The organism is Pseudanabaena sp. Chao 1811 (assembly GCF_027942295.1).
Lineage (GTDB): Bacteria > Cyanobacteriota > Cyanobacteriia > Pseudanabaenales > Pseudanabaenaceae > Pseudanabaena.
The window spans coordinates 3862809-4093494 of record NZ_CP101416.1; the positions used below are offsets into that span (position 1 = coordinate 3862809).

188 protein-coding genes, 3 tRNA genes and 10 pseudogenes (2 of these 201 only partly in view) are annotated in these 230686 nt (G+C 42.1%); 116 read left to right on the forward strand and 85 right to left on the reverse strand.

Annotation, left to right across the window (positions count from 1 at the left end; all coding sequences use genetic code 11):
• The 3 genes from NMG48_RS17760 to NMG48_RS17770 form a co-directional block, all read right to left on the reverse strand.
• Positions 1–380: the start of a chloride channel protein gene (locus tag NMG48_RS17760; protein ID WP_271255289.1), read on the reverse strand. The gene continues 2212 nt to the left of window position 1, outside the view; 380 of the gene's 2592 nt are visible here — the first part of the coding sequence; its start codon is at positions 378–380; the stop codon falls past the left edge of the window.
• Positions 381–443: 63 nt separating this feature from the next.
• On the reverse strand, positions 444–1715 hold the full coding sequence (locus tag NMG48_RS17765; RefSeq protein ID WP_345961288.1) for a M16 family metallopeptidase: 1272 nt from the start codon (positions 1713–1715) through the stop codon (positions 444–446).
• A gap of 283 nt (positions 1716–1998) precedes the next feature.
• Positions 1999–3315, reverse strand: a complete 1317-nt coding sequence (locus NMG48_RS17770; RefSeq protein WP_271252772.1) for a M16 family metallopeptidase — start codon at positions 3313–3315, stop codon at positions 1999–2001.
• 257 nt (positions 3316–3572) lie between these two features.
• Here NMG48_RS17770 and NMG48_RS17775 point away from each other — a divergent pair, with 257 nt between their 5' ends.
• A complete protein-coding gene (locus NMG48_RS17775) occupies positions 3573–4049 on the forward strand; it encodes an NUDIX hydrolase (protein ID WP_271252773.1) in 477 nt (158 codons plus the stop codon).
• Between the two features lie 45 nt (positions 4050–4094).
• Positions 4095–5453 carry a hypothetical protein gene (locus NMG48_RS17780; RefSeq protein ID WP_271252774.1) on the forward strand — a complete coding sequence of 453 codons (1359 nt, stop codon included), beginning with the start codon at positions 4095–4097 and terminating at the stop codon, positions 5451–5453.
• Between the two features lie 30 nt (positions 5454–5483).
• On the opposite strand, the gene NMG48_RS17785 is transcribed toward NMG48_RS17780, so the two are convergent.
• Positions 5484–5930, reverse strand: a complete 447-nt coding sequence (locus NMG48_RS17785) for a (2Fe-2S) ferredoxin domain-containing protein (RefSeq protein ID WP_271252775.1) — start codon at positions 5928–5930, stop codon at positions 5484–5486.
• Positions 5931–5979: 49 nt separating this feature from the next.
• Between NMG48_RS17785 and NMG48_RS17790 the strand changes: the two genes are divergently transcribed.
• The 3 genes from NMG48_RS17790 to NMG48_RS17800 all read left to right on the forward strand — a co-directional run bounded on the left by NMG48_RS17790 (position 5980) and on the right by NMG48_RS17800 (position 8499).
• On the forward strand, positions 5980–6651 hold the full coding sequence (locus NMG48_RS17790) for a response regulator transcription factor (RefSeq protein ID WP_271252776.1): 672 nt from the start codon (positions 5980–5982) through the stop codon (positions 6649–6651).
• 48 nt (positions 6652–6699) lie between these two features.
• Positions 6700–8091: a sensor histidine kinase gene (locus tag NMG48_RS17795; protein WP_271252777.1), complete on the forward strand. Its 1392-nt coding sequence runs from the start codon at positions 6700–6702 to the stop codon at positions 8089–8091.
• Between the two features lie 105 nt (positions 8092–8196).
• Complete coding sequence (locus tag NMG48_RS17800) at positions 8197–8499, forward strand: PepSY domain-containing protein (RefSeq protein WP_271252778.1); 303 nt, start codon at positions 8197–8199, stop codon at positions 8497–8499.
• Between the two features lie 144 nt (positions 8500–8643).
• Here NMG48_RS17800 and NMG48_RS17805 read toward each other — a convergent pair whose 3' ends face one another.
• The 3 genes from NMG48_RS17805 to NMG48_RS17815 form a co-directional block, all read right to left on the reverse strand.
• A complete protein-coding gene (locus NMG48_RS17805; RefSeq protein WP_126387056.1) occupies positions 8644–9225 on the reverse strand; it encodes a thylakoid membrane photosystem I accumulation factor in 582 nt (193 codons plus the stop codon).
• Between the two features lie 192 nt (positions 9226–9417).
• The gene (gene folE / locus NMG48_RS17810) at positions 9418–10182 is read right to left on the reverse strand and encodes a GTP cyclohydrolase I (RefSeq protein ID WP_126387057.1); all 765 of its coding nucleotides are present in this window, start codon (positions 10180–10182) and stop codon (positions 9418–9420) included.
• Positions 10183–10864: 682 nt separating this feature from the next.
• Positions 10865–11611, reverse strand: a complete 747-nt coding sequence (locus NMG48_RS17815) for an SDR family oxidoreductase (protein ID WP_271252779.1) — start codon at positions 11609–11611, stop codon at positions 10865–10867.
• Between the two features lie 38 nt (positions 11612–11649).
• Here NMG48_RS17815 and NMG48_RS17820 point away from each other — a divergent pair, with 38 nt between their 5' ends.
• The gene (locus tag NMG48_RS17820; protein WP_271252780.1) at positions 11650–12222 is read left to right on the forward strand and encodes a hypothetical protein; all 573 of its coding nucleotides are present in this window, start codon (positions 11650–11652) and stop codon (positions 12220–12222) included.
• A 39-nt stretch (positions 12223–12261) separates the two neighbouring features.
• Here NMG48_RS17820 and NMG48_RS17825 read toward each other — a convergent pair whose 3' ends face one another.
• Positions 12262–12774, reverse strand: coding sequence for a hypothetical protein (locus NMG48_RS17825; RefSeq protein ID WP_271252781.1), 513 nt, complete (start codon positions 12772–12774; stop codon positions 12262–12264).
• A gap of 102 nt (positions 12775–12876) precedes the next feature.
• Between NMG48_RS17825 and NMG48_RS17830 the strand changes: the two genes are divergently transcribed.
• Both NMG48_RS17830 and NMG48_RS17835 read left to right on the forward strand, forming a co-directional pair.
• Complete coding sequence (locus tag NMG48_RS17830; protein ID WP_271252782.1) at positions 12877–13329, forward strand: peroxiredoxin; 453 nt, start codon at positions 12877–12879, stop codon at positions 13327–13329.
• A 65-nt stretch (positions 13330–13394) separates the two neighbouring features.
• The gene (locus NMG48_RS17835) at positions 13395–13775 is read left to right on the forward strand and encodes an SH3 domain-containing protein (protein WP_271252783.1); all 381 of its coding nucleotides are present in this window, start codon (positions 13395–13397) and stop codon (positions 13773–13775) included.
• Positions 13776–13808: 33 nt separating this feature from the next.
• Here NMG48_RS17835 and ispD read toward each other — a convergent pair whose 3' ends face one another.
• The 3 genes from ispD to mfd form a co-directional block, all read right to left on the reverse strand.
• Positions 13809–14495, reverse strand: coding sequence for a 2-C-methyl-D-erythritol 4-phosphate cytidylyltransferase (gene ispD, locus NMG48_RS17840; RefSeq protein ID WP_271252784.1), 687 nt, complete (start codon positions 14493–14495; stop codon positions 13809–13811).
• Positions 14496–14498: 3 nt separating this feature from the next.
• A complete protein-coding gene (locus NMG48_RS17845; RefSeq protein WP_271252785.1) occupies positions 14499–14717 on the reverse strand; it encodes a DUF2839 domain-containing protein in 219 nt (72 codons plus the stop codon).
• A 132-nt stretch (positions 14718–14849) separates the two neighbouring features.
• A complete protein-coding gene (gene mfd / locus NMG48_RS17850; protein WP_271252786.1) occupies positions 14850–18290 on the reverse strand; it encodes a transcription-repair coupling factor in 3441 nt (1146 codons plus the stop codon).
• Positions 18291–18753: 463 nt separating this feature from the next.
• Between mfd and acs the strand changes: the two genes are divergently transcribed.
• A complete protein-coding gene (acs, locus tag NMG48_RS17855; RefSeq protein WP_271252787.1) occupies positions 18754–20724 on the forward strand; it encodes an acetate--CoA ligase in 1971 nt (656 codons plus the stop codon).
• Positions 20725–20780: 56 nt separating this feature from the next.
• Here acs and NMG48_RS17860 read toward each other — a convergent pair whose 3' ends face one another.
• Complete coding sequence (locus NMG48_RS17860) at positions 20781–22472, reverse strand: NAD-binding protein (RefSeq protein ID WP_271252788.1); 1692 nt, start codon at positions 22470–22472, stop codon at positions 20781–20783.
• Positions 22473–22646: 174 nt separating this feature from the next.
• On the opposite strand from NMG48_RS17860, the pseudogene NMG48_RS17865 reads away from it, so the two are divergent.
• Positions 22647–23046, forward strand: a pseudogene (locus NMG48_RS17865) (transposase); the annotation flags it as partial.
• A gap of 130 nt (positions 23047–23176) precedes the next feature.
• Here NMG48_RS17865 and NMG48_RS17870 read toward each other — a convergent pair.
• A pseudogene (locus NMG48_RS17870) lies at positions 23177–23791 on the reverse strand (IS256 family transposase); the annotation flags it as partial.
• Here NMG48_RS17870 and NMG48_RS17875 point away from each other — a divergent pair.
• A pseudogene (locus NMG48_RS17875) lies at positions 23791–24627 on the forward strand (IS4 family transposase); the annotation flags it as partial. The pseudogenes NMG48_RS17870 and NMG48_RS17875 overlap by 1 nt on opposite strands.
• Here NMG48_RS17875 and NMG48_RS21865 read toward each other — a convergent pair.
• Positions 24627–24791: pseudogene (locus tag NMG48_RS21865) on the reverse strand (IS4 family transposase); the annotation flags it as partial. The pseudogenes NMG48_RS17875 and NMG48_RS21865 sit on opposite strands and share 1 nt — an antisense overlap.
• Positions 24792–24884: 93 nt before the next feature.
• Here NMG48_RS21865 and NMG48_RS17880 point away from each other — a divergent pair.
• From NMG48_RS17880 to NMG48_RS17895, 4 genes and pseudogenes are all read left to right on the forward strand, one after another.
• The gene (locus NMG48_RS17880) at positions 24885–26096 is read left to right on the forward strand and encodes an IS256 family transposase (protein WP_271252790.1); all 1212 of its coding nucleotides are present in this window, start codon (positions 24885–24887) and stop codon (positions 26094–26096) included.
• Positions 26097–26346: 250 nt separating this feature from the next.
• Positions 26347–27162: pseudogene (locus NMG48_RS17885) on the forward strand (ISAs1 family transposase); the annotation flags it as partial.
• 80 nt (positions 27163–27242) lie between these two features.
• Entirely contained in the window at positions 27243–28454 is a 1212-nt protein-coding gene (locus NMG48_RS17890; protein WP_271251743.1) for an IS256 family transposase, read from the forward strand.
• A gap of 34 nt (positions 28455–28488) precedes the next feature.
• Positions 28489–28833 (forward strand): annotated as a pseudogene (locus NMG48_RS17895) (ISAs1 family transposase); the annotation flags it as partial.
• 184 nt (positions 28834–29017) lie between these two features.
• On the opposite strand, the gene NMG48_RS17900 reads toward NMG48_RS17895, so the two are convergent.
• The 6 genes from NMG48_RS17900 to NMG48_RS17925 all read right to left on the reverse strand — a co-directional run bounded on the left by NMG48_RS17900 (position 29018) and on the right by NMG48_RS17925 (position 33131).
• Positions 29018–29284: a type II toxin-antitoxin system RelE/ParE family toxin gene (locus tag NMG48_RS17900; protein ID WP_271252791.1), complete on the reverse strand. Its 267-nt coding sequence runs from the start codon at positions 29282–29284 to the stop codon at positions 29018–29020.
• Between the two features lie 3 nt (positions 29285–29287).
• Positions 29288–29512 carry a hypothetical protein gene (locus tag NMG48_RS17905; RefSeq protein WP_271252792.1) on the reverse strand — a complete coding sequence of 75 codons (225 nt, stop codon included), beginning with the start codon at positions 29510–29512 and terminating at the stop codon, positions 29288–29290.
• 27 nt (positions 29513–29539) lie between these two features.
• Entirely contained in the window at positions 29540–29935 is a 396-nt protein-coding gene (locus NMG48_RS17910) for a hypothetical protein (RefSeq protein ID WP_271252793.1), read from the reverse strand.
• Between the two features lie 57 nt (positions 29936–29992).
• Positions 29993–31996: an excinuclease ABC subunit UvrB gene (uvrB, locus tag NMG48_RS17915; protein ID WP_271252794.1), complete on the reverse strand. Its 2004-nt coding sequence runs from the start codon at positions 31994–31996 to the stop codon at positions 29993–29995.
• A gap of 113 nt (positions 31997–32109) precedes the next feature.
• Complete coding sequence (locus NMG48_RS17920; RefSeq protein ID WP_271252795.1) at positions 32110–32790, reverse strand: energy-coupling factor ABC transporter ATP-binding protein; 681 nt, start codon at positions 32788–32790, stop codon at positions 32110–32112.
• Positions 32791–32873: 83 nt separating this feature from the next.
• The gene (locus tag NMG48_RS17925; protein ID WP_345961289.1) at positions 32874–33131 is read right to left on the reverse strand and encodes a hypothetical protein; all 258 of its coding nucleotides are present in this window, start codon (positions 33129–33131) and stop codon (positions 32874–32876) included.
• A 301-nt stretch (positions 33132–33432) separates the two neighbouring features.
• Here NMG48_RS17925 and NMG48_RS17930 point away from each other — a divergent pair, with 301 nt between their 5' ends.
• Entirely contained in the window at positions 33433–33606 is a 174-nt protein-coding gene (locus NMG48_RS17930; protein ID WP_271252797.1) for a hypothetical protein, read from the forward strand.
• A 47-nt stretch (positions 33607–33653) separates the two neighbouring features.
• Here NMG48_RS17930 and nadA read toward each other — a convergent pair whose 3' ends face one another.
• Positions 33654–34640 (reverse strand): quinolinate synthase NadA, encoded by a 987-nt coding sequence (gene nadA / locus NMG48_RS17935; protein ID WP_271252798.1) that lies wholly within the window; start codon positions 34638–34640, stop codon positions 33654–33656.
• A gap of 430 nt (positions 34641–35070) precedes the next feature.
• Here nadA and NMG48_RS17940 point away from each other — a divergent pair, with 430 nt between their 5' ends.
• Positions 35071–35955: a M48 family metallopeptidase gene (locus tag NMG48_RS17940; protein WP_271252799.1), complete on the forward strand. Its 885-nt coding sequence runs from the start codon at positions 35071–35073 to the stop codon at positions 35953–35955.
• A 184-nt stretch (positions 35956–36139) separates the two neighbouring features.
• Here NMG48_RS17940 and NMG48_RS17945 read toward each other — a convergent pair whose 3' ends face one another.
• The 6 genes from NMG48_RS17945 to NMG48_RS17970 all read right to left on the reverse strand — a co-directional run bounded on the left by NMG48_RS17945 (position 36140) and on the right by NMG48_RS17970 (position 42909).
• Positions 36140–37075: an NAD-dependent epimerase/dehydratase family protein gene (locus NMG48_RS17945; protein ID WP_271252800.1), complete on the reverse strand. Its 936-nt coding sequence runs from the start codon at positions 37073–37075 to the stop codon at positions 36140–36142.
• A gap of 65 nt (positions 37076–37140) precedes the next feature.
• The gene (locus NMG48_RS17950) at positions 37141–38094 is read right to left on the reverse strand and encodes a type IV pilin-like G/H family protein (protein WP_271252801.1); all 954 of its coding nucleotides are present in this window, start codon (positions 38092–38094) and stop codon (positions 37141–37143) included.
• A 458-nt stretch (positions 38095–38552) separates the two neighbouring features.
• Positions 38553–38996 (reverse strand): HHL1-like protein, encoded by a 444-nt coding sequence (locus tag NMG48_RS17955; RefSeq protein ID WP_271252802.1) that lies wholly within the window; start codon positions 38994–38996, stop codon positions 38553–38555.
• 254 nt (positions 38997–39250) lie between these two features.
• On the reverse strand, positions 39251–40552 hold the full coding sequence (locus NMG48_RS17960; RefSeq protein ID WP_271252803.1) for a glutamyl-tRNA reductase: 1302 nt from the start codon (positions 40550–40552) through the stop codon (positions 39251–39253).
• Positions 40553–40745: 193 nt separating this feature from the next.
• Positions 40746–41789, reverse strand: coding sequence for a class II fructose-bisphosphatase (gene glpX / locus NMG48_RS17965; RefSeq protein ID WP_271252804.1), 1044 nt, complete (start codon positions 41787–41789; stop codon positions 40746–40748).
• A 472-nt stretch (positions 41790–42261) separates the two neighbouring features.
• Positions 42262–42909, reverse strand: a complete 648-nt coding sequence (locus NMG48_RS17970; RefSeq protein WP_271252805.1) for a hypothetical protein — start codon at positions 42907–42909, stop codon at positions 42262–42264.
• Between the two features lie 745 nt (positions 42910–43654).
• Between NMG48_RS17970 and purF the strand changes: the two genes are divergently transcribed.
• Together purF and NMG48_RS17980 are read left to right on the forward strand one after the other, a co-directional pair.
• Complete coding sequence (gene purF / locus NMG48_RS17975; RefSeq protein WP_271252806.1) at positions 43655–45199, forward strand: amidophosphoribosyltransferase; 1545 nt, start codon at positions 43655–43657, stop codon at positions 45197–45199.
• Positions 45196–45657 carry a VOC family protein gene (locus tag NMG48_RS17980; protein ID WP_126386552.1) on the forward strand — a complete coding sequence of 154 codons (462 nt, stop codon included), beginning with the start codon at positions 45196–45198 and terminating at the stop codon, positions 45655–45657. The genes purF and NMG48_RS17980 overlap by 4 nt, the downstream gene beginning before the upstream one ends.
• Here NMG48_RS17980 and NMG48_RS17985 read toward each other — a convergent pair.
• The 3 genes from NMG48_RS17985 to NMG48_RS17995 all read right to left on the reverse strand — a co-directional run bounded on the left by NMG48_RS17985 (position 45647) and on the right by NMG48_RS17995 (position 47956).
• Positions 45647–45868, reverse strand: a complete 222-nt coding sequence (locus tag NMG48_RS17985; protein WP_271252807.1) for a hypothetical protein — start codon at positions 45866–45868, stop codon at positions 45647–45649. The two genes, NMG48_RS17980 and NMG48_RS17985, sit on opposite strands and share 11 nt — an antisense overlap.
• 210 nt (positions 45869–46078) lie before the next feature.
• Positions 46079–46429, reverse strand: coding sequence for a Spx/MgsR family RNA polymerase-binding regulatory protein (locus NMG48_RS17990; protein WP_271252808.1), 351 nt, complete (start codon positions 46427–46429; stop codon positions 46079–46081).
• Positions 46430–46771: 342 nt separating this feature from the next.
• Positions 46772–47956, reverse strand: a complete 1185-nt coding sequence (locus tag NMG48_RS17995; RefSeq protein WP_271252809.1) for a HEAT repeat domain-containing protein — start codon at positions 47954–47956, stop codon at positions 46772–46774.
• 513 nt (positions 47957–48469) lie between these two features.
• Here NMG48_RS17995 and NMG48_RS18000 point away from each other — a divergent pair.
• From NMG48_RS18000 to cynS, 6 genes are all read left to right on the forward strand, one after another.
• A complete protein-coding gene (locus NMG48_RS18000; protein ID WP_271252810.1) occupies positions 48470–49459 on the forward strand; it encodes a permease in 990 nt (329 codons plus the stop codon).
• A gap of 87 nt (positions 49460–49546) precedes the next feature.
• Positions 49547–50656 (forward strand): hypothetical protein, encoded by a 1110-nt coding sequence (locus NMG48_RS18005; protein WP_271252811.1) that lies wholly within the window; start codon positions 49547–49549, stop codon positions 50654–50656.
• A 52-nt stretch (positions 50657–50708) separates the two neighbouring features.
• The gene (locus NMG48_RS18010) at positions 50709–51203 is read left to right on the forward strand and encodes a hypothetical protein (protein ID WP_271252812.1); all 495 of its coding nucleotides are present in this window, start codon (positions 50709–50711) and stop codon (positions 51201–51203) included.
• 26 nt (positions 51204–51229) lie between these two features.
• Positions 51230–52636, forward strand: coding sequence for a DUF3370 domain-containing protein (locus NMG48_RS18015; RefSeq protein ID WP_271252813.1), 1407 nt, complete (start codon positions 51230–51232; stop codon positions 52634–52636).
• A 50-nt stretch (positions 52637–52686) separates the two neighbouring features.
• A complete protein-coding gene (locus NMG48_RS18020) occupies positions 52687–53442 on the forward strand; it encodes a WecB/TagA/CpsF family glycosyltransferase (protein WP_271252814.1) in 756 nt (251 codons plus the stop codon).
• A 164-nt stretch (positions 53443–53606) separates the two neighbouring features.
• Positions 53607–54053: a cyanase gene (gene cynS, locus NMG48_RS18025; RefSeq protein ID WP_271252815.1), complete on the forward strand. Its 447-nt coding sequence runs from the start codon at positions 53607–53609 to the stop codon at positions 54051–54053.
• Positions 54054–54084: 31 nt separating this feature from the next.
• Here cynS and NMG48_RS18030 read toward each other — a convergent pair whose 3' ends face one another.
• Genes NMG48_RS18030 through NMG48_RS18040 form a run of 3 tightly spaced genes read right to left on the reverse strand, consistent with a single transcriptional unit; the run spans position 54085 to position 59042 of the window.
• Positions 54085–54471, reverse strand: a complete 387-nt coding sequence (locus NMG48_RS18030; protein WP_271252816.1) for a VOC family protein — start codon at positions 54469–54471, stop codon at positions 54085–54087.
• 3 nt (positions 54472–54474) lie between these two features.
• Positions 54475–57756, reverse strand: coding sequence for an efflux RND transporter permease subunit (locus NMG48_RS18035; protein WP_271252817.1), 3282 nt, complete (start codon positions 57754–57756; stop codon positions 54475–54477).
• Positions 57753–59042, reverse strand: a complete 1290-nt coding sequence (locus NMG48_RS18040) for an efflux RND transporter periplasmic adaptor subunit (protein ID WP_271252818.1) — start codon at positions 59040–59042, stop codon at positions 57753–57755. Before NMG48_RS18040 ends, NMG48_RS18035 begins: the two co-directional genes overlap by 4 nt.
• Positions 59043–59175: 133 nt before the next feature.
• Here NMG48_RS18040 and NMG48_RS18045 point away from each other — a divergent pair, with 133 nt between their 5' ends.
• Entirely contained in the window at positions 59176–59661 is a 486-nt protein-coding gene (locus NMG48_RS18045; protein ID WP_271252819.1) for a MarR family winged helix-turn-helix transcriptional regulator, read from the forward strand.
• 205 nt (positions 59662–59866) lie between these two features.
• Here the strand turns inward: NMG48_RS18045 and NMG48_RS18050 are convergent, their stop codons facing one another.
• Entirely contained in the window at positions 59867–60370 is a 504-nt protein-coding gene (locus tag NMG48_RS18050) for a hypothetical protein (protein ID WP_271252820.1), read from the reverse strand.
• Positions 60371–60549: 179 nt separating this feature from the next.
• On the reverse strand, positions 60550–61203 hold the full coding sequence (locus NMG48_RS18055; protein WP_271252821.1) for a DUF192 domain-containing protein: 654 nt from the start codon (positions 61201–61203) through the stop codon (positions 60550–60552).
• 3 nt (positions 61204–61206) lie between these two features.
• Here NMG48_RS18055 and NMG48_RS18060 point away from each other — a divergent pair, with 3 nt between their 5' ends.
• Both NMG48_RS18060 and NMG48_RS18065 read left to right on the forward strand, forming a co-directional pair.
• Positions 61207–63426 carry a glycoside hydrolase gene (locus tag NMG48_RS18060; protein WP_271252822.1) on the forward strand — a complete coding sequence of 740 codons (2220 nt, stop codon included), beginning with the start codon at positions 61207–61209 and terminating at the stop codon, positions 63424–63426.
• 99 nt (positions 63427–63525) lie between these two features.
• Positions 63526–64008 (forward strand): late competence development ComFB family protein, encoded by a 483-nt coding sequence (locus tag NMG48_RS18065; RefSeq protein WP_412973771.1) that lies wholly within the window; start codon positions 63526–63528, stop codon positions 64006–64008.
• 249 nt (positions 64009–64257) lie between these two features.
• On the opposite strand, the gene NMG48_RS18070 is transcribed toward NMG48_RS18065, so the two are convergent.
• The 5 genes from NMG48_RS18070 to NMG48_RS18090 all read right to left on the reverse strand — a co-directional run bounded on the left by NMG48_RS18070 (position 64258) and on the right by NMG48_RS18090 (position 71834).
• Positions 64258–67038 carry a sensor histidine kinase gene (locus NMG48_RS18070; RefSeq protein WP_271252823.1) on the reverse strand — a complete coding sequence of 927 codons (2781 nt, stop codon included), beginning with the start codon at positions 67036–67038 and terminating at the stop codon, positions 64258–64260.
• Positions 67039–67292: 254 nt separating this feature from the next.
• The gene (locus NMG48_RS18075; protein WP_126386575.1) at positions 67293–67604 is read right to left on the reverse strand and encodes a DUF3067 family protein; all 312 of its coding nucleotides are present in this window, start codon (positions 67602–67604) and stop codon (positions 67293–67295) included.
• A gap of 73 nt (positions 67605–67677) precedes the next feature.
• Positions 67678–68577, reverse strand: coding sequence for an N-acetylmuramic acid 6-phosphate etherase (murQ, locus tag NMG48_RS18080; protein ID WP_271252824.1), 900 nt, complete (start codon positions 68575–68577; stop codon positions 67678–67680).
• Positions 68574–68759, reverse strand: coding sequence for a PCP reductase family protein (locus tag NMG48_RS18085; RefSeq protein WP_126386577.1), 186 nt, complete (start codon positions 68757–68759; stop codon positions 68574–68576). The genes murQ and NMG48_RS18085 overlap by 4 nt, the downstream gene beginning before the upstream one ends.
• A gap of 552 nt (positions 68760–69311) precedes the next feature.
• Positions 69312–71834, reverse strand: coding sequence for a U32 family peptidase (locus tag NMG48_RS18090; RefSeq protein ID WP_271252825.1), 2523 nt, complete (start codon positions 71832–71834; stop codon positions 69312–69314).
• Between the two features lie 184 nt (positions 71835–72018).
• On the opposite strand from NMG48_RS18090, the gene NMG48_RS18095 reads away from it, so the two are divergent.
• Positions 72019–73710 carry an AIPR family protein gene (locus NMG48_RS18095; protein WP_271252826.1) on the forward strand — a complete coding sequence of 564 codons (1692 nt, stop codon included), beginning with the start codon at positions 72019–72021 and terminating at the stop codon, positions 73708–73710.
• 21 nt (positions 73711–73731) lie between these two features.
• Positions 73732–74925 (forward strand): class I SAM-dependent rRNA methyltransferase, encoded by a 1194-nt coding sequence (locus tag NMG48_RS18100; RefSeq protein WP_271252827.1) that lies wholly within the window; start codon positions 73732–73734, stop codon positions 74923–74925.
• An 81-nt stretch (positions 74926–75006) separates the two neighbouring features.
• On the opposite strand, the gene NMG48_RS18105 is transcribed toward NMG48_RS18100, so the two are convergent.
• The 7 genes from NMG48_RS18105 to NMG48_RS18135 form a co-directional block, all read right to left on the reverse strand.
• Positions 75007–75690, reverse strand: coding sequence for a hypothetical protein (locus NMG48_RS18105; RefSeq protein ID WP_271252828.1), 684 nt, complete (start codon positions 75688–75690; stop codon positions 75007–75009).
• Positions 75687–76613, reverse strand: coding sequence for a M15 family metallopeptidase (locus tag NMG48_RS18110; RefSeq protein WP_271252829.1), 927 nt, complete (start codon positions 76611–76613; stop codon positions 75687–75689). Before NMG48_RS18110 ends, NMG48_RS18105 begins: the two co-directional genes overlap by 4 nt.
• 92 nt (positions 76614–76705) lie before the next feature.
• A complete protein-coding gene (locus NMG48_RS18115) occupies positions 76706–77095 on the reverse strand; it encodes a VOC family protein (RefSeq protein ID WP_271252830.1) in 390 nt (129 codons plus the stop codon).
• 8 nt (positions 77096–77103) lie between these two features.
• Positions 77104–78564 carry a folate/biopterin family MFS transporter gene (locus NMG48_RS18120; protein ID WP_271252831.1) on the reverse strand — a complete coding sequence of 487 codons (1461 nt, stop codon included), beginning with the start codon at positions 78562–78564 and terminating at the stop codon, positions 77104–77106.
• Positions 78565–78662: 98 nt separating this feature from the next.
• Positions 78663–79373: a YdcF family protein gene (locus NMG48_RS18125; RefSeq protein ID WP_271252832.1), complete on the reverse strand. Its 711-nt coding sequence runs from the start codon at positions 79371–79373 to the stop codon at positions 78663–78665.
• Between the two features lie 277 nt (positions 79374–79650).
• Positions 79651–81897 (reverse strand): GumC family protein, encoded by a 2247-nt coding sequence (locus tag NMG48_RS18130; RefSeq protein WP_271252833.1) that lies wholly within the window; start codon positions 81895–81897, stop codon positions 79651–79653.
• A 215-nt stretch (positions 81898–82112) separates the two neighbouring features.
• On the reverse strand, positions 82113–82889 hold the full coding sequence (locus NMG48_RS18135) for a WecB/TagA/CpsF family glycosyltransferase (protein WP_271252834.1): 777 nt from the start codon (positions 82887–82889) through the stop codon (positions 82113–82115).
• Between the two features lie 751 nt (positions 82890–83640).
• Between NMG48_RS18135 and NMG48_RS18140 the strand changes: the two genes are divergently transcribed.
• The 34 genes from NMG48_RS18140 (at position 83641) to NMG48_RS18305 (ending at position 125229) form a co-directional block, all read left to right on the forward strand.
• Complete coding sequence (locus NMG48_RS18140) at positions 83641–84069, forward strand: hypothetical protein (protein WP_345961290.1); 429 nt, start codon at positions 83641–83643, stop codon at positions 84067–84069.
• A gap of 66 nt (positions 84070–84135) precedes the next feature.
• Positions 84136–85206, forward strand: a complete 1071-nt coding sequence (rfbG, locus tag NMG48_RS18145; RefSeq protein WP_271252836.1) for a CDP-glucose 4,6-dehydratase — start codon at positions 84136–84138, stop codon at positions 85204–85206.
• Positions 85207–85258: 52 nt separating this feature from the next.
• Positions 85259–86539: a class I SAM-dependent methyltransferase gene (locus tag NMG48_RS18150; RefSeq protein ID WP_271252837.1), complete on the forward strand. Its 1281-nt coding sequence runs from the start codon at positions 85259–85261 to the stop codon at positions 86537–86539.
• A gap of 7 nt (positions 86540–86546) precedes the next feature.
• On the forward strand, positions 86547–87095 hold the full coding sequence (gene rfbC, locus NMG48_RS18155; protein WP_271252838.1) for a dTDP-4-dehydrorhamnose 3,5-epimerase: 549 nt from the start codon (positions 86547–86549) through the stop codon (positions 87093–87095).
• Between the two features lie 62 nt (positions 87096–87157).
• A complete protein-coding gene (locus NMG48_RS18160; RefSeq protein WP_345961291.1) occupies positions 87158–88492 on the forward strand; it encodes a DUF4910 domain-containing protein in 1335 nt (444 codons plus the stop codon).
• 86 nt (positions 88493–88578) lie between these two features.
• On the forward strand, positions 88579–89361 hold the full coding sequence (locus NMG48_RS18165) for a glucose-1-phosphate cytidylyltransferase (RefSeq protein WP_271252840.1): 783 nt from the start codon (positions 88579–88581) through the stop codon (positions 89359–89361).
• 41 nt (positions 89362–89402) lie between these two features.
• Complete coding sequence (locus NMG48_RS18170; RefSeq protein WP_271252841.1) at positions 89403–90539, forward strand: glycosyltransferase; 1137 nt, start codon at positions 89403–89405, stop codon at positions 90537–90539.
• Positions 90540–90652: 113 nt separating this feature from the next.
• Positions 90653–91621, forward strand: a complete 969-nt coding sequence (locus tag NMG48_RS18175) for a glycosyltransferase (protein WP_271252842.1) — start codon at positions 90653–90655, stop codon at positions 91619–91621.
• A 7-nt stretch (positions 91622–91628) separates the two neighbouring features.
• The gene (locus NMG48_RS18180) at positions 91629–92570 is read left to right on the forward strand and encodes a glycosyltransferase (RefSeq protein WP_271252843.1); all 942 of its coding nucleotides are present in this window, start codon (positions 91629–91631) and stop codon (positions 92568–92570) included.
• Positions 92571–92615: 45 nt separating this feature from the next.
• Positions 92616–93275 (forward strand): PIG-L deacetylase family protein, encoded by a 660-nt coding sequence (locus tag NMG48_RS18185; RefSeq protein ID WP_271252844.1) that lies wholly within the window; start codon positions 92616–92618, stop codon positions 93273–93275.
• A 137-nt stretch (positions 93276–93412) separates the two neighbouring features.
• Positions 93413–94528 (forward strand): acyltransferase family protein, encoded by a 1116-nt coding sequence (locus NMG48_RS18190; protein ID WP_271252845.1) that lies wholly within the window; start codon positions 93413–93415, stop codon positions 94526–94528.
• 370 nt (positions 94529–94898) lie between these two features.
• The gene (locus NMG48_RS18195) at positions 94899–96695 is read left to right on the forward strand and encodes an ABC transporter ATP-binding protein (protein WP_271252846.1); all 1797 of its coding nucleotides are present in this window, start codon (positions 94899–94901) and stop codon (positions 96693–96695) included.
• A gap of 107 nt (positions 96696–96802) precedes the next feature.
• Entirely contained in the window at positions 96803–98437 is a 1635-nt protein-coding gene (locus NMG48_RS18200) for a GMC oxidoreductase (RefSeq protein ID WP_271252847.1), read from the forward strand.
• 91 nt (positions 98438–98528) lie between these two features.
• A complete protein-coding gene (locus tag NMG48_RS18205) occupies positions 98529–99647 on the forward strand; it encodes an NAD-dependent epimerase/dehydratase family protein (protein ID WP_271252848.1) in 1119 nt (372 codons plus the stop codon).
• Between the two features lie 116 nt (positions 99648–99763).
• Entirely contained in the window at positions 99764–100837 is a 1074-nt protein-coding gene (locus NMG48_RS18210) for a Gfo/Idh/MocA family protein (protein WP_271252849.1), read from the forward strand.
• Complete coding sequence (locus NMG48_RS18215; protein WP_271252850.1) at positions 100834–101751, forward strand: glycosyltransferase; 918 nt, start codon at positions 100834–100836, stop codon at positions 101749–101751. Before NMG48_RS18210 ends, NMG48_RS18215 begins: the two co-directional genes overlap by 4 nt.
• 70 nt (positions 101752–101821) lie before the next feature.
• Positions 101822–102952 (forward strand): NAD-dependent epimerase/dehydratase family protein, encoded by a 1131-nt coding sequence (locus NMG48_RS18220; RefSeq protein ID WP_271252851.1) that lies wholly within the window; start codon positions 101822–101824, stop codon positions 102950–102952.
• A 30-nt stretch (positions 102953–102982) separates the two neighbouring features.
• Positions 102983–104224 (forward strand): glycosyltransferase family 4 protein, encoded by a 1242-nt coding sequence (locus NMG48_RS18225; protein ID WP_271252852.1) that lies wholly within the window; start codon positions 102983–102985, stop codon positions 104222–104224.
• A gap of 35 nt (positions 104225–104259) precedes the next feature.
• The gene (locus NMG48_RS18230; RefSeq protein ID WP_271252853.1) at positions 104260–105273 is read left to right on the forward strand and encodes a decaprenyl-phosphate phosphoribosyltransferase; all 1014 of its coding nucleotides are present in this window, start codon (positions 104260–104262) and stop codon (positions 105271–105273) included.
• A 52-nt stretch (positions 105274–105325) separates the two neighbouring features.
• On the forward strand, positions 105326–105847 hold the full coding sequence (locus NMG48_RS18235) for a YqeG family HAD IIIA-type phosphatase (RefSeq protein ID WP_271252854.1): 522 nt from the start codon (positions 105326–105328) through the stop codon (positions 105845–105847).
• Positions 105848–105868: 21 nt separating this feature from the next.
• Complete coding sequence (locus NMG48_RS18240; protein WP_271252855.1) at positions 105869–106207, forward strand: SMR family transporter; 339 nt, start codon at positions 105869–105871, stop codon at positions 106205–106207.
• A gap of 72 nt (positions 106208–106279) precedes the next feature.
• Positions 106280–107389, forward strand: a complete 1110-nt coding sequence (locus NMG48_RS18245; RefSeq protein WP_271252856.1) for an acyltransferase family protein — start codon at positions 106280–106282, stop codon at positions 107387–107389.
• A 47-nt stretch (positions 107390–107436) separates the two neighbouring features.
• A complete protein-coding gene (locus NMG48_RS18250) occupies positions 107437–108039 on the forward strand; it encodes an acyltransferase (protein WP_271252857.1) in 603 nt (200 codons plus the stop codon).
• Positions 108040–108050: 11 nt separating this feature from the next.
• Complete coding sequence (locus NMG48_RS18255; protein WP_271252858.1) at positions 108051–111380, forward strand: hypothetical protein; 3330 nt, start codon at positions 108051–108053, stop codon at positions 111378–111380.
• 77 nt (positions 111381–111457) lie between these two features.
• Positions 111458–112588, forward strand: a complete 1131-nt coding sequence (locus NMG48_RS18260; RefSeq protein WP_271252859.1) for a glycosyltransferase — start codon at positions 111458–111460, stop codon at positions 112586–112588.
• A 150-nt stretch (positions 112589–112738) separates the two neighbouring features.
• The gene (locus NMG48_RS18265) at positions 112739–113659 is read left to right on the forward strand and encodes a phytanoyl-CoA dioxygenase family protein (protein WP_271252860.1); all 921 of its coding nucleotides are present in this window, start codon (positions 112739–112741) and stop codon (positions 113657–113659) included.
• A 36-nt stretch (positions 113660–113695) separates the two neighbouring features.
• Positions 113696–114625, forward strand: coding sequence for a hypothetical protein (locus NMG48_RS18270; protein ID WP_271252861.1), 930 nt, complete (start codon positions 113696–113698; stop codon positions 114623–114625).
• 337 nt (positions 114626–114962) lie between these two features.
• Positions 114963–117314: an AMP-binding protein gene (locus tag NMG48_RS18275; RefSeq protein ID WP_271252862.1), complete on the forward strand. Its 2352-nt coding sequence runs from the start codon at positions 114963–114965 to the stop codon at positions 117312–117314.
• Between the two features lie 270 nt (positions 117315–117584).
• Positions 117585–118730: a glycosyltransferase family 4 protein gene (locus NMG48_RS18280; RefSeq protein WP_271252863.1), complete on the forward strand. Its 1146-nt coding sequence runs from the start codon at positions 117585–117587 to the stop codon at positions 118728–118730.
• Positions 118731–118854: 124 nt separating this feature from the next.
• Entirely contained in the window at positions 118855–120012 is a 1158-nt protein-coding gene (locus NMG48_RS18285; protein WP_271252864.1) for a glycosyltransferase, read from the forward strand.
• A gap of 2 nt (positions 120013–120014) precedes the next feature.
• Entirely contained in the window at positions 120015–121262 is a 1248-nt protein-coding gene (locus tag NMG48_RS18290; protein WP_271252865.1) for a glycosyltransferase, read from the forward strand.
• Positions 121263–122423: a glycosyltransferase gene (locus NMG48_RS18295; protein WP_271252866.1), complete on the forward strand. Its 1161-nt coding sequence runs from the start codon at positions 121263–121265 to the stop codon at positions 122421–122423. It begins immediately after the preceding gene.
• A 150-nt stretch (positions 122424–122573) separates the two neighbouring features.
• Positions 122574–123608 (forward strand): hypothetical protein, encoded by a 1035-nt coding sequence (locus tag NMG48_RS18300; RefSeq protein WP_271252867.1) that lies wholly within the window; start codon positions 122574–122576, stop codon positions 123606–123608.
• Positions 123609–123870: 262 nt separating this feature from the next.
• Positions 123871–125229: a hypothetical protein gene (locus NMG48_RS18305; RefSeq protein ID WP_271252868.1), complete on the forward strand. Its 1359-nt coding sequence runs from the start codon at positions 123871–123873 to the stop codon at positions 125227–125229.
• 94 nt (positions 125230–125323) lie between these two features.
• On the opposite strand, the gene NMG48_RS18310 is transcribed toward NMG48_RS18305, so the two are convergent.
• Positions 125324–125506 carry a hypothetical protein gene (locus NMG48_RS18310; RefSeq protein ID WP_271252869.1) on the reverse strand — a complete coding sequence of 61 codons (183 nt, stop codon included), beginning with the start codon at positions 125504–125506 and terminating at the stop codon, positions 125324–125326.
• A 44-nt stretch (positions 125507–125550) separates the two neighbouring features.
• Between NMG48_RS18310 and NMG48_RS18315 the strand changes: the two genes are divergently transcribed.
• The 6 genes from NMG48_RS18315 (at position 125551) to NMG48_RS18340 (ending at position 130799) form a co-directional block, all read left to right on the forward strand.
• Positions 125551–126291 carry a GDSL-type esterase/lipase family protein gene (locus tag NMG48_RS18315; protein WP_271252870.1) on the forward strand — a complete coding sequence of 247 codons (741 nt, stop codon included), beginning with the start codon at positions 125551–125553 and terminating at the stop codon, positions 126289–126291.
• 89 nt (positions 126292–126380) lie between these two features.
• Complete coding sequence (rfbC, locus tag NMG48_RS18320; RefSeq protein WP_271252871.1) at positions 126381–126926, forward strand: dTDP-4-dehydrorhamnose 3,5-epimerase; 546 nt, start codon at positions 126381–126383, stop codon at positions 126924–126926.
• On the forward strand, positions 126923–127942 hold the full coding sequence (gene rfbB, locus NMG48_RS18325; RefSeq protein ID WP_271252872.1) for a dTDP-glucose 4,6-dehydratase: 1020 nt from the start codon (positions 126923–126925) through the stop codon (positions 127940–127942). Before rfbC (NMG48_RS18320) ends, rfbB begins: the two co-directional genes overlap by 4 nt.
• Positions 127939–128817 (forward strand): dTDP-4-dehydrorhamnose reductase, encoded by an 879-nt coding sequence (rfbD, locus tag NMG48_RS18330; RefSeq protein ID WP_271252873.1) that lies wholly within the window; start codon positions 127939–127941, stop codon positions 128815–128817. The genes rfbB and rfbD overlap by 4 nt, the downstream gene beginning before the upstream one ends.
• A gap of 58 nt (positions 128818–128875) precedes the next feature.
• A complete protein-coding gene (locus NMG48_RS18335) occupies positions 128876–129949 on the forward strand; it encodes a glucose-1-phosphate thymidylyltransferase (protein WP_271252874.1) in 1074 nt (357 codons plus the stop codon).
• A gap of 175 nt (positions 129950–130124) precedes the next feature.
• Positions 130125–130799, forward strand: a complete 675-nt coding sequence (locus tag NMG48_RS18340) for an SAM-dependent methyltransferase (protein WP_271252875.1) — start codon at positions 130125–130127, stop codon at positions 130797–130799.
• A gap of 132 nt (positions 130800–130931) precedes the next feature.
• Here NMG48_RS18340 and NMG48_RS18345 read toward each other — a convergent pair.
• A tRNA-Leu gene (locus NMG48_RS18345) sits at positions 130932–131013 on the reverse strand.
• Between the two features lie 262 nt (positions 131014–131275).
• On the opposite strand from NMG48_RS18345, the gene NMG48_RS18350 reads away from it, so the two are divergent.
• The gene (locus NMG48_RS18350; RefSeq protein WP_271252876.1) at positions 131276–131917 is read left to right on the forward strand and encodes a peroxiredoxin; all 642 of its coding nucleotides are present in this window, start codon (positions 131276–131278) and stop codon (positions 131915–131917) included.
• Between the two features lie 82 nt (positions 131918–131999).
• Here NMG48_RS18350 and NMG48_RS18355 read toward each other — a convergent pair whose 3' ends face one another.
• Positions 132000–132311, reverse strand: a complete 312-nt coding sequence (locus tag NMG48_RS18355) for an NIL domain-containing protein (protein ID WP_126386626.1) — start codon at positions 132309–132311, stop codon at positions 132000–132002.
• A 346-nt stretch (positions 132312–132657) separates the two neighbouring features.
• Between NMG48_RS18355 and NMG48_RS18360 the strand changes: the two genes are divergently transcribed.
• The 4 genes from NMG48_RS18360 to mutS all read left to right on the forward strand — a co-directional run bounded on the left by NMG48_RS18360 (position 132658) and on the right by mutS (position 137357).
• Entirely contained in the window at positions 132658–133026 is a 369-nt protein-coding gene (locus tag NMG48_RS18360; protein WP_271252877.1) for an MGMT family protein, read from the forward strand.
• A complete protein-coding gene (gene purU, locus NMG48_RS18365) occupies positions 133023–133901 on the forward strand; it encodes a formyltetrahydrofolate deformylase (protein WP_345961292.1) in 879 nt (292 codons plus the stop codon). The genes NMG48_RS18360 and purU overlap by 4 nt, the downstream gene beginning before the upstream one ends.
• Positions 133902–134024: 123 nt before the next feature.
• The gene (gene psb28 / locus NMG48_RS18370) at positions 134025–134366 is read left to right on the forward strand and encodes a photosystem II reaction center protein Psb28 (RefSeq protein ID WP_126386629.1); all 342 of its coding nucleotides are present in this window, start codon (positions 134025–134027) and stop codon (positions 134364–134366) included.
• A gap of 282 nt (positions 134367–134648) precedes the next feature.
• The gene (mutS, locus tag NMG48_RS18375; RefSeq protein ID WP_271252879.1) at positions 134649–137357 is read left to right on the forward strand and encodes a DNA mismatch repair protein MutS; all 2709 of its coding nucleotides are present in this window, start codon (positions 134649–134651) and stop codon (positions 137355–137357) included.
• On the opposite strand, the gene NMG48_RS18380 is transcribed toward mutS, so the two are convergent.
• The 5 genes from NMG48_RS18380 to NMG48_RS18400 all read right to left on the reverse strand — a co-directional run bounded on the left by NMG48_RS18380 (position 137322) and on the right by NMG48_RS18400 (position 142823).
• Positions 137322–138254 carry an EAL domain-containing protein gene (locus tag NMG48_RS18380; protein WP_271252880.1) on the reverse strand — a complete coding sequence of 311 codons (933 nt, stop codon included), beginning with the start codon at positions 138252–138254 and terminating at the stop codon, positions 137322–137324. The genes mutS and NMG48_RS18380 overlap by 36 nt on opposite strands.
• Positions 138235–139527 (reverse strand): O-antigen ligase family protein, encoded by a 1293-nt coding sequence (locus NMG48_RS18385; RefSeq protein ID WP_271252881.1) that lies wholly within the window; start codon positions 139525–139527, stop codon positions 138235–138237. The genes NMG48_RS18380 and NMG48_RS18385 overlap by 20 nt, the downstream gene beginning before the upstream one ends.
• 191 nt (positions 139528–139718) lie before the next feature.
• Positions 139719–141353 (reverse strand): chaperonin GroEL, encoded by a 1635-nt coding sequence (gene groL, locus NMG48_RS18390; protein ID WP_271252882.1) that lies wholly within the window; start codon positions 141351–141353, stop codon positions 139719–139721.
• Positions 141354–141523: 170 nt separating this feature from the next.
• The gene (gene groES, locus NMG48_RS18395) at positions 141524–141835 is read right to left on the reverse strand and encodes a co-chaperone GroES (protein WP_126386633.1); all 312 of its coding nucleotides are present in this window, start codon (positions 141833–141835) and stop codon (positions 141524–141526) included.
• Positions 141836–142268: 433 nt separating this feature from the next.
• Positions 142269–142823: a hypothetical protein gene (locus NMG48_RS18400; protein ID WP_271252883.1), complete on the reverse strand. Its 555-nt coding sequence runs from the start codon at positions 142821–142823 to the stop codon at positions 142269–142271.
• A 336-nt stretch (positions 142824–143159) separates the two neighbouring features.
• Here NMG48_RS18400 and NMG48_RS18405 point away from each other — a divergent pair, with 336 nt between their 5' ends.
• The 4 genes from NMG48_RS18405 to NMG48_RS18420 all read left to right on the forward strand — a co-directional run bounded on the left by NMG48_RS18405 (position 143160) and on the right by NMG48_RS18420 (position 145443).
• Positions 143160–143945: a DevA family ABC transporter ATP-binding protein gene (locus tag NMG48_RS18405; RefSeq protein WP_271252884.1), complete on the forward strand. Its 786-nt coding sequence runs from the start codon at positions 143160–143162 to the stop codon at positions 143943–143945.
• A 43-nt stretch (positions 143946–143988) separates the two neighbouring features.
• Positions 143989–144741, forward strand: coding sequence for a class I SAM-dependent methyltransferase (locus NMG48_RS18410; RefSeq protein WP_271252885.1), 753 nt, complete (start codon positions 143989–143991; stop codon positions 144739–144741).
• A gap of 143 nt (positions 144742–144884) precedes the next feature.
• Entirely contained in the window at positions 144885–145214 is a 330-nt protein-coding gene (locus NMG48_RS18415; protein WP_271252886.1) for a hypothetical protein, read from the forward strand.
• A gap of 146 nt (positions 145215–145360) precedes the next feature.
• Positions 145361–145443 (forward strand) — tRNA-Leu (locus NMG48_RS18420).
• A gap of 181 nt (positions 145444–145624) precedes the next feature.
• On the opposite strand, the gene hemH is transcribed toward NMG48_RS18420, so the two are convergent.
• The 4 genes from hemH to NMG48_RS18440 form a co-directional block, all read right to left on the reverse strand.
• Positions 145625–146638 carry a ferrochelatase gene (gene hemH, locus NMG48_RS18425; RefSeq protein ID WP_271252887.1) on the reverse strand — a complete coding sequence of 338 codons (1014 nt, stop codon included), beginning with the start codon at positions 146636–146638 and terminating at the stop codon, positions 145625–145627.
• 260 nt (positions 146639–146898) lie between these two features.
• Positions 146899–147285, reverse strand: a complete 387-nt coding sequence (locus NMG48_RS18430) for a response regulator (RefSeq protein ID WP_271252888.1) — start codon at positions 147283–147285, stop codon at positions 146899–146901.
• Positions 147272–148237 (reverse strand): DUF362 domain-containing protein, encoded by a 966-nt coding sequence (locus NMG48_RS18435; RefSeq protein ID WP_271252889.1) that lies wholly within the window; start codon positions 148235–148237, stop codon positions 147272–147274. The genes NMG48_RS18430 and NMG48_RS18435 overlap by 14 nt, the downstream gene beginning before the upstream one ends.
• A 174-nt stretch (positions 148238–148411) precedes the next feature.
• Positions 148412–151180 (reverse strand): cyclic nucleotide-binding domain-containing protein, encoded by a 2769-nt coding sequence (locus NMG48_RS18440; protein ID WP_271252890.1) that lies wholly within the window; start codon positions 151178–151180, stop codon positions 148412–148414.
• A gap of 296 nt (positions 151181–151476) precedes the next feature.
• On the opposite strand from NMG48_RS18440, the gene NMG48_RS18445 reads away from it, so the two are divergent.
• The 6 genes from NMG48_RS18445 to NMG48_RS18470 all read left to right on the forward strand — a co-directional run bounded on the left by NMG48_RS18445 (position 151477) and on the right by NMG48_RS18470 (position 159592).
• Positions 151477–152823 carry a CmpA/NrtA family ABC transporter substrate-binding protein gene (locus tag NMG48_RS18445; RefSeq protein WP_271252891.1) on the forward strand — a complete coding sequence of 449 codons (1347 nt, stop codon included), beginning with the start codon at positions 151477–151479 and terminating at the stop codon, positions 152821–152823.
• A 141-nt stretch (positions 152824–152964) separates the two neighbouring features.
• A complete protein-coding gene (locus NMG48_RS18450) occupies positions 152965–154680 on the forward strand; it encodes an iron uptake porin (RefSeq protein ID WP_271252892.1) in 1716 nt (571 codons plus the stop codon).
• 114 nt (positions 154681–154794) lie between these two features.
• Positions 154795–155637, forward strand: coding sequence for a nitrate ABC transporter permease (ntrB, locus tag NMG48_RS18455; RefSeq protein ID WP_271252893.1), 843 nt, complete (start codon positions 154795–154797; stop codon positions 155635–155637).
• A 118-nt stretch (positions 155638–155755) separates the two neighbouring features.
• Positions 155756–157753, forward strand: coding sequence for an ABC transporter ATP-binding/substrate-binding protein (locus NMG48_RS18460; protein ID WP_271252894.1), 1998 nt, complete (start codon positions 155756–155758; stop codon positions 157751–157753).
• Between the two features lie 107 nt (positions 157754–157860).
• Positions 157861–158697: a nitrate ABC transporter ATP-binding protein gene (locus tag NMG48_RS18465; protein ID WP_271252895.1), complete on the forward strand. Its 837-nt coding sequence runs from the start codon at positions 157861–157863 to the stop codon at positions 158695–158697.
• Positions 158687–159592 carry a DUF6671 family protein gene (locus NMG48_RS18470; RefSeq protein ID WP_271252896.1) on the forward strand — a complete coding sequence of 302 codons (906 nt, stop codon included), beginning with the start codon at positions 158687–158689 and terminating at the stop codon, positions 159590–159592. Before NMG48_RS18465 ends, NMG48_RS18470 begins: the two co-directional genes overlap by 11 nt.
• 39 nt (positions 159593–159631) lie before the next feature.
• Here the strand turns inward: NMG48_RS18470 and NMG48_RS18475 are convergent, their stop codons facing one another.
• Positions 159632–160048: a hypothetical protein gene (locus NMG48_RS18475; protein ID WP_271252897.1), complete on the reverse strand. Its 417-nt coding sequence runs from the start codon at positions 160046–160048 to the stop codon at positions 159632–159634.
• Between the two features lie 470 nt (positions 160049–160518).
• Here NMG48_RS18475 and NMG48_RS18480 point away from each other — a divergent pair, with 470 nt between their 5' ends.
• The 4 genes from NMG48_RS18480 to NMG48_RS18495 all read left to right on the forward strand — a co-directional run bounded on the left by NMG48_RS18480 (position 160519) and on the right by NMG48_RS18495 (position 163850).
• Positions 160519–161583 (forward strand): D-alanine--D-alanine ligase family protein, encoded by a 1065-nt coding sequence (locus NMG48_RS18480; protein ID WP_271252898.1) that lies wholly within the window; start codon positions 160519–160521, stop codon positions 161581–161583.
• Positions 161576–161956: a helix-turn-helix domain-containing protein gene (locus tag NMG48_RS18485; protein ID WP_271252899.1), complete on the forward strand. Its 381-nt coding sequence runs from the start codon at positions 161576–161578 to the stop codon at positions 161954–161956. The genes NMG48_RS18480 and NMG48_RS18485 overlap by 8 nt, the downstream gene beginning before the upstream one ends.
• 288 nt (positions 161957–162244) lie before the next feature.
• On the forward strand, positions 162245–163111 hold the full coding sequence (locus NMG48_RS18490; protein ID WP_271252900.1) for a hypothetical protein: 867 nt from the start codon (positions 162245–162247) through the stop codon (positions 163109–163111).
• A gap of 73 nt (positions 163112–163184) precedes the next feature.
• Positions 163185–163850, forward strand: a complete 666-nt coding sequence (locus tag NMG48_RS18495; RefSeq protein WP_271252901.1) for a DUF4033 domain-containing protein — start codon at positions 163185–163187, stop codon at positions 163848–163850.
• 18 nt (positions 163851–163868) lie between these two features.
• Here NMG48_RS18495 and NMG48_RS18500 read toward each other — a convergent pair whose 3' ends face one another.
• Positions 163869–164432: a cold shock domain-containing protein gene (locus NMG48_RS18500; RefSeq protein WP_271252902.1), complete on the reverse strand. Its 564-nt coding sequence runs from the start codon at positions 164430–164432 to the stop codon at positions 163869–163871.
• Positions 164433–164562: 130 nt separating this feature from the next.
• Positions 164563–166434 carry an ATP-dependent zinc metalloprotease FtsH3 gene (gene ftsH3, locus NMG48_RS18505; RefSeq protein WP_169364166.1) on the reverse strand — a complete coding sequence of 624 codons (1872 nt, stop codon included), beginning with the start codon at positions 166432–166434 and terminating at the stop codon, positions 164563–164565.
• Positions 166435–166649: 215 nt separating this feature from the next.
• Here ftsH3 and pgeF point away from each other — a divergent pair, with 215 nt between their 5' ends.
• The gene (gene pgeF, locus NMG48_RS18510) at positions 166650–167408 is read left to right on the forward strand and encodes a peptidoglycan editing factor PgeF (protein WP_271252903.1); all 759 of its coding nucleotides are present in this window, start codon (positions 166650–166652) and stop codon (positions 167406–167408) included.
• 16 nt (positions 167409–167424) lie between these two features.
• Here pgeF and NMG48_RS18515 read toward each other — a convergent pair whose 3' ends face one another.
• From NMG48_RS18515 to NMG48_RS18530, 4 genes are all read right to left on the reverse strand, one after another.
• Complete coding sequence (locus NMG48_RS18515) at positions 167425–170637, reverse strand: low-complexity tail membrane protein (RefSeq protein ID WP_271252904.1); 3213 nt, start codon at positions 170635–170637, stop codon at positions 167425–167427.
• A gap of 63 nt (positions 170638–170700) precedes the next feature.
• The gene (locus NMG48_RS18520; protein WP_271252905.1) at positions 170701–171849 is read right to left on the reverse strand and encodes an ABC transporter substrate-binding protein; all 1149 of its coding nucleotides are present in this window, start codon (positions 171847–171849) and stop codon (positions 170701–170703) included.
• A 67-nt stretch (positions 171850–171916) separates the two neighbouring features.
• Positions 171917–173071 (reverse strand): ABC transporter ATP-binding protein, encoded by a 1155-nt coding sequence (locus NMG48_RS18525; protein ID WP_271252906.1) that lies wholly within the window; start codon positions 173069–173071, stop codon positions 171917–171919.
• Positions 173072–173170: 99 nt separating this feature from the next.
• Positions 173171–174769, reverse strand: coding sequence for a hypothetical protein (locus NMG48_RS18530; RefSeq protein ID WP_271252907.1), 1599 nt, complete (start codon positions 174767–174769; stop codon positions 173171–173173).
• Between the two features lie 98 nt (positions 174770–174867).
• Here NMG48_RS18530 and NMG48_RS18535 point away from each other — a divergent pair, with 98 nt between their 5' ends.
• Positions 174868–175668 carry a cyanoexosortase A system-associated protein gene (locus tag NMG48_RS18535; RefSeq protein WP_271252908.1) on the forward strand — a complete coding sequence of 267 codons (801 nt, stop codon included), beginning with the start codon at positions 174868–174870 and terminating at the stop codon, positions 175666–175668.
• 201 nt (positions 175669–175869) lie between these two features.
• Positions 175870–176664 (forward strand): HpsJ-like protein, cyanoexosortase A-associated, encoded by a 795-nt coding sequence (gene hpsJ-A / locus NMG48_RS18540; RefSeq protein WP_271252909.1) that lies wholly within the window; start codon positions 175870–175872, stop codon positions 176662–176664.
• A gap of 210 nt (positions 176665–176874) precedes the next feature.
• Here the strand turns inward: hpsJ-A and NMG48_RS18545 are convergent, their stop codons facing one another.
• Positions 176875–178062, reverse strand: a complete 1188-nt coding sequence (locus tag NMG48_RS18545) for an NAD(P)/FAD-dependent oxidoreductase (protein WP_271252910.1) — start codon at positions 178060–178062, stop codon at positions 176875–176877.
• Positions 178063–178281: 219 nt separating this feature from the next.
• Here NMG48_RS18545 and NMG48_RS18550 point away from each other — a divergent pair, with 219 nt between their 5' ends.
• Positions 178282–180267 (forward strand): sensor histidine kinase, encoded by a 1986-nt coding sequence (locus NMG48_RS18550; protein WP_271252911.1) that lies wholly within the window; start codon positions 178282–178284, stop codon positions 180265–180267.
• Positions 180268–180368: 101 nt separating this feature from the next.
• On the opposite strand, the gene NMG48_RS18555 is transcribed toward NMG48_RS18550, so the two are convergent.
• Positions 180369–181124, reverse strand: a complete 756-nt coding sequence (locus NMG48_RS18555; protein ID WP_271252912.1) for an ABC transporter ATP-binding protein — start codon at positions 181122–181124, stop codon at positions 180369–180371.
• 103 nt (positions 181125–181227) lie between these two features.
• Complete coding sequence (locus NMG48_RS18560; RefSeq protein WP_271252913.1) at positions 181228–182454, reverse strand: ABC transporter permease; 1227 nt, start codon at positions 182452–182454, stop codon at positions 181228–181230.
• Between the two features lie 203 nt (positions 182455–182657).
• On the opposite strand from NMG48_RS18560, the gene NMG48_RS18565 reads away from it, so the two are divergent.
• The 4 genes from NMG48_RS18565 to NMG48_RS18580 all read left to right on the forward strand — a co-directional run bounded on the left by NMG48_RS18565 (position 182658) and on the right by NMG48_RS18580 (position 185358).
• A complete protein-coding gene (locus NMG48_RS18565) occupies positions 182658–182900 on the forward strand; it encodes a 2TM domain-containing protein (protein WP_169364839.1) in 243 nt (80 codons plus the stop codon).
• Between the two features lie 110 nt (positions 182901–183010).
• Positions 183011–183460 carry a DUF29 domain-containing protein gene (locus NMG48_RS18570; protein WP_271252914.1) on the forward strand — a complete coding sequence of 150 codons (450 nt, stop codon included), beginning with the start codon at positions 183011–183013 and terminating at the stop codon, positions 183458–183460.
• Positions 183461–183743: 283 nt separating this feature from the next.
• A complete protein-coding gene (locus NMG48_RS18575) occupies positions 183744–184034 on the forward strand; it encodes a DUF3181 family protein (protein ID WP_169364829.1) in 291 nt (96 codons plus the stop codon).
• A gap of 40 nt (positions 184035–184074) precedes the next feature.
• Positions 184075–185358: a sensor histidine kinase gene (locus NMG48_RS18580; protein ID WP_271255291.1), complete on the forward strand. Its 1284-nt coding sequence runs from the start codon at positions 184075–184077 to the stop codon at positions 185356–185358.
• Between the two features lie 36 nt (positions 185359–185394).
• Here NMG48_RS18580 and NMG48_RS18585 read toward each other — a convergent pair whose 3' ends face one another.
• A complete protein-coding gene (locus tag NMG48_RS18585; RefSeq protein ID WP_271252915.1) occupies positions 185395–186045 on the reverse strand; it encodes a rhomboid family intramembrane serine protease in 651 nt (216 codons plus the stop codon).
• A gap of 171 nt (positions 186046–186216) precedes the next feature.
• A complete protein-coding gene (locus NMG48_RS18590; RefSeq protein WP_271252916.1) occupies positions 186217–187245 on the reverse strand; it encodes an ABC transporter permease in 1029 nt (342 codons plus the stop codon).
• A 340-nt stretch (positions 187246–187585) separates the two neighbouring features.
• On the opposite strand from NMG48_RS18590, the gene NMG48_RS18595 reads away from it, so the two are divergent.
• On the forward strand, positions 187586–190537 hold the full coding sequence (locus tag NMG48_RS18595) for an NACHT domain-containing protein (protein ID WP_271252917.1): 2952 nt from the start codon (positions 187586–187588) through the stop codon (positions 190535–190537).
• Positions 190538–191008: 471 nt separating this feature from the next.
• Positions 191009–192214, forward strand: a complete 1206-nt coding sequence (locus NMG48_RS18600) for a glutathione S-transferase family protein (protein ID WP_271252918.1) — start codon at positions 191009–191011, stop codon at positions 192212–192214.
• A gap of 245 nt (positions 192215–192459) precedes the next feature.
• On the opposite strand, the gene NMG48_RS18605 is transcribed toward NMG48_RS18600, so the two are convergent.
• On the reverse strand, positions 192460–194112 hold the full coding sequence (locus tag NMG48_RS18605) for a GspE/PulE family protein (protein ID WP_271252919.1): 1653 nt from the start codon (positions 194110–194112) through the stop codon (positions 192460–192462).
• Positions 194113–194444: 332 nt separating this feature from the next.
• Between NMG48_RS18605 and NMG48_RS18610 the strand changes: the two genes are divergently transcribed.
• The gene (locus NMG48_RS18610; RefSeq protein WP_271252920.1) at positions 194445–195290 is read left to right on the forward strand and encodes a diguanylate cyclase; all 846 of its coding nucleotides are present in this window, start codon (positions 194445–194447) and stop codon (positions 195288–195290) included.
• Between the two features lie 10 nt (positions 195291–195300).
• On the opposite strand, the gene NMG48_RS18615 is transcribed toward NMG48_RS18610, so the two are convergent.
• Together NMG48_RS18615 and NMG48_RS18620 are read right to left on the reverse strand one after the other, a co-directional pair.
• Positions 195301–196311, reverse strand: a complete 1011-nt coding sequence (locus NMG48_RS18615) for a 2-hydroxyacid dehydrogenase (RefSeq protein ID WP_271252921.1) — start codon at positions 196309–196311, stop codon at positions 195301–195303.
• A 208-nt stretch (positions 196312–196519) separates the two neighbouring features.
• On the reverse strand, positions 196520–199054 hold the full coding sequence (locus NMG48_RS18620; protein ID WP_271252922.1) for a glycogen/starch/alpha-glucan phosphorylase: 2535 nt from the start codon (positions 199052–199054) through the stop codon (positions 196520–196522).
• A 427-nt stretch (positions 199055–199481) separates the two neighbouring features.
• Between NMG48_RS18620 and NMG48_RS18625 the strand changes: the two genes are divergently transcribed.
• The 4 genes from NMG48_RS18625 (at position 199482) to NMG48_RS18640 (ending at position 207559) form a co-directional block, all read left to right on the forward strand.
• Entirely contained in the window at positions 199482–201347 is a 1866-nt protein-coding gene (locus NMG48_RS18625) for an MASE1 domain-containing protein (protein WP_271252923.1), read from the forward strand.
• Between the two features lie 241 nt (positions 201348–201588).
• On the forward strand, positions 201589–202914 hold the full coding sequence (locus NMG48_RS18630; RefSeq protein ID WP_271252924.1) for an efflux RND transporter periplasmic adaptor subunit: 1326 nt from the start codon (positions 201589–201591) through the stop codon (positions 202912–202914).
• A gap of 65 nt (positions 202915–202979) precedes the next feature.
• Positions 202980–206168 (forward strand): efflux RND transporter permease subunit, encoded by a 3189-nt coding sequence (locus NMG48_RS18635; protein WP_271252925.1) that lies wholly within the window; start codon positions 202980–202982, stop codon positions 206166–206168.
• Positions 206169–206641: 473 nt separating this feature from the next.
• Positions 206642–207559, forward strand: coding sequence for a YpsA SLOG family protein (locus tag NMG48_RS18640; protein ID WP_271252926.1), 918 nt, complete (start codon positions 206642–206644; stop codon positions 207557–207559).
• 43 nt (positions 207560–207602) lie between these two features.
• On the opposite strand, the gene NMG48_RS18645 is transcribed toward NMG48_RS18640, so the two are convergent.
• Positions 207603–207676, reverse strand: a tRNA-Arg gene (locus tag NMG48_RS18645).
• 673 nt (positions 207677–208349) lie between these two features.
• Between NMG48_RS18645 and NMG48_RS18650 the strand changes: the two genes are divergently transcribed.
• Positions 208350–208868 (forward strand): tetratricopeptide repeat protein, encoded by a 519-nt coding sequence (locus tag NMG48_RS18650; RefSeq protein WP_271252927.1) that lies wholly within the window; start codon positions 208350–208352, stop codon positions 208866–208868.
• Between the two features lie 31 nt (positions 208869–208899).
• Here the strand turns inward: NMG48_RS18650 and mnmA are convergent, their stop codons facing one another.
• Positions 208900–209988, reverse strand: coding sequence for a tRNA 2-thiouridine(34) synthase MnmA (gene mnmA, locus NMG48_RS18655; RefSeq protein ID WP_271252928.1), 1089 nt, complete (start codon positions 209986–209988; stop codon positions 208900–208902).
• 261 nt (positions 209989–210249) lie between these two features.
• Between mnmA and NMG48_RS18660 the strand changes: the two genes are divergently transcribed.
• Positions 210250–213234 carry an alpha-mannosidase gene (locus tag NMG48_RS18660; RefSeq protein WP_271252929.1) on the forward strand — a complete coding sequence of 995 codons (2985 nt, stop codon included), beginning with the start codon at positions 210250–210252 and terminating at the stop codon, positions 213232–213234.
• 11 nt (positions 213235–213245) lie between these two features.
• Here NMG48_RS18660 and NMG48_RS18665 read toward each other — a convergent pair whose 3' ends face one another.
• Genes NMG48_RS18665 through NMG48_RS18675 form a run of 3 tightly spaced genes read right to left on the reverse strand, consistent with a single transcriptional unit; the run spans position 213246 to position 216307 of the window.
• Entirely contained in the window at positions 213246–214196 is a 951-nt protein-coding gene (locus NMG48_RS18665; RefSeq protein WP_271252930.1) for a hypothetical protein, read from the reverse strand.
• Positions 214197–214206: 10 nt separating this feature from the next.
• The gene (locus NMG48_RS18670; protein ID WP_271252931.1) at positions 214207–215616 is read right to left on the reverse strand and encodes an AAA family ATPase; all 1410 of its coding nucleotides are present in this window, start codon (positions 215614–215616) and stop codon (positions 214207–214209) included.
• Positions 215588–216307 carry a type III pantothenate kinase gene (locus NMG48_RS18675; RefSeq protein ID WP_271252932.1) on the reverse strand — a complete coding sequence of 240 codons (720 nt, stop codon included), beginning with the start codon at positions 216305–216307 and terminating at the stop codon, positions 215588–215590. Before NMG48_RS18675 ends, NMG48_RS18670 begins: the two co-directional genes overlap by 29 nt.
• A 69-nt stretch (positions 216308–216376) precedes the next feature.
• Between NMG48_RS18675 and NMG48_RS21735 the strand changes: the two genes are divergently transcribed.
• Together NMG48_RS21735 and NMG48_RS21870 are read left to right on the forward strand one after the other, a co-directional pair.
• Complete coding sequence (locus tag NMG48_RS21735) at positions 216377–216505, forward strand: helix-turn-helix domain-containing protein (protein ID WP_345961217.1); 129 nt, start codon at positions 216377–216379, stop codon at positions 216503–216505.
• A 209-nt stretch (positions 216506–216714) separates the two neighbouring features.
• Positions 216715–217408 (forward strand): annotated as a pseudogene (locus tag NMG48_RS21870) (IS256 family transposase); the annotation flags it as partial.
• Between the two features lie 9 nt (positions 217409–217417).
• Here NMG48_RS21870 and NMG48_RS18695 read toward each other — a convergent pair.
• From NMG48_RS18695 to NMG48_RS18705, 3 genes and pseudogenes are all read right to left on the reverse strand, one after another.
• A pseudogene (locus tag NMG48_RS18695) lies at positions 217418–217678 on the reverse strand (ISKra4 family transposase); the annotation flags it as partial.
• Positions 217679–217753: 75 nt separating this feature from the next.
• Positions 217754–218965 (reverse strand): annotated as a pseudogene (locus tag NMG48_RS18700) (IS256 family transposase).
• A 66-nt stretch (positions 218966–219031) separates the two neighbouring features.
• Entirely contained in the window at positions 219032–220024 is a 993-nt protein-coding gene (locus NMG48_RS18705) for an ISKra4 family transposase (RefSeq protein WP_271252935.1), read from the reverse strand.
• Positions 220025–220105: 81 nt separating this feature from the next.
• Here NMG48_RS18705 and NMG48_RS18710 point away from each other — a divergent pair.
• Positions 220106–220507 (forward strand): annotated as a pseudogene (locus NMG48_RS18710) (IS256 family transposase); the annotation flags it as partial.
• Positions 220508–220601: 94 nt separating this feature from the next.
• On the forward strand, positions 220602–220871 hold the full coding sequence (locus NMG48_RS18715; RefSeq protein WP_271252936.1) for a hypothetical protein: 270 nt from the start codon (positions 220602–220604) through the stop codon (positions 220869–220871).
• Here the strand turns inward: NMG48_RS18715 and NMG48_RS18720 are convergent.
• A complete protein-coding gene (locus tag NMG48_RS18720) occupies positions 220866–221885 on the reverse strand; it encodes a DUF2235 domain-containing protein (RefSeq protein ID WP_271252937.1) in 1020 nt (339 codons plus the stop codon). The two genes, NMG48_RS18715 and NMG48_RS18720, sit on opposite strands and share 6 nt — an antisense overlap.
• Positions 221886–222092: 207 nt before the next feature.
• Here NMG48_RS18720 and dapF point away from each other — a divergent pair, with 207 nt between their 5' ends.
• The 4 genes from dapF (at position 222093) to NMG48_RS18740 (ending at position 226795) form a co-directional block, all read left to right on the forward strand.
• Positions 222093–222938, forward strand: coding sequence for a diaminopimelate epimerase (gene dapF / locus NMG48_RS18725; RefSeq protein ID WP_271252938.1), 846 nt, complete (start codon positions 222093–222095; stop codon positions 222936–222938).
• An 82-nt stretch (positions 222939–223020) separates the two neighbouring features.
• Positions 223021–223359, forward strand: a complete 339-nt coding sequence (locus tag NMG48_RS18730; RefSeq protein ID WP_271252939.1) for a histidine triad nucleotide-binding protein — start codon at positions 223021–223023, stop codon at positions 223357–223359.
• A gap of 104 nt (positions 223360–223463) precedes the next feature.
• Positions 223464–224855, forward strand: a complete 1392-nt coding sequence (gene murD, locus NMG48_RS18735; RefSeq protein WP_271252940.1) for a UDP-N-acetylmuramoyl-L-alanine--D-glutamate ligase — start codon at positions 223464–223466, stop codon at positions 224853–224855.
• Entirely contained in the window at positions 224852–226795 is a 1944-nt protein-coding gene (locus NMG48_RS18740) for a peptidoglycan D,D-transpeptidase FtsI family protein (protein WP_271252941.1), read from the forward strand. Before murD ends, NMG48_RS18740 begins: the two co-directional genes overlap by 4 nt.
• A 41-nt stretch (positions 226796–226836) precedes the next feature.
• Here NMG48_RS18740 and purH read toward each other — a convergent pair whose 3' ends face one another.
• Together purH and NMG48_RS18750 are read right to left on the reverse strand one after the other, a co-directional pair.
• A complete protein-coding gene (gene purH, locus NMG48_RS18745) occupies positions 226837–228411 on the reverse strand; it encodes a bifunctional phosphoribosylaminoimidazolecarboxamide formyltransferase/IMP cyclohydrolase (protein WP_271252942.1) in 1575 nt (524 codons plus the stop codon).
• A 134-nt stretch (positions 228412–228545) separates the two neighbouring features.
• Positions 228546–229229, reverse strand: coding sequence for a glutathione S-transferase (locus tag NMG48_RS18750; protein WP_271252943.1), 684 nt, complete (start codon positions 229227–229229; stop codon positions 228546–228548).
• Between the two features lie 158 nt (positions 229230–229387).
• Between NMG48_RS18750 and NMG48_RS18755 the strand changes: the two genes are divergently transcribed.
• Both NMG48_RS18755 and NMG48_RS18760 read left to right on the forward strand, forming a co-directional pair.
• Positions 229388–229891 carry a hypothetical protein gene (locus NMG48_RS18755; protein WP_271252944.1) on the forward strand — a complete coding sequence of 168 codons (504 nt, stop codon included), beginning with the start codon at positions 229388–229390 and terminating at the stop codon, positions 229889–229891.
• A gap of 94 nt (positions 229892–229985) precedes the next feature.
• Positions 229986–230686, forward strand: the 5' portion of a protein-coding gene (locus tag NMG48_RS18760; protein WP_271252945.1) for a hypothetical protein. 25 nt of this gene lie beyond the right edge of the window; only the first 701 of its 726 coding nucleotides appear in the window; the start codon lies at positions 229986–229988; its stop codon lies off the right edge, out of view.

The following is a 230686-nucleotide window of genomic DNA, read 5'->3' on the forward strand; positions in this document are numbered from 1 at the left end:
TGGACTGTCGGGCCCTGCCGACCAAGTGCTAACCCCGCACCCAGTGCCAAAATCGTGCTAGCCAGTTTGACAAGTGCTACACGAAAATTAAGAACAATGGGAATATACCCGAGGGCTGCCTTAACTTGGGGAATGCCACTACCTGAAGCTTCTGTAGCAAACTTCTCAATTAAGAATCCTGATAGAAATCCGCCAGTTAGTCCAATTAAAGGTAACGCGATCCATGCGGGTATTTCTTGGGCAATATGAACACGCCAACCGCCTAACCAGCCAATGCCCAGTTTTAAAACTACCGCCGCTAAGCCTGCAATTAAACCAATTAAACAGGCTTCGGCAATGGCTAACCGTTTCGGATTCAACCATTTTTGTAATAAAGACACCAAAAATGCCAAGGGATTAATTAGGGAATAATGATATTTCTGTTGCGGCTTTATTGAACAGCTTTATTCATGAGAGTGAACCAGTTTTAAAGCATCACTAGAGCCAACTACCGAAATTGCAGGAGTCGTAAAATACTTTTGCGCCACATTTTGGACATCAGATTCGGTTACTGCCTCGATCGATTCGACAAATTTGCGATCGAATTCTAAACCTAAGCCCATCACTTCGTACCAACCGTAAACTTGAGCGATTTGGCTATTAGTTTGCTTACCAAGGGCATATTGTCCGAGTAACTTGCTTTTGCAAGTGCTTAGTTCTTCAGTAGTAAGCGGAGTATGGGCTAAGCGTTCGCATTCATGGCGCAAACCTGCGAGAGCCGTGCCTGTATTGTGAGAGGCCGTGCCCATATAGGCGACAAATTGCGAGGTTTCTAAACGGGTGGGATAAAAAGCGGAAACTTCGTAGGCAAGTCCACGCTTTTCACGTAATTCCACAAAGAGACGACTCGATAAACCATTCCCTAAATAGGTGGAAATAATTTTGATGGCGGCATAGTCGGGGGAATGTACCGATGGCGCAGGATAGCCGATCATCACGATCGCCTGTTGTGTGTCCTGTTGATGGGTGACTAATAGGGGCTGAAAATTGGGGGCAGGGGTAGTAATTACAGTAGATTGAGGGGATTGCCAATCACCAAAGGCTTCTTCGACAAGGGCGATCGCCTGTGCAGAGGAAATCTTACCCGCAATACTTACTACCATTTGATCAGGGCGTAGATGCTGGTGGTGAAAATCAACTAAATCTTCACGGGTAATGGTACTGACACTCGCCTCAGTACCTAAGCTGGAAAACCCATAGGGATGATCGCCATACATCAAATGTTGTAAGCGATCGTAGGCAATCGTAAAGGGGCGCTCCTGCTGCGATCGGATTGATTGAATCGTCAAGCGTCTTTCGAGATCAAGTTCACTGCTGGGAAAACTTGGCGATCGCAAAATTTCCGAGCCTAAGAGCAACATGTCATGAAAATCTGAAGTGATGGTTTTCAATGACAGTACAAAATAATCGCTGGAAGCTTCAGTCCCTAACGAAGCGCCGATTGATTCGACTTGCTCCGCAATTTCTAAGGAAGAATAGCGCTCTGTCCCGCGTGTCAGTAGTGAGGATGCTAAATGAGTAAGTCCAGATTTTGCTGGAGTTTCCACACGCTCACCACCTGCAAAAAAGCAACGCGCTGCAATGATGTCAGCAGTCGGATTTTCGGTGACTAAGACGACGATGCCATTAGATAGCACCAAGCGATCGCTAATTCGTTGTGAGACTGCTAGTGACAAATCTTTCACCCACTTAATAAAAACTGATAGGAGGTGACGCAAAGCACCACCTCCTAATAAATATCTCACAAATTCACTGAATATGGCGGAAATCCATCTTTACGGCGATTTTTGCTCCAATCTTGAATAATACTTGTGACGCACCCCTCATCCCCCAACCCCTTCTCCCGCAGGAGATGGGGAGTAAGATTTTTTTTGTTCCCATCTCCTGCGGGAGAGGGGCTAGGGGTGAGGGCAAAGAGTACTTTGGTGTGTCAAGTATTATGAAATACCTAAAAGATTGTTAGGCAGGAACGGCACAGGTAACGATGTAATTTTCGAGGGACAGATATTTTTTGACTAGATTTTGTAAATCCGATGGCTTTACCTTGCGAATGATTTTACAGTAGGCATTTGACCAATCCGTACATAGCTCCTCACAACCTAGCAAGCTGTGATATCCCAAAAAATTAGCTAACTGACTTGGTGACTCCAACGCAAAGATGAATTGATTGCAGAGCGATCGCTTAGCTTTATTAAGTTCTGCCTCAGCGATCGGATGATTTTGTAAATCTTTCACCTGTTGGATAATTTTATGCTCCACCAATTCCAAATTTTCCGCATCTAAATATGCCGAAATGGTAAATAGGGCAGCTTCTTGCTGCAATGCAAAGCTACCAGCAATGTCCTGTACCAAATCTGACTCCTCTAGCAATTCCCGCACTAAACGCGCTGATCGCCCCTCGGTCAAAATCATCGTCACCAACTCAAGCTGAATTGCATCCTCTAAATTAGCAACACTTGTACCCATCCATGCCATATTCAAGCGGCTATGCTGCACCATCGGCAGGCTAATTGTGTCACGGCGCATGGTTGGTGTTGGCAAATTTTGAACAGGATTAGCACCATTAGAGATGTTGCTCAAAATATTTTTAGGAATATTGCGCGAAAAAGTATTCCGAGTAAAAGCTGCGTCTACAATTTTGATTGCTTCCTCACGAGTTACGGCTCCTGCGATCGCCACAGTCATATTTTCGGGACGATAGTAGGTCTGATGATATTCCCGCATTTGCGTAGCGGTGATCCCAGAAACTACTGCTTCAGTACCCAAGACCGAACGGCTATAAACATGATCACCATAGGCAGTTTCCATGAGGTGCTGATAGGCAATCCAGTCAGGATCGTCCATCGCTTGGCGCAATTCCTCAAGTACGACTAAACGCTCTTGCTCCAACTCCTGCTCATCGATCTTTGCTTCTAGCAACATTTGCGAGAGATAGGGCAAGGCGATCGCAAAGCGACTAGCCGCTACCGTAAAGTTGTAATGGGCGTAGTCTAGACTTGTTGCCGCATTAGAAGTCCCCCCTTCAGACTCGATGACCAGATCAAATTCGCCCGCCGCGATCGCCTCAGTCCCCTTAAAAATCATATGCTCTAGGAAATGTGCCATACCTAGAGAGCTTGCGGGATCACTTGTTGCTCCTGCCTTTACCCACACATCAACGCTCACAACTGCGGATGCTGACATCTCCTGATGCACGAGGGTAATTCCATTTCCCAACTTTAGAAAAGTAGCTTGGGGAGAGACTTTTGCTGCTATGCGATCGCAGGTAATTGGCACAATAATTATTTATTAAAAAATGCTGATAATTTCATTATGAAGCGTATTTACAATTACATAGTGTTTAATGCTACATAATTCGCAACATTATTTTGCACCCAGACTTTATAGCTGTCGTCGCTTGATATTAGGCAAAAGCAAACCATCCAGACATAGCATTACAAAAGATAAAAGAAGTTGATTTGCACGATCTCCCATCTCTTGGGTAAATTTACAAGCCAAAATTACGATATACACAATCTCAAACTTAATGAATTATGGATCAGGAGATAGCTTTACCCAATTCTGAAACAGGAATGCGTTTAGTAGCGATCGCCATATTGCAATATCAAGATAAATTTTTGATGCAGCTACGTGATGATATTCCCACCATCGTTCATCCAGGGGTTTGGACAATGTTTGGGGGACATCTAGATATAGGAGAAAGTCCAGATATAGGAATCTGTCGTGAGTTAAATGAAGAAATTGGATATATACCCAAGCAAATCAGCCTTTTTCGGAGCTATATAGGCGATCAGGTACAACGCTATGTTTTTTACGGTGTTTTAGATGTAGGGCTAGATCAACTTGAGCTGAATGAAGGCTGGGATATGGACTTACTGTCGCCTGAACAAATTGCGGACGGCTCCCACTACTCTGGTCGAGCCTTACAGAATCGCCCCCTTGCACCTAGTCATCAACAGATCTTGTTAGATTTTCTAGCATCTTCAGAGAGCCGTATTAATATGTTGTAATGTGTGTGGTGCTTCGTGACAGATTTTAAATGCGGAGAGAATTGGATGAGTATTGCAACGGATAAACAAAAATGTCTAGATTGTTTGGCACAAGCGATCGCCGACCTGCAAGGTCAAGTTGACAACGAGCAATTGACTAAAATCTCCAATTTGATCATTCAGACGATGACTGGTCCATGGCGATCATTTCATACACCTAACCACATTTTTGAGGTAGGTGCTGGGGGAGATGCGATCGAAGTAATATCGGCATTATTTCATGATCTCGTCTATGTACAGGTCGATCAAGGCATCAGCGTCAATATCAGTCGCTATATTTCGCCCTATATCAAAGAAGATCGTGAGCAATTAGTAATTCTTGAGCCGCCCGAACTTCAAGAAGATGTAATTTTTCAGATGGTACTCATGCTATTTGGATTTAGTCATGGTCAAGCCCTACTACCGATGTCTGGGCAAAATGAGTTTCTCAGTGCAATCATTGCAGGTAAAGCTTTAGAAAATATTCTGCCGCTAGCTAAGTTGACAGAGATCGCCGCTTGTATTGAAGCAACAATTCCATTTCGTCCTCAACCAACTTCGGGGCTAACTTCCTCTGATTTACTGTTTGGTCGCTTGGTCAATGCGAATGAAGTATTCCAGTTAGGATGGAATGATGATGAAATTGCCGAAATCGTCAAACGCTCTGTGCGTTTATCAAACCGTGATGTCGAGAATTTTGCAAGCCCTAATTCCTCCCATTTTCTCAACAATACTTGGAACTTAATTCCTGAAACAAATCACGACCTAAAAAACGTCAATTCCTATACAGTGCATGGTTATCGGGTTTCTATGCAGAAGATGGAAGGATTTATGAACTTCCTTTCTCCTGAAATCGTGTTTCGTCGCTACCGCAATGAACCAGACGAAAAATCCTATTACAAATTACTTGCCCAAACCAAGCAAAATCTGGAAGTATCACGACTATATCTAGGCACAAAATTAACTTCGATCGCAATTTTAGAAGCCCTATCATTTCGGATTGGCGATGATATTCCCCTCTCCACAATGATGGGAGAATTGCCGCGTGAGGATAAGCTGGTTATTGGCTTAGAGAAATTCTTGCCTGAAATCACTGATCCGCACTTACCTTCAACTCCCATCGAAGCCGAAGTATTAGGACTACTCGAAAAAGGTCGTACAGTTGATTCTAGCTATGACATTAAGAATTCCCCCGTGGCTACCTTTATGGTGAAAGCGATCGGATTTTCAGAGATGCAGCGAATGTTGGGACTCTCTAAGGAGTTTTTCAAAGGTAACTTGACCCATGAGCAACTGATCGCCAATTGCGATTCCTATGTAATTGAAACGATCAAAAATGCAGTGGTACAGTTGTTCGACTCGCGCAAAGCCGCACTCTCACAATAAACCACCTCATCAAACCCAATTGATTTAGGACTATTCTATTGATCTTACTGAAGCATCAACAAAGGCATAGTCCGCAACAACTTTACCATTAATAATATGTTCTTGAAGTACTCGTTCTAGTACCTCTGGGGTTGCGGAATGATACCAAACACCGTCGGGATAAACTAATAAAATAGGACCGCGATCACATACTCGCAAACAATTAGCTTTAGTCCGAAAGATTTTAATTTCTAGGTCAAGTTCTTTAAGCCGACGTTTGAGATAGTCCCATGCTTGCAACCCTAGTTCTTTTTGACAGCAGAGGGGTTTAGTTTGGTCTGCACAGAGAAATAAATGCTTTTCGATTTGAGGAATTGCTAAATTAGCCGCACGGATCGCCAGTTGCTGTTTGATAACATCTAAATCTACAATAATCTCCTGATTTATTATTTCAACTTCAATTTCAGGATTAACGTCTACGCAATTTGGTTGATTCATATGAGCAGGGGATAATCAAAGATAATGTCTTACTACTTTTACTTTTCTAATGAAAATTTTGTTAGTTGAAGATGATGAGCGTATCGCCGCCGCACTAACAGAGGCATTAACTGACTATCATTATGTCGTAGATGTGGCATCAGATGGAGATCAAGGATTTACATTTGTGCAGACATTCCCATATGAGTTGCTAATTTTGGATGTAATGCTGCCCAAATTAGATGGCATTGAGCTATGTCGGAAGATTCGTCACAATGGTTATAAAATGCCAGTCTTGATGCTCACGGCAAAAGATACTTATCATGACAAAGTACAAGGACTTGACGTGGGAGCCGATGATTATGTAGTTAAGCCTTTTGATCTAAATGAGTTATTAGCAAGAATTAGAGCCTTATTACGAAGGGGGACTACCGAGTTAACGATGTTCTTAGAATGTGGAAATCTACAGCTTAATCCTAATACTTACGAAGTTACCTATGCAGGTGAAGCTTTACATTTAACACCGAAGGAATATCGAATTTTAGAGTTACTATTACGCCATCGCGATCGCACTTTTAGTAAGTCAGAAATCATCGATCATCTTTGGTCATTTACCGATCCACCTAACGAGGAAACAGTAAAAGTTCATATCCGCAGCTTAAGACAAAAATTAAAACATATAGGGGCAAGGCAAGACTTAGTTGAGACTGTATATGGTCTGGGATATCGCATTAAATATTAGAAAACAATCATTAAATCCATATGAGTACTAATGAATTTTAGAAATTACGTGAAACGATTAGTCCGACGATGGATTGATCACCCATTTAATTCTTTACATTTACGTTTGTTATTTGCATATTTAAGTGTAATGAGTGCGGTATTAGGAATCATCATCCTTTTTGTTTATCAATATTTTGCTAATAATCTCTACGATAAGATTGATCGTCAACTCAGAAATTTAGCTGATGCTGCTGCTCATAGTTTACCTACATTAAAAGCAAATCCTCATCATTATCAGACACCTCGTATGCTTGATAATGATGGTGATTTAGATATTCAGTGGCAGGATATTCAGCAACATCAACAAACTGTGGAATGGTTTGATGCAAATGGTGAATTATTAGCTCAATCAGGCAAAAAAATTCCTAAATTACCCCTAATAAAGACTAGTGTTGTTGCTCAGGTGCAGAAATTAGAGCATAGCCAGAATAGTCTAGATAATCCAGTTTATAAAGACTATGACAATCTAAGATTTCTAACTATTCCTGTATATTTAGCAAGTTATATTAATGATCAAAAGTCACCACAAAAGAGGCTGATTGGATATGTACGAGTGAGCGAATCTGGGGAGGAAATAGAAGAAGAACTAGAAAGATTATTATGGGCTTTAGGTTGGGGGGGATTGCTGGCTGTCTTTTTGAGCAGTATGGGGGGGTGGTGGCTAGTGAAGCAAACCTTGCAACCAGTTGAACAGAATTATGAACAAATGCGCCAGTTTACGGCTGATGCTTCCCATGAATTGCGAAGTCCCCTAACTGTAATTAAAACATCTGTGGATGTGATTCGTAGTCATCCTGAACGTATTCATAGTGCTGATGTCCAAAAAATGAATGCGATCGCTCAGGCTATAGAGCAGATGAGTCATTTGGTTGAAGATTTATTATTTATGGCAAGGTTTGATAATACTGAAGTTAGCGATCTCCATAGTCATAACTTATTATTCTCTCCTAGCGAGTTAATCGAAGATTTATTGGAAATACTAGAACCGCAAATTCAGGCAAAAAAGATCACATTACAGACCAATATCCATGAACCGCAGCTAGAGCAAGCTAATATTTATGGAGATCCTCAACAAATTCGTCGCCTGTTAATGAACTTGCTCGAAAATGCGATCGCCTACACTCCGCAATCGGGAGAAATTAAAGTAGTGTTGCTAGCAGATAAAGAGTTTTTGGAAATAAAGATCGCCGATACAGGTATAGGAATTGCCCATGATGATCTAGCCCATGTATTTGAAAGATTTTGGAGGGCAGATCGAGCGCGTACTAAACGATCAGGCGGATCAGGACTAGGGCTATCCATCGCTCAAGCGATTGCTAAAAGACATGGCACAGTCATCAATGTGAGTAGTGAAATTGGTTTGGGCAGTAGCTTTAGTGTGAAATTTCCCTCTAGATAAAGTTAGTGCGATGCACCGCCTTTATCTTTGATTTTTTCTTTCCGAGTTCTTTACTTTTTTTCGCCATACTCAACTCATTCACACATTGACCAACCCAAAGTAACCATGAAGAAAATCAACTGGCGCAAAATCCATCGATTCATTGCTCCTATTTTATTCTTGCCACTTTTGCTAACCACTATTACAGGAGTTGCCTACAGATTGGGAAGAAGTTGGTTTGATATTCCTAAAGGGAAAGGGACATTATCAGAAACTTTACTAACAATTCATCAGGGAGGATTTTTAGGGGAACAGCTCAGACCCTTCTATGTTTTGCTTGATGGTCTAGGATTAATTGCGCTGATCGTAACGGGGATAATTATGATGGGACTTTTTGGAAAACGTTCTCGCCGCCAAGTCGATATTTAGTAGAAAAGCTACCTAAAGGGTAGCTTTTCTACTAAGTAGCTAGGCATAATTAAAAAATAGAACCAAAAGCTGTGGCGCACGCTGCGCGTGCGCCACAGCTTTTAGGGTTTTATATTTAATTGCGCCTAGCTACTTAAATATTATTTAGGGATTTAACTCGTTAATGACTTTATCAGTTTTACGGAATTTCAGTTCGGGAGGGGCATCAGGTAAATTAAGCAAATCACGAATTGCGGTGTCTAATTCTTCAAAACCAAAAATACCTTCGCGATCGAAGCTAACTTTACCATCACCATCAATTAGAACTGTTTGTGGAACTGTACCTTTGTAGTAATAAGCTTCTTCAGTGGGAGTATAGCTCTCTTTCTCTAAATCTAACCCATCGACAGGAATTGCAATTAAGCTGAGACTTTTGCCATAAAAGCCTTGTGCGAGATTGAGGATTGGTGAAAATCTCTTGCAGTCAGCACTATCATCCACATAAAAAACTACCATTGCGGGGCGACCTAGCTGAAGTGACTGAGCTAGACTGATTCGAGGTGGCACAATCGAGCCATTACCACCATAGAGAGCAAATATATTGCCGTCATAGGTATCATCGGTGAGTCTTGCTTGGGCAGGTTGGGCATTACCAAATACTGTTCCTAACAATATGCTGAGGCTGATACAACTAGCGATCGCTATACAAAGTCCTAAATTAAAATATTTTTTCAGCCAATTTCTCATTATCGTCAATATAAATTCTTCTATCAAACACTATATAGCGCTTTTTAACCGCTTAAGGTACGGGTTTAAGTCTTGTCCGAAGGCGAGAATATAATTTCCATCAGCAAGATGATCAAAACAAACTAAAACCCAGAGATGTAGTGGCAATTTTTAAATTACCCCTACATCTCTGGGTTTTAGAAAATTGTCAAATTAATCTCCAAATCCGTGGGCACGAATGAGATCAAAAAATTCCTTTTTCATATGTGGGTCATGACGGAAAGAACCACGCACGATTGAGTTCACCATTTTGGTTTCAGGTTCCTTAACTCCGCGCCAAGTCATGCACATATGCTGAGCCTTGATTACAAAGGCTAAACCTTTAGGCTTGATCAGATTTTCGATCGTATCAGCAACCATTATCGCTGCTTCCTCTTGGATATGGGGACGGCTCATTACCCAGTCCACGATCCGATTAAATTTGGAAATGCCAATAACGCGATCGCTAGGGACAATGCCAATCCATGCTTGTCCAACAATAGGGACAAAGTGGTGAGAACATGCCGAACGTACAGTAATTGGTCCAAGGGTATAGATTTCATCTAGTTCCTTAGCATTGGGGAAGTCAGTAACCTTGGGCATGGGGTGATAGCGTCCTTTGAAGACCTCATCCACATACATTTTGGCAACACGTTTTGCAGTTTCTTTGGTGTTGTGATCATTTGCCGTATCAATAATCAAAGAGTCAAAAACACCTTGCAACTTGCCTTCAATTTCTTTTTTTAGCTCTTCTCTCTCAATATCGCTAATGTGATGGGCGATCGAGTCATTAGCAAAATAAGGATCTCCAGCCGCTACGACGCGATCGCGAATAATTTGCGAGATTGCTTTTCTGGTGGGTAGAGGTTCGAGGACTTTTGCGTTTTTTGAATCGTTCTCAGAATTATTGGTGACAGGGCGGGAGATACTGATCGTCATGGTGTGATACTTACTAGATATCCAGTGAATTAACTTAAAACTGAGGAAGCGAAAAAAATACCGAGAAAACAGTAATTAAACATCAAAATTTTGTGTTTGAAGCTAATCGAATCTACCTGCATAAAAAGGTGACTGGTTAGGATTTCAAACTAGAAAATTTAATATATTCTCCCATATTCGCAGATCTGTGGAGGTTATCGCTTCTCTCAATAGATTGAACTTTCTCAATCGTTATTTAACATTCCTACATAATTCTAGACTATTCTTTACTAGCTTGAAGAGTCAAAAGCCAAAAGATGAGATGTGCCACTTTGTTCTATGTCCATTTTTCTGGCTTTTTTCTAGCTTTTGATTGGTACACCATCGCTAGATCTGCAATGTAGTGATAGCTGACACTTTGTATCCTCCATCACTTATCTATTTTAATTATCAATAAAATAGATAAAAAATTAAAATGTCTATAGGTAAATGCTTATGGATATTTCTTAAATGAGCATATTTACTAAAACAACATCAGTTTGACGAAAGTGCAAAATGGGAGAAATCGCTGTGCAGATCTTCCCATTTTGAGCCATTTGCCAATTTTTAGAATTTGAAGAGAGAAGCTCTATAGCAATATAAGTGAAGGCAGTACGAAGTACTGCCTTCACTTATATTGCTATCTCTTACATTGCTATAGTTGCTAGAAAACACCTGCATTGGGCATCAATACGAGGTCATTGATAATTGCATCGGCGGGAAGATTTACTAAGGTCATAATCGATTCTGCGACGGTGGCAGGGCTGAGCATGGCAGCACGATTAAAACTTGGTGGTACTTTATCGCCAAGGGTATCCCATAGTGGTGTATTCACCGATCCAGGGCAAATGGACATAACTTTGATGCCATGGGGCTGTTCTTCAGCGGCAACTGCCTGCGTTAATCCTAGTAAGGCAAATTTACTGGCACAATAGGCTCCCCAATTAGGAAATCCTTGTTTTGCTGCGATTGAGGCGACATTAATGATTGTGCCGCTTTTTTGCGATCGCATGGTGGGCAAGACTGCTTGTAGACATTGGAAGACACTGGTGAGATTCAGGTCAAATAATTTTTGCCACTCATCAAGGGGCATATTGATCAGTTCGCCAATATATGCACTACCTGCATTGTTAATCAAAATATCGACACCACCCAGATCGGTGATGATCGATTGGATTTGCGATGATACTTTGGTGGTGTCACAGAGATCAATGGCAAAGCCTTTAGCATTAGATTCTGGGGGTAATTCACTTAAAATGCGATCAGGATTGCGGCTAACTAAAGCTACCTGTACGCCTTCTTGAATGAGTCGTAGCGACACTTCTTTGCCAATGCCACTACTGGCTCCAGTAACAATCGCTCGCTTACCTGTTAATTTTCCTGCTAATTTAACTGATACTGTATCTGACATGGTTTCACTTGTTTTCCCTTAGTCTATTGCAAAAGTCGATGTCAAAAAAAGTGGGATGGAGCTTTTGGTGGCTATGGACAATCGCTCACGTTATTGGTAGTGCGCTTTTGCCATTGCTGGTTTGGCAAGATCCTTACGATCTGCGATCGCGGATTTTTCTCAATGAAATCTTACAGGGTATTGGGGTTTCCCTTGCTCAGTCCATAGTTCTACGAGATCGCTTTACCAAAGAGGGCTGGTGGTTACCCTTAAGCCTAATTGGGTGGACGATCGGCATAACGCTGATATTTTTTGTACCGCCACTATCAATTCATATCCATTTATCCAACTTTCCCCCGATTACACTGCTGATAATTGATTTTGCAATCATTGGGGCAATTGTGGGTATCTGCCAATGGCAATTGCTAAAGTCATTTCGGGCAGGTGGTTTGTGGCTATTTGCCAGTCCGATCGCTTTGTCGCTCAGCATATTTGGTTTACAGCTAGGCTACATGGCAAAATCATCCGTACTAGCAACAGCTTTACAAGGCGTTATCTATGGGGCAATTACAGGATTAGCCGCCATAAAAGTTTTGCGATCGCCCAAAATATTGCCTAAACCTAGAAAGTAATAAAGCGCGTTTCTCTGCGCCGCACTTTATTACTTTTGATTATTCAGATGCTGCCTCTACAAATCGCAGATCGCGTTTTAAGAAAGTCTTCTCACCTGTATCCGTCTCCACCGTTGCCCGAATTAGACTCGTCCGTACTACCAATAATTTCGCCATGTAATAGGGGCTATCAGCTTCTAGAACCAATACGCGATCGCCAATCTGCAAAGGTCGAATCGTAGGGATAGGCATAGCTCTTTGGCTAGATGAGGTTGAGTCGAGATCATTCTTAGGAGTGTAGTCTAAGGACTCCGAGGATGAAACCCGATCATTAATCAGACTTTCTACATATTGTTTAAGTTTACGTTCTAAAGCCAATTCCAAGACGGCAAAGCGATCCTGCTCATCATCCTGTTCAGGAATACCATCTAAAACATGCTGTAAACCCTGAATCAGCAGCTCTGTTTCAGTTTTGCCAGTTTTTCTGACTTTTTCCAACAAAGCTGTATAGAGTTCGCTAGATAGTTCGAGCGTTAATAAGTGACTATTCGGCTGCATATCAGAGCGTTCCATTGTAGATATTGTTGATAAGATGATGATTGGCTGTGCAACACATGTTATATCCAGTCTAAATCCCAAATCAAAATCAAATCAAAAGGTAACGTAGGAAACTCTATGTCTGTCGAAGTCGGTCAAAAAGCTCCAGATTTTACTTTGCCTAGCGATCGCGGCGACATTACCCTCAGCCGCTATGAAGGCAAAGCTAATGTTGTACTTGCCTTTTATCCGGGGGACTTTTCTCCACTCTGTACTAGTGAGATGCAATGCTTTGCCGATGATTGGACAAAGTTTCGTGAAGCTGGGGCAGAGATTCTTGGTATTAGTACTGACCCCATTGATAAACATATTTCTTTTTCTAAAAAGTTAGGTTTGCAGTTTCCGCTACTCAGCGATCGCAATCAAGAGGTTTGCAAGAAATATGGTGTAGCTGGTTTATTTGGTAGTAAACGAGCCTACTGCATTATTGATATTCATGGCATCGTGCGTTATAAACACATTGAGTTTTTACCAGTTTTCAAACGTGAAGATTCGGAACTCTTAGTCGTATTGAGAAGTCTTAAAGCTTAAGCTGAAGCTCCAGAGCGTAAAGGATTACTCATCTTCAGCTTATAAATCAGTTGGGGATGTTACCTATGAAATCTGTAAAAATTTGCTCTCTAATACTTGCAGAGATCGCCGCTCTAATTACTTTTGTGCCACAATTTACCGCCAGTGCCAGCGCTCAATCCGTTACCGATAAAAGCTGTGTTGCCGATGTCATCGGTGAAGATATTGGTTCACAGGTGAATATTCGCTCTGGCGCAGGTACTATTTTTAGTGTGATTGGCACTGTATCGGTAGGTAATCGCGTGATTGTAGTCAATGATGATCAAGACAAAAGCGGTGTTGTGTCTCCCTTTAAGCGCACCGATAGCCAAGGGGATGTTTGGTATCTCACAACGAGATTGAGACAAAGTCCTTACAAAGGATGGATAAGAGCCGACTTCTTAAAACTAAATTGTCCTTATCCTTAAAAAGACAAAGGGAGCGCTTTGCACTCCCTTTGCTTATGATTGGCGCTGTTTCAAAATAAATTCAGCGATCGCTAAATCTTGAGGGGTCGTAACCTTGAGATTGGTTTCTTCACCCATTACAATTTGCACTGCTAAACCAACCTTCTCAAATAGTGCCGCATCATCAGTAACTTCCCAACCTAAATCAACGGCTGTCAGATGGGCATTTTTGAGTAAATCCACTTGAAAACCCTGAGGAGTTTGGGCTGCCCAGAGATGATCGCGATTGGGCGTATCAACAATGGTTTGACCATCGACAATTTTAATTGTGTCCTTAACTGGCACAGCAGCGATAAAACCCTGCATCGTTTTTAAAGACTCATCACAGCGATCAAACAGTTCAGGAGTTGCTAGACATCTCGCTCCATCATGAATTAAGACACGATCGCCTTCGACTGGTAATGCCTTTAATCCATTAAATACGGAAGCTTGGCGCGTATCTCCCCCTTGGATGAGACGAATCGGTTTGGTGGTATTGAGTCTATTAAATATTTTCTGAAACTCAGGATAGTCATGGGGTTGAGCTATCACACCAATCCAAGCGATCGCCTGAGATGCGATCGCTGCTTCGAGAGTCCATTGCAAAATTGGTTTGTCGAGTAGGGGCAATAGCAATTTATTGCGATCGGCTCCCATGCGTTTGCCACTACCCGCCGCAGGAATTAATAAATGACAGGTCATAGGTTAGTCAGCCAAGTGCCACCAGCCAAAGGCGGGACCAATAAAGCGGATCGTTACCCAAATGGCTACGGTGACACCAATGCCATACCATGCCGCCTGTGTCGAAATTTTCACAAATGCGTCGGCTTTGTCTTTAGTCAAAAAAGGGATCCAAGAGGCGATTGGCTCAGCTTTGCCATAGTTTTCGCCTAATACTTCCTTGCGGCGCTTTGACTCGCCCATAATTTTTGCTCCTAAACTCACAATTCATCTAATGATATCAGTTGATATCAGATTGGTTTCTATAGCAATCCTAAATGGTTTGTGGAAGCGCATCCCAAAGGGATGCGCTATGGGTTTTAAGCTTAATCTTTCTTAGCTTTTCGCGAGATGCATTGTGTCTAGCCATTCGATGAGGCTATCAAGCTGTTTGTCATGGGAGAGAGTACCTAAGCCCCTGACGGTGACATTGCCTTTGGTGTAGACAAAGCGCGATCGCACATGGCTAGGGAGATGCTCATGGAGGATTTTCCATGCAGGTTCTTCCATTTTCGATTCGAGGACAACATGTTGTTTGCCATCTGGTTTAATGCGCGAGAAGCCGATCCGCTTAGCAATCAGCTTTAATTCCATGACTTTAATTAATTGCATCGCAGGGGCAGGGACTTTGCCATAACAATCGTTCCATTCTTCAATGATTTGGGCAAGTTCGCGGCGTGAGGTTACGGAAGATACGGCACGATAGGCACTCATCTTGCGATCGCCATCGGGAATATATTCCGCAGGGATAAAGGCAGTAATCGGTAGATCGACTTGGGTATCATCAACTTCAGGGATTTCGGAACCACGTATTTCGGCGATCGCCTCTTGGAGCATCTCCATATACAGGTCAAAGCCAATCGTGTTAATTTGTCCCGACTGTTCCGCACCGAGGAGATTGCCCACGCCTCGAATTTCCATGTCGCGCATGGCTAACTGATAGCCTGAGCCAAGATGGGTAAATTCTTGAATTGCTTTGAGGCGTTTTCGCGCCACATCGGTGAGTTCGCCTTTTTCTTGATAAAAGAGCCATGCGTGGGCTTGGATGCCCGCACGACCGACGCGCCCCCGCAATTGATAGAGTTGGGCTAATCCAAATCTTTGGGCATCTTCGATGATGATCGTATTCACACGCGGAATATCTAAGCCTGACTCGATAATCGTGGTGCAGATCATCATGTCAGATTCGCCACTGCTAAAACTGAGCATGGTGGACTCTAGCTCGGATTCGGGCATTTGTCCGTGGGCGATCGCCATGCGTACCGAGGGCAACATTTCATGGACTTTTGCCGACACCTCGTCGATATCATCAATGCGCGATACGACATAGAAAATCTGTCCGCCGCGATCGAGTTCTTGGCGGATAGCGGCGCGAACTAGTTCGGAGTTATAACGCGATAAATGCGTCATAATCGATCGCCGTGATGGTGGTGGTGTCGTAATCAGGCTCATCTCACGCACCCCAGACATCGCCATATAGAGGGTTCTGGGAATTGGCGTTGCCGAGAGGGTCAGCACATCCACTTCCGTTTTCATGGTTTTGATTTTTTCCTTTTGCGCCACCCCGAAGCGTTGCTCTTCATCAATTACAAGCAAGCCCAAATCTTTAAATTCCACATCCTTAGCTAGCAGTTGATGCGTACCCACGACAATATCTAATTCACCCGTTTTCAGTTTGCGGATAATTTCTTTCTTTTCGGAAGTACTTTTAAAGCGATTGAGTAGCGCAATATTTACAGGATAGGCGGCATAGCGTTCTTGCAAACTATGGTAATGCTGCTGGGCGAGAATGGTCGTGGGAACGAGGAGTGCTGCCTGTTTCCCAGAAGTCACCGCCTTAAAAATTGTGCGAATGGCAACTTCCGTTTTACCAAAGCCAACATCACCGCAAACGAGACGATCCATCGGACGCGCACTTTCCATATCTTGCTTCACATCCTGTGTTGCCTTTAACTGGTCAGGGGTGGCTTGATAGGGAAAGGAATCTTCCATTTCCTGTTGCCAAGGATTATCGGGCGGAAAGGAATAACCCACCTGTTGCGCCCTCTTAGCGTATAGTTCCAACAAGTCAAAGGCAATCTTCTTAATCGCTTTCTTAGCCTTAGCCGTGCTATTTGTCCAAGCCTTGCCCGTCATCTTGTGCAGTTCGGGCTTCGCTTCGTGCATTCCCCGATAGCGCGAGAGGATCGACATCTGATCGACGACAACGCGCAGCAGTCCATCAGCATATTTAAGAACTAAATATTCGCGAGTTTCTTTATTGACTGTGAGCTTCTCTAATTTGACAAACTGCCCAACTCCATGATTTTTGTGAACGACGTAATCCCCAGGGGAAAGCTTATTAAGATCAACCTGTTTTGAGGCAGCGCGGCGACGCTTACGGACATAGTTGGGCGTACCGAGGGCGTGCTGTCCAAAAAATTCGCGATCGCTGATTACGGCAATGCGATAGGTCGGTAATACAAATCCTTGAATTTCGGCAATGCCTGAATATTTCAACGCAACGGCTATTCGCAGATTATGGGTTTTGTCGATCGCAGGAAAATCGCGGACATTGGGAATGAATTGGGCTTGGCAATCATGCTCTTGCAACAGAGCAACGGTGCGGGAAGGTTGGGCGGAAATGAGAATGATTTTGTACTTCTGTTCGCGATAGTCGCGGATGGTTTGGGCAAGCTTCCCAAATTGGTGCGGAATTGCGGGGATCGAGCGACTGGACATATTTACGCCACGATTTTCTTCGGCAAGTTCAAAGAGATCGAGGCGATAGAATTTATTGATGTCGGCTAAACATTCCGCAAAGGAGCGATGGAGTTTGCTCTCACCCCCAGCCCCTCTCCCAGAGGGAGAGGGGAGCAAGAATGATGGAAAAAGTTCTTCGGCGGATTCGTACCAGCGATCGCAGTGGGCTTGGCATTGTTCTAACTCGTCAATAACGACTAGACATTGCTCTGGATTAGGCAGATAGTCTAAGAGCGAAGCGCTAGAAAGTGGATGGACAGCAAATCCCTTGCTGCTAAATTCATCGTCAGGATCTTGTTCGGGGAATTCTAAACTGCCTAAAATATGCCCGTAACTAATGGGCGTTAGTAAAACGGAAGGAATACTATCTAAGGCTCGCTGTGTTGCAGGATCGAATTCGCGAATCCTCTCAATCTCATCGCCGAACCAGTCAATCCGCACGGGCATTTCGCTAGATACAGGGAAAATATCGATAATATCCCCTCGCCTTGCCCATTGCCCCTCAGTCTCAACGGTAGAGGCATTTTCATACCCCATGATTGTAAGATTTTCCGCCAAATCCCGTAACTTAATCTCACAGCCAACTTCTAGTTGGAGACAATAGTCATTAAATGCCTGAGGACTGGGTAAATGCTTTTGTAGAGCGCGATCGGTTGCCACGATCGCCATTTTTTTCTTGTCCCCTTCCTGCTGATCCCAATCGGCTAAATCTGCCAATACCTGCATCTGTCCCCAGATTACCTCTGACTCTGGTTGATATGGCTCATAGGGCAACATATCGGAGTTGGGATAGTAATGCACTGTATGCCAGCCCATCGTCTCTAGCTGCACCGCCCATCGTCCAGCCTCCTCAATGGTAGAGGTGATCACCAGCATGAGCTTTTCTTCTTTTTGGCTCAGGGTAGAGCTAACCAAACCTTTACCGACTCGCGATAAGCCTGAAAGGGTGAGATGGCGCGATCGCACCAGTTTACTCTCTAGTTCATCAGTGAGAGGCGATCGGATTAATGAACGGATGACAGAGGAAAATGGCATGAGCTAGATAAATTAAATGAGCGATTTTACAGATACGGTAAGCGGAGCTTATCACTAAGTCTAGCAATAAGTAGGATAGGGTTAGAGGCAGTATGAATTTATCGATATGCTGTTTCTAGATTGCAAGATATGGCGTACACCATAGTTTTGAAGCCTCTTTCTCAAGTCACAGCTACAATACTGGTGCATCAACCTTTTACCTAAGATCAACCCATAAATAATCGCTGATGTTGCCGATTATTGCGGAATCTTAGTATTTATCGATTAAATAATCTTCGTAAATTACACTAGGGTTATAACCATCACCTTATTAGATTAACCATCAATTTTTTCTTGATTTATAGCGTTTTTTACGCAAGCGATTTACAGAGGGCTATTTCCCCGCCGAATGTAGGGAAACACCCTCGTACTTCACTAGACTGGGACACTATAAATTGATTTAACTATAGATCTTGCAATACCTATGTCTCAACCCACGATTGAATCCGTTTTACAAGAAAAGCGCTTATTTGAGCCATCGGCTGAGTTCTCACAGGCTGCTCACATTAAGAGTTTAGAAGAATACAAACAAATATATGACCGTGCCGCCGCCGATCCTGCTGCATTTTGGGCAGATCTTGCGGATAAAGAATTGCATTGGTTTGAGAAATGGCACACCGTTCTCGATTGGCAGCCCCCATCGGTGAAATGGTTTGATGGCGGCAAAATTAATATTTCCTATAATTGCCTCGATCGCCACTTGACTACTTGGCGCAAGAATAAGGCGGCGTTAATTTGGGAAGGTGAAAATGGCGATTCGCGTACCCTTACCTATGCTCAACTCCATCGCGAAGTATGCCAGTTTGCCAATGCTCTCAAGCAATTAGGAATCCAAAAAGGCGATCGCGTTGGCATTTATATGCCGATGATTCCTGAAGCAGCGATCGCTATGCTTGCCTGTGCCAGAATCGGCGCAGTACATGGTGTGGTATTTGGCGGCTTCAGTGCTGAAGCTTTGCGCGATCGCCTCGTTGATGCTGAAGCAAAATTGGTGATCACTGCGGATGGGGGATGGCGCAAGGACGTAATCGTGCCATTAAAAGACCAAGTAGATAAAGCGATCGCTAATGGAGCCGTACCCTCCGTTACCGATGTGCTAGTAGTCAAGCGCACAGGTCAGAATATCCCCATGAGTGCAGGTCGCGATCATTGGTGGCATGATCTCCAGCAAGGTGTTTCCGCTAAGTGTGAAGCAGAGCCAATGGAAAGCGAAGATATGCTGTTCGTTCTCTATACTTCAGGAAGTACAGGTAAACCGAAGGGAGTTGTGCATACCACCGCAGGCTATAACCTCTATAGTCACATGACCACCAAATGGATTTTTGACCTCAAGGATACCGATGTCTATTGGTGTACTGCGGATGTGGGCTGGATTACAGGACATAGTTATATTGTTTACGGACCTCTTTCCAATGGTGCAACCACCTTAATGTACGAAGGCGCACCTAGAGCTTCTAATCTCGGTTGTTTTTGGGATGTAATTGAGAAGTATCAGGTCACGGTTTTCTATACTGCACCTACCGCGATCCGTTCCTTTATCAAAATGGGCGAACATCATCCGAATACTCGCGATTTAACTTCTCTCCGCCTATTAGGAACTGTTGGCGAACCGATTAACCCCGAAGCTTGGATGTGGTATCACCGTGTCATCGGTGGTAGTCGTTGCCCAATTGTCGATACATGGTGGCAAACGGAAACAGGCGGAATTATGATTACCGCATTACCAGGGGCAATTCCTACGAAACCCGGTTCCGCTACACTACCATTCCCTGGAATTATTCCCGATATTGTCGATTTGGAAGGTGATCCAGCACAATCTAATGAAGGTGGATATCTAATCGTGCGCCATCCTTGGCCGGGGATGATGCGAACTGTTTATGGCGATCCTGATCGCTTCCGTAAGAGCTATTGGGAGCATATTCCACCTAAGGATGGTAAATATGTCTACTTTGCGGGTGATGGCGCTCGCAAGGATGAGGATGGCTATTACTGGGTAATGGGGCGTGTAGATGATGTAATCAATGTGGCAGGACATCGTCTAGGCACGATGGAAATCGAGTCAGCGCTCGTTTCCCATCCTGCGGTGGCGGAAGCGGCAGTCGTCGGTAAGCCCGATGAGGTCAAGGGTGAGGATATCTTTGCCTTTGTGATTCTCGAAGGCGATCGCCAACCTAGCGATGAACTTGCTAAGGAACTGAAGAAGCACGTTGTTGCAGAAATTGGCGCGATCGCTCGTCCCAACGAGATTCGCTTTGCGGAAGCATTACCAAAAACGCGATCGGGCAAAATCATGCGCCGCTTATTGCGATCGCTGGCGGCTGGTCAAGAAATCACCAGCGACACTTCAACCCTAGAAGATCGTTCGATTCTTGATAAATTAAGAGAGGGCGCTTAAGTAACCCTCATCCCAAACCCTCTCCTAGTCAGAGCTTGGCTAATTACAAGAGAAGCCTAACTAACTGCAACTTGAAATGGAGCAACTCGCCAGAGTTGCTCTAATTTTGTGGCTGGCATCGTCAAATAGAGAATATCTCCTGCACTGAGAGAGGCTTCTAGCAAATTCCATCCGTGAATTGTTTGACAGGCAGTCTCAATATAAAGCGGTACAAAATCCGCAGTCATTGAGGCTTCACGTACAGGTTTGCCGCAGAAGGGATGATTGGGCGTAATCATCGTAGCGATCGCTACCCAGAGACTATCGGCGACAATGCCATTACCGAGAATACGTCCACCTAAAGCAGAGGAGGCAAAGGCAGGAGCCGCAATTTCAGGAGGACTAAGTACTGCTTCAAAATCAAATACTTCCTGCGCCATACCTGCATAATAGGGATCGTCATAGCGCACAACTACACGGCAACGGGGAGCAATTCCTTTGGCATTGAGAGCGATTTCCAGATTCGCCGTATCATTGCTGGTGACAGCAAGTAAACTCTCGGCTTTATCTAGATTGGCAGCTTTGAGCGTAGCAGGCAAACTCGCATCACCATGAATGACGGGGATATTATGCGATCGCACCGTATCTAAAAAGCGATTATTAGAATCACGTTCGATGATGAGAACTTCATAACCATAGTTCACTAATTGCATGGCTGTCTGTACACCTACACTTCCCAAACCACAAATCACAATATGATTACGTTGTGGCACTCGTGCAGCATCCCAGAAGTTCCGTAACCGTGAGCCGAGAATAAAATCATTGAGAATCGCGTAGAAAATCCCAATTACTGCTGTACCAATCAGCATCATGATGATTGTAAAGAATTTGATGCTATCGGTGGAATGTTCTACTACCTGCTCATTGCCTCCTGCTCCCGTAATCATCCCTACAGAAAAATAGAGGGCATCTACTAAGGAAACTCCCATCTGAAAACTCGTGTAGATAACCGTTGCCGAAAAAATCGTTAGTAACAAAGCGATCGCTGTAAATAAAACGGCTCTCCCATGTTCATGAAAATGGCGAAATCCCATAAACAACTTCGATATTTTTTGCAAGATCGGACGAGAGGCAGTTCTAACGTTAGGTTGTGTACCTAGCAAAAGGCGATCGCCGATCTGCAATGTACGCCCACTGAGTACAGCGCTTACGAGGTCAACTCTAGCCTCATCGTAGGGAAGATAATAGATCAACATCCGCGTCCGATCTTCCCAAAACTCTGATAAGGGCTTGCCGCACCAAGGATGACGCTCATCGATATATTCTTCGTGAATCGGCCAAATTTGGTTAAAGAGGCGCAACTGCCCGATCGCTTCACTTCCCATCGCGCTAAAGGCAAATACGGGGGCTGCCAGAGCCGCAACGCTCATAGTGACATGATTAGGCAGTGTTAAATCTAAGCGTGTACCCAGACTAGAGTTAAAAAGACGATTAATAATTCTGACATGGGGATTAAGGACTCGCGCCTGCATCAAGATGCTGAGATTGCGGGTTTCATCGGCTCCTGCCAAAATCAAGGTCTGAGCATCTCGAATTCCTGCGGCTAGCAAAGTCTCCGCCGCTGCCAAATCACCAATGACAATTTCTACATCCGCTTGGTGAATAGGCTTGTCATGAATGCCAATCACAAAGCAACCTTGCTGCTTGAGCAGACTCAAAATCTTGTAACCCGTTCGGTCTAGACCACAGACGATAATGCGGGGTTTCATTGCTTATACGCGATCGCGGTCGCTACCCATAGGACTATCGCAACTATTGTGAGCTATAGATGACATTACGACTGTAGCTCACAACACGAATTACAATTTAGGCGTTAGGCCATAAAAGGCACTGGTCAGTAAAGGGGTGAGGAGTAAAATAAAGAGGTAGAGTTGGAAGAAAACATGGAATGTCCGCACTGCCAAAGCGAAAAAGTAGTCAAGAATGGCAAAGATTACCACCAAGATGGCAAAGCAATCCAGAATTACTTATGCAAAGGATGTGGCAAGCGATTCAACGAACGGACAGGAACAGCGATGTCAAGGCTAAGAACCCCAGCAAGTATCGTGTCCTACGCGCTGAAGAAGAGGACAGAGGGGATGGGAATCAGAGCAAGTGGGAGAGTGCTAGAAAAATCGCACACTAGCATCATGAGATGGGAGCAAAAACTGGCAAATCATGCAGAACAATGGAGTCCAGAAGCCCCAGTAGGAGGAGAAGTGACTATTGAAGGAGATGAAATTTATACTCGCGTAGGCGAGAACCTTCCCCCCCAGTGAATCAAAAGGGTGGACAGTGATATTTAACCTAAGTTGCTACCCATAGATTAACGCTAAGAGCAAGGACAAAGAGCATGACTTTAAGCTCAAAGCCCTTGGCAGTAACAGCATGAATCGATTTGAGACTGTCAAGCATTTTGTGTAAAGTCTAGAAGCTAGATGTGGAGACGATCCTCAAAGAGGATGGCAAAGCGATTAAGAGCAGGCTTCCAATCACGGATCGGCATTGTCCATTTCTTGGAAATATTCCGCATGGCAAGATAAACCAGCTTGAAAGCAGTCTCATCAGAGGGAAAAATCTGCTGAGATTTAATCACTTTACGCAAACTGCTATTCATCGACTCAAGTGCCTTGGTGGTGTAAATCGCCCTGCGAATCTCGGTTGGGAAAGCAAAGAAGGGGATAATATTCGCCCAATGACTGCGCCAAGATTTGGAAATCGACGGATATTGCTTGTCCCATTTCTCAGCAAAGAGTTCGAGGTTAAACTCTGCCTCCGATTCCGTTGCCGCAGCATAAATCGCCTTGAGGTCAGCACAAACCTGCTTACGCTGTTGCCAAGGCACAAAAGCGACTGAGTTTCTGACCATGTGGACAATGCATAACTGCACCTGAGTTTTAGGAAATACAGTTTCAATAGCATTGGGAAATCCTGTCAAGCAATCGACACAAGCAATCAAAATATCTTTGACTCCACGGTTGTGAATTTCGGTGAGTACCGATAGCCAGAACTTTGCACCCTCATTCGGGGAAATCCACATACCCAATAATGATGGTGGTCAAAGTAATGAAAATCCCTGAACCATGGGTAATCAGCATCGACCGCACAGACTGGAAATTTGGTAAGACGGTGTTTAATGTGCTGACATTGGGAGTAGTCCATCAAGGAGTCGCGTTCCCCTTAGTCTGGATGATGCTGAATAAAAAAGGTAACTCGAACACCCGTGAACGCTGTGAACTGTGGAATCGATTTCTGGAAATATTTGCAGACCGCAAAATTGACTTTTTAACCGCAGACCGAGAGTTTGTGGGAGAAGAGTGGTTTGATTATTTGCTGTGTGACCCATGTACTCCATTTAGAATCCGTATTCGCAAAAACACCTTAATTGACGACGGGCAGAAACAACTACGGGCGGATGTTTGCTTCCAAGACCTTCAAGTGGGTCAATCAAAGGTATTATCCAAGCCAAGGCTAGTTTGGGGACATTGGCTTTATATTGCAGCTATGCGTCTGAAGAATGGAAATTTGTTAGTTATAGCTACTGCTCATGACCCTAATAGCGCGATTGCTGACTATGCTAAACGTTGGGCGATTGAGACTCTCTTTGGTTGCTTTAAATCCCGTGACTTTTGTTTGGAGTCTACTCATCTTCAAGACCCTGAACGTCTTTCTAAACTTATAGCTTTGCTCACTCTTGCTTTGTGTTGGTGTTTTTCCTCTGGTTTGTGGCAATCTCTCATTAAGACCCTCAAACCAAAAAAACATGGTCGTTTCCCAAAAAGCATTTTTCGTCTTGGTTTTGATTTCCTCCGTCACTTCATCTTTGACCTTCATCTCAATTCTCAAGCCTTCTTTAACTCCATTAAATTTTTGTCCTGTACTTAGGTCAGCACATTAAACACGGTTTTACCGAATTCCCAATCGGTGCGGTCGATAGAAATTACCCAAGGTTCGGGGATTTGCATGACTTTGACGACCATGAGTGCGATGTTTTCATAGTCCACTTCAAAGTCTCGAAAAAATCTCTGTAACCTCTTATAGTGTGATTCGACTTTGGCATAAAGAGTGTAAAGTGAAGTGTGTAAAGTCTGGGATATATACAGAGAGATGATCTAGACACACAATTACCAACACTAAAACTGATGAATATACGCAAAGAATTGCTCGACGAATTGCTGCAAGAATGTAAAACACCACCTGACCTATTCGGAGAAGGAGGAATCCTGAAGCAACTGACGACCGCATTAGTGGAGAGAGCATTGGAAGCAGAACTATCCATGCATCTGGGCTACGGAAAACATGAACCAAGACCAGAAGGACAAACCAACAGTCGCAACGGTTATAGCCAGAAAAAAGTGCAAGGTGACTTTGGCGTAGCCGAAATCGCAGTCCCCCGAGATCGGCAAGGGGAGTTTGAACCACAGATGGTGAAGAAAGGACAAAGCCGCTTGTCAGGACTAGATGAAAAGATCATTGCTCTCTACGCACGAGGTATGAGTGTCAGGGATATTCAAGCCCAGTTGCAAGAAATGTATGGTGTTGAAGTATCACCAACACTTATTTCCAATGTTACAGATGCAGTAATTGACGAGGTGAAGCAATGGCAAAACCGTCCCCTTGAAGCAGTCTATCCAATCGTCTTTCTGGACTGTCTAGTCATCAAAGTCCGAGACAATGGCAGAGTGATTAACAAATCCTTGTACTTTGCCTTGGGCGTGAATATGGACGGGTACAAGGAATTACTGGGTATGTGGATTTCTCCGAATGAAGGTGCGAAATTCTGGTTGTCAGTACTCACCGAAATTCACAACCGTGGGGTCAAAGATATTTTGATTGCCTGTGTCGATGGCTTGACTGGTTTCCCTAATGCGATTGAGACGGTATTTCCTAAAACTCAGGTGCAGTTATGCATTGTCCACATGGTCAGAAACTCGGTCGCTTTTGTACCTTGGCAACAGCGTAAGCAAGTTTGTGCTGACCTCAAGGCTATTTATAGCGCGGCGACGGAATCGGAGGCTGAGTTTAATCTCGAACTCTTTGCTGAAAAGTGGGACAAGCAATATCCATCAATCTCCAAGTCTTGGCGCAGTCATTGGGCAAACATTATCCCCTTCTTTGCTTTCCCGACCGAGATTCGCAGGGCGATTTATACCACCTATGCGATTGAGTCGATGAACAGTAGTTTGCGGAAGGTGATTAAATCCCAACAGATTTTTCCCTCTGATGATGCTGCTTTCAAGCTCGTTTATTTAGCAATGCGGAATATCTCGAAGAAGTGGACGATGCCGATTCGTGATTGGAAACCTGCTCTTAATCGCTTTGCCATCCTCTTCGAGGATCGTCTCCACGTCTAGCTTCTAGACTTTACACATTTTACTTGACAATCTCAACGAATTTTCTCGGGGCTATTTATCTCACTGCTTCCTTTATCTGGCTTAATTGATGACACGCCCTAGAGTACACTATTTTCTAGATTTACGCTTTACCGATTAAGCGATCACTAGGGCAACCGCACACGTTTCTTAACAAACTAGTAAGCATTTTTAACAAGGAGAAAAAGGTAGAAACGAGAGAATAGAGAATATTTAGAATGAGCAGCCCAAAATGCTAGATACAGTCAACCCCATCGGATTAATCGAAACCCACTTTGGGAACTTGCAAGATCCCAGAGCAGCACACGGTATCCTGCATAAGCTGCTCGACATATTGATAATCACGATTTGTGCAGTGATCTGTGGAGCTGATAATTTCATCGCAATCGCCGAATATGGCAAAGAGAAAGAAGAATGGTTAAAGACATTTTTGGAATTAGCCAACGGCATACCATCAGTAGATACATTCGAGAGATTATTTGCGAGACTAAAGCCAGAAGAATTGCAAAAAAGCTTTATTAGTTGGATGGAAGCAGTCCATAAATCAACCGATGGAGAATTGATTAACATAGATGGCAAAACTCTGAGAGGGGCAAAGGGATCAGGAAATTCACGTAGTCTGATTCATATGGTGAGTGTGTGGTCAGCATCACAACATTTGGTATTGGGACAGAAAAAAGTAGACGAGAAATCCAATGAAATAACAGCGATTCCATCATTGCTAAAAATGTTAGCGATACGAGGTTCAGTGGTGAGCATAGATGCAATGGGATGTCAGACCGAAATCGCGAAAACAATCATCGAAGAGGGAGCAGATTATGTGTTAGCGCTGAAAGGCAATCAAGGTAATCTCCATAAAGATGTGCGTGAACTATTTACCTCTGCACGAGAACAGAACTTCAAAAATATTGAACATCAGTTCTATGAAACGGTTGAGAAAGGACATGGGCGCATTGAAACCCGTCGCTATTGGACAATGGGTAATACCGAATACTTAATTGGTGCGGAGAAATGGATAGGTTTGAAAAGTATTGGTATGGTTGAATCGAGAGTGTAAAGTGAAGTGTGTAAAGTCTGGGATATATACAGAGAGATGATCTAGACACACAATTACCAACACTAAAACTGATGAATATACGCAAAGAATTGCTCGACGAATTGCTGCAAGAATGTAAAACACCACCTGACCTATTCGGAGAAGGAGGAATCCTGAAACAACTGACAACCGCGTTGGTGGAGAGAGCATTGGAAGCAGAACTATCAACCCATCTGGGATACGGTAAGCACGAACCTAGACCAGAAGGACAAACTAACAGTCGCAACGGTTATAGCCAGAAAAAAGTGCAAGGTGACTTTGGCGTAGCCGAAATCGCAGTCCCCCGAGATCGGCAAGGGGAGTTTGAACCGCAGATGGTGAAGAAAGGACAAAGTCGCTTGTCAGGACTAGATGAAAAGATCATTGCTCTCTACGCACGAGGTATGAGTGTCAGGGATATTCAAGCCCAGTTGCAAGAAATGTATGGTGTTGAAGTATCACCAACACTTATTTCCAATGTTACAGATGCAGTAATTGACGAGGTGAAGCAATGGCAAAACCGTCCCCTTGAAGCAGTCTATCCAATCGTCTTTCTGGACTGTCTAGTCATCAAAGTCCGAGACAATGGCAGAGTGATTAACAAATCCTTGTACTTTGCCTTGGGCGTGAATATGGACGGGTACAAGGAATTACTGGGTATGTGGATTTCTCCGAATGAAGGTGCGAAATTCTGGTTGTCAGTACTCACCGAAATTCACAACCGTGGGGTCAAAGATATTTTGATTGCCTGTGTCGATGGCTTGACTGGTTTCCCTAATGCGATTGAGACGGTATTTCCTAAAACTCAGGTGCAGTTATGCATTGTCCACATGGTCAGAAACTCGGTCGCTTTTGTACCTTGGCAACAACGCAAGCAAGTTTGTGCTGACCTCAAGGCTATTTATAGCGCGGCGACGGAATCGGAGGCTGAGTTTAATCTCGAACTCTTTGCTGAAAAGTGGGACAAGCAATATCCATCAATCTCCAAGTCTTGGCGCAGTCATTGGGCAAACATTATCCCCTTCTTTGCTTTCCCGACCGAGATTCGCAGGGCGATTTATACCACCAATGCGATTGAGTCGATGAACAGTAGTTTGCGGAAGGTGATTAAATCCCAACAGATTTTTCCCTCTGATGATGCTGCTTTCAAGCTCGTTTATTTAGCAATGCGGAATATCTCGAAGAAGTGGACGATGCCGATTCGTGATTGGAAACCTGCTCTTAATCGCTTTGCCATCCTCTTCGAGGATCGTCTCCACGTCTAGCTTCTAGACTTTACACATTTTACTTGACAGTCTCGTTGAATCAGATCGAATTATAAATGGAACTATTTCTACTGAACAGCGATACTATCTGCTTAGTCTTGAGAGTGATGTCCACAGATTTTCCCAATCTGTCAGAAATCACTGGAGTATTGAAAATCGACTACATTGGATTCTCGATGTTGGCTTTAATGAGGATGCTTCTCAATCCTGTCGAGGCTATATTGCCGAAAACTTAGCTGTTATACGTCATATCAGTTTAAATTTGTTGTCAAGAGATAAAACTAGTAAGGTCGGGGTCAAGACTAAACGTCTTAAAGCTGGCTGGAACAATAACTATCTTAAGGATGTCCTAAGTGCCTTAAACATAGTCGCTGTCTAAATCTCGTTAATTGTTAAGAAACGTGTGCGGTTGCCCTAAAGCGATCACACAATAACTTGATCTTGTCGCAAAAAACGCCAGATTGTTCAAGTTATTGTTTCTTGGCTGCATTTTTCTTCTGTATTAGCGATCTCATTGACATTACTCTGCTCCGCCGCCTCAACTTTTTGTTCGACATCTTTCATCAATAAACCTCATCATGAGTACCAATATCGATAAGAATGATCGCCTCTGAGTCAACGCTGAAGACAATGCGACAATCATAACCGCAAGAACAAGCCTGAAATCCTTCCAACTTGCCCCTAAGAGGATGTGTACCTAAACTCGGTGCAAACACATCTAACTCCATTTGCTGAATCACATTCTCTATGCGATTTTTTAGCTCAGGATTTCGTTTAACATATCGCCTCAAAGCACGCCCAAACTTTGGCGAAAAAACAATCTTTCTCATAGATTATTCGGGCGCATCAAGCATATTGCGTAATTCTGCGATCGCCTCTTCTGCTGTGTAAGACTTTAATTCACCAGCTTGATACGCCGCTAGTGCCTCCCGTCCATTTTGAGCAATCTCATCGCGCCGACGCTCAATCTGACGATCGCGAATAATTTGTAACAACATATCTTGTTGTTCTGTCGATAGTTGTTCAACAACCTCAAGTGCTGCTGCAAGTGTAACCATTTCAAAACACTCCACTTGATATTTTTATTAACTTAAATTGATTGTATTCGCATTTTCTATATTGGCGATCGCCTTCACTGTCGCACTATCCCGTGCATCAATTGTCTGTGAGACATTCTTTTGATTGCCAGTATTGATCTGCTGCTGGATTTGCTGCACATCCGCCACCAACTCATTCCAAAAATCAGACTTCCGCAGTTTCTCAATTTCCAGAAATGGCACAACATTTTCTTGCAAGCCAGCCTCGGATTTACTCGCCTCAGATGATTCCAAAGCCTTGATCGCCTCAGGTTCACCCGCAAATTTTGCCTTCAGTTTTGCCCAAGCCTTCTTTGCCAAATCCACCGCACCCTTGGCAAGTTCACCAGCACTTGCCTTAATCGCCCCATCAAAGATCACCTTCAATATTTCTGCTCCAGTCATAATAACTTCCTATATTCTAAATTCACTTTCCCTAAAATTTTATCTTGTTTTCTGGATTTATGCTTTACCGATTAAGCGATCGCGTAGAGCCTTGATCTTGTCGCGAAAAGCAGCAGCTTGCTCGAATTCCTGCTTCTTCGCAGCATCTTTCATTTGGGCTTCCAACTGCTCGATGATCGCGGGAATGTCATCTAGAGAAATCTCCTTCGCATTATTGACCACATACTCAAGCTGACGCTCATTGAGGCGGCGCGAAACAGATAGAAAATCGAGAATCGCGTTACCTTCAAGCGACTTCACAATTGACCTTGGCGTAATATTATTGTCTTCATTGTATTTAATCTGAATGCGGCGGCGGCGTTCCGTTTCGGAAATTGCCTTTTCCATACTGTTAGTCAAGCGATCAGCGTACATAATCACCTGTCCTGCCACATTTCGCGCCGCCCGTCCGATGGTTTGAATTAGCGATCGCTCGGCTCTTAAAAAACCTTCCTTATCTGCATCCAGAATCGCCACCAGTGACACTTCAGGCAAATCTAAACCTTCCCGCAACAAGTTCACTCCGATCAGAACATCAAACTCTCCTTTTCGCAGAGCTTGCAGGATTTCAATTCGTTCAATAGATTTGATGTCGGAATGGAGATATCGCACCGATAGATTTCGCTCTTGAAAATAGGTAGTCAAATCCTCCGCCATTTTCTTAGTTAGGGTTGTAATTAAGACCCGTTCCTTGCGCTTAATTCGCAATTGAATCTCATGATAGAGATCGTCAACTTGTCCCTCAGTTGGACGCACAAATATCTCAGGATCGACTACGCCTGTGGGTCTGATGATCTGCTCAACTACTTGTTCTGAAACTTCCATTTCCCAATCTCCGGGGGTGGCGGAAACAAAAATACATTGCTTGACCATATCCCAAAATTCATCAGCCTTGAGAGGTCGATTGTCCGCTGCACTGGGCAAACGGAAGCCATGATCGATCAGCGTCATTTTCCTTGCGCGATCGCCATTATACATTCCTCTAATTTGCGGTATAGAAACGTGAGACTCATCGACAATCAATAACCAATCATCCTTGGGAAAATAGTCTACTAGACAGGCTGGAGACTCTCCCGCTTGCCGTCCTGCGAGATGCCGTGAATAGTTCTCTACGCCATTACAGAAACCCACTTCTTGTAGTAGTTCCAAATCATACTTTGTACGTTGTTCTAGACGTTGAGCTTCTAGCAATTTTCCTGCGTTAGTTAATTCTTCGAGACGTTCTTCGAGTTCTGCTTTAATATCTGCACAGGCAATTTCTAAGCGATCAGCAGGGGTGACAAAGTGCCTTGCAGGATAGATATTCAGAGCTTCCATACTTTGCAAAATCTCACCCGTCACAGGATCGACATAGCGAATTGCTTCAATCTCATCGCCAAAAAATTCTACGCGAATGGTGCGATCTTCGTAGGCAGGTCCAATTTCTAAAATGTCTCCCTTGACACGGAATTTACCTCGACCTAGCTCAATATCATTGCGCTCATACTGCACGTTGGTTAAAGCTTTTAGCAATTCCCTTTGATCATATTCCACACCCACTGCTAGCGGAATCGAAGCCTTGAGATATTCCTCTGGAATTCCTAAACCATAGATGCAGCTTACGGAGGCGACCACAATTACATCTTTACGCTCAAACAGTGATCGCGTGGCGGAGTGGCGTAGCATATCAATTTCGTCATTAATTGAAGCAGTCTTCTCAATGTAGGTATCGGTAACGGGAATATATGCCTCTGGCTGATAGTAGTCGTAATAACTAATGAAATATTCAACGGCATTATTGGGAAAGAATTCGCGCAATTCATTACATAGCTGCGCCGCTAAGGTCTTGTTATGGGCTAGCACTAAAGTGGGCTTTTGATATTTGGCGATCGCATTGGCGACGGTCATCGTTTTGCCAGTACCCGTTGCGCCCAGTAGGGTTTGATAACGCATTCCTTTCTGTAAACCATCGAGCAGTTGGGCGATCGCTTTGGGTTGATCGGCGGTAGGTTGCCAAGGGGTACGAATGTCGAACAGTGCCATGAGGTTTGTTGAGAACGCTATCAAGATCAAGGATCTCTATCATACCAAACCCTAATTGTAAGGAAGGACGGTGCTTCGCACCGTCCTTCCTTACAATTAGGACTCCCGTTAATTTAACTGCGTTCTAATAACACTTGTTTTAAGCGCATGGGGTCGCCTTTATCGATGACTTGCCCCTGCTCTAATAAAAATGCTCCATCAGCATAGTCAAGTTCATTTAGGCGATGGGTCACCCATAGGGCTGTAAGATTTTTTTGCTTGACGAGATCGCGCACCGAGGCAACTAGATCGATCTGATTTTCACCATCTAATAATGCCGTTGGTTCATCAAGTAGTAAGACTTCTGCATGTCGAGCGATCGCACCAGCGATCGCTACCCGTTGTTTCTGCCCCCCACTGAGAGCATAAATGGGACGACGGAGCATTTGGGAGAGATTGACAGCACTGAGAGATTCTTTAACTCGATGCAGTGTTTCAATATAGGACAACTTTTCGGATACTAGTCCAAAGGCGATATCTGCCCCGACTGTAGGCATGACCAGTTGGTGATCAGGATTTTGAAAGACAAACCCCACGCGATCACTAATTTCAATTTCCCCCGACTTGGGCTTGAGCAATCCCGCTAATAGCCTTAGTAAAGTTGATTTGCCACTGCCATTTGTCCCCAGTAGCATCCAAAATTCCCCTTTAGGGACAGACAAAGTACAGCGATCAAGAACGGTCTCGCCCGATGCCCACGCAAAGGAAAGCTCGCGAACACTAATGGCAGCAGTGGTAACGGATTCAATGGGCATTGGTTAAATGGCTAGTAATGCAAATATGCAAGTTAGGAAAGAGCTATAGGGGAGTGCAAAAACTCCCCCTAATAGTTTAAAGGTTAGCCGCGTACAAAACCTGCACCGAGATTTGCCGAGGAGCCTGATTTTTCGGAAACCTGCGCGGCTGAGATTTCACTCACAAGTACTGAGACCTTTTTGCCTTCTTGTTTTTCGCAGGTTAATTCCAAAATCTTGGGGTGACCGTTGTTGATCGCATTGGCAATCTCACGATAAAGAGATTCGGCGTTTTCTTGTTCCTTGCGCTGTACGGACAAAGCGATCGGATTATTTTTGAGGGTGATTTCGACTGTGTACATCAGCATTAATGAGGTTTCCTGCCTAGAGATAAAAAGAGATCAAAATAAATGCTTGTCTTTTCTCAGTATGCCATTGCATCGGCAATCCAAGGTGATGTTTGTAGTAGGGCATCCCGTATAGACCTCTACTTATCATTAATCCATATACAAATCATTCCCTGCAACATGTAAATTTAATGTGTATGACAAAAATGCTTTTATATCATGATTTGTATATTTATTTTAGTTTTTGAGTTCTACGATACTAAATATTCTTTAACAAGAGCGATAAATTAATGAGTGCTGGAATGACATAAAAAACATGACGCAAGATAATCTTCAAAGAGTCAGAACCCTCCGCCAACAAATTATTGCTGAAACCCGTCATGGCTTTGCCGATTGGAACTTAGTGCAAAAGTTGTTAGATGAATTAATGGAAAATCATCACCAATACAAACAGTTTGCTCTCAAAGAAAATCTTAATCTCTATAAATGAAAGCCACTCTAGACAGGGAAATCCTCGTAATGTTGGGATTTTCCTGCTTAAATTGACATTTCTAGCATCCGTTGCATGGGTTTGAGAGCCGCTTGACGAATAGTTTCATCAAGAATGATTTCGGGGGAACGATTTTTCATGGCGAGATATACCTTCTCTAGGGTGTTGAGACGCATGTAGGGACATTCATTGCAGGCGCAATTACTTGTTGGTGGTGCGGGGATAAATTTTTTAAATGGAGTTGCCTTTTGCATTTGGTGAATTACACCAGATTCTGTGACTACGATAAATTCTTGGCGATCGCTTTTCTGCACATATTTCAACAGGCCTGTAGTCGAACCAATAAAGTCGGCATGACGCAATACATTGGCTTCACATTCAGGGTGGGCGATGATATCGGCTTGAGGATGACTGATTTTTAGTTCTACTAACTTGCGCTCAGAAAAGATTTCATGCACCATGCAAGCACCATCCCAAAGGAGGAGATCGCGTCCTGTTTGTTCGCTGACATAACGCCCCAGATTGCGATCGGGCGCAAAGATGATCGGCTGATCCTTAGGAATTTGATTAACGATCTCGACAGCATTGGAACTAGTACAAATAATATCGCTCAGGGCTTTGATTTCTGCTGAGCAGTTTATGTAGGAAATCACCAAATGATCGGGATGTTCAGCTTTAAAAGCTGCAAAGCGATCAGGAGGACAACTATCGGCAAGTGAGCAGCCTGCATCGAGATCGGGGAGCAAAACTAACTTATTAGGATTCAAAATCTTGGCGGTTTCTGCCATGAAATGTACACCCAGAAATACAATCACATCTGCTTGACAATTGACCGCAGCTTGAGATAGCCCTAGAGAATCGCCGATATAGTCAGCGATATCTTGGAGATCGGGATCTTGGTAATAATGAGCCAAAATAACCGCATTCAGTTCCTTTTTAAGATCAGCGATCGCTGTAAATAGGTCTTGAGGAATGGCATTCTGGGAAAGTTGGCGATCGCTAAGTTGTTCAGCTTTAGGAGCGGTGAGAAACACGGTTTGCCTCACTAAATTAATATTTACTAGTATTTGCAGGTAGGCGAGATTGTAGGTTTTAGGATGAGCATCGCTTTGTGCTGTTCATCTATTTTGAACTACAGGTTGGGAGAATTGTGTAAATCGGGCTTTGGGGACAGATTTATAGTGGCAAATATTGATTCAATATATTTAATTATAGTAGAAGTTACCAAAAATGGTTGAGATCCTGCAAACCTCATCTCATTTTTTTTGCAACTTTTTCTATAGGTTTTACGTCATCATTTTGGAATCCGCAGATAATTAACAATCTAAGCTGCAAGGTTATGATTACTCTAAGTCTAGTAATTCCAGCTTCATGAGTTGGGGCTGATGGTGGGGATATATTTTTTGGATATTGTGCGTAAGTTAAGTGGATATGAGCTAAGTAAAGCTTGAGGTAACTGTAAATATGAAAACATCGATCGCCAAGTTGTCAATATCAAAATTGATTGGTTCAAGACTTCAGCATTACTGGAAATTCGTCACTGTCTGCCTGATGTCTTTGCTATTAGCAGTTACGCTCAATCCTTTTGCTGTTAAAGCTTTTGACCTATCTGATTTATTTCGTGTTTTACCTTCGGCTATCCAGATCATTCAGCTTTCTAGCATTGGGGATAATGACGAAGTTGCCCTTGGTAGACAAATCGACGGTCAAATTCAGCAAGAGGTGAGGATTAGTCGTGACCCTGCGGCAAATGCTCTGGTTAGTCGCTTAGGTCAGATTCTCGTACCAACGAGCGATCGCCCGAATATTCCCTATACCTTTCGTGTAGTTGATGACAAAAATCTCAATGCCTTTGCGACGATGGGCGGGTTTGTGTACATCAATACAGGTACAATCGCTGCCTCTGATAATGTGGCACAGCTAGCCAGCGTCATCGGTCACGAAATGGGACATATTGCAGGTCGTCATGCCCTAGAACAAATGAAACAAATGGCGATCGCTCAAGGTATTGCCACTATTGCTGGGGTTGCTGATGATCGTTTAGTAGGCATTGGCGTAAATCTAGCGTTACGCTTGCCAAATAGCCGTGAAGCCGAGTTTGATGCCGATCGCCGAGGTTTGATTAATATTACTAGGGCTGGATTTGCAGCAAGAGCGATGCCCGCCTTCATGCAAAAGTTAGCTAGTGCCAGTAACGGTGGTGGCGCTCCTTCCTTTTTAAGTACGCATCCAGCAACAGGTGAACGTATTAGCGCTCTTAATCAAGCTATCCAAGAGAATAATTTAAATACTTCAGGTGGTTTAAATGACGCTGAATATCAAAGAATTTGGCGATCGCGCTTTCGTTAAATAACGCGATTTCGGGATAATTTGAAACGGGCTTTTAGAGAGGGCTTGCGTAGCAAGCCCTCTCTAAAAGCCCAAAAGTAAAAGCCTTGCTTAGCAAGGCTTTTACTTTTGGGCTTTTAAAATTTGCCAGCTTAATCCGAACTGACGTTAAATAGAAAAAGGCGGTACTTTGTACCATCTTTTTCTATTTGACTTCTATGAGTAGATTTGCTAAACGGGGATATTTAGAGACTAAACCGAAGGTTTCGGGAGAGACCACATCATAGGTGAAATGCCTTTGGGCTATGCAGAAACGATCCCAATCGGCAACTTCAATACGGAAGAGTTTAATAATCGTATCAACTAGAAAAGGCGTAAGTTCAAATTGCCAGCCAACTTTCAAATTCAAAAATTCACAAAACTGAGCTACCAAATCTTGAGTAGTTAAGCGCTGCATTCCCAAAACTAAACGAGCGGGAGATGTAGGAATCGCTGGAGCAGTGAGCAAGTGGGTAACAATTTGGGAAATATCACTTGCATGGACAAAATGGAAACTTCCATCGGTTTTGAGAAATCTCGCGTAGGGAACATATTTGAGAATATCTTTGAGTCCCTTGGAAAGATGAGAATAGGGCTTATCAGGAGCGCCGCCAAAAACAAGGGTAGGGAATACGGTAATTAGGCGATCGCGAATAGTAGAATTCTCTAAAGTCTCCAAACAGGCATGTTTGGAAGCGATGTAATCTGTACCAAATTTTCCTGCTTCAGGAATAATCTGATTATGGGAATCGAGAATGCTAGCTGTGGAGAAATAGATCGCACGTTCACAGACCTGTGGATCGAGAGAAGAAAATAATTCAATGGTTTTGTCACGATTAACGATGAAGGCTTCTTCTCCGCCCCACCCTGCGGCAGTACTGACTACAAATTCCATTGTGCGGAGTAAGTCTTTGTGATTACCAATGTTCTGCATTGAGTCTTCAATGATATGGACATTAGGGCGATCGCTCAGGTCAATTTGCAATTTACGGCGATCGCGTACCAGTAGATATAACTCATAATCAGTTTTCTCTAAAAGCTCCTCGATCAAATAATGACCAACACAACCACTCGCACCCGTAATAAAGACTTTTTTCGGCATTCTCTTAATAACTCTTATCTTCTTAATAATAGGGTAATCGAGGTAGCTATTTCCACTTACCTTGATTACTTGCGTAAAGGATCAACATATCCTTCAGGACATGTTGGATTTGTACTTGGTTTAAATTTGGGTGGTGATTTGCGGGTTGGCTTTTGACTTTCACAGAGCAGTGTCACTGTTGTCACATCCTTAGATTCAGGAACTAGCTTGATATAAACTAAGCTGGTATAGGATTTTAAGAAATCTTTTTTAGCCAAAGCAATATGTTGTACTGCCTGTTTGTTATCTAGAACTACAATTTGATATTTGTAATTCTCCGACTCATTGTTGATGCCTATCTTCAAATCATCCAGTTTGTTAGTAAAATACCCTTGCTCTACAAAAAAGGCTTGATGAGCACGAGTCATTGCCCCCACATAAGATTTGGCTTCACTTTGCCATGCAAGAGAAGATAAAGGAACTGCCTCAGGGAAATCCAAATCTGCATCCAGTTTTGTGTCATTAGAAATACGCTTCAATAGAAGTATATTTGGCATCAATATATTGCCGACTAGATTGGTTGTACTAGAGCCATAGTACATTTGCTGCATGATTGCAGGCATAAACAATTGCTGGAGAATCAGTTGTCCTTTGGCATTAATGGAGAAAGTTGTTCGAGAGCCAAAGCTACCTTGAAAAACATCTAGGTATGTCTGTCCATTCAAGGAATTAATTTGATATTCCGCTTTAACTGCTGTCTTTTTGGTGGGATTAATCAGATAAAGACTACCTTCGGGTGTAAATAGAACTGTGAGTGATTCTGAATCACCACCTAATGTTGTAAGTTTCCATTTACCAAGTAACTTTTGAGATTCAGCCGTTAATTCAACTGGCTCGGCAGCGATCGCTTGAAGTGCTAGATTTTTTGTCAAAGCTCCCAAAGTATCACGGGAAATTGCTAGCAATGTAGCATTAGCTCCTAATGCGATCGCCAATGTCAGAATTAGTTTGTGAATCCAATACTTATAAATATCTTTCATAGATTCATTGATTATATTTAGGAATAACTTACTTTAATGCAGTAGCAATAAATGATCGGGGTATCTCTTAATTAATTCGCCTCAATCATTTTAAAATGAACTAAAGCAAAATAACCAAGAAATCAAGTTCTTGGCTAAAATCTAAAGTCACCTAAAGCAGACTAAAGAACTCCTATGATCAACCCTTTTCAATGGGTTTAAGCTTTCAGCCCGTAATTTAACGTGAATTCGATAACGCCCTTTGTGCGGAGCGAAGCTCCGCACAAAGGGCGAAAAATGGCAAAAATCGCTTAGCGATTTTTGCCATTTTTCGCCTTCGTCGAACTGACGTTAATTTATTACAGGGCTATTGCTTAAATTGAAAATGTATTAGATAGATCGTTCAATATATTTAAAACACAAAACTGGAGGTTATGCTGCCTATGTAGTAGGGCGACATAACTTCCAGTTTTGATGATCTATTTGACTGCTGGTTTCTTGGTTACGTTATTGAAATATTCCTTAGCCTTAGTGAAAGCATACTTGACCTTATCGCCAATAGTAGGATCGGGTAAAACTGCAACTGTAATTTCTTCATCAGGAAACTCCTTCAGACGATAGCCATATTCCAAATCATCTTTGAACTTCCGCAAAACAGGATATAGGCGAATTGCTCCTTTCAATAATTCTGCTTCTTGTTGGAAAATAGCGCGACTAATGAGATTACTACGTTCTACTGCCATTGAACCCGCAGGAACCCATTCCTTCCCCTTGATGCGTACAAAAATATTGAATTCAGGTAAACCCTTGTCCTTCATCTCATCATATTTGTTTGCGGCAAGCTCACGTTTGTTTGGTGCTTTCTTCTTTTTCTTTTGAGCACCCGAACCGCTAGCAAATCCCGTCGCCTTAGTTGCACCCATTGCCTTACCTTTGATTTTTTAAAAGAGTTTTTAAATGTGTTAACAAAAGTTTACTTTAGCGGACGACGGAAACACAATCATTCTTTAGGCAAGAAATTTAGGGATATCTATAGCTGCCGCCAAGTATATCAGGACGTAAAACCCCAAAGAGAGTTGCGGTGCTTTGCACCGCAACTCTCTTTGGGGTTCTGCTTTTGTCCTAACATGACTGGCGACAGCTATATAAGAACAAAGCCGCCCTAGGGCGGCTTTGTTTAACCTTCTTTTAGTTGGCTAGAGGGTGAATCTAGATCAAATAAGATTTGGAGCATTTGCATTGCTTTACGCCGCGATTCGATATCCTGTTGAGCGCGTAACTGCACCATTGGATCATGCAGAATTTTGTTGATGATGCCACGAGTCATACTCTCGATCACATCTTGATGCTTGTCGGCAAAGTCATTGCCAAGGCGAGATAGGGCTTTTTCCATCTCCTGTTCACGGATAATTTCCATCTTTTGGCGCAGCTTGCTGATCGTAGGAACAGTCTCGAGCGATCGCCACCATAGATCAAATTCGGCTACACAACCTTCCAGCAAAATCTCTGCCTGCATTGCCATTTGACGACGGCTCTCTTGGTTTTCCGCTACTACCGCTTGCAGATCATCAACATTGTAAGCCTTAGTATTTGCTAACTCATTTACGTCAGAACTAATATTGCGAGGTACAGAAATATCTACCAGTGTCAAACCAGTGTGATTTGGGGAGATTTCTTCAAGATGCTTACGGCTGATAATCACTTCAGTCGAAGCTGTGCTGGTAAAGACTAAGTCAGAAACTGCAACACAGTCAAACATCTGCTCAAGGGGATGAATATCAAACTGAGCACCGCTCGCTTCAAATTCCTTGAGCATTGCTTCAGCACGCGATCGCGATCGATTAACGATCGCGATTTTTTGCGCCCCTTTAGAGATTAAATGCTTAACTAACAGGCGCGACATTTTGCCAGCACCAATAATCGTAGTGTGCTTATCCGATAGATCTTTTAGCTTGATTTGAGCAAGCTCCACTGCCGCCGAACTGATCGAGACAGCACCTGTACCAATTTCGGTTTCAGTCCGAACTCGTTTACCTGCTGATAGAGCTTGTTTAAAAAGTTGGTTGAGAATGCGACCTGCACCGTTATGCTGTTGGGCGAGACGATGGGTATTTTTGACCTGTGCGAGAATTTGTCCTTCACCAAGCACGAGACTATCTAAACCTGAAGCAACTCGCATCAAGTGAGTCACCGCATCTTGACGGAGCAGAATAAACAGATAGCGACGAAGGTACTGTAGAGGTAGTTGGCTAAATTCCGACAGAAACTGCATAATCTCACGAATGCCACTTTCGGCTTCGCTAGTGACTACATACAACTCTAAGCGGTTACAGGTGCTTAAGATGGCAGCTTCTTCGATACTCGGATAGCTCATTAGTTGAGCGATCGCCGCTTCCATGCGATCTTCGGGGATACTCAACTTTTCCCGTACTTCCACAGTCGCCGTTTTATGACTCAAGCCAACAACTGCAATATTCATATCGTAAATGCGTTTCTTATTTAGGACTGGAAATAATTATCTTATTGGATGAGCTTATCAGGAGATAGCTACCAGTGCAGTAGGTACTTATTACTCCTTAACTTTCCTTAATGTACACACAAAAAACAAGGGGCTTAAGCCCCTTGTTTTTAATTTCATGAGCGCCCATCAAAAGTGGACACTAAAAGAAACGTTAGCGAAGATTAATGGTCTTAGGCTTGTCGCTGGTCAAGTGAATGGTATCAACGAAACGAGCAGTTTTTGATTGAGTGGAGATAACCAAAGATTGAGTACGGCAACCACCGCCAAAGAAGCGCACGCCTTCCATCAAAGTCCCTGGTGTAATACCACAACCAGCAAACAATACATCCTTACCACAAGCCAATTCATGGGCATCATAGACCTTATCAGGATCTTTAATTCCCATTTCTGTTAGACGTGCAATATTACCTTCACGAGTCCACTTTTCGCTTTCGGGGGTATTAACTTCGGCTGGATCATAAATCAGACGACCTTGGAAATGTCCACCTAAGCAACGCATAGCTGCTGCGGAAATAACACCTTCAGGAGCAGCACCAATACCCATCAAAGCGTGAATGTTTGTCCCAGCAAAACCACAGCAAATTGCAGCAGATACGTCACCATCACTGATCAAACGTACACGAGCACCTGCGGCACGGATTTCGGAGATCAAGCCTTTGTGACGAGGACGATCCATAACTACTACGACCAACTCATCGATCGCACGATCTAGACATTCGGATAAGATTTTCAGATTTTCGGTAGGGGTTTTGCGGATATCTACGTGACCCTTTGCCGCAGGAGGTGCAGCTAGTTTGTCCATATAAAAGTCTGGCGCTTGGAATAAACCACCACGCTCAGAAATTGCCAAAACTGCCATTGAGCCATTTTGACCATAAGCAACAAGGTTAGTACCTTCACATGGGTCAACAGCAATATCAATTTCTTGTAATTCTTCGATAGTGCAGAATTCGGAAGCATTAGGCTGAGTGCAAATCCCAACTTCTTCACCGATGTATAGCATAGGAGCCTCGTCCCGCTCACCTTCACCAATAACGATGCGTCCACGCATATGAATTTTGTTCATGCGTTCGCGCATTGCTTCAACTGCGGCTTCGTCGGCTTCGTCTTTCTTGCCCAAGCCCATGAACTTAGAAGATGCGATCGCAGCCTGTTCAACGACCTCAATAATCTCAAGGCTGATTGTACTATCCATGTTTAGGAATCCCTACTTTATCTAAATTTTGTAACTATTAATTTTTTTGCTATATTCTAGAAATTTTCTAGAAACAGAAAACTAAATTAAGTTTAGTTGTGCCTTACTACACAACCTCGTAACTAAGTTTACAGGGCAGACTGTCACCAAACCTATAAGAAGACTAAATGAGTCATATTAAGTTTTCATAAGATCAAATTATGGATCTTGATTCGCTTTACTTCCATCAAAATATACTCAGTCAAAGACCAGAAGAGAGTGGTGGTGAGAAGCGCCGCCACTCTCTTCTGGTCTTTGACTACTTAATAGGATTAAGAGTCTTTGCCTCTCGATCCTATTAATGTAGTCAAGCATAAGTAAACTTAAAACGCATATTCCTGTACCGTCCGCTAAGCGGACGGTACAGGAATATGCGTTTTATTTATAACTATGCCGAGCTACTTAGTAAATAAGTTTGCTTGAGAGACAATAATTATATTTCTTCCGTTGCACTGCTAAAAGTATTGCCAGCAATATCGTTATACAAAGAGACAATAATGCAGATGCTTAGGGGCGCAGTCACAAAAATACCCACACCTAGTAAAAGCACTCCCAATATATTCATTAGTCCAATCAAAATGAGGAGTACAAATACTTGTAGCCATTGTCTCGAAACCAACTTGCGACTTGCTTCTAAAGCCTGAAAAAATTCTAAATCCCAATCAACAGCAAACTGCACTGCAAACACATAGCTAACAGATAGATAAATACCAGGAATCAATAGGAGCAGAAATCCTAAAGCAATTAGCAAACCGCCAATTAGTGAAATGAGAAATAACTGTAAGAAATACTTATTGCTCAACCCTTTAAAAAAATCATTAAACTCAAAGGACTGTCCCCTCAAAATGGCTAATACAACAAAGGTATAGCCAGCACCTAAAGGTGCACTGATTAACGCAGAAGCGATTTGTCCTACGACAGGAATGAAAGCTAAGACTACATTAATCAAACAAGTTACTAAGAAAAACCCCACCATCGGGCCAAAACATGGCTGAAGTGTTGCCCAACCTTTGCGAAAATATTTTTCAACATTGACTTCATAGTCTTTTTGTAGAACTGCCTCTAAACCGTTCGCATTCATAATGATGTGACTCCTCTTAAATCAAGGTTAAATGCCATAGCATTTTTAATGACTCTAAGACTACTACAGCACAATCCGTTAAATTTGAATTTAATACAAAACAAAACCCAAGAGATGAGTGGCGACGCAAAGCGCCGCCACTCATCTCTTGGGTAAGCAAAACTTACTTTGCTATATCTTAAAGGATGTAAGCTGTTGGACTGCTCCGACTTGCATTTTTTAGATGATTGCCTTTATTAAGATCAGTTCGATAAAAACAGGAAATGGTAAGAATCGCCAAGCGATTCTTACCATTTCCTGTTTTATGAAGTACGACGCAAATAGCCGTAACGAAATCACGTTTTATTACCTAACGTCAGTTCTGGTTAAGCTGGCAAATTTTAAAAGCCTAAAAGTAAAAGCCTTGCTAAGCAAGGCTTTTACTTTTAGGCTTTGAGATAGGGTTTGCGTAGCAAACCCTATCTCAAAGCCCGTTTCAAATTATCCCGAACTCGCATTACCTAAAAAGACTGATGGAAGCTATTCATACAGATTTAGAGAATGACAATATCATTCTCTAAATCTGAAAACCTTGCTGGGATTAGATTTTATCCCTGTAAAGTTTGAGCACCCTTCACAGAATTGGGACAAAACAAGTTCTGAGAGTAATTCATTTACTAATTTTGGTTAAGAAATGCTTAACACTGGTACGATCTAAGCATGGGCTTTTCTCCTCTACCCCACTAACGTACTGCGTATAACTGCTATGCTGCCAGACCATTCTGTTTTTGCTGATGAGATGCCTATCAAATTTCTTAATCATCATGATCTTAATGATCTAGATATCGATAATGATACTGAGTCTAACTCTAATGATTTCAATAATATTGAGACTGATAAACCACAGGAAGCCTGCGGAGTTTTCGGGGTTCTAGCAGCCGAGGGGGATGTTGCAAAACTTGTATATTTTGGACTATATGCCCTACAGCACCGTGGGCAAGAATCCGCAGGAATTACAGTCTATGACGATCGCGGTATAACCCATACCTATAAGGCGATGGGATTGGTCTCACAGATTTTCAATGAGACTATTTTGTCAGAAATGAAAGGGGCTTTGGCGATCGGGCATAATCGCTACTCCACCACAGGTTCGAGTAAGGTGTGCAATGCTCAGCCTATTGTGGTAACTACTCGCCTTGGAGATTTTTCCCTTGCCCATAATGGCAACTTGGTAAATGCTACGGAGCTACGCGGTGAGCTTTCTGCTCAAGGTCATGCCCTCGAATCAACCACTGACTCCGAAGGTATCGCCTTTGCCGTCGGAGAGGCAGTGGAAGAAGGCAAAGATTGGCAAGAGGCGATTGTTACAGCTTTGCGGAGATGTCATGGAGCTTTTAGCTTAGTGATGGCAATTCCTAATGCAATCGTTGGTGCACGAGATGCCTATGGTGTGCGTCCCCTAGTAATTGGCAAGACTCCCGATGGCTCTTATGTATTGTCGTCAGAGACCTGTGGATTAGATATTATTGGCGCAGAATACGTGCGGGAGGTTCTTCCAGGGGAACTTGTCATTATCACAATGGAAAAGGGGATTCAATCTTTGCAATGGGAAGAATCCAAACCCAAGCTTTGTGTATTTGAGATGATCTATTTTGCAAGACCTGATAGTGTCATGCATGATGAAAGTCTTTATACCTATAGACTGCGAATTGGTCGGGAGCTGGCGAAAGAAAGTTTTGTGGAAGCGGATATTGTGATCGGTGTGCCTGATTCGGGCATTCCTGCGGCGATTGGGTTTTCCCGCGAGTCAGGGATTCCTTATGGTGAGGCTTTGATCAAAAACCGTTATGTGGGACGCACTTTTATCCAGCCAACTCAGGCAATGCGGGAGTCTGGCATCCGCATGAAGCTGAATACGCTCAAGGATGTTTTGCAGGGTAAACGGGTAATTGTGATCGATGATTCGATCGTAAGAGGAACCACGAGTCGTAAAATAGTAAGAGCATTGCGTGAGGCTGGTGCAATTGAAGTACATATGCGTATTTCTTCACCGCCTGTTACTCACCCTTGTTTTTATGGTATTGATACGGACTCGCAAGATCATTTGATTGCCTCGCACAATTCTGTTGATGCGATCGCTAAGCAGATTGAGGTTGATACGCTTGCGTATCTCAGTCACGACGCAATGTTAAAGGCGACAGAGATTGATACCACGCATTTTTGCACGGCTTGTTTTACAGGAAAATATCCGATTGAAGTTCCTGATAAGCTCAAGCGCACCAAACTTATGCTAGAAAATACTGCACCATGACAAAGATCCTCTTTCATCTCGCATTTCCCGTTAAGGATATTCCAAGCACTAAAGCTTTTTACATTGATGGTTTGGGCTGTCTGGCGGGACGCGAGTCAAATGACTCACTGATCATGAGTTTGTACGGACACCAGTTGGTAGCACATGTTGTTCACGATTCACTCGAAGCACAACGTGGGATTTATCCTCGTCATTTCGGCTTAGTTTTCTATTCTGAAAGTAACTGGATGGCTTTGTTAGAAAAAGTGCATGATAAGCGTCTTAAGTTTTATCAAAAACCCAAAGTTCGCTTTGTGGATACGCCTTTAGAGCATCGCACTTTTTTCTTGGCAGATAATTCAGGCAACATTTTAGAGTTTAAGCATTATAAGTTTGAGACAGCTATTTTTGGCGAGACTGATTTTCATGAAGTCGGTGATGCAGATTTTGCCAAACAAGTTCCTGTAGTTACGCACTAACAAAAAAGACAACGTTTTGCGTTGTCTTTTTAAGCATATAAAAATAAAAAAGGAGATGGCGATCGCCATCTCCTTTTTGCTGTGCTTTTAATTTTTGACGAAGCATTTGAAATTGCTTTCTTTTTTGCCTGTGGCGTGCTGAACCACCTTTACCCTTATCATTTCTACCTTCTTTGCGTGGGGATTCCCATCGCTTTAGTCTTTGATTCATTTTCTTTTACTTATGGCTAAGTTTATTTTTTCAAGTAGATATTGCTAAATACTTGGGAGTAGGAAACAAAAAGTATCCTTTCCCTAAATATACGTTAAGCACTTTGAGAATTACTATCAATCTTTAGCATGAAAGATCTTATAGCAATCCAAGTTGATTCGCTCACGTAGTGGGCGAATCAACTATTTGGGTTTGGCTAAGTTACTTACTTTAGATTAACTTTTGTTTGACTTCTTCAGGATTTCTAAATCCCACAGTGATCGCTACACCATCTTTGACAAATAGAGGTCGCTTGAGAAGCATGGGATCCTTGGCATAGGCTTCGATCCATTGGATATGTGACCATGTTTCCTTTTCATTGCCAAGTGATCGGTAAGATTGTCCCGAAGTATTTCGCATTGTCCTTTCCCCTAAGGCATTTACCCATTCGGCGATCATGGTTCTAGATGGTGGAAAATCTTTGGTATTGATAAATTCATAGGCGATCGCTTGATTATCTAACCAAGCGATCGCCTTTTTGCAAGTCCCACAACTGGGAATGCCATAGACTTGAATAGACATGAATTTTTTCAGCTATATAACTTGTTGTTTTTCTCTAAGTAACTCAGAATAATTAAAACTCAGATCTAAAACCTGCGGCACAGGTGGCGAAAATTTTAGGTTTTTATATTTAATTAAGTCTACCTACTTATAGCGCTTTTCAAGCAAGCGAGGTACAGAGGGTTGTGTCCCCACCTTTGGCGGAACCCTCTACTTCACTAGATTGGTATACTCTATATAGTAATCCTAAATCATTTATGAAATTGCTAGGTAAGGACGGGCGGCGCTTCGCGCCGCCCGTCCTTACCTATTTAGCACTACCAATTAATTTAAGGTGGTGATGCTTTGTACGGTATCCCTAAATTAACATTGAATTGTTGTAAAGTCTGACTCGTCTCCAAAATCTCGAAGATTTGATACAGAATAACTAGGTATGGCGATCGTGTGTCTATGACTGTGTAAAATTTCCTGTGCTTCAGGTGAATTGATATGGGCTAAAGCTCTCTCTACGGCATTGCGTACTGAACGGTCTGGATCTTTTAGAGATTGCGAAAGATAAAAGACGGCATCATGAGTTCCGATTTCCCCCAAAGCAGCGGCAGCATCACAGCGCACATAAGCATATTCATCCTCTTTTAGGACTTTAGCCAGTAATGGTACAACTTCTTCCATCCCAATCTGACCCAATGTGCGAGCGGCAACACTGCGGGTATGACTAGAAGGGTTTTTCAGCATTTGGGCAACAGGGGCGATCGCAGGAATACCAATATTTTTTAGAGCTTGGACAGCTTGAGATTGCACACTAATATCATTCTCGGTTAGTAAGCTGGCGAGGGGATGTGCCGATAAGGGAGATTTAATCTGTCCTAATGCCCAAGCTGCCTCAAAACGGACGGATTTACTACCATGTTTGAGAGATTCGATCAAGCTGGTAACCGCTAGAGGTGAGCTGATTTGACCGAGGGAATGCGCCGCATGGACTTTGACAATATCATCACTGTATTTAAGGGCATCAACTAAAGGGGAGACCGCAGGCAAGCTAGCCCTTCCTAACGCTTTTGCAGCCGCAGCTTGGACTTGAATTGATGGGTGATGTAATAGGCTGATTAAGGCACTAATTGCTTCGGTGCTGCCGATCCAACTCAGGGCTGAGGCAGCCTGCCAACATATTTGGCGATGGGGATTTTTAGTAGCCTCAATGAGAGGGGTAATAGCTAGAGGCGATCGCAAGTATCCCAAGGCGATCGCTGCTTTTTTAGAAGTAGCAACCTCATCACTTTCTAAGCGATCGAGCAATGCAGGTACAACATTTTCTCGACAACGAATTATTTTTTGTAAAGCAATGGAAAAATGATCAGACCGAGCTGCCGCATCAAACTCAGCAAGTATGGCTGACTCTCCCCCTAGCTCAGGAGCAGACATGATATGGCGATCTTCTGGAAGGGCATACCCCGGAGATACAGGAATCCGATAGTCTTCAAGCTTTGGCGGTGTAACTCTTGAAGTGTTAGGGATTTTGGGTGTTTGGGGTGGCTGCGATCCATTCATATCGGGTGTCCTATTAAGCATTAGTACGTTGTCTAGTCCCGTTACCCATTACAACAAGCCCAAAGGTTAGCTGTATTAACATTACATTTTACGAGCAGAGCCTGCAACACTCATTATAGAAATTACATTGGCTAAAATCTCCGCAGTTTTAAAACTTCAGCAAATCTACAGTAGTTTGCTTGTTTGTAGATGTTTGTTTTTGTAGAAGAGTGTACTCTTGGTGCGCTTTGCCACAAAGCATTGGGAGATTACTGTAGGCTAAAAATAATTTCAGTAAGATTTTGGCATTAAATTTTACCGATGAAAATTCAATGTGTAGTAGCTCTAATCGGTTTGTTTTTTCAAGTTCCCAGCAAATTACGTTCAAAGACTAAGGATAACTATTAATATAGCGATCGCCGTCATTCTGAAATTCGATCAATGGGATGAAAGTGAGATTGTCTATCTGCTTGAGAATTTCATGCAGTTTTTAGATTGATCTTGTTAACGGCAAATATTGCTACTAGCTCACCTATGAACCAACTTCTCAGCGCTTTTACTTTGTTTTTGAGTCTCCTCGTTGAAGCAATTCCATTTTTGATGATGGGAGTTTTGCTATCTGGAGCTTTGCTGATATTTGTAGATGAGCGCAAACTGATTAAGATCTTACCCAAAAATCCATTTTTAGGTGCATTAGCAGGTAGTTTACTTGGGTTTATGTTTCCTGTGTGTGAGTGTGGCAATGTACCTGTGGCAAGGCGATTGATCTCTCAAGGCGCACCCATATCGGTTGCAGTTAGTTTTTTGCTGGCGGCTCCAACGATTAATCCTGTGGTAATTTGGGCAACTTGGACAGCATTTCGCGACCAGCCTGAAATTGCTGTGCTGCGGGTAGTTTTATCCTTAGCAAATGCGGCGATCGTATCAATGATATTTAGCGCTCAAAAAGATTTACGTCCGATTTTGCAGCCAAATATTGCGATCGCTTTGCCTGCATCGAAAGTTAAAGCTGGTGCTGTACCTACGGGGACATTTTTCTTAGGGGAAGATCGTAGTCAGCCTTTAGATTTATCAGGCTACAACACTGAAAGCAATCAAATTATTACGAAATCTTTGCCCGATCGCTTAAATCTATTGTTAGACAATACCCTTGCAGAAATGCGCGAATTAGGCGCGATTTTGGTGTTTGGTAGTGCGATCGCGGCGATCATTCAGGTATGGGTTCCCCGCGATATTATTCTCAGTTTGGGACAGGGGCAAGTTAGCTCGATTATATCCATGATGATTTTGGCGGCGATCGTTTCCATTTGCTCAACTGTGGATGCATTTTTTGCCCTATCCTTTGCGTCAACTTTTACAGGTGGCTCGTTGCTGGCCTTTTTGGTATTTGGACCGACGATCGATCTCAAAGCGATCGGTTTGATCTTAACGATTTTCCAAAAACGCGCCGTTATCTATATGTTTTTACTAACTGCCCAGCTCACCTTTTTAAGCTGTTTGTTTATCAATTTCCAAATTCGTTAAACTACTAAAACCCAAAAAATTTTTGAAAGCAGCGCGAAGCGCTGCTTTCAAAAATTTTTTGGGTTTTAAGTCAGCGCAAAGCGCTGTATGCTGATCAAAAGCGATTTCCTCCGTTACTTAATTGAAAGGTTGCCCGTGTCTGTTAGTGAATCTGTGCTCGAATCTATCTCTGTCGAATCCATTACTAATGAATCCTTAAACAATATCGATCCCACAGATTTTTCGCTGTCCTTACCCGATCCAAATGATGAAGGTTTAGCGGAAGGGCAATTTCTCGCAGAAGTTGATCAAGCATGGCAAGTATGCGATCGCTTTGATTTACAAACAGATATTTGGCGCGGCAGAATTTTGCGAACTGTGCGCGATCGCGAAAAGGCAAATGGTGAAGGTCGCGGCACGGGCTTTTTGAAATGGCTACAAGAACGCGAAATTAGTAAATCTCAAGCCTATTCATGGATTCAACTAGCGAATAGTGCAGATACGCTCATGGCTGATGGTCAGCTAGATGCCGATGATATTCGACAGTTCAGTAAGCGCGCCTTTCTGGAAACTTCCCAAGCGGCTCCTGAAGTGCAGCAACTAATTGTCGATGCGGCTCGAAATGGCGAAAAGATTACCCGTCGTGAGGTACGTCAACTTTCTGATGAATGGACTGCCATGAGTTCCGATCATCTTCCCGATGATTTAAAAGAGAAGGTTGCTGCCCATACAATCCCCACAAGATATGTGGCTCCATTGGTGCGCGAAATTGATAAATTGCCCGAAGCTTATCAAGTGCCGATCAAACAGGCGATCGCGGATGGTTCTGATCTAGACAATATTAAACTAGTCACTGCTGATGCTCAAAGGTTAACTAAATATCTATCGAATACTAGTCAAGTCCAAGCAATTACGCAGCGTTCTGTAAATATCGATCTTGCCCTCGAAGAAGCCCTACGCATCGGATGTCTCAAGCTTGCATCGGATCTCGTTAGCCAAGCCTCACAACTCGAACAGGCGATCGCAAAACTCTACAGCACATGGAAACGAGTCTCAATGTCCGCCGATCAGCTATATGTAGAAGCAGGTGCAAGTACTCCCAACTTAATTGATTTGCTCAATTCTCTTGATTCTCTGGCTAGTTCTAATATTGCCGTGCAAATTGGGAATGATCAATCAGGACGAACGATTCGCTTGCAAATTACAGAAGAGTCTTAAACAAGACCAAACTCCGTTAGAGAGGCTTACGTTAAAACCAAGTGGTGAGAATATGGAAGACCAGCAAAATTTTCTTTACGAATACACTAAGTTTTGCCTAGAGCAAGCCCAGCACGGAGTTGACACCTTGGGAACTAAGCTCTCTGGTGTCATGGAAATTAGCGCTTTGTTGCTGCTCGGCTTGCGCGTTACTTCCACCTTTCAGATCTACGTCAAGCCTGAACAAGCCCATTTGTACTTCCTCTATTTGAGCCTCAAACTTTCCGCCTGTGTTGCTCTTGCGATCGCGATCGCCTTTGCTGTATTAGGACTCTATCCACGTAAAGTGGCGACTACAGGGCTGTCACCTGATGTATTAATGCAAAAAAACGAAAGCTTGCAAACAGCGATTACTAATACTTGGATGCAGCAAATTAGTGATCTGCAAGCCTATAAAGAAGCGCGTACTGTATTTTTACGAAAGGCAATGATTTCTCTGGGAATTGGCATTGCGATCGCAACTTTTGCGACTACTGATGCTTTTTTCATGGCAGTATCAGGTAAGTAAGATCGTCTGAGTTGGATCAATAGCCTATGTTGACAGCTTTTTTAATATCGTTATTGACTAATCCCGCAGGGCTACATAGCGCTGTAGAAACTAATTCAGTTAATACAGTTAACAAAATCGCCCAAGCCCCAAATCAACGCCAAATTATTTTGGATCGCCAAGAAATGCGTCCTCTCATGGGCAGTCTTGACGAAGTGCCGATGTTTAATAGCAATAGTCCCGAAATTGTACAAACGGAAGGGATTTTGCTATCTGCTTTTCCCCCTGAAGGGATGGCGCATCCCAAGGCACATTTAAACTTTCCCTTTCAAGGTCGCTTTGATGTATTTACCCACCATATTTCTAAAGCGCCACCACCAAAGGATTTAAGAACTTTGTATATTGGTGCGATCGCCTATAACCCCACCGATAAACCTGTAACCATTGATGTGTTGCAAGGGGCAAGTTATCTCAGTCAGCCTGATGCACCTTTTTATGATGCACCCAACTATTCCTTGAATAATAACGGTGAAACCTATCGTGGTCCAGGCGATCGCGCTATGCTCGATATTTTGCGCGGTCGTCGTCAGGACATCTTTCCTGCTCAAATTGTGATTCCGCCCAAGCAAAGCCGCATGTTGATGAATGTGCCAATTCCCGTTAAGGAATTAGATCCTCCCTTAAATGGGCGATCGGGTTTGTCGCGTTTACGCAGTGATGGCAAAGTCTATGTTGCAACACTCTCTCTTTATGCCCGTCTTAATCCTGATGGAACCGAACGCGCTCCCACTTTATCTGAATGGGAGAACATTCTCAAAACTGGTGAACTTGCCAAGCCTCGCGATGTCGTGCCTACGCCGCCAGATTTAACAGAAGGTTCCTTTGAATATAGCCGTGTCGCTGGTGTTCAACTTGGTTCACAATGGTTTGGGAATCTAACCGATAAGGATAGTAATGATCTTGCTATTCCTAAACGTGGTGAATCCTATTCCTATGGATTGAGCTTGCTGCAATACGGCACGATGGGAACAGGACAAGTACAGACAGCCCCCCTTAAGGTTCGCTATCCCGACACCGCCTATTCAGCGCATGGCAATTACGGTGTGCAGTATAACCTGACCATGCCTTTGCACAATCCGACTAGCGAGACGCAAACAGTGGTTCTCTCTTTCCAAAATCCGATCAAATACGATAAGCCCGTTGGTGGTTTGCAGTTTTTTGAGCCATTACCCGATGATGTCTTTTTCCGAGGTTCGGTGCGGGTCAGATTCCGTGATGACAAGGGGTTAGCCCAAACTCGCTATGTGCATCTAATGATGCGGCGTGGTGAGCGTGGCAAACCTTTAGTTACTTTAAAGATGCCCCCAAGCGATCGCCGTGTAGTCCAGTTTGATTTTCTCTATCCTGCGGATGCTACGCCTCCGCAAGTTTTGACAGTATCGACTACACCATAAAATAGTGGCGCTTTGCGCCGCTATTTTATGGGATATAAAATGATAAATTGATGACTACGCAGTATTTGGAGATATTAATTTTGCGTCAGTTTAGTGTGCTTGGTCTGCCCGTGCATATTCATGAAAATTATCGTGATTGGCTTGCTCAAAGATTGCAAACCAATCAAGGTACGCATGTTGTCACCATCAACGCAGAAATGACAATGCAGGCGCGAAAAAATCCTGCTCTGGCAAACGTGATTAAGCAGGCTGAATTAGTTGTGCCAGATGGTTCGGGAATTGTCCTTTATCTACGATCGCAAGGTGAAAAGATCGATCGCTGTCCGGGCATTGAGCTATCAGAACAGATTGTGCAAATTGCGGCGGAGAAGCAATGGCGAATTTTTTTGATTGGTGGCGCTCCCAAAGTAGTCGATACCGTTGTCGATAGCTGGCGGCAGAAATGGGAAAATATTACGATCGCGGGAACACATCACGGTTATTTTGACCCAGCAATCGAACAGCAGATTTGTGATCAGTTGCAAAGCTCTCAGCCCGATCTGATTCTTGTGGGTTTAGGAGTTCCGCGCCAAGAACTATGGATTCAGAAAAATCGTTATCTTTGCCCTGAAGCGGTGTGGATTGGCGTGGGTGGTAGTTTCGATATTTGGTCTGGCATCAAAACCCGCGCTCCTGAATGGTTCAGCAATAATAATCTAGAGTGGCTTTACCGACTCTATCAAGAACCTTGGCGTTGGCGAAGAATGCTTTCACTTCCACATTTTGTCTGGTGTGTCACAAAAGAATCTTTATTCAAAAAGAAATGATGATGTCCCGCGCGGAGCGCAGGACATCATCATTTCTAATCTGGCTGAACTCGTCAGAATTTTGTTCATCATAAACTCTTAACAAAGTTACAAAATCGTAATGTTAATCCAATTGCAATTCTCGAAAATCTACCCGTTAATCTCAAAATATCTATCAAACATCTATGACAGTTGAATTTCCTGCGTTTACACATACATTATTAGCCGCTAAGAAAGCTAAAGGTTTAAGCTTTACGGATCTGGAAAAATTGTTGGGACATGATGAAGTATGGATTGCTTCACTGTTTTATGGTCAAAATAGTACTTCTGTTGAAGAAGCTAAAAAGATTGCAGATATACTGGGGCTAGGAGAAGATATCGTTGCTGCGTTGAGTTCTTATCCTAGTAAGGGTTTAGGTCCTGTGGTTCCCACCGATCCATTGATCTACCGCTTTTACGAAATCATGCAGGTGTATGGATATCCAATGAAAGAGATTATCCATGAAAAATTTGGTGATGGAATTATGAGTGCGATTGATTTCACCCTTGACATTGAGAAAGTGGAAGATCCCAAAGGCGATCGCGTTAAGGTAACGATGAATGGTAAATTTCTACCCTACAAAAAATGGTAGCAATAAAAAAGGCGTGCTTGGCACGCCTTTTTTATTGCATCAATTCAATTGGTAATCCATCGGGATCGGCGATAAAGGCAACTCGATAGGTGCGATCGCCAATAGTTTGTTCTCTAGGTGGTAAGAGCAACTTGACTTTACCTAATTTATTCACAAGATCTTGTAAATAGGATTCTAGATCTTCGACATGAAATGATAAATGGTAGTAGCCCACGTAATGCTCATCACCAAAGGGATTTTGGATATTCTTTGGTTCAGGGACTTGCATGAGTTCCAGATGAGTTCCCGCACCTTGCATCCAGCAAGCCAGTGTAATGCCCGCCGTAAAGCGTTCTGTTACTTCAAAACCTAATGCCTCATAAAAGGCGATCGTCTGAAAAATATCTGCTGTTTTAATCGAAGTATGGTGATATTTCATGATTTATCTGGCGGGAGGTAGAGAAACAGGGGGCTTTGGCTGAAGGTTTTGTTCTTCTCTTGCCTTCTCTTTTTTGCGAATGTCCCGACGCTTCCAATACTCTTGGAGGTTTTCCATGTAGACATAGAAAACAGGCGTGATGTAAAGCGTGAGCAACTGCGAGAATAGCAAACCGCCAACTACAGCTAAACCTAAGGCGCGGCGAGATTCTGCACCTGCACCAATACCGAGAGCGATCGGTAAGGTTCCCATTAAGGCGGCGAGGGTGGTCATCATGATCGGACGGAAGCGTACTAAACAAGCTTCGTAGATCGCATCATAGGCGGTACTGCCTTGTTTACGAGCACCGATCGCAAAGTCCACCATCATAATCCCGTTCTTTTTGACAATACCCACGAGCAGAATCACACCGACAAAGGCGTAAACATTAAGTTCACTACCGAAGATCAGCAACGTGAGCAACGCGCCAAATCCTGCGGAGGGTAAGCTGGTGAGAATCGTAATTGGATGAATAAAGCTCTCGTAGAGAATCCCTAAGACAATGTAGATGACGAGAATTGCGGCTAAGAGCAACAATCCTAAGCCCTGTTGCGAGTCTTGGAATACTTGGGCTGTCCCTTGGAATTTTCCTGAAGCAGTGGCGGGTAAAGTTTCTCTAGCGAGACTTTCAATTTTACCGACGACATCACTAAGGGAGATCCCCGGTTTGAGGTTAAAGGAAATTGTCACCGCAGGTAACTGTGATAGGTGATTCACCGATAGCGCCCCTACAGTCTGTTTGAAGGAGGCAAATGTACCGAGAGGAACTAGTTGTCCATTACTCGATCGCACCGATAGTAATTCCAGAGATTGCAAATCCTTTTGATATTCGGGCATGACACCCATAATCACAGCATATTGGTTATCAGAGCCATAGATCGTCGAGACTTGACGGGTGGAATAGGCGTAGGATAGGGCTGATTCGATTTGGGTGGCAGTGATGCCTAGAGCCGAAGCGCGATCGCGATCGATTTCAACAGTAACTTGAGGATTCTTGATCTGTAAGTCACTACTGACATCTTGGAGACTGTCGAATTGGCGTAGCTTTTTCTCTAGTTCGGGTACAGTGCTATAAAGTTGTTCAATATCAGTATCAGAGATAGTGTATTGATACATTGCCTTAGTAATTTGTCCACCAAGGCGAATCGTGGGCGGATTTTGCAAGAAACAACGAATACCCGCAACCTTTGCCAATTTTGGGCGCAGCTCTTGAATGATTTGATCAACACTGCGCGATCGCTTACTGCGTTCTTTTAACCGCATAAATAAGCGTCCATTGTTGGGCAAAGAGATAAATCCCGATGCTCCAACCGTCGAGTTAATCGCTTCGACATCGGGGTCTTTGCTGACAATATCGGCGATTTTTGCTTGCAGCTTAGACATATCCTCATAGGAGATGCCTTGGATGGCTTCGGTGGTAATCAATAGCTGGTTAAGATCGTCATTGGGAATGAATCCCTTCGGCACTATCCCAAACAGGACAATGGTGGCAATTAACACGGCGGCGGAAATCGCTGAAGTGACACGGTGATATTTGAGCGCCTTCCGTAAACTCCAAGCATAAAAGCGCTGGAAGAATCCTCCATCATTTTCATGATGTCCATGCCCGTTACTATGACCGTTACCGTTACTATAACCATTCAGGTTTTCATGACCATTTAGATTTTCAGACCCATTGCCATTGCTTAAAACAGTAATATTTTCACTGTCATTTCCATCAATATTTCCATTTGCATTATTGAGGTTCTGGGGTTTACCACTATGGGGCGCATGTTTGAGGAATCGACTGCAAAGCATCGGGGTCAAACTGATGGAGACAAATCCTGAAACGAGAATGGCGACACTAATGGTGACGGCAAATTCCTGAAACAGGCGACCGATAATGCCAGCCATAAACAGAATCGGAATAAATACCGCCACCAGTGAAATCGTCATCGATAGCACCGTAAAGCTGATCTCTTTAGAACCATCGATCGCTGCTTGATAGGGCGATTTACCCATTTCTAGGTGACGGACGATATTTTCCAGTACGACCACCGCATCATCGACCACAAAGCCTACGGATAGGGTCAATGCCATCAAAGAGAGGTTATCGAGGGAATAGCCCAGTTTATACATCACCCCAAAGGTGGCGACGATGGACAATGGAACGGCAACGCTGGGAATCAAGGTAGCGTAGAAATTCCGTAGAAATAGGAAGATCACCATGATCACAAGGGCGATCGCTAAGAGTAGGCTGAACTGCACATCTTCTACGGAATGGCGCACGGAAATCGAGCGATCGTACAGAATTTCCATATCGATCGCCGCAGGAATCTGTTCGCGGAAAGTGGGTAGTAACTTCTCTAAAGTCTCGACGATCGCGACGGTGTTTGTCCCCGGTTGACGTTGAATCGAGAGCACAATGCCCCTTGTGCCATTGTACCAAGTGGCAAGTCGATTGTTTTCCACGCTGTCGGTGACATTGGCAATCTCGTTCAAGCGCACAGGCGCACCATTGCGATAGGCGGCAATGAGCTTACCGTAGGAAGCCGCATTTTCCAGACCAGCATTAGTATCAATGGTCAAGGTGCGATTTTCGCCATAGAGGGTTCCCGTTGGCTGATTAGAGTTACCCTGCGCGATCGCTGCGGCAACCTCATCAATACCAATACCTTTCGTTTTTAAAGCTTGCGGATCAAGTTCAATCCGTACTGCATATTTTTGAGCACCTTGGACGGTAACGAGTGCGACCCCATCAACGGTGGACAACCTCTGGGCTAGTAAATTCTCCGCATATTTATCAACTTCCGCTAAGGTCAGTACATCGGATTTGAGAACCACAAACAGAATCGGCAGATCGGCGGGATTGACTTTCCGATATTGGGGCGGATTAGGTAGGGTCGGCGGCAATTGCCTTGCAGCTTTAGCGATCGCTGCCTGTACATCCTGTGCGGCTCCGTCAATTTGGCGATTGAGGTTAAATTGCAAAGTAATCGTGGTATTACCAAGGGCGCTACTGGATGTCATCGAGTCCAAACCTGCGATCGAGGAGAACTGCTGCTCCAACGGTGTCGCTACCGAGGATGCCATCGTTTCAGGGCTAGCCCCTGGTAATGTCGCTGTCACGCTAATCGTGGGGAAGTCTACCGTCGGCAAGTCGCTAATTGGTAATAGGCGATAACTGACAAACCCAAAAATGAGGATAGCGAGCATGACTAGGGTAGTCATGACGGGGCGACGAATAAAGGGTTGGGTAATGTTCATTTTTTGGGTTCCTTAATCTCGACCTTGGCATTGGGGGAGAGGGCAAATTGACCATCGACTACCACTTTCTCGCCAACATCTAAACCACTAGCGATCGCAGCATCATTACCAACGGTATTAACCACTTTAATAGGGCGAATCTCTACGGTGCTATCAGCCTTGACGACATAGACAAACTGTCCTTTCTGACCTGTCTGGATTGCTTGCGTAGGAACAGAGATTGAGTTTGGTTCTTCGGCTAATTTGAGAACGACATCCACGCGCTGACCAGGAGCAATGCGATCATCAAGGTTCGCAAAAGTGGCTTTTAACTGCACGGTTCCTGTAGTTACATCTACTACGCTATCGATAAAAGTAAGTTCTCCTTCTACGGGCTTTTTGTCATTGGGAATAAAAGCCTGCACCTTGAGTTTGCCACGCTTTTGATATTGCTTTACTTGAGCTAATGACTTTTCAGGGACAGTGAAGGTTACATAAATCGGTTTAACCTGCACAATTGTGACTAATGGAGCAGTGTCATCCGCCTTAACCAGATTTCCTTGATTTACCTTAAGACTACTAACCTTGCCATTCACAGGCGAATAGATTTCTGTGTAGGAAAGCTGCACTCTGGCATTGTCAATTAGCGCATCCCCTGCGGCTAGGTTAGCTTGCGCGGCGGCAATATCAGCTTTCGTGGATTCGGCTGCCGCCACAGTGGTATCGATCGCACTGCCCGAAGCGTTTACAGTGGCAAGAGAGACACTAGCATTGGTGCGAAACTGTTCGGCTTGAGTACGACTAATTGCACCTTCGGCATAGAGACTGTCATAGCTTTTGCGTTGAAAATCCGCAAATTTTAACTGGGCAGCATCACGATCTTTGTTGGCTTTTGCCTGAGCAATGGTAGTTTCCGCACGGACTTGATTGGCGATCGCTTGTTGTAACTGGGCTTGATTACGAGCTTGATTGGCGATCGCTTGCTGTAACTCGGCTTCTAATGGACGTGGATCGATCCGAAATAGTAAATCGCCTTGTTTTACATCCTGTCCATCCTTAAAGTTCACCTCGATCAACTGACCACCAATCTGCGACTTTACCGCCACAGTGGAATATGCTTCTACTACTCCTGTGCTGCGGATCTGGATGGGAAGAGTCTTTTGAATGACAGGTGTAACTACTACTGGCACAGGGGGACGTTGTTCTTTACGAGATTCGGCTTGAGATGCTCCACAAGCGGTGAGTAAACTTGGGGTTCCTATCGAAACCGATACTAAGATTAATGCTGATAAGAGAGGATGCCGCATAGTTTTTCAAGCGATCGTGATGATTGGGACTTATGCAAATGAAATCTACACAACTTGATAGATTCTGCTGTATGGTAATTGTTAACTTGTCTAACTATTAGTAGTACTACATTAATACATCTTTAGCGTCAAGATGAATGCATCACATAATTTGATTTCTCCGCAACTGCCTACTTCACAATTATCAACGTTCTCACCTAGCTCAGATTGTGCGGCTAAGGTTGTGGATATTGTCCCTGCGGTGATGCAGCATATCTATACTGAAGTGCGTCAACAGAAATCTTCTTTTCTCACAATTCCACAGCTACGTGCTCTAGCCTTTTTGCAAACTAATTCCTGCTCATCGCTCACGTCCCTTGCCGAGAACTTGGGTGTGACGAGTGCATCTGCTTCTACGATGGTTGATCGCCTAGTCCAAAAAGAATTTATCACCCGTACTGAGCATCCAACTTTGAGACGACAGGTTGTACTTTGCCTGACGATCGCAGGTGAGGAGCATTTACAACAAGTCCGTCAAGTTACTAGCGATCGCCTTGCTGAAAAACTAGGCGATTTGCCCCCCGAACAACTAGCTGATTTAATTGCTGGACTCGAAGAACTCAGTCAAATATTTAGATAAGGGCTTATTCGTAAAATCAGGAACCATGAGGCTTTACTTCCCTATCAAAATCAGTTTCACAGAACATTAAAGTAACGTCAGTTCGACAAAAGTGAAAAAAGGTAAGAATCACCAAGTGATTCTTACCTTTTTTCGCCATTTGCACTTTGTTTCGTACAGTACAAAGGCTATTAACAGACAAAGGAGGCTTAGCCTCCTTTGTCTGTTAATAGCCTAAACTTTCATTTTGTTTATTTTTGGGAAGCTCAGATACAGTAGCAGGCACATCACGCTTAGGACGAAGTGGTGCTGCTTGCAAAAAAATTGATTGTTCTGGACGCTCACGCACCAGTTGACCAGGATTTTTCTGTGCCGATCGCATCAGATCATTATCAAAAGAACCTTCAGCAGCAGTCAGTTGGCGCTCTTGGCGTTTAAGTTGCTCTAGCTTTTTGTATTGTTGATTCCACTGCTCTTGGGCATAGACCGTCCAGCCATAAATTGCAAATACAGATAGAGTCAGTAAAACTGTGACAATGATGGATAACTTCTGGGTGGACATCAATAGTCGCAACCACAGAGGTAACGGAAAAGCATTGGTGCGAGGAAGACGTTTGACGTTTTTGTTGCTTAAGGGTTTGCTACGACTTGCAGACAGGCGTTTACTCTGACGATCCAGAGGTTGAGGGGATCGGTTTGGTTCAGGCATTCTCGCTCTGCTAGCTGTCATTTTATTAACTCTTCTCTCACTCAAGATTCACCACTGCTACTTGTAGCACCTTCATGCAGAAATTACCAAGTCTTTTTTGAACATTTTGGAATTTCTTTAACTAATGCAAATTTAACTAGTACAAATTTGAAGATGCTCAAATCATCGGATTTTGATTTCCGACCTTAGAATTATAGTTGTCATTGATTTTTTGGCAACAAGAATTTGAAAGTAATTTGATCTCCTTCTTGCAAACCAAGTTCTTGAGTTAGCCCAGACCTAACTTCGAGGACGTTATCAGCAACAACCCCATTTTCGGGATAAATCGGACAGGGATCACTTTTACAGGTGGTGGCATTACGAGCGATCGCTACTACCTTGCCATCAAGCAAGAAGATAATATCAAGAGGTGAAGGCGTATTTTTCATCCAAAAAGCAACAGGACGCGCAGGGATAAAGGGAAATAACATCCCGCGATCATCGGCTAGGGGCGGACGAAACATGAGTCCTTTTTCTTGCTCCTTCGGAGTATTAGCGACCTCTAGTTGAATCTCGCGTCCTGCGATCATGGCAATGGCAGTAATTGGCAAATATTGTCCTAGTTCTGAAACTGGTTTAGGTTTAGTTTGAGGAGTTAACTGTGGTGATACAGTTTGTGGTGAAGTTGTAACGGGGATCGATGGACTTGTAGATGGTTTCGCGCTGTCAGACACCGCAGGGGAACTACAAGCGATCATCGACAGGCTCAGGCTAATCGTACATAGCTTTATACAAACTCTTTGGAGGATTTGGATCGAACTATGAACAGGTGTGTCACAATTTCTAGAAGTATCGCCAGTCATATTGCCAGTCATCCTATGTCTTTTCCTCTACATGTCGCATTTATCTGGCACCAACATCAACCTCTCTATAAAAGCGCGATCGCAGGCAAGTATCATTTGCCTTGGGTGAGGCTGCATGGCGTAAAAGATTATTTGGATCTCGCGTTGATGTTGTCAAGATACCCAAAGCTACATCAAACGATCAATCTTGTACCATCTCTAATTCTACAACTGCAAGATTATGTGGAGGGGAAGGCGTTTGATCCCTATTTGTCATTGACATTAACGCCTGTTGATAATCTCTCGCGATCGCAAAAGCATTTTATTGTTGAGCATTTTTTTGATGCCAATCACCAGACGATGATCGAGCCATACCATCGCTATGCCGATCTCTTAGCGCAACGGCAAGCCTACGGCATCGAGTGGTGTGTGAATCATTGGCAAGCCCCCGACTTTAGCGATTTACTTGCTTGGCATAACTTGGCATGGATTGATCCCCTCTTCCGTGAAGTCGATCCTGAAATTGGTGAATGGTATGAACGTGGCAGAGATTTTACCCTCGCCGATCGTCAAAGAATTTACAGTAAGCAACGCGAAATTATTAGCCGCATTCTGCCCCAACATCGGCAAATGCAAAAACATGGGCAGTTAGAAATTACGACTACCCCCTATAACCATCCGATCATGCCCCTCCTTGCCGATACACAGGCAGGACGCATTGCCGTTCCGCAAATGTATTTGCCCAATACTCGATTTCGCTGGGAGCCAGACATCAATCTGCATCTCGAAAAAGCTAAAGAACTTTACCGTCAACATTTTGGTTGCGACCCTAAAGGGCTATGGCCCTCAGAGCAATCAGTTAGCCCTGCCATCTTGCCCCATATCTCCAAGCAAGGCTTCTCATGGTTATGCTCCGATGAGGGCGTATTGGGTTGGAGTCTTGGACATTATTTCCGCCGTGATGAACGTGGTGCGATCGATGCCCCCCATTTGCTATACCAGCCCTATCGTCTGGAAACCGTGCATGGGGACTTAGCTATTATTTTCCGCGATCGCCTACTTTCGGATTTAATTGGTTTTAGCTATGGGGCGCTTTTGCCTCAAGCAGCTAGTGACGATCTATGCGATCGCTTGATGACAATTCAAAAACAGCAAAATGAATATTTAGCCGAACATCCCGATGGTCAACCTTGGCTAGTGACAATTGCCCTCGATGGTGAAAACTGCTGGGAATTTTATCCCCAAGATGGCAACCCATTTTTGCAGACCCTATATGAAAATCTTTCTAACAATCACAACCTAAAGCTAGTTACCCCCTCTGAATATTTAGCTAAATACTCACCTGTAGAAAAAATTCCGCCCCATCAATTGCATAGTGGCTCATGGATTGACTCCAGCTTTACAACATGGATTGGCGATCCAGTCAAAAATCGCGCATGGGAATTACTTGCCGAGGCACGCCAAGTTTTAGCCCTACATTCTGAAGCTACTCCTGAAAATAATCCTGAGGCATGGGAAAGCCTGATGGCAGCCGAAGGCTCTGACTGGTTTTGGTGGTTTGGTGAAGGACATAGCTCCAATGACGATGCCATGTTCGATCGCCTATTTCGCGAACACTTACAGGTAATTTATCGCGCCCTCAATGAGCCAGTTCCCCATGCCTTGCTCTATCCCCTTGAACCCCATGATGTTTCCACTAGCGATCGCCCTACCAACTTAATCCATCCCCTGATTAATGGCAGATTTGAGAATGACGATTGGATAGGTGCAGGTAAAATTGAAATTAGCGGGGCACGAGGGGCAATGCACCAAAATGTACCTGTCAAGCGTCTATGGTATGGATATGATCATTTTTATTGCTACTTGCGTCTAGAATTTAGTAATCTAGAGAGCATTGCACAAAGTAAACTACATCTGTTGTGGTTTTATCCCAGTCGGATTCACCCCAATAGTCCAGTCAAGCTTCTTGATATGCCTGATGTATCACCGCTAAATTATCTGTTTCGCCATCACTTAGCGATCAATTTTGCCGATAAGTCAGTTCAGCTTCAAGAATCTTTAGAGAAGTTTCAGTGGGAAACCATAGCAACTCATACGAAAATAGGTCTAGAGCAATGCCTAGAAATTGCCATACCTTGGAGTGATTTGGCAGTCAAGCCCCAATCCGTTGCAAGACTGGTGATCATGCTCAGCCAAAAAGAGCATTTTCAGATATCCCTACCTGAGTATACGATTATTCCCATTGAAGTACCTTAGTGTTGCGTTATTAAAGAGATAACAGTGGAAAAGCTAGAAAAGACCAGCATTGAGTCGATTGTCGAGCAGGCTTTACAAGATCGCTACCTTACTCCAGCAATGGAAGCCGAAGTTGGACGGATCTGTGATAGCGCGTTTGAACTCTCGGTAGAAGAATACATGGCACTCGATCGCCTGATGGGTGCTTTGCTAACAGGGGAAGTAGTTGCTGTCCCACGCAAGCAATTTATTAATGTGATGGAAGAGTTGGTGCTGAGTGAGGCTGTGGCAAGGGTTGCCGAAATCGAGGCAAATAGTAATAAAGTCTTGGATTTGGGGGATATTGCTGCCTATGCTCTGAACCGTCTACCTCCTTTGTACGCCACTACTGAGCAGGGAGCAAATTATCAAAGGGATAGGGCGCTTGCTGACTTACAACATTTAATTGCGCAGCAGGTCAAAGAAGCGATCGATCGCAACCTTGATCGTCCTGAATTCTTCCCCGATCGCTCTACTTTTGGCTCAGTTAATAAAGATTCTGTACTTTCACAGCTTAGCCACTTGCTACAAGCCTACGCTCCTGCTTTTGAAGAAAAGTCCTAAGGTTTTTGATATTTTTAAAATTGAGCTGATGAGAAAATAGTAATAGAATTCTGGGGTTTATTCTTGGGACAAATTTGATATAAATGCAAGAATTACAATCTTGTTCGATTAGCTTTGGCGTTATATTTTTAGTCTAATCAAACTTAAGTTCGATATAGCCATTGGCACCACGCTTTCACAGCACAAATAGCAAAAACGGTAATAATCGCCAAGTGATTATTACCGTTTTTTGCCTTTGTCGAACTGACACTATGAGTTAGAAAGTGGCAAAATCAAACGACTGAGAATGCGATTGTCCTCTAGTTGATAGAGAGATAACTCACCGCCAGCCTCTAACATCAGATTTTGACAAATTGCTAAGTGTAGTCCTGGAGGTTGATCCAGCAGTGAAGGGGAGAGAGGATCGATCGCTCTGCCCTGATGTAGCTCTTGCAGCAAAGATGCATCTACTACGCCATAGTCTGTAATCGATAGTTCCAAAAGCTTCTCATCGATTTGGCGACACCAGAGATCAATTCTTCCACCTACTTCCGATCGCCCACAGGCAAATAGCAACAACTCATTAAGAATCATTTCCATTTTGGCGATATCACCGCCAACTACTACATTGGCTTGGTTATGTACCTGTGACCAGATTTGACGTTGCTTGACAAGTGAGTCCACGCGCTCTAAAGCACGCTTTAGCATCCCTGCTAGGGGGGCAGTCTCATAGTTAGGACGTAAGCGCCATTGTTCCTTGCGGATAATCTGTGGCAATGGTGATAGAGAACCCTGCAATTGCTTGAGAGAACTTTGCAGCGTAACGTTATTGATGCCGCCAGTGCCATTAGAGCGGGAATCCGCATCTAACAATCGCTGCACACCACTACTGACAGTGCGATAGATATCTTCTAATCGACGATGCTTGTACCAATTGAGGCGTTCTAGTTCTTGACGATTATGCTTGAGATGATCCACTAGCAATAGATGGCGGCGTGACCACGCGAGTTGGTTTGCTAACATGTTAAATGCTTGTAACTGGCGATCGACCCATCTTCGTCCAGCGCGATCGGCAACCAAAATCATCCCTGTGGGCTGGTGTTCTGGTGTAGTTCGTAACGCTGTCACCATGATATTTCCAAGGGCTGGTGCATTGAGCCAAGCCCTAGTTTGTTCTGGTAAATCATGGATACTCAAAGGCAAAATCCCTTCACTTTGAATCGTCCATTGGGCAAGGGGATCTTCTTCGATCGCAATCAGAGTTTCGCTAATGGTGAGTTGATATTCATCACGACTACAAAAAACTGAGGCAATTTGTCCGCCTTGACGACCAGGGAGCCAGACCACTAACACAGCAAGGGGAGATTGTGTCACCTGTGCCATCAACTGGGTAGCAGTGTGATGTAGTTTTTCGAGGGTGTTGGCTTGCTGCAATGCTACCAAGCCAAATTGCACAGCTTGATGAGACTTTTGCCGTTCATCGGACAAACGTTGCAATTCATTTTGGTGAATGATTAACCCGATTTGTTGGGCAACTGCTTGTACCATTTCTCTTTCTGGGCGTGACCATGTGCGTGGAGCTTCATGGGCAACACCTAAAACGGCTTCTAAGGACTTCCCTGTAGAAGTACTGCTCACAATCATCGATCGCACATCAAGGTCGAGCAGAGCATTTCTCCATGCCAAAAATTTAAAATCACTATCGAGATTTTCTACCGTTGCCGCATCGGGAGATTGCTCCAGCATTTGGAAATCTACGGGGGCTAGCTCTGGCAATAAATTAGCGATCGGACGACGGTTTTTAGGATGATATTGAAAATCGATCCGAAATACTTCATTATCCTGATCATAGGTTGCCACCCAAAAACGTTCGAGTCCCAGTCTCTGACATAGTTGTTCGGCGGCTTGATCGAGGGCATTTTGCCAATCATTGTTGGAATAAATTGCCCTCGCGATGCCTGCAGTGAGAATCTGATCGGAAGCAATTCGGTCAACTGTAACTTCCATTTCTTCGAGGGGTGCGGTGATTGCAGCTAGTTGCGCTGCCCCAAGGACAAAATTACGCTCATCATCAGTCCAGAGCCTTGGCTCATCGCCTTCTACGGACAAAAAGCCTAAAAGCTCTGACTGGAAAAATATAGGCGCAATAATGATCGAAACTGCACCAAACTGTTCCATGACCCGATTGCTAATTTCGCTTTTGGTCATGGATTTGGCATCAACCACGACCACGATCTGATCTCTTGATAAAGCTTGATATAACCCAGGGGCATTCTGTACGGTTACTCCCGCCGTATTATCAACTGCTTGCTTAGATTTAGGTCCTGCTTGGCGATTAGCAACCCTGCGCCAAAAATATTGGTGTTCGCGCTCAAACCAATAGATATTGGTGTGATCTGGCATCACAAAATTATGGGTTTCCTGCACAATCTCCTCAAGGCGATCGTTGAGGGTCGGAATATTACGGATTTTAGAAAGGATTTCGAGTAGGGGTTCATCGGGGCGTTTGGTATTGTGATAGTGCCATTCCGCATCAAGTCGGCTTAAAGTTGAGCCTAGAGTTCCTAATACTACAGACAGTCTGGCTCTTTCTTCATTACGCGGGGTAATATTCCACAGGGTTGAGCCTAAAAGTACTACACCAAAGCTGCGATCGCGGTGATAGATGGGCCAGAGTAATGTACCTTGAATCTCGAATTTTTGGGCTAACTTTTGCCATTCACCACTACGTTTTTCTTGGCGCAGATCGGCAATGGGGACTGGTCTACGCTGCAAAATTACCTGATCAAGCAAGTCTCCTGCATTAAGGGCAAAGCGTTCTTTTAAAAACTTAATTTCACCCGCAGGTGTCGTACCACCTTTTCCTGTAAGGCGATGGTTTTCTTGATCATATAGCCCGATCCAGATGAGTTTGTAGTCGAAGTTGTCTCGAAGATAATCGAGAGTAGCCGTTAATAGGTTGTCAATACTATCTTCATCACGCAAGAACTGCATGATTCGCCCAAGGTTAACAAACTGGCGATCCCATGGGTTAGCTCCTGCTTGACTCATATTTTTACCCTGACGTTTTTGACTTAGGTATGGTTAGCGGCGTACCGTAGAAAAATTTTAGCTTCCTAAAAGCAATTGCTGACAATGTGGCAATGTATTTACAAATGACTTTTCATCATAAGCGTACAATCTTTAGCCCAGAAAGTCAGCAACAGATAATGCTTTTTCAATTCTTTTGTCAACTTTTGATCGATTTTTATAGCATTCTTCATAGGAATTCATAGGAATCGGAGGTAGTACCTTGTATTTTCGGGTCATTCGACTAACCATTCTAGCGATCGCTCGCCAATTTGGAGAGGAATACTCACGGCCTTGCCGAGGCGTGGGCGTTCTTTGGTGGTTGCAATAAATGTTTGCACCTGTTCGACTACTCCCCAATCACTTAGGTAAGAAGCAATCGTATCAAGATGTTGGAGAAACTCGACTTCGCCCATAGAAAAAGACTGCTGCTCTTGATATCGCCACATTACTTGTAAAAAGATTTTGCCTTGGGTTTTGCGTAATTGTACATCATAGGAAAAATTCCATTTATTGGCGATCGCTTGGCGGAGTTCTGAGCCTGTCATAGTTTCTACATTTTTTGCTTAATACATCTTATCTCAACGATGATTTTGCTGCCTATGACCAAAATCACGCTAACTAGGCGATCGCCTTACCTAGATGTCCCTGAGTCTCTTGGAGGATTTGCGCGGCAGTGGTGGCATCGACCCCTTTCCAGTGCATTAACAAAGCTAATTTCACTTTTCTCCCTGAGCGCTCTAATAATGCTGCTGAATCTTCGCGACTGAGGGCGGTGAGATCGCGAATAATGCGAATGGCGCGATCTTCGAGTTTGCTATTGGTAACCGATACATCAATCATGCGATTGCCGTAGACCTTGCCCAGTTGCACCATGACCCCTGTAGAGATGGTGTTTAGCACTAGTTTTGTGGCAGTACCAGCCTTCAGTCTCGTTGAGCCAGCTAAAACCTCTGCACCAACAAGGGGGCGAATCTCGATATCGTACTGAATCGGAAATTGTTCAGGAGGTACGCAACAAAAAAAGATTGTTTTTGCCCCCCGCTGTTTGGCGGCTTTGAGCGCTCCATGGACATAGGGAGTTGTACCGCCTGCGGTAATGCCAAAGACAACATCGCGATCACTAATATTTCTCTCACAAATGGCATCAGCTCCATCGTCTTCGCGATCTTCTAACGCTTCGGAACTCCGCACCATTGCATTCATCCCCCCCGCTAAGATCCCTTGGATCAATTCGGGATCACTGCAAAATGTGGGTGGACATTCGGCAGCATCAAGGACTCCTAGTCGTCCACTTGTCCCTGCACCGATGTAAAACAGCCTGCCTCCCTTAGCGATCGCCTCCGCAATTAGTGTAATCGCCTGAGCGATCGCTTCTTTTTCTTGCCCAACTGCTGCTACGGCTCTGAGGTCTTCTTGGTTAAACAGTTCTACTATTTCCAAAGCGCTGAGTCGATCTAAATTTTGGCTGTGGGGATTTGCTTGTTCTGTTAACAAATAACCGCGATCGTGATTTTTCATTGACCAAATTCAACTCTTGCTTTTTCAACAATTTCGGCAGTAATCGTATCACTTCCCGCCGCCTGTGCTAGTTGCTCAATTCTTTGACGAGCCTGCGATCGGACAAAGTAAGGAATGTTTTTATATTTAACCTTGGCTTCTGCTGTCCAAGTTAAACCTTCAAAATAATCAGAATCTGGCATAGCTTTGTTGGATATATTGTATTGATTCTTATATTGTTTAGGACTTAAGCAAGTCTATAAGGATGGACGACATTGCCATCCATGCCTATAGGCTAGTATGCCATCACCTCAGGTCGCATTAAACCTTGCTTCGTGTAGGTTTACAATCATATGCTTTTTGTAACTATCGTGCTAAAAGCAAAGTCATAAATTCGTGATAGCTTGAGAAATTACAATATAGAGCTTTAAGGTTTAGCTATGTATGAAATCGCTACAACTATAAAATTACTTAAAATTACTTATAGTTGTAGTCGTCTAGATCTAGTACATAAAGCCCAATAGAGAGTTGTGTCGCAAAGCGCCACAACTCTGGGCGACAGCTATATTGAGCAGATTGTGTCACAAAACATCCTTGTTAGTGCACCAAGGGATAAGTACTCAAGCATAAGTAAACTTAAAACCCATATTACTGTACCGCCCGCTTAGCGGGCGGTACAGTAATATGGGTTTCGTTTATAACTATGCCGAGCTAGTTAGAAAAAAGATAGCGTGTTTTCTTGATTACCATCGCTTTTACTCCTCCAAAGAGCCTCTGGTTACACCAAGTTGATTTTGTAACTTTAAATCTTTCCAAAGCTTAGAGCCAGAAATTTTGCCAGCCAAAAGTTGTTGATAGCGGTTAATTGTTTCCAATACCTGCGAAGGCGACTCATTGACAAACTCTAAACGAAAATGTCGCACACCTAGTTCTAGAAAGCGTTGTACGAATTCTGCACCCGTTTGAGCAGTGCCGTTAAATACCGTATTGCGACAACCTGCGTCAGCTAATAAAACATGTTCGGCTCCTGTGCGATCACGCAATTTTACCTCATGCTTGTCACAGGGGCGACCGCAATTAGTGTAATCAGTTCCCTCAGAGAGAAAAGCGCAGAATACGCAATGTTCCATATGGAACATCGGCATATGTTGATGGACGGTGATTTCAAACCATTGGGGAGGACATTTTTTAAGCAGGGATTCCAATTGATGGATGCTGAGATCGTAGGAAGCGGTGAGACGTTCGAGAGGGAAAGATTGCTTGAAGTAGTTAGCGGTTAAGGGATTGGCGATATTAAAAGAGAAGTCAGCGATGATTCTTTCTTCTGCAAAAAATTGTAGATGGTCGTAATTGCGAATTAGATAGCCATCGGCATTACTAGAGCGAACTTGCTTGAGAATATAGTTTTCATTGGGTTTGGTAATACGTGGTGGTGCAACCCAAATGCTCGGTGCATTGGCAGATTGTCTCGCCATTTCCACCGCAGTTCGATAGGATGTGGGATCTTCAAATTCGCAATAGATGGTGGCAATATCGGTAGTGAGAACTGCTTCTAATTGTTCTAAATTCCGTACTAAAACAATAGCTTGGGGAGCAATTTCAGGACTAGATTCACTCTTAGGTAATAAATCAGTGTAGGAATGAGAATTTAATTGCCAACGATTCGGACTGCTGCGAAGGATATCTAACTGCTCGACCAGTTCTCGACGGATGCGATTTAATTCACTCACAGGAAGCATCGCCGCACCTTGCAAATGATTGTGCAGAGTTCCTAAACGGAAAGGCGTATTTCCCAATCTTCCCAACTGTTCTGTTAAACGTTCTGTTGTTAAAGGTTTATTATTCGCTTCCTCTAACATCATGGCGGAATCCACTTGGGCGATATTACCTTGACCATCACGAGCGATCGCTGTTAAAGTCTGTCCAACTTCGCCATGAATTTCGATTTCAATGGGACGCTGAAAGAGAATCTTTTCACTGGTATAGGTTTGGCGCAATTGTTTATCGAGTTCAGGATCGTTGGTTTTCCAGAGGCGATCGCCTACGCGCACACGCCGCAAATCGACATCGCGCCGCCCAAAGGTGACAAGCGTATCTTTTCCAGAATTTTTACCCAGTGATTCCACTGCATAAACCCGTCCGCCTTCTTCGCGATCGGCAGGTTTACCCGCATCAAAAACTACACCATCTCCTGCTTTCAGTGGTGATTGCAACCGCAGCACCACCTGTTTATCGCGCCCATCGCGAATCTCGGTGATTTCGCCCAAATATACACCACGTTTTTTGCCAAACCTTGCATGGACAAGAGCTTGATTGTCGATACCATCTAGCCAACCTGTGTATAGACCTCGCGAAAATGCCATTTCTAACTGGTAGCGATCGCCTGCACTCACCTGATTTTCTAAGCCCTGTACTACGCGATCGATGGCCTGGCGATATACCTGCGTCACACTTGCCACATATTCAGGATGTTTCAAACGTCCTTCAATTTTCAGGGATACCACTCCCGCCTCGATCAATTCTGGCAAAACCGCTAACCCCGCCAGATCTTGAGGACTAAGCAAATAGCGGCGATCGCCTAAATCCATTGGTTGACCATCGACAATCATCTCGTAGGGCATCCGACAGGCTTGGGCGCATTCCCCACGATTTGCCGATCGCCCACCCAAGGATTCACTGGTCAAACATTGTCCCGAATAGGCGACACACAAAGCCCCATGCACAAACACTTCTAGGGGTAGCGAAATTTGGCGATCGCCGATCTGTTTTTGAATTTTGCGAATTTCAGCGATCGAGCATTCTCGCGCCAACACCACCAAATCGCATCCCAAAGACTTCGCAAACTCTACCCCTGCACCACTAGTCACAGTCATTTGGGTTGAGCCATGAATCGGGAAATCGGGCGACAAATGACGAATTAAGCGACATAAGCCCACATCCTGCACGATCGCCGCATCGACTCCCGCCGCAATAATCGATCGCAAATAGGATTCCACCGAGCCTAATTCTGAGGTAAAAATCAAGGTATTGAGAGTCACATAGCCCTTCACGCCGCGACGGTGTAGAAATGCCATCAATTCGGGCAAATCCGCTTCTGTAAAGTTATGCGCTCGCATCCGCGCATTAAATTTCTCCAAACCAAAATAAATCGCATCCGCCCCATTTTCCACTGCCGCCTTTGCACATTCCCAAGTCCCCGCAGGCGCAAGGAGTTCAGGAGCTTTAATTATGGGACTTGTAAGCTCAGTCTCTAGGGATATTGTAGGATTGACAGTCATAGGGAAAATGTGGAGTGCTATTCTATTCTAGGCTAATACGCAAGCCTGCAAGTGGCTATGCTATTTGTAGATGCTCAAGTAGGGACTTTGCAGTAAACCAAGTTTTGGATGGCGTAGCAGAGTTGTGTCATCCAAAACTTGGTTCACTATTAAAGCGCAGATTCACCTTGACCAGCTCAATTCCATGAATATAAATGCTTCTATCATTGATCAACGATTATCATCTGTAATAGATAATATTCGTCAACAAGCTAGTGAAGAACTTCGCATTCGTGATGAGGCAAAGCTCAAATCACTGTCATTTGTTTACTTATGTGTCAAGACTATTTTAGATTTAGAAGACGAGCAAACCTTTGAATGTTTAACCGAAGGTGGGGGAGATTTTGGCGTAGATGCTATGCATATCTCTGAGGAGCATGATGGAGAGTTTACAGTTAGTTTATTTCAAGCCAAGTATAAGAATAATTTAGAGGTAAATTCTAATTTCCCTGAAGATGGGATCGAAAGTCTGATCAATGCCATTAAGTATTTGTTCAATCCCACTGCCCGACTGGATTACATTAATCCGAGACTTCTTGCCAAGGTCGAAGAGGCACGTAGTTTAATTCGCGATGGATATATTCCTCAAATTCGTGCCTTAGCTTGTAATAATGGATTGAAATGGAATAATGCTGCCCAAGAAGCAATTGATCGTGCTGGCTTTGGGGATCAAGCGACTTGGGAACATGTCAATCATGATCGCCTTGTCAACATTCTGCAAGCATCGAAACCTGTCAAAGACACCTTACAGTTAAGTGGTAAAGCGATCGTCGAAGATATGAGCTTTAGCCGAGTGCTTGTGGGCAGGATTTCCGTTACAGAAATCGCTTCTTTAATTGAAAGACATGGAGAACGGCTACTTGAACGGAATATTCGTCGTTATTTAGGATTGCAAGGTAATCGTGTTAATGAAGGTATTCGTGATACTTTGAATAGTGAGGAAAGAGATAATTTTTATTTTTATAACAATGGCATCACATTAATTTGCGATAAATTTTCTTATAACGGATTGCAAGACAGTAATTACAAAGTACGTGTTGAAAATCTCCAAATAATTAATGGTGGACAAACCTGTATGACGATATCTAAAACCATACAGGAGCAAAATTTATTCCAAAAAATATTACCTCAAGATACCCAAGCTTATGTCTTATTAAGACTCTATGAATTACCAAGTGATAATATTAATCTCGTCCAAAAGATCACCTATGCTACTAATAGCCAAAACCCAGTAGATCTTAAGGATTTGCGTGCTAATGATGATCTACAACAAAGATTAGAAATAAGTATTCAACAATTAGGATATAACTATCGGCGCAAGCGTTCTGAAACTAGCGCTAGATCTACGGATATTAGTTCAGGAGTGGCGGCGGAAGCGGTACTATCTGTTTGGAGGGAAAAGCCGCACCAAGCTAAGTTCTTTTCGCGTGAACACTTTGGTAAACTATATGACTCAATTTTTACCGAGAATCTTAATGGAGCGCAAGTAGTTCTAGCTGTGCAACTATATCGACTTGCCGAAAATCGACGCAAGCGCCCAGAGCCGCAAGATCCTGAATTTATTCGTTATGCTTCATGCTTTATTGCGATGCAAATGGGAAAGAGACTGCTCCACAATCTCCAAATTAAAATTAATGATATTAGTCATTTCAATTTCCATCAAGCTCAAAAATTGATTGAACAAAATGGAGAAGCATATTTTAATCATGCAGTACAGGATATTCAACGAGCCCTCGAGTCTTTGTATGGTAGTAATGAAACTTCCCTACAGCAACTATCTGCTACTTTCCGACGTGGTGATTTAATCGATAAACTTCAACAAATCAAAATCAACTAGTAACTGTATAAGAACAAATTAATGGCAAAGCTGCGCGAAATTATTGTTTCTACTCAACTTAAAGAACGTTTGGCTCAAGGACATCCTTGGATTTATCGAGACAGATTGCCTAGAGAAGCACGTTTTGAAACGGGGGAATGGGTGCGGGTCAAGTGTGGCGGCTGGACAGGATTTGGACTCTGGGATAACAAAGGTCCGATCGCGATTCGGATATTTTCGCAGCGACAGTTACCCGATCCGCGTTGGTTGAAAGCGCGAGTACAGGCTGCATGGGAACTGCGATCGCCTTTACGCGAACAGAACTGCACTGCCTATCGTTGGCTGTTTGGTGAGGGGGATGGTTTGGCAGGAATTACCGTTGATCTGTATGGGGAATATGCGGTGTTGCAAACCTATATGGAGGGAGCCAGCGTTCTTCTTGATTGGTTAGTGAATGCTTTGTTAGCAGTGGCTCCTTTACAGGGGATTTTATGGCGGACAAAGCATTTAGAGAATTCTGAAAGTGAAAATCCGCAAGAGAGTAAAACTCAATTGCTATGGGGTAAAGAACCGAAGGGAGATATTACCGTCAAGGAACATGGGCTATTGTTTCAGGTCAATTTGCAAACTGGACAAAAAACTGGTTTATTTCTCGACCATCGTGAAAACCGTCGCTTTGTTGGGGAAATTAGCCAAGGTAAAACCGTACTGAATTGTTTTTCCTATACGGGTGCATTTTCGCTCTATGCCCTGCGTGGCGGCGCGAGTCACGTTACTAATGTGGATATTGGCAAACATTTAGCGGCGGTAGCAGATACAAATGTAAGGCTGAATAATTTCGATCGCGATCGCCATAATTTTGTAACTGCGGATTGCTTTGATGTGTTGCATCGCTACGCACAGGAGCAACAAACCTTTGATATTGTGATCCTCGATCCGCCCACTTTTGCCAAGAGTAAGCAAAATCGGTTTGCGGCAATTCGTGCTTACACCAAGCTAAATGCGATCGCTCTTAAATGTGTCGCGCCCAATGGTCTACTAGTTTCGGCAAGCTGCACTAGTCAAGTTAGCCCTGAAGCCTTTAAGGAAATGCTTGCTACTGCTGCGGAATCAAGCGATCGACGTATCCAAATAATCCATGAAGCAGGGCAACCCATCGATCATCCTGTACCTGCAGCCTTTGCCGAAGGTCGCTATTTAAAGTTTGTAGTCGGTAAAGTTAATCAGATTGTCTAGTCAAATCCTCCCTTCCAAGTAAAAGATTAGGGTTGCGGCGCTTCGCGCCGCAACCCTAATCTTTTAAAGGTGCAAAGCACCTTATTTGATAGTTAAAGCCACTTGCTCGATTGTTTGATAACAAGCTTCGATGGAAGCTCCATTTTGCATCTGTTCCGCAAGGGCAATTAAAACGGAACGGCGATCGCTCAGTAAATTTTTGGCATTTAATAACGCCCAACGCTCTTGCACCATTGGATTTGGCAAACTAGAAATAGCTTGACGTAAACGCTGAATATCATCTAAGCCGCCTTCCGTTTCGCCTTCACACATCAGTTGCTCGGCGGCGATCCCTGCCATGTAGACGGTGCAATAACGATCTAGGAGATTGACGGAATTAGCAGAATGATCTACTTCAATTTCTACACCGCCTTCGATACCGTTAAAACTTTCGCTAGCTAAGACTTCCCCTAAGGATTGACCGACAATTCCCGCGATCGCATAGTTGATCACCTTAAAGCCCAAGACATGCGCCGCCAAAAAATGCCCTGCTTCGTGATAGGAAACACGCTCGCGGTATTTAGGATCTCTTGCCCTCAGCCATGCTTGTGCATATGCCCCAAATTTACCTTGCCAAAAGCCAATGTCAATGCCCCATGCACTGAGTAAGGCAATCGCGATCGCCGCAGGGACAATCGGCGATAAACCCACCATCGTACCGACGAGGGACATCATGGTGATCGTAAAAATGGCGATCGCTAGTAAATCAGTGGCGGTAACGTTCATGACTTTTTAATAAACGAGCCACTACGCGGTTGCTTCCTGTAGAAAGTAGCCAGACTGTCATCGTCACCTACAAAGCGCCAATGCCAAGGCTCATACATCACACCCTGAGAATTGTTTGGAGGGAATGACATTTCAAAACCGTACTTAGCCGCATTATTTTGGAGCCATTGAAAAGCAGCAGTTTTCTCGAAACTGGTTGAAAGATTGGCACTTGGTACAGATGCGTCACCAATATCCATGGCATAGCCCGTGTGATGCTCACTATGACCGGGTGGCGCACTGACCTTAGCGCGTTGGGCTGGGGTTTGATTGCGTTGCTTACTGATCTCAAAGAAAAGTTGTTGCTGCTCAGCGATCGTCCGAAATCCAGAAATCACCGTAAAATCAACACCATCAGCTTTGGCGGCTGCTTCCATCGCCAGATAGCTTTTTGCCGCCGCTTCTCTCAGCTTGATTTCATAGCCATCACTCGCTCTACTAATGGTGCGTAATTGATTGGCAGGAGCTTCTTTGTAAGGATGATGTCCGAAAAGATCGGGCGGACTATCAGGCTCATTGGCAACTACGTCAGGATTATCACTAGCTGCCTTATTCGCAGGAGTTGCTGTATTTGTACTGATAAATGGTGCAACTGTCGGAATAGGTGAAGGACGTTCGGTTTGAGGTTCTGATTTTGGTTCTGAAGCAACTTTTTCCGATGGGGATACATTTGCTTGCGGGGCATTGGTGGCATTGGCATTTAGCGCAAACCAAATGCGGGTGCTCACGATCGGCGAGAGAAAGGCTAATACTGCTAAACCATATCCCCACCAAGGAACCGCCTGTAGCGATCTCACAACAGGATTAGCTGGTACTTGCTTTTGGGGCGATCTCTGGGGATCGCTAACCCTCTGGGCAATGGGGATATCGTTTTGGGTAGGCATAGGTGTATAAACCTTGGAAGTTTTAACCACAGTTCTAAATATATAGCAGTAAATCTGGAAATTAGAATTCGCACAAAGTGTGAATTTTAAAATTAGAGGCTGCCTTGGACAATTTCTAAAAGATTGCCATCGGGATCGTTTAAAAATAATATTTTTTGTCCCCAAGGCATGATTCTAGGTGGTGCAATTATACCTATGGAGATATTAGCTTGCCGATCGCATAGTTCTTGATATACCTGATCAAGATCATCAACGGTCATCGATAGTAAAAAGGGATTACCACTGATAATTTGCTTACCGCGATCGCCAAATAGTTTTGGCAACCAACAGCGATCATAAAGTCCTATTTTCAGATTGCCGCTATAACCCTCAGCACTATCAGTCTTAGCAGGTTTCTCAAAGCGAAATCCTAATGCATCGCGATAAAAAATTAGCGATCGCCCCACATCAGAAACAAATAAAGCAATGTAGTCGATTTCCATTTTTTAATCTATGGATTTTCTTGTAAAACCACTTCAGGTTGCTCACTAACCAATTCGTTTTTAATGTCTAAAGATTGCGAATCAGGTAAAGCTGTCGTTTGATTAGACTGGTGAAACTTACCATTCTTTTCGTCAGGCAACCATTTTAAGAATGGGAGTGGCAAAAGACTACTGATATTAGCAATTGTAATCAATAACCAAAGATTATCGAAATTGGATTCCGTAACCCCTAGAAAATGGGTTAGCACAGCCCCTAATTGAAATGAACAGAGCGCTGAGATATTAATAACCGACATCAACAACGCAAATAAAGTTGCTTCGATCCCTTCAGGGCAAAGCCTTGCTGCCAAAACCAAAACAGGCATAAACGCAATTCTGCCAGCAACCGTCAAAATCAAGCTATCACCAAGACTAAACCAGCGATCGTCAATACCTAAGGCTCTATTAGTATGGGTCACAAGTAATAAACTAGTTAATCCTAAAACTGTGGAAATAATCGTAGTCCAAAAGAAAATCTTGCGGGTTGGCACTGCTTTAAAAAAGCGTTGAAATAGCCATACACCTAGTAAACCTGCCCAACTTGCGAAAAACTTGATTGTCCCTAAAAATTCAGGATTAAATTTCAGTTCATTCGTAGTGAAATAGAAAAAGGCGGTATCAGAACTGGGTGTTGCTTGCCAGATAAACAAGAAAAGTGTCGGAAGCCAAATGGCTTTATTGGTAAAGGCTTGGCGTAACTGACCAAAGTTAAACTTCAGCGACATCCATAACTGTGAATTTCGAGATAGAGTCGCAGGTGTTGCCGATTCAAGATTAGTTGCTGATTTGTCAGGCGCAACAATATATACCGTGGACATCGGTGGATCAGCGATCGCAAAGGCAGAAATCCCTACCAATAGGGGCAAAATAGCCGTAATCTCAAATACAAACTTCGCACCAAAATGCTCTAGTAAATATCCACTCAAATAAGCAGACATAATTGCGCCAATGGATGAGGCAATCCAGCTAAATGACTGCAAAGAACCTGCATCTCCCTCTGGCTCCAGTCTTGCACGCTGCACAATCAAAGCATCAGTAATTGCATCCGAACAAGCTAGTGAAAGAGAACCGAAGGCAATCATGGCGATCGCCCAAAAGGGAGTTGTCACCCATAGCCCCATACTTGACCATGAAAAAATCCCTAACACACTTGAAATTAGTAGGTATGGGCGACGGCGATAACCAAATATAGGGAATCCGTCGGAAATCAGACCATAGAGGGGCTTAATTGTCCAAGGGATCATTGTAATCCCCACCATTGATGCAACTTCCGCAGGGCTAAGCCCCAAGTCATCCTTAAGGAAGAAACTGACGGCAAGCTGCGAGATTGCCATTGCGCCTTGGACAAAATAAATAATAGCGATCGCCCCTAACTCTAGGTCAAACGAGCGACCTCGTAAGCTTTTGAGCCAGTCTGATTGGATTAGCACGATACGATTGCCTAAATGTTAAGAAATTTTAATCTCAATATATTTTAGTCCTTTTCTCATCAATCAACGCATATAAGTGCTCAAACCTAATCGAAATTCTATATATTCAGTCGGCAGTTCCAATTCTTAAGGCGATCGCTAACTTTTTCTGATGGATTCACAATCTCCTCTTGGGTTCTGGGACGTAAATATCCATTCCATTGATAATTTAATAAGGCTGCATACTCTCTTAATACCACTTTGAGTTGCTTGATGGTACTCCATTGCAAAGGTAAAGGTATCATATGAGGAATAACTTTAAAACCATGGTTCTGAAATAAAATTTGCGCTCGTAGCATGTGAGGTGCATCTGTCAACAACAATATTTTCTGAATTCCCTTCGGATAAAGTAATGCTGTCGTAAACTGGGCATTTTCTTCGGTTGTTTGCGAACATCTCTCACCACTTATTTGTGACTTAGGAAGTCCTTTTTGTGCTAGCTGGGTAAGTATTTCTTCTGCATCTAACATTCCACTCACAAATAGCATAGGGGCACGTTTTTGTTCCCAGATTTCAGCACCAAATTCTACTCTTCTAGCTCGTAATGGTTCGCCTCGCCCTAAAATGACAACGGCATCAACTTTTTCACCAGAATCTTGCGGCAGAGAAAAAATTAAGCCTTGATTTGCCAAAGCAAGCATCAAAGGAGAGGTTACAAATAGCAAAATTAATCCAATAATAGCGACTGGTAAAATAACTCGACGTTTCCAAAAGCGAGGACTAATTAGCCAAAGTAACCAGAGAAAAGCAAAAAAAATCAGTGATTCCATAATCTCTTGAATAATACTTTTAATCCATGGAATAGCAATTGGCTCTCAAGAGAACCTCAATATATTTATTACAAGTGTCGCAATACTTGTAATAAATATGTAAGTAGGTCATCAGCATAGTTAAAATTCAAAACCTGCCGTTGCATAGTAATTAGCAAAAGCGTCTAGATATTACTTATCTACTTAGTAAAACTATTAGTTCTGATTTCAGTACAAAGCTTTATAGGCAATGGTGATGAAGTTAACTTATCAATGAATAAATAATAATTCTAATAATCTAATAAAGTTTATAGGTTTCCGTGACACCCGTAACATAATCTTTTGAACCATTGACAATAATTCCAAATATTCCGATTGGTGAATTACTTAATAGTTCTAGAGCTTGTGTAAGGTTAGATGCTTTAGTCTTATCTAATCCAACCACCATAACAATACCATCTGTTCTTGCAGCAATCAGCTTTGAGTCAACTAAACCGAGTAAAGGAGGAGTATCATAAATCACTAAATCAAAGTTTTCCTGAAATGATTGCATTAAGATCTGCATCTTTTGAGAGGAAAGTAATCTTGTGGGATCTGGCGGAACTTGACCTGAAGTAAGAATTGATAAGTTGGGTTCAATTGAAGATCTTTGTACTACTTGATCAAAGTTTAGATCCGTAGATATTAAATTACTAAGTCCTAAAGCATTACTCAGAAGCAATCGATCATGTAATTTCGGACGACGCAGATCAGCATCTACCAATAGAACTCGTTTCCCTAAAGCTGCTGCTGCCTGCGCTAAATACAATGAAGTAGTTGATTTACCTTCACTGGGTATGGATGAACTAATAACAAGAGAGCGGATTTCTTCATCAGGACTGAGAAGCCGAATATTCGTATAAAGCGATCGAAAAGACTCCAAAAAGATAGAAGTCATATAGTAGGGTTGGATTGCATTAGAATCTGAGTCTAAGCCTTGATGAGATCGATTTATCCAAGACTTGAAATTCATGATTTTTGTCAGTTTACCAATAGCAGATGAAGTTTCGTTCCGCATCAAGCTACGATTTAATGGAATTCCTTCCAAAATTTCATCCGTATCTTCATCAGAATATAAATCTGAATTAAATGGAATTATTCCTAAAATAGGTAATTTGGCAATATCTTTTACTTCATCCGTTGTTCGTAACAGATTACTCAACCTATCTAGAAATAGAGCTACCCCAGAACCTAGTAATAACCCTAGTATGCCACCCAACACTCCATTTTTTTTAATATCGGCTGATGATGATGCAGGATCTTTAGCGGGAGTCAGAATTTGCCAAGGGGTTTTACGTTGTCCAGCATCAATACGTAAAGCTTCACGTTTGGTTAAAAATTGATTTAAATTCTCGTTGGTGATTTTTATCTCTTGTTGAATATCTGTGTATTGACGGGAGATAATTGATAGCTGTTTTACTTGCTGATTGAGCTTATCTTCTACTTCCGACAATATTTCAAGACGGGCTTCTAAATCTCGGATACGGCTGGCAACTAATTCTTTAGCTCTCTCCTCTTCTAGTCGGAGTAACGGTATCAAATTAGCTCTTTGATCTCGTAATGCTTGGACTCTATCTGTATTTTCCTGAAATATGCTTAACTCTTTCGCAATTTGACCATCTACAGTCTGAATTTGGGATAAAATTGCCTGATATCGAGAATTCTCTTGCAGTATAGAGGAAACTTTGGTTTCATTGACTGGTTCAGCAACTTGACGACTTAAATCAGAAAATAGCGATCGCAATTCATCTAACTTGACTTGGGTTTCCAGTTTCTGTTGACTAATGGTAGTGGTTTCAGAAGCTAGTTGTTTGCTGCTTGAATCTGGATCAATGAGATTGTACTGTTGCCGAAAAGTCTGGAGCTTATCCTGAAGCTTTCCTGCTCTTTCTTGGACTTGAGGCAGTTGAGAATTGACAAAGTCAATTCCTTGTTGCACATCAGACAATCGTTCTTCCAAACTATAGTCAAGATAAGCCTTAGACAGTAAATCAAGAACTGCCTTAACCTTTGCTGAGTTTTTATCTTGGTAACTAACGCTGAGAATCTGATTTTCGGCTTTAATTGCTAATCCATCGACTAAACTATCGTAATTAATATCTGGGTACTTTGACTTTAACGCTTCAGAAATTGGATTGAGAATTTTAGGACTTTTTAATAGTTTTAATGTAGTAGGGCTAATAGTGTCTTTAGGTTCTTCTGTATCCCTATTGTTAAGTGTTACAGCAGAAATCACTCGGGTCTCTTCAGTAATTGGCTTGGCTAAAATTTCAAACCCTGATTGATAAATTGGTTTACTAGTAGCCGATTTAAATACAGCTAAAGAAGTAACTACAATAGTTACACCTGCAATTACAGGTAATCTGCGTTGTAAAGATTGCAGTACATTTCCAAATTTCAATCCTCCTTCATCATCGTTGAGTGATGCACTAGACACGTTAGTACTTAAAACACGTTTAACATCACTTTTTTGATGATATATCTGAGAATTCTGTTCACTTTGCATGTTTGTTTCCGTGCATATGCGGATTATGTGGTTAATTCTGGTGCTCAATCAATAGCGATCACGAGCTATTACCCACTCCGTATTGTAAATGCTCAAAGAATAGAATCTAGTTTAACTCATACAAACTTGGCTCTAATTTACGGCAGTACGATTGCTTAAGTCAAGACTTCAAATTGTATAGACAAGCACAATTAGGACAACAACATCAACAAATATTAGCTTTTTATCTGATTCTCCTTTGAGAAAACAATCTGCTTAAGCATTAGCCAAATAAAAATTGGGATAGTCGTAGCATAGCGTTTCCAGAGTCTCTTTGGTTCTTGACAAAGGCGAAATAACCACTCCAATCCGAGATTTTGCATTAATTTTGGAGTTTCTTTTAAGATTCCTGCATAAACAGGGAAAACACCGCCTACTCCAATCATGACAGCTTGGATTTTATCCTTATGTTGATTCATCCATAATTCCTGTTTAGGGCATCCTAGTGCAACGAATAAAACTCCTGCTCCACTCTCATTAATAGTATTCACCATATCCATGTCTACTGTAGAAGCTAATGGACGGAATGGAGGGGATTCAGTACCTGCGATCTTTATAGTGGGAAATTGTAATTTTAGTCTCTGGCTAATTTTATCAAGTACTTCAGGAGATGAACCTAAGAGGAAAATGCTCGTTTGTGCGATCGCAGCTTGCTGGCAAACTGTCTGAAAAATATCCATGCCCGCAACTCGCTGAGCCTGCTTGTGTCCTAGCGACTTTAGCATCCAAACTAAGGGCATTCCGTCTGGTGTAACTAAATCTGCCTGTTTTAATACATTCGCAAAGTGATTATTTTGCCAAGCTTCAACTAGCATATGCACATTAGCAACACAAACCATCCTGCTTTGCTTTTGGTTTGCCCAACTTACCATCAGATTGATTTGTTCATCAAAGAGCAAAGTTGATACTGGAGTAACAATTAAGTCTTGTTTAGGGATGTCATCTGTATACATTTGTAAAATCTTCTTGTATAAAGCAATAAACTTGTCTCGTAAAGTAGAAAATTGCAGGAGTTTGTGTAAACAATCATTTCCAGAGTTTAGCAGCTTAAATATATCGCTATTTCTTGGTGACTTTAAACCCTTATCCTGCTATTTTAAGCATCTAATTATATAAATAGCAAAAGAGATTAGTTTTTCTTTACATCACTATACAAGGTTTCTGAATTGATGTTGATAGCTAGTTAAAGGCTATATTTATCCATATTTAATTAAAACACAAGACATTATATAACTTTATAACTTTTCCATAACTCTTTTATAACTTTCAAGATATTGATAGCCATCAGCGGGTTTCATTTGCTACCTTTTATGTTGTATTTCTACGCACCTTAGAATAAGGGCAAAGGTTGACTTACAGCTATTCCTATAGCAGCTATTTTTGAAAATTATTCAGCGTTACGCAAAATACTAAATATTTGGTGTATAGTGATTCCTATGATTTAGGATTAAGTATTGTATTAATTCATCTTGTAGATCATAATCTAACTTGTGCTTAATACTCATGTTAGTAAAAAGTGCCAGTTGCATTAAAAATGTATTTTTCTGTACAGATTTAAAATGTATTATCTCTGACAACTGTATCCTTAAATTTAAATATATTAAGTAATTTTAGAGGTGGGCTTCGATGGTCTTTATTGATCTCAGTCCCTTCAAGATAATCTTCCCATTTTTGCTTTATTCTTTGATGGTGAGGGAGGTCAAATTGCAGAGAAGGTGTGACAAAAATCGAAAACGCTCAAAACGTCGAGCCATTTATTGTCCAATTCACGGATGTTATCTTGATAGTGTTAGTCCCAAATATCCTCTATTTGCTGATCGTGCTGAGCAGCTACAACAGCGAGGTATGCCACGCCAAAATGCCTTGATGCTTGTAGCAAGTCGAATAGCTGTACCTCTGGATGGAGAATGGATTGAGGCTTTTTGGTGTGACCAGTGTCAGCAAACAAATTGGTATCACGTATGTAAAGGTGAGGATCGCACTTTTCGTGTTTTGATTGCACCATACGAGCTTTGGCAATATGTGACAGGGGCTATTTCGCCTGATGGCAATCCATCCGTTGGCGAGTTTACTCGTAAAAATGCCCGAATGGTTGACTATAGTGGGATTAAAGATTTTCATTTTGTAGTCTAAATGGATTCAGTATTAGTGTTCTCACCAGCCATATATTAATTAGGTGAGTTAAAAGTAAATAGATCTATGAATAGTGCCTTTTGGAATGGAAAACGAGTATTACTGACAGGGCATACTGGCTTTAAAGGGAGTTGGTTATCTTTGTGGCTACAATCTGTTGGTGTTGATTTATGGGGATATGCATTGCAGCCACCTACAGATCCTAGTTTGTTTGAACTTGCTCGTGTAGCAGAAGGGATGAATTCTGTGATAGGAGATGTTTGCGATCGCGAGCATTTACAGAAGGTTATTGCTGAGTGTAAGCCCGAAATAGTGATCCATATGGCAGCCCAATCAGTAGTCCGCTCTTCCTATACTGATCCTGTATCCACTTACAGTACAAATGTGATGGGAACTGTCAACCTCTTAGAAGCAATCCGTCAGGTGGGTGGTGTTCGAGTCGTGGTCAATGTTACTACAGACAAATGTTATGAAAATAAAGAATGGGTCTGGGGATATCGCGAGAATGATCCCTTGGGTGGTTATGATCCCTACAGTAGCAGTAAAGCTTGCTCGGAATTAGTTACATCTTCTTATCGGGATTCATTTTTTCATCCTAGCGAATATGCTAACCATGGTGTAGCGATCGCATCTGCTCGTGCGGGTAATGTCATTGGTGGTGGTGATTGGACACCTGACGGGCTAGTGGCTGACATTACTAAATCATTACTAAGCAAGCAGCCAATTTTAATTCGTAATCCCTATGCAACTCGCCCTTGGCAACATGTACTAGATGCCTTAAATGGCTATTTAGTCCTAGTAGAAAAGCTCTACAATAACGGTTCTGCTTTTGCTGATGCTTGGAATTTTGGTCCTTACGAGTCCTCAATCAAGCCAGTTGGTTGGCTAGTAGATCAACTACTATCTCTATGGGGAGAAAATGTTTATTGGGAACAAGATAAAGGCTATCAGCCCCATGAAGCTAACTCCCTAAGTTTAGATTGCTCAAAAGCACGTCTTAAAATGGGATGGGAACCGAAATTGTCTCTTATAGAAGCTTTAGAACAAATTATCGTGTGGACTAGATCCTATCACTCAGGGGAAGATATGCAGGAAATTACGAAAGCTGCAATTCATAGATTTATGGCAATTATTTAATTGTGTAATAGGTAGTAAACTAACCAGTCAATTGTTTATTTAGAGGTAGCCAATGAGCAAACATTCCGAGACATCGAACTCAATAGAGAAACAACTGAGTAAAACACCTAAATGCCAATTTTGTGGTTCGGGCTTGAAGCATACCCTAGTTGATCTGGGAATGTCACCACTATGCGAGAGCTTTTTAACTTCAGAACAACTTAATCAAATGGAAGCATTTTATCCATTACATGTTCGAGTGTGCGAAAACTGCTTTTTAGCTCAATTGGAAGCATATGTTAGTCCAGAACATATATTTACAGAATATGCCTACTTTTCTTCTTATGCAGATACTTGGTTAAAACAATGCAAGGAATATACAGATCAAGTTGTTGAACAGTTCCATCTTAATGAAAATAGTCAAGTAATTGAGATCGCTAGTAATGATGGATATCTTCTGCAATACTTTGTTGAGAAAAATATCCCTGTGCTTGGAGTTGAGCCTGCGACTAACATTGCGAAAGTTGCGATCGCTAAAGGTATTCCCACTTTAAATGAATTCTTTGGGCAAGAATGTGCGCGTAAACTAGTTCAACAAGGTAAGCAAGCCGATTTAATTGCCGCAAACAATGTGTTAGCACATGTACCAGATTTAAACGATTTTGTTGCAGGGATCAAGATTTTGCTTAAGCCCCAAGGTGTTGCTACGGGAGAAATTCAACATCTGGTGAAATTGATGGCATCTAACCAATTTGACACAATTTATCATGAGCATTTCTGCTATCACACATTTACGACTCTCGAAAAAATCTTTGCCGCGCATGGTTTAACCCTGTTTGATGTGGAAGAGTTACCAACTCATGGTGGCTCCTTAAGGATTTATGCCCGTCATGCCGAGGACTTATCAAAACCAATTAGCGATCGCGCAGTAAAATTGAAAGAGCATGAAAGATCCGATGGCTTCGCTTCCATTGAACGCTACACCAATTTTGATGAACAAGTTCGAGAAACTAAGAGGAAATTACTCGACTTTTTGATTAAAGCTAAGCGTGAAGGAAAAACTGTCGTTGGCTATGGTGCACCGGGTAAAGGTAACACATTGCTTAATTATTGTGGCATTCGGACAGACTTTCTAGATTACACAGTTGATCGCAATCCCTATAAGCATGGCAAGTTTTTGCCAGGAACCCACATTCCCATCTATTCTCCTAGCAAGATTCAAGAAACCAAGCCAGACTATGTAATGATTTTGCCTTGGAACTTTAAAGACGAAATCATTGAACAAATGAGTGTAATTCGGGATTGGGGGGGCCAGTTTGTGGTTCCAATTCCTGAAATCCAAATTTATTCCTAAGGTATAAATGCTATTCACACAGACCGATCTAGAAGGTGCTTACATTGTTGAGCCAGAAAAACTGAATGATAATCGCGGATATTTTGCACGTACTTGGTGTCAGAAAGAGTTTCAAATTCGAAACCTTGATGCCAACTTAGTACAATGTAGTATTTCTTTTAACAAAAAAAAGGGAACACTAAGAGGAATGCATTTACAACTCCCTCCATCCGCGGAAACAAAGCTTGTAAGATGTACAAGAGGGTCAGTCTATGACGTTATTATAGATCTCCGATTAGACTCTACAACCTATTTACAGTGGATAGCTATTACCCTTACCGCTGACAATAGTAAAGCTCTATATATCCCAAAAGGCTTTGCTCATGGATTTCAAACATTGGAAGATAACACAGAAATCTTTTATCAAATGTCTGATTTTTATAGCCCTACTTGTGCTGTTGGTTTTCGCTGGAATGATCCAGCATTCAAGATTCATTGGTTAGAAGAAATTAGTGTTATATCTGAGCGTGATCAGCAATATAAAGATTACACCCCAGCAATACTTCTAGATATTTAGGACGCTAATACTTGTTAGATTCTTAGAAGTAATGAATTTTGCAACAGTTTAAACTTGTAGATATGGCTAACAAATTGGAAAATCAAATACATACAACACATCAAATTGGATTAAATATATATGAACTCATTTCAGAGCTATATCCAATTTGTCGGAGTATAACTGGCAATGGGGTTCGCAAATCACTAAATATATTAAAAAAATACATTCCATTAGAAATCCATGAAATTCCCACAGGGACAAAAGTATTTGATTGGGAAATCCCCAAAGAGTGGAATGTTCGGGATGCTTATGTAAAAAATCAATATGGACAGAAAGTTATTGATTTTCAGAAGTCCAACCTTCATTTAGTTAACTACAGTATCCCAATTCATCAAACAATGTCTTTGGCAGATTTAAGTAAACATCTGTTTACACTTCCTGATCATCCTCATTGGATTCCCTATCGAACTTCTTACTATCATGAGAATTGGGGCTTTTGTCTTAGCTACAATGATTTTACAAACTTTGAAGATGGCGAATACGAGGTTTACATTGATTCTTCTCTTCAAGATGGACATCTGACCTATGGAGAATATTACTTGTCTGGGGAAACTGATGAAGAAGTTCTATTTTCATGCCATATCTGCCATCCATCTCTTTGTAATGACAATTTATCAGGTATGGCTTTAGCAACATTTTTAGCCAAACATATTAATTCTTTCCCAAGACGATATTCTTATAGATTTATCTTTATCCCTGGCACAATTGGTTCAATCACTTGGCTTAGTTTAAATGAGAGTCAAACTCATAAAATAAGGCATGGACTAGTAATATCAGGCGTTGGAGATAGTGGCAGCATGACCTATAAACAAAGTCGCCAAGGTAATGCAGAAATTGATAAAATTGTTGCTCATGTCTTGCAGGATTTAGACAAACACTACACTATTGAAGAGTTTTCTCCATATGGTTATGATGAAAGGCAATACTGCTCTCCTGGTTTTAATTTGCCAATTGGTAGACTAGGTAGAACCCCTTTTGGGTGCTATCCTGAATATCATACATCGGCTGACAATTTAGAGTTTGTTAAACTTAATTCCTTAGAGGAATCTTGGATAGCTTACCTTAATATTTTTGAAATTCTAGAAAACAATAAAGTGTATTTGAATACAAACTCTAAATGCGAACCTCAGTTAGGTAAACGAGGTTTGTATGGAAGTTTAGGCGGTTTACAAGATAAAAAAATCCAAGAAATGGCACTACTATGGGTACTTAATTTTTCGGATGGTGATCATACTTTATTAGATATAGCTACCAGATCTAAGCTCAAGTTTAAGTTAATATTAAAAGCGTCAATTTCTTTGTTAAAAGCTGGACTGTTACAAGAACGCAATAGAGATATTACTAATAGTAAATAGTTATTAATATTTAAATATAAATTCTATTTATTAAGTCAAAATTTGCAAAAATTCAACTATCTATCTATTTATCATTTTCATTTATTATGAAAGTTGTACTATTTTGTGGTGGTCTTGGTACTAGATTAAAAGAATATTCTGAAACTATTCCAAAGCCTATGGTCGAGATTGGTTATCGTCCTATTATTTGGCATTTAATGCGCTACTATGCTCATTTTGGGCATAAAGAATTCATTCTATGTCTTGGTTACAGGGGGGACTATATCAAAAAATATTTTCTGGATTACAACGAATGTATGTCAAATAATTTCACAATATCTGAAGGGGGTAAAAAAATTGAGCTACATACTAGTGATATTGAGGATTGGAAAATTACATTTGTTGATACGGGCTTAAATGCAAATCTGGGACAACGTTTAGTAGCTGTCAAAAAAATCTTAGCAGGAGAAGAGGTTTTCTTAGCAAACTATTCAGATGGTCTTACTGATCTTAACCTTGATTTATATCTTGACAACTTTTGCAAGCATGATAAAGTTGCAAGCTTTTTGGCTGTACAACCATCTCAATCTTTTCATGTTGTCTCATGGAATAAGGATGAACTAGTTGAAAGTATTAAACCTGTTGGTAATTCTGGATTGTGGATTAATGGAGGCTTTTTTGCTTTTAAACAATCAATTTTTGATTATATTCAAGAGCAAGAAGAGCTAGTAATTGAGCCATTTCAAAGATTGATTCAAAAACAAGAGATAATCGCATATAAAAATCAAGGCTTTTGGGCTTGTATGGATACCTTTAAAGAAAAGAATATGTTTGATGAGATGTATGCAAAAGGTAATACTCCATGGGCTGTCTGGGATACTTCGCGTTAATAAATATTAGTATGATTTTTTTTGGGAGAACCTACCTTTCTATGCTTAAAAAGCTACCAAGAGTTGCTTTTCTTTTGCACAATATTGATAGTGGGGGTGTAGAAAGAGTAGCTATTAACCTTCTTAAAGAACTTGTTAAATATCCTATATCAATAGATCTAGTACTATTTGAGAAGAAGGGCAATTTTTTAAACGAAACCCCACCTGAGGTAAGAATTGTTGATTTGTCTAGCACAAGTTCTGGGAGGCTAAGGAAAATATTTCCTTTAGTTAAGTACCTTCGGCGGGAAAAGCCGTCTGTACTAGTTTCTAAGCTAGTACAATTTAATGTTATTGCTATAATCGCCAAGTTCTTTTCATTCATTCCATTACATATTCTTTTAGTAGAACACCTTAGTTTTGATTCTTTAGAAAATAAGATTAAAAATGATCCCAAAGAAAAAATTGGTTTTCTCAATCAATTAAGAAAGATTTTTTATCCTAAAGCTAATGTAGTCGCCGCAGTTTCTCAAGGTTTAGCGCAAGCTTTAGAAAAAGACTTAAACATGAAAACGGGAACATTTAGGGTGCTTTATAACCCTGTTATTGATAAAAATCTAGTTACTAAGTCTCAATTGCCTGTCGAGCATCCTTGGTTTGAGTTTGGACAGCCACCAGTTTTTTTAGCTGCTGGAAGACTAGCACCTCAAAAAGATTTTCTTACACTAATTAAAGCTTTCGCTATTTTTCGGCAGAAGTACACTGCCCGATTAGTAATTTTAGGGGAAGGACCTGAACGCCAGATTTTAGAAGCTGAAATATCTCGACTAAATTTAGAGGCTGATGTTGCGTTACTCGGATTTACAGATAATCCTTATGCTTATATGAGTAAAGCTTCTGCATTTATTCTTTCTTCTCGCTTTGAAGCATTGCCAACAGTTTTGATTGAAGCGTTAGCTTGCGGATGTCAAGTAATTGCTACAGATTGTCCCTATGGTCCCAATGAAATATTAGTGAATGGCAAGTATGGAAAGTTAGTTAGTGTTGGTAATACTGATGAGCTAGCTGATGCAATAGAAAAAACCCTTGATAGTCCTATTGATCCTCAGCTTTTAAAGCTACGCGCCTATGATTTTAATTCTAAAAATGCAGTTGTGGAATATTTAAAAGCAATGAATTTAGATTACTTACTTGAATAATATGTTGAAGATGTTTATGATGATTTAATGGATAAAAAGTTTTGGATAAGATGATAAAACTAATTGATCTACTAAATAATAAATTCTAAAACCTTTCAAGAAATAAACAAGTTATGCCTAAAGTTAGTATCGTTATCGTAAATTACAATTATGGCAAGTACCTAGATGAACGTATTAGAACAATATTGAATCAATCCTATAGAGACTTTGAGCTAATTATTATTGATAACGGTTCAACTGATAATAGTGTAGAAGTAATTAATCGTTACATATCTGACACTAGAGTACTCCCCAAATTTTATCCTGAAAATGATTTGCCTTTTAAACGTTGGAATGAGGCATTGAACTCAGCAACTGGAGATTATTTCCTAATTACGGCTGCAGATGATAGTTCTTATCCAGCTTTATTGGAAAAAACAGTTGAGAAGTTAGATAAACATCCTTCTGTTGGAATAGCATTTTCTCAATCTTGGGATATTGATGATCAAGGTAAACAATTACGTTCATGGAAAGAATGGACTGATAATTTAGATAAGGAACGTTGGGCAAAAGACTTTATTGATGACGGAAAAAATGAATGTCAGTACCTTCTCTTTCAGTGTACTATTCCTAATCCTAGTGCTGCTTTGATAAGACGTACTGTATTTTTAGAAGCAGGAAAATTTGATACAAGTTTTCGATATCTAGCAGACTGGATGCTCTGGGTGAAAATGCTTTTGATTTCAGATATTGCATTTATATCTGAACCTCTAAATAACTTTAGAACTCATACAGGATCGTTAACAAATGCCACAAGACAATCACTAGAATTTGAGGAAAGAGTAAGGATTATCAACTATCTATATATTAATATAAAAGCTACAGATGAAACTTGGGAAGCTGTTTATAATCAAACCATTGGATATTGGTCGAATTTAATTTTAGAGAATAAAATTTCATTTGATAAAAGCAAGAAAATTTATAATATCTTGCAATCTATGGATCAAAATTTAAACTATAGATTAGCTAGACATCTGATTAAATATGGTTGGAGAAATTTTATAGATATGTTTAGTTATAAGACGGTCAATATCAAGGAGTAAATACTATATGACAAAAGTTAGTGTGATTATTCCTAACTATAACCATGCAAGGTTTCTAGAAAAGCGTATTCATACTGTTCTACAACAAACCTATCAAGATTTTGAAGTCATATGTTTAGATGATGCTTCAACAGATGAAAGCAATTATATAATTGCTAAGTTTTCAGATAATCACAGGGTTCAGACAATTTATAATACTGTCAATAGTGGTTCTCCTTTTAAACAGTGGGAAAAAGGTTTACAGGTTGCTAATGGAGAATATATTTGGATTGCTGAGTCAGATGACTATGCTGATTTGAGATTTTTAGACAAACTAGTACCTATTCTTGAGCAAAATCCAAATATTGGTTTAGTTTATTCCCAGTCTTTAGGGGTTGATGAAAATGATCATGTGATTCGTAATTGGAAAATATGGACAGATGATCTAGATAGCGATCGCTGGTCACATAACTTTATTAATAGTGGACGTAACGAATGTCAGAATTATCTAATCTTTAAAAACACAATTCCTAATGCTAGCGCTGTACTTATGAGACGATCAGTTCTAGATAAAATTGGGAAGATTGATACTCAAATGCGATTGGCTGGAGATTGGTTACTCTGGGCAAAAATGTTAACAATTTCAGATATCGCTTTTGTTGCCGAACCTTTGAATAATTTTAGGACCCATACTAACGTAGTGAGGAATACAAGTAAACCATATTTAGAGTTGGAAGAAAGGCTTCAGGTAGTTCACTATATTTCTCAACAAATAGATGTCCCTCATGGTTTTTGGGACATAGTTTTTATTCCATCAATTGGATGGTGGATGAGGATGTTGTTCCGTGGTGAAATTCCTTTAAGTAGAAGTCACAAAATTTATCAATCACTAAAAAATATTGATCCAAATATAAACTGTCGTCTGTTTACAATATTTTTCAAAACGCTAAAAAATAAATTATCTTTATGAAATTAAATTCTAAGGATTTTATTGATTGTAATCTCTTGAATAACTATGCTCCCATTAAAATTTGATTCACAAGGAAAAAATTCTCTTCACCAAGTTCTTTGCCTAGGTGCTCATAGTGATGATATTGAAATCGGTTGTAGTGGGACGTTACTTAAACTTATTGATCAATTTCCAGATATAAGCATTTACTGGGTTGTATTTGGGGCTAATGAGCAAAGGAAAGAAGAGGCTCTTGCTAGTGCCTATGCTTTATTAAAAGATGTCAAAAATAAAACAATCTTGATTAAAGATTTTAGAGATCGATTTTTTCCTTATATTGGTGCAGAAATCAAAGATTTTTTTGATCATTTCACTAAAGATGTATCTCCAGATTTAGTTCTAACTCACTATCACAAAGACTTACATCAAGATCATCGACTAATTTCTGATTTGACTTTGAATGCATTTCGAGATCATATGATTTTGGAATACGAAATCCCAAAATATGATGGTGATCTAGGTAATCCCAATTTTTTTGTTCATTTAGACCCTGTAATTTACCAGAAAAAAATTAACCATCTAATACAATATTTTAAAACCCAAGCTAACAAACAATGGTTCACAGAAGAAACATTTTCTTCTATCTTGAGATTGCGTGGAATTCAATCAAATGCACCAGACAAATATGCAGAGGCTTTTTACTTGCGAAAAGCAATTTTTCTCTAAGGTTCAAATTTTGTGGTTAGCCTAAACCAACCAATAAAGCTACTCTGATTATTTTAAAACAGCTTTATTAACATTAACATTAATATTGAGACTTGCCATATAACATAACTTGCCATGTAATATATAGGCTTAATTATATGAATCGTCCAAAAAGTCAAATTGGATTTCTTGATGAGATGAGAGGAATTGCAATACTTTCTGTGTTCCTATTTCATTCACTCCAAGCTGCTTGTGGGCGAGATCAATTGCCTTGGGGAGACTGGTTTAGAAGCTTTAATGTATCGAATGCATTTCTATCTTTATTACCCCTCAGCTTAGGATGGGCTGGAGTTCCCATATTTTTCGTTGTTAGTGGCTTTTGCATTCATCTCAGTTTTATGCGAAATCCAGATTGGCGCGATTTTTTCATTCGCCGATTTTTCCGAATTTATCCTCCATACTTTTTTGCTGTTATTCTGTTTGCACTGGTTCTTCCATGGTCACGTATTAGTTATGGACTTCTTGGTATAGGGCAGTTACTTAGTCACCTATTTCTGATTCATAATTTTGATAATCGCTTCTTTTGGGGAATTAGTCCATCTTTGTGGAGTATCGCAGTTGAAGCACAGCTATATCTTCTCTATCCCGTTCTTCTGCATTTGATTTCTCATTTGGGCTGGAATCGTACTTTAGGCTATGTTGCGGCTCTAGAAATTGGTCTACGATTACTATCAAGCGGAGTGCTTATGACTACAGGTCAACCATTGCCTCTGTGGTTTGAGGGATTACCAATTTTGTATTGGTATAGTTGGTCTATTGGTGCAGTAATTGCTGAGTCTTATGTATTAGGACTTCCAATTCCTTTTGCTAATCACTCTTTAATGGGTTGGAGTATAGTTGCTATTTTTAGCACCTTTGTAAAAGCTTTTGACTCATTTTCCTTTTTGCTTTTTTCACTACTTGCTGCAACTATGATCGCTAAACTGCTTCAAAAGTGTCCAACATCAAGCCTCTTCCCCACTTCATTAGCTAAGCCGTTCCGCACTATTGGCTTATGGAGTTATAGTATTTATCTGCTACACCATCCATTTATTAAAGCCATTTCTCTTATAAGTCCCAAGCTATCTTTGCCTGCAGATATACAATCATGGATATTATTTGTTGTTTGTCTTGGTATCGGTATTCCTATCTTTGCTTTTTCTGCATTGTGGCATCACATTTTTGAGATTCCGAGTATAGTAGCTAGCAAACGAATTATTGCAAATTTTAAATAAATGTATAGAAACCTTAAAATAATATCATCAACTATATTTTGAATTACTGCAATAACTACAAGATGTATAAATAATATTCAAATATAGATATTCTATATGGTTAGGATAATATTTTAAGGATGATTTCGCTAAAAAATTCAATTGCAAGCCTTATCTAGCAAATATTTTTAAGCAAGATTTTTGTACAATAATTTACAATGATAAACAGTCTTCTAGCAAGCAAAAGTGAGTAAAAAATTTTAACTTCTGCGTATGTTTAATAATCAAGGTTTACTAAAAGCAGATGCTATGCTTTTGCCTATCCAGTAGGCTTAGATACTCTTACAAGCCTATTCTTTATTAAAGAAATCTATCAAGGGTATGTTGTTTAATGGATTATTTGTCAAAGTTTCTATTTGTTATATCTGCTCAAAAGATTAAACTTTTACTGATAGTAACTCTTTTTATAACTATTTCTCTGTTAGATGCCGTAGGCATTGGACTAATTGGTCCATTTATTGGTTTAGCAGTTAAACCTGAAGCAATTCAGGGGAATGTTTGGCTGTCTAGTATTTACGGATATCTAAAATTAAGCAATGTCAATCAGTTTATCGCTTTGTTAGGATTGGCTGTTGTTCTTCTCTTTTATTTTAAATCATTTCTCTATTACCAAATACAGAGTTATGTATTGAGATTTTGTTATACACAGCAAGTATTGCTGCGTTTGAGAATGCTGCGTACTTATCTATCTCTACCCTATACATTTTATTTAAAAACAAATTCTGCCCATGTAATTCAGAGTATTAGTGGTGAATCTGCTAACTTTACTTACTCGATCGCTATTCCACTTTTAAACTCGATCGCTAATTTATTTGTTTTAGTAGTCCTTTTACTACTTATGGCAAAAACAGATTTGTTAGCGACAGTAAGTATATTTGGATTACTTTTAGTTGTAGTTGTTCCATTTCATTATTTTAGACATAAGGTTGCTGCTTGGGGAAAAGATGGTGTAGAGGCAAATACAGAGACAATTCGAGTGGTTAACCACGCAATCGGTGGCTTAAAAACTACAAAACTAATTGGCTGTGAAAGCTTTTTTGAAAATCAGCTACTTGCTCAGTCCAATAAATATGCAAGAGCCGCTAGTCTGTTTCATTCTTTTCAGCAGCTTCCTCGCATTGTCATCGAAACATTGCTAATTACCTTTGTGGTTGGATTTGTGTCTTTGTCATTAATCATTGTCGAACGTTCGGATAGTTTAGTCTCGGTCTTAGGTATTTTTGCGATCGCCTCTGTGCGAATTATTCCTTCGGCTAGCCAATTGTTAACATGCATGGGGGTACTACGAAACAATAAACCAACTCTGGATCGTCTCTACTTAGATTTGAAGGAATTAGAAGCTCCAGAATCACTAAAATATCTCAACATGTCTGGGAATAAAACACATACTATTAGCAATAATCGAGTTCATGCTTTTACAGACAAATTGGTAATTGATCAGCTTAATTACTCATATCCTGGGGTGGCTAGAAAAGCTTTAAACAATGTCTCTTTGGCAATTCGTAAGGGAGAATCAATCGCTTTAATTGGCAAGTCAGGAGCAGGTAAAACAACTCTGAGTGATATATTCTTGGGTTTACTGATACCCCAGTCAGGAGACATTCAGGTAGATGGTGTATCTGTATACAGCGATCTCCGAGCTTGGCAAAATTTGATCGGGTACATTCCTCAATCCATTTTTCTAATGGATGACACCATCGAAAGAAATATTGCCTTTGGATTGCCCGATGATCAAATTGATAAGCAAAAGCTAGATCAAGCCATCAAAACTGCACAACTTTCAGAATTAATTGAACAACTACCTGAGGGGATCCATACTTTCGTGGGCGAAAATGGTGTGCGTCTATCTGGAGGACAGAGGCAGAGAATAGGTATTGCGCGTGCGCTTTACTATGAGCGTGAAATCTTGGTGCTAGATGAAGCAACTTCTGCTTTAGACAATGAAACTGAAAGTTTGATTGGTGAAGCATTACGAGAATTGGGACGCACTAAAACAATGATCGTAATTGCTCACCGATTAACAACGGTCGAACATTGCGATCGCATTTATGAGATGAGTAATGGTGAAATTGTGAGATCGGGTAGCTATCAAGAAATTGTTATAGAAGGAAAAAAATATGAAGATTAGGGAGTTTTTAAAATTAATTTTTAATTAATTATGGTTGTTTTCAGATTGACAAATGTTAATGAGAAAATAAACGTAAATTGTGAAACCTGTAATATTAAAGGCTACCAATGATTATTGATGCAAGATCACTCCCCTCCGAAGAAAGTCTTGAAACCCATGTTTGTATTATTGGTGCTGGACCAGCGGGGCTGACATTGGCACGTGAGTTTGCTAATCAAAATTTTCAAGTCACCTTACTCGAAAGTGGTGGATTTGAATTTGATTCAGAGATTCAATCCCTTAATACGGGAAAAGTAATTGGCGATCCCTATCCTGAATTAAGCGGCACCCGTCGCCGTCAATTTGGTGGAACTTCACATACTTGGGAAGGTCAAAATGGTTATAAAGAATATGGATTTCGTTGTCTTCCCCTAGATGTAATTGACTTTGAACAAAGAGATTGGCTGCCCTATAGTGGTTGGCCATTTACAAGGACAGATCTTGATCCTTTTTATGAACGAGCGCATCAGGTTTGCCAAATAGGTCCCTATGCCTACAAAGCTGAGGATTGGGAAGATCAGCGAGCGGTACGTTTACCTTTTAAAAGCGATCGCATTGGCACATCCATGAGTCAATATGGACCGCGATATCCATTTACAGAGGAATATCCGCAGCAAATTAAGCAGACTCCTAACATCACGACAGTCATTTATGGCACTGTCGTGGAAATTGTCACCGATGACAGTAATCAGACGGTCACGCGCTTGCGGATTGCTGCATCAAAGGATAAACAAGTTTGGTTAAATGCCAAGATATTTATTTTGGCGACAGGTGGATTTGAAAATGCCCGCCTATTATTAGCATCAAATAAGCAACAAACATCGGGCTTAGGAAATCAGAATGATGTTGTCGGTCGATATTTTATGGATCGTCCCATCCTAAGCTGTTCACTGATCCCCTATAACCATAAGCTTTTAGAGCAAACAGCCCTTTACGACATCTACCGCACCAAAGGGGTTCCTGTGATGGCAAGAGTGCGTCTATCCGAAGATTTGATGCGGCGTGAGCATATCCTCAACAATGGCGCTCAGCTATTTCCCAGACCTCAAGAGCGTCAAAGAAAGGCAACTTTAGCACTGCGTTCTTTGGGTTCTGCAATACGCGATCGCCAGTCACTGCCAAATGTAACCAAAAACTTGATCACAGCATTGAGTGGAGGGGATTATATTCTGGTGGCGGGTTTCTGGGCAGCGATCAGGAAAATTCCTGCCCTGCGCCGTGGTGATTGGTCATATCTCCCCTATGAGAAATTAAGATTCTCTCAATTTGAAATTTTCTATCAAATTGAACAAGCACCCGATCCTAATAACCGAGTTACCCTCAGCGCAGAGCGAGATTTTCTCGGACAGAACAAGGTAGAGGTTCATTGGAAATTAAATCCGATTGATATCCAAAATGCGGTTCGGGTACAGGAAATTTGGGCTGAAGAATTTGACAAGGCGGGTCTAGGTAAATTGCAGTTTGCCAAGAAGCGAGAAGATTGGAAATTTGAAAATTTAGCCATGCATCACCATATTGGTTCTACGCGCATCAATAACGATCCTAAGCAAGGAGTCGTAGATGCGAACTGTAAGGTACATGGTATTTCTAACTTATTCATTGCAGGCAGTTCTGTCTTTCCCACGGCAGGTTATTCTAATCCGACACTCACGATTATTGCCTTATCCCTAAGACTCGCAGACCATATTAAAACTCTGATCTAACTATCATCAAGCACTTGACTATAGCTATGTATAGGGATGCTAAGTTAATTCATCATGATTTTTATAAACTCTAGATTGTTTAAGGTGAAAAATGAAAATTGGCATTGTGGGAGCCACTGGATTCGTTGGTAATCGAGCCGCCGAAATATTCCATGCTCAAGGACATGAAATCATCCCTATTGTTCGTTCTATTGCCAGTGCCGATCGCCTAACTTTAAAAAACTTAAACTATCAGATTGCTAGTGCCTTTGATCAATCCCAATTAGCAAAGGCTTTTAGAGGTTGTGATGTCGTAATTCACTCCGTCTTAGGCAGCCCCGGATTAATACGCGGTAGTGTGGAACCTGCCTATAAAGCTGCTCAAAAAGCAGGAGTGAAGCGCATTGTCTACTTAAGTTCGATGATTGTCCACCGCTCTGCACCTGCAATCGGTACTACCGAGGCTAGTCCGCTAGTGGAAAATCAAAAATTCCCTGCTCATCCTGCAAAAATCGATGCTGAACGCAAGCTCCTCAAATTACGGAAAAGTGGCTCCGTAGAAGTAGTAATTTTTCGCCCTGGGGTAGTCTTTGGTCCGCGATCGCGTTGGGTGTCAGATTTAGCAGGTCAGCTTTCTCAGGGAACAGCCTACTTTATCAATGGAGGTAAAGGCGTTTGTAATAGTGTCTATATTGACAATCTCATTCATGGCATTCAACTAGGGATGACAACACCAGAAGCGGATGGTGAAGCATTTTTTGTAGGCGATCGCGAAGAGATCACATGGTTTGATTTTTATAGTCCTTTTGCAGAAGCCTTTGGTGTTGATCCCACCCAGATTCCCACCCTGCCAATCCCTGAGTTTGCGCGTAGCCGTAAAAAGGAGTTGATCAGTGCAATTACTAACTCCCAATTTGTTCAGAAACTTCTCGCCTCAGTGCCTGAAGATCTCAAAAACAACCTCAAAAATATAGTTCCCAAACGCAAGAAACCACAATCTAAGATGGAAGTAATCGAGCCAGTCGAAGCATTGCCCAAAATAGAGACAAAACCACAACCCGTCGTCAATGAAATGATGGCAGAATTGCAGCAGTCTCAATACAAGCTTCCTTTTACCAAAGCCGAGAGAATCTTAGGCTATGCCCCAGTTGTGACCTTTGATGAAGGCTGTCGTCTTTCCATAGAGTGGTTATCGCAATTAAAACAATTTGAGCCGTTACTTAAAAAGTAGAGATTTGAAATTGATCCTGAGGGAAATTAAAAATCTCTACTTTTTTATATAAACCTCATTTTTTTACATTCGCCAATGTCTAATGGGACAACCTCTCAAGATAAAAAGGAAATATTATGACCCTCAAGGTAGCAATTGCAGGGGCGGGACATATTGCTCATGTTCATGCTCAAGCCGTCAAAAATCAAGGTGGGGAAGTAGTCGCAGTAATTGAAAAATTTTTAGATAAAGCGACTGCCTTCACTCAAAAATTTTCCATACCCCATCAATACGCAACCATCGAAGAAGCCCTTGCTGAAGCCAAATTTGATGCTTTAGTAATCGGTACTCCTAATTTTCTCCATGCTCCACAGGCGATCGCTGCTTTAAATGCCAAAGTCCCCGTTATGGTAGAGAAACCAATGGCACTTAATGCAATGGAAAGTGCTGAGGTAATTGAAGCAAGCTTGCGATCGCAAACAGTTTTACTAGTCGCCCACTGCTGGCGTTTTGATGAAGAGGTTTTATGGTTGCGATCAAAGGCTGAAAAGCTTGGTCAAATTGTTCGTACTAAGGGCTATGGTGTGCATACCCACTGGGGACCTAGAGGCTGGTTTACTGATCAGCAATTAGCAGGGGGTGGGGCGATCGCCGATGTTGGGATTCATGCGATCGATACAACTAGATTCTTGATTGGTGATCCGCAGCCTGTGAGTGTATTTGCCAAAATTGGTACATACTACAAAGATTTCGATGTCGATGATACAGGTGTAATTATCATTAACTGGGATAATGGTACAACCTCCTATATTGAATCAGGCTGGTGTCAACCCTATGTTGACAGCCCCCTTGCAGGGACACATCTTTATGGTAAAAAGGGTTTTGGACAGATCTTTCCTACGCGATTACTGCTTCCCAACAGTAAAAAAGCAAAAAGTTCAGATCGCTCCCTATTTAATCGTGTACTATCTAAATTCAAGAAACAAGAAGAAATAGTGGAGGTAAAATCAAATTTTATATTTCCGCGCAAGGCTCATTTCCCCCAATCTATGTATGATCGCCAGATGGCGCATTTTTTTGACTGTATTAACACTAAACACACACCTATCTCTGGCGGTATTGAAGGAGCAATCAATATGCAGATCGTCGATGCAGCCTATGCAAGTGCGAAAACAGGGCAGGTAGTAGAAATCACAGGAATTAGCCGATGATTGAGCATAATCTTGAAAAAATCGCTGGACAAAATAAAGTGGGACAGTTTAATCATTTTTTTCTAACCAAGTTTAATGTTAGAAGTTTTCCAGAACTCAGACCAGGATGTGAACCCGCATGGCTCGAAAGGAGATTTAATCTATTTGATCAATACTGTTTTCCATCCGTCTCGAAGCAGTCCAATCAAAACTTTAAATGGCTAGTCTTTTTTGATGTCGATACCCCAGAGCATTTCAAGCAAAAGATTGCCGACTATGCTCAGGCATGGGAAAACTTTATCCCAGTCTATTTAGATTGCCCCTTGCCCTACGGCGCATTTCCTGATGATGTCAGAACCGTTGTCCGTCGGTATATTCCTAGTGATTGTGAATACCTGATTACAACTTGGCTGGATAATGACGATGCGATTCATAAAGATTATGTACAGTGTATCCAAGAAAACTTTGAGCCGAAAGATGGAGAAACCTTAAACTTTTTCTTTGGCTATCAGCTAGCTGAAGGGAAGCTTTATTTCGATTTTGAGCTTGCCAATCACTTCATTAGCTTAATCGAAAAATATAATCCTGAATCTTTTAATACCTGTCTATGCAGACCCCACAAGGAACTCTATGAGGTATGTAAATCTGCGAAAAAGATTTTCTGTAAACCTCTATGGATTGAAGTTGTGCATGGCTCCAACTACATGAATGTCTATCGTCGCGGCTTTCGCATACCAGTTGGTAATATCTTGGATGATTATGCCCTTAAAGCCGAGGAGCCGAAGGATCAAGAACAAACAATTCCATTCCTGCTAGAACAGGCAAAGATTTCGATTTTCTTTCCCTACTACTTTCTCAGAAAGGTGTTTTTGCGAATCAAGCATAAACAACTAGATGAGTTAGCGATGAGTAGTTTTAAATTTAAAAAATACTAATTTTAGATAGGCGGTACAATACACCGCCTATTCTCGTAAAAACCAATATTAACTAGCAGAAATTATATCTATGAAAGTTCTCATTACTGGTGGTGCAGGGTTTATTGGCAAGTGGTTAATTGAAAAAATCCCCACTGAATTTGAAGTGATTGTGCTCGACTCTCTCGATCCACAGGTACATACTAAATCGCAGGATTTCGCGCCAGAGTTAAAAGCTCGCGCTCAATGTATTAAAGCCGATATTCAAGATATTGCTAATTACAAAGAGATTATCGAAGGGACAGATGTTGTTGTGCATTTAGTAGCCCAAACTGGCACGGGGCAGTCAATGTATGAGATTAGCCGCTATGTACAGGACAATGCCAACGGTACAGCAAAATTACTAGAGCTAATTTCCTCTCTCCAGCATAAGCCTCGCCGTGTGGTTCTATCTTCCAGTCGCGCTGTCTATGGTGATGGCGCTTACACCGATGGTAAGTCAGTTCTCTATCCTAAAGGTAGGAATCTAGAGAACCTCCAAAGTGGCATTTGGGAAGTATGTAGCCCTGAGGGGGAAATCTTAAAACCCTTGCCCATGCGCGAAACCTATCTCACCAAGCCCACCTCTGTATATGGCTTAACTAAGTTATGGCAAGAGCAGCTATTAGAAATTTACTGCGAGAGTCAGGCGATCGACTTGGTGACATTGCGATTCCAGAATGTGTATGGACCTAAACAAGAGCTAGGCAATCCCTACACTGGCATTATTGGCATTTTTACCAATGCAATTTCTCAGGGAACGCCATTAGAGCTTTTTGAAGATGGCTTAGTGACGCGAGATTTTGTGTTTGTCGGCGATATTGCTGATGCCGTTGTTAAATCGATCACTACTGAAAAAGCTTTGAATACAACAATTAATGTCGGTAGTGGACTAGCCGTAACTCTGATAGATGTTGTGGAAACGATCGCCCAGCTTCTCAATAAAAAAGCAGACTATAAAATCTCAGGACGTTTCCGCATTGGTGATATTCGCCATGCTGTCGCTGATATGAGCCACTACGAAACACAGTTGGGCAAATGGGAACCAACTTCCCTTAAGGATGGACTATCGCAGTATCTTGATTGGTATCTGCATCAAGAGCCGCTTAAGCCAGAAGTGTTACAGGAATCTTTGAAGGAGATGGAACGTAAGGGATTATTGCAGACTAAAAAAACTAGCTAAGCAATAACGCTTTACCAAACCCTAATAAATATGAAAGTCTTACATCTGAGTACCTCTGATATTGACAATGGAGGCGCAAGGGCTGCTTATCGCTTAAGTCAGGGATTGCAGTCCATAGGATGCTCTTCGCAAATGCTAGTACGCGCTAAATTTAGTAGCGATCGCACTGTCACGGCTGACAAATCACTCTTGACTAAATTGAGTCCCCCAATATCGGGACTACTACTGCGGCTTTATCCAAAACACAAATACGACACTTTCTCTCCTCAATGGTTTCCTGATGTTCTTGCCTCAAGAGTTGCTCAGATCAAGCCAGATATCATTAATTTACATTGGGTTTGTAATGGCTATCTCCAAATTGAGACATTACCTAAATTCAAAAAACCCTTAGTTTGGACATTGCATGATATGTGGCCCTTTACGGGTGGCTGTGTCTATACCCAAGAATGCGAAAAATACAAAGTATCTTGTGGTAGTTGTCCGCAATTAGGTAGCGATCGCCCTAATGATCTGTCTAACTGGGTTTTGCAAAGAAAAATAAAGGCTTGGCAAAATCTCAACCTAACTATTGTGGCAACTTCTTCATGGATGGCAGATTGTGCTAAATCTAGCTCAATTTTCCAAAATACCAGAGTAGAAACAATTCCTTTAGGGCTAGACACCGAGATATATAAACCAATTGATAAATCCATAGCCTGTCAGTTGCTAAATCTGCCACAGGATAAGCAGCTAATTCTGTTTGGAGCAGTTAATCCCACTTCTGATCCCAGAAAAGGATTTCACCTATTGCAGCCTGCGCTTCAGCAAATTGCTCAAAATGGTTGGGGCGATCGCGTTGAACTAGTTGTTTTTGGTGCATCCAAGCCAGAGAAAGAAATTAATCTAGGATTTAAAACCCATTATTTGGGATATTTCAAAGATGATCTTTCTCTATCACTAGTTTATTCAGCCGCCGATGTGACGATTGTGCCATCCATTCAAGAAGCCTTTGGACAAACTGCTTCTGAGTCTATGGCTTGTGGTACTCCTGTGGTTGCGTTTAGTAATACTGGAGTGAGGGATATTGTCGATCATCAGCAAAATGGCTATTTGGTGACTCCTTTTGAAATTGACGACCTGACTCAAGGAATTATCTGGATACTCGAAGATAAGGAACGTCATCAAAAATTGCAGGATCATGCTAGAGACAAAAGTTTGCGAGAGTTTGCTAATGAGGTGCAAGCTCGTCGATACTTATCTTTATACGAAGACATCGCAGGTTTAAATAGTTAATCTTTAAATTTATAGAATTATTTTTTTCAAAAACTATGGCGATCGAAAAAGAAGAGCAGAATCTAGCAGTTGATGATGATCCAATTATCAGTCAACCCCAAAAATCAACTAAACCATCGAGTTTCAAAGTATTTTCTGCTCATTTAAAAGCACTGCGACCGAAACAGTGGACTAAGAACCTAGTTGTATTTGCAGCTCCACTTTTTGCCTTTGAAATCACTACAAGATCTCTGTTTGGCGGCTTACTCGCTTTTTGCCTTTTTTGTGCTACTTCCAGTAGCTTTTATTTAATTAATGACATTCTTGATGTTAAGTCCGATCGCCAACATCCTGTTAAGTCAAAACGACCGATCGCTTCAGGATTAGTTTCTGTTCCTAATGCGATCGCAATGGCAATCATCCTTTTGGCATCAGCCTTGACGATTAGTTGGTGGCGTGACTCAGGGTTAGGATTAGCGATCCTCAGTTATGCGATTCTCCAAGTTTTATATAATCTCCGCCTCAAGCGGACAGTTATTTTAGATGTCGTTGCTATTGCTATTGGTTTCATTCTTAGAGCCTGTGCTGGAGCTGCCGCTACAGGTATTGTTCTGTCTTCATGGTTTATTCTCTGTACAGCTATGCTTGCCCTGTTTTTAGGTATTGAAAAGCGCAAAGCTGAGCTAAGACTATCAGAATTAAGGGGCAAGAAATCTCGTGCTGTCCTCCAACGCTATTCTCTATCCCTATTGAATCGGATGGAAACCGTAGCAACCAATGGCACAATCATTACCTATGCGCTTTGGAGTTCTGGACCAATTGTTCGTGGAGCTTCAACATCATGGATGCTAGTTACATTACCTTTTGTTATGTATGGCATTTTTCGCTATCAATTGTTAAGCGATCCCCAAGAGATTGCCCGTCGTAGCGCTGATACTGAGCTAGGGGGACAAACCGAGCGACCAGAGGAGGTTTTGTTGAATGATCAACCGATCCTAATGACCGTAATAACTTGGATTGCTACAACATTTGGTATTTTAGTTTTAAAAAAATATGGACTTATTTCTTGACATTAACTTGACATTAAATTTGGATATTCAACTTTAGATATGGAGATTTGCAATGACTTCCTTTCCAACTAAGGCAGATACTTTAGCTTCTATTGATCTTAATCGTTTAGTATCGTTGGGAATTAAAGGAGTCATCCTCGATTTAGATAACACAATTATTTCTGAGGATGATCGCTATCTATCACCTCATGCCGAAGATTGGATTGCACAGGCAAAAGATTTGGGATTGCAATTTTTCTTCTTATCAAATGGCAAAAGGCGCTATCGTGTGGAGTATTGGTCTCACCACTTAAATATACCTGCAATTAGTCCAGCTAAAAAGCCCTTTCCAAGTGCATTTCACAAAGCAATGAAGCATATGCAGCTTATACCAAAACAAGTTATCGTAATTGGGGATAGTCGCCATACAGATGTTTTTGGGGCATGGCTATCAGGTTGTCGCAGCATTCAAGTTGCCTCTCTACCGCATCCACCTCGCTGGTGGGAAAAACTGCTAGGAAAATATGTCCAAACGCCCTATCCTAAAAAACTTGAACTTTGGGATTATCAAGCCTCAATTCACAATCAAAACTAGACTGTACCTTTTTGGTAAACTATGCAAAGTTTTCTTGTTTCGTCAATACTTATTTTAATTACAGTAGGACTCAATACCATAGCCCAAGCGCTCCTTAAATTAGGTTCTGGTCAAAATCCATTAAATTTCTATTTATTAGGAGGCTTATTCGCTTATGGTTTAAGTACAGTATTTTACATTGTAGTTTTAGGCAAATTTAATCTCTCAGTGGCTTATCCCGTCATCATTGGTTTAACGGTTTTAGCAACTACTATGACAGGAGCTTTTTTATTAGGAGAAAAAGTAGCGACTGTTCAGTGGTTTGGAATTGGACTTATGTTAAGTGGGATATTTGCGATCGCTTTAGGTAAATTTAATTAATGGGGGGATGTTTTTTTATTCTAAAAATCTGAGATACAAAACTTATTTAACTCAAATAATTTACAACTGATCATGGTTGCTAATAATAACGATCAAAAAACAAAAAAGTTTGAGGGATTTGATTTCTTACGGGCAATTTTTGCGATCGCTATAGTTGCCGATCATGCTGGTCTTTTTTCTGTTGCAACAATACAAGAATTAAACTTTGTAACAAATGCTTTGTATGCTAATTTTAGCTATGTTGCAGTTCCAGTATTTTTCCAAATATCACTATTTTTATTTTATTTTAAAGGTGAAAAATTGGAACTTAGTAGCTTTTTCAGAAAGAGAATAGTTAAACTAATTTATCTTTATCTTTTTTGGGTTTCTACTTTTACAGCTTTAAAGATTTTGTTTGCAAAAGGATTAACTGGCTTCACTGGTTTTGATTCTTTATCGGTTAGAAGTGCCCTTGAATTCATAATTAGTGGTGGCAATTCACCACTTTATTTCTTCTTCTCATTGATTTTCATAACTAGTCTTGCTAGTGGAGTAATTTTCTTATATAAGAAAACAGAAAATAACTCTTTGCAACTATTGATTAGTTACTGCCTACTTGTCCTGTCTTGTTTGTTAATACTTTCTTTTTCAGTAACTGACATTGTTATTAACCTTATTGGTAGTCAAGAAATACCTGCTATGGCAGCAATATCCAATATTGCCCGTTGGAATTATAACCCTTTAAATTTCCTGCCTTATCTATTCACTGCATCGATCACTGTACAGGAGTTCTATCAGGGTGATTTACAAAAACAAGCTTCATACTTGAACAAGAGACTGTGGAGTTTATTTTTGCTGTTTTTGATATTTACTTTGTTGGAGTGGGTTTTACTTAAAAATTTACTTCACTATTCGAGACTTTCTCTTGTATTTGGATCATGGTTACTTCTATATCTTGCATTGATATCAAAACAAAAACCTACATATATTATTTCTCTTGTTTCAAGTCTATCATTAGGTATTTATGTAATACATTTATTTCTTACACATATTTTTTGGATAGAAGTTCCAAACTTCTCCAATATAACTTTTGATTTTCTACCTAGATTATATGTAATAGTTAGGTTTGTAATTGTCTTAGTCTCTTCTATTGCTATAACTTATCTTTTGAAAAAGACTAAATTCCTAAATAAGTTTGTCTAAATTTTGATTTATCCTTATCTTGATTTTTAACTTTAGTAATTAGTCTTATGAATCCTAAACTGGCTCTGAAGTGGTTGTTTTGGCGATATCAGAAATCTCAGCTAGGCGCTATTGGCGAATATTCAAATGTCAGTATATTGGCAGATATACGTGGAGATAAAAAAAATATTTCGTTAGGGAATAATGTCACGATATGTAAATATACAACCTTAGAAGTCGATCCTTCTAATAATGATAAATCTAAAATCATTATTGGAGACAATACTTTAATAAGCTCATTTGCAATTCTTCGTACCTACGGCGGGACAATTCAGATTGGAAACTCATCTTTTGTGAACTCATTTTCAGTTCTCTATGGACATGGCGATCTGATTATTGGCAATGGTTGCTTGATTGGCCCCCAAGTTACGATTGTTCCTGTTAACTATGGGTTGCAAGATCGCAATATTCCATTTAGACAACAAACTCCCACTTTAAAAGGAATCATTATTGAAGATGATGTTTGGATTGGCGCTGGCGTGACCATTTTAGATGGATGCACAATTGGCAAAGGATCGGTGATTGGGGCTGGAGCAGTTGTAACTAAAAACGTAGAGCCTTATTCTATTGTTGGTGGTATACCTGCTAAAAAGATTAGGATGCGCGAGTAGATTAGGTGAAAATGAACAGACTAAAAACAATTAATTTTAACTTCGCTTCACCACTGGTAAAGTATGTTCGTCAGTATCGAATTGATATTTTGATAGTAGTGGGCTTAGCGATCTCGATCGCTATTTCTACCTATATTGGCACTTATCAGCTTCCTGCACCTCTTTTTACGGATTTATACGCTCAAGATGTCTGGTTTGGTGGTGACATCCCTACAGTCTTTGGTAATCTCACCAGTCTGAATAGTGATTTTGGTCGCAACAACAAGCATCCTCTATTCCCTCTCATCGTTTTTCCCCTAGTCTTTCTTGCTGGCAAGCTATTTCACCTCGATCCACTTGCCGCAGCGAGACTTGTAGCTGTTGGAGTCTCTACACTTTGGGTTGGCGGACTGTACGCTTTATTTAGGGGCATGGGTTGCTATCGACTAGATGCCACTTTACTCAGTCTAGTCGGTGCAGTGAGTGCTGCTTCGATCTTTTGGTTGATTATTCCTGAGTCATTTCCCCTTGCATCTCTGACTTTCATTTTAGGTTTAATTTTCGTTACTCTAGCGCAGTTCCGTCCATTTACAGGTGCTTGGTATATTGCGATTAATGTGATCACCGTGAGTATTACCATCACTAACTCGATGGTGGGCATTTTGGCTACGCTAGTAAATCATAGCTGGAAAAAAGCAATCCAGATTTTTGGCGGTTCTTTATTGCTAGCGACGGGGTTATGGATTTTGCAACGGATTGTATTTACCAATTCTGGGTTTCCTTTTCAGCCAGGGACTTTTATTGGTGAAAAGAAGTTTATCGCCACTGCCAGTGGCGGCACTTTATCCTTCCTAAGTGCTTTCTTTTATCAAACGATGGTCATGCCAGCCACTCAGTTTGTGGATTTTGCAATTCGTCCTGACTGGGTAAAGATAGATGCTAATCTCTTAGCTCCAGCATCGGGAAGCTGGTGGGGAACTGCTGCTATTGTCAGTTGGACGGCTCTATTGCTCTTGGGTTTGTGGGCATTTGTGACCATTAAGCAGCATAACAAGCTACGGATTGTGCTGGGATTAACTCTATTAGCTCAATTGGCAATGCACAGCATCTATGGTGCTGATGAGACTTTTATCTATTCCCTCCACTTCATCCCTCTATTACTGACTTTGACTGCTTTTAGTCTGTTAACTCGCTTGCGTATAGTCAGTCTGATCCTCGCAGCAGTTTTGATTATCAGTGCGGGGATGAATAACCGTGCCCAGTTTACAGCGATCGCCGCTAATCTTTGGAATTATGGCACGCCCCAACAGCAAGTAGAAGCACAAATGAAGTTACGCCCTGCTGATTTTGGGTTGCGTAATGTGGGGCATGTGGTCTTGGCAAATCCTAACAGTTCTAAGACCAATAAAGCTTTTCATGATATCGGTGGCAGTTTTAGTCCACAGGCAGGTAGCTTTGGGATTTCGATTTGGGTTGTTGATCGACAAGGAAATATCAAAACAACCAGCGATCGCATCCCTCTCAATGAAATTCAGCAGCAATTTACCGATTTCGCTCCTCAAAAAGCGCCGAAAATCCTCACGAAAACTAAATACTACGAAGCATCTTGGGCATTACCCAAAGCAGGAAGTTGGCAACTGAATCTTAAATCCTTAACTAGTGGCGATGATCGCTTAGTTGTCGCAGTCCGCAGTGTTGGTCCCGCAGGTGGGGCGATTCCTTCTCTTGATTGGAATGGCAATCGTTTGCTGATCAGCGATCGCTGGCTCATCAAAGATATTCCTAAGCAGGCAAAGGTGTATCTAGGTAGTGAAAGTACATCGGGATGGAACCGTGAGCAATCTGAAATTTCGCAATGGAAAGACCTCCATGGATGGATCTATGCGCGAATTGAGCTTAATCCTAGTGAAAATGCAAATTTACTAATCGAGGATAGTCAGGCGATCACTGATATAGAAACACCATCTACCTCCCTCACATCTAATCTAGTCCTAGATTTACCAGATCCTCAATTTACAGACAGCTTAAAAGCTCAGATTGCTCATCTCACGATGGGAATTGCTGGTAACCGCACCTACCCTAGCGATCCCGTTAGCTATCCTCTATCGCGTTTCCGTGATGGTGCTTACCAAATGGTGGCTCTAGCCCGTGCAGGACAACTAGATTTAGCCAAGCAACTATCCCCTTATTTTGCTGAAAATGATTTCATTAATAGCACCCTTCCTGAAGCCGATATTCCTGCTCTCGGTATCTGGGCGCTCGAAGAAGTAGCGATCGCCCTCAAGCAGCCTGACTATGATCGCTGGTTATGGTCACATATTCAGCGCAAAGCCAAGTTGATCGGCGATATGTTAGCTACCAATCGCCCTGGATATCCCATCTTGAGCGCAGCTAAAGCTCCCTTTGCCGAAAATTCTGAATTGGTGAGGGTAGATCTTTCATCAGGAAAAATGGAAAACACTCCTGATGCGATTAATATCGATCCCTCGGCTAATGTGATTAGTTACCGAGCTTTACTGGATGCGGCAGCTTTAGCCGATCGCATCAAGCAACCTGAATCTGCGAAACTATGGCGATCGCAAGCCGAAAAGTTAAAAGCAGTTTGGCAAAAAGATAATCCCATACCTAATCAATCCACCAATCAACAACCAAAGTCCAAAGTCAAACCCCCTGAATTTTCTGCTTTTACCGATGGACTTTGGCCCACTGGTATTGCTGAGGGCGATCGCGCCGCCCTCACACAAGTATTTCAAAAACGTTGGGCAGGTTTAAAGGATAAGTCTGGAGCCTTTAGCCCTGTATCTCCGTCCATCCAAACGAATATTGCTGAAGCGCATCAATGGGTACTGCTCGATCAGCCAGAGTGGGTATGGCAAGCACTCAAATGGACTTGGCAGAACCAAGCATCCTCTGGTCTATATACTTGGTCAAGCGATCGTAGTGAGCTAAGTGACAAAGCTTTGCCTAAAAGCTTTTCTCAATGGCAAAGATTGCGAGGACGAATTAACCCAAGCCAACTCACCCCCCATTACTGGACATCTGCGGAGATGCTACTGCTTCAGCTAGATATGTTGACCTACATCGATCATTCCACCACTCCATCTACTTTAATTATCGGTGCGGGAATTCCTAAGGATTGGTTGAGTAAATCAATCAGTGTCAAAAATCAAGTGATTGATGGCAACCTCATTGACTGGGCTTGGGATGGTAAGCAAATGAATGTGCAAATTAAAGGTGAAACTCTAAAAGTCAAATTAGGCTCATCATTTCCTAGTGGAACAACTCTAAAAGTAGAAGCTATACCCAAAGAAGTTCCATTAAAAGAAATTTCGCAACCCCAAGAGCTACGCTCTTCCCAGTGAGTAATTAGCATTGTGCGGCGAAGCCGCACAATGCTAATTACTCACTCCCACTATCTGTAAATTAACATTGAGATGCAATGACAAATACTAATCCTCGTGTAGCTTTTTTTATTGGTTCCTTTGGCGGTGGCGGAATTGAGCGCATTACTGCACGTCTTGCCCATAGCTTTGTAAAATTGGGTGTAGATATTGACTTAATCTTGAATCGCGATGACGACACACACCTATGGAGAATGCCTGCGGAAACTCGAATTATTAACCTTAACACTCCCAACCTATACCTAAGTTTGCCAGGATTAGTGCGCTATCTTAAACAAGAACGTCCTAATGCTTTATTGTCAGCCGATCATTACCTTAACGAAATTGCGTTATTATCTAAACGAATCTCAGGTGTAAAACTGCAATTAGTAGTTGCTGAGCATAATCAATTGTCTAAAACAGCTCGAAACGCTACCAAACTTAAGGGGAAATTGGCTCCCATATTCGCACGAATCTTGTATCCTTGGGCCGATGGTATTGTAGCTGTTTCTGAAGGAGTTGCTAAAGATCTGGCTCGTACCGCTTCTCTACCATTAGAAAGAATTCAGACAATTTATAATCCCGTCATTAACGATGAGATGTTGGCAAGTGCCAAAGAACCTTTAGATCATCCTTGGTTTAAATCATCTGATATACCAGTTATTTTGGGAGTCGGTAAACTAGAAGCACAAAAAGATTTTTCCAATCTAATTAGGGCATTTGCCAATGTGCACCAAGTTAGACCTGCACGCCTTGTGATTCTCGGTTGGGGCCCTGATCGCCCTGAACTAGAAGCACTAATTCAAGAATTGGGTCTACAAGAGGATGTGGATTTACCAGGATATACCCAAAATCCATATGCTTATATGGCGCGATCGGCAGTATTTGTCCTCTCATCAGCTTGGGAAGGATTACCTACTGTCTTAATCGAAGCAATGGCGTTAGGAATACCCGTTGTATCTACTAACTGTGAGAGTGGACCATCGGAAATCCTAGCAGAAGGTAAATATGGTTACCTAACTCCTGTAGGAGATAGCAAAGCCCTTGCTGAATCAATTTTGCAGGTTTTAGCAAGTAATCATAAACAAGTTGATGCAGAATGGCTTGCCCAATTTGGCTTAGAGACAGCTACTTCTAGATATCTTAATATTCTTGACATTAACAAAAACTATTCAGTCACTAACTCCTGATATTAATGAATAATAAACCATTGTCTGACTTAAGATAAGTTCGCGATTTATACTTCAATAAATTATAAATATAAAAATAAATATATTGCGCTAAAATTAAAATCATTTATAATTAAGATTGCTTTTATAAAAATATGTTGGAGGTTAGATGTGTCACTTAATAAGCTTCCCATAAATGAAAAAAATGCTATCAAGGAATACTATGATTCCTATGGTTATGTGATAGTTGAAAACTTGTTAAACCATTCTAGAATTCAAGCTCTTCTTGATGCTTACGAGATAATCAAGCATTCCAAATCTTTTGTTTTTTTTAGTCAGGATACTCACCTGCCTACAAAACCAAAGCTAACTCAAGAAGGATTTATGGAGAATTCAATATTAAATCCTGCAAGTTTGAAACTTTGGAAGCGATTTTCACAATCTGTAGAAGAATGTCTAGTTGATGAAAATATTACTGCGGTTCTTAATGTACTGTCAGAAGCATCTAGTTATGTGATGATGCAAAATATGTTTTTTGACAAATCAACAGGCACTGTGGAACATCAAGATCACTACTATCTAGACTCAGAACCACCAGGGAAAATGGTTGCTGCATGGTATTCATTGGAAGATATCCATGAAGATGCAGGCTGCTTTTTTGTTCTTCCTGGTAGTCATAAGGGTAGAGTGATTGAAAGAAAAAGTGCTTCAAATTTTTCCGACCATGATACTTTTGTAAGACAAATCAACGATTTAATTAATGAAGGTAACTACGAATATCGTAGTTTTCCACTCAAAAAAGGTGATGTGCTTTTCTGGCATCCCTACACTATTCATGGAGCTTACAACAATCGTGATCCCCGATTCAGTCGCAAATCCCTAACTGCTCACTATTATCCTAGTGACTTGACTCCTCTTTACGCAGGCAAGGTTCCCACACATAGAAGAACATCAAATTCAAATATCACGATTCTAGGTAGCCAAAAGGAATGCTATATATCTAATGCAATGCATTATGTAAGATATGTAGCAAATTATGTCAGAGGTAGAGGTCCTGATTATGATATGCGAAGGAATAGCTATACGACATAGAGAGATTTTTACAGGACTTACTCTTTTAGATAAAGTATGAAAATAGCTATATTGTTTTGGTTTTATAAAGAGATGGATATTTGTAAAAATCGTCTATCTCTGCTGCGACAGAATAATCCTAACATCCCTATTTATGGTGTATATGGTGGTGATTTATCTACAGTAAATGACTATAAACTTCAGTTAGAAAAACTCTTAGATGATTTTTATGCTTTTCCTGAAGATAAAGATTCTCAATGGAAATGGCTTCAAGGTGATTTGATGCTAACGCATTGGTATCGCGAGAGAGGTCAATATTTATCTTGGGATACCGTGGCAATCGTCCAGTGGGATATGTTGGTTTTTGGGAATATTGACCAACTTTTTGCAATGCTGAAGCAAGATCAGATATTACTATCGGGGCTAAGACCAATCAAAGAAGTTGAGAATGATTGGTTATGGGTTACTCCTAAAGTTCCTGATCATAGGGAGCAGTATCTTAACTTTTTAGAATATGTGAAGAAGACTTATGACTATCAACATGAGCCGATGGGATGTATTTTTATTGTTGTGTGTTTACCAAGGATATTTTTAGAGGCTTACTCAAAAGTAGAACACCCAGAACTTGGATTTATTGAGTACCGAATCCCTATGTATGCTCAAATATTTAATATCCCATTCTGCACTAATCATCCTTTCCAAGCTTGGTGGGTAGATGGCGATCCAGTTTTTCAGGCTACTAATGCTTTACAGAGAGCGATTAACTTAGTTAAGATCAGACTCAATCCTAACCCATTAAATCCAACCCGAAGTGATATTTCTTTAGTTCCTATATTTAGACATCTCAATACAAAGAAAGGAGCTAGAATTTTTCATCCTTATCAATATTTGTTTCCCTTAAAAAAACGACAATGGATAGCAGCATTATTTGGAGAATTGAAAAGAGATCTAGATTGGTTATCTCGAAAAATATTGGGTCGAAGCTAGATTTCTCATTTGTTTGGAGATAGTCTAAAATGGTGGTGTACACATTTGTTGAACCAAGTAATTGATAAAAACGGTAAGCCTTTACCAGCATTTTTATAGCCTACGCTTGTTGTTTTCTCCCCAACAAATGTGAAACATCACCCTTTTAATTATCATGGAATTAGCTGTTCAGTTGTTTTTAGCTATCAACTTTTCATTGATTTTTGTCTGTCTTACCATTTAATAATCGTTGCATTAGGATAACTTTAATGCTAGAAATAAACCGTAGCCAATGCTAGAAATAAACTGTAACCGAATTGGAATAGTAGCAGTTAATCATACTGGCTATGTGGAAGCAATGTTGCGATGCATAGAGGATGGGAACATTGCTGTACCCCTTAGGTTAGACAATGATCATGATCGCATTAATGCAGCCAATGTAACAAAGATTATAACGCCTACTTTTGATGGGGATTGGATGACGAGAAAATTCACTCCCCAAGAAATTGATGCAGTCGCCCTAATTTCTTTCACTTCTGGCACAGAAGGGAATCCAAAGGGCGTAATCTTAACCCACAAAAACTTAACAGAGGTAGTTACACGGTTGAACTCGGTCATGCGTCTGGACAATAGTATTCGTGAGTATATTGGTGTACCCGTTTACCATTCATTTGGATTTGGTCGCTGTCGAGCAGTTGCTACGGTAGGAGGGCAGTTTTTCATCCCCAGCAATGGATTTAACCCCTCTGAAATTGGAACAATGCTCAGAAATGGTGAAATCAACTCTATCTCAGCCGTTCCTAGCCTTTGGCGGTTATTGTTAGTTAATAAGGATCTCATTGGTAGTTATGGTAAAAGAGTCCGATGGATTGAAATTGGTAGCCAATACATGAGTCGTCAAGAAAAAGAAGAGCTTAGAAACCTGTTTCCTGAAGCAAGAATTGTCCAACACTATGGTCTAACAGAAGCATCGCGAACCACACTGCTTGAGATCCATCAGGCAGAAGGGGATGCCTTAGAGTCGGTCGGTCAAGCCTTAGGAAGTGTAAACATCAAGCTAACTGAGGCAGGACGAATTAGCATTCGAGGCGAACATGTTGCCCAAGCATATCTAATCGATGGCAAAGAGGTAAAGCTTAAAGACGAGGAGGGATGGTTCCTGACTAATGATTTAGGAAGCTTGGAGAATGGTTATCTGTACTATAAGGGTAGAGCAGATGACGTAATCAACTGCGGTGGCATCAAAGTCCATCCTGAAACTTTAGAAACAAAGGTTTATGCCAGCATTGGCTACAGCAATGGTATTGCAATTTGTCGCAAGACAGACCCAATGCGCGGAGATGGTTTTTTAGTTGCGGTGACAAGCGAAGTACAGATCGATAAGCAACAACTGAGAACATTAGTCTTACAGTCTATTCAAGATATGGGGGTTAATGCTGGTAACGCTATCACAATCATTGATGTTGATAGTCTACCCAAAACTGCAACTGGAAAAATCCAGAGGAAACAATTAGCTGAGTGGTACATGCGAGAATTCCCCCAAGAAGATCGACAAATAGACTCTCTAGATGAACCCGCATCTGATAATTCGCCTATTCAAGCTATTTTTTGTCGAACTCTTAAAGTCAACCAAATTCAAATTGAAGACACATTCATCTCCTTAGGAGGAGATTCTCTATCCTACGTCCAGATTTCAATGGAGCTTGAGCGTTATCTTGGATATCTTCCTAAAAAATGGGAACAGGTACCTTTGAATGATTTGGGAAAGTTAGCTCCCCAAAAGAGAATATCTACAATCATCGAAATGAATACTCTGTTGAGAGCCTTAGCCATTTCTGGCGTTGTGGTTAATCAATCTGGTTTACTCTTTATCGAAGGAGGCGCATTGTTACTACTTCTAATCGCTGGTTTAAACTTTTCACGGTTTCAGGGATGTTCTTTGATTAAGGGGCAGTTACATTCCATTACGCCGCTACTGCGACATATCTTAATTCCTTATTTAACTCTTGCGATCGCCTACCAAGCTTTTAAGCAAAACTTTGATCCTTTAGTCTTATTATTGCTAGGAAATTTTCAACATCCAGAGATACAAGCTTCAAATTCAATCTTCTTTGTTTGGTTTATTTCTAATCTTTGTCAAACTATTATTCTTTTTTCTCTTCCTTTTACTATTCCGAATGTACGCAGTTTTGCAGGTACATCTCCTTGGGAATTTGGGCTCATCTATCTAGTGATTGGTGTGGTTGCACACCTTCTAGGTCCATATATATGGGATACTAGTTATCTATACGATCAAGTACCACATATGTTGTTTTGGTTGTTTACGCTAGGATGGTGTATACACTTTGCTAAATCTAAAGTTGAAAAAGTAATCACTACACTCATAGTTATAATTATTACACCAGCTTTTATTGGATTTGATGTTTTAGGAAGTTGGTGGGTTTTAATTGGAGCAATTCTGTTGATTTGGCTACCTTATGTGTCTATCCCAAGCATCATCAAATCTCCTATACAAATGATTAGTGCGGCATCATATTATATTTATCTAACGGTCTTAATTTTTATACATCTTGCCACTCGTGTAGCAGGAATTCGCTATCCTTTTGTTACTGCCATAATAGTCTTGTTAGGAGGTGTGCTTACTTGGGGAGCAGTTCAATCGTTGCCACAATTTCTACAGAAACTCAAACAATTCCAGATCCAGATATAAATTACAACTTGATGTCACTCATTAGTGAGCCACTGCGCAACATCAACAGTAAAGGTTACACAAATGACTATGAATCGTATTGCTCTAATTGTTTATTGCATTGGTCAGTTTCTAAACAAATATTTTCGATATTTTATTGACACTGCTGCTCTTAACTCGGATATCGATTTTCGCATTGGGTGCATCTCAGTTTTCAATGAGTGGGTTTCCCAACCGTCAAATTTGGAATTACTGTTTTAATCTATCAAACCAACATAGGATTTATGATATATGCAACTTTTTCATAATCTTCGTGTAGCATGGCTTTTGCCAGTAGCTTGGTTCTATTGGCAACCTGCTTTGAGTGAATTTAGCCAGTTATTCCCTAAGACAACAGTATTTACGGGTTTGTTTCCAGGGTTTGCCAAAGGGATAGAAGGAAAACTTCAAGTTGAAGTTGTTGGCAAATTTCGAGTAATTGAGATTAATAAGGATGAGTCAAGCTATGGAGATAATTTCACTTATCTATCTCCAAGAATCATTAATCACTTATTTAGTCTCAAGCCTCAAGTGATTTTTGCTAGTTCTTTTGGCGTATGGACAATTTTGGCTTTACTGTTTAAACCTCTATTTTGGTGGCGGGTGATCATTGCCTATGAAGGGAGTTCGCCAGGAGTAGATTATCGAAATTCAGCATTAAGGCTGTTGATTCGGAGGTTAATGGTATGGATGGCTGATGCTTATGTAACTAACAGTCGTGCTGGGAGCGATTATTTAATCGAGATTTTAAAAGCAAAGAAAGATCGGGTGTTTGTGCAGCCTTACGAAATTCCCGATGAGCGCACATTGCCAAGTAGTTCTGAGGTTCAAGAAGCCCCAATTGCACCACAACGCCCAGTGTTTTTGTTTGTTGGTCATGTGATCCCCCGCAAAGGATTACCTCTGTTATTAGAAGCTTGTGCGATATTGCAGTCTAGAGGCTATGAGGGCTACACTTTACAGGTGGTGGGCGATGGTTTGCAGCAGCAAGAATTAGAGTCTTTTTGTCAAGAACATCATCTAAGCGATCGCGTTCAGTGGTTAGGTAGAATTCCTTTTGATCAGATTAGATCTTATTTTGATTATGCTGATGTGTTTGTCTTCCCAACGTTAGAGGATACTTGGGGAGTGGTTACCTTAGAGGCGATGCTGTTGGGTAAGCCCATCCTTTGCTCTAAGGGAGCAGGGACTTCAGAACTAGTGATTGATGATGAAAATGGTTATGTCTTTACCCCAGATGATCCTGACAAGTTAGCTGACCTCATGCAAAAGTTTTTGGATGAGCCAAATTTGATATCTGCTATGGGCGATCGCTCAAAGCAAATTATGTCTCAATATACGCCAACAGCAGCAGCTCAATGTTTAGCTAAAATTACTGAACTGGTGATGGCGAATTGATCCAATGTGATTATTGAGATTCAATGTGGAACAATTGAATCTGAACAAATAAGAAATTGTTGATTCTTCGAGGTATATCTTTTGATTTCTCCAGATCGTTACCCCAAATTTATTTAATAAAGTAATGAGTACACCAAAGATTTCTATACTGACCCATGATATTGCTGGAGGTGCATTCACTAATCTCTGTACTACACTTGTACGAGGATTTCAGAAGTTGGGAGTAGATTGCAATTTAGTTGTTTTGTTTGCAAGTGCTGAAGAGTTAGCCAAGTATCCTGATATTCAAATTGTCACGCTCAATGTAAAACGCACTATTTTTTCGCTTGGGGCAACTGTGCGCTACTTACGTGAGTATCAGCCAGATGTTATTTTACCTATGCCGTGGTATTTCAATATCGTAGCGATTTGGGCAAAATATCTATCTGGAGTAAAGACAAAAGTAATTCTGGGAGAACACAATATCATTAGCTTAGAAGCTGGTATTGAACACCGTGATAAACTGCGTCTTCGTTTTTTACCAATTCTTATGCGCTATACCTATCCCTATAGTGACGGGTTAATTGGCGTATCGAAAGATACGATTACTGACTTAGTTGAAACACTCAAGATTTCCTCTGAGATTCCAATGCGAGTGATTTTAAATCCAATTAATCCAGAGCGTTTACAAGAACTTGCACAGGAGCCAGTTTACCATCCTTGGTTTCAAAATCCAGAAATTCCAGTAATCCTGACGACTGCCCGATTAGCAAAACAAAAGCAGCTAGATAACTTACTGAGAGCTTTTGCCCAAGTGGTTAAGGAAACTCCTGGCAAACTAATAATTTTGGGAGAAGGTCCATTGAGGCTGGAACTAGAACAACTGTCTAAAGAGCTAGGTATCCAAGAATTGGTATGGATGCCTGGATATGATCCAAATCCTTATCGTTACATGGCTAAATGCGACTTATTTGTTTTAGCTTCTGCTTGGGAAGGTTGCCCGATCGCTTTGCAAGAGGCAATGGGTTGTGGAGCAGCCGTAGTAGTAACCGATGCCCCTGGAGGCATGAAGGACATCATTGATTACGGAAAGTATGGGATGATGGTGGCGACGAGCGATGCTGAGGCTTTGGCTACAGGGATGCTGCGAATACTTACACAGATTGACTTAAAACAGGATTATCGCAAACAGGCAAAGGTGAGATCGCAGGATTTTCATTACTTGCATATTAGTAAACAGTACCTTGACTTTTGTTTGTCTGTCCTAGTATCCCCTATTCTTAAGAATAAAGAGGTCGTTTAATAATGAAGGTTTTGCTATCAGCTTATGCCTGTGAGCCAGGACGAGGAACCGAACTTGGAGTAGGCTGGAATACTGCTTGGGAAATTGCGAAATACAATGAAGTCTGGGTCTTAACCCGTCCAGATGATGGACGAGAGGGAATTGAAGCAGAACTTAGTCGCAATCCTAACCCCAATTTACATTTTGTATATTTTACCCCTCCTATCATCGGTTCCATTTGGCGATTTGGGTCTATAGCTTTTTTGATCCACTACTATTTTTGGCAGATCCATGCATATTTTGTTGCTCGCCGATTACATCAAGAAGTTCAATTTGATGTCGCTCATCACGTAACATTTGTAAGGCATTCAACGCCAAGTTTTTTGTCATTACTCCCAATTCCTTTCATCTGGGGACCTGTGGGTGGTGGTGAATCAGCTCCCGATCCATTTTGGCAAGATTTCAGCTTTCGTAACAAAGTTTATGAAGTCTTACGTATTGCGGCAAGGTGGTTTGGCGAAAGAGACCCGTTTGCACGCATGACTGCTCGCCGCAGTGCGATCGTTCGGGTTACTACTCAAGATACTGCTATTCGCGTTCAGCAAATGGGCGCACATAAGATTGAAGTGTTTCCTGAAGCTAGTCTGACCAAAGAAGAAATTGTCCGCTTAACTCAATGTGTTAGCCCCGATACTGCGATTCGATTTATTAGTATGGGTCGCCTTTTACATTGGAAAGGCTTTCACCTCGGACTACGGGCATTTGCTAAAGCAGCGATACCCGAATCTGAATATTGGGTTTTAGGAGATGGTCCTGAACGACAGCGTCTGGAAGCTCTAGTCGCAGAACTAGGAATTACCAGCCAAGTTAAATTTTGGAATAGATTGCCACGGGATGAAGCACTTCAGAAACTAGGAAGCTGTACAGCTCTAGTCCATCCAAGTTTGCATGATTCTGGTGGATGGGTTTGTCTAGAAGCAATGACAGCGGCACGACCAGTTTTATGTCTTAACTTAGGTGGTCCTGCAATTCAAGTGACAGATGAAACAGGCTTTAAGGTTAATGCCTCCGATCCCAATCAGGCTGTGGAAGGCTTGGCTGTAGCAATGGTGCGCTTGGCAAATGAGCCTGAGCTACGTTTAGCAATGGGGCAAGCAGGACAAAGACGAGTCAAAGAATTTTATAACTGGGAGACTCGTGGACATCAGATCTGTCAGCTTTATGAAGATGTGGTTAAGGCAAAACTAATTAATTCAGAGTTGGTTCATTAAATGAGAGTTCTAACAGTCCATAATTACTATCAACAGCCTGGTGGCGAAGAGCAGATTTTTGCGACAGAAAGCGCTTTGCTGGAATCCCACGGGCATGAAGTTACTCGCTATACTCTCAATAATGATGAGATTGCAACTACCAACCCGTTAATTTTGGCTAAAAAAACTTTATGGAATGGCAAGGTCTATCGAGATTTGCGATCGCTAATTCGTAAAGTCAAACCTCAAGTTGCACACTTTCATAATACCTTCCCCTTAATTTCCCCATCGGCATACTATGCTGCCAAAGATGAAGGAGTCGCCGTAGTGCAAACCCTCCATAATTACCGCTTACTATGTCCCAATGCTTTATTTTTTCGAGAAGGGCGTGTCTGCGAAGATTGCTTAGGTAAAGTTCCATTGCCAGCAATAGTTCATGGTTGTTACCGAGGTAGTCGCAGTGCCAGTGCTATGACCGCAGCGACTACTAGCTTCCATTCCTCCATAGGAACTTGGAGCAAGGCAGTAGATGTATTTATTGTCTACAGCCAATTTGCGATGGATAAATTTATTCAAGGTGGCATACCTGCCGAGAAACTAGCCTTCAAGACTAACTTTTTGCATCCAGCACCTGAACCTGACCAAGGTGATGGAGGCTATGGCTTATTTGTGGGTCGCTTATCTGTCGAAAAAGGACTAGGAGTGATGCTAGATGCATGGCGAAAACTAGATAACAAAATTCCTCTAAAAATACTGGGTGATGGACCCATGTCAGGTCTAGTAACTGAAGCTGCTAAAGAAATGCCTGAGATTGAATGGCTAGGACGTAGACCCTTAGAAGAAGTATATGAAATCGTTGGAAAAGCAGCTTTTTTAGTATTTCCTTCTGAATGGTATGAGACCTTTGGAAGAGTAGCGATCGAGGCTTTTGCAAAGGGAACACCAGTAGTAGCATCAAACATTGGGGCGATCGCAGAGTTAATAGAGCATGGGCGTAATGGTCTACTCTTTCGTCCTAGTGATCCCACCGATCTAGCAGCCAAAATTAATTGGTTGCTGGAGCATCCTCAAGAACTCCGTCAAATGCGATCGGCGGCAAGGACTGAGTTTGATGATAAATACACTGCTGATGATAATTGTAAACGGCTATTAGAGATTTACCAGACTGCTCTTAAGCATTAACTTACAGAAAGTTACACTCAAAAAGTAGAGAATATTTTTGTTAACAATTGACAATAATTTTAGGAGTACTTTCAATAGAAATATTGGTTCTAGTCAAAAGAACTAATATTATCTTAACGGGCAGATTAACAATATCCAATATTACTGCGTATGAAAAGTCTATACCAACTCCGCTATCTACGCCCTGACAACTTATACCCACTTTATTATCTAGCTAATAAAGTGGGTAATAAATTACTAAGTCTGCCATCTGATATAGCTTGCGGATTTAATAGTAATGATTGGTTTAAGAAATCAATTCTCTTACCTAGATATCAAAATCTACTCAATCAACATAAAGAACATTTACCCAAGCTTGATGCTGATGAATTAAATATTGTTGAACAGCTTGAGCAAAATGGCGTTTGTGTTACTTCACTAGATGCTTTATCAATTCCTGATAGTCATAAGCTTTTAGAAGCTGCCCAGCCTATTACTAATGAGCTTGCCCAACAGTCGCGATCGCCTAGTCACTTAGGTAAACATACATTGATGGCAAACGCTGATCAATTGCTAGCACATCCAGAAATTATTCGTTGGGGACTTTCAGAAAGACTTCTCAAGATTGTGGAATGCTATTTGGGATTACCTGTAGGCTACGGTGCATTATCGTTTTATTACAGTGTCGCAGATGGAAGAGATGCGGGTCCACGCATATGGCATAGAGATAAAGAAGACTGGAAAATGGTCAAGGTTGCTGTTTACTTAAATGATGTTGATGAATTTGGCGGTCCTTTTCAATGTATTAAGGCAGATGTCAATAAATTTCTGATCGCCACACTGCCCCCATATAAAGGTCTAAGCAATTTGGAGCTAGAGCAGCTATTAAAGACTAACAACCCTGATGATTACTTAACCTCTTGTATTGGCAAAGCTGGAACGGTTATTTTTACCGATACATCCAAGTATTACCACCGTGGCAAACCACCCTCAAAAAGCGATCGCTCAGCGATTTTTTTCCACTATTTTAGCTACTGTCCTAAAAATCCCTTTTACTGTGATCGCTCTCCTCTATCTAGTAAACAAATCTTAGAGTTTGATAAGCAGCTACCAATTCATCTTCAGGGTTATTTAACTTGGAGAGAAAAATGTTCTGGGTTAGGACGATATATCCCTAAGAACCAAATGAAAGTTGACAATTGGTAATATATCAAGTATGAAGCCTTTTGTAGATCAATTGATTTAGAGGCTGTGGGCACTGGTCAGCTAATGTGGGATGAGTTCTGAAACGTCCATTTCATGTCGATAAAAAAGACTCAAATATGTCTATCACGATTTAACTGACCAGTGCCGAGGCTGTGTCAGTCCAAAACACTGTAACATTGAAATTAAGACTCTCACAATTTATTTAATCCTATATAAAATCTTGAGATACTGAGTACAAACACTTCTAAAGTTGAATTAGTAAATGAGGACAGTACTAGAATCGCAATATAAACGCAAAGGATATATTACAAACTCAAATTTGACATTATTTGGGATTGGTAGTGCGTTATTTCCAAGGATTTTTACAGCCTTAAAAATACCATCAGCAATCAATTTTTTGCACTTTGTGGCAATCCCTTTTGCCTGTGGATCTGTAATAGTTAAATCTCGCAGTAAAGATCTACAGCAAATTGCTATCTCAAGAAAGCTTTTACTGAGTTTGTTTATATTTTTAATTGTTGTTTTTGCTAGTGCATTACTTAATGAAGCAGGCATAATCAATACGGTTTTGGACTATTTACTACTAGCAGAACCTTTTATCTTAATCTTGACGATTGTTAGTATACCAATGAACATAGAAAGCTATCAACGCTTTCGGAAATGGATTTTACAAGCTGCCATAATTAATATGTTGTTTGCCTATATCCAAAAGTATGTCTTTCGGATGGATAAGCTAATTGGTCTTGAAGATAATGTAAAGGGGCTTTTTATTGGACAAGGAGCTGGTCATGTACTGGGGGGCTCGGTTGCCATGACTTTCGCTATTTACTATTTTTTTACAGCAAAAGATAAACCACTGTGGTTTCGTATTGTAGTGTTTTTAGGTTGTTTAAATCATATTATTATTTCAGACACTAAGCAGGTCTTATTGTCATTCATTTTAGGTTATGTATTAGTATATTTCTTAACTCTTAAGGATATTAGAAAAGGTTTGCTTTACCTTATTCTAGGTGCTGTATTTTTTAGTGTCTTCTATTGGGCTATTTACAACATTGAATACCTTTCAGCATATACAGTGTGGATTCGCCCAGAACTTTATGGTTCTGATGGAGAAGCAACTCGTTTAAAATTTGCCACTTTTAGACTTGTTCCTCAACATTTTCATTCCCCTCTCAATTGGTTATTGGGTTTAGGTCCTGGTCACACAGTTGGAAGATTAGGTGGATGGATGCTAGAGACTTACTGGAATTTATTAGCTCCACTAGGAGCAACTGTACATCCTGTCAGTAAAGAGATTTGGCAAGCAGTAGCGGCAAGTTGGTTAGGAGATCAATCTAGTTTGTTTTCGCCTTTGTTTGGTTGGGCAGGAATCTGGGGGGATTTAGGAATTGTGGGATTAGGAACCTATTTTTATATGGCATTTGTTGTTTGGCGATATGTTTGTGTCAATGATCTTTCTAAATATTTAATGTTAACTGTATTTGTATTCGGCTTAATATTTTCTCAGTTAGAAGAACCAGGATATACACTTTTCGTAGCAAGTATGATCGGATTAAACTGGCAGGATCTTAAAGTTACATCTCAAAATAAAATTTTTTCTGATCATTTTTCTGATCAGTAGTTGGGCATAATTTCTAAATTAGTCAGGTCTAAGTCATAAGTCAGAAATTATCAACAAATATATTGATTATTGATTAAGGAGTAATATCTAAAATTTAAGGTAAATCAAATTTATCAAGTATCTTTAAAATAGCAGCAGTGACTACAACCTGTACAATTACCTGCACGGGTGACTGGGTATTCCCACCACCTTCTCCACTTTCCGATTGAGCTAAAGCTGGAGAAGTAATACTTAGAAATAATAGTAATAAAATCAAAAACTTTAATCTAGAAAACATTGAAGTTAAGTTAATAATTACAGGTTTTTAGGTCTTTAAGTTTAATGAAAGTCAAATATCTGAATCAGCGATCGCATTTAAAGGGAATTTTAAAATCTATCGCTATTAAAATCATCCAAACGTTGCTACCAAATCTTTGGCGACGAATGGAAGAACAAAAATCTCGTTTAAATGACTGGGGACAATTGCAAGTTTATCATCAAAAGAATATTAATCTTGATGCTTCCATAATAGTAGAAAGCCGCATTGTTTTTTTTGGTGACTCTATCACTGAATTTTGGGATCTGGAAGCCACTTTTAAGGATAAGAACTATATTAATCGGGGCATATCTGGACAAACCACATCGCAAATGCTAGTTCGCTTCCGCAATGATGTCATTGCTTTATATCCGAAATTTGTTGTGATCTTAGCTGGAATCAATGATCTTGCTGGGAATACTGGAGCAATGACAGTGGAGATGATCGAGGGTAACTATTTGTCAATGTGCGAATTGGCTCAAATGAATCATATTAGGATTATCTGTGCTTCGGTATTACCGATTAATGAAAATAGCCCGTTAAGTCAATCAGATCCGCAAGTACATGTAAAAATTCGTACATTGAATAGTTGGTTGCAGGGCTACTGTGATAAGCAGCAGCAAATTTATCTCGACTATTACAGCCATATGGTAGATAGTCAAGGAATGTTGAAAGAAGAACTATCTGATGACGGGTTACATCCAAATGCTAAAGGTTATGCAGTAATGGCTAAATTGATAGAGGAGGTAATTCAGCAGTTCAAATAATTTGTAAAAAGTTTCTTGAAAAATACAGGTAGAATATTTACAAATTCAAAATCCTGCATTCAATTAGAATAAATTTTAGCAAAAATTGCATGAAAGTTGAAACTACAGCGATTCCCGACGTTTTACTAATTACTCCTAAAGTATTTGCGGATGCGAGAGGATTTTTTTACGAGTCCTATAATTATCAAGCTTTTGCTGAAAAAACAGGATTAAACATTAATTTTGTTCAGGATAATCATTCCCGATCGCAAAAAAATGTTTTGCGAGGATTGCATTATCAAATTGGTAAGCCCCAAGGCAAATTAGTGAGAGCTTTGGTTGGCACAATTCAAGATGTTGCTGTCGATTTACGGAAAAGTTCACCAACTTTTGGACAGTCAGTTAGCTATATTCTCAGCGCCGAAAACTATCAGCAATTGTGGATTCCCGCAGGCTTTGCTCATGGTTTTGCCGTATTGTCTGACGTGGCAGAAGTAGCTTATAAAGCTACAGATTACTATGCACCTGCGGAGGATCGCTGTCTGCTGTGGAATGATCCTGATGTAGCGATCGCTTGGCAGATTAGTGAGACCCCGATTGTGTCTGCTAAGGATGCTGTTGGCAAACTATTAAAAGAAGCGGAGTTATTTGCATGAGTTCAGTAGAAAGATTTCAAAAAGTACTGATCACAGGTGGAGCAGGTTTCATTGGCTCTAATTATGTGCATTATGCCTTGACCCATCATCCAGAATGGGAAATTGTGGTAATCGATAAGCTTACCTATGCGGGCAATCTTGATAATCTCAAGGATATTAGCGATCGCATTACTTTCATTGAAGGGGATATTGCTAATCCCGAAGATGTGGAAAAAGCGGTAAATGGTGTGGATGCAATTCTCAATTTTGCGGCTGAGAGCCATGTTGATCGCAGTCTGCGTGATCCCCTACCCTTCATTCGCACCAATATTGAGGGAACATTACTGTTATTAGAAGCAGCACGCAAGCATCAAATCAAGCGATTTCTCCATGTATCTACCGATGAGGTTTATGGGGATTTAGTTGGTAGCGATCGCCACTCTTTGGAAACCGATCCTCTGTCACCACGCAGTCCTTACGCTGCATCAAAGGCAGGAGCTGAGCATCTGGTATTTTCCTATGGGATTAGTTACGGATTAGATGTGGTAATTACCCGTGGTTCAAATACCTATGGACCTTATCAATATCCTGAAAAGATAATTCCTCTTTTCGTTACCAACGCACTAGAGTCAAAGTCTTTGCCCATCTATGGTAAAGGTGAAGCTGTTCGGGATTATCTGTATGTAGAAGACCATTGCTCAGGTATTGATACGGTACTCCATGCGGGAGAAAGTGGTAACGCCTATAACATTGGTGCGAGGGTACAAATCAATGGAATTGAAGTTGCGACAACTGTTTTAGGATTACTTGACCGCCCTGAATCATTAATGCAGTATGTCAGCGATCGCCCCGGTCATGACTACCGCTATTCCGTTGACCCTAGTGCTGCTGAAAATTTGGGATGGAAACGGAAATGGGACTTTAAACGCGGTATTGCCCAAACCGTTGCTTGGTATCAACAAAATGCGGATTGGTGGCAAGCGGTCAAAGACAAAAAGGTATTCCAAGAGCATTACAAAGAATGGTACACCAGATGACGAATGTACTCAAAGTTGCTTTGATTGGGGCAAATGGTCAGTTAGGTTCAGATATTGTCAGTCACTTTTCGCGAAGCGATGGCTATCAACTCACGGCTTTGACTCGTGCTGATGTGGATATCACACAAGCGGAATCAGTACAAAAGGCTTTGACTAGTCAAAAATTTGATGTAGTGATCAATAGTGCTGCCTATGTAAGGGTTGATGACTGTGAGCAAGAGTTTGAAACAGCTTTCAAGGTCAATGCCTTTGGTGCTTTGCATGTGGCGAGGGCTTGCCGCGAGATTGATGCTCTTTCTGTATATATCAGTACTGATTACGTCTTTCGAGGCAATCAGTCATCTGCCTATACAGAATCAGATCTGCCAGATCCGATCAACATTTATGGCGCATCCAAATTGGCAGGTGAAAATCTAGTGCGTCAAACTACGCCGCGATCGCTAATTTTGCGGATTTCTAGCGTATTTGGTAAGGCAGGGGCAAGTGGTAAAGGTGGCAACTTTATCGAGACAATCATCAAAAAAGCAAAGGCAGGCGATCCTCTAAAGGTCGTCAATGACATGTTTATGTCGCCGACCTATACCTATGACGCAGCTAGGCTGTTAGATGAGCTTTTGCAATCAGGCACTATCGGAGTAATTCATGGAGCGAATACAGGCATTTGCTCATGGCATGAATTTGCGACTCAAGCTCTGAAGCTCGCCAATATCTCCCATCCCATTGAGTCAATTCCTGCTTCTACCTTTCCCACTAAAGCAACTAGACCGATGAATTCGGCGCTTACTAGCGATCGCTTAGAAAGTATCACAACTTTTAAAATGCGTCCTTGGCAAGAAGCTCTGACTGCTTATTTAACCGAAAAATCCTATCGTTAGTTTTAGAATGGGCAGTGCAAAGCGCTGCCCATCTTCGTATTCACTATCCCAAAAACATATGAAAGCTCTCATTCTCTCTGGTGGTAAAGGCACAAGATTACGACCACTCACCTATACAGGTGCAAAACAACTAGTACCTGTGGCTAATAAGCCGATTCTTTGGTATTGCATTGAAAGTATTGTTGCAGCAGGTATTACGGATATTGGTATTATTATTAGTCCTGAAACTGGCGAGGAAGTAAAAACCAAAACAGGCAATGGCGATCGCTTTGGCGCAAAGATCGAATATATTCTGCAAGCTGAACCTCTAGGACTAGCCCATGCAGTTAAGATTGCCCAGCCATTCCTTGGTGATGATTCTTTCATCATGTTCCTTGGTGATAACTTAATCGAATCCCAATTGGAGAAGTTTTTAGCCAATTTCCAGCAGAAACAACTGGATGCTCTTATCTTATTGCGACAGGTGGCTGATCCTACTGCTTTTGGGGTTGCGACCGTTGATGAAACAGGCAAGGTGCTGCAACTAGTGGAAAAGCCAAAGAATCCTGCATCAAATCTGGCACTAGTCGGTGTGTATTTCTTTAAAAACACAATTCATACGGCGATCGCCCAAATTGCACCATCGGCTAGAGGTGAATTAGAAATTACCGATGCGATCCAGAAACTAATTGACACTGATAAAAATGTAGCTGCTTCAGAACTAGAGGGTTGGTGGCTAGATACAGGTAAAAAGGATGACATTCTCGCTGCCAACCAGATTGTGCTGGATGCCCGACTGAAGTCGAAGAATCTAGGCGAAGTGGATGCTGACAGCAACATTAGCGGACGTGTTGAAATTGGAGTAGGCTCTAAAGTTACTAACTGCAAAATTCGAGGGCCTGTAGTTATTGGTGAAAACTGTCATCTCGAACATGCCTATATTGGCCCCTACACGAGCATTAGCGATCGCGTCACGATTATCGATACTGATATTGAACATAGCGTGATCCTCAATGATACTAATATTACGGGTATCCATCAGCGCATTGTTGACAGTGTGCTTGGACAGAGGGTAAAAATGCAGGTTTCACCGAAACGTCCACAAGCATTACGATTTCTCGTCGGTGATGATTCTCAACTGGAAATTATGTAATTTGAATTAATAGATATTTAAGCTGTTCTTCGCACCGCTTAAATATCTATTACAGCCTATTTAAGGTTTGTGTAGTACAGATAAATTTTGAAAAAGCTTGCGAAGCAAGCTTTTTCAAAATTTATCTGGGTTTTAAGAAAGCGCAAAGCGCTGTAACTTGAGCCTAAAGTGAAAAATGATATTAGATCAGATTGTGCCTTTTGGAAGGTCAAAGGCTGAATATGAGTTGATGTTTGGGTTGTCGGATGGCGATCGCCATAAATCCATCATTGGTATTGGTGATGGACCCGCGAGCTTTAATGCCGAGATGACCACCGCAGGTTATCGAGTTACATCGATAGATCCCATATATCAATTTACGGCAAGCGAAATCAAAAGCCGCTTTGATGCTTGTGTAGACAATATTATTGAGCAGGTGCGGAATACGCCAGACAATTGGGTATGGAGCTATCACAAATCTCCTGATGATTTACGTGCTAATCGCGAAAATGCGATCGCGCTATTTCTAGAAGATTATGATCGCGGTAAAGCTGAAGGCAGATATATCAAGGCTGAATTGCCGAAACTAGAGTTTCCTAATCAACAATTTCAGCTTGCGCTCTGTTCCCATTTTCTATTTCTCTATTCCGAGCATCTAAGTTTTGAGTTCCATTTAGAATCAATTCGTGAACTCTGTCGCATTGCCGAAGAAGTCAGGATTTTTCCATTGCTAACACTTGCTCAAATGCGATCGCCTTATATCAATCAAGTATGTAGCATTCTAGCTAGCGAAGGCATTAGTTCAGAAATTGTGCAAGTTCCCTACGAATTACAAAAGGGTGGCAATCAAGCAATTATCTTTCGACAATAAAAAAGCTCGCCTAGCGAGCTTTTTTACAGCAATTACTGAGCAAATGAACCCCAAGAAAAATTTTGAAAGCGTTGCAAAGCAACGCTTTCAAAATTTTTCTTGGTTTGGGTTTGAGCGCAAAGCGCTGTATGATGCGGAACGGGGGACTTGAACCCCCAAGTCTTTCGACACATGTACCTGAAACATGCGCGTCTACCAATTCCGCCAGTTCCGCGTTTGGTATTTTGGGACTAATAGCAATTAGCTGTTAGCTTGTAAGTGAGATATTGCTTCTCACTCGCAGATATCAAGTTTGCTGTAAAGCTTGCACAATGTCAATAATCAAAACCCATAAAGTAAAGTTAAGCCTAACTCTAGTTTATAGTTTTTATGCCATAATCTACAGTAAAGCGATGGGAATACCGCGTTATAAGACTGGCGATTTTCCCAGTAATCTTGTATCTTAGATTTGTAACAACGAAGACTGAACTAAAACTATGACACTGCGTTTAGGCGATACCGTACCCGATTTTACTCAAGACTCTACTGATGGCGTGATTAATTTTCATGAGTGGATCGGTGATAACTGGGCGATTCTATTTTCGCACCCTAAAGATTTCACCCCTGTTTGCACCACTGAGCTAGGAACCGTTGCTAAGCTCAAGCCAGAATTTGATAAGCGCAACATTAAAGCGATCGCTTTGAGTGTTGATGGTGTTGAATCTCACAAGGGATGGGTTGGCGATATTGAAGAAACCCAAAGCACCAAGCTTAACTACCCTATTCTTGCCGATGAAGACAAGAAGGTTTCTGAACTTTATGGTATGATTCACCCTAATTCCGCCACAGGTAATACATTGACTGTGCGATCGGTATTCATCATTGATTCCAATAAGAAGCTTCGCCTCACCTTGACCTATCCTGCTAGCACAGGTCGCAACTTTGATGAAATTTTGCGCGTGATTGATTCACTGCAATTGACTGACAACTACAGCGTTGCTACACCTGCTAACTGGAAAGATGGTGATGACTGTGTGATTGTGCCTTCAGTTTCTGATGAGGAAGCTAAGACCAAATTCCCTAAAGGTTTCAATCCTGTGAAGCCATACTTACGTTTGACTCCTCAGCCTAACAAGTAATTGCCCAAAGTTCTCTGTGCTAAGCACAGAGAACTTTGAAAACAAAACAAAAAGGCTTGCTTAGCAAGCCTTTTTGTTTTGTTTACCAGCTTTCGTCCTCGACAGCTGTTTTATCCCAAATTTCTAAATCTAGCTCTTCTAGATAAATAATTCCACTTTGTATTTGTTGGGTTGTTCCAGTTAGTTCTAAGGTGAACCAGCCATCATCTTCTGGATTTTCTCCAAGAAGTGCAGCAATGATAGTCACAGTCAGTCCGTGTTCACAGGAGAGGCGAGAGATAATTGGCTCTCCGTAGCAACTTCTCGGTACGCGCATAGCTATACGTGTAGTCGTCCGTCGCTTTTCCTCTATATTTACGGTAGCTCTGGAATCGATGCATTCCGCCGCTAGCATTGAAGTTTCTCCAGTGCAAATGTCTTAATGTTTTGACATAACTATGATAGCTAAAGTTTTACGGAAATGAAAGTGATTTGAGTCACCAAATCGATAAAGAGTATAAAGTTTTACTATCTAGATATTTAGATGATGCTTTACCACGGTTTTCAATGAGGGCATACTCATTGAAAACTAATTTAACGTCAGTTCGACGAAGGCGGAAAATGGTAAAAATCGCTAAGCGATTTTTACCATTTTCCGCCATTTGCGCGGCGCGAAGCGCCGCGCAAATGGCGTTATCGAACTCACGTTAATTTATGTTCTTAATGGTATGAGGCGTTTAGCGGCTGCATATTTGCTAATTATGACCAAAGCAGCAACAAGTTACGATCGCATTTACGAAATTGTGCGTCAAATTCCACGGGGTTACGTGTCTACCTATGGACAGATTGCTGAGCTTGCCAATTTAGCGAGAAAAGCCCGTGTAGTCGGCTATGCACTCTATCGTGTGGATATGCAATCTTTAGATGTGCCTTGGCAGCGAGTGGTGAATGCCAAGGGGGAAATTTCACTGTCGCCTTTACGCTTTGGGACTGACTATTTGCAGCGATCGCTTCTTGAGGCAGAAGGAATTATTTTCAGTCCCACAGGTAAAATCGATCTACGCAAATATTTATGGAAACCTGATTTAGGATGGGCAGTGACAAGCGCTGACCATCGCAATATTAAATAACTATGACAACTGCAACTTTACTAGTTTCTTGTCCAGATCAAAAAGGCTTAGTCGCAAAAATTTCGGACTGGGTGTTTTCCCACGGTGGCAATATTCTCCATGCCGATCAACATTCTGATAGCACGGCAGGGCTATTTTTAATGCGGGTTGAATGGGAATTAGATAGCTTCGATCTGACACGAGAAGAGATTGCACCGACCTTTGAGAAATTAGCGATCGATATCCATGCTAAATGGAATATTCATTTTTCTGACTATGTACGCCGTATTGCCATTTTTGTCTCGAAACAGGATCACTGTTTGTATGATTTGATCCTGCGGCAGCGATCGCATGAACTTGATGCCGTGATCCCCGTTGTCATTAGTAACCATCCTGATTTAGAAAAGGTCGCGCATAACTTTGGGATTAATTATCATCACATTACGATCAATCCTGAAAACAAGTTAGAGCAAGAGAAAAAACAATTAGATTTGCTGAAACAATACAAAATTGACTTGGTGGTTCTGGCGAAATATATGCAGGTACTCAGCCCAGATTTTCTGTCGAAGTTTTCGCAAGTAATTAATATCCATCATTCCTTTTTGCCTGCTTTTGCGGGGGCAAATCCCTATCAGAGAGCCTATAAGCGTGGCGTAAAGATTATTGGGGCAACGGCTCATTATGTAACCGATGAACTCGATGAGGGACCAATTATTGAGCAGGATGTGATTCGGGTGTCCCATCGCGATTCAGTTACCGATCTGATTCGTAAAGGTAAAGACCTAGAGCGAATTGTTTTGGCTAGGGCTGTCAGACAACATTTACAAAACCGAGTATTGGTTTATGGGCAATCTGCTAGCTCAGGTTTAGGACTGAGGACTGTAGTATTTGATTAGGCGCAAAGACTAAAAGCTGAAAACTGAATGTGATTGGCAACACATTTAATCTGCATAGTTGATGCTTTTAGGTTATGTTAATAACATTACAAATTTTAACAATTTTTATTCAAGGTTTTAAAAATGACAGCAAGAATACAGTTAGCGATCGGCATTGATGAAGAAGCTTCCGATGTGAAAATCACACGGTCTAAGGATGGAGATACCAGTGTTGCTGTGTTTTTCTTTGAGTCGCCTAACTGTATGACTGGTCCAAATGCGGCTACTAACGAGATTTTGGGGATGTACATGATTGATGAAGAAGGTGAGATTATCACCCGCAACGTCAATGCTAAATTCATCAATGGTAAATCAGCAGGGATTGAGGCGATTCATAAAATTAATGGACAATACGAATGGGAACGCTTTTTGAGATTTATGAATCGCTATGCTGAAGCGAATGGGATGAGTCTTAATAAGGCTTAAAAACCCTATTGCCAATTTAATTGAAAATTTTGCAAACCCCAGTTTTCTACAGAAAACTGGGGTTTATTTTGATGGCAATTTACGATCGCTTTTATGATTTTCAGAGATGCGTGATCGCCCAAGTAACATCAAGCACCAAGATAGAAGTAAGTAAAAGCCCTAAAAGCTGTCACAGCTTTTGTTTCTATTTTTTAATTATGCCTAGCTACTTAGACACAATTCGTTAAAGACAGGATGACGTTTACAATGGGTTTTACCATGTTGTTTTATGTCTGAAATTTAATGGCTGAATTAGTTCTGTCCTCGGCTCAAATCAATCGCGCTGCCCTTACACCAATGATGCTGCACTATATCGAAATGAAGGAGCAGTATCCCCATGCGGTGATGCTGTATCGATTAGGGGATTTTTTTGAGGCGTTTTTTGAGGATGCAGAACTAATTGCGCGGGAATTAGAACTAGTCCTGACGGGGCGCGATGGCGGTAAGGCGATCGGACGGATTGCGATGGCAGGAATTCCGCACCATGCGCTCGATCGCTATGCCAATCAGTTAGTTGAAAAGGGCTACTCGATCGCTGTTTGCGATCAAATGGAATCGGCGGCAGAAGCACAGGGACTAGTCCGCCGTGAAGTCACGCGAGTAATTACCCCCGGAACCGTGATCGAGGAGGGGATGCTGGCGGCGAAGAAAAATAATTTTTTAGTGGCGATCTCTAATGGTGGGGACAACTGGGGTTTAGCCTATACCGATATTTCCACAGGTGAATTTGCGGTCACACAGCTAAATAGCACTGAGCATCTCATTCAAGAACTCTTGCGCTTGCAACCTGCGGAAGTTCTTATTCCCATTGATGTGCCGAATCCGCAATTATTTCGTGGTTCCAAATCGGAGAAAGCTGCCGATTTTTGGGAAGGAATTGCCCAGAAAAAGCAATCTTCTCTTCCTGAACCCTTTAGCGCTTTACCTGAGAGCTTTTGCTATACGCCGCGATCGCAATCCTCTTTTGCGTTAGCCGAAGCCAAACAAAGGATTCTTGAGACATTTAGAGTGCGATCGCTAGAGGGATTTGGCTGTCAGTCTTTACCCTTGGCAATTAGAGCCGCAGGTGGAATTTTAGAATATTTAGAATCGACTCAAAAAAGCGTAAAGATGCCTTTGCAAGGGATTTCCACCTATGCGATCGCGGATTATTTAATTCTCGATAACCAAACGCGCCGCAATCTGGAAATTACCCAAACCGTGCGCGATGGCACATATTTTAGTTCTCTACTTTGGGCTTTGGATAAAACGACGACGGGTATGGGTAGCCGTGCTTTGCGACGTTGGCTATTGCAACCTATTAAGGATATTGCCGCGATTAACGAACGTCTCGATACAATTTCTGAATTATATAAGCAACATTCTCTCCGTAAGAATCTCAGAAGTTGCTTGAGTCAAATTTACGATATTGAAAGGCTATGCAGTCGGATCGGTGCAGGTACGGCTAATGGACGAGATCTCATCGCTGTAGCTATATCCCTAGATCGAATGCGTGATGTTGCTGATGTTGTGGCAAAGTCCAACTCCCGCTATTTAAAGGCTCTGCAATCCGTACCATCGGAACTGCTTCAATTGGGCGCACAGTTGCAAAAAACTTTAGTGGAAGAACCACCGATTTATATTACGGAAGGAAATATCATTCGGTCGGGAGTGAATGAGCAGTTAGATCATCTGCGCCAACAGAGTCGTGATGATGTGGAATGGTTGGCAGCCTTTGAGAAACAGGAAAAGGAACGCACGGGCATTAACACGCTCAAAGTTGGCTTTAACAAAGCTTTTGGCTATTACATTAGTATCTCTCGCGGCAAGAGTGAACAGGCTCCCGCCGACTATATCCGCAAGCAAACGCTCACCAATGAAGAACGCTACATTACCCCTGAATTGAAGGAACGGGAAACGCGGATTCTCAATGCGGATAATGAATTGAAACAATTGGAATATGATATTTTCGTGGAACTACGATCGCTTGCGGCAAAACACATCGAACCAATGCGAACTCTGGCGACTGCCCTCGCCGCCGCCGATGTGCTATGTAGTCTCGCGGAAGTTGCTGTCACCTATAACTATTGCCGTCCTGAAATCAAAAGCGATCGCGCTATTGCTATTCACAATGGTCGTCATCCAGTCGTTGAGCAGTCCCTACCCGCAGGCTTTTTTGTTCCCAATTCCACCTATCTCGGTCATGATGACCAATCCCCTGATTGCCCCGATTTGATTGTCCTAACGGGACCGAATATGAGTGGCAAAAGTATCTATTTGCGGCAAGTGGGACTAATTCAATTAATGGCACAGGTGGGGAGTTTTGTGCCTGCGGAGTCGGCAACCTTGGGCATCTGCGATCGCATTTTTACCCGTGTGGGCGCAGTCGATGACCTCGCTACAGGGCAATCCACATTTATGGTGGAAATGAATGAAACCGCGAATATTCTCAACCATGCCAAAGAAAATTCTCTCGTACTCCTCGATGAGATTGGGCGCGGTACTTCTACCTTTGATGGCATGGCGATCGCATGGTCAGTTGCCGAATATATCGCCAATAAGATCAAGGCTAGAGGCATATTCGCCACCCATTATCACGAACTGAATGAACTCGCCAGTCTGCTCCCTAATGTCGCCAACTTCCAAGTCACGGTGAAGGAATTGGAAGATGAAATAATTTTCTTACACCAAGTTCAAGAGGGAGGCGCAGATCGCTCCTATGGCATCGAGGTGGGACGCTTGGCAGGTTTGCCGCCCAGTGTGATTAGTCGCGCTAAACAAGTGTTAGAACAAATCGCAAAAAATAGTCATATTGCCACAGGTTTGCGATCGGGCGGTTCGGAGAAAATATCCAATAAATCTGATGACAAATCCTCTAAGGCATCATCAAAACCTAAGAGAGATTTAACTCAAGATTCCCAAATGACCATTGATGATTTACTTACCGCCAAAGATGGATTCAAAAAAATCTGAGATCACGTCCCACGCATGACGATCTTTAAAAAGGTCAATCCCCATAAAACTTTTGAAGATATATAACAAAATTAGGATTGCGATCGCACTGACAATAATTCTAGAGATCAGCAAGCTAACTAATCCAAAGGTTTTGGGATTATCTTGGGGTTGACTGAGGGAATATCCCTGCACACCTTTTACTCCCAGCTCGCTAGCAAATTTCAAAGAGTATTTATCATCAATACCTTTGACAATGCATTGTTTTTGAAATACTTTGCTGATGTAAGAGATTGCGATCGCTATTTGTTTCTGAGACGAAGATAAAGACTTTCGGGCAAAGCTGCGATCTAGCTTAATCATCGAGATTGGTAGCTCTTGGAGTTGTAATAAGGAAAAATATTTGCCAGTAAAGTCATCAATTACAATCGAACAGCCAATCATTTTCAGTTCTGTGATTAATGTGATCGCCTGTGGTTGCATTTGGCACAGCATTTCTTCTGCAATTTCAAAACTGATGCGCTTTGCCAATACATTATATTGACTAAGCCATTTATGGAGTTGCTCAGGAAATTTTTGATCCGTAAAAATCTCGTTGGACAGATTGATCGAAACTTTGACTTTAGGCTGCTGCTGCAAGACTTCAATGGACTTTTCCACAACAATGCGATCCAGTTGACAGAGCAACTGCGTATTTTGGAGAGCCATTAACAATTCCTGCGGCTGTCTCAAATTCCCCTGCATGTCTCGCCAGCGTACTAGCACCTCATTATGCAGCACAGTTCCTGTTGCCAATTCATAAACAGGCTGAAACCACAGCTCAAACTTATCTGCTTCTAAACGGATCTCTGGAAAATCTTCTTCTATCTGGAGATCAATGTGGGCAGTGGCAAGGGGATCAAATTCGGTTTCCATCATCTTTTGAGGTTGTGGTTAATCCAGTTAATCCATACATAGCGCCAAGCAAAGACCACAACAGCATACTAATGCGTGGTTCATAAAATACTAAATCTAGCCACCCCGACAGTAAACATACGGTAATGCTGATCGCTGTTATGACCATTGTACCTTCGGTAGCTGGAGCAAATTTAGATTGCAGCGATTTCCAAATTGTCCAGATCATAATGCTGATAAAGCCTAACAGTGCGGGTATCCCAGAACCAACAGCGATTGCTAAGAACAAATTATGCTCATGGGGTAAACCATGCAAATCATAGTTCATTGATTTAGCAATGAGGGGAAAATTGCGTAAACCCCAACCTTGAATCGGATGTTGCGAAATCAGCGATATCGCGAATTGCCAAGCATTTAAGCGATCGGCAGTGGAAGCATAGTCGCCTAGTTTGGGATCGACAGTGCTAGCAAGGCGATTCACAAATCCTTCTGGTAATAGCGATCGCAATGCTTCACCTCCTAACCCAAATTTCTGCCCAAACACAGCCCATGCAATTATTAACATTCCAAATCCAAATCCTGCTACAAGTTTCCATTGACGGTAGTACAGGGCAATGGCGACAAACTCTAAAATTGCTAATACCCAAGCATTCCGAGAACCTGTAAGAATGAGTACACAGATTCCCAAAGCAAGCGCAATTAGGGCAATCCAATTTTGAGATTTAGAAATGCTTTTAACTTTCCCAAGGGCAAAATGAAACGCGATCGGAATAATGGTTAATAAGTAAACTGCGGTTTCATTAAAATGTCCAAAGAATGACTGAATGCGGCGATCGGGACTAAAGCCCATCGGGATTGGATAACTCTCAAAAATAACCTTGGGAAAGATCCATTCAGGACGATCAATAATTGCTTGCAAAATCCCAAATCCACTCACAAAAATGCAACTAAGGACTAATAACCACAAGAAGTGAATGAATTGAGATGGGGTACGAATAATGTAGCTAGTGGTGGCAGCTAAGAGAAAATAAGGCAGAAAATTAGCTAATCCCCCTGCGGCAGTGCCGATATCAAAAGCGATCATTGTCGTCAGGATCATCCATGCCGACAAACCTAAATAGGCAGTGCTAATTGGCGAGGCGATCGCTTTCCAGCCATAACGAAATAAAACGAAGATAGCCAACAATGCTGTAAAAGCTGGCACAAATACATTACTGATAGGCAGCAAAATAGCCATACTTTGTAAGCATTTCCACTCCAACTGCAATTTTTGATCTTCAGTCGGTTTCCAAAACATCTTCTATTAACCCTATAACTTTATGATATAAAACCGAAAAGAGAGTTGTGATGCAAAACACCATAACTCTCTTTTCGGTTTTAATTTTTCCTAGTTCTACCCACAATGAAGCCCCACTTTGCCATGAAATACTAACCCAAAAAATTAAAGGGAGCGCAACGCGCTCCCTTTAATTTTACAAAGATTGATAATTAGTAGTCGAAGTCGCCACCAGCAGCCATTGCGCCACCAGCACCAGCACCCTTATCCTCAGGCTTATCAACGATGATGCACTCGGTGGTCAGGATCATGCCAGCGATCGATGCTGCGTTTTGTAGCGCAGAACGAGTCACCTTCGCAGGATCAACAATACCAGCCGCAAACATATCTTCAAATTCGCCAGTAGCAGCATTGAAGCCAATATTAAATGACTTTTCGCGTACATTTTCAGCGATTACTGCGCCGTTAAAGCCTGCGTTTTGAGCGATGCGCTTAACGGGAGCAGCTAAAGACTTAGAAACGATAATTGCACCAGTCAACTCTTCGCCAGTCAAGTTAGCATTTGCCCAAGTAAATAACTCAGGAGCAAGGTGAGCCAAGGTTGTACCACCACCGGGGACAATACCTTCTTCTACAGCAGCCTTGGTTGCATTGATTGCATCTTCGAGACGAAGCTTACGATCCTTCATTTCGGTTTCAGTTGCAGCACCAACCTTGATTACTGCTACGCCACCAGAGAGCTTAGCCAAACGCTCTTGGAGTTTTTCCTTGTCGTAGGAAGATTCAGTTTCTTCGATTTGACGACGGATTTGCTCAACACGGGTCTTAACTGCGGCTTCGTTACCGTCAGCAACAATGGTGGTGCTGTCCTTGGTGATGATTACGCGGCGAGACTTACCGAGTTGATCAATCTTAACGGAATCAAGACGGAGACCAGCATCTTCGGTAATGACTTGAGCGCCTGTGAGGATAGCAAGGTCTTCGAGCATTGCCTTGCGGCGATCGCCAAATCCAGGAGCCTTGATGGCAGCAACGTTGAGAACGCCACGGAGACGGTTGACGACGAGAGTTGCTAGAGCTTCTTTCTCGATATCTTCAGCAATGATGATCAAAGGACGACCAGCACGAGCAACTTGCTCAAGTACAGGTACTAGTTCTTGCACGAGGGCAATCTTCTTGTCGGTGATCAAGAGCAAGGGTTCTTCAAAGGAAGCTTCCATACGCTCAGCATCGGTAACGAAGTAAGGAGAGATATAGCCCTTATCAAAGCGCATACCTTCGGTAACTTCGAGTTCAGTTACCATGGACTTACCTTCTTCAAGGGAAATCACACCTTCCTTACCAACCTTGTCCATCGCTTGAGCGATCATTGCGCCGACTTCTTCATCATTACCAGCAGAGATGGTTCCAACTTGAGCGATCGCCTTAGAATCTTCAATGGGCTTAGCATGTTCCTTGATCTTGCCAACCAAGAAAGTAGTTGCCTTATCGATACCGCGCTTAAGAGCGATCGAGTTAGCACCAGCCGCTACGTTACGCAGACCTTCCTTAACAATGGCATGAGCCAATACGGTTGCAGTGGTGGTTCCATCACCAGCAGCATCGTTAGTCTTAGAAGCAGCTTGACGAATCAAAGCTACACCAGTATTTTCAACGTTATCTTCTAGTTCAATTTCCTTAGCAATGGTGACACCATCATTAACGATTTGAGGAGAACCAAATTTCTTCTCAAGAACTACGTTACGACCCTTAGGACCAAGAGTCACAGCAACGGACTCCGCCAAAATATCCATACCACGCTCAAGGGCGCGACGTGCATCTTCGTTGTAAATAATTTTCTTAGACATAATTTTTAGTGGTTTAAGGACTAGATGATTTTTGATTTGGGCTATTAGCTTTTAGCTTTTAGCGGTTAGCTTTTTTGAAAGAAGATAATTTTCTTTAATTCTCTTGATAATTAGCAGATCGCTAGATTAGCTAGAAGCCAACAGCTAACAGCTAATAGCCAACAGCTAAACTATGAAACGATCGCTAAAATATCTTTTTCGGCTAGCAATACATACTCATCAGAGCCGAGTTTGATGTCAGTGCCAGCATATTTGGAGTAAAGAACTTTGTCTCCAACTTTAACTTCGAGGGCTTGGCGAACACCTTTGTCATCAAGTTTGCCAGGACCTACTGCTGCAATTTCGCCAACTTGGGGCTTTTCTTTTGCGGTCTCAGGTAGGAAAATACCACCTGCGGTCTTTTCTTCTTTAGCGCTTACTTTGATAAACACGCGATCGGCTAAAGGCTTTACAGTTGTTACGTTTAATGTGGTTGTTGCCATAGGTATTCACTCATTGGACTAGCATTTTGAGGCTTTGTCTAGAGTGTTTTAGCACTCTAGGTGACTGAGTGCTAATTTAACCGAAAGGGTTGCAATGTCTATAGTGTGGTTTACCGAACTGAAGGTAGACAAGCCAACACAACTAGGTTTTATTGCCAATTTACAGCGCTAAGCGCCCAAATCCGAACCAAGAAAACTTTATAAAAGCGTTGCTTTGCAACGCTTTTATAAAGTTTTCTTGGGGGTTCTTTTGATCGAAAACTGCTGTAATTAACGCGAGTTCGGGATAATTTAAAACGGGTTTTGAGAGAGAGTTTGCGTAGCAAACTCTCTCTCAAAAAACAAAAGTAAAAGCCTTGCATAGCAAGGCTTTTACTTTTGTTTTTTTTAAATTTGCCAGCTTAACTCGAACTGACGTTAATTAGCAATTTTCCTACAACCGTTCTGAGGCATTTGTTTTGATTAATTTTAGGACTGAGGTTCTGAGATTGTGGATGGTTTGCTTGTCCTCTTCTTCAGAAGTGTAGGTCACATCATCAGGAATATTGTTAGACAATTGCTCATCCTCGGTAGGCTTTTTCTCTAAGCGATCGCATAGAGCCTCCAAATGTGTGACTAGCTGTACTGGTATATGTGGTGAGACCAGATCAAGATTGGGATGATTGGGTAAATCATCACAGGGACAGCAAACGGGTGTACGAGGACCTACCCCCAAGGTTGGTACAAGTAAATTACAACGAGCACAGGCAATTATTTCCCATTGATTGCTAAGTAGGTCGCTAATTGTTTGGTCAGTACCACTTAAATATGCTTCGTTCGCTTTGGTCGTACTAATCTCATCCCAGAGATTGTTAAATATGGTGGAATACCTTTCACCCTTCAAAATTTGATAGATATGAACCTGCTTGCTTTGGCTTGATAGACTTACGGTTTTGCCCATCTGCATCCATTGAGCAAGATAATTTTTGACTAAGGTTCGAGATGCCATGGTTTAGAACCTTTGATAAATAATCAAATTGAGTTGCTGTAGGCAGTCAATAAATATGCCTATCATATAGTTAATATAGTCTGAGAGCTTCATAAATAATCTGAACAAATCTTTTATTTTTTCATTTACCTAAGCTATATAGCAGTCCCCAAGCCTTTGTAGATGTTTTGGTTTATGGAATCGCAACCCTTTTCGGTGCAATTCCATAAACCGCTTAGAACAAAATCAAAACCCCAAAGAGAATTGCAGAGTAAAGCGTTCCCAATCTTTTTGAGGTTTTATGTCCTAACTCAAATGGCTATAGCTATACTTATTTTGTCTATAGGTTACTAGACTATGCTTGAAACTCCTTACGCGCCTTCATCATCAGTTCTTGCTCATACGGAACCATCAATTAAAATCCGCAACTTAAATTTTCACTATGGCGAAGGTGATTTATTTAAGCAGGTTTTGTTTGACATCAATTTAGATGTCTATCCTGGGCAGATTGTAATTTTGACAGGTCCTTCTGGTTCAGGCAAAACAACGCTTTTGACATTGATTGGGGCTTTACGCACAATTCAAGATGGGAGTCTACAAGTTTTAGGACAAGAACTCAGAAATCTCCATCCTAAAAAGTTAGTACAGATTCGCAAAAATATTGGTTTTATCTTTCAAGCCCACAATCTCTTTCACTCATTAACCGCAAGGCAAAATGTGATGATGTCTACGGATTTGTTTCAGCATGAGGGCGGAAATGCAGTAGCTTCCAATAAGGCTGCCGAAATTTTAACAGCGCTGGGGCTAGGACAACGCATTGACTATAAACCCCATGAGCTATCGGGTGGACAAAAGCAACGGGTGGCGATCGCTCGTGCTTTGGTCAATCGTCCAAAGTTAATTCTCGCAGATGAGCCAACGGCAGCACTGGACAAAAAATCTGGGCGTGATGTGGTGACACTGATGCAAAAAATGGCAAAGGAAGAAAATATCACGATTTTGATGGTGACTCATGATAACCGTATCCTTGATGTGGCTGACCGCATTGTGAACTTAGTCGATGGCAATTTGGAATCAGATAATGTGGTCAATGACACGATGCTAAGTGCTGTCAATGGTGAGTCACGTACATTTATGCTGTAATGATGGCGCTTTGTCCTGTCATTCCTAGTGAACGATCAACTTCATGCAAGATTTAAAAAATAATTCAACTGACTTTCAAAGCAACTCTGGGTTTCGATACCACTGTCCACTCTGTGATTCTAGTTTAGAAACATTTTTACCTTTTGGTCTGGACTTTCCCGTACTGAAAGAAAAAAGCATTATTGGGGGTGGGCAACGCGATCATGCCCTCTGTCCTAACTGTGGATCACTTGATCGCGAACGATTAGTTTATTTGTACTTAAAAAACAAAACTAATATTTTTGAACAGCCTACAAAATTGCTACACATGGCTCCAGAACTCAAACTGGAAAACATCTTGAGACAGCAGAAAAATATTGATTATTTATCAGCCGATCTTTATCTAGAAAGGGTAATGGTCAAGATGGATATTACCAATATGGCTTGGGAGGAGGCTACATTTGACGCGATTATTTGCAATCACATTTTAGAGCATATTATTGATGATCATCTGGCGATGTCGGAGCTGTATCGAGTCTTAAAGCCTAATGGTTGGGCGATTTTACAAGTCCCAATTTCCTATGCGATCGCCCAAACCTACGAAGATGCCACGATGATTACACCAGAGCAACGTGAGCAAGCCTTTGGACAATCTGATCATGTCCGCATTTATAGCCATGATTACTGCGATCGCTTGAAGCAGGTTGGATTTAAAGTCGATGTTTTTGAGTGGATCAAAGATGACCAGTTATTTGGTGGTCAAGAAAATAAATTTGGCTTAATCAAAGAAGAGAGAGTCTTTTTTGTAACTAAATAGTCTCTACTAAACAATAGAGGTCACACTTTGTGTGACCTCTATTGTTCCTTGTGTTCAAAGGTTAAATTTTAACTGTTGCTTCTCGAAGCTAGCAAAACCTATGATGAAATCTAGATGAACTCTAATTTGAGAGCAAACTTTCTATGACTACAATCCGTAAAGTAACTGGCGATCCTAATGAATTTTGGAGTGAACTCAGTTGGAGCGATCTGACCAGTGCTGAGCAAGAACTCTGGACACAGTTAGGCTGGAATGAAGAAAATTGGGATGACGGACTGGATTTTCCTGAATGGGATGACTTGTCAAGTGAAGACCAAAAACTTTGGGGAGTATTAGGTTGGACTCAATCTAGCTGGGAAGGAGAAGATGACATTCCTGCGTCTGCGGACAAATCTTGGGAAGAGCTAACTAGTGAAGAACAAGCTGCCGCTACTCAAATTGGTTATACCCAAGACAAATGGGACAACGAATAAAAATTATGTCGCGGCTTTGATGTGGCATAAATCACTTAAAGCCTTACTGAATAAGGCTTTAAGTTAATTTATCTAGATAATTTACAAAATTATCAAAATTCTGATGTTAAAGTTACGCATTTCGGGTTAAAATAACAAAGCCTTTCGGGGGTGTGGCGGAATGGTAGACGCTACGGACTTAAAATCCGTTGACCGCAAGGTCGTAAGGGTTCAAGTCCCTTCACCCCCACTTTATGACTTTACAAAAAAGCCCTGCACTAAGCAGGGCTTTTTACGTTTAGCGTCAGTTGGGGTTAAGCTGGCAAATTTTAAAAACCAAAAGTAAAAACCTTGCGTAGCAAGGCTTTTACTGAGAAGAGAGTTTGCTACGCAAACCCTCTTCTCAAAATTATCCCGAACTCGCGTTACGTTTAAGCAGGAACTGCTGCCATTTTCGTTGTACCGAGAGATTCCATAATCAGCTCAGCGAGATCGTTGATAAAGATTGGGTGGCTATTTAAAGCAGGAACGCGATCGAAATTATGAATGCCTGCTTCTTCAGCAACTTCACGATATTCGATATCAATCTCTTGCAAGGTCTCAATATGTTCAGAGACAAAACTGATGGGAACAACTAAGAGATCCTTAATGCCGCGTTTAGCGAGATTGTGAATTGCTTCTTCGGTATAGGGTTGCAGCCATTCCACAGGACCAACTCGACTTTGGTAGGCGAGGGTATGGGCATTGTAGCGATGATAATCACGACGGATTGCTTTCATGATGCCATCGACACAATTTTCCATTTCCGATTGATAGGGATCATTGTATTCGGTGACATATTTTACAGGCACACCATGAGCACTGAAGAAAATATGTACATTCTCTGGATCGGCAAAGCTTTGTAACTTAGCATCGATCAATTCATTCATGGCGCGAATGTAGCCAGTGCGATCGTACCAAGATTGGATCGTGATGCGTTCGATCGCTTGTAGTTCAGGATCATTTTCCCAGAGGTCATCAAGTTGCTTAATGCTAGAGCCACTGGTGCTGATCGAGTATTGAGGGTATAGAGGCAATACTACAAGGCGAGTAATCCCATCCTGTTTAATTTTGGCGATCGCTTCTGAGGTGTAGGGATGCCAGTAGCGCATACCGACATAAACTTTTGCCTCGATCCCATTACGCTGCAAGACATTTTCGATATTTTCGCCTTGCTCTTCGGTGATTTGCCGTAGAGGTGAACCACCACCAATCATGCGGTAATTTTCTTGACTAATAGGAGCGCGACTAGCAGCAATTAAGGAAGCGATCGGCTTTTGCAAAAAGGGAATCGGCAGGCGAATAATTTCTGGATCGGCGAACAGGTTATACAAGAAAAGGTAGACATCATCTAACTTCTCAGGACCTCCTAAATTTAACAGTAGTACTCCAACACGACCAGACATAAAACAGTTTCCTAAATTTGATGATTTATAAATTTTTGCGATTTGGCAGAAACACAACCAATGGATGTATCTCTGTCGTTTTAATGTGAATAATGCGAATAAATAAGTTTTGAAAAAATATATGGAATTTATTAAATGAAGTTGTAAAGCTTTTTAACTTTAAACTCTCTCTAAATCTTAGTCTAAGTTATATATAACTATAGGCTTTTGTTTTTAGGTTCATTGACAAAAGCAGAGTAGTGGAAAGCACTACCCTGCTTTTATTTCCTGTCTAGCCATTGTTTGACACAGGCTTCTAACAAATCAATATCTAAAGGCTTTGTCAGATAATCATCACAACCCGAAGCGATCGCCGATTCCTTATCACCTTTCATTGCATGAGCAGTTACCGCCACAATCGGAATATTCGATGTGCGATCGCTAGCTTTGAGTTGTCTCGCAATTTCCCAGCCATCGATTTCTGGCAAAGATAGATCAAGCAAAATTAGATCGGGGTGATTTTTTTCTAGCCAATCTAACGCCGCTTGACCATCTTGGATACAGGTGACGTTATAGCCTGAATCTTGAAACACCTGCTCCACCAAAACTTGGTTGTCAGGGGCATCTTCGACCACTAAAATTAGCGGCGGGCTGTTAGGTGCGGGCATAGGTACTAAGCGGTTCTTTGATGAACTTAATATATAGATGTTTAAAGGTTGATCGTACTACTCTCGGTAACTCAAAATCGATCGCCATCATTGTTGTGGGTAATTGCCAGTCAGGGATTTGTAACTGCTCGATCTGATCACCAACAATGTCAATAGCATCTAGATCGCTACATAGTCCTGTACGAATCGAGGCGGCAACCGTTGGCACATCAAGAGGATTCACACCAAGAATCTCTACCATAACGCGATCGAGGGCAAAAACATCACGGGCAGCTGCTAAAACGCCCAACTCTTTTGGCTCACCAGCACTAGGTCCATTGCCCTCATGTCCGACAATACCATCGATGATCGTCAGTTCAGGATTAATTGTGCGTGCTGTCTCAATTAGCATTTGTGCGAAACGATTCACATCCTTACCTGCTTCCATATGCCACCAAGCTTTCATTTTTCCTGGTACACAGCCAAAAAGATTTTTCACGCCGAGGGTAAGGGTGAGCTGCATGTGCGATTTTACTTTAGGCAAATTGATCACCACATCCGCATCCATCGCTTCTTTGCTAAGGCGCAGATTATGTAGCTCTCCTTCCCCCTCCGTTTCGTAGCGCTTGCCATGAAACTCTACGATGGGAATTCCTAATTCTTCTGCAAGGGGTAATAACCCATTGGCTTTGGCAATTCCTTTGACACTACCAAAGGCAGGGCTATCACCTAAAAATGGCTTACCACCAGCATCGATCACCATCTTGGCAACGCAATATACCAATTCAGGGCGGGTGGTGCATTCTTTGGTAGGACGTGAGCCTGTAAGTAAATTGGGCTTGAGGAGAACGCGATCGCCTGCTTTGACGATGCTGGACATACCTCCTAGGGGTGCAAGTACAGCCTCTAGAGCCTGCATAAGCGATGCAATTTCATAGCTAGAGGTATGTAAAAGACTAACAGTTGGTTTCATGAAGATTTCTAGAAGGTTGTTGGTCAGCAAATTGCTTAGAATTACTTAAAAATATAGCCTAAAACCCAGATTGTTATGCCCCCTGCTATTCTGGCATCACAACAATTTGGGGTAGTCCTAAAAAAATGGTAAGGATGGGCGGCGCGAAGCGCCGCCCATCCTTACCATTGGTATTTACTCTCTACTGAGGAGGGTTTTAAGACGAATACTCTCTAGTTCTAAGACCTTTAGGGCTAAACTGCGATCGCGCTCCATAAGATCATCAAAGGTATCAACAGGAATCGCTAAAACCCTAGTTGGTGAAGATTTTGCTGTAATTGTACCTGTCAAATTAGTATGAGTTAACACTTCTAATTCATCTAAAACTTTCCCTGATACAAGATTTGAGATAGTTTCGGATTGATCCGCACGGATGATCCTAATTTCCACATTGCCCTCAATTAGCAGTAGCAACTCTCGACAAGTATCGCCAGCCTCAGTAATATGTTCATTCTCTAGATATGATTTGACATAGGCGCGATCGCTTAACTCGATCAAAATTTCATTTTCAAGAGAATGGAAAAAGTCACTATTGAATAGATATACCACTCGTTCTAATTTCTCAAAATTCGCCAAAGACAAGGAGTGCGTACTCTTGAGAATTAAGGTGATCATTTCTTGAACTAAGGGATGCTGACTTTCGATTTCAACCGCCGCAACTCGACTCGCTGCAAAGTCTAAAATCTGCAATAAATACAAGCTCACGGCTTGAATTAAAGGGTTTGGTTCTTGTAGCAGATCCGTTAGGGTATCAACCACCTCAGAAACAGCGATCGCCACTGAGCAAGTCATATTTTCTGATGATAGCCTCAGTAAGTTGATCTGGGTTGACGGGATTTTGTGAAACCAAACGGAATTGGGTTCTTCGAGGATATCTCCCAAAACAGTAGGTGAGAGCTTACCCAAATTACTGGCAATCTCATTACCTTCAGAGGTATTGAGACTAGCAATCGCTTCTAATAGAGCTAGCACCAAAATCCTCTTTTTACGGGAGATTGCCTCTAGTAATAGTGAGACGGCAGGACGATGTTCTAAGAGGCAAGGTTGATTGAGGTTGTGGTAAGACTGCAATAGCTGGGCAAGGCGATCGAGATAGAAATAGGACTTTTGCTTTAGAGACGCATCGTGATCAAAGCCTTGGGTAATTTCTTGTTCCTCCGTAGGCGTGATGTTATAGGTTTGAGCCAATTGCCGTGAGGCAGTATTAGCATCTAGATTTTGGAGATAAACCAAGCGCTCAAGAGCCTTGCGATAACCCGAAATGCGGACTAAGTTCTCAAGGTTGCGCTGGCGATTAGGATCGAGAAGTTGGGGATCTTCTACACCTAGTTCTTCGAGAAGATTACGGTGTTCGGTATCCGAAATATCTAACTCTGTGCGTAATTGCCTTAACAGTTCCAAACTACTAGCAGAATTGGTATAACCCTCTTCCAAAGATTCGCGCAGTACCCCTTTATAAGCTTCATAGCGCTTTTGCTTGGTAAATCCTGGTAACACCTTTGCCAACACATAGACCTCATGGGGATTGAGATCATCCACATCGCGATCGCTAAAGTATTGGTTAAGGGGGAAATTCATCTTCAATAACTGTTTGCGGAATCTACCAGCCAAGCCTTCCCTTGCATAGAGTTCAGGATCACGCTTGAGGGTACGAGCTAACCACAAAGTACTGACTAAGACCATCAATACATCAATGGTTTCTTGGAAAAAGTTGGGTAGTAGGCGAATGAAAGGACGACCACCAAAAATAAAAAATAGATTGAAAGCAATAAAGGTAGTGACACTAAATAAGTGATGGCGAATCTGTAAATTAGAAGTTTTTTGTTTAGAGAAAAGGAGATAGGAACGATAAAGACGTTCGCTCAGAGTGCCAAAGATATAGCCTAGTCCTGTAAATAAGCCCAAGGTTAGCGGTACGGCTAGAATTTTGGGTATAGGAATCGCTTGATTGTATAGATAAAATCCAGAGGATAGTAATTGTTGAATGGAGTTGCCCTCCATCGCCCAAGCCCCTGAAAAGTAGTAGTCCCAACTGCCTGCATAGAGGTAGTAATAAAAGAAATAGCCCACTACTAACCCTAGATAGCAGTAGTAAAGAAATTGGGTTTCAGACTTCTCAATACCATCCCAATAGGAACGCTCAGAATCGATATCGATACAAGGATTTTGGCAGGCAACACAGGCACTCTGTTCTTTGCCCTCATTGGTAATCGTGCGACACATTGATTGAGTAATTGGCACTTCGCTCATATGTGCCTTAGTCGCCAATAGAGCCGATGGTTCCGCATAGATTTTCTGGACAGGAGCCATCGGGCAGAAGTAATTACACCAAGTCTTACCGCCATAGAGATAGCCGACGGTGATAGCTGCGGCGATCGTCATCATTAGCCATAAACCTAAAGCGATCGCATTGCCATTAATAAACAAAATCCGACTACATAAACCGATAAATAATAGTCCAAACTGAAGATATAGATAATTTTTACCTATCCAAGAATCCTTTTTGACTTTAGGAATTTCATAACGAACTTTCCCTGTTTTGCTATCAATTCTTTTGATTTGTCTTTGCCATCCTAAAGCACGAGGAATTTGTGATAGGAAGGATAAAGGACAAATCCGCCGCCATAGCTCATGCCCCAATACCAATAAGATAAAAATAGCGCTAGGCACAACTATGCCCCAAAATATTGGTGCGCCAAGGGGATAAGGTTGCAATTCCAAACAATTATTTTGGACAGATATGCAATCTTCGGGCTTGATGCGAAAAGGACTCCAAGTTTGATTTGGAGTTGTAATTAAATGAGAAATCGGGTCATAAAAGAGGGAAGCAATGAGAAGTAACCAAGCACAGGTTAACACCCAACGTACTTTTCGTATTTGCTGCTCAGATATGTTGTAAAACATGGCTTTTTGTTGTTGATTTGAATTAGGGGCTTAATTAGGACGACTGATTAGGTTTATTTATCTAACTAATCTATGGCTTTTATTTCTAAAAGCTATATTTAGCGGGCATGGGAGCATAATTGGGGCGAAATTAGCATGGCAACTATATAGAACAACCTATAGTTCACCTTATCAAGAAAATGCATAGATTAAAACTTATCTTTATTATAAGAATAATAGACTTTACTCTATTTGCCCTTCACTCTAAGATACCAATAGAGATAAATCAATCGTTCTTGCGAATCAATTAATAAGTTATGTCTAATTTAAAAAACAACATTTCACGGCGACGATTTATAGCTACGGCTGGAGCTACTGCTCTTAGTTCAGTACTTCTCAAAGGATGTCTTGGTAACCCTCCCGAAGATACCCCAACTATAAGTTCTGCTAATGCTACTAAAATAAACTTGCCCCCTGATCAAGTACCTGAGACAACTAAGGTGAGACTGGGCTATCTACCAATTGTTGAAGCAGCACCGTTAATTATTGCCAAAGAGAAGGGATTCTTTGCGAAATATGGCATGACTGATGTAGAAATCTCCAAACAAGCCAACTGGGGAGCCGCTAGAGATAACGTCAAAATTGGTTCCTCCGCAGGTGGTATCGATGGTGGTCAATGGCAAATGCCAATGCCCTATTTGATTTCCGAGGGAATTATCACCGATAACCTCAAAATCCCTATGTATGTACTGTTGCAGTTAAATACACATGGTAATGCGATCGCGATCGCCGATAAGCACAAAAACAAGGGATTAACCCTGAAAATCGATAAAGCCAAGGAATTCTTTGATAAGACTAAGTCTGAAGGCGCGAAGTTCAAGGCTGCTTACACCTTCCCCAAAGCAAATCAAGAATTCTGGATTCGTTACTGGCTAGCGGCAAATGGAATCGATCCTGATGCTGATGTCGAATTGTTGACTGTTCCTGCGGCGCAAACCGTAGCCAACATGAAAACTGGCACGATGGATGCCTTCAGCACAGGTGACCCTTGGCCCTATCGCATCGTCAAAGAGAAGATTGGCTTCATCCCTGCCCTCACCGCCGAAATTTGGAAGGGACATCCTGAAGAATATTTAGCGATGCGTGCAGACTGGGTAGATAAGCATCCTAAGGCAACCAAATCTTTGCTTAAGGCAATTATGGAAGCCCAGCAATGGTGTGATAACTTCGATAATCGGAAAGAGCTTGTCCAAATAGTTGCTGCCAACAACTACTTTGGCGTATCCCCTGAAATCCTCTTAGATCCGATGATGGGCAAGTACGATATGGGCGATGGACGAGTGATTGACGACAAGAGTCTAGCTCCTCTGTATTGGAAAGATGCTAAGGGCAATGTCTCCTATCCATATCAAAGCCATGACCTCTGGTTCATCACTGAGAGTGTGCGTTGGGGCTTCTTACCAAAGGAATCTCTTGCAACTGCAAAAAATTTAATTAAGAAGGTCAATCGTGAAGATCTCTGGCGTGAAGCTGCTAAAGAAGCAGGTTTCTCGGATATTCCTCCTAGCACCTCTCGCGGTATTGAGGAATTCTTTGATGGGACAAAGTTCGATCCCGAAAATCCCCAAGCCTATCTCGATAGCCTGAAGATCAAGAAGGTATAGGTTAAAGAAGTAATTCAAAGACTTCTACAAACCTTCAACAGGTCTAGGGTAACAAGCCAATTGGAACAAATTAAAAATATTGTGTGAGGAAAATTAATTTTGAAACTTTATACTAATAGCCTCAGATTACTTCTACTAAGCGTGCCATTATCATTAAGCGCGATATCGTTATCGGCAGAGGCAAACCCTACAAATCCTTCAACTACATTCACTGAAACAAAAACTACTGCTAGCACTGAAACGCCTGTAATAGAGACTGCTTCTATTCCTGCAATTTCTAGCGAACCTCAACTGAAAGCGATCGCTAACGATCCAATTGCTCAGAATGTCACATCAGTTTCTCAACTATCAGATGTGCGTCCTACGGATTGGGCTTTTACCGCCTTACAATCACTAGTTGAGCGTTATGGTTGCATCGCAGGCTATCCTGATCGCACATTTCGCGGCAAGCAAGCAACCTCGCGCTATGAGTTTGCGGCTGGTTTAAATGCTTGTCTTGACAAAATCAATGAGATTATTTCGGCAGGATTAGCGGACAAGGTCAGTAAAGAAGACCTCACAACTTTACAAAAGCTTCAAGAGGAATTTGCAGCCGAACTCGCAACCCTCCGTGGTCGAGTTGATGCCCTTGATACAAAAACCGCCAAACTAGAAGCGCAACAGTTCTCCACGACAACCAAACTGAGCGGCGAAGCGATTTTCAGTGTATCGGGTGCAACAGGAGCAAATCCTAATAACGGTGGCACAAACACTAATATTGTTTTTAATAACCGTGTCCGTCTGAATTTATTGACTAGCTTCTCTGGTAAGGACTTATTGATTACGGGATTGCAAGCTACAAATATCAACAGTCTGGCTGCACCTTTAGGTTATGCCGATCCCCTTGGTAGTTCTAGTAATGTTCGGTTGGGATTTGAGAATCAATTCCTCAACTTCAATCCTTCTAACTCCAATACTTCAGCCGCTAACTCGGTTAACCTTTACAAGCTACTTTATATTTTCCCTGTAGCTGATAAGTTGACGATGTTCGCAGGTTCTAATGCGGAAGTTTCTGATGCTTTCCCAGCGATCAGTCCTTTTGCTAGTGAAGGTCAAGGCTCTATCTCCCGTTTTGGTCAAGGGTTAAATGCTGCTACCCGTGTATCTGGAGGTACATCTGGTACGGGTCTAGCTGCGGCTGTTGGTTTCATCTGGACTCCCTCCGATAAGGTTGATTTTCGAGCTTTATACGGCAGTGTTAACTCGGCGATCCCTGCTAACAATCCCAATACTTTGCTTGGTGCAGGTTTCTTTGGTGGTAGTACCGTTGCTGCTGCTCAGTTAACCCTCAAACCTACTTCCAATCTAGATATTGGACTCAACTATGCCAATAGCTATCACCAGATCAATATCTTGGGAACTGGCCTAGCTTCCGCAGACATTGGGGCAATTAATGGAGGCGTACTAGCTGACCCTATCAAAATGAATTCTATCGGTTCAACTTTGACATGGCGAATTACTCCCAAGATTGCCTTTAATCTATCTGGCGCATGGATCTTTTCCAATCTTACTAATAAGGATGCTTCCACAACCTTTACTAGTTGGATGACTGGATTCCATTTTAGTGATGTCTTTAAGGAAGGCAACACGGCTGGTATTCTCTTTGGTCAGCCTCTAGCACGTAATGCAGTTGGTGGTATTGCTACAATTCCAGCTGGCGCTACTGCAACTCCATACCATTTAGAAGGTTATTTCAATTTTAAGTTGTCTAACAATATCAGTATTACCCCAGGTGTATTCTTTGTGTTTAATCCAGAGGGTATCAATAATGCACCTACAGCAACAGTTGGTGTAGTTCGGACAACATTTACGTTCTAAGACTTTTTATCTTTGACGGTTTATAAGCTATTCAAGATAGCTTATAAACCGTGGTTACGAAGAATAACTTTAATTAATCATCAACATACAGTAAAGAGCAGGAGCAGCAAGTTTATGGCAGCAAGTATTGGTAATCGTAACGGTAGCTTTGGGCGATCGCTATCAAAATTTTGGGAAAAGAATGCTCAGAATTGGGCGCTCCCAATTGTTGGAATTCTTGGATTTCTCATTGTTTGGCAACTGCTTACTTGGACTGGTTTACTCAAGTTGCCCGGTCCTTGGGATATCATGGCTGAAAAGTCCACTCGTAACCTATTGCTTTATCCATTCTTTGATCGCGGTGGTACTGATAAAGGACTATTCTGGCAGACTCTCGCTAGCTTTGAGCGTGTTGCAAAGGGCTACTCAATCGCAGCGATCGTGGGTATTAGTGTAGGGATTTTAGTTGGCACTAATGCGGTTATTGATAAAGCGCTCGATCCATTGTTCCAATTTTTGCGAACAGTACCTCCTCTTGCGTGGGTTCCGATCGCACTTGCTGCTCTCCGTCAAAACGAACCTGCCGCATTATTCGTTATCTTCATCACTGCTGTTTGGCCGATCCTGTTAAATACTGCTGTTGGCGTTAAGCAAATTCCCCAAGACTATCGCAACGTTTCGCGAGTACTGCAACTTTCTAAGCAAAAGTACTTCTTCAAGATTTTGATTCCTTCGGCATTGCCCTATATCTTCACTGGTTTACGTATTTCCATCGGTCTCGCATGGCTGGCAATTATTGCTGCGGAAATCATCATGTCAGGTATTGTTGGTATCGGCTTCTTCATCTGGAACTCCTACACCAATGACAAGGTGGGTGAAGTTATCTTGGCTCTGGTATACATCGGTGCTGTTGGCTTGATTCTTGATCGCGCCGTTGCATGGCTCCAAAATGTAATTTTGCCTGAAGAACAGAAGTAGTACCCCCCTTAGTCCCCCCTTGAAAGGGGGGAGAAAAGAAATCTTATTCCCTCCCCTTTCAAGGTGAGGGTTAGGGAGGGGTTAAAAAAGTTTTATAAAACGAATGGAGAATTTTAAAATGCAGGATTTTGTTTTAGTCGATCAGGTAGAGAGAACATTTCCCTTAGGCGGTGGAAAAGAATATATTGCCCTCAAAGGAATTGACCTCCAAATAAGAAAAGGTGAATTTATCTCTCTCATCGGTCACTCTGGTTGTGGCAAGTCCACCTTGCTAAACATGATTGCAGGTTTGGACTTACCCAGTGGCGGCGTGGTCATGCTCGAAGATGAGCGCGTAACTCGTCCCGGTCCCGATCGCATGGTGGTATTTCAAAACTATTCGCTCTTGCCTTGGCTATCGGTGCGCGAAAATGTGGCTCTTGCCGTTGACGAAGTGCTTTCCCATTTGCCCAAGGGTGAGCGTCATGATTTAGTTGAGCGCTATGTCAACATGGTGGGACTTGCCCATGCGATCGATAAGCCGCCCACCCAGCTATCAGGTGGGATGCGCCAGCGGGTAGCGATCGCTCGTGCTTTAGCTGTTCGTCCGAAATTGCTACTCCTTGATGAACCCTTTGGAGCGTTGGATGCGCTGACTCGCGGTAACTTGCAAGAGAAGTTGATGCAGATCTGTAATGAAGACCAGATCACCGCCGTAATGGTTACCCACGATGTCGATGAAGCTGTATTACTTAGCGATCGCATTGTGATGTTGACCAATGGACCTGCCTCGAAAATTGGCAATATCCTCGAAGTGGATATTCCCCGTCCCCGTCAACGCATGGAAGCGGTCAATCATCCTAGTTACTACAGCCTTCGTAGTGAAATCATTTACTTCTTGAACCAACAAAAGCGTGTCAAGAAGTTGAATGCTCGCAAGGTTACCACTGTAGCAAAACATGGTTTGGAAAAAGTCAACCTCGAAATCGGCTTTGTTCCCTTAACTGCCTGTGCGCCGATCGCTGTCGCTAAGGAAAAAGGCTTCTTTGAAAAGCATGGTCTGGATGAAGTTTCCCTCGTTCGTGAAACCAGTTGGCGCGGCATTGTTGATGGTATTTCTGGCGGCTATCTTGATGCGGCGCAAATGCCTTCAGGTTTACCAATGTGGCTCACCCTCGGTGGTGCTGGCGCTTGCAAGCCCATCGTCACGGCTCTAACCATGACCCGCAACGGTAACGCCATTACCCTCGATAAGCATTTCTACGATCGCGGCATTCATACCCTCGCCGATTTCAAAGCGATGTTGCAAAGTACTCGCGATCGTCAACACCGCATGGGTGTAGTCCATCCCTCATCAATGCACAATCTCCTGCTCCGTTATTGGCTTGCCGCAGGTGGCATCGACCCCGATCTCGATGTGGAACTCAAAACCATTCCTCCTGCCCAAATGGTTGTTGACCTCAAAGCAGGTAGTATCGATGGATTCTGCGTTGGCGAACCTTGGAACTTCCGAGCCGCCATGGAAAATATCGGCTTCACCGTGGCAACTGACCTCGAAATCTGGAATGGTCACCCCGGGAAAGTTCTTGGTGTTCGAGAAGACTGGGCAAATGCCTATCCCAACACCCATATCGCTCTCGTTAAGGCATTGCTAGAAGCTTGCATGTACTGTGCTGATCCCAATAATGCTGAAGAGATCCGCCAGATTCTTTCCCGTCGCGCCTATGTCAGCACCAATGTTAATTACATCCATTTGGGCAACCCTGATGATGTCACCTGTGCGCTTGACACCCCCATGCGCGAACCTGCTCACCACCAGTTCTATGGTGCTGGTGTTAACCGCCCGAGCCGTTCGGAGCATCTCTGGCACATTACCCAGATGGCGCGTTGGGGCGATGTTCCCTTCCCTCGTAACTGGGTAGAAGTATTAGAGAAAACCTGTCGCGTCGGCGTATTTAGTACCGCCGCCCGTGAGTTGGGTCTAACAGACATCACCTACAGCCGCAATGCAATTCAACTCTTTGATGATATTCCCTTTAATGCTGAAGATCCCATTGGCTATCTCAACCATCTAGACATTAAGCGCAATATCACGATGGCAGAAATTGCGATGGAATCAGTACGAATGGTTGCTTAGTTCCTTTCAACTAGACCAAAATGATGGGTTACGCGATCGCTAACCCATCCTACGTTTAACAACCTACTTACTTTCACAACCAATTTTTCAAAGAGAGCAAAAAGAACATGACCCAAACCATTCTCGAACATACAAACCAAATCGCCCAAATCCCCCCTCAAGAATCTTTCCTTCGCATTGAAAATGTTTCCAAGATTTATCCTACGCCCAAGGGTGAATATGTTGTTCTTAAGGATGTCAATCTGCATATCCAAGAAGGCGAATTTATTTGTTTGATTGGTCACTCTGGCTGCGGCAAATCAACGCTCTTGAACATGGTGGGTGGCTTCTCCAAACCATCCATTGGCGAAGTAACAGTTAATGGCAAACTAATTACCAAACCAGGTCCCGATCGCATGGTGGTGTTTCAAGGCTACGCGCTATTACCTTGGCTAACGGTTTACGAAAATGTCATGCTTGCCGTTGACTCCGTTAACCCCAATCTCTCTAAGAGCGAAAAAAATGATATCGTGCGTCATCACCTCGCTATGGTGGGCTTGAGTGAAGCTGCGGAGAAAAAGCCAACCCAAATTTCAGGGGGGATGAAGCAACGGGTATCGATCGCTAGAGCCTTGGCAATCCGTCCTGAAGTTCTCATCCTTGATGAACCCTTTGGCGCATTAGACGCAATTACCAAAGAGGAACTGCAAGAGGAACTATTACAAATTTGGACAGAGCATCGCTGCACAGTATTGATGATTACTCACGATATTGATGAAGCGCTCTTCCTAGCCGATCGCCTAGTGATGATGACCAACGGGCCTGCGGCGAATATTGGTGAAATCATGCGGATTCCTTTCCCTCGTCCTCGCGATCGCGCCCAAATCATGGAAGATCCTTTATATTATGATCTCAGAAATACGGCTCTAGACTTTCTATACAACCGTTTTGCCCATGATGAGTAATGCTCTCACTCCTAGCCCCTCTCCGAATAAGAGAGGGGAACAAGACCATCGGATCGAGTTTGCGGATCGCCTTGCGGTAATTGCAACAATGCACCGTAAAGAATTAGCGATCGCCCCAATTCTCCAAACATCATTAGGAGTTAAAGTTACCGTACCGCAGAATTTTGACAGCGATCGCTTTGGTACATTTACCCGCGATATTGAGCGTCCTGCCAATCAAATTGAAACTGCAAAAATTAAGGCTGAGAAAGCTTTAGAGATAATTGATGCAAATATAGCGATCGCCAGTGAAGGTAGTTTCTTTCCCCATCCCATCTTAGGACTTCCCTACAATCGTGAAATAGTTTTACTACTAGATAAAAAACATGATTTCACCGTTTATGGAGAAGCAATCTCCACCGATACAAACTTTCGTTATCAAGAAATTTCTAGCTATGATCAAGCCTACGAATTTGCTCTCAAAATAGGCTTTCCCGATCATGCAGTTGTATTGATGCCCGATGCTCAAACTTCTGCCAAGGAAACTATTTTTAAAGGCATTAATTCGGAAAATTTGTTGAGGAATACAGTTAGGGAACTGCTAAATATATCATCAACAATTCACATTGAAACTGATATGCGAGCGCTCTATAATCCCACGCGCATGAAAAATATTGCGAAGGCAACTGAAGATCTGGTTCGGAAGCTAGGGCAACTTTGCCCCAATTGCAATTTTGTGAATTTCGATGTAGTAGAAAAACTAAAGGGCTTACCCTGTCAGTTTTGTAATTTACCAACTCAATCTACTCGCGCTCATTTGTATCAATGCTCTCGTTGTAAATTTCAGCGAGAGCAAATATTCCCTGAGGGAAAACAATTCGCCGATCCGATGCATTGCTCCTATTGCAATCCTTGAAACTAATCAACAAGAAGTGTCAAGCACTTCTTGTTGATTTTAACTATCTCCATAACTGATTGCTCCTGTGTAGAGATATCCATAGAAAGCCGCAACAGCGATCGCTATACTCACTCCTACTAGCCAAGGTCGGATATTTTTTGGCGCTTTCCCCACAATTTGTTCTCCCATAATCCATCCCAAATATCCACCAAATAAAGCGCCGTAGAGAGGCATATGGATAAAGTTATTGTACCAACCATATTTAGCATTTGCACCTTGGCTCAAGTTCCATACAGTGCCTAAAATGCCTGTAGCCACAACAGTTCCCCATAATGCACCTAGACAATTCCATTTTGTTTTGTAAAACTTTAATGAGCGATAAACGACAAAGTTAATCACAAAAATCAAGCAGGAAAGAAGTACTAAACCTACTGATAAATTAATCAAAACAGAGAAAATTGCAAAACCAAACATAGCTGTTTCCAATCGTCAGGTACATTTTGAGCAGAAAACAAATCGATCGCATTGAGCTAATTATTGTTAAGCATCCAGTCTAGTTCTGAGATTTCGAGATTGCCATAAGTATCTGGTTGCAAATTAGCAACTTTCAACATTTGCCTCCTAATTTTAACGTGAGCTCGATAACGCCATTTGCGCGGCGCTTTGCGCCGCACAAATGGCGAAAAATGGTAAAAATCGCTTAGCGATTTTTACCATTTTTCGCCTTCGTCGAACTGACGTTAATTTTATTGCTATAGCAAGCGCAAGGTTACTTAGAACATAAAATAACAAATGCAAGTAGCGGCGCTACTTGCATTTGGGGTTATCTATCTCTTTCGTTGCTATATTACCTAAAATCATCACCTAAAAAACTAATGTCATGACTTTGAGGTAAAGTATTCAATACTTAAGTTTTAACGTCAGCTTGACGAGGGTGTTTACTGATGACGGGTGTGATAGATTTAAAGGCAAAATCTCCTCTTTATGTCGGTTTGCTATTTGGTGGACAGTCAGGTGAACATGATGTCTCCATCACATCGGCAAAAGCGATCGCCTCCGCCCTCAGTCAAAACTCACGTTATCAATTACAGCCATTTTATATTCAACGCGATGGCACATGGCGCAGTCCTGATATATCCCAGCAGGTTTTAGAATCTGGCAAAGCCTTACAGGATTCAGAATTATTAACCAATGCTGCTTTTTTCTTGCCGACGGAAGTACAGCAAGTCGATCTCTGGTTTCCAGTCCTACATGGACCAAATGGCGAGGATGGTACGGTACAGGGACTATTACAATTGATGCACAAGCCCTACGTGGGTAATGGGGTGCTTGCCTCATCAGTGGGAATGGATAAGATCGCAATGAAGGCAATTTTTGCAAATGCGGGTTTACCGCAGGTCAAGTATGTAGCGCTAAATCGTTGGCAATGGCAACAGGATGAGCTAGCTTGGAGTGAGCATATTGAAGCCACGCTCGGTTATCCCTGCTTTGTGAAGCCTTCTAATCTTGGCTCGTCGGTGGGGATTTCTAAGGTGCGCGATCGCCAACAGCTAAAAGATGCGATCGCTAGTGCCACTAGCTATGATCCACGCATCATCATTGAGCAAGGCGTAACAGCTCGTGAGATCGAATGTGCTGTCCTTGGTAATGAGCAACCCCAAGCTTCAGCGATCGGTGAGATTACTTTCACTAGCGATTTCTACGATTACGAAACTAAGTACACCGCAGGTAAGGCGGATCTAATTATCCCTAGCAAGTTGCCTGATAACGTAACTCAAGCAGTCCAGTCAATGGCAGTAAAAGCTTTTCAAACGGTAGCAGGTTCAGGTCTAGCCAGAGTTGATTTCTTCTATGTGGAAGCGACGGGAACTGTATTAATCAATGAGATTAATACTTTCCCAGGGTTTACTGCGCTGAGTATGTATCCCAAATTGTGGGAGTACTCTGGTATTCCTTTTACAGAATTATGCGATCGGCTTGTAGAGTTGGCACTAGAGAAACATGCTTAAGGAAGGATCTCTATTAGCAGACATTCAACCCATTACCATTGAAGAAGAAAATGATTGCTCTTTAAGCATAGTTGAAAGTCTGCTAGCTGAAGAGAATCTATCGCCAGAGCAAGAACAGATATTGCGACTTTTGGTGACATTGATTGAAAAATTTGAAGAAGAACATTATCAGTTAGCAGTTTCAACACCTCATTCTATCTTGTTACATCTAATGGAAGAGAGAGGATTGAGACAGGCTGATCTTGTAGGGATAATTGGCTCTCGTGGGGTAGTTTCTGAAGTTGTTAATGGCAAAAGACCTATCAGCAAAAGCCAAGCTAAGTCACTTGGAGATTTCTTCCATGTCGATCCAAGCTTGTTTATTAATTTTTAGCACATTACTCAAAATCAAACATTTGGTTTTAAAATCAATCATTTTCCGTTAACGTTATACATTTATATTGCCAGATGTTTGATTTGCTCAAAATGTTTGATTTTGTTGTAAATATATACATTGAGGCTATTGGCTTTTGGCTACAATTAATATGTATTACTAAAAATTAAAGAATAGGAGATTTCTACCATCTCTAAGCGATCATTAAAAGCATCAGCAGCAGGTATCAAGCAAGCTAAAAAGCGGTTTGCTCAAAAAGGTTGGACTCAAGATTATCTTGCAGAGGAAGTGGGTGTCAAAACACGACAACCAATTTGGCGGTTTTTTGCAGGAAAGCCCGTTGATCGATACACATTTTTTGAAATTTGTGCAAGGCTAGACTTGAATTGGGAAGAGATTGTTGTCAAGGTGCTTTTAGAAGAAGAGGAACCTACTGATGACAAACTTGAAATCAATTCTCATGCTACTGATCTGGCTAGCATCTCTACAGTCTCTAGTATTCCTGTAGAAGTTGATAAACGACATTATGGACTGAATGAAAGTATCCACTATTATTGCGCTCAGCGATCTGCTGAAGTCTTAAAGAGAGATATTAAAGACTTGCGCTTGATTACTTGTAATTTAGACAGTGGGTGTTCTCTTGCTGCCATTCACAATGGTCAGATCATTGATACTGCTACTGGATTTACCCCTTTAGAAGGCTTGATGATTGACTATAGCTCTGGCTCAATTGATGCTAATGTCTTAAATGAGATGATGCGACAGGACAATGACACTAGTGAGCCATCAAAGCAAGAAGCAGACAAAGAATCAAGTTTAGTTACTACTTCTCCGAAATCTGATCATCCAAAATCCGTGGGATCTGCGATTGATACAGATAATTCTAGAGCAAAACAAGCCTTGGATATTTACCTTCATCGCTTACGATCTTGCCTTGGTTCTATGCTTATGAGTTTAGGTGGTATGGATGCGATCGTATTTACATCGGAATTAAGTGAGAACTCAGAGATCGTTCGCGAACTTATTTGTCAATCCTTGGGATTTCTGGGGTTAAAACTTGATTTAAAACAAAATCAAAACGATCCTGTAGATTTAGACATTGCCACAACTAATTCCAAAGTGCGCGTGTTGGTGATAAATCCCCAAGAGGTTTAAGAGGGGTTTAAGGGATTGCAAATTCAGTTAAAATCGTTATAGCAAACCTCAGTAGTCTGATTCAAAAGAATCTATGCCTTCTAAAGCCGTACAAACCATTGCCAAAGATCAATACAACGACAATTTTATAGATCGTCTGTTTATTGGGCTATTTTCTAGCAAGATGGCGAAAGCTCTAGGAAAAGGAACTAAAATCGAAGGCTATGCTGGTTTTGTTGATTTGTCAAAGCAAATTATGCAGGGACGGAATGCTCAAGAGCAGCAAATAATTGTCGCAAAAGTGTTGCAGTCTCTAGTTCCATCACCAGCACTCTGGGCAATTCGCACATTTTTCTCTCCCACAAAGTTGGTGTGCGTTCTTAATGCATGGTTTGCAGCACAAATGTTTGAGTGGTTGGTGGGACCTTGTGAAGTTGCTGAAGCGGAGATTGATTTGGCAGATGGAACTGTGCGATCGCAACCTTCGGCTGTCCATATCAAAAAATGTCGTTATCTCGTCGATAGTGGTTGCGTTGGCATGTGTGTCAATATGTGTAAAGTTCCTACTCAAACATTTTTTACAGAGGAATTTGGTATTCCCCTCACCATGACTCCTAACTTTGAGGATCTCAGTTGCAAAATGATTTTTGGTCAACTTCCTCCCGATCCTGAAGTAGATCCAGCCTATGAGCAATCATGTTTAGAGCATCAATGTCCAACAGCTAGTCTCGCCACAACTGCTTGTCCTAAACTAAGTTGATGATGATTTTGCTAACTTTTATCTTGGGGCTTTACTCCATCCACTCGCGATCGCCTCAGATTCTGTACAAAACCATTTCTCTCCCTTGCTTACATCAATGTTGGTTGTAGCATAATCTTCCATATTAGGTAGGTGATATAACTTGCTCCCTGTATTCACTGAAATATTGCCTTTAATATTGCAACCACGCACAAAGTTGGTTACCGAAGCAATTGAGCTAATTCCTAAACCAATCAAAAATATAATCGGTATTATCTTTTGCATAGCTGGATTATTTCCATTTATTCGTTTACCCATAGATTGCTGATTAGATACTTGACTAGAATTGCGCGATCTTTGATTTGATACTGTAGGTTGATTGATAACCCCTTTAATTGAGGCTTTAGAAGCGCGTATTTTTCCATTTGCTTCAGTAGTTTTTTCGTAAAAGATAGTATCTCCAATGATGGGACGACGACTTGCCCCTTTTAATACACTGATATGCAGGAAAACTTCTTTACTGCCATCATCAGGTTTAATAAATCCAAACCCTCTGTCGTCCTTCCAAGTTTTTAACTGCCCCTTATATGGAAAAGATTGCATAAAATATCGTTATTTGGTCTTTTTTTAGATTAGCCCAAAATGACAACTTAGATTTTAAAGAAAAAATATAAAAAAGCAGCCCTTACTTTAGTAAGGGCTGCTTTTTGTGGAAATAAGGTAGATCTATAAATTAAAGGGCAGCAGCCAACTTCAATTCGTTTGTTTCTAAAATTTGTTGAAGTTCTTCTGCATCAACGGTTTCACGCTCAACGAGATCCTTCGCAATCTTATCGAGAACGTGACGGTTATCAACGAGCAGTTGCTTAGCACGGCGATAAGCATCAGCTACGAGAATGCCAACTTCCTCATCAATAGTTGCCGCAGTTTCTTCAGAGAAGTCACGCTCAGCAGCAATGTCGCGACCGAGGAACATGTTGCCATTGGAACGACCAAGGGCAACGGGTCCAAGCTTCTCACTCATCCCAAAACGCATCACCATTTGACGAGCGATCGCAGCAACTTGTTGTAAATCACTGGATGCACCTGTGGTAACTTCTTCTTCACCGAAGACAATTTCTTCAGCGATGCGTCCACCAAGGGCAACTGCCATTTGGTTTTGCAAGTAGGCACGGCTTTGCATTCTTTCTTCCGTAGGCAAGAACCATGTCAAACCACCAGCACGACCGCGAGGAATGATTGTTACCTTTTGAATGGCATCATAGTCGGGCATCAAAGCTCCAACGAGGGCATGACCTGCTTCATGGTAAGCAACTAATTCTTTGCGCTTTTCGCTCATGACGCGATCTTTCTTTTCGGGACCCACCAAGACGCGATCGACAGCATCATTGATTTCGTCCATGGAGATTTCGGTCAAGTTGCGACGTGCTGCGAGAATAGCGGCTTCGTTCAACAGGTTAGACAGATCCGCACCTGTAAATCCGGGGGTACGACGGGCAATCTTTTCCAGATCAACGTCCTTAGATAGAGTCTTGCCGCGTGCATGGACTCCGAGAATTTCGAGGCGGCCTGCGAAGTCAGGACGATCAACAACAACTTGGCGATCAAAACGACCGGGACGTAGTAATGCTGCATCCAATACATCAGGACGGTTGGTTGCGGCAACGATGATGATGCCTGTGTTACCTTCAAAGCCATCCATTTCGGTGAGCAATTGGTTCAAGGTTTGTTCGCGTTCATCGTTACCACCACCGAGACCAGCGCCACGCTGACGGCCGACGGCATCAATTTCATCGATGAAGACGATACAAGGAGCATTGGCTTTAGCTTGCTCGAACAAGTCGCGTACACGGGATGCACCGACACCAACGAACATTTCTACGAATTCTGAACCAGAGATGCTGAAGAAAGGTACGCCAGCTTCACCAGCAACGGCACGGGCTAGTAGGGTTTTACCTGTTCCGGGAGGCCCAACGAGGAGTACTCCCTTGGGGATTTTTGCGCCGACAGCCGTAAAGCGATCGGGATTTTTGAGGAAGTCTACGACTTCGGTAAGTTCAAATTTGGCTTGCTCAATACCTGCAACATCGGTGAAGGTGACTTGGGTTTGAGGCTCCATCTGGACGCGGGCGCGGGACTTACCAAAGTTCATTGCTTGGTTGCCAGGACCTGCTTGGGCGCGACGTAGTAGGAAAAATAAGCCGACTAAAAGCAAAATTGGCAAAATCAAGCTGCTCAAGGTTTGAATCAATGCGCCATCGGTACGACGGGGAGCGACATCTAATTCAACATTGTTTTCTCTGAGGGTTTTGATGAATTCAGGGTCGTTAGGCAAGTTGACGCGAACTTTGCGCTTACCTTCAGGACCTCCTGGTACGGTTGCTTCGGCAAAGGTGCGATCGGGACTGAGGGTAACTCTAGAAACACCTGCGGGTTTCTTTCTAACTTCTTCGATCAGTTTGCTATAACGCCATTCCCCTTGAGTGGCGGGCTGACTATCGAGCAGCGTTGTCCCTAAGGTAATGACGACAATGCCAAGCAGTGCGTATAAACCAAAATTTTTCCACTTTTTATTATTATTGTCGTTTTTATTATTGCTTTTCACTACTACTGCTCCATCAATAGAGATGTTCTTAGTTGATTTTGCCAAGAACGAATGATTTTATTAACTAATCTTAACGCAAGCAGTCTAGAATCTGTCTAACTGACCTCAGAATCCCTCTTTAGATCGATCGCATTGTCTACTGATAGGGCTAGCGATCGCGCTAAATGAGCATCATTAAAACATCGTTAATTTTTGAACTTGTGAACTGAAAAACCATGAATGCAAATCAATGGCAATGGCGAGACGGCGTATTAACTTGTGAATTATTGTCTGACTGGCAACATGGTTTTTTTACGCGATCACACGCTCCTAAATTACCTAACGATCTCCATAATCATCTTGCTGAATCAGGTAAAGCCTATCGGGCTAAGCAAGTACATGGTAATCGCTTGATTCACGCTAATGAAATTGAAACTATTCCCGATTCCGTCTTGCCTGAGGCCGATGGCGTATGGGCAACCCCCGATCGCCACAATACTAATAGCAATCGCTCGGTATGGGTATGTACAGCTGATTGCGTACCTGTGTTAATCGGCGATCGCAAATTAGGCTCGGTCGCTGCCGTTCATGCAGGTTGGCGCGGCACGGCTTCGGGGATTGTGACCAAAGCGATCGCAACATTATGCGAACAAGGCAGCGAATTAAAGGATTTACGAGTTGCCCTTGGTCCCGCGATTTCTGGGCAGGTTTATCAGGTGTCACAGGAAGTTGCCCAGCAGGTGACAGCGACAATTAATCAATCAGTGGGTGTCCATCCCGATGAACATCCCGAACGAGTGAAGCTAGATTTGCGCCAAGTGCAAGTACAACAGCTTAAAGAATTGGGAATGCCCTCAGAAAATGTGGCGATCGCACCTTACTGCACATTGCAGCATGAGGAAATTTTCTTTTCCTATCGCCGATATTTTCTGAATAATCCTAATCCCCAACCAAGAGCGCCACAGGTGCAATGGTCAGGGATTGCGATCGCCTAATACCGAAGATCTCCCTCTATTCAGGATTATCAGATAATGGCTTTCTATTGAGAAGTGCTTCAAGATCAGCAAACTCATCTAGTACAGGATTAGACGCATTATCAGAATTACTCTCAAAGGTGATTTCTGGAGTTGATTCAGTATTAGTCTTGTTTACCTTGTCAGCATTATTTAGTTCTTCGAGCTTAGCTAAAAACTTATCCACAAGAAACTCTTGTACTAGATACTTAGGATCTTTATGTTCTGGGTTGTTTTCTGGTGTGGTTTCCTGCGAATCTTCCGCGATCGCTTCTGTTGTCTCAAGTGTTGCTGGAGATTCAATCGATTCAGGAATAGCTGTTTCCAAAATCTCCTCAGCGATTAAGACTTCTTCGGCGATCTCGGTTGCTTGCTCTGATACTGAGGAGATTTCAATAATATCCTCAACTTCTTGAATTTCATTATCAGCGTCTTCACTAGAGTCGCCTAGATATTCTTGCAGGATATTCTCTACATAGACATTGAAGGCAATTAGCTCATCCAATTCCTCATCAAAATCCGAGGATGCATTCTCTGGAATTTCTACTTGCTCAATTGTTAGCTCCGCTTGCACATCTGTTTCAGTTTCTAGAACTAGTGCATTAGTTGGTTCTTCTACAATCTCTTCTAGTTCTAGATTAGTATCAGCAATATCAAATCTAGACTCCACAGATTCTTCAGCAACAATGTCAGTGACTTCTAACTCATCATCTTCCACACTAGCTTCTACCTGCTCAGTATCAGTTTCGTTGGTAGTAATGGTCTTTGCTGATTTACCAAACCCATAATTTTTCTGTGAGAAACCCTTTTTTCGAGACTTTCTAAATAGGTCTATAGACTTTTTTGATTTTTGAGATTTTGCCTCCGTAGCTAAATCAGTCTCAGCAGAATCATTGATTTCGTTCTCTGTAATCGCATCATCAACTATCTCAAGCGCATCAATCTGTCCCTCATCAGATTCACCAATTTCGTCAAGCTCTGAATTTACAGGATCATCAGCAAAATCTATAATCTCCTCGCTTTCAGATTCTTGACTAGGCTCATTAAGCTCTAGATCATTAGTTTCTTCAGAAATCTGATCTCCTATGCTTTGTGTATCTAGCAGATTAGCGTTAATTTCTAGGTTTGTCCCAATTGCACTTTCGGTAGAAACATCGTCAGACAATTCAGGAAGAAAATCTCTAATCTCATTGATTGCCAACTCTTCAGTATTTTCAACTGAGCCATCTGTAGCAAAATCAACAGGCTCGAAATCTATTGCATGATCAGATTCCTCAGTAATCTCATTGATAGATGATTCTTCAACAATTTCCGAGGTTTCTGCATTAGGTTCATCAGTAAAGGCGATCGCCTCAATCTCAGGCTCCACAATTTCTAATTCTGAATCTAAAGAATCAGTGATCTCTTCATGGGTATCTTCATCAAAATTATCAGATGCTAATTCTTTAGTGATATCTGCGAATGGGTTATCCAGATTTACATCAATTTCTGCATCTGTGGAATCTGATGATTCATCAATTTCTAGTTCAGCAGCAGTATTAGTATCAGGTAAATTTAAAATATCTTCAGTAAAATCGTTAGCAGTTTCTTGAGTGTCTAACTTTATATCAGAGATATCAGAGCTAGTATCAAAAGTATCTTCTACAACCTCATGAGATTCAAAATTTTGGACATCTTCAGTAATGTCTAGAATTGACTCAGCTTCAGGTTCGTTAAACTCTTCTTGTCCAACCTCTGCGGCAGAAGACTCTATAAAATCATCACTGTCCGCATCTTCAGATGTTTCTAATTCAGACTCGGTAACTACTTCATTAATATCTGAAGTTTCAATAGTATCTAAAGTATCTTCATTAATCTCTAATTCTTCAGATGCTTCTGTAAGCTCCTCAACGAGGTTATTGGCAACTTCTTGAGATGCAAAAGTTTCTGGTAATTCCTCTAAACTTAAATCAGCATCATTATCAATAACTTCTGAAATTACCTCGCTCTCATCTACAGATTCGTTAGCAGATTCATTAAATTCTGAGGTTGCCTCCAATTGATCTATAGATTCATCGTTTACTAATTCTTCTGGCGCTTCATCAACAATTACTTCGGCTACTTCTTCTTCAGGGTCATCATGAAAATCTGCAACTACTTCAGAGTCAACTTGTACAGGTTCTTCAATCGTTACAGCAAGATTTACTTCAGCCTCTGTGGTTACTTCTACAAGAGCATCGACTTCAAATTCTGCGATATTTGATTCTTCCTGAACTGCGATCGCATCATCTTCAGCTAGCAATTCCTCAGAGATTTCTAAGCTTGACTCAGAGATGGAGTCCTCTTGAATCTCTTCTTCTGGGGTAATCTCAACTTCTTCAGAAACTATTTCTCCAGTTACTTCTTCCGTGAAGTTATTAACCTCAAAACCTTCTTCCACAGATTCAACAACTTCTGGGCTTGGTTCAGTTACAGATTCTTCAGCAGCATCACTAATTTCTGCATCTTGAGATTCCTCTATGACATCTTGAGTTTGTTTAGATTCTGATTCTTGAGGCGCATCTTTTTCCTCAATAGTTTCAGAAATTGGTGCTTCTTCAAAAAACTTTAATAGCTGAGGTACTTGCCAGCCGATATTAGTAAAGTTATTTTTGATTTTCTCAACTGCAAAGGGTTGCAAACTAGTTATTTCTGACTCTGCCGTGAGCTTAATTCGTAGAGCCGAAACCCCTGATTGCAATAAAACGTTACTTAATAAAAAGAAAATCTCAGCCCAGATAATCCCAAATAAACGCAGTCCCGCAGGAAATGGCGCGATCGCTTGAGCTAGTGGTGCAGCTATGTAGAGCTTACAAAAAATCGCACTCATCACAAAGGCAACTGCGATCGCCAGCCAGCCTGTAACATACCAACCATTGCGTTGTTGCTTAACTAGAGTCAGTATACGGCGTTCATCTTCGCTCAAGCTCTCGGATGGCTTCACTAAAACCCAGAGGCTAAAAGGTGAAAAAGGTTGTTGCCACTGTAGCCACACAACTGCGGCGATCGCAGGAAATCCCAGCAAAGATATCTCTAACCATGTGGGAAATACAGGATCGCCCACTGCTAAACCTGCCATGCTTAGCGCCAATAACCACGGCACACCCGCAAGAAAAGCGATATTTCCCCAAATAAATGGATGGTTACTGATGGAGGTATTGCCACTTAAGGCACTGGGATTTGGTGATGTCATAGGGCATTCAGAAATAATTTATATTTTTTAAACTTTTGAGATGCGTCTCCTGTACCTAGTTTTTTATCCTAAACCAGTAGTTAAACGAGTCCAAAAACCTTCATAAATCTGCAACACTTCAGGATCAAGTTTGGTAATGCGATCGCTTCTGGCAATCATACTTTCTGTCGGTTCTAAAGCTTTAATTGCCTTAAGATCATCAGGAATCATTGATTTTGCATACTTATTAGTTGTTCCAAAACTATTAGCATCACTGATTTTTGCGGCAATTTCGGGCTTCATTACATAATTGAGCCAAGCATGAGCACCTTCGATATTGGATGCACCTCTAGGAATTGCCATCGTATCTGTCCAAATTGATGTCCCACTACTTGGCAAAATATACTTAATATTCGGATCTTGTCTTGCTAAGCCAATAGCGTCACCCGAAAATGCCATGCACATCATCAAATCCCCTGAAGCTAAGGGATCTCTCCAAGCATCGGTAGTGAAATTGGCGATCGCAGGCATTAGCTCCCGTAATTTCTGAAAAGCTTGCTCAATACTTTCTTTTTCTTTGGTGTTGTAAGAGTTACCCAGAGTATGTAACGCCATTCCTAGAACTTCACGATAATCATTAACTAAGCTAATTCGCAGCTTACTTTTGTGTTCCCATAGGTAACTCCAATCGGTTGGTTCTTCTCCAATGATCGAGTTAACCGCCTTGACATTATAGGCAAGCCCTGTCGTCCCTAAACTGACGGGAATGCTAAACACTGCGCCGCGATCATGGGGCAATTCCAGATATTTACTAGCAATATTACTGATATTGGGTAATAACTTTTTGTTGAGGGGGGCAAGCAGCTTGAGATCCCGCATTTGTGTCACCATATAATCACTAGGATAAATGACGCTATAGCCCGATCTCCCACCCGATGCTTCTAGCTTGGCTAACATCACCTCATTGGAGTCATAGGCATCACCCACAACTTTAATGCCAGTCTCTTTGGTAAACCCCTCTAAAACTTCTTGGTTATTAATATAAGTAGACCAACCATAAATATATAAAGTTTGTTTGTCTTGGGTAACTGGACGTACTACCTCTTCTTTATCAGATTCTGTCCCCTGTGGCTTTTGAATAAAAATGTTGCAGGCAGAGAGGGTTGATGCTCCAGCAAGAGCCGATGTGACATAGGCAGTTTGTCTAAGAAATTTACGCCGAGAGATACTCATATATTCTTAATAATTGTTAAATTGCTCATTTTGAATGTTGCTTTGAATACGCAGCATTTTCCAAAATTTAGGTTGCAACAGTAGTCTTGGGAAGAGCAACACAATCTTCAGGCATCCATGAGACATAGACTTGACTGTTAAAGGGAGGAGTCTTTTCCCCTTGGTGGTTAGAGCGTACGAGCATTACTCTAACTGGCGGTACATTTTCGCTTGCATGGAGATCAACTACAAATTGGGAATGATCGCCCAAATAAAGCACATTGTTGAGAATGCCGCGATAGGTGTTGTAGGGCTGGTTGGGATATTCGGTAGATAGCTTAATTTTTTCAGGGCGGACACTTACAACAGCTTCAGGTATGGGCAGCCAGTTTCTAGGCTTAGCAGCAACAATCGCTAAACCAGTGGACGATCGCAACTCCACAAAAGCCCCATCCTGTTCGATTACCCGACATTCAAATAAATTGGTTTCGCCGACAAAATCAGCAACAAAGGCTGAGGATGGGCGATCATAAACCTCCGCAGGTGTGCCGATCTGCTCGATCCTGCCTTGATTCATCACCGCAATTCTAGAAGAAATTGCAAGGGCTTCACCTTGGTCGTGAGTCACCATGATGAAGGAAATACCTAAGTCATACTGCAAGTTTGATAATTCCACCTGCATTTCCTTACGCAGCTTAAAGTCTAGGGCTGCCAAGGGTTCATCTAGCAAAATTACCTTGGGGCGATTAACTAAGGCTCTTGCCAGTGCCACCCGTTGTTGTTGACCGCCTGAGATTTGACTAGGATAGCGATCGCTTAAATGATCAAGGCGCACTTGCTTGAGCGCATCCTTTACCCTCTGCTGTATTTCCGACTTTGCCACCCGTTTGACTGATAAGCCAAAGGCAACATTATCAAAAATAGTCATATGCCCAAATAGAGCATAGCTTTGAAATACCGTATTTACAGGCCGTTGATAGGCAGGAATATAGGTCATTGGATTGCCTTGAATCAGCACTTCCCCTGCTGATGGCTCCTCAAACCCTGCAACTAACCTGAGTAACGTTGTCTTACCACAACCTGATGGACCGAGAATACTAAAAAGTTCGCCTCTCTGAACTTGCAGATCGACACCTTGGACAACGGTATTTGTACCGAACATTTTAAAAACTCGTTGGAGTTCAACATCGGGAACTGTACCTGTGGAAGTGGCGAACTGTTTAGCAGTGGTTGACTGTGCCATGTTGTAATGCTCAAACGTCTACTAATCTGTAATCAAACATTTTGTGTAATCAAACATTTTGTTTTCATTACACCTGCAATAAAAACAAAACTCAAGTCACTAAGTCTCTCGCATTTTAGCGCGTTGTAGCTGATAAATGAGTTGTAATGCCAAGGCAATTATTACGAAAATTTGTCCTCCGAAGGCAAGAATGATATCAGAAAGTTTGATATTTGCGACCACAAACCAAGGGAATCCAAAAAACAACCAGACTCCTGCATGGCGTTCAGGGGTGATCGACAGACTGAGCATGATCAAAACTGGGAGAAAAATTAATGCGGAAACAGTACCTGTAGCCCATGCTGAAGGGTTACGATTTTTGAGAAATAAAATTAATTGGGTAACTAGGGAAAGCAACAGGATAGAGAGCGCAAAGGATGCGATCACAATCAATGCTTTGCCACGAATATCTCCACTATTCCATGAATTTACCCAAATCAAAATTGGTAATTGGGTAATTAAGAGATTAATAGCGATCGCGATCGGGGCAGGGCTTTTATCTGACCAAATAAGATCCCGCAAAATATAGCCAAATCCTGATGGATGCTCCTCGGTAGTAGATAATGCCCCAAATCTGACCCAGTCTAGTAAAGCCTGTCTTTGAGGTGTGAGAGCTGTAATCGCCGCTAGAAACACTAAGAAATTAGCAATATAAATAAATAGCATCAGCAAAAATAGGAATTCTCCATACAATCCCTTGTCTGTAAATCCCGACTGTACGCAAAAGCCCAACATTAAGATTTCTAGATATAGGGTTACTAGATAGCTTTGTCCTTTGCTGATGATGGTTGCCGTGGGGTTGTGAAAGCGTCTTTCTAAAATGCGCCAGATCGCCAAGCTCAAGATGCCTAAATTCACAACTGTAAAAATATGTGAAGTCCAAATATTAGAAGTAATTGGTAAGTACCACCATTCGGCTTGGATTGCATTGATGCGTCCACCTACTAAAACCTTGCTAAAGTTGCTCCATGCAGTGAAGATATTCCACCACATAAATGCAGGCACAATCCAGACGAAAGTAACAAACGAAAAAACTAAGGCTCCTGCGGTTACTTGTCCACCAAATTTGGCTTGCCAACCACTCAGTAAAGCTAGCAAAATTGCCCCACTAAACAAGAGAAAGGCAGTGGCTATGAGTAATATGTAAAAACTTAATAAAAAGATGATCGGGACATTGCCGCCGATCGCTGCTGCCATGTGATACGGAATAATTAAACCAATGCCAATATAGGCAAGCAATGGTACACCCATGATTTTGCCCATGAGAATACTGATACTTGATCGCGGACTAATCCGAATAAAGTTGAGAGTGCCTTTATAGTCTTCAAGGGAAAGATCGGAGACGAGACTATAGACTCCCGCTAAAAATAAAATGAATGGTTCGGTCCAAGTAATAAGTCGAAATTGCTCTAACCACCAGTCTTGCCAAGAGGTTGCACAGCCAAATCCACGTATCTGCACATAGCAATCTTCGCTAGGTATCCGTTGGCTATAGAACAAAATTAACAGGAGTTGAAATAGCAGAGATAGCCCGATCGCTACCATGAGATTGCGTAACTTGAGCTTGCCACGAATCTCCCGCAATAGTTGCGGATTCCAATTACCGATACGATCAAGCCAAGCTCCTGATTCTGGCGCGTTCATTGGAGAATTGTTCATAGGTTATTTTAGGCGATCGCCCATCGATCGGGCACGATTAGATTTTATGATATAGCTACAAAATAGTGATAAAAGTCCAAATAATTAAAAGAATTAATATGGAAAATGAAGGGGAGCAATCAGCCTCAAAAATAGATCCAACAGAACAGTCAGCCGATCAAATAGATATAGCTAGTCTCGATCAAGTTAAACCAAGCAATGATCTATCAAGTGATTTTTCCAAGCCCAAGTACCAAAGACTTCGCTTTGGGTTACTTGCGGTTTTAGTGACTGGGAGCCTGTTAATTTTTGTGCGCTCAGTTCTTGACAGTGGACTTGGGAAGCCAACACCTCTAATTTTTCCTGAAAATATCGAACTAGCACAGGCAAAAACGACGAACTCAGAGGCAATTATCGATACTAAAAACTTTCCTTTTAAACCCAAATATTTATCGGGACAAAGTTATCGTTTCTTAGTAGATAATCAGCCAATTGATATCGCTTTGAGATATGCAGCAGGTACAGAAGGGGATATTCCTCTCTTTCTCAAAGAATTAATCAATATAGAGTTTAAAGATGATGAGTTCAGACAAAAAATAGTGCGCCGCGATCCCATTGGTTATTATGCAGCGTTTACCTATCAAGATCGGGCATATTTAACTGCTTGCATTAATCCAAGAGGTATTTCTACTGTTACTAAAGAACAATTTGATGATAATGCGAGTAACCATGTGATGGATCGTGATGTCCTCATTGGTTGGTTGCTAGGACAAAGAGATCTCCGCGATCGGCGTTGTCTATGGACATTAATTTCCACACCATTAACATCTGACCGTGATCGCGAGGCAGTCACCCAAAAATTAGAGAAAATTTGGATTTCGTGGTATGAATGGTGGAAACCAAAGTTCCCTCAGCCTTAAAATATCTTTTTTAATTTATGTATTATAGCTGTCTTCACTGGCATTAAGACAAATCAAAACCTAAGAAGCGAGTGGCGACGTTTCGCGTCGCTACTCGTCTTCTAGTTTTGTGTCCTAACAAGACTAATGAAACATAGAATGCCCCAACAGTTCTGCTAATTGATCCGCTTGAGATAAATTTATAACTCCTACTTTGAAAAAATGAGTAACCCTAATTCAAATTCTACTGAGGTAATTACCGCTAACCTACTCCGTTTCGCAGGTTATGGACTTTTATTGCTAGCACTTTCTAACTTTGCTGATGCACTAATTCCACCTAGATTTGGTCAAGATGCTGGATGGGAATTCAGCACATTAGGTAAGCTAGTTGGCACTTCTCCCGTTCCAATTATTGGTTTGATTTTGGTATTTTATGGTGAAGCTACTGCCCGTTCACCTCTTGGCAAGACCATCTTAAAAATTCTGTCGTGGCTGTCTTTAGTATTGAGTATTTTATTTATAGTAATGCTACTAATAGGTATTAGTGCTGCAATTCGTATTAATGGAGATAATAACACTCAAGCTAGTGCAGTTTTATCTCAACAGCTTTCGCAATTCAATACCATTAAGGAAAATCTCAAAAATACCAATGATGCTAATTTACGTAAAGCTGCCGAGTTTATTGAGAAGCGATCGCCAAGTATTAAATTGAATAAGGATAATCCTGCTGAGCTTAGGAAACAGTTAGAAACAGAGATTGTTAAAAATGAAAATGCAATCAAGCAAAATATTCAAGAAGGACAAACTAAAGCAGGTCGTCAACTAATTAAGCAAGCATGTAAATGGTACTTTGAAGCTATTGTTTCAGCCTTTGTCTTATTTGGCATTTGGAATCAAACCAAATGGACAAGAACGAATTCACGACGCAAGAAAAAAGGTGGTAAAACACCAACTAGCTTGGCTGATGTTGCTAGTGCGCCAACATTTGAGAATGAAACATCTGATTCTGAAAATTAAGAAATGTCATTTCTCTCTAGGTCTATTTAACGCGAGTTCGGAATAATTTGAAATGGAATTTTAGAGAGGGTTTGCTACGCAGACCCTCTCTAAAATTCCAAAAGTAAAAGCCTTGCTTAGCAAGGCTTTTACTTTTGGAATTTTAAAATTTGCCAACTTAAACCGAACTGACATTATTTAAAGAATAGGCGGCGCAAAACGCCGCCTATTCTATACAGACTTTCTAAATATTTCAATTAAGGGTTTAGTTAGCCAGTGCGTGCCAATCTTCCATTGATGTTGGAAGGTTGGCATTCTTAGTAAATAGGCTAGCCTTCTTATGGCATGGGCTGGTAATCCATCAATGCTAAATTTGCCAAAAATGGAAGCAGTTGCCCCATCAATTCCTAAACTGATAAACTCGCCTAGAGGAATATAGCTAAAGTTCACTAAGGATTTGTTGTTAATGCTAGCCCAGATATTCCAAGCACAATATTGCGATTGCTGAAAGGCAACCTGCGCTGTAGCTGGTAAAGACTGTCCATTGGTCTCTAGTCCTGCTAAATCACCGATCGCAAATACATGGGGATAGCCTTGGACTTGTAAAGTTGGATCTGTGGCGATCGCGCCAAGGCGATTATGGGCAATGGGTAAATTTTGAATCACCTTCGAGAAAGTGCTACCCACTGTCCAAAGCACGATATCTACGGGTAATGTATCGCTGCCATCGGCATAGTCAAGGGTAACTTCGTCCTCCGTTACTTGAGAAACTCTGGTATTGAGATCTGTCCAGACACCACGTTGAGAGAGGGCAAGCTCAGCGATCGCCCGATTAGCATCAGTAGAGTTAGATAAAATTTTGGCATTGCGATCAACAAGGCGCACCCGACCCCGCTCTTTGAGGCGATCGGCAATTTTACACGCAAGCTCAACACCACTACTACCACCACCTGCAATACATACACGGATCTTGTCACGGTTGGAGGCTTCTAACAATTCCAGCTTGCTATTGAGTCGATAAAAGTCATTTAGATTCCGAAATGGAATTGCATATTCTGAAGCTCCCGCCACAAAGTGCATTGGAGTTTCGCCACCGATCGCTAAAACGAGGTAGTCATATTCAACCAGACTACGCTGACCGATATTAACTTCTACTTGCTGCGCCTCAAAATTAATATTGGTTACGATTCCCTGCATAAACTGGATACCTGTATCTGCAAGTATTTCCGTAAATGTGGGTGCAATTTCCCATTCCTGCATTTCATCAGTGATCAACTCGTAGAGAAATGGCGTAAATAAAAAGCGATCGCTTTTATCAATCAGGATAATTTCAGGCATGACCGCCCAAGGCAGACGGGATAGATTTAGAGCAGTATACAAACCGCCAAAACCACCACCAAGAATACAAATTCGTGTCATGAAAAAATCCAATTCGATTTTTTCATTTTATACGATCACTGGATAGTCCCAAGGAAGCGATGATGTTCTGTGCTACGCACAGAACATCATCGCTTCCTTGGGAAGTGTACACTTCCTGAAAATTAACTTTTGGTTAAGTTTAGGTTATCTGTTTTCACTTGTATCTAAATATTGTCAGAGCTTACTATAAAAACAAGAATTTTTTTAGTTGGGGAAATCGTGGCTAAATCTGTCTTGCTGGCTCAATTGTCAGAAGAGCAATCAATGATGTGGCATAAAGCCTTATCATCACATCAGCTAGAAGTTTGGGCAGCTCCTGAATCACAAGATCTGTTAAAGCTGCTTGCCCAAAAACTTCAAGCTCAACAGCCTTTGCCGGAATTAATTATTTCTGATATTGGTGTGCGATATGGGGGAGGGACATCCTTACTGGCAACTGAACTCTGTAAATGGTGTGCAGAGTATGTACCCCATGTAAAAGTTCTGCTTGTAAATCCTCGGCAAACTCAAATTAAGGAAGTAGAAAAGCGTTGGGCAACTCGTAGGGGAGCGATCAATCTATTACCGAAGATTTCTATAGATAATCTTAGCTATGCTTTTAGCATTGCTGCCCAAGCCTTAGGAATAGAGGTGAAATCAGAGTCCCTGCAAACTGTGATTACCAATCTCAAATATCAAAAGACTCAACCAGATCGAGGTGCAGTTCATGGTAAAAGCATCAGGCAAACTGCAACCGAAGAGTTAGCCCGCAAAATGGCAATGATTCCGTTAATGGTAATGGCAAGTGAGCCTGCAACGGCATCAAATCAGCATTCATCGCCAAAGCAGAAACGTCAATTAGCTCTAGATGCGACTATTTCAGAATTAAAGTTATATGATGTGCAAATTGATTTGGAGCAGGTAGGGGCGATCGCTCGACAGCTCTTTCAAGACAATCCCCTCTTGCCAGCACTTGTAGTTTACGATCAAGGCAACTATGTAGGCATGTTATCTCGTCGCAGGTTTCTAGAATGTTTGAGCAAACCTTATGCGATCGAATTATTTACTAAACGACCATTAAGAGTTCTCTATGAGCAATCTCAATCAAAAATTCTGCAATTACATGGTAATACCTCCATTGTCGTTGCAGCTCAATTAGCCCTCAGTCGCTTAAATGATGAGATTTATGAACCTGTGATCGTCCATCTTGAGGGAGATATTCATTCTGTATTGGATATTCATGATCTATTACAGGCGCAATCTCATATCCATGAACTAGCTACTAAGCTTTTGCGCGAACAGACCCAAACGACGATGTTTCAAACGGAGAAAATGGCAAGTTTGGGACAAATTGTCGCTGAGGTCTCCCATGACATTCGCAATCCTGTATCCGCAATTTATGGCAATACTGAGAGTCTCTTAACTTACATTGAAGGTGTAATGCAAATTTTGAGAGCTTATGAAAAGGAATATGGAACTTCAGCACCAGCTATTAGCGAAACATTAGAACAAGTTGATTGGGATTTTGTGCGCTCAGATTTGCCACAGGTTGTACGCAGCATTCAATCTGGCTCAAAGTATCTACGTCGCTTAGTGGATACTTTACAGAGTCTATCGCATATGAAAGATAATGCGATGCCAGAACCAGTTGATTTAATAGAATGTGTCGATAGTAGTTTAATGATCCTCAGTAGCCGTATTAGGAATATACAGATTGTAAAAAATTATATTAATCTTCCCAAAATCAATGGATATAGCGATCGCTTAATTCAGGTGTTTATGAACTTGATCGGTAATGCGCTAGATGCTTTGATAGATTTGCGATCGCAACCTGATTTGATCAGACAACGGCATCAAATTCTACATAAAGAAGTAGATGAAATTCATAGTTCAGGGAATATTCAGACAATATCGGATATTACATGGCAGCCATTAGTAATGATTTCTGCCACAATTTCCAAAATTGATGATCGCAACTGGGTATCGATCAAGATTGCCGACAATGGTATGGGAATTCCCCATGAGATTCAGGATCGAATTTTTGATAGTTTTTTTACTACCAAAGGGAATACCAAAGGTACGGGCTTAGGGTTAGCAATTTGCCATCAGATTATCACGCAGCAGCATAATGGCAAAATCGTATTGCGATCGCCCTATCTCAATGACAGAGGTGATGTCACGATTGGAACTGAATTTGAAGTGCTTTTGCCAACTGTATTACTATAGGAATTTCCAATTTGCCATAGGCAAATTGGAAATTCCTAAACTTGCCTGAACTTGTTTGTTGTTTTCCAATGGGCATATGCTCATTGGAAAACGTCTATGATTCAAATCACATGATTGAGATCGGAAGGAGATAGGTGATCATTCATGATTTGACCATCGCGGAACCAGATAATCCGTTGAGTATTTCTTGCAACATCTGCTTCATGGGTCACCATCACCACAGTAATGCCACTGTCATTCAGTTCACCAAATAGTTCGATGACTTCAGCAGTAGTATGGGAATCGAGCGCTCCAGTCGGCTCATCGGCAAGTAACATTACGGGATTATTGACGATCGCTCTGGCGATCGCGACTCTCTGCTGTTGACCACCAGACATCTGATTAGGGCGATTATTGAGGCGATGTCCCATGGCTACCCGTTCTAGCGCCGCCGTCGCTCTTTCCTTTTGTTCCTTGGGACGAACATTGGCATAAGCCATTGGTAACATCACATTCTCTAAAGCTGAGAGTTGTGGTAGTAGGTGATATTGCTGGAACACAAAGCCAATTTTGAGATTACGAACCTTAGCCAGATCCTTCTCTTCCATACCTGAGACATCTTCTTCATCTAGGAAGTAGTGACCAGAGGTAGTACTATCGAGGCAGCCGATGATATTCATGCAGGTGGATTTGCCCGAACCTGAAGCCCCCATGATTGCGCAATATTCCCCTTGCTTAATCACAAAGCTGACATTATCTAAGGCTTTTACTAAGGTGTCATCTTGACCATAGTATTTACAAACTTCATTAAGTCGCACAATCTCGCGTCTTGATTCAGATATTTCAGGAATAGGAGTTATGAGGTCGTTAGTTAGCATGTTTTTTGGGCTTTTGGCGGTTAGCGGTTAGCTTTTGATAATTCGTAATTCGTAATTCGTAATTCGTAATTGGTGATTTTGGGAATTCCCCCTTTTTCCTTGCTTAAATACTTCTCAGAGCCACAATTGGATCGAGTCTGGCAGCTTGACGGGCGGGAAAAATACCGAAAAATAGACCGATGCCCCCAGATACACCAACGGCTAGGCAAATTGCACCGATGGATACACCTGCTTGGAGTGGGGAAACTGCGGCGATTAAAAGGATGCCCCCAATCCCGATCCCTGTGCCGATCACACCTCCGAGTAATGACAAAATCACAGCTTCGATGGTGAATTGAGTAAGAATATCACTAGGAGATGCGCCGATCGCTTTACGCAGTCCGATTTCGCTGGTGCGTTCGGTAACTGAGACAAGCATGATATTCATAATGCCGATACCGCCGACTAGGAGCGAAATTCCTGCGATCGCGGCAAGCATGATCGTTAGTGCGCCCGTGATGTTACCCACAATTTCTAGAGCATCCTGTTGGGTACGAATGGTGAACGTGTCATCGGCATTGACATCGGAAGTACGGTGACGCAATCGCAAGAGGTTCGCTATTTGGAACTGGGCAGCGCTGACATTATCGTTACTGGTCGCAGATACGTTAATTACAGCAACGGCAACGCCATAGGGAGAGGTTTTACCTGTGAGGCGACTCGTCATTGTCGTAATCGGCAGAAAGATTGTGTCATCTTGGTTAGTCCCCAAAAATGCACCTTTCTCGGACATGATACCGATTACTTCATAGCTAGTACCACGTATTCTGACTGTCTGTCCGAGGGCGTTACCCTGTGGGAATAAATCTCTGGCGATCGCTGATCCTAAAGTCACAACCCTTGAATTGCGCTTAATATCTTCTGCATTAAAAAAGCGTCCTGACCCAACCTCCGCAGTTCTTACTTTTACATAATTATCGGTTGTGCCAATCAGGGTAGCGCGTTTGGTGTTATTACCTGCGATCGCTAGTTCTGAGCCATTGATCTGGGGGGCGACACTGCGGACAGTTGGTACTTGAGTAGCGATCGCTTCAGCATCGGCAAGGACAAGACGATTGGGCGGTGCGATCACATTACGACGGGCATTATCAGTCCCCGTAATTACAAAGATTACATCCGTACCTAATGCCTGAAACTGCTGCGAAGCATATTTCTGAGCACCTTGACCAACACCCACCATCAAAATTACTGAGGCATTGCCAATGATGATACCTAGCATCGTTAATGTGCTACGCAACCGATTAGCCGCAAGGGTTTTCCCTGCCATGCGTAAGCTTTCCCAAGTATCCATCCTGAAATTTCCTGATTTATTTTTTTAGATATTGCCAAGGCGCAAAGCGTCATGGAGGTATTCATTGGAACTTACCATTACACCTTGGATTTAGCATCATCTCATAGAGCGAAATTAAAATAAGTATAGGCGGCGCAAAGCGCTGTATCAGGTTTTGCGTTAGCATAAGTTTTAGTTGAACCTGACTCAATTCATAATTTTCTATGCCTAAGCTATCCAAGCCGCCAGATCCTAACGATCCTGAATACCAAAATCTTGAACGTAGAGTTAACTTTTATCTGCACCTTGCCATCTATTCCGCTTGCAGTACCTGCATGTGGTTTATCCAATCTATCACCGAAAAAGTATGGATCTGGTCAGTATGGGTCGCAGTAATTTGGGGAATATCGATCCTCGGACATGGCATCTGGGTATTGACTAAGGAAAGGCAAACACAAAAAGCCTAGGCTTGATTACCCATAGGGGAGGTTACGCGATCGCGTAACCTCCCCTATGGGTAATTCTTATAAAATATTTGGTTGCCCACATTCCTAATCTACTGAATAAAGGTAAAGGTATGGAAACTAACTTGTATGAAACTGATTTTTACAGTTGGACAGTGGAACAATCTCAGTTTCTGCAATCGGGAAAGTTTGAGCATCTAGACTTGATCAATTTAGCAGAGGAGATTGCTTCTTTGGGTAGACAAGAAAGACGAGAGCTAGAGAATCGTCTAGGCGTTTTGATTGGGCATTTATTAAAATGGCAATACCAACCCGAAAAGCGGAGTAGAAGTTGGCAAGTAACCATTAACGCGCAAAGGCGAGAAATTCAGAAACTTTTAGCTAACAACCCTAGTTTAAAATCTCATCTAGATGTAGCGATCGCTGAAGGTTTTATCCAAGGATTAGATTTAGCATTTACAGAAACTCCTTTAAAGAAAAAAGATTTACCCTCTGAACTTCCCTATAGTCAAGATCAAATTTTTGATAGTAGCTTTCCTGAGGATATTGATTTTGAATTTTAAAAGGTTAGGATGGGTGGCGCTTCTAAATCACTACGTTGAATTTTAGAAATAGAGTAAAAGTAGAGGTCAGTCAAAATGTCAGCAAGTTTATATGAAACAGATTTTTATAACTGGACAGTAGAAATTTTGTCCTTATACATCTATGCAGATTTTGGATGTCAATTTTCCTGAAGGCATGGAGGTTTAATTTATGGCGATCGCATTAGAATCAAGTTAAAGACTTAAGATGTATGGTGGGGTGCAAAGCACCCCACCAATCACATAGTAATTATCAGTTATCAAAATGAGTACTACAGAACGCATTGAACAGTTAGCTGCGGCGATCGCAGAAGATGTCTACATCGACATCGCGAAGTGGCATTTATATTTGAATGATGCCCATTTGCATCGCCCCCTTGCCGAGAAGTTTTATCCAATGATCGTGGCGGGGATTAAGGCTTCGGATGTGAGCCAAGTCCTAGAAGAAACTAAGATTGCTATAGGTGGCGGTAAACGCGAGATTCCTCTGAGTGATTTAATTCCCAGTTCTTGCCAAAACCGATTGTTAACTATTTTAGAAGAGTTTGACTACTAATCCTGCGCCCAAACCTGCCACCAATCCAGTATTTCAAGCCATGCGCCGCCGCTTAGCTCTGTGGTATGCGATCGTCACAGCGATTTTGCTGATTGTCTTTGCGACGGGATTCTATCTCTATGTGCAATCTACCTTGATCGATCGCATTGATGACACGATCGATCATGTTGCCGAAGTCATCGAGCGATCGCTAATTCGTTCTAATCTAATTGATTTAGAATCAGATTTCAGTCATAATTTTTCGGCAAATGCTCAAGAAATTGATGCCGATCATATTGATATTGATTGGTTTAGTCCCAGTGGAGAGATTCTCTGGACGACTAATGGCAATTCTGATTCTTTGCAACAAAGAGAACGCGGAATTTTGCAGCCAGTTTATCGCACGGTGCATTTGTCGGAAGCGGAACCTTTGCGCCAGATGACCGAACCGATTGTGATTAATGGCAAATTGCTGGGATATTTGCGGATTAGTCATCCTTGGTTTGAAGTCACTAAGCCCGTGAAGCAGCTATTTCTCGATCTCGCGGTAGGGACAACGCTCATGGTAGGTGTAGTTTTGCTATGCGGTTGGTGGTTAGCAGGAATTGCAATGGAACCTGTGCGTGAATCTTACCAACGCTTAAAACAATTTACTGCCGATGCTTCCCATGAATTGCGGAACCCGATCGCTGTGATTCAAACCAATGTCCAAGTAGCGCTCTCCGATCCTAATCCTGATCTAGAGTTTCAGAAATCTCAACTAGAAACCATTGAAAGGATTACGCGCCGTTTAGGAAGATTGATTGAAGATTTACTCTTTTTGGCGCGTCATGATGGCGGGATTACAAATCAGAAGCGTGAGACTTGTAATTTGTCGCAAATCCTCTATGAGGTAGGCGAAGAACAGCAGGCGATCGCCCAGCAAAAACAAATTACGCTCCAATTACCTAGCGAAGATACAAATCTCTTGATATCTGGCGATCGCGATCGCTTAGGACGCTTGTTTACAAATCTAGTTAGCAATGCGATCGCCTATACGCCCAAGGGTGGCAAAGTGAAAATTATTACCCAACCACTCCATTCTACAAATCAAGTACAGGTTCAGGTCAGGGATACTGGGATAGGTATTCCTGAAGCAGAGCTATCCCAAATTTTTGAAAGATTCTATCGCTATCAACCACAAAAGAGTAGCAAGTCTAGTTCTAAATCGGGAAATTCGGCTACGAGTGAATCAGGGCTAGGTTTAGCTATTGCTAAAGCGATCGCCGAAAGTCATCAGGGACAAATCAAAGTCGAAAGCAAAGTCGGACAAGGAACTACTTTCACGGTAAATTTGCCAATTTAATAACGACTGGTGTATGCTTCACGCCCACCATTTGTTCTACTTTTTAGTAAATTTTGAGTAGATCAAAACAGCGATCGCGCCCACCACAAAACCACTGACATGAGCCAAATAAGCTACCCCTGGTAAATTTGGATTTGCCATTGCCGCATAGATAGTTTGCCCAGCAATCCATAAGCCGAGAAATACGACTGCGGGAATAGGAATGGGAATAAAAGAAAATCCAATCCATAATAAGGTCACAATTCTAGCGCGAGGAAATCTGACTAAATATGCACCCATCACTCCTGATATTGCACCACTTGCCCCTAGCATTGGTAGCCCTGACATTGGTGCAGTGATGACCTGTGCTAAGCCTGAACAGACTCCACAGAGTAGATAGAAAAACAAAAATTTCCAGTGACCAAGCTTATATTCAATATTGTTGCCAAATAGATAGAGAAACCACATATTCCCAACTAAATGGAGAATATTGCCATGAAGAAATTGTGATGATATTAAAGTAATTGATTCTCTTATGGGATTAGCAACAAATCCCTTGGGGATTAAAGCCCAATTCCCTATCCATTGCGCAAATTGAAAGTCTAGCAAACTCAACTGATATCCGAAGATCAGGACATTCACCACAATTAAGCTATAGACAACAATGGAAGTATCTTGGGTCGGATTGTCATCATATAAAGGAAACATTACCAATCAACCGCTACGGCTTTATTAATATATCTTGGTTTTAGAGTCCAAAGTGTAATCCTGTGGAAGTAACATCCAAAGGGTGTTACTTCCACAGGATTGCTATAGGAATTCATATTTTTGTTAAAAGTATTGTAAATCAACACTTTTAACAAAAATACCGCGATACGTTTATTCCATATCATCGAGCTTAATACGCGGATCGACAGCCTTAAGTAGTAAATCACCAATCAAATTTCCTACCACTAACATCAGAGTGCCGAGCATCAGTCCTGCCATGACTAAATTTGTATCCTTTTCTTGAGTTGCTTGTAATAGCAATTTTCCTAGCCCCGGCCAACTGAAAAAGAACTCGGTGATAAATGCTCCCCCCAGTAATCCGCCAAACTCAAAGCCTAAGAGAGTAATTAAAGGGTTGATTGCATTACGCAAGGCATGGACATAAATGACTTTATTTTCAGGTAAACCCTTGGCGCGGGCGGTTTTGATATAGTCTTGACGCAATACATCGAGCAAGCTACCGCGCATGATCCTCTGCAACCCTGCAAAGCTAACAATGGTAAGTGTCAAAGTTGGCAAGACCATATGATGGGCAATGTCTAAGAACTTACCTAAGGGTGAAAGATCAGCAAAATTGATACTGGTCATACCACCCACAGGAAACCAGCCTGTATTTTGCGCCAGCATCAGTAATAAAATTGCTAAGACAAAGCTGGGAAATCCCTGTGTGGCATAACTGATGATTTGGATTAGGCGATCGCTCCATGTATTTTGCTTAACAGCGCTATAGATACCAAGAGGGATTGCTAAGAGCCATGTGGTAAACAATGAAGCAAGAGACATTAGTAACGTATTACCTGCCCGTTCGATGATTAGGGGTGTGACGGGTGCTAGACCTTGGCAACGCACGCCTAGATCTCCATTTAAGGTATTCCTCAGCCAGAGCAAGTACTGCATTGCTTCAGGCTTATCGTAATTGAGTTGCTTTTCTAACTGCTCAATTGTCTTTTTAGGGGTGCTAGGGTTATTTCGCAATTCCGAGAAGCAATTTCCGGGGGATTTGGTAATGGCAAAAAAACTCAGGATGGATACGCCCAAAATGACGACAACTGCTTGCCCCAGACGTTTGACCACAAAGCTAGTCGTATCGTTGAGAATAAAACGCCAGAAAGATCGATTTCCTCTATTTGCAGTTGTCATAGCTTGAAATGGCTAACTAATCAATTTTGTTCGTATATAGCGTATATCAATCTAGTGAAGTATAGAGTTGTGTCCCCACCTTCGGCGGGGACACAACTCTATTTGCTTGCTAAAAAAGCGCTATATCCAGTCATATTAATCCAAAAAGTGTTTTCTTTTAAAACTCAGACAAGTTGGTAGAATGTTCACATAAATTTAGGGACTACAATTTTTAGATAGCTGTAACCAGTCTTATTAAAAGCCCAAGAAGCGAGTGGCGGCGCTTCGCGCCGCCACTCGCTATCCTAAATTAAGACTGGCTGACTGCAAGTCCTGAATCATATCCTTGGAGTTTGAGGCGATGATTGATTGGTTGGTAGTTTGGGGTGTGACACAGGCGGCGGGTGTCGTTGTTTATCCAATTTTGGAGACTTTGGCTCAGGATGCGGCAAAGGATTATGGCAAGGACTTTTTTAAGGATTGCTTGAAAAAGGTGATTCACTTGCCTGAAAAGGATGTGCAGAAAGAAGCCTATGGCAAAGCGCTGAGGGTATTCTTAGAACTGATTCAGGATGAACTGCTAGAAGCTGGCTATCAGGAGACATTGCTCAAAAAGTATTACATTCCTGCTCTGAAAAAGTTTATTGATCGCGAAGAAGTCGCATCAACTTTGGGGATGGCGTTTAATGTGGAATGTAAGGCGATCGATACAGCTTTGTTGGTGAGAGTTTGGACAGAGTTAAATTCGCCACTTTTGCCAGAGGATATGAATTGGGACTTTTTGAGTAAGTCCTACATCCGAGCCGTGAAGAAGATTGTCCAGAATTCGGATAAGTTGCGTCCGATTTTTGAGGTGCAGACTTTAGATAAAATCGCCGATGCTGTGCAGGAAGTGGCGGGAATTGCGCCAGCATTTGATTTAGGAAAGTATGCGGAAGGGTTGCGGGAGCAGTATGGCAACTTGAAGCTGGAATCTCTGGATACGACTGGGGTTTATTACAACGAATTGAAATTGTGGAAGATCTTTATTCCTCAGAATTTGCGGGAATGTCAGGAGTTTATTCCGCAGGTGTATGAGTTACCGAAGGATCGATCGCGGCTGTTGCAGGAAAGTGGACAGTTGGATGTGTTGGAACTTCCCGAGGCGGAGTTAGAGAATCATCGCAAGCGCTATGTGGAGCAGCCAGTTCGGGGAGTGTTTGAGGTTTTGGGTGATCCGAATGAGTTGGCGAAGGATGGGGTTGCTAAATATGCGGTGATCTTGGGCGACCCCGGCTCAGGAAAATCGACGCTGTTGCAATATCTGGCGCTGATTTGGGCGGAGCGACCTGTGCGAGATTTGCCTTTGTACCCGTTGCCGCTTTTGTTGGAGTTGCGTACCTATGCCCGTGATAAGCAAGCGGGAAAATGCAAGGATATTGTTTCGTTTATTCATGGCGGGAATATTACCTGTCGCCTGAATCAGCAGGATTTGCATGAGAAGCTGAAGAATGGGGATGTCATTGCCCTTTTTGATGGGATTGATGAGGTGTTCGATCCTGCGTTGCGCGATGAGGTGGTGACGGATATCCATCGCTTTACGAATGAGTATCCTGCGGTGAGATCAGTGGCTACGTCGCGAATATTTGGGTATAGTCAGCACAAACTGAGAGGTGCAGGGTTTCAACATTTTATGTTGCAGGATCTAGATGATGAGCAAATGCAGGAATTTGTGGTGCGTTGGCATGATCTGAATTTTACGGAAGGTGCGGATAAGGATCGTAAACGGGAGCGTTTGCAGAAGGCGATTAGGGAGTCGCGATCGATTAAGGAGTTGGCGGGAAATCCTTTGTTATTAACGATGATGGCGATTCTCAATCGTAATCAGGAGTTACCGAGGGATCGTCCTGAACTGTATAGCCAAGCCTCTAAGGTGTTGTTGCATCAGTGGGATTTAGAAAATAAATTGTTGGAAGATCCCAAGCTGAAAGACTGGAAGATTACGATTGAACTTGAAGATAAGCAAGCAATGTTGCGGAAAGTTGCTTACTATATGCAATCAAGTAAGAGGGGCTTATCTGGCAATTTAATTGCTGCTATTGATTTAGAAAATATTTTGACTGAGCATTTAAGAACTGTTCTTGAAAAAGGAGAGCCTAGAATGGTTGCAAGATTAATAATCAAGCAGCTTCGCACGCGCAATTTCATCCTCTGCGATCTGGGTGGAAATTCCTATGGTTTTGTGCATCGAACTTTTTTGGAATATTTTTGTGCGTGGGAGTTTGTTTGGCAGTTTAAGGAGTCGCAAACGCTGACGATTGAGCAGTTAATCCATGATGTGTTTGGGAACCATTGGCAGGATGAGTCATGGCATGAGGTTTTGCGATTAATTTCGGGGATGATCGAGCCAATATTTGTTGCAGAGATTATTGATTTTCTTTTGGAACACAAAGTTGATAAGAGTGCATTTTTAGATGAGTTTGGCAGACTAAAAAAAGAAGGAGTATCCAATCTCTTACTAGCAGTAGATTGTTTCGTTGAGGTGAGAAACAGAAGCTTGATTGCTCATATATCAAGTAAATTGCTAAAAATTTTGCAGTGTGAGGTGGATCAGGAATATCCTTACACGTTTAATTCTGAAACGGCGGTTAAACTTATAAGCACCATTTCGACAACTTGGCAAGATCGCGCTGAGATATTGGATTGGTTAAAAAAATGTCTTAAATTTAACTCACATTCCTTCATCCCTGACTCAGCAATACAAGAGATTGCCAAAGGCTGGAAAGATGACTCTGATACCCTTCCTTTGCTCCAAGACCGCGCCCTTAATGATCAGAATGAATATGTGAGAATGGCGGCAGTGCAAGAGATTGCCAAAGGCTGGAAAGATGACTCTGGCAGTCTTCCTTTGCTCCAAGACCGCGCCCTTAATGATCAGAATGAATATATACGAAGTGCGGCGGTACAAGAGATTGCCAAAGGCTGGGAAGATAACTCTGATACCCTTCCTTTGCTAATAGACTGCGCTCTTAACGATCAGCATGAATATGTGCGAAGTGCGGCGGTAAAGGAGATAGCCAAAGGCTGGAAAGATGACCTACAAACATTTAATTTTTTATGTGATCGCGCTATCCAAGATCCATTTAAACGTAAAGTAGATTGGCAAATTAATCCCCGTCAAACTGCACTAGAAGCGATTCTCAAACATTACAGCGATAAACCTCAAATATTGGAATTGTTGAAGACAGTCTCTAACAACGATCCTGATGAACAGTTAAAGGAATTTGCCAAGGAGGAATTAGCAAAATTGAGTGAGAATCCCGTAGGGGCATAGCATTTGCGCCACAATTTTTAAAACCCACAACAATATCGATCTGCAAATGCTTTGCCCTCTATGCTTTCACAGATAAATTGTCCCTGCGTTGTGAGGTATTGGGCATAGCATTCCCAAATTATGGCGACCTGAAAATTTATAAATTTCTGTGGGAATGCTATGCCCCTACATTTCCTACAATTCTATAAATCCTATGCGCTTTGTGATTTCAGCGATCGCTTGTCCCTGCGTTGTAAGGTTTTGGGCAAAGAAAAAGAAACCTGCAAAAGTCCAGATCTCCGACTTTTTCTATGCAAGCAAAGACAATTTGTAAATTCACAAAAAAAGTCGGAGATCTAAATCTGTGCCTTCAGCGATCGCTTGTCCCTGCGTTGTAAGGTTAGGGCAAAGCATTCCCAAATTAAGGCGATCGCAAAATTTATAGATTTTGCAAAAACGTTATACTAGGCATCGATCATGATATGCGTTGCTATGAATATTGCTCCCCTAAGTTGGACAGAACTAGAAACCCTTACCGATTTCCAAATAGATTATGTCAATGGACTGACTAACGCACAATCAAAATTGCGCCTATTTGGACATCCCGAAACAGATGTGCGCGTCACCCTATATCGCGACAACCATGCTTGGTGTCCCTACTGTCAAAAAATCTGGCTATGGCTCGAAGAGAAGCAAATTCCCTATCGCATCGAAAAAGTAACCATGTTTTGCTATGGCGAGAAAGAAAGCTGGTACAAACGGAAAGTACCATCGGGAATGCTACCTGCGATCGAATTGGATGGGCGCTTAATTACCGAAAGCGATGATATTTTGATTGCCCTAGAGCAGGTATTTGGCTCGCTGAGTCGCAGCATGAGCGATCCTCAAGTACTACCAATCCGAAGACTAGAACGCATCCTATTTAGAGCTTGGTGCGAATGGCTCTGTCGCCCGATCGTATCCGCCAAACAAGAACAGCGTCATCGAGAACAATTTATCGAAGTCATGCAAAAAGTAGAAGAGGTTTTAGGAAGTACGCCTAGTCCATACTTTTTAGATGAGTTCGGCACTGCGGATGTCATCTTTACTCCCTATGTCGAGCGGATGAATGCCAGCCTCTATTATTACAAGGGCTATTCTATGCGCGAAGAAAATCCTCGCATGGCGGAATGGTTTAATGCGATGGAAAGTCGCTCCACCTATCGCGGCACGCAGAGTGATTTCCATACCCATGCCCATGATTTGCCACCACAGATGGGAGGCTGTTGGGAAAATGGCGAACCACAGATGCTCATTAATAAATCAAAGGTAGATAATGGCTCTTGGTTTGGTTTACCCGATGTCATGTATCCTGAGCCAGAAAACTCGCGTACCGAAGCTCTCTACCGAGTCATCAAACATCGCCAAAATATCATTCGTGTTAATCCTGCGGACGATCGTTTATTTGATGAAGCCCTACGCTGTGCTTTAACCAACATGATCAAGTATGAAGCAGGTTGTGTCCCCCCAGATGGTGCTGATGCGGCACTACGGTATTTACGCGATCGTATTAGTGTACCCCGTGACATGTCGATTTATGCAGCCAAACGCTTGCGTGAAGCTTTAGAAAAAACGGCGGCACTTGTAGGCGATCGGCAAGGTGTCCCCATTCCCTTCAAACATCGTCGCGATCAAGATCCTATCAATTTTAAAAACTAAGGATCGTAAATTATAGTATGGGCGGGTTTAGTCGAAGATTTGACTATATGACGTAAGGTTATCAGCAAAACCCGCCCATACAGAAGATGATGATTTTATTAAATTCCCAATCCTAAGTAAACGTCAGTTCGACGAAGGCGAAAAATGGTAAAAATCGCTTAGCGATTTTTACCATTTTTCGCCATTTGCGCGGCGCGAAGCGCCGCGCAAATGGCGTTATCGAACTTACGTTAAGTAATTTGCTTTTAATCAAAACTACTTTCATTGATTAACATTTGGCGTGGCAGGACTCGTAAAGACTCCTCTAAGGTCGTAACTCCTATGGAAACTTTCTGACGCACACTATCAGCAAAGGATTCATAGTTCTGAGATGCTAAATAAGCAGCAAGTTGAGATTGATCTTCTGCGTTAATGATTTTTCGTAGTTTTGGAGTGATATTCAAAACTTCAAATATTGCCTCACGCCCTAGATAGCCAGAACCAAAACAATGTTCACATCCCTTGCCACGCCGCCAATCTTGATACTGAACCTCTTGGATAGGGATATTAAGTAAGGTGAGTTCCGATTTTGTTGGTACATAAGCCTCAGCACAAAAAGAACAGATCTTGCGTACCAACCTTTGAGCAACTATACCCAATAGAGATTCCATGATTAAATTGGTATTCATTCCCAAATCCTTTAATCGAGCGATCGTACTAATGGCATCATTAGTGTGCATCGTTGATAGCACTAGATGTCCTGTCAAGGCGGCTCTAACTGTAATTTCTGCGGTTTCTAAATCCCGAATTTCTCCCACCATGATAATGTCTGGATCTTGACGCAAAATCGACTTTAACCCAGACGCAAAAGTAAGTCCTCCGACATCCTGCACTTGACCTTGAGTGATATTTGACAAATTATATTCAATCGGATCTTCCATCGTAATGACATTGACTTGATCCGTTGCTAGCAATTGCAAAGTGGCATAGAGAGTACTAGTTTTGCCTGACCCTGTGGGACCAGTCACAATAATTAAGCCTTGAGGTTGAGATAGCCAATTGCGATAGATATTTAGCGATCGCTCATTAAAGCCAATATCTTCCAGTCTCGTCATCATCATTTTGTTACGGGGCAATAGACGAATTACCGCCTTTTCGCCACCAACACAAGGAAAGGTACTCACCCGCATATCTAGATCAAAGTCAAGATTATCGGCAGTAACGTAGTGCTGGCTAATGCGTCCATCTTGAGGACGACGACTTTCGCCAATGTTCATGTTGCTCATAACCTTAAGCGCTACGATTGTCTTACGACTGACTTCGGGTGGTAAGATCCGCGTTGTTCTTAAGATGCCATCAATGCGATAACGTACTCTCAGTCCTAAGTCTGTAGGTTCTAAGTGAATATCACTAGCTCGATGTTGCAGCGCCACGGAAATCAAGGCATTAATCCGATGGGTTTGATCGAGTGCTTGGGAGAGATATATTTCCGAGATCTCATTGAGATGCGCTTCTTCATTGTCGCCTGTAAGGGGATTGACAATTGGAGAAGCAATATTATTTGGTTCGGGCAAATTTTGTCTAAGAAACCATAGCAAATAGCTTTCAGAAGAGACGGTTATATTCTTGATACCTGTCAATGTCCGATTGCTGATTAGTTCAATTTCTTCATTACTCAATGGACGTGGTGAACCTAGATAAAAGTAGCCATGCCATAGGAGCAGAGGAATTACAGGTGGTAAGGATTTGCGATCTTCAAAACAGTGAAAAAATCGGTAATTAATATCCTCATCAAGGAGGTCAATGCGTAAAGCGCCTCTTTTATCGACTATTATCTCGATGGCTTCTTCGCAAGTAATTTCTTGTCTGCGGAGACGCTTCCATACAGATACAGGAGAATTCACAAGTACGTCAGTCATACTATTTTCTTGTAATTTATTCTCTTACTCGTAATCGCGATCATCACTACCCAACTATAACAACAGCTATCTTACATTTACGTTCAACGTCTCCCCTCTCCATTTGATGGTTAATGAAAAAATTTTGGTAGTCCTAAAAAGGAAAGGATTTATTGTGGTAGGGATAGGCGGCGCGAAGCGCCGCCTATCCCTACCTATTTAGCACTACCAAAAATTTTTCACTAACACAGTTAGGAAAATCTCTAAAAAATTAGATTTGACTGGTTATTTGGCAATTTCCTAAAGCTGTTCTAAAATTGCTAAACCCAACGTCCAATCTGGAAAAGTAAAGTATGGAAACTGAAAATTATCCCCAAGTTCCCACGGAACCACTTTTCTTGACTAAAGTTGAGAATCTAGAACAAGAAATAAAGGAGTTAAAAGCTCAAAACCAAAACCTCAAAGAGCAGTTAAACAACAAAATTATTCATGAGCAGCAACTTGCCTTAGTTAATTATTCCCTCCAAACTGAAATAATCGATCGCCAACAGACTGAGGCGGCTCTACGCTTGCTTGTAGAGAAACTTGCTGGAGAAAAAAATGATTTAGAACTGATTTTAGATACGACTACTGCCCATAGTGACACGATTGAGGCATTGCTCTATGATAAAGCCCTATCACTTGCCCGTGAAGTAACGATTGATGGCTTGACTCAGATTGCAAATCGTCGCGCCTTTGATCAACGCTTAGCTACGGAATGGCAACGTTTAGCTAGGGAATGTTCACCACTTTCCTTACTATTATGCGATGTTGATTTTTTTAAACGCTTTAATGATCGCTATGGACATCCTGCGGGGGATGAATGTTTAAAGTCGGTAGCAAAGGCGATCGAATCTTGTATCCGTCGTCCCGCTGATCTCGCCGCACGTTATGGCGGCGAAGAATTTGCGGTGATTTTGCCAAGTACCCAAAAGGATGGAGCAATCTACATTGCGGAACAAATTGGTCAAGCCATCAATGCGCTAAAGATTCCTCACGAAGCTTCCTATGTAAGAAGTTATGTGTCAGTGAGCATTGGAGTATCTACGATATTTCCTGAGCGAAACATAGATCCCAAGGTTCTAGTTGAGGCGACAGATAGAGGTTTATATTTAGCGAAAGATCAAGGACGCGATCGCGCAGTATTTAACATTGCTTAGCATTCTTCAGTTACTTAGCGATCGCGTTATCTATCTTGACCTCATTGGTACAGGTTCCACTTTCTCCAAATTCGGTAATATTTGCGAGGGTTGTCTCGGCGATATTAGCAAGGGCTTGACTGGTGAAAAAAGCTTGATGTCCTGTGACAATCACATTAGGGAAAGTGAGTAAGCGCTGAAATATATCGTCCTGAATGACTTCATTAGATAAATCTTCAAAAAATAAATCTGCTTCCTGTTCATATACATCAATGCCAAGATAGCCGATTGATCCAGATTTCAATCCATCGATCGCTGCTTGCGTATCAATCAATCCTCCTCGACTGGTGTTAATTAGCATTGTGCCAGTCTTAAGCTTAGCGATCGCTTCTGTATTAATCAAATGATGAGTATCAGGAGTTAATGGACAATGGAGGGAAATAATATCGGAATGTGATAATAATTCTGCCATAGAGACATATTTCATGCCTAGTTCTACACAGAGTGGATTGTGATAGGCATCATAACCTAATAATTTGCAGCCAAATCCACGCATGATCTGGGCGAAAATTGCGCCGATTTTTCCTGTTCCCACAACACCAACCGTTGCTCCATACAAATCAAAACCGAGTAATCCCTCAATGGAAAAATTGCCTTCTCTGACACGGTTATAAGCTCGATGAATCTTCCGATTTAAAGACAAAATCAAAGCGACGGCATGTTCGGCTACTGCATAGGGCGAATAGGCAGGAACACGCACGATCGCCATCCCCAAATTGCTTGCAGCAGTCAAGTCTACATGGTTAAACCCTGCCGATCTTAGCGCGATTAACTTTGTGCCACCCTTCGCAAGGATTTGCAGCATTTCGGCATTGAGATAGTCATTAATAAAAATGCAGATGGCGGGAAATCCTGCGGCGAGAGAAATTGTCTCAAGGCTTAGGTGTGACTCAAAAAAGATGATTTCATGGCAATGCTTCTCATTTGCCGCTCCAAAAAATTGGCGATCGTAGGGCTTGGTATTGAAAAAAGCGACTTTCATAATTAGTTGGATATTGTACATCACATAATAAAGGCTCGCTAAGCGAGCCTTTATCGAGTTTAAGAGCATGTTTGAGAAGTATCCTATTTAGCATCAATTTATGCTTTTACCCCCCTTAATCCCCCCTTACAAAGGGGGGAAATCAAATCCTCCCCCTTTGTAAGGGGGAGTTAGAGGGGGTAAAAACTTCTCAAACACGCTCTAAGAATTAACCACCAACTTTTAGGGTAGCTTTGGCTGGATCATAGGGTTCTAGTTCTACCTTAACAGGTTTGACTTTCCAGATCTCATCGCAATATTCTTTAATGGTGCGATCGGAAGAGAACTTCCCAGAACGGGCAACGTTGAGAATACTCATAGTTGTCCAATGTTCGACATCCTTATAGGCTTCACTCACCTTTGCCTGACAATCAGCATAGGCTTGATAATCTGCCAACAGCATATAGTCGTCACGATGTAGTAATGCATCGACTAGAGGCTTAAACAAGTCTTTTTCTCCAGGGGAGAAATATCCCATGCTTAGGCGATCGAGAACATGACGTAGTTCTTCATTTTTCTCGTAGAAGGAATAGGGATTATAGCCTTCAGACTTCATCTGTTCTACTTCCGCAGCCGTGAGACCAAATAGGAAGAAGTTCTCTTCACCAACTTCCTCGCGAATTTCGATGTTAGCCCCATCCAATGTACCAATGGTCAAGGCTCCATTCATCGTGAATTTCATGTTGCCAGTACCAGAAGCTTCCTTACCTGCGGTAGAGATTTGTTCTGATAGATCCGCCGCAGGATAAATCAACTGTCCTAACGAAGCGCTGAAGTTAGCTAAGAAGACAACTTTTAGTCTGCCATGTACATCAGGATCGCGATTGACAACATCGGCTACGGCATTGATTGCTTTGATAATCAACTTTGCCATGAAATATCCGGGGGCTGCCTTACCACCAAAGATGAAGGTGCGAGGAGTCATCTGGATACTAGGATTTTGCTTGATGCGCAGGTAAAGGGCAATGATATGTAACAGGTCAAGATGTTGACGCTTGTATTCATGAATCCGCTTGACTTGAATATCAAAGATAGAATTGACATCCACTTCCACACAATTGTGAGCCATGATGTAGTCAGCAAGTTTTTGCTTATTAGCTTGCTTAATCTGTCTCCAGCGATCGCGAAAATCTTTGTCATCCACAAAAGCTTCGAGTTTACGCAATTCGTCAAGATGCTTGAGCCAAGTATCACCGATTTTTTCGGTAATCAATCCTGACAAGGCAGGGTTAGCTAGCAACACCCAACGACGAGGTGTGACCCCATTAGTTTTATTGTTAAACTTCTGTGGCCAAAGTTTGTAGAAGTCCTTCAAAACATCTTGCTTAAGTAGCTCAGTATGCAATGCCGCAACACCATTAACTGCGTGACTACCGACGGTTGCAAGGTTTGCCATGCGTACCTGTTTGCCACCACTTTCTTCAATGATCGAGAGGCGAGACAATAATTCTTCATCATCAGGATACCAAGTCTGCACATCCTGCAAGAAGCGATGATTAATCTCGTAAATGATTTCCAAATGCCGAGGTAATAGACTCTCAAACAGAGGTACTCCCCACTTCTCGAGGGCCTCAGGCATGAGTGTGTGATTTGTGTAAGCAAAGGTATTTTGGGTGATCCGCCATGCTTCATCCCAGAAAAGTTCATGCTCATCTACTAACAGACGCATCATTTCCGCAATACTGATCGCAGGGTGTGTATCATTTAGCTGGATCGCAGCATGTTCAGGAAGGTTGTCGAGACGATTGTATTTTTTGAGATGACGACGAATGATATCTTGCAGTGAGCAGGACACAAAGAAGAATTGCTGCTCTAGACGCAACTGACGACCTTGAGGGGTATTGTCGTTGGGATAGAGAACCTTGGAAATGGTTTCTGATTTGATCTTGGTGGCTACCGCACCGTCATAGTCGCCCGAGTTAAAGGCTTGGAAGTTAAAGTCTTCACCTGCTTCGGCTTTCCATAGACGCAAAGTATTTACGGTGTTGGTTTGATAACCGGGGACTGGGGTATCGTGGGGAATGCCTTCGACGGTGAAGCTAGGAATCCAACGGGTATGGGGACGACCGCGATCGTCGTTATAGATTTCCGTATGTCCACCAAATTTGACTTGGACGGTGGACTCATAGCGGACGACTTCCCAAGGATTGCCACAACGTAGCCATTTGTCGGGGATCTCCACCTGCCAGCCATGCTGAATGGATTGGTTGAAAATACCAAATTCATAGCGGATGCCATAGCCCATCGCAGGGACTTCCAAAGTAGCTAGAGAATCGAGGAAACAAGCAGCTAAACGCCCCAAGCCACCGTTACCTAAGCCGGGATCGGGTTCCTGCTCTAATACTTCGGTAAGGTCTAGTCCCGACTCTCGGACAGCTTGCTCGATCGATTCGTAGAGGTCAAGGTTAATCAAGCTATTACCGAGATGTCGCCCCATCAAAAATTCGGCAGACAGGTAATAAACAGTCTTGATGTCTTGCTCATGGTAGACCTTGAGGGTTTGAAGCCAACGTTGCAACAGGCGATCGCGTGTGGTGTACGACAACGCCATGTAGTAGTCGGTGAAGTTTGCCAGAAGTGCCAGTTTGCCTTGTATGTAGAAAAGGTTATCGGCAAATGCTCGCTTGAGGGTTTCAATACTTAAACCTGTGCGATCGTCTTCTACCGTAATATTGCTGGTTTGATTAGCAACATTTGTTTGCATAGAATTATTCCTGAATGATTACTTGTCTTATTGCCGTTCTGCTGACCCTAAGGCGGAGGGCAAGGCTACACTCCTATCCAACCATAAACTTTGAGATGTTGGGTATTTATTAACTGATAATTTATGTTTGGAGAGCGCAATATTTACGGTTTCCTGACATTAGCTTAAATTCTTGTGAAAAAAAGCTTGTTTAGCTCAATCCGTAAATGCAAAAGTAGACACTTACAATACTTGCAGCGATGTGTACTCTCTGAAAGGAACTACAAAGGAGCAACATTCTTATTGGAATTGTTAATCCTCTAGGCATCATTAAAAACTACAGCCAAAGCCTGCAATACATACTGTAGCTGTATCACAGGTTCTAAGATTTTGTATTTAATTGCACCTAGCTACCTATGAAATAGTACTTTCAATAACAACAAAAATTTTGAAAAATTTTGCCAACATTGCCACTCACGTCTTTATGAAGCCCAACAAAATAATCAATGCAATCAATACTTCTTGGTGGATTGATAACGCAATTATTGCTGTACTTTACTTTGTTTTTGGTGCATTGGTTCTGAAGCTACCCCAATCCCCCCTTGGTTCACCATTTTGGCCATCGGCGGGGATCGCTGTTGGGGCTTTACTCGCAAGAGGGCGATCGCGCTGGTTTGGCATATTTTTTGGGGCAGCTTTAAATAGTTTTTTGAACTCTAAAGTGCCTTTCATCTTCGCAATAATGGCAGGGCTTGCACCTGCGATCGGTGCTTTAGTAGCAACTACGCTGGTATTGCATTTTAATAAGACCAATTATTTCTTGGGCTACGTTAAGCATTTTGTAGTCTTTGCGCTGGCAGCCACCTTTAGCGGCACAATCTTGCAAGCATTATTTGGAGCGGCGATCGTAATTTGGGCAGGATTAATCCCTTGGGATATCTATTGGACTGTTACCTTGGGATGGTGGGTTGGCGATGTGGTAGGCATTTTAGTATTTGCCCCCTTAATCTTGGCATGGTGGAATAAGGAAACAAAAATAAAACCAAATAAAATCAAGCAAAAACTTGAGATTCTTGACAACCAATTTGATCTCAAAGAACTATTTTTTGCAGTAACGCTCTTAATCGCTATTTCTTATTTAGCACTTATCGAAAGTCAACCAATTGAGTATTTACTGCTACCATCTTTGCTGTGGTCTGCCTTCCGATTTGGTTCTAAAATTACGACTTTACTCGTAACAACTACGGCTATGGTAGCTTCCATTAGCACAGCCTATGGAATTGGGATTTTCTATAAAGTATCGCAAGAGAGTAATTCTCTCCTATTGTTGCAACTCTTTATGGGAGTAATCTCCATAACTGCGATCGTAGTCTTATCCCTAGTTTCCGAAAATAATCGAGCCTCTATCAAACTCCAAGAGCAGGTATTTCTCAAAGATCAAGCATATATTCAGTTAGACCAAGTCAACAAAAATCTCGAAGATATCATTGCAGAACGAACTAGTGAATTGGTTGATGCTAATCGAGAAATTAGCTTCCTTAATCAGCAATTAACAACTGAAAACATCCGCATGAGTTCCGAACTAGCAGTTACTCGACGTTTGCAGGAAATGATCTTACCAAAGGTAAAAGAGTTAAACAGTATTGCAGAGCTAGATATTGTGGGATTTATGGAACCTGCTGATGAGGTGGGGGGAGATTATTATGATGTTCTGCAACAAAATGGCAAGATTAAAATTGGCATTGGTGATGTGACGGGACATGGATTAGAAAGTGGCGTAATCATGATTATGGTGCAAACAGCTATCCGTGCTTTACTAATTAATGGTGAGACCAATCCTGTGAGATTTTTATCAACTGTCAATCACACCATCTATGAAAATATTCAGCGCATGAATTCTGATAAGAATTTAAGTTTAATGCTTATGGATTATCACAAAAATGTGTTGCATTTAAGTGGGCAACATGAGAGTGTGATTGTGCTTAGAGCCAGTGGTGAGGTGGAAATTATTGATACAGATTCATTAGGATTTCCTATTGGTTTAACGGATGATATTAGTGATTTTATCTTTGAAGTAAATATCAATTTAGAACTGGATGATGTAGTGGTGCTTTATACAGATGGTATTACTGAGGCGGAGAACACAAATAAACAGTTCTATGGGCTTCCACGTTTAATTGAAGTAATCAAACTAAACTATCAAAATTCTGTTGATCAAATTAGAGAAATGATCATTGCTGATGTCCGTGATTTTATCGGTTTTGGCAAAGTTTATGATGACATCACTCTTGTGGTGATGAAGCGCAAAATTTGAGGGTTTCTGATTCCCTCGCTAGCGAATCATTACTGATATTACAGCGCAAAGCACTGACTTAAATTTTGAAAAGCGTGGCTTTGCCACGCTTTTCAAAATTTAAGTCTCAACAGGATGTAGTTGGTAAATGTATTGATGACGACAAGTATTTGTGAACCAAAAGATCTATTGTGGGAACTTCACACAAAAACAAGTAGTATCACTTAGAATAACCTTAGGAAACACTTGCCATCTTCAGTCTATGAAAGCTTTTTGGATATTAGCCACGATCGCTAGCTTGTCAGGTGTAACTGCGAGTTGCACGCAAAACAATAAGGATGCCTCCCAAGCTCAAGTACAGAACCAAAAACCTGCTGTAGCCGTAGATGTGGCGATCGCAAGTTTAGAGCTACTTGAAGAAGAAAATCAATACACAGGAACGACTGCACCTATTAGAGAGGTGTCAGTGCGATCGCGTTTGGAAGGGCGTTTACTAGATTTGAATGTGGATGTTGGCGATCGCGTCGAAGCGGGGCAAGCAATCGCCCAATTGGATGATGCAGTTCTATCTGCAACTGTGCTACAAGCCGAAGCGGAAGTTGCGGCAAGGGAATCGGAAGTATCACAAGCAACCGCCGCAGTGGGTAATGCTCGCGCCCAAGTGGAGAGAGCGAGAGTACAGTACCAACAGGCACAAGCAAATGCTCGGCGCTTCACCCAATTGGCTAAGGAAGGAGCAGTTTCTCCGCAAACCGCCGAGAATGCTGTTACTGAAGCCAAAGCTGCGGAACAGTCATTGCGATCGGCTGAACAGCAAGTTAGCCTCCAACAGCAAACTGTGAGTGCCAGTTCCCAAAGAGTTTTAGCCCAAGAAGCAATCAAGCTTAGAGAACAAGAGCGCCAAGCCTACACCACCATTACATCTCCTATTAATGGTGTTGTTCTAGAGCGCGTGAGTGAAATTGGTAATCTGCTATTTGCAGGTAATGAAGTTGTCAAGTTAGGAGATTTTAGTCAAGTTAAGGTGATTGTGCTGATTTCAGAATTAGAGATTGGCAAAATTCGCTTAAATCAATCCGTTGATGTCCGTTTTGATACTTTCCCCAATCAAAAGTTTACGGGAACAGTAAGACGTATTTCGCCAGTAGCCGATCCAGTGGCGCGATTGATTCCTGTGGAAGTAATAGTTCCTAATCGAGATGGGAAACTGGGTAGCGGTCAATTAGCGAGAGTCCAGTTTTCAGGCAAACAGGAACGTCAAATCGCGATCGCCGAGACTGCTCTAGAGGTAGCAGGACGACCGACTCAAGCACCTAAAGATGCAAATACTCAAGCGAAATCGAAAACCGATACCAAGTCTAGTCCTAATGTGAGTGACAAAGGCAAGCCCAAAACTGGCACAGTTTTTGTGATTACGGGCGATCAGAAAGAGCCAAAAGTGTTGGCACGTAAGGTTACCCTTGGCGATCGCCGTGACGGTAAAGTTGTGATTCTTTCTGGTTTGAAAGAAGGCGATCGCATTGTCGTTAGGAGTGGTGGTAAGTTGCAGGATGGTGATTCTGTAAAGCTAAGCGTGTTATCCCGATAAGTAATGAGGTAAGGCTATTCGTGCTTTGCATCATTACCTTTTTTTTAATTATTTAAGAAGTAACTATGAGCGACCAGAAATCATCTAATCCCAAGCCGACAGGATTTAGTATTAGCGCGATCGCGATTCGTCGCCATATTGGCACATTGATGCTGACCCTCGCGATTTTTGTGATGGGGGCTTTTTATATTAGCCGCTTGCAGGTGGATTTGCTGCCATCCATCGTTTATCCACGCATTGGCGTACAGGTGAATATTCCGGGGATTAGTCCAGAAGTTGCAATTACGGAAGTCACCAAACCGCTCGAAGAAGCTCTAGCCTTGACGGAGGGTGTGAATCAGCTTTTTTCGCGTACCCGTGAAGGGCAAGTACGAGTGGACTTGTTTTTTGAGGCGGGTAGTAATGTCGAGCAGGCGCTTAACAATACCGTGGCAAGCTTTAACCGAGGTCGCAGTCAATTGCCAGACGATATCGAAGATGCAAGGATTTTTAAATTTGACCCATCTCAATTTCCCATCTACGAGTTTGCGCTCACATCGCCTTCCCTCTCACTGACAGAGTTACGTCTATTTGCCGATGAGGAATTAGGGCGCGAGTTAGCGATTGTGCCGGGGGTAGCAGGAATCGACGTGGTTGGCGGCGTGAAGGAAGAGATACAGGTCAATCTCGATCTTAAGCGTCTGCAAGCTGTCGGCGTGAATATTGATGATGTCTTAAAGGCTTTGCGCGATCGCAATGTCGATATTTCAGGCGGACGCTTGCGAGATGGCACTGTCGAACCGCTTACCCGTGCGATCGGCAAATTTCGCAATGCTAAGGAACTAGAAAACCTATCTTTTACGGTGCGTGGAAGTGCCACAGCCCAACCCCGACAGGTCTATTTGCGCGACTTTGCTGAAATAGTTGATGGGACTGAGGAGCAACGGGTATTTACTTCCCTCAATGGACAGGCTGCCGTTAGATTGCTAGTGACCAAACAACCCGATGCCAATACGATTGAGGTTGTTGATCGCGTAACAGAAAAGATCGCAGGACTGCAAGTAAGCGGGGCAATTCCCAGTGATGCCATTATTACCGCCACCTTAGATGAATCCAAGTTAATTCGCGCTTCCGTTGCCAACGTTGCCTCTTCAGGAATCTTGGGGGCAATTTTAGCAGGGACAGCCGTGTTGCTATTTCTGGGTTCGATCCGTCAAACTCTGATCATTACCCTTGCTATTCCCCTCGCTACTCTTGCCTCCATTATTGCGATGGGTATTTTTGGCTTTTCGATGAACCTGTTTAGCTTAGGTGGTTTAGCTTTAGGTGTGGGTGGTGTTGTAGACTGCTCCATCGTCATGTTAGACAACATCATCAATGGGCTCAAACGCAATCGCCAAAATTACGGTGTGCAAGATACGATCGCCCAAGCCCAGATTAGCAGTTCGGAAATTGAATCCGCATTGGTTGCCTCTACGAGTACTAACCTTGTGGTTATTTTTCCATTTTTATTACTCGGTGGATTTCTCTCGCTGCTATTCAATCAACTGATTCTCACCATTAGTTTTGGGAATATTGCCGCGATTGCGATCGCTATTACCGTCGTTCCGATGATTGCCTCACGCCTGTTAGGTATTCCTTGGTCGAGTCGGTTGAGCGAAACTTGGTTTATGCGTGGATTTCAGCAAAGATTTGCCGCCGCCACATTGGGCTATGCAGGATTTCTCGCTAGAATCGTCCATTATCGGTTGTGGGTGGTGATTGCCGTATTTGCGATCCTTGGTGGTGGTGGCTTCTTGATGGGAAGACAACTTCCCCAAGAGATCATTCCCCAAGTGAAAACGGGTGATGTGAGCTTAAACGCTCAATTTCCCGCAGGTACTACCCTTGCGGCTAACCGCAAAGTCATGGAAATTGTGGATGATATTCTCGTTAAGCAGCCTGAAACTGCCTATGCCTTTACAACCATCGGTGGTGGTTCCTTTGGTAATAATGTAACTGCAAATCCATTACGCAGTGGTAGCACTATTACTCTCAAACCAAATGCAGATCTGACTGGCTTTATCAGTCGCGTCAATCGCGAAATCAGCAAATTAAATCTGGCAGGTGTGAGAATCAGGGTTAACCCCGGACAAGTACGCGGCATTATCGTTAATAATTCCCCTGTACCACGCACGGATATTGATGTAATTTTGCAGGGTACTAATCCTGAAGCCCTAGCCCAAACAGGTATAGAGGTTCTCAGTGCCTTAGAAAAAAGTGTTAAAGGCGCAAACTTCCGTCCTGATAGCGATGCCCGTCAACCCGAAGTGCAAATTTTTCCTGACTGGGAACGTTTACAAGCTTTGGGACTATCTACGCAATCCATCGGCTCTACTCTGCAAACCGCAATTACAGGCTCTGTGCCGACCCAGTTACAAAGAGGCGATCGCCTAGTCGATGTGCGCGTCCAACTCGATCCCGAATCACGCAAAAATGCCTCGCAACTACAGCAAGTTCCGCTCTTTGTCAGCAATAATCGTCCTGTCCGCCTTGCGGATGTTTCCACTATCCGCGAAGGTCGCGCCCCCGGAGAAATTCAACGTATTAACCAGCGTCAAGTGTTCTTGATTCTCGGTAGTTTAGAACGTGGCACAAGTCTCAGTGATGCGCTCAAACAGACAGAAGATGTGATTGCCGCGATCGATCTGCCCGATGGGGTCGTGGCTTTACCTAGTACCGCCAAACAAGCAAATGATAATCTCTCCAAAGCCTTTGGTGTATTAGGTTTACTCGCTTCTTTCTTAGTATTTGTGGTGATGGCAGTTCAGTACAACTCGTTGATCGATCCTTTGGTGATTATGCTGACAATTCCCCTTGCTTTAGCGGGCGGTATTGTCGGTCTATATGTCACCAATAGCTCGATTAACGTGATGGTAGTGATCGGTGTGATCTTGCTGGTGGGGATTGTGGTTAACAATGCGATCGTCATGGTCGAGTTCGCTAACCAATTGCGTGAGGAGCAGAAATGCAGCCGCATTCAAGCAATCCTCCAAGCTGCTCCGATACGTTTACGCCCCATCCTAATGACCACAATTACAACTGTAGTTGGCGCTTTTCCTCTTGCCCTAGGCGGTGGTGAAGGCGGCGAGTTCTTGCAACCATTGGGAATTGTTACTTTCTCTGGTTTAGCCCTTGCCACAATTCTGACTCTATTCCTAATCCCTTGCTCCTATGTCCTTTTGCATGAGTTTAGTTGGACAAAGGTAAAGAAGCTAGGGCGTGTCATCAATTAAGCCAGATAACGGAAGTAGTGAGATAAATAGTGCCCGTTCGTTAGGCTGGTTAACATGAGCTATTCATTGTTAGTGCTGGTGTCCAATAACCGCAACTTATACGATGAATAGCTTTTTTTCTTTATTTACTAATTCTGTCTGCAGTTATTGATAATGGGATAAAGATTTAATCGGATATTGAGAGCGTAAAATCCTTTCCCTTTCAACCTTGGTAAGCATTGAAGCTAAGAGACACACATTTCGTAAACAAGATACGTTTTGGTTGGGATAGGGATAGCAAACAGACACATTGTTATTATTTTGACCATTCGTACTAAAGTCCAAACTCAACACTATCATTTCTCTTCGGCTCTCAAGCAAGGGCATATACTCATAATTAAGTTCAATTGAGCCAGCTTGAATGGGCGGGTAGCGGTGTAAACCTTGTTTATTGTTTATATAAATGAACTTTGTAACAGTACCCAATTCAAACTATGAACATTCTAGTAACTTTAATCATTTCAGGTGGACAAACTGGTGCAGACTGGGGTGGATTACTCGCGGCGGCGGATGTGGGCATTGCCACGGGTGGTCTAGCGCCTAAAGGCTATCTTACTGAATTAGGAACAAACCCAGATCTTGCCAAGTTTGGTTTGGTGGAATCAGATAGCGGCGACTACGAGATTCGTACCATACACAATGTCCTAACTGCTGATGCAACAGTTATTTTTGCTGACTATATAAATAGCGACGGCACAAAGTTAACTATCGAATCCTGCATCAAATATCAGAAACCCTATCTCATCAATCCTGATTCTATCTCCTTGAACGATTGGCTAATTGAGCAACAAGTCAAAGTATTGAATGTAGCTGGGAATAGAGAATCCATAGCTCAGGGCATAGGCGATCGCACAAGGCAAGTTGTAAGAGACGCGCTAAGTCTATGTACTATAACTGGCAAACTGATTCAAGGTCATCGTGTTGCATCAGGACTTGCAGAGGACAGTCCTTATTCTGAAGGTACAATCTCTATGCAGATTCCCTTCTTCCAAAATCTAGGGCTAGACCTGTCAAGCTATTTTCGAGGAACTTTAAATATTGATATCTCACCTTACACTTACAAAATCCAAAAGCCCCAATACACCTTTCGTCAAGTAAATTGGACAACTGAACATCCACCCGAAGATTTTTCTTTTATTTCCTGCCAAGTTCGTCGTAAAGGTACTCTCTATGATGGTTGGGTGTACTATCCACATCCCGAAACTAAGATCCGTCATTTCCACAATCCATCGTTGCTAGAGGTGATCGCTTTGCCTATTAACGATCTTGTCTATGGAGACTCTTTGCAATTACTGATTAACTCACGGGAAATTAAAGTGCTTTGCGCTCAAAACCCAAAAATTAAAGCCTGACAAGTTTGACCTGTTAGGCTCTAATTTTATTGGACTTAAGGAACAGGCTAGGATGGACTCTAACCATCGACCGATCGCTTAGAAGGCGATTGCTCTATACAACTGAGCTACTAGCCCAAACAATTTCACGGGTTACTATCTTACACTGAAAGGCAAATTTTTAGCAATCGGTTGAAAAAATCTCATCGTCTAAAAATTTGTTATCTCGTATTACCTCTGCATATTTTTAGACATAGCGCTTATTTTTTAGCCTTGGGCATTTGTGACTGCTTTACCGCAAGCTTTTGGAGTTTTTGGATTTGTTTGAGAGTCAGTCCTATAAACTCAGCAATCAAATCTATAAGTAGCTGGGTGCAATTAAATATAAACGCCAAAACCTGTAGCGCATGCTGCGCGTGCGCTACAGGTTTTGGGTCTGTTTTTTAATTATGCCAAGCTACTGAGCCATGTTAGAACGCAAAATTTTGAGGGTAATTTGATTTTTTATTCAGCCTTAACCTTGGCTAAACGTTAGGTAGATCACAACTGGGGGGACATCCTTATGCCGTAATTTGCGATAAAGCCTCATTCGAGCAGACGTTATCGATCATCTTTGTTAAAAATTACTTTTTAAAGCGTCTCAAGAAATTGCTAGAGTGCAATGATAGACAAAATCTGTTAGGAACCTGCATTAAAATAAAGAACCAATTTTTTGTCGTACGGTAAAGCCATGCCACAAAAAATCGGGTTCTTTATTAAATCGTAGAACTATTAGTTAATTAAATTTAATTCGATCTAAAACATAAAAATTATGGATAGTACATTAGGGATCGCATACCTTGGGGCGTTAGTCCTACTCTTAGCAGGGGTTAGCTGGTTAGTTATCCGCCAGATTTTAAAAGCCCGTAGTTTAGAAAATGTTATTTCTGAATTGCAACCTAAGCTCCAAAAAGAAAAAGGGACACCTGAAGACTATTACCAGCTTGGTAGCGTGTATTTACGCAAAAAGCTCTATTCTCAAGCCATTGCTCTGTTTAATAAGGCAATCAAAGAAGGTGGCGAAAATCTTCCTGAAGTCTACAATGCGTTAGGATTTTCCTATTTTTCTCAAGATCAGTACGATCTAGCAATCAAAAATTACAAAGAGGCGATCGCTTTACAGACTGGCTATATCACGGCGATCAATAATCTTGGTCATGCCTATGAAAAGAAAAAATTATTGCCTCAGGCGATCGAGATGTATGAGCAAGTGTTGATATTGGATGAAAAAAATGAAACGGCGAAGCGTCGCTTGACTTCTTTAAGAAAACAAGTAGTCCCAACAGCTTAAATATAAAAAAAGGAGGCTTTGCCTCCTTTTTTTATATCTTGGATTCGATCAGTCCACCACCAAGTAGTAAGTCATCCCGATAAAACACAGCAGCTTGTCCGGGGGTAATGCTAAATTGTGGCTCGTCAAAGACGATTCTGGCGCGATCGCCTGATAGCGGAATTACCGTTGCCCCCGCAGGAACGGTGCGATAACGAACTTGCACATCCGCATGGAAGGGGACATCGGTAGGAGCCATTGACACCCAGTTCACTTGATTAATTGTGCATTCCTTATCATGGGCTTCTGAGCGATCGCCAACAATCACTTCATTTTTAATTGGATCAAGGGCAATCACGTAGAGAGGGTTGGCTGCTGCTACGCCTAAACCTTTGCGTTGACCAATGGTGTAGTGATATGTGCCATCATGCTCACCCAACACATTGCCATTTGTATCGACAATCTTGCCTTGGACAGGTGTGAGATATTTATCGAGAAAGGCTCTCATGGAGCCATTGGCTTCTACAAGGCAGAGATCCATACTTTCGGGCTTTTCGGCAGTGGCTAAGCCAAACTCCGCAGCAATTTTACGAGTTTCAACTTTAGTGGTTTCACCTAGAGGAAAAATACAGCAGCTTAATTCCTCCTGTCCGACTTCATAGAGAAAATAGGATTGATCCTTAGTGTCGTCAACTGCACGTCGCAATTCATAGCGTCCCGAATCATCATTAAAACTCAGCTTGGCATAATGCCCCGTGGCAATTTTATTGATGCCTAATTTTTCGCGAGCATAGGTCATCATTGGTGTAAATTTCACAGCTTTGTTGCAGCGTGAGCAGGGTAGAGGTGTAGCTCCCGCCGCATAGCCAGTAACTAGATAATTAATAATGCTTTGTTCAAAGACATCACGGCTATCAACAATTTCATGATGAATGCCTAATTCTTCGCATAGACGTGCGGCATCGACCATCCCCTCAGAACAACATTGTCCTTTACCGCGCATTAACCACAACGTCAATCCTGTGACATCGTATCCTGCACGATGCAATAAGGCGGCGGCAACAGAGCTATCGACTCCGCCCGATAAGCCGACAACGACCTTTTCTTTAACTTGCTCTATAGTTGAGGTTATGTTTGACATTTGCTGCGATCGAACCATTCAAACTTAATTGTAACTGTTCTCATCCTAGTCATGGCAATTTAATTGGTAATCAACTACAGCCTATTGAGGCTTAAAGTAGTACAGAGAAATTTTTGAAAGCGTGGCTTCGCCACGCTTTCAAAAATTTCTCTGGTTTTCAAGTCATCGGAAAACTCTGTATTGATGGTGTTTAAATAAGTAGGCTAGCGTAAATGTCGCGCAAATTGCTACAAGCTTAGGAAGATAGAAGGGCTATATCCCATGATTGATTTAGGAAATTGTTTAAATCAAGTTATTGATCAACTAAAGTCGCGATCGCGTTTATCGATTCTTGGCAATTGGCAACGACAGGACGAGCATGGGGAATGGAAGATATTGCCAACGGTAAATTCTAAGCAGAATAAGCCAATTTTATCTTTCTTGCCAAGGGAAGAGAATATTCAGATCAAGCAAGTTTGGCAAGTTCCCGAAATATATGCAGGTTTAACGACTCTGGGCGCAACCATTCGCCTCAATTTAATTTGGTGGGCAGATATTTGTGAAGTTTGGGTTAATGGAGAGAAAGTTCAAGAAGGGGATTTATTCGATCAAAAATGTCGCTTGCTCTTGACTCAAGAAGCTGAAGTAAATCAAGAATTTAGTTTAGAAATTAAATTAAATAGTACTAAGCATGACATTGGGGCGTTGCAGCTTGCAGAAATAGTTTTTGAGTATTCCCATCAATCCTGCGATCCTGATAGATTTGCAACTGAGCTAGAGATTCTCCAGACTTACATTCCGATTTTTACTAAACATCAAATTGATTTACTTCCTTTAGAAACTGCTACAAATAGTTTAATCTTGCTTTTCTCTGAAGCTGAATCTATTACCAGTGCCAAGTTTTTTGCTCAACTCGCAGAAATTCGTGAACCATTGCTGCAATATGGTGACTTTCTCAAACAACGGCAAATTTATATACTCGGCAATTCTCATATTGATGTGGCGTGGTTATGGGCGATCGCCGAAACTAAAAATGCGATGCAGCGCACCTTTACCTCAGCGTTAAATTTACAAAAAATTTATCCAGAATTAATCTTCAATCAAAGCACGGCGGTTTCCTATCAATGGATGGAGCAAGAATATCCTGAGTTATTTGCACGGATTCAGTCAGCCGTGGCGGATGGAAAATGGGAACTTATCGGTGGGATGTGGGTAGAGCCAGATGGGAACTTACCAAGCGGCGAAGCTTTAATTAGACAAATTCTCTATGGTCAGGAATATTTTCGGGCGAAATTTAATCGCGAAGTGAAAATTGCATGGCTACCCGACACCTTTGGCTTTCATTGGCAAATGCCGCAAATCCTATTAAAAAGTGGGTTTGAAGCCTTTGTGACTCAGAAATTACTATGGAACGATCGCAATAAATTTCCTCATCAAATCTTTTGGTGGGAAGGGGTGGATGGAAGTCAAATTTTTACTTACTTTAGTAATGAGCTTGGTCAAGGATTGGAACCTGTGGCGATCGCCAAATATCTCGCCACCCAAGAAGAAAAGCATCATATCCCTGAAACAGCATGGCTCTATGGTGTAGGCGATCACGGTGGAGGACCAACTGCCGATATGCTAGATCTGGGGCGTGAGTGGACGGATTCACCCCTGTTCTTTCAAATGAAACCTAGCACCTTAGAAAATTTCCTTTTAAATTTGAAAGGAAAACTGCCCGACGATTTACCCGTTTGGCAAGATGAGCTTTATTTAGAGTTTCATCGCGGTACATTTACCTCGAAGGCTGATCAGAAGCGGCAAAATCGTCAAATGGAAGTACTTTTAGGTAATGCCGAAAAATTTAGCGCGATCGCCTATTTAACTAGTCAGATTCCCTATCCGCAAGCCGATTTAGAAACCGCATGGCAAGGATTACTTCTTAATCAATTTCACGATATTCTACCAGGAACTTCGATCCCTGAAGTGTTTACCGATGCCGATCGCACATGGGCTGAGGCGCGAGAAATCTGCGATCGCATTTTAGAACCTGTTGATGCAAAACACCAACAAACAGCCCATTTACAAGCTTGGAATTTTTTAAACTGGCAGCGATCGCAATTAGTTAGACTTGACGACAAATCCTTGTGTTGGTTAGAGAATATTCCTAGTTTTGGTTTTGCAGAATTAGAAGCTGTAGCAATTAGAGATACTACTCAACCTTTAAGCATTACTTCTGAAAATAATAAATTTTATCTAGAAAATATTTATCTACGGGTTGAGATTGACGCTAAAACTGGGGTGATCGCGCAAATATTTGATAAGCGCTCGCAAAAAGACATATTACAATCTCCTAGCGAATTACAGTTTTTTGAAGATAAAGGACAATACTGGGATGCTTGGAATATTGATCCTAATTATGAAAGTAAAAAGCTAGAATCTGCAACCCTAGAATCGATTACAATTTCAGAAAATTGTAGCTTATTAGCATCAATTCGTATTGTTCAAAGATTTCGTAATTCTACTTTTATCCAAGAAGTTCAACTAACAGCTTTTGAGCCATTTATTAGTGTAAATAATTCAGTAGATTGGCAAGAGGAATATACTTTAGCTAAAGTTAGTTTCCCTGTAAATTGGCAAGCATCCTATGCTACTTACGAGATTCCGATGGGAACAATTCAGCGTAGCACTTTAGGTAAAACCCCTGAAGCTCAAGCTAAATGGGAAGTTCCCGCCCAATATTGGGCGGATATATCTTCAGAGGATGACGCTCTAGGTTTAGCGATTCTCAATGATAGTAAGTATGGCTATGATGCTAAGCCCGATTGCTTACGCTTAACTTTGCTACGCAGTCCTAACTGGCCCAGCCCAAATAGCGATCGCGGACATCATCAATTTACCTATCGCTTAGTTACCCATCAAGGTGATTGGCGTGAGGCAAATATTGTCAAATTAGCCCAAGAATTGAATAATCCTATTGTTTTAAAAACCTCACCAATTCAAGAAACTTCGCAAAGTTTTCTAAGTGTCTCTGCACCGAATATTATTCTTTCCGCATTTAAGCGATCGCAAGATCAATCAGGTTGGATTATTCGTTTATATGAGACACATGGTAAGTCAATAGAAACAGATATCGAAATTTCGTCGCATTTACTGCAATTAGAAAATATATGGGAATGTGATCTCATGGAACATAAAAATGATTTGATCTCATTAGTTAAGAATGCCGACAACTCTTTTAAAGTTATATTTAAACCCTATGAAATCAAAACATTCTTGATCTGAAGATGTAAATATCAATCTAGCCACGTAGCAATAATTTTTTTGATTGTCGTAATACCAAGTTTGTCAACTCTTGCAACTACATCATCAATTGATGTAAATAACTGTTGCGATCGCTGTTCATGAATTGGGCGTGCAAACTTAATATTCGCTTTAGCAGACTGTTTTAACTTATTTTCTAGATCCGCAATATTTAGGGTGTTAAAGTCATTAAGAACCTGTGTGGTTTTGGGATCATTATTGTCAATATCTTTATTCTTCGCAGCAGTTTTTGTACTCTCAGTCTTGGGCTTAGTTGAAGGTTTAGAGGTAGATTTAGTAGTTGTTTTCGATTTAGTAGCTTTATTGGTTTTGGAAATTGTTTCAGGCTCAAACTCTGCAACTGCTTGTATAGTTTGAGGTTTTGTATCAATTACTTGATGAACAGGGACAAGGGATAAAGATTGACGAAAATCGGTTAAATGAGCATCTAGTTGTTTAGTAACTTGTCCCATAATTACTTGTAAACTAGCACTGATACGGTCTTCAATGGTTTTCTCGATCGCCGCAGTTAGTTTTTGTTCTAATCGATTGACGATCGCTTCTTCGATATTGGCTAAATCTGGAGGAGTTTCATGATTCACTTGTGGAGGATTGGGAATAGGTGTTGGCGCAGAATGCGATCGCAAAAATTGATACTGCTCAAGAATTGTGGATTCTAAATCAGGTGGCACAACGTAAGCTCGGATTGCTGTGAATTGCTCATCAATTTCCTGAGCTTTAATTGCTGCGTAATATTCAAAATGACCTTCTAAAACTTCAAAAGCGATCGGTGAGATTTTGCGTACAAGGATGGGGCTAACGGTATCACCTGCTTTTAAAAATAAATTAGCAAGGTTCTCAACTTGATGGGCTGGAAATTGAGAATTAGATATTGCTGGCGGCGTGATTGTATCTAGATCGATAGAAGAAGTTAATAGACTCATGCACTTAATCCTATAATCCTAATTTCTCAAGAACTTCATTGGCTAATTCCTCAAACTCGGCAGCAGATATGGAATCTGGCTTAAAATCAAAAATAGACTTAGGATCAGGAATTTGGCGATCGCCTTCAAATATAAAATTATCAATTGCCCTTGATAAGTCTTCGCGTTGGAAGATTCTGGTTTCCAACACAGGAAATCCATAGCGCTCTTCGACAACTTTTTCTTGTTTAGGCAAAGTTGACTTAATGTAATTGGCATTAGTCAAGATTTTGGAAGGTAATACACCTAAAACCTCGATCGCAGGTTTATTGATAAAAGTCCGAAACTCATCAATTTCTTCAATAAAGTTTTTGACATTGCGTAAACCTTCATTGGCAAAGGGTTTGAGGTCGGAGGGGATAATTAAATAATCACAGGCAATTAGTGCAATTTTGGCATAGAGATTCAGAGATGGTGGCGTATCGATCAACACCACATCATAGTCATCTTTTACCAGTTCTAATTTCTTGACTAGATGTGTTTTAGAGCTATCTTTATCAACCAATCTTGCTTCTTGCCAAATCAAATTAATATGCGCGGGAATAACATCAACTGGGGGATAAGTAAAGGTACTCTTGAGTGCAATTTCAGGAATATAGTTAGATTTGGGATAGAAGACAACATTGTAAATATTGCTATCTTTGAGCGTATCTTCTTCTTCAGTATCGAACTTCATTAAACCTGCGGCATAGGTAGTATTCGCCTGACTATCGAGATCAATAATGAGAACTTTTAAACCCTTACGACTAATGGCAGCAGCAAGATTAATGGTAGTCGTGGTTTTGCCTACACCACCTTTGTTGTGATAGATCGCGATCGTTTTCATAGTTCTTACTTTTGGGTTGGGAATAACAATTGAAGTTTGTAAAGATTGTGGAGGCGTAATAGCAAATACTTGATTAAGTGGGGGGCTAGATTTATCTACAGAATCAGCAATTTTCGGTTTAATCCCAGCTAATTTGTCTCTGCCAATAATATCCTTGATTTTTTCGATATTGTCGGTAATTTCTGCACCTTGACATTGAAAATTTAGCTTGACCTGATCGCCCACAAGCTCATAAATCCGAAAATCTTTACCATTGGTTAACACCCCATACACAACATGTAAGCGCATTAAATAACGACTCAACCGACGCACATGGGAATCAAGATTGTGCTTTGGGTGCTTCGCTTCCATCACCACACAAACCTTGGGTGCAGCATCAGTAATGCTCGGAAATACTTGAGAAGTCAGGGCTAAAAAATCTAAGCGAATACTCCCTAATGCAACTTCCTGATGCCATTTACTCGCGTCATAACCAAGTGTAGGCAAAAGATACTGGACAATTAATTTACTTTCAACTTCGCTCTCATTACGACAAAGCTTTGGATTGAAACTCACGACAATACCATAATCCCCAAAAAATTAGATTCTTATCAATTATATCTACTTGCAGTCCCCATTTCACTAAATGTTCTCCATCTCCTCCAGTAATTATCACCTTGCTATCGGGAAATTGCGATCGCCAATCATCGAGATAAGCTTGCAAACCCGCTAAAAATATGTGAGCAATTCCCGTTTGAATTGAGCTAGGCGTATCCATGCCCCAACGATTTGGTAAGGATTCAGGAATATGCACATCGGGCAAAGCTGACGTATTTTCATACAAACTTAAAAACTGCGATCTCAAACCTGCCACAATTGCCCCACCAACCAAAGCACGATCCGCATCAATTCCCGTTAAAGTAATCGCTGTCCCCGCATCAATTACTAAGACAGGATAGCCATAGACTTCCCCTGCGCCATACGCCGCCAAAGCGCGATCGCATCCCATCGTTGTGTACAAATCTCGCAAAGGCACATCGCTAGTTCTCAGAATTTTGGTTTGCGGTAGATGATGCCAACTGGTGAGCAATTCAGGAACTACCGAGGCGATCGCAATGTTTGCAAAATCTCGATCAGTAAGCTTTGCTTCTAAAATTGGTAATTGGTCATGGGTAAAGGCATATTCCTCAAGAATTTGGCGATCACTACCAAAAATAACTGCCTTAATTCTGGTGTTGCCAATGGCGATCGCAAGATACTTATTCATATCGATCTATGTTCAAAATGAGACGAATTGTCCGTTGTTGTTTTGTCTGCATTATTTTAGTTTTATTTCATGGATGATGACGCAAAGCTAGCACTACAGCTTCTAGCAGAACAAATTAAAAAAAGACGGAAAATCCTTGGACTATCTCAGGAAAAGTTAGCTGAAAAGTGTGGCTTTGATAGGGCACTGGTCAGTTAAGGCGTGAGGGAAGTAAAGCCTCGTAATGAGAGCAACTCCAACATGGAAAGCGGACGATGATATAGCCCCATCGCCATAACTGGAGTCTTGTTCTTGCCTAAGCCCCCATGAGGTCTTACCCAGTTGTGGAGAGTGTAAAGTGAAGTGTGTAAAGTCTGGGATATATACAGAGAGATGATCTAGACACACAATTACCAACACTAAAACTGATGAATATACGCAAAGAATTGCTCGACGAATTGCTGCAAGAATGTAAAACACCACCTGACCTATTCGGAGAAGGAGGAATCCTGAAGCAACTGACGATCGCATTAGTGGAGCGAGCATTGGAAGCATAACTATCCATGCATCTGGGCTACGGAAAACATGAACCAAGACCAGAAGGACAAACTAACAGTCGCAACGGTTATAGCCAGAAAAAAGTCCAAGGGGACTTTGGCGTAGCAGAAATTGCAGTACCGCGAGATCGCAGTGGTGAGTTTGAACCACATCTGGTGAAGAAAGGACAAAGCCGCTTGCCAGGACTAGATGAAAAGATCATCGCTCTGTATGCGCGAGGGATGAGCGTCAGGGATATCCAAGCGCAGTTGCAAGAAATGACCAACCCTCATTTCCAATGTCACTGATGAGGTAATTGATGAAGTAAAGCAATCGCAAAATCGTCCCCTCAATGCGGTCTACCCGATCGTATTTCTGGACTGTCTGGTGATCAAAGTTCGAGACAATGACCGAATGAACAATAAATCACTGTACTTTGCCTTGGCAGTGAATATGGACGGGTACAAGGAATTATTGGGTATGTGGATTTCCCCGAATGAGGGTGCAAAGTTCTGGCTATCGGTACTCACCGAAATTCACAACCGTGGAGTCAAAGATATTTTGATTGGGTGTGACCAAAATTTGATGTAGCAATTAGAGAGAGAAACCATAACGATTGATTTTAGACCAGAATTGCTGCCAACGCCCCTTGGTATAAGACAAAGATCTAAGGCTCAAAACTACAGAAGCACCCCAATCTTTCCATTTCATGCCAGAACAGCCCAGTCGAGCCTTGATAATAACTTTGCAAGCAGTTTCGGTGATCCCCGAGCCGATGGGTAGATTGGAGGAAATGGCTTCAATATAGAGCATCTGGTGATGATGATTGCGAAAATAAGTAATAGCATCTTGAAGCCCTTGAAGAATCGATTGAGAAACACGCTTGGGTTGAATAGGAGACTGTCAAGTAAAATGTGTAAAGTCTAGAAGCTAGACGTGGAGACGATCCTCGAAGAGGATGGCAAAGCGATTAAGAGCAGGTTTCCAATCACGAATCGGCATCGTCCACTTCTTCGAGATATTCCGCATTGCTAAATAAACGAGCTTGAAAGCAGCATCATCAGAGGGAAAAATCTGTTGGGATTTAATCACCTTCCGCAAACTACTGTTCATCGACTCAATCGCATTGGTGGTATAAATCGCCCTGCGAATCTCGGTCGGGAAAGCAAAGAAGGGGATAATGTTTGCCCAATGACTGCGCCAAGACTTGGAGATTGATGGATATTGCTTGTCCCACTTTTCAGCAAAGAGTTCGAGATTAAACTCAGCCTCCGATTCCGTCGCCGCGCTATAAATAGCCTTGAGGTCAGCACAAACTTGCTTGCGTTGTTGCCAAGGTACAAAAGCGACCGAGTTTCTGACCATGTGGACAATGCATAACTGCACCTGAGTTTTAGGAAATACCGTCTCAATCGCATTAGGGAAACCAGTCAAGCCATCGACACAGGCAATCAAAATATCTTTGACCCCACGGTTGTGAATTTCGGTGAGTACTGACAACCAGAATTTCGCACCTTCATTCGGAGAAATCCACATACCCAGTAATTCCTTGTACCCGTCCATATTCACGCCCAAGGCAAAGTACAAGGATTTGTTAATCACTCTGCCATTGTCTCGGACTTTGATGACTAGACAGTCCAGAAAGACGATTGGATAGACTGCTTCAAGGGGACGGTTTTGCCATTGCTTCACCTCGTCAATTACTGCATCTGTAACATTGGAAATAAGTGTTGGTGATACTTCAACACCATACATTTCTTGCAACTGGGCTTGAATATCCCTGACACTCATACCTCGTGCGTAGAGAGCAATGATCTTTTCATCTAGTCCTGACAAGCGACTTTGTCCTTTCTTCACCAGATGTGGTTCAAACTCACCACTGCGATCTCGCGGTACTGCAATTTCTGCTACGCCAAAGTCCCCTTGGACTTTTTTCTGGCTATAACCGTTGCGACTGTTAGTTTGTCCTTCTGGTCTTGGTTCATGTTTTCCGTAGCCCAGATGCATGGATAGTTATGCTTCCAATGCTCGCTCCACTAATGCGATCGTCAGTTGCTTCAGGATTCCTCCTTCTCCGAATAGGTCAGGTGGTGTTTTACATTCTTGCAGCAATTCGTCGAGCAATTCTTTGCGTATATTCATCAGTTTTAGTGTTGGTAATTGTGTGTCTAGATCATCTCTCTGTATATATCCCAGACTTTACACACTTCACTTTACACTCTCTTGAATAGTTTGCATTTCTGTGAGTATCCTTGATGCTGCACCAACTTCATGTTTAAGGCTGTGACAACGATTATCCATCCAAGCTTTTTGAGCCTGTTCATCGCGTGGATAAATCGCCTTAGCTGCTTTGTCTAAGTACTGGGTGGCATGGTAAAAGTCCAATGTTTGGGTATCGGTTACAGTATTCAGAAAAGCCCAGTTTTCGGGAGCACCATCGGCTAAACCTTGATAATGCGCGTTGGGATACAATTGTTTGACAGTCTCAACTTCCCGTCGCAGTCGTCCTAAAAAGGTCTCTCGTCCATATTCTGGAGCCGCAGCGATGTAAGTTGTGTGTTGTCTTTCTCCTTCTTGGTCATACAAGCTAATCGTACCTACCATTGCTTGGCGATATCCTTCATCACATAACAACATACAAGTCCCATCTAATCCAATGCTCACCGTTGGAATTGCTATGCCCAGTTTTGGGGTGCGATAAGCCCAGTCTTCTTCTTTACTAAGCGCGATACTGCCTACTGCTTCCACTAAGGTTTGCACAAATGAACGATGGACATCTCTGCCATGATTCTCTCGTAAATCTTCGACTAGTCTCACACTACTCATTTCTGCATATTTGTGGCTAATCTGCTTGGCTAATCTTGGCGTTGAGGTAATTATGATCCTTGCATCTACTTCTAACGGACAGTATGTTGCTCCTCCTGTACTTCCTTGATAAACGTGACGATTGATGGCGATGCTGCCATAGGGTGTTTGATACGTTTTTCCCTGTTTTCCCTTACTCGTCATTATTCTCCCTTCTACTTCGATGGGCATTCCATCCGTATCCAACTGTTTTAATGCTTCTCCGCTTGCGACTGTCCCCGCTTCATTTAACGCTGACTGGATGTTTGCTTCTGTTTCTAAGAAAGATTTGCTGTATGGTATCTTAATTTTCAGGGTTACAAATTTCTCGTTGCTCTCAATTATTGTTGTATTCATACATTAATCTTTCCCTTACAGGTTGCCCAAACCCTATAACCTTATCAGCTTTTCTCTCCTACATCAAATTCTGGTCACACCCTTTTGATTGCCTGTATCGATGGCTTGACTGGTTTCCCTAATGCCATTGAGACTGTGTTTCCTAAAACTCAGGTGCAGTTATGCATTGTCCACATGGTCAGAAACTCGGTCGCTTTTGTACCTTGGCAACAGCGTAAGCAAGTTTGTGCTGACCTCAAGGCGATTTATGCTGCGGCAACGGAATCGGAGGCAGAGTTTAACCTCGAACTCTTTGCTGAGAAATGGGACAAGCAATATCCGTCGATTTCCAAATCTTGGCGCAGTCATTGGGCGAATATTATCCCCTTCTTTGCTTTCCCAACCGAGATTCGCAGGGCGATTTACACCACCAAGGCACTTGAGTCGATGAATAGCAGTTTGCGTAAAGTGATTAAATCTCAGCAGATTTTTCCCTCTGATGAGACTGCCCCTTCAACTGATTTCAGCCTAGATGAGAAAATGTAGATTTGTAAAAGATTACTAAATCAATAAGTTGTCCCAAAGAGGAGATTTCATAATGACTGAGCCAAATGATCTTGAATCCGTCCTCACACCAGAAGAACTAAAAGCAGGACGCGATCGCATTGCCGCCGCCAATATCAATAATGTCCTCCATCACTGTCGCAAATGCGATTATGAATGGGTTGCCTCCCATGCCGAGGCATGTCGTTGTGGCTCCAAAAATGTCGAACGGATTATGTGTTGGCAATTTCCCGATGATTTAGAAGGCGATCGGCTATTACCAGCAATTTTTCAAACTTCAACAGGTTGCTCAAACAGTTTATGAATTAAGCTCTTTACTTAAATGCAATAAATTCTCTGGTCGATAGCTGGGATCTTGCTGCCAACGTTGCTTTACAGTCTCATGTAGCACTGAGATACCACCTTCCACTGTTCGCCAAACTTGTTCATCTAATTTGAATACACCAGTAGGTTGGTTGTTGAAGTGAGTATTAAAATTGGGATTGAGTTTATATTCAAGATGTTGGCGATCAAGGGCTAGTCCTAATCCCTCAACTCGTTCCATCATCCAAGACAAGGTAATGTCCGACAAGCCATAGGTAGCTTCAGTACCTCCACCGATACAGCCATGTTCGCCCACAAACCATAACTGTTGAATATTAGTGTCAGCATCATCACTGTGTTTCATTGGCGTTACCAAAAACGACTTACGGATTTCATCGATCGCGATCGCATGAAAAGCATTTTGGATATAGCGATTTAGTTGGGTATCGAAAAATTCGTACTTCTTGTTAATCCAGTTATCTAAAGGAAAGTAAGGAATCAGATCGGGAATACCCAAGGAACCTACAGTGTCCCAGCAGCACAATGCCCGAATATGAACGCGATCACCATAATTTTGACGAAATTGAATAGGTCGATCGCTACTGGGTTTGGCATCATCACCGCGATCGCGATAGAGTTCGTAAGCTTCAGGAGCCTTACGAATATATTGCCGCCTTAGCAAGCCAGAGCAGTAAATGAATCCCGCCAAACAACGTACTGTATAAGCTCCGCGACTAAATCCAAATAGATAGATCTCATCACCTTCCTCATAGTTCAAGCTCAAAAATCGATAGGCAGCCTTGATTTTTTGATCGATTCCCACTCCAAAAGCACCACCTCCTATCCGATCAAGAAAATCGCCTTCAGTACCAATACCTTCATCATAAAAAACAATTTGTGGCGTTCCTTCATCATCTGTAGCCCGAATTGCTTGGGTAATTTTTACCACATTAGTAGCGCCAGCACTTTCTAGCTTTTGCCAAGTTCCATCACAGCATACAACGAGTCTTTTCATGAGGTTTACTCTTGTTGAGATTTAACAGCTTTTGAGGGATTAGAGGCTTGATGATTTTTTAAAAACCTTATTTTACAAGGCTTTGAAAAAATTATTTGATTTTTTGTTAGCGTGCAAAGCGCTATAAAATAGTTAAAACCTATTGTTTCACTTTGATAGTCGAAACAACTACATTGTTAAAATTCTTAAAATATACCGAAACAACTCATGGCGATCGCATTTAGTAAATATCACGGCTTAGGTAATGACTTTGTATTGATTGATAACCGTCATAGCGCTGAGCCAATCCTCACACCAGAGCAATCAAAAAAATGGTGCGATCGCAATTTTGGCATCGGTGCAGATGGCGTAATCTTCTTGCTAAATGCTGATAATGGCGAACATCGGATGCGAATCTATAACTCCGATGGTTCCGAACCAGAAATGTGCGGGAATGGAATTCGCTGTTTAGGTAAATTTATGCAGGATTTGGGAATCCCCACCATTGACGGCAAATATCCCATTCACACAGGTGCAGGCTTGATCGTGCCTCAAATGGATGCTGATGGACAGGTAACTGTAGATATGGGCAAGCCATTTTTGACTGCTGCCGAGATTCCCACCACTTTGGGCGAAAGCGATCAAAAAGTAGTCAACCTTCCCCTCGAAGTCGGTGGCAAAACTTGGAATGTGACCACTGTAAGTATGGGCAATCCCCACTGCATGACCTTTGTGGATGATGTTGATAGTATTCCCTTAGCCGAAATCGGCGTTCTCTTTGAACATCATCCCGTATTCCCTAATCGTACAAATACTGAATTTGTGGAAGTCGTCAATCGTGGCTATGTCAAAATGCGCGTATGGGAACGTGGCGCTGGCGCAACCCTCGCCTGTGGAACAGGAGCCTGTGCCACCGTCGTTGCAGGAGTCTTAAATGATCTCTGCGATCGCACCTGCACCGTAAATCTCCCTGGAGGCGATCTCAAGATTACTTGGTCAGCCGAAAGCGATCGCATTTTGATGACAGGCCCTGCAAAACTAGTATTTACAGGCTCAGTTGTTAACGAATTGTAAATGAGAGAGGGGGCTTAGCCCCCTCTCTCATTTTTGGGTTCGCTTTGTGTCACCATAGCAAAAATGATTTTAGAGTTTGAAGATGAGTGACACTATTTTTAGCAAAATCATTAAGCGGGAAATTCCTGCCACGATTTTGTATGAAGATGAGCTTTCCCTTGCTTTTCGTGATGTTAATCCACAAGCACCTGTCCATTTCCTCGTAATTCCGAAAAAGCCGATTGTGAAACTTTCAGAAGCAACCACTGAAGATCAATCACTGCTAGGACATTTGCTACTTGTGGCAAGTAAAGTTGCAGCTCAAGAAGGCTTAACTGGTTTTCGTCTAGTCACCAATAATGGTGCAGAAGCAGGGCAAACCGTTTTTCATCTACATATTCATGTCTTAGGTGGTCGCTCCCTAGACTGGCCCCCTGGTTAAGGCTCCGACAACCGTGCAAAGCACGGTTGTCAGATCTTTGGCACTCATGATCCTGTATCGTTTATTATTAAATTTTTAATAAACCTCTATATCAAGCGATCGCAATGCCTCAAGCGTATGTACTGGGACTGGGACAGTCGGGAATTTCTGCTGCTAAGCTACTCAAGGCTGATGGTTGGCAGGTGATAGTTAGTGATAGTAATGCCAGTCCTAGCCTCGAACAGCGCAAGCTTGATTTAGAGGCTGAGGGCATTGCCATTGAACTTGGAGGCTTTCCCGACTTTGAGAATTTAATTAAGACGAGCCAACCCGTAGATCTAGTAGCCGTCAGTCCGGGTGTGCCTTGGGATCGTCCTGAGGTTGAGCAAGCGCGATCGCTAGGTCTGGATACCATTGGCGAGATCGAGTTGGCATGGCGCTATCTCAAGCATATTCCTTGGGTGGGGATCACAGGAACCAATGGCAAAACTACGGTTACATCCTTGACGGCAGCCATTTTTCAAGCGGCAGGGCTTAAGGCGATCGCCTGTGGCAATATCGGTCTACCTGCTTGTGAGATTGCGCTGCAAGTATTACATCAACAAATTCAGCCTGACTGGATCATTGCGGAACTAAGCAGCTATCAGATCGAGTCATCGCAAAGCGTCAAACCCCATATCGGGATCTGGACAACCTTTACCCCCGATCACCTCAATCGCCACTATACCCTTGAGAACTATCGAGATATCAAGGCAAAGTTGATTGACCCCTCTAGTCACATTGTCCTCAATGGTAACGATCCCTTTTTGCTTAATTTTGGGGCGGCGATGTGGCCAAAAGCAATATGGACGGGCATTGATGATCAAGTGGTAGAAGCGATCGCCGATGGAGCTTGTATCCATGATGGTTGGGTCAAGTTTCGCGGTGAACCCGTTTTTCCAATTTCCCATTGGACTCTATTGGGTAGCCATAACCGCCAGAATTTATTAATGTCTGTTGCGGCGGCAAAATTAGCAGGCATTGCCTCAGAGCATATCGATCAAGCTATATCTGCATTTCAAGGTGTACCCCATCGCCTAGAGCATATTCGCTTTTATGAGGGGATCGCTTTCATCAATGACAGCAAGGCAACAAATTATGATGCGGCGGAAGTGGGCTTACGCGCCGTGAAACCACCTGTGGTCTTGATTGCGGGTGGTCAGCCGAAGCAGGGCGATGCTAATGCATGGTTAGAGCAGATTCGCCAAAGAGCGATCGCTGTTTTATTAATCGGTGAAGCTGCACCTTTATTTGCAGAAATGCTCAAGGATGCAGGGTTTAAGAATTATGAGATTGTGGAAACCCTCGAACGCGCTGTCAAGCAAGCCGCCCATATTGCTCACAACCGCGCCCATAATCACCCTAGCCAGCCTTTGCCAACTGTGCTATTCTCGCCTGCATGTGCAAGCTTTGACCAATTTGCTAACTTTGAGCAACGCGGCGATCGCTTCCGCCAACTTTGTCAAGAACTTTCATGACTCCATCTTTTCTTCCCAAGGATCTTGCCACCATTAATCTATTCAAGCGCCGAACTGTCCTAATTTGGATCATTTTGGCGCTATCGATGCTGGGATTAATTGTGCGCTTAGTTTATTTACAGGTAATTACCTCGCCCGACCTGCTAGACAAGGCGCGTAAGCAACAAATGTTTACGCTACGCCCATTTATTCCCCGTCGCACGATTACTGATCGCAAGGGTAATGTTTTAGCCTTAGATCGTCCTGTCTATACCCTATTTGCCTATCCCCATCTATTTGAGAAAAATAACAGAGATATTGGCAAAGATCCCAAGAAGAAGAGCTTTGAAGAAATTACTACGGAAATTGCGACAAAACTTGCACCAATCCTGAGAAAATCGCCAGAAAGGTTAGTGAGTATCCTCAGTCGCGATACTACTTCTATTCAAGTCGAATATTGGCTATCGGAAGAAAGTGCCGATCGCATTTATGCCTTACAGATAGAAGGGTTAGAGCTAATCCAACAGCGTCATCGCCTCTATCCCCAACAGGATCTCGCCGCCGAACTAATCGGCTATGTCAATGTTGATCATCGCGGTCAAGCGGGTATCGAGCTTAGTCAAGAAAAATTATTAGAACGCACCGATCAAACTCCTGCGGTTGCTCAGGATGGCAATGGCAAGTTAATCCCCAACCGTGTACCTGCGGGGATGATCCGTAGCGATCGCACTAGCTTGCAAATGACCATTGACTCGCGGATTCAGCGCACTGCAAGGCAAGTTCTGAAGCAGCAAATGGTCAAGTTTAATGCTAAGCGTGGCTCAGTTATCGTCATGGATGCTAGGGATGGTGGTCTACTAACACTCGTTACCGAACCAACCTATGACCCCAACCGCTATTATGAAGCTGATGTCAAACTCTTTAAAAACTGGGCAGTTTCCGATCTTTATGAGCCCGGTTCTACCTTTAAGCCAATCAATGTGGCGATCGCCATCGAAGCAGGAGCCATTCAGCCTGACACCGTATTTAATGACGAAGGAGCTTTAACTATCGGTGGTTGGCCAGTAGCTAACTTTGATTATGAACAAGTCGGCGCAGTTGGTCCCCTCAGCATTAGTCAAATCCTCGAGCGATCGAGCAACGTGGGTATGGTACATATCATCCAACGCATGAAGCCATCGGTTTACTATGGTTGGCTAGAACGGATCGGATTAGGTGATATTTCGGGTGTGGATTTACCCTCGGAAACGCCAAGCACTCTCAAGCCTCAAGAACAATTCAATGAGTATGTGATTGAGCCTGCAACTGCTGCCTTTGGACAAGGATTTTCACTTACTCCCATTCAAATGGTGCAGCTCCACGGCATTTTGGCTAGTGGCGGTAAATTACTCACACCTCATGTAGTGAAAGGACTGATCAATGAAGAGGGTGAAGAGTACTATCAGCCCAAATTACCGACTCCTCGCCAAATCATTTCCCCAACCACTGCTCAGAAGGTGATAGAGATGATGACTAATGTGGTGGAAAAAGGCACAGGTTTACCTGCACGCATTCCTGGTTATCGGATTGCAGGTAAAACGGGTACTGCTCAAAAAGCATCATCTACTGGTGGCGGTTATGCCAATACAAAGATCACCAGCTTTGTTGGTACTTTCCCTGCCAAAGATCCTCGCTATGTGGTGCTAGCAGTGGTTGATGAACCCGTTGGTTCCGATGCCTTCGGCTCTACGGTAGCTGCTCCCATTGTCAAGACTGTGATCGAAGATATCATTGTCACAGAAGGTATTCCCCCTAGCCATCCTGAAGAATTAATTTCTAAGATACCAACTCTTCCTGAACCACAGCCCACACCTGCTCCTACGGTTTCCCCTTCCCCCTCTCCTTCAACTCAAAATTCATCACCTTCTCCCAGTCCTTCTCCTAGTTCTCAACCAAAACCACCATCCCGCGATCGCACTTAAAATCAGATGAGTGGCGCTTCGCGCCACTCATCCTACATGCCTTAATGCAAGAAGTGACGAACACCAGTAAGTATCATTACTAAGCCAAGTTCATCGGCTGCCTTGATCGAGTCAGCATCACGTAAACTGCCCCCTGGTTGCACGATCGCCGTAATACCCGCCGCCGCCGCAGTCCGCACCGAGTCATCAAAGGGGAAGAAGCCATCGCTAGCGAGAAATGCACCTTGAGCCTTTTCGCCTGCTTGCTCTAGGGCAATTTTCGCAGAACCGACGCGATTCATTTGCCCTGCACCGATACCGATGGTGGTGGAGTCTTTAGTAATGACGATCGCATTGGATTTGACGTGACGGCTTACTTTCCAAGCGAAAATCAATTCCTGTAACTGTTCTGGGGTGGGTTGCTTTTGGGTGACGACTTTCCATGTGTCAGGCTTGACCGATTCATCATCGGATCTTTGGACGAGCATTCCCCCTGCGATCGTTTTTACAGTTTCATGGGAACCTTGATGGAAATCGGATAGAACTAGTACTCGCAGATTTTGCTTTTTGCTAAGAATTGCCGCTACACTAGGCACACAGGCAGGCGCAACTACACATTCCAAAAAGGTTTTATTGAGAAGTTGGGCTGTCTCTTCATCAATAGGACGATTGAGGGCAACGATACCACCAAAAGCAGAAGTAGAATCGGCTTCAAAGGCTTTTTGGTAGGCTTCGGCAATGGTTGAGCCGATCGCTACGCCACAGGGGTTATTGTGCTTGATGATCACCGCAGCAGGCTGATCATCCCCAAATTCGGCAATAATGCTACGAGCTGCTTCAAGATCGAGGAGGTTATTAAAGCTGAGTTCTTTCCCTTGTAATTGTTGGGCGGCTGACCAACCTTTAGGAGTTGCTCCCACTTGATACCATGTGGCGGGTTGATGAGGATTTTCACCATAGCGCAAGGGCTTAGGATTGTTGCATAACAAAGTATAGGAAGAAGAAAGTGTATTGGTAGATTTTTCTTCGAGACTGACCAGATTCGAGACTAAATCATCACTCAAGTATTTAGCGATCGCCGTGTCGTAGGACTGGGTATGTTTGAAGGCGGCAACTGCTAATTTTTTGCGGAACTCTAGAGTCGTCTCACCATTGTTCGACTTAAGTTCTTCGAGCAACTCGGCATATTGGCTAGGACTGGACAGTACAGCCACATGCTTATAATTTTTTGCCGAAGCGCGGATCAGAGTAGGTCCCCCAATATCAATATTTTCGATCGCATCTTCGAGGGTGACATTAGGCTTGGCGATCGTTTCTTCAAATGGATAGAGGTTCACGACCACAATCCGAATTGGCTGAATGGCGTTATCATTCAAGTCTTGCTGATGTTCGGGCAGGTCGAGTCTCGCTAAAATGCCACCATGAATGCGTGGGTGCAAAGTCTTGACCCGTCCGCCCAAAATTTCTGGTGCTCCCGTATAGTCAGAAACCTTAGTAACTTCAAGCTCTGCCGCCTTGATTGCCTTTGCTGTGCCACCGCTACTGATTAGCTGAAAATTGTAGGTGGTGGATAGCTCACGGGCAAGGTCGAGTAGTCCTGTTTTATCAGAAACACTCAAAAGGGCAAGGGGTTTCATTCGATTAGCTCCATATTCATTCAACTTTATTTTATACCGAATTGCCCTCACCCCCCAGCTCCCTCTCCCAGAGGTAGAGGAGGAGGGAAAATTTCCCCTCTCCCAATGGGAGAGGGACTGGGGGTGAGGGCTTTCTAGCGCAAAATTGCAATTTTTTCTTGGTCTGGTGTCCATATAGGAAATTTCTGCATGACAAACTCGAAGATTTCGCTGGTTTCATTCCAATGGAGCCACTTTTGGAGATAGGTATAAGGGCTAGAGTTAAACCAATCGATATTTACATAGGCGAACTGTCTCACAAAAGGGAAAATTGCCATATCTACAAGGTTTTGGCGATCGCCAATCAAGAAATTATTTTGCTGAAGTTGATTCTCTAAGACTTGCAGAACTTCTTCGGCTTGTTGACGATAAAACTCCTGTGATTGCTCAGGAAAGCGATTGGGATATTTATAGCGATCTAAAGCCTTCTTAAACTCGCCATCATTAGTTTTAATTAATTGTTGAGCGATCGCCAAATCTGCGTCCGTTAGATTTTGCCAATTACAGGGATCATTTTGCTGGATAGCCCAATTCATAATGTCCAAGCTCTCTTCAAGAATTAAAAAACTTTGATCAGAATCTTGATCAGAGTTCTCAACATCCTTAAAAACCTGCATTACTGGGGTTGTCCCCTTAGGCGAAATCTCTAGCATTTCCTTGGGTTTGTTTTTGAGCGAAACTTCCCTCAGTTCGTAAGCAATCCCTGCATAGGCAAGCGTCATTCTTGCCCGAATTGCATAGGGGCAGCGTCGAAAAGAGTAAAGAATTGGCAAGGTCATAGTTCAAGAAGATGATATTCAAAATAGAGTTGAGGCACTTTGCGCCCTAACTCTATTTTCCTAATCTAGCTGAGTAAGGCTAATAAGGGCAAAATTAAGATTACGATATTGCTCAGCAGTTAATCGATTTTAATAATATCTAAAAATATTAAGAGTATATGAATTATTTGGTTAGTGTTTGGAGCGATCGCTTGAAGGCTGAAGAGGTATATACCCAGCTAGAAGCGGCTAATTTTCCGATGGAAGCAATTTCGATTTTGGGTAAAGGCTACAAAAGTGCCGAAGAATTTGGTTTTATCGATCCCCTTGTCCAAGGTCGCAAACAAGCCTTTTTTATGTCCTATTGGCTAGTTCCCTTTGGCTTTTTAGCCGGCATCGGGTTTAGTCTCGTTACCGACTTACATACCTTTGCTTGGGCTGGCAGCATCGGCAATCATCTAGTCGGTGGCTTGCTCGGTGCATTTGGTGGCGCGATGGGCAGCATATTTATCGGTGGCGGTGTTGGCGTTGCTACTAGCAGTGATTCTGTGCCTCTCCGCAATCGTCTTGAGGAAGGCAAATACCTAATCGTTGTCCAAGGTACAGATCAACAGGTCGTCCGTGCGAATCAAATTATGCGTCCCTTACGTCCTGAGAATATTCAAGGCTACGTTGCGCCCTAGTTATTACATTTCAAAGGCTTGCATTGCAAGTCTTTGTGGAAATTATTAGGTTTAGCGCTCCTATCGTATATCTCAAGTTAAATTAGAAATAAATATGAAATCACGGCGAATCTTTCACTATATTTGGCGTATTAATGCTGTCATTATTTTGATGGCTGGACTTCTGGCGACACTCTCATTATCAGCCTCAGCAATTTATGTCATCGTACAAGCTACGAGAACTAGAGGAGTTGATAGTGTCATTAATATCTCGAAAAATGAGCAAATTAAGGCAAAGACAGAAATTGGTACATTTACACCGATCGCAGGCTCAGAAATCCTGCAAGCGCCGCTATATCTGATTCAAGACTATGACTACAGGGCAGGTTCCAAAGAATCTAGTTCTATCCAAAACTATATGTTCTTTGACCCTAATCAAAAGCGCTCCTATTGGTTGCGTCCCAAAAGTGAAGGACTATTCCTATCTGCGATCGCCTTAGCAGCAAATGGCAATCCCATTGTCAATAATTCTATTGTGAATACCAATACTGAAGAGAAGCAAGTTCCTGTAGCTGCCTTTCTGTATGTGTTAGTAGATAAAGACACCAATAACGATAAACGTATCAATGATAGCGATCAGAAACAAATTGCGATCGCTAACGCCGCAGGTACGAGCTTTAAAGTGTTGATCGATCAGGTGGATCGATTTAACGGTTATTCCGCAATTAAAAATAATCGGCTGTCGGTTTTATATACCTCTTCCAATAAACTCAAAGTCGCTGAAATTGATTTGCGATCGCAGGAAATCGTCAGTAA

Excerpts from the sequence above, each read along its gene's own strand:
- NMG48_RS18170 (WP_271252841.1), top strand. The coding sequence starts at position 89,403 with ATGCTTAAAAAGCTACCAAGAGTTGCTTTTCTTTTGCACAATATTGAT.
- NMG48_RS17815 (WP_271252779.1), bottom strand. The coding sequence starts at position 11,611 with ATGTCAGATACAGTATCAGTTAAATTAGCAGGAAAATTAACAGGTAAG.
- NMG48_RS18475 (WP_271252897.1), bottom strand. The coding sequence starts at position 160,048 with ATGTTTGGTTTTGCAATTTTCTCTGTTTTGATTAATTTATCAGTAGGT.
- purF (WP_271252806.1), top strand. The coding sequence starts at position 43,655 with ATGCTGCCAGACCATTCTGTTTTTGCTGATGAGATGCCTATCAAATTT.
- NMG48_RS18280 (WP_271252863.1), top strand. The coding sequence starts at position 117,585 with ATGCAACTTTTTCATAATCTTCGTGTAGCATGGCTTTTGCCAGTAGCT.
- NMG48_RS18050 (WP_271252820.1), bottom strand. The coding sequence starts at position 60,370 with ATGACAGCTAGCAGAGCGAGAATGCCTGAACCAAACCGATCCCCTCAA.
- rfbB (WP_271252872.1), top strand. The coding sequence starts at position 126,923 with ATGAGTTCAGTAGAAAGATTTCAAAAAGTACTGATCACAGGTGGAGCA.
- NMG48_RS17835 (WP_271252783.1), top strand. The coding sequence starts at position 13,395 with ATGAAATCTGTAAAAATTTGCTCTCTAATACTTGCAGAGATCGCCGCT.
- NMG48_RS18230 (WP_271252853.1), top strand. The coding sequence starts at position 104,260 with ATGGCGATCGAAAAAGAAGAGCAGAATCTAGCAGTTGATGATGATCCA.
- NMG48_RS17790 (WP_271252776.1), top strand. The coding sequence starts at position 5,980 with ATGAAAATTTTGTTAGTTGAAGATGATGAGCGTATCGCCGCCGCACTA.
- NMG48_RS18465 (WP_271252895.1), top strand. The coding sequence starts at position 157,861 with ATGACCCAAACCATTCTCGAACATACAAACCAAATCGCCCAAATCCCC.
- NMG48_RS18150 (WP_271252837.1), top strand. The coding sequence starts at position 85,259 with ATGAGCAAACATTCCGAGACATCGAACTCAATAGAGAAACAACTGAGT.
- NMG48_RS18565 (WP_169364839.1), top strand. The coding sequence starts at position 182,658 with ATGCCTAAGCTATCCAAGCCGCCAGATCCTAACGATCCTGAATACCAA.
- NMG48_RS18270 (WP_271252861.1), top strand. The coding sequence starts at position 113,696 with ATGAAAATAGCTATATTGTTTTGGTTTTATAAAGAGATGGATATTTGT.
- NMG48_RS17880 (WP_271252790.1), top strand. The coding sequence starts at position 24,885 with ATGAATATACGCAAAGAATTGCTCGACGAATTGCTGCAAGAATGTAAA.
- NMG48_RS18350 (WP_271252876.1), top strand. The coding sequence starts at position 131,276 with ATGACACTGCGTTTAGGCGATACCGTACCCGATTTTACTCAAGACTCT.
- groL (WP_271252882.1), bottom strand. The coding sequence starts at position 141,353 with ATGTCTAAGAAAATTATTTACAACGAAGATGCACGTCGCGCCCTTGAG.
- NMG48_RS18665 (WP_271252930.1), bottom strand. The coding sequence starts at position 214,196 with ATGAGTCTATTAACTTCTTCTATCGATCTAGATACAATCACGCCGCCA.
- NMG48_RS17955 (WP_271252802.1), bottom strand. The coding sequence starts at position 38,996 with ATGGGTGCAACTAAGGCGACGGGATTTGCTAGCGGTTCGGGTGCTCAA.
- NMG48_RS18210 (WP_271252849.1), top strand. The coding sequence starts at position 99,764 with ATGACCCTCAAGGTAGCAATTGCAGGGGCGGGACATATTGCTCATGTT.
- NMG48_RS18215 (WP_271252850.1), top strand. The coding sequence starts at position 100,834 with ATGATTGAGCATAATCTTGAAAAAATCGCTGGACAAAATAAAGTGGGA.
- NMG48_RS18085 (WP_126386577.1), bottom strand. The coding sequence starts at position 68,759 with ATGCCAGATTCTGATTATTTTGAAGGTTTAACTTGGACAGCAGAAGCC.
- NMG48_RS18020 (WP_271252814.1), top strand. The coding sequence starts at position 52,687 with ATGACTACGCAGTATTTGGAGATATTAATTTTGCGTCAGTTTAGTGTG.
- NMG48_RS18660 (WP_271252929.1), top strand. The coding sequence starts at position 210,250 with ATGATTGATTTAGGAAATTGTTTAAATCAAGTTATTGATCAACTAAAG.
- NMG48_RS18130 (WP_271252833.1), bottom strand. The coding sequence starts at position 81,897 with ATGCAAAGTGAACAGAATTCTCAGATATATCATCAAAAAAGTGATGTT.
- NMG48_RS18360 (WP_271252877.1), top strand. The coding sequence starts at position 132,658 with ATGACCAAAGCAGCAACAAGTTACGATCGCATTTACGAAATTGTGCGT.
- groES (WP_126386633.1), bottom strand. The coding sequence starts at position 141,835 with ATGGCAACAACCACATTAAACGTAACAACTGTAAAGCCTTTAGCCGAT.
- NMG48_RS18250 (WP_271252857.1), top strand. The coding sequence starts at position 107,437 with ATGAATCCTAAACTGGCTCTGAAGTGGTTGTTTTGGCGATATCAGAAA.
- rfbC (WP_271252838.1), top strand. The coding sequence starts at position 86,547 with ATGCTATTCACACAGACCGATCTAGAAGGTGCTTACATTGTTGAGCCA.
- NMG48_RS17900 (WP_271252791.1), bottom strand. The coding sequence starts at position 29,284 with ATGAGAAAGATTGTTTTTTCGCCAAAGTTTGGGCGTGCTTTGAGGCGA.
- NMG48_RS18335 (WP_271252874.1), top strand. The coding sequence starts at position 128,876 with ATGAAAGCTCTCATTCTCTCTGGTGGTAAAGGCACAAGATTACGACCA.
- NMG48_RS18035 (WP_271252817.1), bottom strand. The coding sequence starts at position 57,756 with ATGAACATTACCCAACCCTTTATTCGTCGCCCCGTCATGACTACCCTA.
- NMG48_RS18005 (WP_271252811.1), top strand. The coding sequence starts at position 49,547 with ATGCTGATCAAAAGCGATTTCCTCCGTTACTTAATTGAAAGGTTGCCC.
- NMG48_RS18305 (WP_271252868.1), top strand. The coding sequence starts at position 123,871 with ATGAGGACAGTACTAGAATCGCAATATAAACGCAAAGGATATATTACA.
- NMG48_RS18605 (WP_271252919.1), bottom strand. The coding sequence starts at position 194,112 with ATGACTGACGTACTTGTGAATTCTCCTGTATCTGTATGGAAGCGTCTC.
- NMG48_RS18415 (WP_271252886.1), top strand. The coding sequence starts at position 144,885 with ATGACTACAATCCGTAAAGTAACTGGCGATCCTAATGAATTTTGGAGT.
- rfbC (WP_271252871.1), top strand. The coding sequence starts at position 126,381 with ATGAAAGTTGAAACTACAGCGATTCCCGACGTTTTACTAATTACTCCT.
- NMG48_RS18675 (WP_271252932.1), bottom strand. The coding sequence starts at position 216,307 with ATGAATAAGTATCTTGCGATCGCCATTGGCAACACCAGAATTAAGGCA.
- NMG48_RS18650 (WP_271252927.1), top strand. The coding sequence starts at position 208,350 with ATGGATAGTACATTAGGGATCGCATACCTTGGGGCGTTAGTCCTACTC.
- NMG48_RS18585 (WP_271252915.1), bottom strand. The coding sequence starts at position 186,045 with ATGTTTCCTTTATATGATGACAATCCGACCCAAGATACTTCCATTGTT.
- NMG48_RS17970 (WP_271252805.1), bottom strand. The coding sequence starts at position 42,909 with ATGAATGCGAACGGTTTAGAGGCAGTTCTACAAAAAGACTATGAAGTC.
- NMG48_RS18385 (WP_271252881.1), bottom strand. The coding sequence starts at position 139,527 with ATGTTTTGGAAACCGACTGAAGATCAAAAATTGCAGTTGGAGTGGAAA.
- folE (WP_126387057.1), bottom strand. The coding sequence starts at position 10,182 with ATGACGATCAGTATCTCCCGCCCTGTCACCAATAATTCTGAGAACGAT.
- NMG48_RS18595 (WP_271252917.1), top strand. The coding sequence starts at position 187,586 with ATGATTGATTGGTTGGTAGTTTGGGGTGTGACACAGGCGGCGGGTGTC.
- NMG48_RS18740 (WP_271252941.1), top strand. The coding sequence starts at position 224,852 with ATGACTCCATCTTTTCTTCCCAAGGATCTTGCCACCATTAATCTATTC.
- NMG48_RS18380 (WP_271252880.1), bottom strand. The coding sequence starts at position 138,254 with ATGATGGAAACCGAATTTGATCCCCTTGCCACTGCCCACATTGATCTC.
- NMG48_RS18000 (WP_271252810.1), top strand. The coding sequence starts at position 48,470 with ATGAACCAACTTCTCAGCGCTTTTACTTTGTTTTTGAGTCTCCTCGTT.
- NMG48_RS18285 (WP_271252864.1), top strand. The coding sequence starts at position 118,855 with ATGAGTACACCAAAGATTTCTATACTGACCCATGATATTGCTGGAGGT.
- NMG48_RS17905 (WP_271252792.1), bottom strand. The coding sequence starts at position 29,512 with ATGGTTACACTTGCAGCAGCACTTGAGGTTGTTGAACAACTATCGACA.
- NMG48_RS17830 (WP_271252782.1), top strand. The coding sequence starts at position 12,877 with ATGTCTGTCGAAGTCGGTCAAAAAGCTCCAGATTTTACTTTGCCTAGC.
- NMG48_RS18730 (WP_271252939.1), top strand. The coding sequence starts at position 223,021 with ATGAGTGACACTATTTTTAGCAAAATCATTAAGCGGGAAATTCCTGCC.
- NMG48_RS17940 (WP_271252799.1), top strand. The coding sequence starts at position 35,071 with ATGAAAACATCGATCGCCAAGTTGTCAATATCAAAATTGATTGGTTCA.
- NMG48_RS18160 (WP_345961291.1), top strand. The coding sequence starts at position 87,158 with ATGGCTAACAAATTGGAAAATCAAATACATACAACACATCAAATTGGA.
- NMG48_RS18460 (WP_271252894.1), top strand. The coding sequence starts at position 155,756 with ATGCAGGATTTTGTTTTAGTCGATCAGGTAGAGAGAACATTTCCCTTA.
- NMG48_RS18200 (WP_271252847.1), top strand. The coding sequence starts at position 96,803 with ATGATTATTGATGCAAGATCACTCCCCTCCGAAGAAAGTCTTGAAACC.
- NMG48_RS18705 (WP_271252935.1), bottom strand. The coding sequence starts at position 220,024 with ATGAATACAACAATAATTGAGAGCAACGAGAAATTTGTAACCCTGAAA.
- NMG48_RS18430 (WP_271252888.1), bottom strand. The coding sequence starts at position 147,285 with ATGCCCGCACCTAACAGCCCGCCGCTAATTTTAGTGGTCGAAGATGCC.
- NMG48_RS18180 (WP_271252843.1), top strand. The coding sequence starts at position 91,629 with ATGACAAAAGTTAGTGTGATTATTCCTAACTATAACCATGCAAGGTTT.
- NMG48_RS18015 (WP_271252813.1), top strand. The coding sequence starts at position 51,230 with ATGTTGACAGCTTTTTTAATATCGTTATTGACTAATCCCGCAGGGCTA.
- NMG48_RS17825 (WP_271252781.1), bottom strand. The coding sequence starts at position 12,774 with ATGGAACGCTCTGATATGCAGCCGAATAGTCACTTATTAACGCTCGAA.
- NMG48_RS18445 (WP_271252891.1), top strand. The coding sequence starts at position 151,477 with ATGTCTAATTTAAAAAACAACATTTCACGGCGACGATTTATAGCTACG.
- NMG48_RS18135 (WP_271252834.1), bottom strand. The coding sequence starts at position 82,889 with ATGTATACAGATGACATCCCTAAACAAGACTTAATTGTTACTCCAGTA.
- psb28 (WP_126386629.1), top strand. The coding sequence starts at position 134,025 with ATGACAGCAAGAATACAGTTAGCGATCGGCATTGATGAAGAAGCTTCC.
- NMG48_RS17960 (WP_271252803.1), bottom strand. The coding sequence starts at position 40,552 with ATGAATATTGCAGTTGTTGGCTTGAGTCATAAAACGGCGACTGTGGAA.
- NMG48_RS18715 (WP_271252936.1), top strand. The coding sequence starts at position 220,602 with ATGACTGAGCCAAATGATCTTGAATCCGTCCTCACACCAGAAGAACTA.
- NMG48_RS18635 (WP_271252925.1), top strand. The coding sequence starts at position 202,980 with ATGAGCGACCAGAAATCATCTAATCCCAAGCCGACAGGATTTAGTATT.
- NMG48_RS18195 (WP_271252846.1), top strand. The coding sequence starts at position 94,899 with ATGGATTATTTGTCAAAGTTTCTATTTGTTATATCTGCTCAAAAGATT.
- NMG48_RS18720 (WP_271252937.1), bottom strand. The coding sequence starts at position 221,885 with ATGAAAAGACTCGTTGTATGCTGTGATGGAACTTGGCAAAAGCTAGAA.
- rfbG (WP_271252836.1), top strand. The coding sequence starts at position 84,136 with ATGAATAGTGCCTTTTGGAATGGAAAACGAGTATTACTGACAGGGCAT.
- NMG48_RS18205 (WP_271252848.1), top strand. The coding sequence starts at position 98,529 with ATGAAAATTGGCATTGTGGGAGCCACTGGATTCGTTGGTAATCGAGCC.
- NMG48_RS17805 (WP_126387056.1), bottom strand. The coding sequence starts at position 9,225 with ATGAGAAATTGGCTGAAAAAATATTTTAATTTAGGACTTTGTATAGCG.
- dapF (WP_271252938.1), top strand. The coding sequence starts at position 222,093 with ATGGCGATCGCATTTAGTAAATATCACGGCTTAGGTAATGACTTTGTA.
- NMG48_RS18535 (WP_271252908.1), top strand. The coding sequence starts at position 174,868 with ATGGAAAATGAAGGGGAGCAATCAGCCTCAAAAATAGATCCAACAGAA.
- NMG48_RS18295 (WP_271252866.1), top strand. The coding sequence starts at position 121,263 with ATGAGAGTTCTAACAGTCCATAATTACTATCAACAGCCTGGTGGCGAA.
- NMG48_RS18520 (WP_271252905.1), bottom strand. The coding sequence starts at position 171,849 with ATGAGTATCTCTCGGCGTAAATTTCTTAGACAAACTGCCTATGTCACA.
- NMG48_RS18220 (WP_271252851.1), top strand. The coding sequence starts at position 101,822 with ATGAAAGTTCTCATTACTGGTGGTGCAGGGTTTATTGGCAAGTGGTTA.
- NMG48_RS17800 (WP_271252778.1), top strand. The coding sequence starts at position 8,197 with ATGAAGAAAATCAACTGGCGCAAAATCCATCGATTCATTGCTCCTATT.
- NMG48_RS17945 (WP_271252800.1), bottom strand. The coding sequence starts at position 37,075 with ATGCCGAAAAAAGTCTTTATTACGGGTGCGAGTGGTTGTGTTGGTCAT.
- NMG48_RS18560 (WP_271252913.1), bottom strand. The coding sequence starts at position 182,454 with ATGGATACTTGGGAAAGCTTACGCATGGCAGGGAAAACCCTTGCGGCT.
- NMG48_RS17910 (WP_271252793.1), bottom strand. The coding sequence starts at position 29,935 with ATGACTGGAGCAGAAATATTGAAGGTGATCTTTGATGGGGCGATTAAG.
- NMG48_RS18630 (WP_271252924.1), top strand. The coding sequence starts at position 201,589 with ATGAAAGCTTTTTGGATATTAGCCACGATCGCTAGCTTGTCAGGTGTA.
- NMG48_RS18070 (WP_271252823.1), bottom strand. The coding sequence starts at position 67,038 with ATGAGTCAAGCAGGAGCTAACCCATGGGATCGCCAGTTTGTTAACCTT.
- hpsJ-A (WP_271252909.1), top strand. The coding sequence starts at position 175,870 with ATGAGTAACCCTAATTCAAATTCTACTGAGGTAATTACCGCTAACCTA.
- NMG48_RS18175 (WP_271252842.1), top strand. The coding sequence starts at position 90,653 with ATGCCTAAAGTTAGTATCGTTATCGTAAATTACAATTATGGCAAGTAC.
- NMG48_RS21735 (WP_345961217.1), top strand. The coding sequence starts at position 216,377 with ATGGATGATGACGCAAAGCTAGCACTACAGCTTCTAGCAGAACAAATT.
- NMG48_RS17990 (WP_271252808.1), bottom strand. The coding sequence starts at position 46,429 with ATGTCTATTCAAGTCTATGGCATTCCCAGTTGTGGGACTTGCAAAAAG.
- NMG48_RS18255 (WP_271252858.1), top strand. The coding sequence starts at position 108,051 with ATGAACAGACTAAAAACAATTAATTTTAACTTCGCTTCACCACTGGTA.
- NMG48_RS18105 (WP_271252828.1), bottom strand. The coding sequence starts at position 75,690 with ATGAACGTTACCGCCACTGATTTACTAGCGATCGCCATTTTTACGATC.
- NMG48_RS17780 (WP_271252774.1), top strand. The coding sequence starts at position 4,095 with ATGAGTATTGCAACGGATAAACAAAAATGTCTAGATTGTTTGGCACAA.
- NMG48_RS18095 (WP_271252826.1), top strand. The coding sequence starts at position 72,019 with ATGAATATAAATGCTTCTATCATTGATCAACGATTATCATCTGTAATA.
- NMG48_RS17995 (WP_271252809.1), bottom strand. The coding sequence starts at position 47,956 with ATGAATGGATCGCAGCCACCCCAAACACCCAAAATCCCTAACACTTCA.
- NMG48_RS18610 (WP_271252920.1), top strand. The coding sequence starts at position 194,445 with ATGGAAACTGAAAATTATCCCCAAGTTCCCACGGAACCACTTTTCTTG.
- NMG48_RS18470 (WP_271252896.1), top strand. The coding sequence starts at position 158,687 with ATGATGAGTAATGCTCTCACTCCTAGCCCCTCTCCGAATAAGAGAGGG.
- NMG48_RS18580 (WP_271255291.1), top strand. The coding sequence starts at position 184,075 with ATGCGCCGCCGCTTAGCTCTGTGGTATGCGATCGTCACAGCGATTTTG.
- NMG48_RS18100 (WP_271252827.1), top strand. The coding sequence starts at position 73,732 with ATGGCAAAGCTGCGCGAAATTATTGTTTCTACTCAACTTAAAGAACGT.
- ispD (WP_271252784.1), bottom strand. The coding sequence starts at position 14,495 with ATGACCTGTCATTTATTAATTCCTGCGGCGGGTAGTGGCAAACGCATG.
- NMG48_RS18545 (WP_271252910.1), bottom strand. The coding sequence starts at position 178,062 with ATGACACGAATTTGTATTCTTGGTGGTGGTTTTGGCGGTTTGTATACT.
- NMG48_RS18075 (WP_126386575.1), bottom strand. The coding sequence starts at position 67,604 with ATGACAGGCTCAGAACTCCGCCAAGCGATCGCCAATAAATGGAATTTT.
- NMG48_RS17925 (WP_345961289.1), bottom strand. The coding sequence starts at position 33,131 with ATGTACACAGTCGAAATCACCCTCAAAAATAATCCGATCGCTTTGTCC.
- acs (WP_271252787.1), top strand. The coding sequence starts at position 18,754 with ATGTCTCAACCCACGATTGAATCCGTTTTACAAGAAAAGCGCTTATTT.
- NMG48_RS18590 (WP_271252916.1), bottom strand. The coding sequence starts at position 187,245 with ATGACAACTGCAAATAGAGGAAATCGATCTTTCTGGCGTTTTATTCTC.
- NMG48_RS18300 (WP_271252867.1), top strand. The coding sequence starts at position 122,574 with ATGAAAAGTCTATACCAACTCCGCTATCTACGCCCTGACAACTTATAC.
- NMG48_RS18435 (WP_271252889.1), bottom strand. The coding sequence starts at position 148,237 with ATGAAACCAACTGTTAGTCTTTTACATACCTCTAGCTATGAAATTGCA.
- NMG48_RS18045 (WP_271252819.1), top strand. The coding sequence starts at position 59,176 with ATGAATGCATCACATAATTTGATTTCTCCGCAACTGCCTACTTCACAA.
- pgeF (WP_271252903.1), top strand. The coding sequence starts at position 166,650 with ATGAATGCAAATCAATGGCAATGGCGAGACGGCGTATTAACTTGTGAA.
- NMG48_RS18275 (WP_271252862.1), top strand. The coding sequence starts at position 114,963 with ATGTTGCGATGCATAGAGGATGGGAACATTGCTGTACCCCTTAGGTTA.
- NMG48_RS18030 (WP_271252816.1), bottom strand. The coding sequence starts at position 54,471 with ATGAAATATCACCATACTTCGATTAAAACAGCAGATATTTTTCAGACG.
- NMG48_RS18115 (WP_271252830.1), bottom strand. The coding sequence starts at position 77,095 with ATGGAAATCGACTACATTGCTTTATTTGTTTCTGATGTGGGGCGATCG.
- NMG48_RS18190 (WP_271252845.1), top strand. The coding sequence starts at position 93,413 with ATGAATCGTCCAAAAAGTCAAATTGGATTTCTTGATGAGATGAGAGGA.
- NMG48_RS18260 (WP_271252859.1), top strand. The coding sequence starts at position 111,458 with ATGACAAATACTAATCCTCGTGTAGCTTTTTTTATTGGTTCCTTTGGC.
- NMG48_RS17950 (WP_271252801.1), bottom strand. The coding sequence starts at position 38,094 with ATGAAAGATATTTATAAGTATTGGATTCACAAACTAATTCTGACATTG.
- NMG48_RS18110 (WP_271252829.1), bottom strand. The coding sequence starts at position 76,613 with ATGCCTACCCAAAACGATATCCCCATTGCCCAGAGGGTTAGCGATCCC.
- NMG48_RS18615 (WP_271252921.1), bottom strand. The coding sequence starts at position 196,311 with ATGAAAGTCGCTTTTTTCAATACCAAGCCCTACGATCGCCAATTTTTT.
- cynS (WP_271252815.1), top strand. The coding sequence starts at position 53,607 with ATGACAGTTGAATTTCCTGCGTTTACACATACATTATTAGCCGCTAAG.
- NMG48_RS18340 (WP_271252875.1), top strand. The coding sequence starts at position 130,125 with ATGATATTAGATCAGATTGTGCCTTTTGGAAGGTCAAAGGCTGAATAT.
- NMG48_RS18185 (WP_271252844.1), top strand. The coding sequence starts at position 92,616 with ATGCTCCCATTAAAATTTGATTCACAAGGAAAAAATTCTCTTCACCAA.
- NMG48_RS18600 (WP_271252918.1), top strand. The coding sequence starts at position 191,009 with ATGAATATTGCTCCCCTAAGTTGGACAGAACTAGAAACCCTTACCGAT.
- NMG48_RS18040 (WP_271252818.1), bottom strand. The coding sequence starts at position 59,042 with ATGCGGCATCCTCTCTTATCAGCATTAATCTTAGTATCGGTTTCGATA.
- NMG48_RS17980 (WP_126386552.1), top strand. The coding sequence starts at position 45,196 with ATGACAAAGATCCTCTTTCATCTCGCATTTCCCGTTAAGGATATTCCA.
- NMG48_RS17785 (WP_271252775.1), bottom strand. The coding sequence starts at position 5,930 with ATGAATCAACCAAATTGCGTAGACGTTAATCCTGAAATTGAAGTTGAA.
- NMG48_RS18480 (WP_271252898.1), top strand. The coding sequence starts at position 160,519 with ATGACGGGTGTGATAGATTTAAAGGCAAAATCTCCTCTTTATGTCGGT.
- NMG48_RS18235 (WP_271252854.1), top strand. The coding sequence starts at position 105,326 with ATGACTTCCTTTCCAACTAAGGCAGATACTTTAGCTTCTATTGATCTT.
- NMG48_RS17930 (WP_271252797.1), top strand. The coding sequence starts at position 33,433 with ATGACGCAAGATAATCTTCAAAGAGTCAGAACCCTCCGCCAACAAATT.
- NMG48_RS17820 (WP_271252780.1), top strand. The coding sequence starts at position 11,650 with ATGTCAAAAAAAGTGGGATGGAGCTTTTGGTGGCTATGGACAATCGCT.
- NMG48_RS18515 (WP_271252904.1), bottom strand. The coding sequence starts at position 170,637 with ATGACATCACCAAATCCCAGTGCCTTAAGTGGCAATACCTCCATCAGT.
- mnmA (WP_271252928.1), bottom strand. The coding sequence starts at position 209,988 with ATGTCAAACATAACCTCAACTATAGAGCAAGTTAAAGAAAAGGTCGTT.
- NMG48_RS18755 (WP_271252944.1), top strand. The coding sequence starts at position 229,388 with ATGAATTATTTGGTTAGTGTTTGGAGCGATCGCTTGAAGGCTGAAGAG.
- NMG48_RS18495 (WP_271252901.1), top strand. The coding sequence starts at position 163,185 with ATGCCTTCTAAAGCCGTACAAACCATTGCCAAAGATCAATACAACGAC.
- murQ (WP_271252824.1), bottom strand. The coding sequence starts at position 68,577 with ATGAAAAATCACGATCGCGGTTATTTGTTAACAGAACAAGCAAATCCC.
- NMG48_RS18055 (WP_271252821.1), bottom strand. The coding sequence starts at position 61,203 with ATGACTGGCAATATGACTGGCGATACTTCTAGAAATTGTGACACACCT.
- NMG48_RS18485 (WP_271252899.1), top strand. The coding sequence starts at position 161,576 with ATGCTTAAGGAAGGATCTCTATTAGCAGACATTCAACCCATTACCATT.
- NMG48_RS18500 (WP_271252902.1), bottom strand. The coding sequence starts at position 164,432 with ATGCAATCTTTTCCATATAAGGGGCAGTTAAAAACTTGGAAGGACGAC.
- NMG48_RS18355 (WP_126386626.1), bottom strand. The coding sequence starts at position 132,311 with ATGCTAGCGGCGGAATGCATCGATTCCAGAGCTACCGTAAATATAGAG.
- glpX (WP_271252804.1), bottom strand. The coding sequence starts at position 41,789 with ATGGATAGTACAATCAGCCTTGAGATTATTGAGGTCGTTGAACAGGCT.
- NMG48_RS17985 (WP_271252807.1), bottom strand. The coding sequence starts at position 45,868 with ATGAATCAAAGACTAAAGCGATGGGAATCCCCACGCAAAGAAGGTAGA.
- NMG48_RS18620 (WP_271252922.1), bottom strand. The coding sequence starts at position 199,054 with ATGCAAACAAATGTTGCTAATCAAACCAGCAATATTACGGTAGAAGAC.
- NMG48_RS17775 (WP_271252773.1), top strand. The coding sequence starts at position 3,573 with ATGGATCAGGAGATAGCTTTACCCAATTCTGAAACAGGAATGCGTTTA.
- NMG48_RS18165 (WP_271252840.1), top strand. The coding sequence starts at position 88,579 with ATGAAAGTTGTACTATTTTGTGGTGGTCTTGGTACTAGATTAAAAGAA.
- uvrB (WP_271252794.1), bottom strand. The coding sequence starts at position 31,996 with ATGGCACTGTTCGACATTCGTACCCCTTGGCAACCTACCGCCGATCAA.
- NMG48_RS18555 (WP_271252912.1), bottom strand. The coding sequence starts at position 181,124 with ATGCTAACTAACGACCTCATAACTCCTATTCCTGAAATATCTGAATCA.
- NMG48_RS17890 (WP_271251743.1), top strand. The coding sequence starts at position 27,243 with ATGAATATACGCAAAGAATTGCTCGACGAATTGCTGCAAGAATGTAAA.
- purH (WP_271252942.1), bottom strand. The coding sequence starts at position 228,411 with ATGAAACCCCTTGCCCTTTTGAGTGTTTCTGATAAAACAGGACTACTC.
- NMG48_RS18640 (WP_271252926.1), top strand. The coding sequence starts at position 206,642 with ATGAACATTCTAGTAACTTTAATCATTTCAGGTGGACAAACTGGTGCA.
- NMG48_RS18290 (WP_271252865.1), top strand. The coding sequence starts at position 120,015 with ATGAAGGTTTTGCTATCAGCTTATGCCTGTGAGCCAGGACGAGGAACC.
- murD (WP_271252940.1), top strand. The coding sequence starts at position 223,464 with ATGCCTCAAGCGTATGTACTGGGACTGGGACAGTCGGGAATTTCTGCT.
- NMG48_RS17860 (WP_271252788.1), bottom strand. The coding sequence starts at position 22,472 with ATGAAACCCCGCATTATCGTCTGTGGTCTAGACCGAACGGGTTACAAG.
- NMG48_RS18065 (WP_412973771.1), top strand. The coding sequence starts at position 63,526 with ATGGAAGCCGAAGTTGGACGGATCTGTGATAGCGCGTTTGAACTCTCG.
- NMG48_RS18125 (WP_271252832.1), bottom strand. The coding sequence starts at position 79,373 with ATGGAATCACTGATTTTTTTTGCTTTTCTCTGGTTACTTTGGCTAATT.
- NMG48_RS18530 (WP_271252907.1), bottom strand. The coding sequence starts at position 174,769 with ATGAACAATTCTCCAATGAACGCGCCAGAATCAGGAGCTTGGCTTGAT.
- ntrB (WP_271252893.1), top strand. The coding sequence starts at position 154,795 with ATGGCAGCAAGTATTGGTAATCGTAACGGTAGCTTTGGGCGATCGCTA.
- NMG48_RS18090 (WP_271252825.1), bottom strand. The coding sequence starts at position 71,834 with ATGACTGTCAATCCTACAATATCCCTAGAGACTGAGCTTACAAGTCCC.
- NMG48_RS18315 (WP_271252870.1), top strand. The coding sequence starts at position 125,551 with ATGAAAGTCAAATATCTGAATCAGCGATCGCATTTAAAGGGAATTTTA.
- NMG48_RS18525 (WP_271252906.1), bottom strand. The coding sequence starts at position 173,071 with ATGGCACAGTCAACCACTGCTAAACAGTTCGCCACTTCCACAGGTACA.
- NMG48_RS18060 (WP_271252822.1), top strand. The coding sequence starts at position 61,207 with ATGTCTTTTCCTCTACATGTCGCATTTATCTGGCACCAACATCAACCT.
- NMG48_RS18310 (WP_271252869.1), bottom strand. The coding sequence starts at position 125,506 with ATGTTTTCTAGATTAAAGTTTTTGATTTTATTACTATTATTTCTAAGT.
- NMG48_RS17845 (WP_271252785.1), bottom strand. The coding sequence starts at position 14,717 with ATGGGCGAGTCAAAGCGCCGCAAGGAAGTATTAGGCGAAAACTATGGC.
- NMG48_RS18575 (WP_169364829.1), top strand. The coding sequence starts at position 183,744 with ATGAGTACTACAGAACGCATTGAACAGTTAGCTGCGGCGATCGCAGAA.
- mutS (WP_271252879.1), top strand. The coding sequence starts at position 134,649 with ATGGCTGAATTAGTTCTGTCCTCGGCTCAAATCAATCGCGCTGCCCTT.
- hemH (WP_271252887.1), bottom strand. The coding sequence starts at position 146,638 with ATGTCTGGTCGTGTTGGAGTACTACTGTTAAATTTAGGAGGTCCTGAG.
- NMG48_RS18240 (WP_271252855.1), top strand. The coding sequence starts at position 105,869 with ATGCAAAGTTTTCTTGTTTCGTCAATACTTATTTTAATTACAGTAGGA.
- NMG48_RS18750 (WP_271252943.1), bottom strand. The coding sequence starts at position 229,229 with ATGACCTTGCCAATTCTTTACTCTTTTCGACGCTGCCCCTATGCAATT.
- rfbD (WP_271252873.1), top strand. The coding sequence starts at position 127,939 with ATGACGAATGTACTCAAAGTTGCTTTGATTGGGGCAAATGGTCAGTTA.
- NMG48_RS18410 (WP_271252885.1), top strand. The coding sequence starts at position 143,989 with ATGCAAGATTTAAAAAATAATTCAACTGACTTTCAAAGCAACTCTGGG.
- NMG48_RS18225 (WP_271252852.1), top strand. The coding sequence starts at position 102,983 with ATGAAAGTCTTACATCTGAGTACCTCTGATATTGACAATGGAGGCGCA.
- NMG48_RS18405 (WP_271252884.1), top strand. The coding sequence starts at position 143,160 with ATGCTTGAAACTCCTTACGCGCCTTCATCATCAGTTCTTGCTCATACG.
- NMG48_RS18010 (WP_271252812.1), top strand. The coding sequence starts at position 50,709 with ATGGAAGACCAGCAAAATTTTCTTTACGAATACACTAAGTTTTGCCTA.
- NMG48_RS18400 (WP_271252883.1), bottom strand. The coding sequence starts at position 142,823 with ATGGCATCTCGAACCTTAGTCAAAAATTATCTTGCTCAATGGATGCAG.
- mfd (WP_271252786.1), bottom strand. The coding sequence starts at position 18,290 with ATGCCATTTTCCTCTGTCATCCGTTCATTAATCCGATCGCCTCTCACT.
- NMG48_RS18245 (WP_271252856.1), top strand. The coding sequence starts at position 106,280 with ATGGTTGCTAATAATAACGATCAAAAAACAAAAAAGTTTGAGGGATTT.
- NMG48_RS18440 (WP_271252890.1), bottom strand. The coding sequence starts at position 151,180 with ATGTTTTACAACATATCTGAGCAGCAAATACGAAAAGTACGTTGGGTG.
- NMG48_RS18570 (WP_271252914.1), top strand. The coding sequence starts at position 183,011 with ATGGAAACTAACTTGTATGAAACTGATTTTTACAGTTGGACAGTGGAA.
- NMG48_RS17920 (WP_271252795.1), bottom strand. The coding sequence starts at position 32,790 with ATGCCCATTGAATCCGTTACCACTGCTGCCATTAGTGTTCGCGAGCTT.